Below are 230,686 nucleotides of genomic sequence, written 5' to 3' on the forward strand. Positions count from 1 at the left end.
CATACAACAAGCTTCAGGTCGGTGATACCGCCGAGTTGGTCCGCACGTGCTCGGTCGATGATTTCTATGTGTTCGCCAACAACTCGGGCAATCACAATCCTCTCCATCTGGCCAGCGAAGACGGCGACGGCGACCACATCAACGAAGCGGTTGCCCCTGCCATGTTCGTGGGGGCCCTGATCTCAGCCGTTTTGGGGAACGTTCTGCCGGGGGCAGGGACGCTTTACAAATCGCAATGCTTTGACTTTGTGGAAAGGGCGCATGCCGGTGATGAACTGGTCTCCAAAGTCACCGTTCTGGAAAAGCGACCAAATCGGGAGGTTGTCTTTGACACGGTCGTTACGCGCCCATCGGACGGTGCCGTGATCGTCAGCGGGAAGGCCGTCGTGATCGCGCCGGAGAAAGAGATGGTGTTTGCCGAGTTGGATTTGCCTGGTTTGGTGGTGAAACGTCATCGTCACTTTGATGCCATGCTGGAAAAGGTACGCCCGCTGCCGCCTATGCCGACTGCTGTTGTGGCTCCGGAAGAGCCCAATGCCCTGGGTGGGGCGCTGTTGGCCGCGCATGAGACGATCATCACACCCATTCTGATCGGTGACCCGGACAAGATCGCGAACGCTGCCGCCGAAATCGGAGCATCGTTGGATGGGATCGAAATCATACCGCAGAGCGATCATTTCAGCGCGGCCAACACGGCGGTCGATCTTGTTGCGGAAGGTCGAGCAAAGGCGCTGATGAAAGGGCATCTGCATACCGACGAACTGTTAAAAGCCGCGCTCAGGCGCGAGAAAGGCCTGCGCACCGGTCGCCGCTTTACCCATGTCTTTGTCATGGACGTGCCCGGACAACCCAGACCACTCTTGGTGACGGATGCTGCGATCAATATCGAACCCGATCTGGAAACCAAGATTGATATTGTCCAGAACGCAATCGACCTGGCCCTGTCGCTGGGGATCGAAAACCCCAGGGCGGGTATTCTTTCTGCAATCGAAACCGTCAATCCGGCGATCCGATCCTCGGTTGATGCGGCTTTGCTGTCGAAAATGGCTGAGCGCGGTCAGATCACGGGCGGGCTTGTTGACGGCCCTCTGGCCATGGACAATGCCGTCAGCCTTGCGGCTGCACGTTCCAAAGGGATTGTGTCGGATGTCGCGGGCAAAACCGATATTCTGGTGGTGCCCAATCTGGATGCCGGGAACATGATGGCCAAGCAACTGACCTACATCGCCAATGCAGAAGGGGCCGGTGTGGTCATGGGGGCCAAAGCGCCCATCATTTTGACCAGCCGTGCCGATGACGACAAAGCCCGGCTGGCTTCCTGCGCCGTGGCAGCCCTGCACGACGCCTTCTCACTTTCACGCACCGGAGCACCCGCATGACACATGTCGTGACACTGAACGCTGGATCGTCTTCGATGAAATTTGGCCTGTTTGAACTAACCGATGACGATCCGATCATGGTGTGCACCGGGGCGGTCGAGCGGATTGGAGAACAGGAACCGCTTGTCAAAGCAAAGTCTTCCGACGGAAGTGTCCTTGCCAGCGGCACTGCCGGAGAAATCAGTGATCACGCCGCAGCCCTGGACTGGGTATTGAACCTGCTTGCGCGCTCATTTCCTAACAGCGACGTGACTGCGGTCGGGCATCGTGTTGTCCATGGTGGACCTGACATTGACGCTCCTGTGCCATTGACCAAGGCTTCCATTCAAGAACTGGACAAGCTGTCCCCGTTCGCGCCTTTGCATCAGCCGCACAATCTGGCCGGGGCCAGGGCGGCGATGGAACGTTTTCCGAACGCGGTTCAGATTGCCTGTTTCGATACGGCCTTTCACCGCAACCACCCCTGGGAGAACGACGTTTTCGCCTTGCCGCGCGAGTATTACGACAAAGGTGTTCGGCGTTATGGCTTTCACGGGCTCAGCTATGAATACATATCGGATCACATGGCAAAAACAGCGCCGCTTCTGCACGAAGGGCGCGTGGTCGTGGCCCATCTGGGCAATGGTGCATCGATGTGTGCGATGATCGGAGGGCGATCAGTGGGCTCGACCATGGGGTTTTCGGCCCTGGACGGGCTGCCGATGGGTTCGCGCTGTGGTCAACTGGATCCCGGCGTGGTCCTGTATCTGATGGACCAGGAAGGGCTGAGCGCTGACGAAATCTCAGACCTGTTGTTCCGGAAGTCAGGGTTGTTGGGCCTGTCCGGGCTGTCCAACGACATGCGTACCCTGGAAAAGGCGGACACACGCGAAAGCCGTCAGGCGATCAGCTATTTCACTTTCCGTATTCGGCGCGAGCTTGGCGCGATGGCGGCCATTCTCGGGGGAATCGATGCCTTGGTGTTCACCGGTGGGATCGGGGAAAACTCGCGTCTGGTGCGTGACCGGGTTTGCTCCGGGATGGGATGGCTGGGCATCGAGCTGAATCCCGACGCAAATGCGGACAATGACCGGATCATTTCAACCGATCTGTCCCGCGTCGTGGTCATGGCAATCCCGACCAATGAAGAACTGGTCATTGCCCGTGCAGCGGCTGACCTGTTGGCCAAACGCCCACGGCTCAGAACTGCCTAGCGACCTACGTCTCGACATAGGTCCAGCGGTAGGCCGGCGGAGTCGGTCCCTTGTTCCGGCCGCCTTGCTGCATCTGTTCCCACGCATGGGCCAGAATGCCAACAGATCTGGATAGGCAGAAGAGACCGCGTGCCAATGGGGGCGCAAAGCCCAACTCGGCATAGATCACCGCCGTGGCACCATCAATGTTCATAGGAACGGGCTTCCCCTTGCGCCGGGCCAGTTCTGCCTCGATCGCCTGCCCGATCCGCATAAACTGACCATCACAAGCCCCGTCCTTCACAGCATCACGGACCAACGCCATCAGACGTGGTGCGCGCGGATCCGTTGGCGTGTGGAAACGATGGCCAAAACCCGGCAAGATCTTTCCTTCGCTCTTGATCCACTCGTCCAGCGTTTGATCCAACCGGCCAGGATGTTGCGTCACGAAATGGTACAGCGTAACTGCTTGCTCACCAGCCCCGCCGTGAATATCCCCCAACATGTTCACGGCACTCGCCATCGCATTGTTCAGCGGCAGCCCACAAGTCACGGCCATGCGCGCCGTTGCGATGGAGGGCGCCTGAGGTCCATGGTCCACGGCGGCGACCAACGCGGCCTCGAACAACCGGGCCTGCGCGCCAGATGGTCGGTCGCCACGAACCATGAACCAGATCATTTCGCTGAAACTGAGATGTCCGATCAGATTCTGGATCGGCTCTCCGCGCAGGTCGATCCGTCCAGGTTCCATATCGATGATGGAAGTCGTCCACCAATCGGATACATCGCTCATATGATGCCTTCCTTGCTCAAGGCGTCAATTTCCGCGCCGGATAGACCAATTTCAGACCAGATCGCACTGTTGTCCGCCCCGAGCTGTGGTGGAGCGGTGCGCGGCATGTGCCGTTCGCCGTCCATGACAATGGGGCTGCCTGCAAGTTTCATGTCTTCGCCCTGCACCTTCAAAGACCCGATCAGGCCGCGACCAGCTAGCTGTTCGTCATCAAGCGCCTCGGGCACGGTCAATACCTGCCCGGTTGGCACTCCGATTGCGTTGAGTTCGCGTACCCAGTCTGAGGCCGCTCTGGTCCGCAGACTTTCCTCCAGCGCCTCACGCAGGGCGTGGCGATTGCGCTTGCGGTCTTCGCGTGTTTCGTAGTCCGAGTGGGCCAGCAGGTCTTGTCGTCCCAGATGCCGGGCCAGTGCCTGCCATTGTTCGTCGCGGTTTGCGGCAATGTTGATGGGCGCGTCAGCAGTTGCAAATGTTCCTGACGGCGCTGACGTCGTGTTTTCGTTGCCATGGGCCCCGGGAATGGCGCCGGCGATCAGATAGTTCGACACGACCCAACCCATTGTCGAGATCACGGCTTCGGACATTGCCACATCCAGATAGGCCCCGCGAGGATCCGCGTTCAGGGCGGCGGACACTGCAAAAGCAGCTGTCATTCCACCGATCGTGTCCGCCAAAGGATAGCCAACGCGATAGGGTGCGGTGTCTGGACCGCCGGTGACAGACATCACGCCACTGATACCCTGCACGATCTGGTCATAGGCCGGATCGCCCTGGCGGGGGCCGTTCTGACCGAACCCGCTTATGGCACAGTAAATCAGGCTGGGGTTCACATCGCGCAAGACGCCATACCCAAGTCCAAGCCGATCCATCACACCGGGGCGAAAGTTCTCTACCAGTACGTCGGCCGTCTGTACAAGGCGTTTCAGAAGCGCCTTGCCCCGTTCTGATTTCATGTTGAGCGTGATGGACTTTTTTTCAGCATTCTGCGCCAGAAAGCTGACGCCCATACCGGCCTTGTTTCTGGCAGGATCAGCACCCAGAACGCGGGCAAGGTCGCCACCGTCAGGGCGTTCGACCTTGATCACTTCGGCACCCATGAGCGCCAGTTGATAGCAGCAATACGGACCCGCGAGGACATTCGTCAGATCGAGAACCCGTATTCCTGCCAGTGGCTCAGTCACCGTCGGCAACCCCTGCAGCCCGGGCACGCGCGCGGCGTGCGCGATAGCTGGGCAACAGCACCAGCAGCACCGCGACAACAAGCAGACCCAGCGTCATCGGACGTTCCCAGATGAAAGCAATACCGTCATAGAGCTGCATCGAGCGGGCAAAGTTGTCCTCCATCATCCCCCCGAGGATGAAACCGATCAGCAGCGGCGCAAGCGGGTAGTCGGCAAATTTCAACGCGGTGGCGCAAACACCGAAGCCAACAAGAATCAAAAGCTCGGTCGCATTGTTCTGCCCGATATAGGCCCCCATCAGGGTGAAGAACAAAATGAAGGGGATCAGGTAATTGCGCGGAACCGAGAGAACCTTGGCGATATATGGGATCAGCGGCAGGTTCAGGATCAGCAGGACAAGGTTGCCAATGAACATTGACATGATCACGGCCCAGAAAATCTGTGGCTCGTCCAGCATCAGGCGTGGGCCAGGTGTCACGTTCAGGGCGATCAAAGCGCCAAGCAGGATCGCGGTGGTGCCGGACCCGGGAATGCCCAGTGTCAGCAGCGGCACGAAAGAACCGGTACATGCCGCATTGTTCGCCGTTTCGGGCGCAGCCAGACCTTTTATTGATCCTTTGCCGAATTCTTCCTGTTCCTCTTTCGGGGCAATGTTGCGCTCGACCGCGTAGCCGAGGAAGCTGGCAATCGTTGCCCCCGCACCGGGAAGAACCCCGATGAAGAAGCCCTGTACAGATTGGCGGCCGATCACCGGCGCGATGGCCTTGGCTTCACGGCCTGTGATGCGCAGGTCCTTGATCTCACCGTCATCCCCCTGAAGGTTCTTTGGTTTGAGCACCAGAAACAGCGCTTCGGGCAAGGCGAACATGGCCATGGCAAGCGTGATGAAGCCAAAGCCCGATTGCAGATCCATGATACCCATGGTGAAACGCGGCAGGTTGAACAATGCACCTTCACCGACCGTTGCCATGATCAATCCAAGAAGCGTCATGATGACGGCTTTGGCCACTTGGCCGGTGCCTGCGAAGGCTGCGATTGCGGACAGGCCCACGACCATAAGCGCGAAATACTCGGCCGAGTGGAACAGCAGTGCCACCGAAGACAGAGCAGGGGCAAATACCATCAACAAAATGGCCCCGATCGTACCGCCGGCAAAACTTGCAATAGCTGCAACAGTCAATGCTTTACCTGCTTTGCCCTGGCGAGCCATCGGATAGCCGTCGAAACTGGACGCAACAGTGCCCGCGACCCCCGGCGCATTAAGAAGGATCGAAGAGGTCGAACCGCCAAAGATGGCGCCGTAATACACACCGGCCAGCAGGATCAGCGCTGCGGACGGGTCGCCCATGGAAATCGCGACCGGGATCATGATGGCAATGATCGACATCGGCCCAAGACCCGGAAGCATGCCGATGAACGTGCCGATCAGGCACCCTGCGATTACCATCAGCAGGTTTTGAATTGAGAAGGCCGTTTGCAGGCCGATCAGAAGTCCTTCGAGCATGTCAGCCTCCGAAAAAGCCCGGCAATGGGCGCATGTAGATGCCAAGAACTTCCTGAACCAGATACCAGACCGCGCCGGTGGCGATCAGCGCGACGAGCAGCATGACGTGCCATTTGCGCTCACCCAGAATGAAAGACCCGAGGATCAGAAAGGCCGAGGTCGAGATCAGAAACCCGACGGGGCGCAGGCAAAGCGCGTAGACGACCATCAAGGCCAGTAGCATAAGCGCCTGATCAAGATGGTATTCTCCCAACCGCCGATAATCGATATCGGATTCCTTTGGTTCCGTCTTTTCAAAGCCCAGCAAAATGATCGTGGTGGTGATGATACCCAGAACCGACAGCACTTTGGGGAAGGTACTGGGCCAAATTGGGTTTCTCTGCATGAAAGGGGGCAGGCTGCCGTCCATCGTGAACCAAGCCGCATAGCCATATGTCAAACACACACCCAGAAGAATGAGTGCGATCCAGCGATCCAGCGCCATGAGACCCCCTCCTTGTTCTTGTTCGTGGGAAGGCAGAGCGGCGGACCCGCTCTGCCGAAAACGGACTTAGAGGAAGCCCAGCTTTTTCATCAGGTCGCCGATCTGCTGTTCCTGCTGCTCCAGGAACGTCTGGAAGTCAGCGCCCGAGTTGTGGATGTTGACCCAACCATTGCGTGCCCGAACCTCTTCCCATTCCGGGGTGTCATACATCTTGGCAATCGCTTCCTGGTAGGCGGCCAGCTTGTCTTCGGGCAGACCGGGAGCCGCGAAAAAGCCGCGCCAGTTCACGAAGGTGGTATCAATACCCTGTTCCTTCATCGTCATCGCGTCAGGAGCCGCGTCAACGCGCTCTTCGGATGTCACGCCGATAATCTTGACTTCACCCGCGTTTGCCAGATCGACCGCTTCCGAGAAACCGGTGGATAGGGCGGCGATCTCACCCGACAGCAGGGCCGCCATGGCTTTACCGCCAGCATCATAGGGGATGTACTTCACGCCAAGCGCATCCTTGCCCGCTGCTTCCATCACCATCGCGGCGACCAGATGGTCCATGCCGCCGGGAACCGAGCCGCCACCGATCGCAGTACCGCTTGGGTCGGCATCAAAAGCGGCAAGCAGATCCGCCATCGAGTTGATCGGGCTGTCTTTGCCCACAACGATCGCGGCATAGTCGCCGATAGTGCCCGAAACCAGCGTCAGATCGCGGAAGTTGTGAGGGAATACACCGGTCAAAGAGCGGATCACGATCGGCGTCGAATTCACCATCAGCGTACCATGGTTACTGTCGGCATTTTCGATCAGATATCCAATGGCTTTGCCGCCACCGCCGCCCGACATGTTCTCGTATGACGCCGTGCCGACCAGACCAGCTTTTGTCAGCGCTTCGCCCGTGCCGCGCGCGGTTCCGTCCCAACCGCCACCGGCACCACCGGGGATCAGAAAGTGAATGCTGTCCACGACCTGATGGCCATCAGCCAAGGCCGGCCCTGTCAGGCCAATTGCGGCCACAGCTGCGATCAGGGCGCGACGGCCCAGTGTGAATGTCGTCATGATGTCCTCCCATTTGACAACCAGCCGCATGGCGGCTCAGATTGGGTGGAACAAAAACACATCAACCTGACATCAACCTGTCACGCACGAAAAACAGCAAAAATCCCATGAAATTCCTTCTTGTGGAAGACAATCTTGATCTGGCGAACGCCATCTGCTCGCGCATGAGGTTAGACGGCCATGTGGTTGATCATGCGTCTAAATTGGATGATGCAACGGCCTTTGCCGAAACTCAGGAATACGACCTTATTCTGTTGGATATCATGTTGCCGGATGGGGACGGGCGCGACTTTCTCAAACGGCATCGCGCTGGTCATCTGGACACCCCCGTGATCGTTTTGACAGCACGCAGCCAGGTCTCGGATCGAATCGGCTCGTTGGATCTGGGGGCCGATGATTACGTCACCAAGCCTTTCGATCATGCTGAACTTGAGGCCCGCTGCCGTGCCGTTCTGCGCCGCAAATCCGGGAATGCAAGGACAACGATCGAAGTGGGCGGAATAATCTTTGACCCTTTGGCAGGTCATCTGACCGTTGGGGATGAGACTGTTTCCTTGCGCAACCGGGAACTGCGCCTTCTGGAACTGTTCATCAGTGCGCCGGGACAGGTGTTTTCGAAACAAAAGCTCACGGACCGGCTTTTTTCTTATGATGACGATGTCTCGGACAATGCCATCGAGGTTTACGTTGGTCGCCTTCGTAAACATCTTGAACCGTCGGACCTGAAGATCACCACGCTTCGCGGTCTTGGATACAGGCTGGATCATGCCTCCTGACCCCTATGTTTCAGGGTCTCTTCGGAACAGGCTGGTCCTGACTTTGATCGGTGGTGCCGCGATATTGGCGTTTCTTCTGTTTATCGCGGTTCGCAACTATGCCGCACAGGTCGCGCAACAAGGGCAGGACAACATCCTGGGGGCGGCAGCCACCTCGATTCTGGACGCGGCCGCCTTGCGCGACGGGCAGTTGGAGGTTGATATTCCCTATGCAGCCTTCGCCATGCTCAGCACACCGTCCGACGACCGGGTTTTTTACGCGATTTTTCAGGATGGCGCGTTTCTGTCAGGATATGAAGATCTGCCGCCGGCCAAAGGGCAATTCGACGGCAAGTGGAGCTTTCAAACCCGTCGGATACGGGGTGAAACCATACGTCAGGTCAGTGCGCGGCGAACCCTGGTGGGCCTGAACAAACAAACCGTCATCGAGGTCGCGTTGGGCCAAACGCAGGACGCCCTTGCGGAAACTCTGGACCAGATTTCACGCAACGCGGCGATCTTGGGCATCGGGTTCTTTGCTCTTGCCGCTGCGCTGTCGTTCTGGGCCACCTCGTCGACGATTGGCCAATTGAACAGGCTTACCACCTCTGTCACCCGGCGCGGCCCGCAGGACCTGAGCCCGTTCAAAAAGCCCGTACCCCGCGAAATGGCTCCTTTGGTGGCCTCGTTGAACTCTTTGATGGGGCGGCTGGATCAATCACTGAGCCAATCGGAAGATTTCATCGCCGAGGCGGCCCACCGGGTGCGCACCCCTTTGGCAACCGTTCGATCTTATGCCGATGCCACATTGCAGAGGGTCGAAAAGGAAGAAAACCGTGAAGCGTTACGCTCAATGGTGCGGGCCATTGATGAAAGCTCGCGCGCGGCGGGGCAATTGCTGGATCATGCGATGATCACGTTCCGCGCCGATCATCTGGAGCGCGAAGACATTGATCTCAATGCTTTGGTCCGTGATCTGGTGCAGCGTTTGACACCAATCGCCGAAATGAAGGACTTGTCGCTTTCCCTGAGCGGCGATCCAAAGGTTTCCTACTCGGGTGACCCCATTCTTATTCAGAACGCTGTGCGCAACATGATCGACAACGCACTGAAATATGCGCCTGCCGACAGTTTCGTACGCATCGAGGTTGTTTCGGAACCACGCATTCAGATAATTGTCAAAGACCGTGGGCCGGGGTTTCCTCCAAACGAGATCGACACTTTGACGCGCCGTTTCGAGCGCGGGAAGAATGCAAGCGGAACCATCGGATCCGGACTGGGCCTTACAATCGTTCAGGACGTTGCTTCTGCGCATGGTGGCACACTGGAATTGACCAACCGGCAGGGGGGCGGCGCGTGCGTTATCTTATCGCTTTGATTTTCTTCAGCCTTCCTGTCGTTGCTGCCACCCAAACCTGGGAGGACAGGCAGGTTTTCAACGCCTCGGCGGATGAGGCGCATCTACGCGTGATCTCAAGCACGGACACCTTTCTGTTCGAACCCTTGATTGCGGGTTTCATCGAAGAAAACCCCGGTATCTCTGTCGAATACCTGGTGACAGGCACCGCAGATATTGACCGAATAGTCCGTGCCGCGCCGGACGATTTTGATGTCGTCATATCCAGCGCGATGGACCTGCAACTGAAGCTGGCAAACGACGGTTTCGGGCGCATCATCGACGACATACCGCTGCCATCCTGGGCGCAATGGCATCAAAGCCTTTTTGCTTTCACCTCGGAACCGGCGACAATCGTGATTAACCGCGCGGCCTTTGCCGGTGGCCCCATCCCCGAGACCCGGCAACAACTGATCGAAATCCTTCGTTTGCGTCCCGATGATTTCAGGGGCCGTGTGGGCACCTATGACATCCGTCAATCCGGTCTGGGGTATCTGTTCGCAACGCAGGATGCCCGCGCGTCCGAGACGTATTGGCGGCTCATGGAGGTGATGGGTGGATTGGACGTACGCCTGTACTGTTGTTCGGCGGATATGATCGATGACCTCGTCAAAGGTGAGATTGCTGTGGCTTACAACGTTCTGGGCAGCTATGCCGAAGCCCGCGCCGGAAGCAAGGACACTGTGGAAATCATTCTGCCGTCGGATTTTCAGACGACCATGATGCGCACGGCCATGGTGCTGAACGGCACCTCGCAACCGGACGCGGCCACGTCTTTTCTAAAACATCTGATTTCCAACCAAACCAAGCGGGTAGGCGACCCCGTTACCTTGCCGCCCTTGGCAACACACGAAACCGGCACCGATCGCGAAACGATTGGGCTGGACCCGGCCCTCATGACATTTCTGGACAGGCTGAAACGCCGCCGTTTTCTGGCTGAATGGGAAAACGCGGTCATCCAGCGATAACCGCGCCCGCATCATTCGCGAAACGCGCGGTTGAAGTAGTCCGCCATTGGTTTCACGAGATAGGACAACGGCGTGCGTTCATCGGTCTTGATCAGTGTTTCAACCGGCATACCCGGCAAAAGTTCCTGGCCGTTGAGCCGGTCGATCTCGCCGTCATTCAGCACCACTTCGGCACGGTAAAAGGTGAAACCGGACTGTTCATCCGTGAACGTGTCCGCCGAGACGTTGTTGACCTGTCCTTCGAGTTCGGGCGTTTCGCGTTGATTGAACGCCGGGAACCGCAGGGCAACGGGTTGCCCGACATGCAACTGATCCACATGGATCGCATCCACCCGAGTTGCCACCAACAGCGGCGTGTCCTGCGGAACCACGTACATCATGGGTTCGCCCGGCTGAATGACCGATTGCAGGGCAAAGACCTGACTGCCGTAAACCGTTCCGCTGACAGGTGCGCGAATTTCAAGCCTGGCGAGTCGTTCCGCCAGGGACAGGCGCCGTTCCCACAGTTCTGCCACCTGCGCCTGAACGTCCCGCAAAGTGGTGATCGCTTCTTCCCGCCGGGTCGCGGTCAGTTCGACAATCTTGATCTCGGTTGATGCAATCTGTCCCTTCAGGCGCGCGACGGCCGCTTCCAACTTGCCGATTTCACCTGTCAGGCTGGCTTCTTCGCGTTGCAGCGCCAGCACGCGGCTGTTTTGTGTCAGACCCCTGCTCAACAGGCTTTGCTGATCCTTCAACTCCGCCTCGATCAACTCGGTCTGGCGGCGCAACGAGACCAACTGAGCCTGCGTGCCTGCGATCTCGCTTTCTATCTGAACCAACTGTTTGCGCAGTTGTTCGTCCTGCTTGGACAGCGTTTCCAGCCGGGCATCAAACAGATTCTGCTGTCCCTCAATCAGGTCGGGATCAATATTGTACTCTTTTTGAACCTCGGCCAGGCGTTCCGCCAAGTCTTCGGATGTCAAACCATCCCGTTCGGCCTCAAGCCGGGCACGGCGGGCCAGCAGATCAAAGAGTTGAGATTCTACAATCGTCTGTTCCGACGACAGAAACGTGTCATCCAACCGCAAAAGCAAATCGCCCGAGGCAACCGTATCACCGTCGCGCACGAAAATCTCGCCAACTACGCCGCCGTCAGGATGTTCAACGACCTGACGGTTGCTTTGAACTTCGATAACACCCGAAGATACAATCGCCCCGGCCAGCCGCGTTTTCACGGCCCAAAGACCCAATCCGCCGACCAGAATGCCAAGGGCAAGAAATCCCACCAGCGCAGGTATTTTGATGCCCCAGACGGGCACGGGTTTCTTGGTTGATTTTTTCGCCATTATTCACCTACGGGGCTAAGCTTGCGCTTAATCGCGCCCGCATTCTGGACCATTGCGTTCAGAACCTCGTCGCGGCTGCCGAACCTTACGACCTGGCCTTTTTCCACAACAGCAAGATCGTCACATTCCGAAATGGCCTGCGGGCGGTGCGTCATGATGATGGCGGCCTTTCCCGCTTCCTTGAGGCCGCGCACGGCTGCGTTCAAAGCTTCGGTGCCATCTGCGTCGAGGGCCGAGTTCGGCTCGTCCAAAATGAGAAGGACCGGGTCGCCATACAGCGCACGGGCCAACGCAATGCGCTGTTTCTGACCGCCCGACAACTGACTGTCATTGCCTTCCAGGAACGTGCCATAACCTTTTTCCAATGACAGGATCAGTTCATGTGCCTTGGCCTTCTTGGCCGCCGCAACCACCGCTTCTGAATCCGGGTTTTCCGACATCCGTGCAATATTCTCAGCAACGGTTCCGTTGAACAGAGTGACCTGCTGTGGCAAGTACCCGATATGGCTGCCCAAGTCGTTTGGATTGTATTGGTCCAACGTGGCGCCGCCCAACCGGATCTCGCCCGCCGCCGGTCTCCAAAGCCCAAGCAGAGCCTTGGCCAGGGTCGTCTTGCCCGACCCACTTTTCCCGATCACACCAAGCGCCTTTCCCGGTTCCAGTTTCAGGTTAACGTTCCGCAACGTTGGCGCAGTGGCACCCGGAGGGATTACCGTCAGGGATTTGGCTTCCAATTGGGACTTGGGGATCGGCAAACGAATCCGCTGTTCCTCTGGCGGTGTCTGGTCCAGAAACCGGTTCAGCGAATTCCAGGCCGTGCGTGCCCGTTCGACCAAACTCCATTGGCCGACAGCCTGTTCCACCGGGGCCAAAGCCCGCCCCAAGAGAATCGAGCCCGCAATCATCGCCCCTGGCGTCATTTCGTTTTGCAGTACCAGCCACGCGCCCAAAGCCAGCATGGCCGATTGCAGAAAAAGCCGAAGCGATTTCGTCAGCGACGTGAAGCTACCAGTCCAGTCACTGGCGGAAATGCTTTGACGCAAAGCTTCCGTACGCTGGTTCAACCACCGCTTGGTCACGTCCGCCTGCATTCCCTGAGACCGTACAACCTCTGCTGCCTGCCTCGCGTGTTCGGAAAAGGCATTCGCCCGCGCCGCCGCGGATTGTGCTTCGGCCACCTTACGGCTGGTCAGGGCCTGGTTGAGCAAAGCAATCACCACAAGCAGTACGCCACTTGCAACGGCCAACCAGCCAAGCAGAGGATGAAAAATGAAAATTGCCCCCAGGAAGACGGGCGTCCACGGAATATCCATTACTGCAAGCAACACGGGCGAAGAGCACAAGGTGCGAATGGCCTCGAGATCCCGCAGTGCAGTTGCCGGAGCCGATCGCACCTGGGGCACCAGAGACCGACGCATTGTCGCTTCGAAAACGCGTTCATCCAGCTGTGACTGGAACCGTGCACCAAAGCGGGCAACGATGCGACCGCGTGCATAGTCCAGCATGGCCATCAGCGCATAAAGCAACGCAACAAGCAAAAACAGTGCTGTCAGAGTTTCAACTGCCCGTGAACCAAGAACCCGATCATATACTTGCAGCATGAACAGCGGACCTGTCAGCATGAGCAGGTTGACGAAGATGCTGAACAAAAACGCCAAGGCCAGAAAGGCAATGCCCTGATTACGCACGTTGCGCAATTCATGGCGAGGGGCCGCTGATAGGCGGTGTTGAGGTTTCACAGTTTACAATCCACATCATTCGGACAGGCATCGCCGCATTTAGAAAGTTAGTTCAGCATTGCCAAGTTTGCACATGTTTTTTTGAGCAAGAAACCGCAGACAGCGGGCTGGAAGAAGCACTTTTCGGCCAACGCCACAAAGAATGTCTTAACCTTTGAACTCGGTGGTTCCGGCGCATGGAAACTATGCGGCCGCGGCCAGAAGCATTTGGCTAACTCCGAGGTCCGGACCAACGCAAGATCAGGTTGGCTGCGACGGGTGCACCGATGATGACAAGCACGATCCGCGTCAGGTGATGACTGATTACAAAGCCCAGATCAGCGCCCGAGACGATGGCCAGAACCGTCATCTCGGCCTGCCCTCCGGGTGCGAAAGCCAGAAAGGCTTCGACGGGCCGCCCCAAACCAACAGAGGTGACAAGGGCAGTGAAACCCGCCGCCAGAACTGCAAGTACGACAACATATGCAACGCCCGCAGCTACAACCCGGCGCAGCTCCCCCCAGGTTACGCCAACAAATTTTTCTCCAATCGCGCAACCGATGAAAAACTGCGCGACCAGCACGGCTTCGCGCGGCGGGCGAGAATGGATGAAATCCCCCAGCGACAAGGCGGCTGTTAGAATCATCGGACCAAGGATGGATGCGCCGAAAAGCCCTATTCTCTCTCCTCCCTTCCAGCCGATGAAAGCCGCCAGAACCATCAGCAGCAGTTCATGAACAGGTAGCTCACGCGCCGGCTGTCCTATGGGATTGGTGAGTTCCGCATCGTAGAAAAGCGTCAGAAACAATGGCGCCAAAGTGACGATGATCAACACGCGCGTACCGTGGATCAGGGAAAGGGTTCTTGGGTCGGCTCCGGCCTCGGTGCCGAAAATGATCATGTCCTGCAAACCGCCCGGCATCGCTGCGTAAAAGGCAGTTTTTTCGTCAAACCCCCAGATTTTTCGAAAAAACGGCACACCAACAAAAGCAATCAGGATTATGAAGACGGGAACCAGCAGGATCGATGCGGCCATCTTGGGCAGTTCGACGAAAAGTGCCGGCGTGATCGAGGCACCAACTGCTACGCCCAGAATCGTTCTGGCGGCGACGGAAACTTGCCCAAACCCTTGCATTGGCGCCTGAGCAAGCGCAGCGATCAGGCAAGCTGCCATGGGGCCGAACAAGAACGGCAACGGCAGGTCCAATACCCCGAAGACCGCTGTGCCAAGCGCTGCAATCCCAAACGTCACCGACCTTTTCACAAGGGGGGAAGGGTGGTCCTTCAAGATGGGCAAAACCTGCATTCCATTGCCATTGACCCGCAATGTGTTCAATTGTATTCACTTGGATACAAAGTGCAAGCAAGAACATGATGACCTTTCAGGACGACCCAATTCAGCCAGGCCCCCAAGGCAATTCCGTGTATCAACGGTTGCTGGACGAGATTCGCGAAGGGGCGCTTTTGCCCGGCGATCGCTTGAGAGAGATTGACCTGTCCAATCGGTTGGGCGTCAGCCGGACTCCTGTGCGCGAAGCGATCCGGCAGCTTGAGGCGGATGGGCTTGTCACGCATGTGCCAAGGCAGGGCGCAACGGTCCGAAGCCTGAGTTATGCCGAGGTGATGGAGCTTTATGAGATGCGTGCCGTGCTTGAAGGCACTGCGGCCCGCCTGGCGGCCCGAGCCGCGTCAGATATCGAATTGGACGAACTGGAGGTGCTGAACGACCAACTTGCCCAGGCAGGTACGGGGCCGGAGGCCGCCCGGATCAACAGGGTGTTTCACGCCACCCTGCTGGATGTAGCCAAGAACCGGTTTCTGGCGAAATCCATGCTTTCATTGCAAAAGGCGCTGCTGATACTCGGGCCGTCGCAACTGTTGGACAATGAACGGGCGGATGCCGCAGTCGCGGAACACAGGCGCATTATGGCAGCCCTCAAATCGCGAGACAGCGCTGCGGCCGAGATGGAAATGCGAACACATATTCAAGCCGGCCAGAGGATGCGCATTCGCGCACTTCAGGAGCGCGACCGCACAACCGATCAGGGCCAATAGGACAAACAGATTGTTTCTCCTCGTAACGTTGCTTGGAAAAACACCGTGATCGATGGCGGCAATTCGCGCAGCACCCTATGGGTTTTGGACGTTGCCGGACTTGCCCGGAAACTCCGGTGGTGCTTTGACGGTGGCAGCTTGTGTTGCCGCGGCTCCGCTCTGGCAAAAGCCCAACCCAAATCCTGGCGAACCGCCTGCTTGGGGTGGCGTTTTTGCTTTCACCCTGCTGTTTCGTTTCCAGGGCTGGCAACGCGGCCCCGGAAGGCCGGGGGGCTGATCGAAATCGCAAGCCTATTCAGCGCACTGAGCCAGAAACGGCACCGTCAGTTTGACAGAACGGGCCGCCGCCAGCGCCAAAGCACATCTATATCCAAAAGCTGTCTTCGTCCAAAAGGGGCATATGCGTCAGACTTTGCTCGTCGCCCTCGATGTCCGTGTTTCCACTCAACAAGGCGGCCAATGGGTCTTCGGAAACAGAGAGCACCGCGTCCTGAGCCTGATGCAAGCTTACCAGCGTGTAGTCGTCTTCTGCGTCTTCGTGACCGTCAAGATCAGGGGCGAACTTCAGATAATCGACCGTTTCATCCCAATCAGACATTCCCAGGTTTTCTGCGCCTGTCGGTGTGTTCTGATCATCTGTCGCAACTCGAGCGAGTTTGGGCAGTCCGTTTCCTACTGTCCCACTGCCGTCGATATCAAAGCCATAGAAGGTTTCGACTGCCGCAACGTCAGGGATGGTGTTGGAACCGACATATACACCATTGGAATCCGTGACCCATTCCCCGTAGGACCCATCCGTATTCTTCCACAGCACCCGGTAGCCGCCGCCCGAAGCCTCGGCCTGGATGGCCTGCCAGCCGGGGAAACTGTTCGGGCCGACAGTGGCGTTGTTGAATGTCAAAGTCGTGGTGCCGTCAATCAGATACTCACCCCGGGTTGACGCCCCCAGCATTGTCCCGCCGTTGGATTCAACGTTGATCGTTCCATGACCCGTCAACCCGTCATTGTTCAGATCAACGCCATAGAAGACCTCTACATCCGCAACATTGTCGATCGTTGCACTGCTCTGGAATTCACCAGCCGCATTCGTGGTCCATTCACCATAGGACCCATCCGAATTCTTCCACAACACCCGATAACCGCCGCCCGAAGCCTCGGCCTGAATGGCCTGCCAGCCGGGGAAACTGTTCGGGCCGGCAATAACCTGGTTGAGCTTCAAGTCGATGCTGCCGCCGATTACATATGCGCCATTGGTTGACCATCCCAGCGCCGTGGAACCGTTGGACTCGATGCTTGTCGTGATATGACCGATTTGTGCATCATTGTTCAGGTTGGCGCCATAGAAGACCTCGACATCCCGAACGTCGTCTATGGTGCTGCTGCTGACAAAACGACCACTGGCATCGGTCACCCATTCCCCAAACGTGCCGTCCGTATTCTTCCACAGCACCCTGTAACCGCCGCCCGAAGCCTCGGCCTGAATGGCCTGCCAGCCGGGAAAACTGCCCGGGCCGGCTTTGGCACCGTTGAGGGTCAGTTCAATGGTGCCATTGATCAAATACGAACCCAGACTTGACGAAACGAGCGTCGTGGAGCCATTGGTTTCAACCGTGACCGTACCATGCCCCGTCAGCCCGTCATTGTTCAAATCAACGCCATAGAAGGCCTCAACATCAGCCACGTTGCCGATGCTGCTGCTGCTGAGGAACTGACCATTGGCATTGACGGTCCATTCCCCATATGTCCCATCCACGTTTTTCCACAGCACTTTGTAACCGCCGCCCGAAGCCTCGGCCTGAATGGCCTGCCAGCCGGCGATCGTGTTTTGACCAACAGCCTGACCATTAAATACCAGCGTCACGTTCGAGCTGCCTGCATCCAGAACGTAAATGCCCTGACTTGCATGTTTCAGCGTGGTGCCGGTCGTCTCGATATCCGAAAGCTGCATGGCCGCTTCGATATTCGAACGAGTATATGTCTGTGACCCATTCAGGAACTGAATGGCCTCGACATCATCTTCCACCGTGAAGGTGATGCGCGACACGGCATCGATAAATTCGTATTTCGTGCCGTTTTTGATGAACAGATAGCTGCTGATGGCGCTGACAAATCGGACTGTGTCAGCACCGCTTCCTCCGGAAAACGAGCCGGCATTGTTGGTCACAATGGCCCAATCGTCGCCCCGGCCGCCGAATACCTGGTCGGCGCCGGAACCGTTCGCCAGATAAATGGTGTCGTTCCCCCGGCCGCCATAAATGGTGTTGTTGTTGGTTCCGTCGGACACCGAGTATATTCGGTCGTTCCCATACTCTCCCTTTAATACATTCTGGGCTGTGTTCCCCACCAGTACGTCGTCGAACACTCCGCCAATTGCGTTTTCAATTACAACGCCATGCGCGATTGTGAAGCCACCCTTAATAAGCGAGGAAGCATGTGATACTACACCGCCGCCAGTCTCACTGTAGTCTAGTGTCGCTGGCCTCAGGTCGATCCAGGCATCGCGCCCGCTATTATTCCAAATGGTGTCATTTCCGCCGGCGTCCCATATAGCCTGATAGCCTGTGCCTGGAGCATTTGACGGAGGTAGAATGTATGTAGTGTCGCCCGTGTTGTAAGTGGTATTCGCGCCATACATTGCCTGCAACGCGGCAATGTCCAAAGCGCCAAGCCCAGTTGAACCTCCATAAATCGCGGTGGATGAGAGAAGTCCGTTCTGTTCGGTCCAGCCATCATTATACGACATCACCGTGTAGACACCCTGATTCAGGTCGCCGGCCCCGAATGAATTAAATGGCGATGTGACACCATCCATAACGGTTGTTCCCAGGAAGGTATCGTGCGGGTGAGCAAGCCCCAGAGCGTGCCCCAGTTCGTGAACCAACGTAGTAAAGAAGTACCCGCCCGGATCGCCGTTGCCATTAAGACCAGAATTAGCGGTCCAGTAATCGGTGTTGTAAGCGCCATAAAAAGGACCAGTATAACTGGTGTTTATCGGCGCATAGTGGTAGCCGAGCGTATAGGGGTCGTCAAAAAACGAGCTGGGCGCGATGACTTCAATAAGGTCAGCATTGGCAACACTGGTTTCGACAAAACTTATGTTGGCCACCGCTTCTATTGCTGCTAGCGCCGCGCGGAACTCGTTTTTGTACTCATTTGTCCATGCTTGCCCCAGTTGGCCTCCGAATTGTGTGCCAAACGCGTAGTTTATAACAGTGGGAGTAGACGGATCCCCATCACCGAAAGCAATATTGCCTTGTATCGAGTTGAGCGGCGAAGAAGCGGAAGGTCTTGGAATTATAGTCGTAGTAGCCATTGCTCAGCCCTGTACCTCGGAAGATTAGATTGCACTCGGATGCACGCTCAAATTGTTCTTTTTATGACAAACTACGATGCACCGATCCTTTTGAAACAGTAGGTGACACCATGTTTCAAATGACACTTTCTTTCAACGGCAGAACCGTCTCATAAGTGCAACAGAAGCCCCCGATCCTTGGCTGAACCGGGCATCTGCGACCGAATATGGTTTGGGCGTTCTGCCCAGTTTTGTTCCACTTTTTTAGACCCGTTTTCGAAGCTTTTCATCCCGCCGCAAGCTTTTGCTAATTCCTGCCCGGGCTTGTTCGATGGGCTCTGCTGTGTGGATATGCCCAAAGTGATGAACCGGTCAGCGTCGCCGAGGATGACATCCACGCCACTTTCGCCAGATTGCAGGCCCCGATTTGCGCCAATGTCAGACAAAGTTCCAAAAGCCCAATAACCGCGCCGCATGGACACCGATCGAACGGAGCGCCGAGAGCGATTTGCTACGTTGAACCGTTGGCGGCATACTCAGCGATGGCCGCCCGGCTGCCACGTTGCCATATCAGCGTCAGCCAGCGGGCAAAGGCGTTGGAAAACTGTGTACTGATTCCAAAGTCACCGCTGTAGAAACCCTGCTCCAGCCAAAGCTCAGGTTCGGTTTTGGACGCCCGCGCAGTGCTGTTCAGGCTTTCCCACTGGGGGTCATTAGGAGCGATCTCGGAGCCATCTTCACGAACACCCGCACACATCCGGCACCAGAACGCTTCGGCAAGCGCGAGCCCACTTACAGAAGAACCTGATGCAAGTGCATCGCGCAGCGACGGCAGCAAAAATCCCGGATGTCGTGCCGATCCGTCGAACGCGACCCTGCGTGTGGTATCGTGAATCGCAGTGTTTGAAAATCGCCTCTCAACCAACTCAAGGTATTCTTGCGCTGTTGCTTCGGGAACGGCTTCGACATGAGGCAGGATTTCTTCAGCTTGCACTTTGCCAAGGAATGCCACGATGTCCGGGTCCTTCATGCAGTCGGCAATCGTCGGAACATTCAGTATTTCTCCGACATTTGCCAGCAGTTGATGACCTCCGTTCAAAATGCGCAACTTCATTTTCTCGTAACCATGAACGTTGTGGGTCAGTGTTACGCCGACCTTTTCGAGAGCCGGGCGCCCGGCACAGAAGGCATCCTCGATGACCCATTGGCGAAAGTTTTCATGCGAGACGGGCGCTCTGTCATCGACGCCAAGGGCGTGGCATTGCGATACCAGTTGGTCGGTCGTCGCAGGCACGATGCAATCCACCATCGAGTTCGGAAACGCGCCATGCCTGTCGATCCAGCTGGCCAGTTCCGGGTCGGACATGCGCGCCAATCCCACAACACAGTTCCGCAAAATCGTTCCGTTGCCTTGAAGATTGTCGCAGCTGAGCGCCGTAAACGGCTTCGAACCCTCGGCTCGCCGCCGTCTGAGCGCCGCAACCATCGCGCCGAAGGCCGTACGTGGCTGATTGGGATTTTCTGCATCATGACGGATATCTGCGTGATCGGAATCGAATGCACCGCTGTTGGCATCCAGAAAATACCCACCTTCGGTAACGGTCAGCGAAACGATCCGGGTGGCCGGGTCGGCCATCGCCTGGATGAGGGCGGTGTTGTTTTCCTCGATCGGCAGGTAATCGATCATTGGACCAATCACCTCGGCAGACATTCCGTTTGGTCCCAGCTCGATCAGGGTTGTAAGGCAGTCCTGTGCAAGCAGTCGCTCTCGCATAGCAGCGTCATAGCTTCGCACACCCGCCCCGACGATTGCCCAGTCATGGGCCAGCCCCTGCTGCATGAGCTGGTGAACATACCAGGCCTGATGCGCGCGATGGAAATTACCCAATCCAATATGAACGATGCCCGGAGTCAGATCCGAACGTTTGTACAACGGGGTCTTCACGGTGGATGGCAGCTCAGAGAGGCTCTCTTGCCGCAGCTGTGTCGGGGATTTTGCGTTCGCCACAGGGTCCATCAGCTCATCCAGTTTCCACCGTCGACGTTGTAAGTCTGCGCGACGATATACCTGGCCTCTTCAGAGGCCAGAAAAACCGCCATGCCTGTCAGGTCTTCCGCGCGTCCCATGCGGCCATATGGAACAGCTGCCGCCACTTCACGCTTTTTCTGGCCAAGGAGTTTGCCTTCATGCTTTGCAAAAAAGGCGTCCACGCCATCCCAATGTTCGCCATCGACGACACCGGGGGCAATCGCGTTTACATTGATCCCATGAGAAATCAGGTTCAGCCCCGCCGATTGGGTCAGGGATATGATCGCCGCCTTGCTGGCGCAGTAGACAGCGACCAAAGGTTCACCCCTTCGCCCGGCCTGCGAGGCCATATTGATTATTCGGCCTTTGGTTCCGTGCTCGATCATATGTTTGGCAACGGCCTGCATCGTAAACAGCGCACCCGCGACGTTGATGTCAAAAACGCGATTGTAGTCGGCGCGTTCAATCTCGACGATTGGTGCGGCGGTGAAGATGGCTGCGTTGTTGATCAGAATATCGATCGGGCCGAAATGGGTCGCGGTTATTGCTATGGCCTGATCGATGCTCTGCTGGTCGGTCACGTCCATCTCGACAGCGAAAGCCGTCGCGCCGATCCCGGCGACCGCGTCCTGCGCGCGCTGGAAGTCGATGTCGGCGACGGCGACTCGCGCGCCCTCTGCCACATAGGCCTTGGCAAATGCCAATCCAATGCCCCGCGCAGCCCCGGTAATCAGGGCGGTTTTGCCCGTCAGACGTTTCATTCGATCCGCAGACCGTCTGCGTCAAATCTGTGGATCACATCGGCGCGTGGGGTCAGATGAATGCGATCCCCATGGCGGAAACCAACCTCGCCGTCTGCACGTACGGTAATCGTTTCAGCCAATCCGGTTTCGTGGATATGGAAAAATGTGTCCGAACCAAGGTGTTCCGAGACGCTGACGACCCCGGACCATTCTCCTTCGGTTTCCGAAACTGCAATGTGTTCCGGTCGAATGCCGATCGTTTGGGCGCCGCGCTTTGCTGCTTCTGGCCCTTCGATGAAGTTCATCTTGGGCGAACCAATGAAACCTGCAACAAACAGGTTGCGTGGCGTTCGGTACAGTTCCAGCGGGCTGCCAACCTGTTCGATCACGCCCGCCTGAAGCACAACGATCTTGTCCGCCATCGTCATGGCTTCGACCTGATCGTGGGTGACGTAGATCATCGTTGTCGCGAGGCGTTCGTGCAGCTCGCTGATCTCCAACCGCATGCCGACCCGCAACGCTGCGTCGAGGTTTGAAAGCGGCTCATCGAACAGGAACGCGGCCGGTTCACGAACGATGGCCCGACCAATGGCGACGCGCTGACGCTGACCGCCGGACAACTGGCCCGGGCGGCGATCCAGGTAGTCGGTCAGGTTCAAAACGCTTGCCGCGCCCTCAACACGCTTGTCGATTTCAGCCTGATCCAGTTTCGCCATGCGCAGCGGAAATGCGATGTTCTTGCGCACGGTCATATGCGGGTAAAGCGCGTAAGACTGGAACACCATTGCCAGCCCTCGTTTGGCGGGCGGCACATCTGTTGCATCTGCGCCATCGATTTCTATGTGGCCGCTGGTGATATCCTCCAGCCCCGCGATCAGGCGCAGCAGCGTGGATTTACCGCAGCCCGAAGGGCCGACGAAAACGGTGAACTCGCCATCTTCAATGGTCAGGTCCAAGGGTGGAATAACCTCAACATCGCCAAATTTCTTGGTCACAGACTTGAGTTGTATACGTCCCATGAGTCGTGTTCCTTATTTCACAGCGCCGAAGGTCAGGCCGCGGACAAGTTGTTTCTGGCTGAACCAGCCAAGGATCAGGATGGGTGCAATCGCCATGGTCGAGGCCGCGCTGAGCTTGGCAAAGAACAAACCTTCCGGGCTGGAATAACTGGCGATGAAGGCCGTGAGCGGTGCAGCATCAACGGCAGTCAGATTGAGCGTCCAGAAAGCCTCGTTCCAGGCCAGAATGAAGTTCAACAGCACGGTCGAAGCGATGCCGGGAATGGCCATTGGGGTCAGGACATAGAGGATTTCCTCTTTCAAAGTCGCGCCGTCCATGCGCGCCGCTTCCAAGATCTCTCCGGGAATTTCGCGGAAATACGTGTAGAGCATCCAGACAATGATCGGCAGGTTGATCAGCATCAGAACCACGACCAGCCCGCCCCGGCTGTCCAACAGGCCGAGTTGAATGAACAGCAGATAAATCGGATACAGGACACCAACCGCGGGCAGCATCTTTGTGGACAGCATCCAGAGCAGAATATCCTTTGTGCGTTTGGAAGGGACAAAGGCCATCGCCCATGCGGCCGGTACGGCGATGATGACGCCCAGAAGAGTCGAGCCTCCGGCAAGAATGACCGAGTTCCACAGGAACCGCATGTAATCCGAGCGCTCTTGCACGATGGCGTAATTCTCAAGCGTCCAGTCGAAGTTCAGAAACAGCGGAGGGCTGGCAATGGCCTGCGCCTCGGTTTTGAAGCTGGTCAGGATCGTCCAGAGGATCGGGAAAAAGATCAGCAGACCAACGGCCCATGCAAGGACAGTGTTCAGCGATTTACGGCGGGATGTGACGGAGCGGGCCATGAACTTATCTCCTCACGCGTCCAGGTTCTTGCCGACGATGCGCATCAGGAAGATCGCAACGATATTGGCAAGGATGATGGCGTAGACACCTCCGGCTGATCCAAGGCCGACATTCTGGCTTTCCAGCACGCGCTGGAAGATCAGGTAGGTGAGTGTACGGGTGCCGAAGGCGCCGCCGGTGGTCACGAAGATCTCGGCGAAGATCGACAAAAGAAAGATAGTCTGGATCAGGATCACAATGGTGATCGCACGGCCCAGATGCGGCAGGATGATGTGGTAAAAGCGCTTCAACGGCGGCGCGCCATCCATCTCGGCGGCTTCCAGTTGTTCACTGTCCAGCGACTGAATCGCGGTCAGCAGGATCAGCGTCGCAAAGGGCAGCCATTGCCACGAAACGATCATGATGATCGAAGTCATCGACGCCTCGGACAACCACGAGATCGGCTCGGCGCCGAAAAAGCGCCACAGATGCGCGAGCAACCCGTTCACGGGATCCATGAACATGTTCTTCCAGACCAGCGCAGATACGGTCGGCATGACAAAGAAAGGTGCGATGACAAGGATACGAACAACGCCTTGCCCCCACATCGGCTGATCCAGCAGCATCGCAAGCAGAATGCCAAGAACGACTGTGATGATCAGAACACCGCCAACAATGACCAGCGTTGCCTGCACCGCGGGCCAGAACGTGCTGGACGAGACAAAGCGGACATAGTTGTCGAACCCGACCCAGCCCAGATCACCCCCCCGCAGAGGCAGATATTTTTTGAAAGAAAAGTACAGCGTCATCGTCAGCGGCACGAGCATCCAGCCAAGCAGCAGGACCACCGCGGGTGCCATCATCAGGCGAGCAACGGATCGGGAATGTTGAGTAGCCATAACGCAAACCCTCTCTGTTCAGGCGCAACTCAGCCTGCGGGAAAAACGCGAATTGTGGAAGTGGTGAGCGGGGGACAGATCACCTGTCCCCCACCGGGAGGGAAGCCTCAGTATCCTGCGGCTTCCATTTCTTCAGCCGTAAAGGCCTGCGCCTTTTCAAGCGCTTCTTCTACGGTCTGCTGTCCGGCATAAACCGCCGAGAATTCCTGGCTGACCTGCGTGGCAATACCAGCGAACTCGGGGATCGCAACAAACTGGATGCCGGTATAGGGCGTCGGTTTGACACAACAGTTCTGCGGGTCGGCCGCAAGGATCGACTTCAGCGTCATTTGCGCGAAAGGAATGTCCTTGTAGTTGGCGTTCTCATAGAGCGAGCTGCGCGCACCCGGAGGGACATTGGCCCAACCTTCGTTTTCCGCCACCAGTTCGATGTAGTCCTTCGAGGTTGCCCATTCGATGAACTGCTTGGCCGCATCCTCTTTTTGGGTGCCCGCCGGAATGGCCAGTGCCCAGGCCCACAACCAGTTGGCGCGTTTGTCGATACCTTCCGAATTTGGCGCCAGTGCAAACCCGACCTTGTCTGCGACGGTTGAATCATCCGGGTTTGTCACGAAGGACGCCGCAACGGTGGCGTCGATCCACATACCGCACTTGCCTTGCTGGAACAGAGACAGGTTTTCGTTGAAACCGTTGGTCGCGTAGCCGGCAGGGCCTGATTCATTCATCATGTCGACAAAGAAGGTCAGCGCCTCTTTCCACTCAGGCTGGTCGAACTGAGGCTTCCAGTCCTCATCAAACCATCGTGCGCCGAAGGAATTCGCGGTCACGGTGATAAAGGCACCGCCTTCACCCCAACCCGCCTTGCCACGCAGGCAGATGCCGTTGATATCGTTGTCACGGTCCGTCATCGCAGCCGCCGCCTCGCGGATGAACTGCCATGTTGGCGCCTCAGGCATCTCCATCCCGGCCTTTTCCATCAGGTCGGTGCGATACATGATCATCGAGCTTTCGCCATAGAACGGTGCCGCATACAGCGTACCCTCATGGCTCAGGCCACCCGCCATCGCAGGAAGCAGATCGCCGACATCATATTCCTCTGACAGTCCATCCAAAGGAACCAACCAGCCATTCGCGCCCCAAATCGGCGTTTCGTACATGCCGATGGTCATGATATCGAACTGACCACCCTTGGTGGTGATGTCGGTAGTAACACGCTGACGCAGGACGTTTTCCTCCAGCGTCACCCATTCCACGTCAATACCGGTCGCCTCGGTGAAGTTGTCGGTATAGCCCTGCATCCGGATCATGTCGCCATTATTGACGGTTGCGATCGTGATCGTTTCTGCATGGGCCGCGGCCGTTGCGACTAAGGTCAGTGCCGTCGCCGCACGAAGTGCGTTCTTCAAATACATCCTTGTCCTCCCTGAGCTTGGATGCCGTACTCGGAAAGTAGTGCGTAATTTGTCGCGGCGTCAATAAAAACTTTACGCGCGTTAAAAAATGAAGCTACGCAGAATCCCTCAAAACCAGTCGTGCGGGGAATAACGTTTCCGATCGCGCCTGAAGTTTCCCGCCACTTTCAATGAGTTGGAACAGGGTTTCAACACTGCGCGCCGCTACATTATCATAGTCATGCGCTGCCGTTGTCAGGGATGGACATGTAAATTTTGCGAACGGGTGCCCATCATTCGAAGCTACACGCAACGTGCAATCCTCTTTCCGACCGACCCGAATCCCCTGTTCGTAGCAAGCGGCAAGAAAGCCGATGGCGAGCCGGTCATTGCTACACAGAACCGAGTTCGTCCTCAATTGACCTTCCTCCAAGATCTTCATCGTGCCTCTGTGTCCAATTTCTTCAAACGCCCAACCTTTGCCATCAACCTTGAGAATATGCGGCTCATGTCCGAGGCGCTCCATGATTTCGACATACGCCTTGCGCCGTTTGTTGGCATTGGGGTTTGCGGGTGTTCGCATTTCGAAGAAGGACGGGGGTTCACCAGTGCGGGTCATGTATTCGACGGTTTGCGACACAAAGCTAAAGTTATCCGATCCGACAAAGGCTGCTCCCAGACCATCAAGATTGCTGTCGAACAGAACGGTCGGCACATTGGCACAGAATTTCTCGATCGCAGATCTGTCCGAAATTCGGCCCAAAGGGGCCAAAAGAACACCGGCGGGTTTCATCGATTGCAAGCCGTCCAGAATTTCGTTCTCCAGCTTCTGCTCGCCATGAGAGCTGAACAGGGACGGCCGATAACCTGCCGCAATGCAACTTTGTTCCAGATAGCGTGCAATCTCGACAAAGAACGGGTCCGCCAGATAGGGCACGACGATTCCGATATTCTTGGTAAGCTTCCGGTTCTGGTTCACCGCGTAAATGTTGGGGCGATAGTCGAACCGTTCCAGCGCCTCTTCAATTCGGGCCCGCGTCGTGGGGCGAACGCTGTCGGGATCGTGAAAGTATTTGGAAACCGTAGGGCGCGAGATGCCGCTGAGCGCTGCAAACTCTTCCATGTTCTTTATCTTGGTCATGCCAGTCTGCCTGCTGGTATTGTTCGTCGTGAACTTATCATAGATTTACATATTCTTTGCGCGCGCTAATAAATCAATAGCCAGAGCGGCCTCGTGCTACCAGCGTGCGACAAGGCGTTCAAAGGGTTTCGAGAGCGACGCCAGTCTTTTGGCAAGATTCATTCAAATTGATGACAAGGCTGGCGAAACGTACCCAGGAAGGTCTGTGTGTAGCTTGGCCGGCGCTTACGGCCGAGAACTGTGGACTGAACAGCAGGCTTGGACGGGGTAAGAAAAAGGCTAGAATATTATGATCGAACACTAAACCCAAATTCTTGACGATCTTATCTAAGCGATTGGTTTTAAACTATGGATGCTATTGCCCAACTGACCAATTGGATGATTGCCGAGGGGCGTCGTTCGGATGACCCGGAAAAAGTTGTGTCATATTTCTGTTCGTCTCTGATCGAGGCGGGTGTGCCGCTCTGGCGGGTCAATATCGGTCAGCGTTTCGCCAATCCGCTGCTCATCGCATGGGGGATCGTCTGGACACCGGATGGCACCGAAAGCTATGACGTGACACATGAGACCATGCTGACGGATGGGTATGTCGGCAGCTCATTCGAGTACATTCTTGAACATCGGAAGCCACTTCACAAAAGTCTGCGGCAATTGAACCCCAGGACTGAGCACTCATCATATCTTGATTTCGCTGAGCTGGGTGGCACCGATTACTATGCTACGTTGCTTTATTACGGAGACGGATCGCTGCACGGCTGTACTTTTGTCACCCGGTCGCCAGACGGGTTCTCGCCCCAGAATCTGAAAATGATAGAGGATGCACTGCCCGCTCTGTCCTCTGCTCTTGAACCTGTCACGATGCGCAAGTCGTCCAAAGGCCTTCTGAGAACCTATCTTGGCGATGGGCCTTCTGATGCTGTGTGGAACGGGCGGATCAAGCGAGGGGAACGCACGACCCTTGATGCAGTTGTCATGTTTTCTGACCTTCGTGGTTTCACCGCTCTTTCGGACAGGACATCCGAAGAAGACGTTTTCGACATGTTGAGTGGATACTTCGATCTGGTTGTACAGTCTGTCGAAGAGAATGGCGGCGACATTCTCAAGTTCATGGGAGACGGCATTCTGTCGATATTCACTGTCGCGACACAGGAAGATTTGAACGACCAATGCAAAAGGGCAGCACGGGCTGCTCAAAGCGTATTGACCGGTTTGGCCGCACTGAACCATCGCCGCGATGAGGCTCAGAAGCCGCCGTTGGACATAGGCATCGGGATCAATGTCGGGCAGGTCAGCTATGGCAATATCGGCAGTCCCGGCAGGCTGGATTTCACTGTTCTGGGTAGAGCGGTCAACCTTGCAAGCCGTATCGAGGGGTTGACGAAATCCCTGGGTCACAGAGTTCTGGCGACGTCAGCGGTTGCCGCTGCTTCGCCCGACCTGTTCACGGCTTGTGGGTTTCACGAAGTGCGAGGGCTTGCCGGATCCATCGAGTTGTATTCGCTCGTCGACAAGGAGCATCAAGGCAGCCCCATGCCAGATCGCCGCATTGACCCGGACAACACGGATTGAGAGCGGTAAGCTTCTACCTTGTCCGCAAAGGCCGGCTTCGATTTGGGCTGAGGGCGGCCAGGCATGCGCACTGCAAAGATCGGCAGCGCGCAGTCCGGTCCATGGAATCGGGCCTCGCCCTGCGCTGAGTATGGTGCCGTCGCTGGACCCTTGGACGAGACGTATTCGAGTTCAAGGATCTGGGTGCAACCGAGACCGGTGCTGCGGACACACCTGGCATTTTCGCGTCACAAGGCAATCCGGGCCGAGGTCATGGCTTTTCCGTAACCACCGGCCATGAGGCCCGTGATTGCACCGTTCTCGATGTCCAGATCGACCTTTATCAGGCTCGGGCTCGCCGGCTTCATAAACACCCCTTGTTCAATTTCAAATGATCGCTGAGACGTGCCGCCAAAATCATGCAACACGCATGCAAGTGGCCCGGCCGCCATCCCCGTGGCGGCTTCTTCATCTATCGCGTATCTGGGTGCGAACATACGGGTTGTGGCGTCTCGGCTTGTTGCTGAGGGGTCCTTTGTGAACACATAGTAACCAATCAGATCCAGTTGCTCGCTGATTTGCTTGATTTTGGCGAAATCCGGTCTGACCTTGGCAAGGCCTGCCGCATCAGAAAGACCGACAACGATGAAGCTGTTGCCGGTGTTGACTAAAACCGGCGCAAACCTCTGATCCAGATCAGCATTGTCGATCCCGAGAGAGCACAGTACATCGTCGAGTTTCACGCCCTTTTCGATCCATTCCTGAGCCCCCCAATAGCGTGGGGCCAATTGTTCCATATAGGCGGCGCCGTCTTTCACGAGTATGCGCCTGGGGCCATCAACAGTTTCCTTGGACGTATCGGGTTTGGGAATCCGGCCTAGCGCATCGAGGTGAGAGAAGGCGGCGATTGTTGCATGACCGCAATGAGCGATGCGCCGGTTCGGTGTGAAGAAATCCAGCTTGAAGCCTTCCGTTTCGGAGCGAGAGACAAACGCCGTCTCGGACAATCCAACCCTTGCCGCCACGGTTTGCATATCTCGTTCGCTCAGATCATCAGCGTCCAGGACGACACCTGCGGGATTTCCTCCGGTGCCACCGTCGACAAACCCGTGCACGATTTCAACCGTGACTTCCTTGGCAGTGTTTGCTTGCGTGTTCATTGATCGTCTCCAAACATGAGGCCGCGCCCTTGATCGAGGCGCGGCCAGTTGCGCATCAGTTGCCGGCGGCGGTTATACGGTTCAGGAATGCAGTCATCTGTTCCGCAATCTCGGGCCCGTATTCTTCCAGCGCGAAGTGTCCGGTATCAAGCAGATGAAACTCAAGGTCTTTCAGGTCGCGCTGATAGGGCAGGGCGCCTTCGGCCGGAAAGATGTGATCGTTCTTACCCCACATCAGCAGCGCCGGGGGTTGATGCTCGCGAAACAACGCCTGCCATTTCGGGTACTCGGCAACGTTGGTGCCGTAATCCAGGAAAAGTTCAAGCTGAACCTCCTGATTGCCATCGCGATCAAGCAGGTATTGGACGTGCCAATAGTTGTCCGGGCTGATCCGTTCCGGCCTTTGTACACCGTGGGTGAACTGCCACTTGGTCGCATCCAGAGTAAGAAATCCACGAAGCTGGTCGCCATTCTCTTTCGAGGGGTCGGCCCAATAGGCTTTGATCGGGTCCCAGAATTCTCGCAGCCCTTCCTCATACGCATTGCCGTTCTGAATGACGAAGCCGGTAACCCGTTCGGGCTGTTCCGCAAACATCCGGAATCCAACCGGGGCACCATAGTCCATCAGATAGACCGCGTATTGATCGACACCCTTTCGATCCAGCAGGGACGTCATGATTTCGGCGATATTCGCAAAGGAATACTCGAAGTCTTCGGCTTGCGGCATGTCCGACGCCCCAAATCCGGGAAAGTCGGGCGCGATCACGTGATAATGCCTGGCCAGCTCGGGGATAAGGTTGCGGAACATATGTGACGAGGTCGGAAAACCATGAAGCAACAGGACGGTTGGCCTGTTCGGGTCTCCGGCCTCACGATAGGCGATATTGACCTCGCCGATTTTTTCTGCGCGGAAATTGACCGCTTGGGTGGCTTCAATGCCGATCTCATTGGCGATTGCAGGGGCCGGAGCGAATGGCACCGCGATGGTAAGCGCGAGCAGACTGGCGCTCAGGGTGGATTTCAGATTGCGCGACATGGGTGTTTCCTTTCTTGGGGTTCTTGGGGTTCTTGGGGCGCGTCTGAACGCGCGGGGTTCAGCATCGATCAGCGTTGCTGGCCGGGCTTTTCTTTTTGATCTGCGTTTCGAGCTTTCAGTTCCGCCAATTCATCGCGAAGCGGTGCCAGATACTCTTCAAACTCTTCTAGGGTCAGGCGTTGGGGGATGTGCTGCGGGCAGTTCCAGTCCATCGCTTCAAGCTTGATCACAATGGCCCGCTCTGGGTGGCCCCTGTAATTCGGGTCATGCAAACGTTGCATCAGGGCCGGATCATCTGCGCCATCAACAAGTTTCGCCCGGCCCCAGATCTTGAGGCGTCTCCGGTTGGGATAGTCCATCAGGATCAGAGAAACGCGGTCGTTGTTCAGCAGGTTACCTGCGCTCAGATATTGCCGGTTGCCGCGAAAATCCGCGTAGGCCAGCGTCCGTTCATCCAGCACTTTCAGAAAGCCTGCCGGTCCGCCGCGAAATTGAACATAAGGCCAGCCGGTTTCAGAGACGGTCGCCTGATAGAAGCCGTCCCTTTGTGCGATGAAGCTGGCCTCGACCGGGCTGATGAGGTCTTCCTGTTCGGCGCCGGCCAGAAACTTTGCATAGCCTTCAGCCGATCCGTTCCTGGCCTGTGTTGCACGTACGGAAGGCGTAAAACTGATTTCTGCAAAAGGACGTGACATTGAATTCTCCATCTCAGCCGGGCAGAGCCCTGGGGTTGAGGTGAAGCTAGTCAAAGCTTTGGTGTTGCAGAATATCCCTATTTGGCAATATATTATTCCGAAATATGGAATAGTCGTTTGGATAGATTTCACGCTCTGAGCGTTTTTGTGAAGGTGGCCGAGTTGAAAGGCTTCGCTGCCGCAGCGCGCCACCTCAATATGTCGCCACCAACGGTAACCCGACTGGTCTCCATGCTGGAGGACAGCCTGGGGCTTCGCCTTTTTGTGCGCACCACGCGATCAGTCATGCTGACAGACAGCGGGCGAAGATTCCTTGAAGATGCCAGACGCATTCTGATGGATCTCGAGGAGGCAGAGCGTGCCGCCATCGGATCCTATGCCGAACCGACCGGGGAACTCAGTGTGACCGCATCGGTGTTGTTCGGCCGAATGTTCGTCAATCCGATTCTGGGAGAATTTCTGGAACTGCATCCAAAGCTCTCCGCGCGCACTCTTTATGTGGACCGTGTGGTCAATCTGATTGATGAGGGCCTCGACGTCGGCATCAGGATTGGAAACCTTGCAGATTCAAGCCTGATGGCCGTGAGATGCGGTGCGGTGAGGCAGGTCGTGTTTGCCGCTCCGGCATATCTCGATACGCGCGGCGAACCTGACACACCCGACGACCTGGCCAATCACGCCATCATTAATTCAACTGCCCTGCACCCCTCGGCCCAATGGCATTTTCAAAAGAGTGAGACGGTCGTGACAAAACGTGTAAGTCCGCGCATCAGCATGAACACCAATGATGCGGTGATCGAGCTGGCCCTGCAAGGGCATGGCATCGGGCGGCTCTTGTCCTATCAGGTGGCACCCTACCTTGGGGACGGGCGGCTCAGGACCGTTCTGAATTCGTATGAACCACCCGAGATCCCCATCCATCTTGTGCATCAAGAGGGCCGTACCGTGTCTGCAAAAGTGCGTGCATTTGTCGATTTTGCGGCCAAGCGTCTCAAATCAGATCCCTATTTGGACGGATTCCAACACAGGCCTGAGAGCTAGGCATTAGATCCGCCGAACCCCGCCAGCCGGTCGCTGCCAGAGCCGGATCACGGCCTGACCGGCAGATCACTCTGGGCATGCCCTGTGAGGTGAGTCCGCGCGAAACCTGCGAACATGCGCAACACAGCTTGCCACCGGACGGATTTGCGAGCACGAAACTGAAATTTCAGGTCCCGGGTACACACGCCTTTCGAAGCGATGGAGCCAGCATTGAGCATGCCATCACGTTTGACTGACGGCTTAGTCCGTCTTGCCCCAAGCATCGTGCGCGATCAGAGCGGCCTCGACCCGGTTTCGGGCGTGGAGCTTGGACAGGATTGCCGTCATGTAGTGTTTCACGGTTTTTTCCTGAAGATCCAGTTGATCTGCGATCTCCCGATTGCTCATCCCCTTCGCCACACGTCGAAGTATTTCTTCCTCGCGATGCGTAAGATCATCCAGGACATCACTATCCTTGGAATTCTCCGCCTCTCTGTTGATCTGAAGCAGCACGCGCGAGGCCAGCCCGGGCGACACGAATCCTTCGCCCGCGGCGATGCTGCGCAGTGAGGCGGTCAATTCGCTGGCTGTCACACCTTTGACGATGTAGCCGATTGCCCCGGCTTCCAAAGCATCCGCAACGTCACTGTTGTTTTCCGAGACCGTCAATATCGCGATGAATGGCGGGTTTGCCATAGCCGCGATTTTTCGCGTCGCATTTATGCCGCCCCCGGGCATCGAAAGATCGAGGATGGCGATGTCAGGTTGATGAATGCCGACAAGTGAAACTGCCTCATCCGCGCTCGAGCCGGCAGCGAGAACTTCGAAACCATCGGCTTCGTCCAATGTCCGGTGCAAACCGTCCCTGAAAATCGGGTGATCATCCGCTATTACGACAGATGTTGTCATGACGTACTCATCTTTCTGGGAAATAATGTCATTGTGACAGAGGTGCCTTTGCCAGGGCTTGACCAGACTTCGAACCTGCCACCGATACTCTCAACCCGATCTCGCAAACCCAGAAGCCCCTGGCCTCCATCGTCGCGCAGTACTTTTCCGTCCGAGGGGTCAAATCCGGGCCCGTCATCGTCGACATGAATGACGACCCGATCGTCATGCGCCTTGCAAATGACGGTGCATCGAGAATTCGGAGCATACCTGGCGGCATTGGAAAGCGTTTCCTGAAGGAACCGAAAAACACACAACTTGTCGGAGACGGACAACTCGATCGTCTGGCTTCCCTGAAGTGAAACTTCTGGCCGCAGCGGGCTGTGTTCCGAGTGATCTTCTATGGCTCTTTTCACCACATCAATCAGCGCCAGATTGTCGATGTCCGGAGCGGACAAGCCCCGCGACAACGCACGAATTTCGGCCAGGGACTTCTGCAAAGACTGTTGTATTTCCTCAGCTTCCGCAGGCTTTTCTGGCCTGTCCGAGAACGCCGCCTCCAACCTGAGGGCCGCAAGGGACAGGTATTGAGCTGGGCCGTCGTGAAGTTCTGAACCAAGTTTCTTCAGAAAGCGATCCGTTTGCGTGGCATATCGTTCCGACGCTTCGACCACGCGCGACCGCAGCCTGACGTTCTGCTCTGCCATCTGCTCGCTCTCTTTCAGGCGCCGCTCCAACAGGCGCCCCTGGCGTCGAATGGTGTTGTCACCGATTGCCACGATGGAAAACAGAACGATTGTACTTGCCGTAAACGCTGATCCGACGACCAGCCAGCTTGTCCGCCGGGCTCTGGCCATATCAACTTCCAGCTGTTCCGCTTTTTCATAAAACTCTGCAACTGCAATGATATCGCCCGACCAGAGTTCTCGGATCGGGCTGTACACTTCAAGCAGCGGGATCCCAAGTGCTGCTTCTGCGGCGCTTTCGGCATGGTCGAGATCTTCGAACGAACCCGAAATCTCTCCACTCCAGGCTCGGCTCAGATCGTCAGTCGGATCGAAACGGCTTCCAATGATGGTCGGATCCGACGCGTGCGCGATCACGCCGCCTTGCTTCCAAAACTTGAAGGACACAATGCGGTCACGCAGTGGCTGGGTCATGAATATTTCGTCCAGTGCCCGCCTTGCTTGATCGGAAAGACGATCCCCGTATGCAAGTTCCTGGCTGAGAGGGGATACGATGCTCTCCATATATAGCGCCGCGGAGTTGGCGGAGTTTTGGACAACTGCATTCTCGATCCGATTTGACACCCACACGCCAACTATCGCGGTGGCCGTTCCCATCACGACAATGCAGGCCGCAAGAAAAACTCGCGACAATGACCAATTGCGAACTGACAGATCGGAAATCTCGGGTCTCATTTCACGTCCAACTATGAACGACAATCCCTGTCCGCGCCACCGACCTTGGTCTGAACTCATAAGCGTTCGGTTTCAGAACTTGGCCCCTGTCATAACCCTTGTTCGCGCAATCGCGCAGACGGCGGACGGAAGGCACGCGTGGCCTTGCAGGAGCTAAACGGAGTTCGCCCGAACTCCGTCCAGACGATCAGCGCCTCGGCCCCGGAGCGTTTCTCGGAGGGGCCAAGCCTACTGGCGTAGTTTTTTGATATGTCACCCGGGCAGAGCAATGGACAGGCGTTCGACCAAAGCTCTTTGTACGATGGCAAATCTCGGAGTGCGCGCTATCTCGTCCAGTGTCGCCACCCACAGCGGAACGTCTATTCCGGGATCAATTTCTGACGACCGATGAAGCCGAGGATCCGCATTCCCAATAAACGAGGGCAGAAACGCTTTGCCCACCCCGGATGCCGCCATCTGCTGAAGCACCAAAAAGCTGTCTGCCCCGTTGGTCATCTCATCGGCGCTGACATGTTCGGCCAACCATTTGGCGGGAAGCGAGCGGCTCAACGCCCCATCAAGCCTCATCCATTTTCGGTTTGGGGAACCATCGTCAAAAACGCCGAATGACAATGTTCCCGCTCGTTCGCTGACAAGCCCTTCTTCAAGTTTGATCGAGGGTCGCACGGCGATGTCCGCAGTCAACCTCGACAGATCATGATGGCTGTTGCCACTTAACAAAGTCAGTTCCAAGCCGGGGTAAAGCCGCGATATCTCAGTCAATATTTGGGGCAGTACAAGCTGACAAAGGCTGTCCGTGGACGCAATGCGGACCTGACCCGCAGGGGACCGGTTTGCACCCACAATTGCCCGCTCTACGGAAAGTACCGCCTCTTCAACGCTTTCCATCGCCGAAAGAATTGCACTGGCCTCGGGCAGGGCGGTGTACCCTGACGGGTGTTTTTGAAAGATCACGCATCCAAAACGGTCTTCAAGCGCGGCGACTCTGCGCAGCACCGTTGCATGAGTAACACCCAGCGCCCCGGCAGCCGCATTCAGCGATCCGTGTTTCCTTACGGCCAGCGCGTACCGAAAATCATCCCAGTTTTGGTTGTGCATAAATTAACAAGTAACGATGAATAACAAACAATTACAAGAAAAAATGTTCAGGCTAGTATTCGACGCATTGAACAGGGAGACGCACAATGATGAAGAAAATCTCGGCCATTGCGGCAGGTTTGGTGTCGGTAGCCATCATTGGATCAGCCATCGCCCATGAAAGCGAAAATCCTGCGGTGAAGGCTCGGACCTCAATCATGCAGCTCTATGCCTTCAATCTTGGCACATTGGGCGGCATGGCCAAGGGAGAGGTTGAATATGATGCCGAGGCAGCAACCCGGGCCGCAAATAACCTGGTTGTTCTGACGCAGATCGATCAATCTGCGATGTGGCCTGCCGGATCCGACAATGCGTCCGACCCGTCCACCCGAGCCTTGCCAGCCATCTGGGAGAACTTCCCGGATGTAAGCGCAAAAGGTCAGGCCATGGCTGAAGCAGCCGTTGCGATGCAGGCGGCGGCAGGCCAGGATGTCGATGCCCTGAAGGCGGCGATGGGTGATCTGGGCGGATCGTGCTCGGCCTGTCACAAAGCTTACAGGGCGCCGAAAGACTAATGGAGCGCGGGCCATGCGGCGTTTGTTCATTTTCGCCGCAGGTATCGCTGTACTGGTCGGGCTGGTCGGTTTGGTGCTGACCCGTCCGAAAACAGTTGACCAGACACAACTGAACGGAATTGTCCCTGATCTCAGTCGAGGTGAGGCCGTGTTTTATGCGGCTGGATGCGCGTCCTGCCATTCTGCACCGAACTCAACGGGTGAGGAAAAGCTGGTGCTCGCTGGCGGCCGTCGGTTTGCGTCGGATTTCGGCACGTTCATAGCCCCGAACATATCCAGTGATCCGGTTACCGGCATCGGATCGTGGTCCGCATCGGATCTGGCCAATGCTCTGCTTCACGGGACCGGGCCCGAAGGACAGCACTATTTCCCCGCATTTCCCTATACGTCCTACGCCAACATGTCAGCCGAGGACGTTGTTTCACTGCATGCCTTCCTCGGCACTCTGCCGGCGGTTCCAACCCAAAGCGCAGCGCACGAGGTTGGCTTTCCCTTCAATTTTCGACGCGGGCTGGGCGGGTGGAAGCTGTTGTATCTGAAACCGGGCTGGGTTGTGCAAGGCGATCTGACTGACCAGCAAATTCAAGGCCGATACTTGGTAGAGGCGTTGGGACATTGCGCAGAATGTCACACGCCGCGCAACGCGCTAGGGGGCCTGAAACGCGATCTCTGGCTGACAGGTACACCAAACCCCAGCGGAAAGGGACGCATCCCCGGGCTGACTTCTGCCCAACTGGATTGGTCCGAGGCTGATATTGCCGAATATCTGAAATCCGGCTTCACGCCGGACTATGACAGCGCGGGTGGTGAGATGGTGGAAGTCATTGAAAACACATCCCGCCTTACGGATGACGACCGTCTGGCGATTGCGGCCTATCTCAAGGCCGTGCCCGCGTCACCGACAGGCTCGCCGTCAGAGTAACCCTCTTTGGCGCCATGCGGCCGATGCCAGATGTCCTTGCCAGCAGTCAGCACGAAGCCGCAAGGCCTATTCCCTTTTCGCCAAACTCCTGTTTTACGTTCTGGTCAACGGAGCGCAGCACACGCCCGCGTTTCTGTTCAGTATTGATTGAGAGTCGTGGCCAAATGACACAAAAAATCGCTCTTTGGTCCATTCCGATATCCCTGGCGGTACTGGCCCTGAAGCTGCTGGCCTGGTGGCTGACAGGTTCGGTGGCTTTGTTGTCGGACGCGATGGAATCCACCGTCAATGTCTTGGCGGCCCTGCTGGCTTATTTTGCGGTTCGGGTCGCAAACAAGCCCCCTGATGAAAACCACCCCTTTGGTCACAAGAAAGCCGAGTATCTTTCCGCCGTCGTCGAGGGCGTATTGATTGTGTTGGCGGCGTTCTTGATCATCAGAGAGGCCGTGCTGGCACTTCCCAATCCGCATCTTGAGGATGCGCCTTTTCTTGGAATCGCCGTCAATGTCATTGCAACGGGCGTGAATGGCGCATGGGCCTACTTGTTACTCAAAATCGGCAGGCGCGAGGGTTCGCCTGCATTGGAGGCAAGCTCGCGGCACATTCTTACTGATGTCATGACGTCAGCGGGTGTCATCGCGGGGCTCATACTTGCACTTGTCACCGGCTGGCTGATCCTTGACCCGATCCTAGCGATACTGGTCGCGCTGAACATCCTGTGGGAAGGTTGGAAAGTCATTCGTGCGTCCGTTGACGGGCTGATGGATGTAAGCCTTTCTGACCATGACTTGCAGGTTGTTTCCAGCACCATTGAAAGCAATCTGGGTGAAGCGCTGGAATATCACGACCTCAAGGGGCGTAGATCCGCGAATGTCATCTTCGTCGAGTTTCACCTCGTTGTGGACGGCGCAATGTCGGTCAGCGCGGCCCATGACATCTGCAATGAAATCGAACACGCATTGGAACGTCTTTATCCGGGCTCTGTCTTTTTCATTCATCTCGAACCCGATGACGAGTTGAAGGGCAACGGAGCAAAACCCAGCCAGGTTCCTTAAACCACTCGGTGCAATCGAATACGACGCAAGTCGTGGTCATGGATGGGACGTTCGGCCTGCAATTCATCAGACCTGAGCCCGATGTCGGGACGCAAAGCCCCGGATAATCTGTCACCGACACCATGAGATGGGTCGAACAGAACTGGAGGCGAAAGAATGAAACTTCAAGGAAAACTGGGCCAGCTTCTCAGCACCGCAGCACTGGCTTCGTTGATTGCCGCAACGCCTTACGCGCCGAAGTTTGACGCGGAAGGGCGCTTGCACCTTGAACCAGCCTATGCCTTTGCCAAAAGCGGCAGCGGAAAAGATGGGGATGGCGGCGATGACGATCGGGGGGATGATCGTGGCGGCGAACGGGACGACAACTCGGGGTCGGGCAACAGTGGTCGCGGGGGTGATCGCGACGACGACAGGGACGATGACCGCGACGACGACAGGGACGATGATCGCGACGACAATTCCGGATCCGGCAAAGGTGGTCGCGACGATGATGACGATGATGACGACGACGATGATGATGACTCGAAGCGGTCGAACCGAGGCAGCGGCAAAAAGGATCAATCCCGGTCAGGAGGCGGGTCATCGCGCACTGCCGGCGTAACCAAGGTTGAGACGAACGCCAACGGCATCGAAGTGCGTTATGCCGATGGAACCAAAGAAGAAATCGAAAACGGTCGGTATGAGAGAAAGAATGCTCAGAACCGCACTGTGGAAGAACGGCTGGCGACAGGCGCCGATGTCTCAAGGCTCCGGTCATTGGCAGATGGTATCTCCATCGACAACGTGCGCGCGTCCGGCCAAGGAGGTTCTGCGGGAAGCCGCCCGACGAAGGTTGAACGTCAGGGCAACAATATCGAAGTAAACTATGCCAATGGCTGGAAAGAAGAGATCGAGTTTGGCCGTTACGAATTGAAGGACCCGTTCAACCGAACCGTTGTCGAGAGAAATGCAACCGCCGCTGACCGCCGGAGATTGCAGGCGGCAGCCAACTAGGCAACAATAACAGGTCGAAAGACAAAAGGCGGCTTCTCATCGTCAGAGGCCGCCTTTTCCTATCGTCATTGCCGCCGGTTATTGGCGTACTGCATTGCGATCAAGGGCTTCTTGCCCAAAGTGCTGACGCAAGATCCCGCCTAATACGACAGGCACGGGTTTAAATGTCGCAACCCGCCATGACCCGAAGTTTCATGTATGTCCTGCCCCTTTCGCGCTTGCAACAACAACCCATCCACTGGTTGTAAACCCTGATCTTAGCGTTCACCGCGCCGATAGGGTGCCATCAGCGCAGCAGGCACCTCGGCCCTGCGGGCGACGAGAACGAGCGCGACGATGGAAAGCACATAGGGCGCCATCAGGAAGAGTTGATATGGCACGCCTTCAATCGCCGTTTGCAGCCGCAATTGGTATGCATCGAAAAAGGCAAACAACACGGCGCCAATCAACGCCTTACCGGGCCGCCAGCTTGCGAACACAACCAGCGCGATGCAGATCCAGCCGCGTCCTTGAACCATGCCCGGAAAAAAACTGTTGAACGCCGTTGTCGTCAGGAACGCGCCACCCACTGCCATCAACGCTGATCCGACAACCACTGCACCAATGCGAATGCGAATGGGGTTCAGCCCCTGCGCCTCGACCGCGTGCGGGTTTTCGCCGGTCATGCGAATGGCCAGCCCCAACGGTGTCCGGGCAAGGACGTAAGCCATCACAGCCACCGCAAACAGCGCCAGATAGGTCGGCAGGGCCTGGGAAAACAGGATCGGACCCAGAATGGGGATGTCGGAAACACCCGGAACATCGAGTGGCTGGAAAGGTTCTATCGTCGGAGGCAGATCGCCCACTTCAACAAGCAACCGGTAAAGGTAGTAGGCCAGCGCGGACGCAAACAGCGTAATGCCAAGCCCCGATACATGTTGCGACAAACCAAGCGGGACCGTCAGCATGGCGTGCAGCAATCCCATCACCGCGCCGCAAAGCGCGGCAATCATCAGGCCCACCAGCAAAGGTGCGCCCAAGTAGACGGCAAGCCAACCGCTCATCGCGCCCATGGTCATGATCCCCTCGATCCCCAGATTGAGAACACCCGAACGTTCACAGAGCAACGCGCCGAGGACTCCGAAAATAAGCGGCGTTGCAATGCGCAGCACGGACGCCCAGAGGCTGGTATTCAGCAGCAGATCAATTGCATCACTCATCGGCGCACCCGGTAAGTTGTGAAAAGAAGGGCCACGATCATGGTGAGCAGGCAGAGCGCCACGATCACATCGGCAATGAAGCTGGGAACGCCGGTTGCGCGGCTCATGGCGTCGGCCCCGACAAAAACTGTGGCAACGAATACGGCGGCGGCAACCACACCGGCCGGATGCAATGCGGCAAGCATTGCGACGACGATGCCGGCATAGCCGAATCCGGGGCTCATGGTCGTGGTGACCCCGGCTGTAACACCCATGACTTCGACGGAACCTGCCAGACCCGCCAAAGCACCGGAAAGCAGAGCCACACCCATGATCGTTCGGGGCAGAGAAACTCCGGCAAAGGCAGCGGCACTGGCGTTCAAGCCTGCGGCGCGTGTTTCAGCGCCAAAAACCGTGCGGGCCAGGATCAGCCAAACAACACCTGCTGCCGCGATGGCAAAAAGCAGCCCGATATGAAGGCGCGTGCGGGGGATAAGATCCGGCAGGCGGTACTCTCCGCTCACTGGCACGGAGGAAGGCCAGCCAAAGGCCATCGGATCGCGCATCGGGCCTTCGATCATGAGGCCGACGAAAAGGATCACAATGAAGTTGAGCAGCAGGGTCGTCACCACCTCATCCACCCCGAAACGCAGGCGCAAAAATGCGGGGCCTGCTAACAGGGCCGCGCCCGCCGCCATGCCCGCCAGCATCAAAATCGGAATACCGATCCACCCGGGAACCCCGAGTGAATGCCCGATCCACGCGGTGATCAACGCGCCAACGAAAAACTGCCCCTCGCCGCCGATGTTCCAAAGCCGCGCACGAAAAGCGACGGCCGCGGCAAGCCCGGTGAGTATCAGTGGCGTGGCGCGGGTCAGCATCTCGGTGATCGAAAGGCGCGAACCAAGGGCGCCGGTCAGCATTTCACCATAAGCAGTCAGCGGGTTCACACCCGCCGCTGCGATTAGTCCCGCAGCCAATAACAAGGCGGTAATGATCGCGGCCAGCGGCGCAATGACCACAAGGTACAGCGGTACATATGTGCGTCGTTCAAGCCGCATCATCATCTTCCTTCCAGACTCCTGCCATCATCAGGCCAAGGCGTTGCGGATCAGCCTCATCAGCGGATATCGGTTTCGACAATCGACCCTTTACGATGGCCTGTATCCGATCGGACAGGGCCACGGCTTCTTCCAGTTCCTCTGAAATAAGCAGAATCGCGGCACCCTCGGCCCGCGCGGCCAAAAGCTCGGCATGAACAGCGGCAATTGCCCCTTCATCAAGGCCCCGCGTCGGCTGGTTGGCGAGTACAAAACGCGGTCCGTTGGTCAGGACTCGCCCCAGGATCAGCTTTTGCATGTTGCCGCCAGACAGCAGCCGTGTTCGCGTGTCGGGACTGGCCCCTCGGATGTCAAATCGTTCGATAAGACCTGCGGTGTATTCTCGGGCGGCGCGTTGTCGGACAAAGCCTCGGCGCGAAAACTCCGGTGTGCGCAGACGTTCAAGAACTGCGTTTTCCCACAGGCTCAATTCACCCACGACACCTTCTGCATGGCGGTCTTCCGGTACCCTGCCGGCGCCAGCCCGGATCATGCCACGCGGGCCCAGATGGCCGATATCCTGATTCAGCAGCGTCAACTGCCCGGCGCTTGGGTGGATCAATCCGGACAACAGCCCGCCAAGCGAGGCCTGACCGTTGCCTGATACGCCAACGATACCAAGGATCTCGCCAGCGTGGACGGTGAATGACACGTCGTCCAGCCGCAATTCACCGTCTTCTTCCACGCGCACATCGTTTGCGACCAGAACCGGCGCGCCAATCTCGTGGTCTTGACGAATAGGCCGTTCCACTTTGCGGCCAACCATCAGTTCCGCCAACTCTCCGGGGGTTGTTTCAGAGGTCCTGCGTTCCGCAACCAACCTGCCACCACGAAGAACGGCCACACGGTCAGAGGCCGCCATGACCTCATGCAGCTTGTGACTTATGAAGATAAGCGACAGACCCTCTTTCGTCATGTCGCGCAGCGTCTCGAACAGGCGCATTGCCTCGGGCCGGGCCAGAACGGCCGTGGGTTCATCCAGGATCAGTATGCGCGCGTCTCGATACAGCGCTTTCAGAATTTCGACGCGTTGACGCTCACCCACGGATAGGGACTTGATCCTGTCGTCGGGGTTCACGGGCAGACCAAACCGATCTGCGATCTGCAACAACTTTGCGCGCGCCTCGCCACGTGCGGACCGTGCGCGTGTCAGGGGTTCTGAACCAAGCATGACGTTTTCAAGAACCGTGAGGTTGCCCGCAAGCGTAAAGTGCTGGTGTACCATGCCCACACCCACCTCGATCGCTGCGCGGGGCAGGCCAGGTGGCAGCTCTTCGCCGAACACCCTGACAGTGCCTTCATCGGCTGCGTAATGACCGAACAGGATGTTCATCAGCGTCGTTTTTCCCGCGCCATTTTCACCCAACAATGCAAGGATTTCACCCTCGGCCAGTGTCAGGGTCACATCATCATTGGCGGTAAGCGTTCCAAAACGCTTTGTAATGCTGTGAAGTTCCAGAACCTTGTTCATGTAGGCAGGCCTGCGATTGGAGACGGAAAGGTTAGTTCGGGCGCACGCGCCTCGATCAGAGCGCCAAGTTTCAGCAGCGCAACATCCGAACCGGGTGGTCCCATCAGTTGCACACCGATTGGCAGGCCATTTGCCATGCCAAACGGCAATGCCAAAGCCGGCAAGCCTGCGACATTGGCAAGTGCCGCGTTCGGGGCAAAGGCCTCCAGCCGCGCCATGTGTTCATCTGCGGAGGCACCAGACAGATCCAAAGTGCCAATAACGGGCGGCGCAGACGATAGGACCGGCATCAGCACGGCATCGGCAGAACTTAAAGTCTTGCGAGCACGATATGTCAGACGCGCAAGCTGCCGTGAGGCCGCAAAAAGCGCGGTGGCAGATGTGGCACGGCCTTCGGCGGCCAAGGCGGCGGCAAGCGGTGGAACCTGGTCATCGCGGATCCCGAGTGCAATGAGCCACTCGGCCAGCGAAACAGCCAGTATCGTGCGGGCAATTGCATGAGCCTCGGCCCCCATCTCGTCCGGGGCGCAAATGTCATGCACTTCGCAACCTGCATCGCGCAGAGCGTCAGCCGCATCTTTGGCGGCTTCGCACTGGTCAGATCCGCAACGCTCGGGCAATGCCAATGCGATGCGGGGGAGGTCCGCCGGATATACCGGGGCCATGGGCTGGGCTACGGCTTGAAAGGCGGTTTCCACATCGCGAACGGACCGTGCCAGAACCAGTTCTGACGCTATCCCCATCAGGTGATTGGTAAAATCAGGGCCTCCGGGCACCGCACCACGTGACGGCTTGAGCCCGGTCAAGCCGCAGCACGCGGCAGGTACTCTTATAGATCCGGCCGCGTCCGTGGCATGAGCAATGGCGACGATGCCGCCTGCAACCGCAGCCGCAGCGCCGCCAGATGAGCCACCGGGCGTCAACGCGGGATTCCACGGATTGCGGGCCGCAACCATGCCATCTGGTTCACATGTCAGGGAAAGGCCGAATGGCGGTGTTGCCGACACGCCAAAAGGGATCAGGCCGGTCTGTCGCCATTCATGCAGCAGGCAGCTGTCAGTTTCGGATTTTCGCCCTTGCGCGCGGATTGCCGCAGACCCGGCAGCAGCGAGCAGCCCTTTAGCGGAACCGCCGAGGTCTTTGACCAGGAACGGAACCCCGTGAAAGGGCCCGCGCTGGTCCGATGGCGCTGCATCTGCTGCCCTCGCGCCGGCGCGGGCCATGTCTTCGTCCAGAAACACCACGGCGCCCAGATCCGCCTGCGCGTGGCAGGCGGAAAGGCTTGCTTCCATCGCGTCGGCGGCAGTGATCTGCCCTGCCGAAACGGCAGCTGCAAGAGCCGTGGCATCGGTCACGTCAAAACCCCCGGGATCAGGAGGGCTCGCTTTCGTCGATCGGAACGTCCCATTCGCCGGATTGGATCGCGGCCTGTTTGGCCTCCATCGCAGGGATGGCGTCGGCAGGCACTTCGTCAGCGACATAGATCAGCTCATTGCCGCCATGGGCCATGAAGGAATATTCAGTATAGTTGCGCCCGGTGGGTTTGCCGGCCTGAACATCCGCCACGATGGCTTCGATGGTTGGCCCATAGTTCCATATCGCGTTTGCAAAGACCGTACCGGGATAGCGCGGTGTATAATCGATAAGTGAACCGATGGCTTTCACACCACGCGCCTGAGCCGCATCCGCCGTACCGATCCGTTCACCAAACAGGATGTCCGCGCCCGCATCGATCTGGGCAATCGCGGCTTCCTGCGCGCGGGCGGGATCGAACCATGCTCCGATGAAACCGTTGAGGAAGGTAGCGTCAGGGTTCACTTCACTGACGCCCATCCGGAAAGCGTTGATCAGCAGGTTCACCTCGGGGATCGGATAACCGCCGACCGAACCATAGACATTGCTTTCCGACATTCGGCCGGCAAGCATTCCGGCCAAATAGGCCGCCTCGTGGTTGCGGGTGCCGAAAACACCGAAATTGTCGCCCTCCGGTCCGCCGGAAGACCCCATCAGAAACGCGGTATCGGGGTAGTCACCCGCCACTTCGCGTGCTTCGCGTTCCACCGCGTAGGACTCGCCCCAAATGATTTGCGCACCGCCTTCGGCATATTCGCGCATCGCACGGGGATAGTCGGTCGGAGCTACACCCTCGGAAAACTCATATTCGATCAGACCAGCCTCGGCGGCTTCCTGCATCGCCACATGGATCCGGCTGTTCCATGCGTTTTCGACCGGAGACATATGCACGCCAGCGACGCGGATCGCAGATTGTGCATTGGCGCGGCGGACATAAGCCGGCAGGGCCAGCGTGGCCGCAGCACCGACCATCAGTTGACGACGTGTTGTGGTGAGTTTCATCGGAGTATCCTCTTCTGTTGGTGGCAACTATTCTTGTTTTTGAGCTTCCTGAGTATTGGGCCTGGGCGCGTAATCCGCTGGATCCAGGGTCGAGGGGCGGCCGGGCAAAGAAAGCGCGGCCAGTCTTGGTTCGGTACGCGCCAGCACCTTGCCGTTTTTGATGACGGCAAGACGTGTGGCCTTCATGCGAACAGCTTCAATCGGGTCACGCGCTTGCAGCACAACCATGTTGGCCGGGCCACCTTTGCGAATTGTCGGGTCAGGCAGACCCATGGTCCTGGCACCGTTCTGGGTAACGGATGTGAAAGCCCATTCCATCGCTTCGCGGGATGTCATCGGCACCGCATGCACGCCCATATGGGCCACTTCCAGCATGTCGGCGGACCCAAGAGAATACCATGGGTCCATGGTGCAATCCTGCCCGAAGGAAACGTTCACACCTGCTGCACGCAATTCTGGTACACGGGTCAGGCCACGGCGGCGCGGATAAGTGTCCGAGCGGCCTTGCAGCGTGATATTGATAAGCGGGTTCGGTACGACGTTCATGCCGCTTTCCGCGATCAGCGGAACAAGCTTCGAGGCATAGTAGTTGTCGTATGAATGCATCGCGGTGACATGGCTTGCAGTCACACGACCCCCGAGCCCAAGGCGCGTGGTTTCATAGGCGAGGGTTTCCACATGGCGCGACATCGGATCGTCGCTTTCATCACAGTGCAGGTCCAGCATCAGCCCACGATCTGCGGCAATCTCGGCCAGCCTCGTGACCGATCGGGCGCCTTCCGACATCGTGCGTTCAAAATGCGGGATACCGCCCACCACGTCGACCCCCATATCGAGCGCCCGGATCAGGTTTTTCTCTGCATTTTCTGCGCGATACAGTCCATCTTGCGGGAATGCCACCAATTGCAAATCAATATACGGGGCAACCAGCTTGCGCACTTCCAGCAAAGCTTCGACACCCACCAACGGAGTTGACGAAACATCCACATGCGAACGGATGGCCAGCAACCCCTGCGACACGGCCAGATCGCAATATCGCATGGCCCGCTCAATCACCGCTTCGGGCGTCAGCAGGGGCTTCAGTTCTCCCCAAAGCGCGATGCCCTCCAAAAGCGTGCCCGAGACATTCATACGTGGTGTCCCCAGGCTCAGGGTGGCGTCCATATGGAAGTGCGGGTCGACGAACGGAGGTGAAACCAGGCGGCCCTTTGCATCGATTTCTTCGCGCGCCTCACCCAAGATGTCAGCGGCAATTTCCGCAACACTGTCGCCCTTGATCGCAATATCCACCGGTTCGCGGCCATCCGGCAAGCTGGCCTTTCTGATGATGATGTCAAACATTCATCTGCCCCCTAATTTGACCACATGGTAAAAGTATTCAAAAAAATTGCCATTTATTTTTGCGATGTTTTGGAATCGGCGCCTTTGACAGCCTCTCAGCTGCTCATTATCAAAGCGCGACTGATTAAATTTTGGCCATCTATAGCCCGGGATTTGGGGCAATGGCGGCCCGAGCCAAAGAGCGCCCGGTTCATCCGCGAGATTGTTTGCCGATGCAAACAAAAGCTCCGCCCGCCACCGCACAGCGATATTCGATGACCGGTGCGGCGAACAGGGGCGCTAGCCCTCTGAATTGAGTTCAAGCAGAGCGTTGTTTGATGAAGACATCGACAATCCACCATCTGCACGCGCCGTGTTTCATCTCGACCGGAATTGGTGATACCTCCTTGCACGTCATGACCAATGTCGCACCAACGATCCTTTCCACGGTTTCCAGCCAGTTTATCGATGACTGGCTGACGGCATTGCGTACGCTATGCCCCGAGGCTCAGATGGCATCGCTTCTCGGCCGGTCGGGTTTGGTCGCGGATACGCGTCACCCTCATGGTCGCGTCACGCTGGATCAGATCGTATGTCTCTATCAACTTGCCGCAGTTGAGACCGGTGATGAGATGATGGGGCTTTGGAGCCGCCCAATCCGGCCGAGGGCCCTGCAACATCTTTTGACGACAGTCCGGGAAGCCACGTCACTTTCATCAGCACTTTATCGCTTTTCGACCTTCTGGAACTTGTTGCTGGATGACTACCAGTTTGATCTGGATGACGCCGATAACATGTTGGTGCTTACCCTGAAGCCACGGGGCGCGGCTCAAGTTCAGCGGTTCGGGCATATGCTGATACTCAAACTTGCCCACGGGCTCATGTCTTGGCTGGCGGGGCATGAAGTTCCGGTCAGGGGCGTCGATTTCGTGTTTGACCGCCCCGACTTTGATCAGGATTACGCGGTCATCTTTCCGGCGCCGCTACGGTTTGGCCAAGGCGCCACCGCGATTTCGTTCGATCCGAATGCACTGGGTCCAGTGCAGGCGCGCAGCACATCTGATCTTGACCGGTTTTTGCAAAACGCGCCCCGAGACTGGATCTTCACCAGTTCGCGAGAGCACACCCAATCGCTGCGGGTGCGCACATATCTGGGTCAAACGGGCTGGGGCGCAGCAACCCTGACCCAGACAGCGTCCGCGATGCACATGACCCCGCGCACCCTGATCCGCAGGCTGCATGCGGATGGAACATCGTTTCAGGCCATCAAGGATGCCCTGCGGCGTGACATCGCAATCCGTGATCTTCAGGCGGGGCGCAAAAGCGTTGAGGCCATCGCCCATGATGTCGGATTCTCCTCGGCTGCAAACTTTCACCGGGCCTTTCAACGCTGGACCGGCAGCACCCCCAGCTCGTATCGCAGGACGAATATCTGAGACGCGCTTTTTGTCACTTTTGGACAATACCCTGTCACCACGCGAGATAGAGCAAAGAAGTTTCTCCTGCTAAATATTGCGCAATACATGGCGTTCTCACCTGGCTCTCCTCTAGAAGCTTGACCCGCTGCCTGCTCAGCAGGTGCTGAAGTGTGGCGTCATGTGAAAAGAGCCGCTCACAAAAGGACCGACCAATGTCAGACAAACTCGCCACCATACTCCAAGCCGCACGCGACCACGCCGAGCAAGTCATCCTGCCCAATGTGGACGCCTGGAACGCCGCAAAGACATGGCCCCGTGATGCGTCTGACAAGGCCGGGGCCGCTGGCCTGACGGGGCTCTACGCCCCCGAAGAGTTTGGCGGCCAGGCCTTGCCGCTGTCCGAGGGCATTCAGGTCTACGAACAGCTGGGGCTCGGAGATGGCGCTTATGCCTTTGCCCTGTCGATGCACAACATCTGTACCTTCGCGGGCTGCGGCTATGGCACGGATGCCTTCAAGGAAAAATGGGCGCGAGATCTGACCTCGGGCCGCAAACTGGCGAACTTTGCCCTGACCGAACCGCAATCGGGGTCGGACGCAACAAACATGTATTCGCGCGCCGTGATCAATGGTGACGGCACATGGACGATCAGCGGCGCGAAAGCATGGGTCAGCCTGGCGACCGAAGCTGATATCTATTTCACCGTGGTTAAGACCAGTGACGCACCCGGCCACAAGGATATGGCGATGATCGCCATTCCCGCCGACGCACCGGGCCTCAGCTTTGGGCCGCTTTATGATACCCCGTCCTACAACTTCCTGCCCTTGGCCGAGATGTACATGGACAAAGTGGTGGTGAGCGAAGACAACATCATCCTGCCCATTGGCCAGGGCCTGCAAGGCTCGCTCATGGCGATCGATATTGCCCGCGTTTCGATTGCGTCAGGATGCTGTGGATTGATGCAAGCTGCGCTGGATACGGCGTTGTCCTATTCCAAGAACCGCAAGATGTTTGGTGGCAAGAACCTCGATCTGGACGGGATCCAGTGGATGCTGGGCGAGGTTGCAACAGACCTTGAAGCCTCAAAGCTTCTCTACCGAAAGGCGGCAGAATCCCTTGGCACGCCCGAAGGTCCATTGATGGCTGCCCATGCGAAAAGGTTCGTGCCCGATGCCGCCGTGAAGGCTGCGAACACCTGTACGCAAGTGTTGGGTGGTGCGGGGCTGTTGCAGCCCTACGGTCTGGATCGTTTGTCCCGCCTTGCGCAAATGCTGCGGATCGTGGACGGGACGACGGAAATCAGCCGCGTGGTTATCGGGCGGGCCTTGCAAAAACGTGCGGCAACTCTGCCTGATCTGCCGGTGCCGAAAGGCTTTGGCGAGACCGACTGAATGTCCCACATCTGGCAGAACGGCGCCAATCGGAGATTCTGCGCAGACTTCAGCAAGATCGAACGGCCAGCCGCATAAGTGCGGCCGGTTGCCTGAATGGTTGACCGTGGTGCTAGCTCGCCCTGAGCAATGTCGCACAAAGCGTAAGAGGATTTGCTTTCTGACGACACTGACATCAAGGCCGGTTCAAGACAAAGTTCGGCGCTATCCCTGCCTTCATGATCGCTGCTTCAACATCATGCCCTGCGAAGAAACCGTATCCCGAGATGAGAGCGGAAGCTATGCCGGCTTCTCGTGCGCCCAGTATGTCGGTGTGAAGGCTGTCGCCAACCATCAGAACCCGGGGCTTGTCGATGTGCCCGAGACGTTGGAAAGCAATATCATAGATATTGGCAAAAGGCTTTCCAAAAAACTGAGGGGCGACGCCTGTCCGGTCTGCCAGCCGATGCGCGTAAAGACCGGGTTCCTTGGAAAAACCATACTCGCGCGGAGCGACAATGTCAGGGTTGCCGACCAATACCGGGCGGGGGCGCTCCAGCAAAGCGGCCTCCAACATGGCTTGCCGCGATTCAGTCCAAACCGCCGACCCGATCATCAAAAAACCGTCGACGGTTTCGTAGGGCTTCGGATCGTCCTCCAGATAGGATAGTTTCAGCCCCTCCAGATCGCGAAGGCCGGCACTGGGGGTCGCCATCAATCCCCAATGCAACTCACTTTGGCCGTTCAGTTCAGACAACAATGTGACCCGGCTGGTGATCACGTCTTGTGGGGCGAAATCGTAACCAAGCCTCGTGTACTTCTCCAGTAGAGTTGCGTGGGGAAACCCAGCGGCATTCGACACAACCAGAACACGTTTGCCGGCGCCTTTCAGCGACCTGACCCGATCCGGCGTGCCCGGGATTGCCGTATCACCAATATTGAGAACCCCGAAAGCATCGAGGAGGAACACGTCAAACTCATGAGCTATGTCCTCCAGCGTGTCCGCCTGGCGATAGCTCAATTCAGTAGATCTGGTTTGCGGCAGGCGATGTCGTACAGCCTCGTAGGCGTCAAAAGCATCTTGCACAGAGAAACCGGTCAAATGATGGCCCCTCGTACTTTCGCCGAAACCCATTCGCTGATCATAACGGCGACCAGAATTACAATCAGGATCAGGCTGACTTGCGGCCATGCCAGAACGTTGAGAGAAGCTGAAAGTTGCAACCCGATGCCTCCAGCTCCAACCAGCCCAAGCACCGTGGATTCGCGGATGTTGATATCCCAACGGAAAACGGCAATGCCTGCAAACGCAGGCAGGATTTGCGGTACGATCCCATAGGCCATGACCTGCCAGCGTGAAGCACCGGTCGCCGCGATTGCTTCGACCTGCGTGTGATCAATTTCCTCAATCGCTTCGTAAAGAAGCTTTGCGCAAAACCCGATTGAACGAATGGCGATTGCTATGACACCGGCGAACACTCCGGGACCAATAATCGCGATCAGAAGAAGCGCCCAGATCAACGAGTTGATGGAGCGGGTCGAGACAATGACCAATAGCGCAATCGGCCGGATGAACAGAGCGGACGGCGTGGTGTTGCGGGCCGCCAAAAAGGCGACGGGGACTGCCATGCACAGGGCGATGATTGTACCCAGGGTGGCGATATTTAGCGTGTCCCAAATCGGGCGACCCAGCTGGGTGATGTACTCCCATTTAGGAGGCGTTGCCCGGGTCCATATATCATTGGCGATACGGGGCGCGTCCCAGACGAAAAACCAAGTGGTCGATTCCGAAATCAGCTGCCAGCAGTAAACAAAGATCGCCACGCCCAACAGCCAGCCGAACCAACGAACCAAGCTCTGACCTGTTGTCCGGCGACGCCAGATTTGCGCATCGTCGCGTTCAAGTATCGGCATTACTGAACCCTCGCTCGAATAATCCCCGAAAGGTATTCCAGAGCCATCACGATGCCGATGATAAGAATGAGAATGGCCGCCGCGGTGTCGTATTCATAGCGGTCGAATGCGGTGTTCAAAGTCGCACCAATTCCGCCAGCCCCCACGAGCCCGAGGATCGCGCTTTCCCGGAAGTTGATGTCGATCCGATACATGGAAAGGCCCACAAGTCGCGGCATCACTTGCGGCTGAACTCCATAGTTGATCCATTGTGGCCAACGCGCTCCAGAGGCCTTGATCGCCTCGGCCTGAACCTTGTCCATGGCTTCGATATCTTCGGCCAGAAGTTTCGAAAGAAACCCTATGGTGGCGAAGGAAAGCGTCAGAAATCCGGCCAACGGGCCAAAGCCGAAGATCGCCACAAGCAATATGGCAACGATAATCTCTTGCAATGCCCGGCTTATCGCAACAATGCCTCGGCAAATCATGTAGATTGGCAATGGCGCGATATTGCGTGCAGCCCCCAGCCCAATCGGGATCGATATCAGGATACCCACGACCGACGCGGCCACGGTCATGACGATACTTTCCAGAAGGCCGCTCCAAATATCTGACCACCGTGAAATGAAGTCCGGGCTGGTGAATGCAAGCACAAACGCCCAACCCCGATCCAGCCCTTCATAGACACGGCCCCAATCGACTTCGATGGTCATAAAGGCTGCGATCAGGTAGGCGAAAAAACCAAGAAGCAATGCCCAGCGGAGCACTGGGTTCTTGACAAAGGCAGGCTTACGCCAGCCTTTTCCCAGCATGTCGTCCAGTTCTCGATGGCTCATTCTGCGGCCTCGATATCTTCATCTTCGTCCACTTTTTCGATGGTTGCTTCCCAGTCCTCTTCCCCATAGATCTCGGTCAGCTTCTCAGGGGTAAGGCCGGTGGGAAGTCCATCATACACAATTTCGCCAAAGCGGAGTCCCACGACGCGGGGAACAAACATCTGAGCGAGCGCCACATCATGGATATTGATGATGGCCGCCAATCCGCGTTCCTGACATAACTCGGTGATCAGCCGCATGATTTGACGGCTGGTCTTTGGGTCCAGCGACGCAGTTGGCTCATCGACCAGCAACAGTTTCGGGTTCTGTATCAAGGCGCGGCAGATGCCCACCCTCTGGCGTTGACCACCCGACAGTTCATCCGCCCGTTTATCCGCCATGTGCAACAGCCCCACCCGATCGAGCAAGCGGAAGGCTTCGTCCACATCCGACTGCGGATACCGCCGCAGAAAACTGCGCCAGAACCCTACATAACCCAGCCTGCCGGACAATACGTTTTCCATCACTGTAAGGCGTTCGACCAAAGCATATTCCTGAAAGATCATGCCCATTTGGCGGCGCACTTTCCGCAGCGCACCCGAGCCGAGTTTGGTCACGTCTACGTCATCCAGAAGGACACCGCCGCTGGTCGGTTCAACCAACCGGTTGACACAGCGGATCATGGTCGATTTGCCCGCGCCCGAGGGCCCGATCAACGCAAGAACCTGACCTTTTGGAACCTCAAGATCAATCGCCTTCAGCGCCTGATCTCCGGTCTTGTATGTTTTCGTCAGCTTTTGAAGACGCAGCATGAAATGCCCCAGATTAGGGTGAAGAGCGGGCCCTTTCAGGCCCGCCGGATGAGCCGGAAGTTACTGGCAGGCGTAAGAGACGCCATTTGCTGCGTCAATTTTACGAATGACGTCCCAGAATTCCTGATAGGTCATCTCGAGGAATTGGCCTTCGTTCGACTTCGAGAACTCCGCCTCCAGAGTCGTGCCTTCCCAGTCGAAACTGAAAAACGCATTGCGGATCTTTTCCTGCAACTCGGGCGTCAGGTTGTAGACGGTGCCAAACCCTGTGGTCGGGAAGGTCTGCGACTTGTAGATCGTAATGACATCATCTTCCTTGATCACATCGCGCGAGATCATCCGGGACTTGACGGAATTCGCAATTGAGGCCGCCAGGTAATCCTTGTTGGCGACACCCAGAATCGAGTTGTCGTGCTTGCCCGAGTAGACAGGTTCGAAATCGCGTTCGGGCAGAAGATCAAAATCGCTTTTCAGGATCGCCGAGGGCGCTTTGAATCCCGAGTTGGATGTAGGCGATGTGAAAGCCAGTTGCTTTCCCTTGATGTCTTCGACCTTTTCGATGCCCGAACCCGGATAGGTGATGATCTCCATCTCGTAACCAAAATTTCCGTCCTTCGAAGCCATGATCGTGAACGGACGGAACCCGGCGCAGTTTACCGCAAGTGGGTTGGAACCGGTGTTGAAGCCTGCAATATGCAAACGGCCCGAACGCATCGCCTCGATCTGGGCCGCGTTGTTCTGGACTGGAAAAAAGACGACATCCTTGCCAGTTTCCGCTTTCAAATGGTCAAGAAAGTCTGACCAAGCAGTTTTGTATACGGCGGGGTCTTCAACCGGCGTATAGGCAAAAATCAAAGTGTCCGGATCTATCTGCTCGGAAGGGTCCGTGGGGATATCCGCGATCAAATCACCGTCGGCATCACAAAAACGCTCGTCCAAGTCACCGCGTGGACAATCCTGCGCCGACGCCGTTCCACTTATCGACATGAGCGCGATTGCAGATGCCCCAAGCAATAGTTTGATATCAATCTTCATGTTTTCCTCCCAGTCATGTGCGGTGCTTTTTGTCCGCCGTTAATCAGTCATTTCACATCTACCCGGCAACGAGAACGTCGACCCCGGCGCCCTCAATAGCGTTACGCAATTCTCCTGTTGGTTTTTTGTCGGTGATTATCGAATCCAGGTCACTAAGGTCTCCTACCTGAGACAGGCCTTTCCGGCCAAATTTCCCGGAATCAACAAGAAGGTGCCGTTTCTCGGCTCGCGTCAGCATCACCCTCTTTACTGCCGCAAAGCCCCGCACTGTTTCTGAAGGGCCATCCGTCGAAAACCCCGAGGAACCGATCATGCACCTGTCGACGTTGAAACGGGACAGAAACTCCAGCGTCTCGGTTCCGATCGTTGCGGACTCGGTAGCCAAAAATTCCCCTGGGCATAACAGCACTTGTGCAGCCCCATGGCCAAGGGTCATAGCTACGGGAATGGAATTGGTGATTACCGTGCAAGGGGTATCAATATAAGCCAGTTCACGTGCCATTTCGATTGTGGTCGAGCCGGAATCGATCATGACCGTTTCACCGCTCTGGATCAGTTCCGCCGCTGTGGCGCCTATCCGTTCGCGTTCCTCAACCTGAGCGTTTGTTCGTTCATCCAGACCCGGATAGTGCCCTTGCGCGGCGGCCGACGCCCCCCCGTGTGCCCGCGCTATCAAACCGTCATTCGACAGCGCATCGAAATCTCTGCGTACCGTCTCGGTGGAGACGTTGAACCGCTGTGCAAGTTCATTGATGCGAACGTGCGGGCGCAGCTTCAGTTCCAGCAATATCTGTTGGCGCCGGTCGGACTTCTTTACCCGGCTTTGGTTCTTTTCAGACATTCTGCCGCGCGTTTTAGTTTTGGACATCCGACGACCCGACTTGGCTTCGAAGCCTACTTTTGTGGGCTTTCGGTCATAATGCAATATTTTTTGTTGCATAACCCACGGAAGGTTGTGAGAATTCGAGCGAACACAAGTATTTCCAAGCGCAAAGCAAAGGTGCACAGACTGACCAAATTCAGAATACGAGCCAAGGCAAAGCGTTAACCGGCCAATTTGCCAATAAGGCAGCTTTCTTTTGGTTTCTGGTCGTGTGGCATTGAGGAGCAGCATGGGCGACAGCGAAACGGCAGACCAGATTGCGGCGCTTCCGATGCGCTGGGACAAGACTGGCAAGTTGCGCGTTCTTATGGTCACTTCGCGGGATACCGGCCGGTGGGTTATCCCGAAAGGATGGCTAATGGACGGCAAAGAACCATGGCATGCCGCCGAAATCGAAGCGCAAGAAGAAGCAGGCGCTGTCGGCACCATTTCGAAACAGCCCATCGGTCATTTTTACTATGATAAACGATACGAGGGGCGAAGCAGCGTTCGCTGCCGCGTTACTCTTTATCCCCTGGTCGTCGAAAAGCTGAAGCGACACTGGAAGGAAGAAAGTGAACGCACACGTCACTGGTTTTCGCCGGCAAAGGCCGCAAGGTTGGTTCAAGAAAGAGACCTGTCAGATTTGCTGAACAATCTGACAGACGATCCAGAAGTCAAAATTGTCATAAAGAAACTTCGAAAGGCTGCATGAGGAAGGGCATGAAAGAACCGGGAAACCCGGACGCATCAAGCTCAAAGGGAGGAAAAAATGAGGAAATTGATATCCACCACGGTTGGATCGGTGATCGCCCTGGCTGCGTCACTGTCGGCGGCACAGGCCGATAAACTGACACTTTACTGTTCGGCGCAAGAAGATTGGTGCCAACTGATGGCGCGCAGCTTTGAAGATGCCACGGGCATCGACGTCAACATGACGCGGAAGTCGTCAGGTGAAACTTTTGCACAAATACGCGCCGAAAGCTCGAACCCGAAAGGGGACGTTTGGTGGGGCGGTACGGGTGATCCGCATTTGCAGGCCGCCGAAGAGGGCCTGACGATGGAATACATTTCGCCGATGCGCGACCAGCTTCATGATTGGGCGATATCCCAGGCAGAAAGCGCGGGCAACAGAACGATCGGCATCTATTCGGGCGCACTCGGCTACGGCTACAATTCCGATCTTATCGCTGCCAACAACCTGCCCGAACCGGCCTGCTGGAAAGACCTGCTGAAGCCCGAATACAAGGGCCACGTTCAGATGGCGAACCCGAACTCATCGGGTACGGCCTATACCACGCTGGCGTCGATGGTGCAGATCTTCGGCGAGGATGAAGGTTTTGAGTTCATGAAAGGTCTGCATTCGAACATCAACCAATATACCAAGTCCGGGTCCGCGCCGATCAAGGCCGCCGGTCGGGGTGAGAACACCATTGGTATCGTCTTCATGCATGACGCCGTGAAGCAGGCCGTTTCAGGATTCCCGATTAAGGTCGTCGCGCCATGCGAGGGCACGGGATACGAAATCGGCTCGATGTCGATTATCAAAGGGGCGCGCAACGAAGAAGAGGCGAAAAAGTTCTATGACTGGGCGCTGTCTCCAGAAGCTCAGAACCTTGCTCTTCAGGTCAACGCGTTTCAGGTACCGTCGAACAAGAACGCAAAAACTTCGGAGAGCGCGCCAGACATGAGCCAGATCAAGCTGATTGATTATGACTTCAAAAAGTATGGTTCCTCAGACGAACGGAAGCGCCTGTTGCAGAAATGGGACGAAGAGGTTTCGACTCTGCCGCAGTAAATGACTGACCGGGCTTCAAAAACGACCCATCCGGTCCTGATCTTCTGGATCACGGCCGGGTGGGTCGGATTCTGCCTGTTGCCTTGGTATATGGTCGACGGCGGCCTTTGGTCGTTCGAGTGGCTTTTGGACGGCTACCCATTCGATGAGGATTACGCGCCCGCTGCATTTTTGATCGGGCAGGGCGAAAAACTTTGGCTCGCGCCGCTCCTGATCGCACTGGCCCTGCCGCTTCTGGTGTTGAAGCGCACCAAATCTGATCCAGTTTACGCCCGCATACTGATCCTGTCAGGGGCGCTTGGCTTTGGCTGGCTGATCGCTCAGGGGTTCAGCATTGGCATCAGAGGTTTCAACTTCAATTGGTTGGAGGCGATGTTTGGCGAACTGGGCGACCGTCAGTTCGGCATGGGCTATGGCGCGATGATATGCGCCTCAAGCTTTCTGTTCCTGCTGACTCAGGGGATCGCGGCAAGGGGTGCCATTAACGGTGACGTCTTTGCCGTAAGCGCCATCGGCGGCGTGATTACAATCGTTACCGCGTTTGTCTTTTTCCCCATCGCCAAGATGCTTTTCGCTGCCTTCATCACCGAAGACGGCGCGTATTCCATCGCGGTTTTCTTCTCGAAGTTTTTCGATGATCGACTGTGGGGCCTGGGGTGTTTTCATGGTGCCCGATGCGGTGCGGCCTGGAACTCACTTTTCCTTGCCATCCTCGTTGGCTTCATCACAACGATCCTCGGCCTATGTTTCGCGTTGGTCGTGACGCGTTCGGGTTTCCGCTACAAGCGCGCGTTGCGCGCTCTGACCGTTCTGCCAATAATCACCCCGCCATTCGTGATCGGCCTGGCGCTGATCCTGCTTTTTGGCCTGTCCGGGTCCGTCACCCGGTTCTTTGCCGAACTGTTCGGCACGCAGCCGACACGCTGGCTGTATGGAATGCCGGGCATCCTGATCGCGCAGACACTCGCGTTTACGCCAATTGCCTTTCTTGTTCTGATCGGTGTGGTTGAAGGTGTCTCTCCGTCGATGGAAGAAGCGGCGCAAACGCTCCGCGCCAACAGATGGCAGACATTCAAAACGGTTTCCTTGCCCCTGATGCGGCCTGGTCTTGCGAACGCATTTCTTCTGGGTTTCATCGAAAGTATGGCCGATTTCGGAAATCCGCTTGTATTGGGCGGGAATTTCGACGTGCTTTCGACCGAGATATTCTTTGCCATCGTCGGCGCTCAGTACGATCAGGGCAGGGCCGCGGTTCTGGCCATGGTGCTGCTGTTCTTTACTCTTTCCGCCTTTTACGCGCAGCGTGTCTGGCTGGGGAAGAAAAGCTATACAACCGTCACCGGCAAAGGGGATGCCGGCGTTCATCCACTGATGCCCACTGGCCTTTCTGTTCCGGTACTGCTCATCGCTCTGGGCTGGGCGCTGTTCACGATTGTTGTCTACGCGATGATCATTTACGGCAGTGTTGTCGAGCTGTGGGGCGTCGATAACTCGCTGACGATCAAACACTACATCACTGCATTCTCGGTCCGCTTCGAAGACGAGGGAATTCGCTGGACCGGAGCCGCTTGGGACAGTTTCTGGACCACCATAACCATCGCGGCCATTGCTGCCCCATTGACTGCCGCCGTTGGTCTGGTGACCGCTTACCTGCTGACAAGACAAAGTTTTGCAGGCAAGAACGCTTTCGAATTTGGAACAATGCTGTCCTTCGCCATCCCCGGGACAGTGATCGGCGTCAGCTACATCCTGGCCTTCAACGTTCCGCCAATTGAAATCACGGGTACGGGTGTCATTCTCGTTGTCAGCTTCATCTTCCGCAACATGCCGGTTGGCGTTCGTGCGGGGATCGCGAGCATGTCGCAGCTTGACCACAGCCTGGATGAATCCTCGCTGACCCTTGGTGCAAACTCGTGGCAGACGTTCCGAAACATCATTCTGCCGCTGTTGCGCCCTGCGATACTTGCTGCGCTTGTTTACAGCTTTGTGCGCGCCATGACGGCGATCTCGGCCGTCATCTTTCTGGTCAGTGCAGAATATGACATGGCGACCAGCTACATCATCGGTCGGGTCGAGAACAACGACTATGGCCTTGCGATCGCCTATTCGACGACGCTGATCTTCGTGATGCTCGCGGCGGTCGGCTTTTTGCAACTTCTCGTCGGTCGGGTCCAGATTGGTCGGCGCACGCAGCACGGAACGGAGACATCGCCATGACCGACACCAAAATCGGTTCCAAGGCTGCCCCAGTACGCTTTGAGAACGTGTCGAAAGTGTTCGGCAAGGATGTCGTCGCCGTCGACAACATCGACCTGCACGTCGAGGCAGGAAAACTCGTCACACTGCTTGGCCCGTCAGGCTGTGGGAAAACAACGACTCTGCGCATGATTGCCGGGTTGGAAATGGCGAGCTCGGGCAAGATCCTGATCGGTGATCGGGACGTGACCAAATTGCCTGCCACCGACCGTGACGTATCCATGGTGTTCCAGTCATACGCGCTTTTCCCTCACATGAGCGTGCTGGAAAACGTGATGTACGGCCTCACTTTCTCGGGCTTTGCAAAGGATGAAGCCCGCAGCCGCGCTCTGAACGGGCTGGAACTGGTTGGTCTTCAGGGGTTCGACAACCGTCTTCCCTCTGAACTGTCAGGGGGTCAACAACAGCGTGTTGCAGTCGCCCGCGCGCTGGTTCTTGAGCCGCAGGTTCTGCTGTTCGACGAGCCGCTGTCCAATCTTGATGCCAAGCTTCGCCGTCAGGTGCGAGAGGATATTCGGGCTATCCAGCAAGATCTTGGTTTGACCGTTGTCTACGTGACCCACGATCAGGAGGAGGCACTGGCGGTCTCGGATGAGATTGTTGTCATGCGCAACGCAGCAATCGCCCAAATGGGCACACCACGCCAGCTTTATGATGCCCCAAACGACCGATTTGTTGCGGATTTCATAGGCGAGGCAAACCTTTTGGAATGCCAAATCGTCGATATCAATGGCGACGCGGCAACGATAGAAATAGAAGGCTATCGTCACACGCTACCACGTCGCGGATTGTCCGAAGGACCCGCGACCATTGCCGTGCGACCCTCTCGTCTGGTCATCGGCTCAGACCAAGGCATCCCAGCCACGGTGGCCAAGGCGACCTATGTTGGCGTTCGGATGGAATACACGCTGACCGGTGAATTCGGTCAGGTTTTTGCCGTTCACGATGACGTCGATGCGCCGCTTGATCCCGGCACCGAGATCAAAATGGGCTTTGCTGACAAAGGCCCCGTTCTTTTGCCGGATTAAATGCCGAAACTCATTATCATCTCGCACCCCGAGGTCGCAATCGATCCGGCCGTCCCGATAACCGAATGGGGCTTGAACGCTGTGGGCCACAAACGCGCTACTGAATTTGCATCCGGTGAAGTCTTGTCCAACGTGACGCAGATATGGACCAGTGGCGAGCGGAAGGCCCGCGAAACAGCTGAGATTCTTGCTGCACCACGAGCGCTACCCGTGAATTGCAACTTGAGTCTTGGTGAGAACGACCGCAGCGCAACCGGTTACTTGCCTCGGGACGATTTCGAGGCCGCGGCCGATGCTTTCTTTGCTCAGCCGGATAGGAGCTATCGTGGTTGGGAAACAGCTGTCGAGGCGCAGAGACGCATTCATCGAACAGTATCAGAGATAATCCAGTCGCATGATGCCGGGGATCTTGCAATCGTGACCCATGGGGCAGTGGGCACATTGCTTTGGTGCGCACTCTCGGATTGTTCGATAGACCGCACGTACGACCAACCCTCACAAGGCCATTTCTGGCAGGCTGATCTGGCGACTCTCAAACCTGATTCATGTTGGGTCGCCTGGCATAGGCGCTAAGCGTTCCAAGCGTTCTCTGCGATCTCACGCAACGTCTCGAATACATCTGGCGTGCCTGCGATCACGCGCCCGCCGTCTCGGATCATCGCATCCGCGTTCTGATCCTCGACAACGCCACCCGCTTCTGAGACCAGCAATTGCCCAGCCAGGCAATCCCAAGCATTCATGTGCTCCTCGACGTAACCCAGAAGGCGCCCGGCCGCGACGTAAGCCAACGAAAGCGCTCCGCTGGCGTTTCTGTGAAACATCGCCCCGTGTTCGATCAGATCCTCGATCACAGGTAAAACATGACGGCTTTCAATCCGGTTCGAATACCCTACGGCTACAGTTCCGTCGCGCAACGCCACTCCTGATGCGACGCGTATCGGTGATCCGTTGAGTGTCGCTGTTTCCCCGCGCGTTGCGACAAATGTTTCATCCATGTTCGGATCATGGATCACACCAATCTCCGTTTGGCCGTTGGTGACACCAGCCAGAACAATGGTCCATGCTGGAATACCGTTCACGAAATTCGTGGTTCCATCGATTGGATCAATAACCCAGTCAAAGCCACTCTCTCCCGTTGCCGCGCCATGTTCTTCACCGTAAACGCCATCTTTGGGCCAAGCCTCCGCGATCCTTTGACGAATGAAAGTCTCGACGTTCCTGTCTGCCTCGCTAACCCAGTCCTGAGCGCCTTTTTGATCAACGACAAGATTGACCCGATCTGCAAAGAGCTTTTTGGCCATTACCCCGGCCTGCCGGCAGACTTCGGTGGCAAAATCTCTGCGTTCTGAAAGTCGAGACATAAGTGCTCCTTTTTCGGTTGGAGAGTTGCCAGCAACATTTTCTGGCGTATCCGATCTCTTCCGCGCCCAGAGTGCTGGGGCAGGGCATTCTGCTGATCAACTATGCTCCAGTAAGATACACTACGCCGGTTTCCAGGTTGCGAAAAGGCTCACTGGTATTCCGTTTGACGTAGACTTGAAGCGCTTGAACCGTCGAAGCATTCAAAAAGCGAAAAAATCTCAAGGTGTTGAATTCAACGGGGGACGAGTCTCAATAATTCGATCCCGCTATTTTTTGCATCTAAAATACGCATAATGATGATTATGGTAATTTTATTTGGTGCGGGTGGAGGGACTTGAACCCCCACGCCTTGCGGCGCCAGAACCTAAATCTGGTGCGTCTACCAATTTCGCCACACCCGCATCCAAGCGCATTAGCGCTGAATTGAAGCGGTCAATAACAAAGCTTGCATCGGAGTGCGAGAGGGAAAATTCGAGGAGTTTAAAGTTTGTGACTTGCCAAGCTGTCTGGTCGAAAACTGCAACCTGTTTTCGACCTTATTGATACCGCAAGCAACAAAACGGCCGCGAAACCAGAGGCGTCTGACCCCCCCTGCAACTGGATTGCAAGCAGTTGTATGACGTTGCTTTTCCGCTTTTGAGTCACAGGTTGACGCTCGGCACAGTTAAGCCGGTCAAAAACGCGCTAACGTTGAATAAACGCCAGAACTACAGGTCGAAACTTGTGCCGCCAAAAATGGTGGAGAATCAGAGTTCAACGGACCAGAGTTGGTGCAGTCTGATCCGGAAAACCGTCGCAGACTGTGATGCTGGATCTGCCCGGGCACATGGCTCCATCCGCCAGATTCGGTGCTTTCAGAAAAGCCGCACAACGTAAATATCTGTTTTTATTTGAAAGTATGAAGCCAACAGGCTTTCAACCCTCAATTCATTCGAGTGGACCTGAAAAGACATCAGCTTTGCCCATTTGCCTGTGCCGATTATGCCTGCATACAAGCTTGCCAGACGTTTCACTGTCTGTTCTGCCGCTTTGAAATACTCGCGTCGGTTGAGGCATTCTTATGCGAGGTCGACCACATTGCCGCCATAATTCAACCGCTAAAAAATCTTATTCGCGCCAAAATAACACCGCCTTGAAGGTACTTGTTGTTTATCAGGAGTTAATGAGTCTTTTTGCCACTTTGGCGCCGGTACGAGTATTTTTGCTCAACTCCAATACAAGGCTTTCTGCTGTGACCGATTTGAATCCCTCCGCTGCCGCCGAGCAAGAAGCCGTCTTCTTCGCTCGTGAGAGTTTCCTTGGTGAGCTCAAGACTCTGAATCGCGACCATCCGACCACAGGCTTTGGCATTTCCCTTCGAACGCATTCGGGTGAACATTATCTGCTTGCGAACGCCCGCATGCCGTTACCCGCCGCAAAATCCGAAGGTTTCCCGACCGGGCGCCGCGTTGCATGCCTCGAGAACGGCGACCGCTTCAGCTCGATCGAAGTACTGGCCGATTCCAAATCGTACGAGACCATTTCACCCCGGGCCGAAGCCGAAATACTGGGCAATGCATTGGACCTGATCGCGCGAATCGACACTCTGACAAGCGTTCCGGCGGGGCGTGTTGCACACGAACCCCAAATTGCTGCAACGGGAACCGGAGGTTAAGTATGGCGCGCAACGATCACCTTTTGTCTGTAGGCAACGAAGCACTGGCACCGATGACGGCGACCATGGCTTCACTGACGGCTCAGATTGATCAACTGACTGAGGTGGCTGATGCGCGCTCCTCGGCACGGCTGGCGACCCTCAAGACCCGGATGGAAAATTTTACCGCCAGCGTCACGATGGTGGGCCAGGTCAAGGCCGGAAAATCCTCGATCGTCAATATTCTTGCCGGGCGCCCTGGCCTGCTTCCGTCAGACGTCAACCCGTGGACGTCGGTGGTTACGACCCTGAACATCAACACGCGCCCGCCCGGTGATACAAGGGCCAAGTTCACGTTTTTCGAGCAGGAAGAATGGGACAACCTGATGGTCGGCGGCGGTCGTCTTGGTGAATTGGCCAATCGCGCCGGCGCAGATGACGAGATGGAAGACATCCGCCGTCAGATCGGTGAAATGAAGGCCAAGTCAGAGGAACGTCTTGGCAAGCATTTCGACCTGATCCTGGGCCAAAGTCATCAGTATGATCATTTCGATGAGGAACTGATTCAGCGCTATGTCTGCCTGGGCGATGAAGATGATCCCGATATTGATCCAAAAACGGGCCGGTTTGCCGATGTTACCAAATCAGCCGAACTGTATATGGACATTCCGCAATACCCCATCGCGCTAAAACTGTGCGACACACCCGGTGTGAACGATACGTTCATGGTGCGCGAACAAATCACGCTGCGCAGCCTGCGCGGATCTGAAGTCTGCGTTGTGGTGTTGGCGGCAAGTCAGGCCCTGACGACGATGGACATGGCCCTGATGCGCATTATCGCGCAGTTCGAGAACCGGCAGATCATCCTGTTCGTCAACCGGATCGACGAACTTTCCGATCCTGTGAACCAGGTGCCAGAGATCCGTGACCGCATTCAGGACACGCTGAAACAGAACAATATCGACACCAATACCAGCGTCGTTTTTGGCAGCGCGTTGTGGGCCGAAGCGGCGTTGACCGGGAACCCGGATATTCTGACAGAAGAGTCGCGCCAGGCTTTGAATACGTTCTACCTGGCGGCCGGTTTCGGTGATCAGGCGGCCTCGCTCGACAAAATCTGGGCGCTTTCCGGTCTGCCCGATCTGCTGCTGGCCATGAATGAGCGCATTGCGGAAGGTGCCGGAGCGCGCCTGATGGACCGCGTCCGCCATCGGGCCCGTAACATTGCCAGTCAGATCCGCGCGACTGCGGTTGCCAAGAATCTGTCGGAAGGCGAAGGCCTTGCACGGGATCTTGACGGTGTGTCGCCCGAAGAAGCGATAAACACGGTGTCAGCTGAATACGAAAAGAAAGCAGCCGAGTTGACAAATGCGTTGCGCGGCAAAGTGTTGGAGCGTCTGAAGTCAGCCGAGGACAATTTCGTCAAACGCGCGACGGACTCTCTGATCGCGCATCTTGAAAAAAATGGCGAACAAGGCACGTGGCAATACGATCCCGCAGGTTTGCGGACGTTGCAAAAGGCTGCCTATTTCAGTTTTGCCCGCGCCATGCGAAAAGACGCCGGGGCGTTGTATGCAACCGCCGCTGCGGATGTTGAGGCGCTTTATCACAAAATACTTGGCAACCATCTGGGCGAATTCAGCATCGAAGCACCCATTGTTCCCCGTGTTCCGCCACCTCTGGGTATCGGCCGGACGATTGCACTGGACTTGCAAAGCACTTGGTGGCGACGTTGGTGGCAACGCCGAAAGGGGTTTGAGGCATACGCGGCGGATTACACGCGGCTGATCGCGTCCGAGGCAAATTCGATCACCAAGGATATCGAGGAAAACCAGATTGCAGCGGTGCTGGAAAACGTCCGTGCGATTCTTACGGATTTCCTGCGTGAGCAGAAGGAAACCCTGCTGAGCATCTCGTCTGCTGCCGACAAGAATCCGGGTCAGACTGCGGCAGCGATGGCGGGTTTGCAGCCTCAGAAATCCAAGGACGAGATTCTGGGCGACATACTGAAAGATCTAAGCAACGAAGCGGCATAAGTAGAAAAATGGCAAAAGATACACAAACACGCTTTGTTTCACCGAAGGCATGGGAACGCATCGAGCAGTGGTCCCGCCGCAAGCCGGTTTTCGCCCTGATGGGCGAATTCAGCGCCGGGAAGTCCACGTTGATGAACTTTTTGCTGCGGACGCAGACCTTGCCGACGCAGGTGACGGCAACCCAGTTGCCACCGGTTTGGTTTAGCTGGGGCAATCAGGCGCCCTATATCAAACGTCATGATGGAAGTATCGAACTGATCGAGCTGGATCAGCTTGAAACCGTTGGTGTCAATGACGCACAGTTCATCCGTATCTATCTTGAGGCCGATATTCTGGAAGCAGTGGACCTGATCGACACGCCCGGCATTTCGGATCCCAAGATCTCGACGGATGTATGGCAACGTGCGGTGGGTCAGGCAAACGGCGTCTTGTGGTGTACCCACGCGACGCAAGCCTGGCGCGAAACCGAACGCGCGACATGGGTTTCCCTGCCCGAACGGTTGCAGCACAATTCTTTGCTTCTGGTGACGCGGGCAGATGCCCTGAGCCTCAAAGACCGCCAAAAAGTACTGCGCCGCGTTAACCGCGAGGCGGGTCACCTGTTCAATCGGTCCATTCTGTTCTCGGCTCGCGACGCGATCACTGCCCGGGACAAGACAGGCGATGCCGAGATGTGGTCACGCAGCGGCGGAGGCAAGATGATCGACAGCTTCCTGGAGATCACGGAACAGATTATGGACAACCGCGCCGACCAGCTGGCTCGGTACCAGATCGACAAGAGCCAGGCCGACGCACCCAAAGTCAAACCTTTGCGCCCTGCCCGTTCATCAAACGAGCCGACAGCCAAAGACGAAGCCACACCCTTGAGGTTGGTAAACCCGCTTGAGGCCGCCGGGCAGTCGAACGCTGAAGGCGAAACAGTTGTTACCAGCTTCCCGGTACGGCCTGCCCGGGTCGAGCGGCGCTCGGATGAGGCCGAGCGGGTTCGGATCGATGCGGAAGAGGCTGAACGGCTGCGCGCAGAGATGACGTCAGAGCCGGTACCGTTGCCCGTTGAACCCGACACAAGCGATGATCTGCGTTCCTTGTTCAAGGACACGTCGAACGATCCGCTGGAATTGACGAATGTCGCGGGCCTTGAGGATGACGAAGACGAATTCGAGCTGTCCGTTGACGCCGATCTGGAAGACTCATTGGATGATGCCCCGAGCGCCCTGGAGGATGCTGAAATCAGCCCCGCGCCTCTTGCGGCTGTTGACGAGTCCGATGATGTGCTCGCCTCGCTGAACACTTCGATGCAAGAGACCTCGATCGTGCCGGATGGGGAAGACGAGGAATCCAAGCAGGCCGATTTGGCGGAAGATCGCGGCATAGAGGTTTCCGTATCCTCGATTACGGCATTGATGGCCGCGCAAACCGGCAACAATGCGGATGACTATGAGCCGGAACCCGAAACCAGCGGTTTGATTGAAGCTGCCACTACCGAACAGGTTGATGCAGTTGAAAGAAGCGTTGCCTCGCTGGGTGGCTTACCCGAAGTTGCGGTTGGATCGCCCCTCAGCGCGTCGGATATGTGGCAGGAGGTTTCGAGAAATGAAGACCTGCCGCAGGATGCAGAAGGGCTGAAGAACGTATTCAAGGCTTTTCTGGCCGAGTTCGATCAGATCGCCATAGAACACAACGAAAAGCAGACCAAAGAGGCACTTCGAGCCATTCCGAAAGCCAAAGAAAACAGCGGCGCTGAATGGCATGTATTGTAAGGGCGCCCGAATCGAAGTAGCGAGAAACTAATAAATGAAAACAATGGCTTAGATGTCTATTCAAACCGCACTGAACTCCGCCATGGAAACGATACCCGACTGTATTGCAGCCGGGTATATCGACATGGAGACAGGGATGCTTTTGGGCAGTTCTGTTTCTGATCCTGACTGCGCGGATTCGTTGGATGTTTTGGCGGTGGCTGTGGCGAATCTGTTTCAGGGGCAAGGGGTTGCAGCCTTTGAAGCGCTCTTGCGTCAGGCTGGCAGTGCGGACGAAGAAAACGCTGGTTTCGGGGAAGTCGCCGTTTTTTCCAAGGATAGGCTGAACATCTTTTTGCGGACCAAGGAATATCCTGATCATGTGGTCTGCTACATCTGTCGCAACAGTGCGAATGTCGGACTGGCGCTTACCAAATCACATCTCAGTCTGGGGCCGGTCGCGGCTGCGGTTTGAACGGGACCAGAGGGGGTCACGGCATGATGGACACGGACATTCTCGACCTGCTTGAAGACATCAGGCGGACCTCGGTCGCACGGCTGTCTCCGACCGTAAGGATCGCAGGGGAAACCGCGGCCGCGCGCCGGTCTGCGGTATTGCGGGCAATCCGCGGCACAGTATTGCCACGCCGGTTGGAATTCACCGCCGCAAACGGGGATTGTCTGGCAATCGAGGTGAACAGCTCTCGGATCACGGATGTCTTCAAGGTACCGGCAGGTGAGGTTCCGGACTTTGAAACGGAACCACGCGCCGAACTGATCGAGAAGCTGGCTGGATTGGTGTCGGAGATCTCGGCCTCGCCTGCCCCGCTTGAGTTGACGTCGGGCAGGCCGGACACAGCGCTTGAAGTGGATGAGGTAGGTATCACCTTCAGCGAAATCGAGAACGCCTGCGCCGCCATCGAGCTTCCGTCCGAACCGATTGTATCCGTCGTCCCGAGCGCTGAGAAACCTGTTGATGACTTTCCGCCCGCCGAGGCAACTCCTGATGCAGCGGAAACACTTCCACAACGTTTTTTTGAAGCGTCGAGCCGCTTCGCCTCGGGGCGTGTGTTCGTGGACAGGTCGGACGAAGCCGCACCGCTTTTGGAAGGCGTATGCAAGCCATCTGAGCCGATGTATCCCGACCAGGAAACGCTGGCCCGTTTTGTGGCTGATCTTGCCGGCTGGGATGGTGATTCTCAGCATGAGAGTGAAGACCCGCAACTGATTGTCATGCGGCCATCGGGCGGGAAAGGGGCCGGTCTGGCCGTTTTGAGTGACGGTGGTCAGATCGCGGTCGCCATCCACGAAGCCCGCAAACTGGGGGCGGTCGTCAATCTGTGGACCTCTTTGCAGGAGGCAGAGAAATGATTGCCTCCGTTGAATTCAAATTTTCGACTACTTCAATCTGTTTTTTATTGTAGCCAGGGTAATGAGTAATGAGTGAAACACATCGCCGCGAACTTATTCGCATAGCAGAAGAAATGAACGGGATCAGCAACGATGAAACGCGCCAGTTCATTTCCCGCATCATTGGTGATCTTAGCAATCTGAAACCGTCAATTGCGTTTGTCGGGCAAATCAAGGCTGGCAAGTCGCGTCTGATCAACGGCTTCACCGGTCAGGCAGAGTATTTGCCTTCGGATGTCAACCCGTGGACAACTGTTATCACCGATATGCATTTCGGGCACCCGTCCGGCAGGACGCAAGGTGCCGAATTCCATTTCTTCGACAATTACCAATGGCAATCGCTGATCGCCGAAGGTGAAGAACTGCGCAACATGTTTCCCGATGACGAGGACAGTTACAAGCGCGAGATGATCGAGGAACAGGTCGAGGCCATGAAGGTCCGGGCGCGTCGGCGTCTGGGTGACAGCTATGAGCAGCTGCTGGGCCAACAGCACGATCTGGACGAACTGACGTCAGATGACCTGGCCAGATATGTCTGTGCCGGGGATGATCCGTCCGAGGACGGGGCTTTGGATCCGGGCAGTGATCGCGGGCTTTACAGCGACATCACCCGCAAGGCCGAGGTCTATTTTGAATTGGGCCATTTTCCGTTTCCACTGACGGTTACTGACACGCCCGGCGTGAATGACCCTCTGCTGATCCGCGAAGAAATTTCACGACAGTATCTGAAGGAATCCGATTTCTTTGTGGTGGTTCTGTCCGCGCATCAGGCATTGTCGCGCGCGGATCTGAAACTGTTCCGGTTGATGCAAGCGCTGGAACTTGGGCAGATCGTCGTGTTTATCAACCGAGTGGATGAACTGGGCGGCGGCGCCGAAGACGCTGCCAAGGTTCGTCTGGACGTATTGGACGGGTTGGAAAAGGCGCTCGGCAACTCGAACATCGATGTCCTGATGGGCAGCGCGCAATGGGCGCACTATGCTTTGACCGGTGATGAAACAGGGGTGAACCACGACCACGTTCTGGCATGGCTGCGCGCCCACCCGGAACAGATGCAGCAATACCTCAAGGGTGTGGCCGAGATCAAACAAGGCCCCGGACCGATCAGCCGCGAAGCGGTTCTGCGCTTTGCCGCAATGATCGCGTCCGGCCTGCCCGATCTGCGCCGTCATGTCACCCAGGCTTTGACGGACGGACCGATCAACGAACAGTTGCGAATGGCCTGGCAACATCTCGACAGCTTCGCGCGCGGAGAGCTTGAGCGCTCTCAGGTTCGTTTGCGGGCGCTTCAAGATGAAGACGGCTTGGATGTTCGAAATGCCGATGAAAGCGACAAGACACTTGGCGACCTGCGCAAGCTGATTGCTGAAAAAACGCAGGAGATCACGCGTGACATGGATGATGTCCTGTCGAATCTGCGCGGGGTCATGGATGACACTGTCTCGGAATCGGTGGCTATCGTTGTGCGCGGGCCGGACGGCCAGTCGCCTCTGCTGGCAAAAGGTGGAGAGACCGAGCTCAATTTTACACCATTGCGCGAACGTATGCGTGAACTGGTACAGGGGGCATCGCAAGTTGTTCGGCAGCGCATGCTCAGCGAGCTTTACGCGATCGACATGCATTGCAATGCCGCCTTGCGGGCATTGCCGGGATGGCAAGAGCCGGTCGACAATCGCATGAACACCAGTGCTGTACGTTGGTTCCGGCCGGACACCACCGCCCTGACCCGTGGCATTACCGTTGAATTGCGTGTAAACTGGTTGTCGCGTCTGATCTCGCGCAATAGCGTTGTGGCGCGCGCCGAACGAATGATCGTGCAGGAGTTCGAGCTGATCGGGGATGACCTGATCGACACGACTCGCGACGATCTGTTGGAACGGCTGAACACGGTTCTGGACCACTATATGGCCCTTCTGGCCGGTCATCTTGAACACCGTTCCAACTCAGGAGAACTGAACGCCCAGGCGGAGGCGCAAGGTGCATTCGACAGGGCGCGTCGCATTGCAGCCGAGCTGGAGACGGTTTTTGGAACACCCGATGCGGATGAAAGACAAGCAAAGGCTGCGGAATGATTGAGTTTCCCGGAACTGAAAAGGAAGTACGCCAACTGGAGCGCTTCCTGACTGCAACTGAAAACCTGACGCCGGACGCGGCGTTGGAGGATATGCGCGCGCGGGCTCTGTCCCACGCCGAACGTCTGTCAAATGCGGTCAATATCGGTTTCGCCGGGGAATTCGGCGCAGGCAAGTCAAGTCTGGCGAACATGCTGGCTGGCGCGGACATTCTGCCAACCGGCCCGCAGCATCTGAAATTGCCTCTGGTGATCGTCGCCTACGCGGAAGCGCCTGAAACGACTGTCGGTTGGTGGAACAGGGAGCCAAAGACCTATTCAGGCATAGTGCTGGAAAAAGCCGCCCAGGAAGAGCCAGATTTCATATCGGTCGGTATCAATACACCGGCTCTCAAGGAAATATCGCTGTTTGATCTTCCGGGCTCGGGTGCTCTCGATGATACCTACAAGCCGACTTTGGATCTGCTGAAATTCGTCGATTGTGCCATCTGGTGCACAAATGGAACCAATGCCTGGCGCGAGACCGAGCGCCACTTGTGGTCTCAGGTACCCCCCGAACTGAGGGCCAACAGCCTGCTGGCCGTTACACATGCCGATCTGCCACCGGTTCAGGGTGCCCTGGACCGCGTCCTTGCGCGCCTGAACAAGGAAAAGGAAGGAATGTTCCGCGCTGTTGTCCCAATTGGTACGCCGGTTGCGGTGCGTGCCATGGCGCAGGAGCCCGAGCCCGACTTTGCGCTTTGGGAAACCTGCGGCGGACAGAACCTTGCGGAACACGTGCTGGAAGCGGCCTCTGACCGGCGTCGCGGCGATCTCGAGGCTGCGCGGAAAGATTTGCAGCAGGACTTCCTGCCTTATCTTGAGGCGCTGAAGGGCGCAGAGCCAGAGCCTGTTTCGAATGATACCGCATCGATGCAGTCAACGCTGGAGACTGCCCTGCCCCCGTTGAACAATCCCATTCTCGAGGACTGGCTGGCCGCAATAGCAAGCATCTATGAAGATTTACGCGAAACATCCGACATTGAACCGGCAACGTTTCTGAACAGCTGTCAAGAGATCGTCGAAGATTTTGCGGAACGGCTGGAACAAGGTGGCGAAATCGACCCCGAAGCTGATTGGATTCCCGCAGAATTTGAAAAGGCGACAGATTTGCTTTTGTTGCTGCAATTCGAAAGCGGAGACGCGCCGTTGAAGGACGCAATCAGCATTTTGGCGCAGCTGGGCGACAACCTTGCCTGGGCTGGTAGCACGGTTGCGGTGGCACAGCCGAAGACCGGCACCTGACGTCTTCCCGTCAAGATTGAGCTGCATTGCAGCGATTCGAAGGGCCGAGGAATCGGCCCTTTATTGTTTCGAATTCGTGGACCAACACGCTTGATTTGGGGTTTCAGTTTTCAATTAATCCATATCGCAGATCTATATGTAGTGGCCGCAACCCATCTGTGAACAATATCTGCCATCTCACGGAAAACGATCCATAGTGAAGCCATCAGGCGGCCCCAATAAAGTCAAATTTGAAACGTCTAACCGTTCTCAAGTGTCCTGCGGTTGTTTTTGGTTGTGAGTTCGTGGGCTGTCGGCCCGGTTTTTCTAAGCCGCAAAATGAATAGAACGGGCGGATTGAAATGAGCCACAACCAGGCTGTCGGTGCGACGCACGACGAACCAAAAATTGAGGGATTGCAGCCAGGCGCAAAGCTGTTGCGCGGGCAGTATGAAATTCTCCGCTATCTCAGCAACGGTGGATTTGGGATCACTTACCTGGCGCGCGACAGCCTGGAGCGCGACGTCGTGATCAAAGAGTGCTTCCCCGGAGCGCTGTGCCGACGCAACGGTGATCTGGTTGAGCCCAATGATCCATCCTACAAGGACGACCTGCGCTCGATCATTGACCTCTTTATTCAGGAGGCGCGCAATCATGCGCGCCTGGTACATCCCAATATCGTGGACGTACACCAGGTGTTCGAAGACAACGACACCGCCTATATCGCAATGGACCTGATCCGTGGGTGCGACCTGCTGGATTACGTGGAAAACCCGGAAAATGACGGCGGCCCGGATTTCATCGTTCAGGTCACCGAAAAAATGCTGTCCGCGGTATCTTTCATTCACCAGAGCGGCATGTTGCATCGGGACATTTCGCCGGACAACATTCTGATTGATGAAAACGGAGACCCCGTCCTGATTGATTTTGGCGCCGCACGTGAGCAAGCGGCGAACAAGTCGGCAGCATTGTTGACCCTGCGCGTCATCAAGGATGGATATTCTCCGCACGAATTCTATGTCCGGGGCGCGGATCAAGGGCCCAGCAGCGATCTCTATGTTCTGGCCGCCACGCTTTATCACGCGATCAGCGGTGAACGCCCCATCGACGGCCAGAGCCGCCTGAACGCTTTCAACAACGGGCAGGATGACCCCTACACGCCACTGACCGGTCGGTTCGAAGGATACCCAGACGGGTTCCTTGAGGCGATTGACAAGGCGATGGAAGTTCACGCCACGGATCGTCTTCAATCCGCATTGGATTGGTTGCGCATGTTCCGCGGCCCCGGTGTCATGTTTGACACTTTCGCTTATCGTCCCGTGTCCGTGATTGTCGGCATGGATCGCAAAGACAAAGAGGCAGAAAAGGCTCGGATCAAGGCCGAAAGCGAAAACGCCGAAGCCGTAGTTACGGCCCTGCTGGCCGGAAACTCGGACATCGTTCTTGGCAACGAAGACAAAAAAGATGGCGATCTGTCCAAGATTTCAAAGAAAGAGGAAACCCCGGTCGCTGTCGATACAGTGGTTCAGAGCGGGTCCGGCGGCAGCGGCAAGTTGATTGCAGGCGCGGCTGTTGTTGCAGTTGCTTTGGCCGCGGGCGGTTTCTTTGTGATGTCCGGCGACAAGACAGAAGACCAGGCAGAATCACCGGTCACGCAGCCCACGGCAGACGTACAATCCGCTGAGGCAGAGTCACCCGCTACCGATCCTTCTGTCACGGAGGCCACCGAACCCGAAGTGGCCGTCGCCCCCGAACCCAAACCGGAAGAGCCTGTCGAGCAGGCACAACCAGTACCTGCGGAGCTAGCTGCCACAGAAACAGCCTCCGCAGACACTGAACGTTCCGAGGTTCCGTCACAGTCGGAAGAAGCGACTGAAATTGCAGCAGTGTCTGAGATTGAGACACCTGCGACTGATGCAATTGCCAACGCCGGTGTTCCGGCGGAACAGCAGGTGGCGTTTGCGCATTGGGATGTCGATATCCCCTTCCAGACATCCCGCCGCCGCGGCTCGACCGGAGCCACGATTGCAGTTACGGGGGTGGACGCCGATCAGGACATGAGCGTGATCGGCGATTGGGTGCAGCGTGGCGCTGTCATCTATACCCTGAATGGCCGCCCGGTCCGTCAGGATGTTTCTTTTGCGGCGCAGGTTCTGGATAACCTGAAAGTCGACACCGATGGGTACACAAGGGTTGCAGCCCGCTATCGCCCGCTGGGTCAGACCCGGGCGCAAAACGGCTTGTTGGCCCTTCCCGCCATACGATCCGTTGGCTTGGAAAATGGTTACACCTTTACCGTCAGCGCCGATGGCGACGCCGGATGGCAAACAAGGGTGAACGCAGTTCCGGCTGAAGCGGCAGGAAACCTACAAAAAGGCGATGTCCTGCTGAATGAAAGCCTTTCCGGCATTACATTTGACGGCTCGGAAAGCCTTGATGAGATGCTGGCCGCACTCGTTTCAAGCGAGCAGTCTGAGGCAAAACTGACAGTGTTGCGCAATGGGGCCGAGACGGCCGCCACCATGCAGCTTGCACAGGAGTAATCTGACCGGTTCGAAAGTGATCTGCCAGTGTGTGTTTGCTGAGGGTGGCATCCAGCTTTGCCACCCTGGCGGGAACCGGCCCGCCGCAGAATGTACCAGTTCCCATGGGTATCCATTGAGTGGCTCTGCGCTGACGTGCAGGGAACAGTAGCAGCTTACGACGCGGATTGTCTGCGTCACCAACTTGAAGGTGTCGACACCATGTTCAAATACAAAAGCCCTCTGAGCCGGCTTCTCGAAGGTGCCGGCAAATCCAAAGAAGAAGGCGTTGCCGAGAACACGGCTGCGGTAGATGCCGCAGAAAGCGAAGAAGTAAAGCAGGAACCCATTGCGGATTTCAACGCCCTGCGCGCCGCATTGGCCGGTGGAAACATGACATCCGAATCCTATGAGGAAACGGATGAGCTGATCCCCGAAGAAAAGATGCCCGAGTTCGACGAGGCCGAGCCGGAGGCAGTGACCGAACCCGAGGAGTCGATCTTTGCCGAGGACAGTTCGGAGGAGGAAGACACGCCGGAAGAAGAAGACGCTCTGAAAAACGTTCTGGCGGAAGAGCCTGTCGAAGAACCGGTTGAGGTCGAGCAGGTTGTCACCCTGCATGTGACGGAAACACCCGCTGAAACACCGCCAGAGGAAACAACGGCCGAGGTCGTGTCCGAACCTGCCGAACCGGAAGTCGTCGAGGTTGAAGTCGCGGAAGCTGCGGTTGCGGAAGCGAAGCAGGTCGAAGACACGGCTGAACCTGTGATTGAACAGGTTGCACCAGCCCCAGCCCCGGTCGAGGATCGCCGCTCACGGGTCAAGACGACATTTCTTGGATTTGAGCGCGCCGATACGCATGTTCAGGACCTGATCGAATCCTCCGAACCCCTGGCAAAAGCAGAAGCGACACAAGCGACGTTCCCGGTGGGTTGGCTGGTGGTAACAGCAGGTCCGGGACGGGGTTCAAGCATTACGCTGACCGAAGGCCTGATGCAAATCGGGCGCAACGATGACCAGGCCATTCAGTTGGATTTCGGCGATACCGGCATTTCGCGCTCGAACCATGCCGTGATCGCCTACGACCCCGAGGACCGGAAGTGCTATCTGGGCCATGGCGGCAAGGCCAATCTCGTTCGTCTGAACGGCAAACCCGTTCTCAGCACCGTGGCCCTGTCCAGCGGAGACCTGATCCGCATCAGCGAAACCTCGATCCGGTTCATGGCCTTCTGTGATGACGGTTTTGATTGGCGGGATTCCTGATTGATGCTGGCAACTCCGGCATATGATGTTGCGCTGATCCTGAACCAGGGTCAGCGGGAAACGCAGGAAGACGCGATTGCGGCCCGCATGTTTGATGCGTCGGACGCGGGTTATGTTGTGATTGCAGACGGCATGGGTGGCCATGAAGCGGGCGAAATAGCGTCGGAAATGGTAGTGGCCGCATGGCGCGACGCGCTGGACGCAGAACTTGAGGCAGAAACCCTCAACGAAGGATCCGCGATGGATGCGCTTCCTTTGGCCGCCATGCAAGCCAATGCCGCGATCGCCAACTACACCGAGGCCCGGGGCCAGGGGTTCAACATGGGATCAACCATGCTGGGCGTCCTTCTTCTGGGGCGGCGTGTGTTCTGGATTTCAATCGGCGACAGCCCTCTTTACCTGTTCCGAGATGGAACGTTGACGCAGGTCAACGAAGACCACTCGATGGCACCCGTGATTGCTTCGAAATTGGCTTCGGGCAAGATTACTGAAGCGGAAGCCCGGGAAATGGACCGCAATCAATTGACGTCCGTGGTCATGGGCGGGGCCATTCCCAAAGTGGATTGCCCGGAAGATCCTTTGATCGTGTCGCCTGCCGATGTCCTGATCCTTGGAAGTGATGGGTTGCAGTACATCAGCGACGCCGAAATTCAGGACATTCTGCGGGATCACCAACAGGGGCTGGCACAAGACATTGCCGAAGCATTGCTGAGGGCCGTGCAGGCCAAGGGTGACCCTGATCAGGACAATCTTTCTATCGCAGTGGCGAAACTTACAAGAACCTAAACAGGCAAAGCAACAGGACCCATGAAAAAGCACTTACTCATATCAAGCCTTGCCCTTGCTGCCGCCACGGGCGCGGCATCTGCGCAAGAAGCATGTTCAAGTTATGAAATTCAACGCGGCGATAGCTTACGGGAATTGGCAATCGAAGTGTATGCGACCGAAGACTTTCGCATCATTTTCGACGCGAACCGGGATGTTATCGGTGCCAACCCCAATATCATCCGCGTCGGCGACGTTCTGGAACTGCCATGTCTGGAAGATGTCGGGCGGGCTCCGGCGCTGGCTGACACCGAGGCAGAGCGGCTGGCTGCCGAAATGGCGGCAGAGCTGGTAAAAGCCGCAGAAGAGCGCGCCAAGAAAGCCGTGGCCGAAGCGGAAGCCCGCGTTGCCGCAGCGGAAGCCGAGGCAAAGAAGGCGAGTGAAGAGGCCGTCGTTGCAGCGCGGGCTGCTGCCAAGGAAGAGATCGAAGCCGCCCGTGCGGAAGCTGCCGCTTTGATCCGGAATGCCGGAACGGGTGAACGGCCCGAAATCCGGGACCGGCAATTGCTGTTGATCACTGGCGGGAACTACGCTCCGTTCACCGATGAATCTCTGCCCAACAGGGGGCTCTATACCCATCTGGTTGAGACAGCGATGTTTCGTGCCGCTCCCGAACAGGCCTACAAGATTCAGTTCGTGAATGACTGGTCATCCCATCTGGACCTGTTGATGCCGACACTTGCATTTGACGCCACCTTCCCCTGGTCGCGCCCCAATTGCGAAGAGGCCGTTGCACTGTCGGAAGATGATCGCAACCGGTGCGAGACCTACAATTTCTCAAACCCGTTCTACGAGGTTGTGGATACGTTCTTCGCCCGGGAAGGTTCCGGCTATGAACAGACGCTGACCTATGCCGATTTTGCCGGTGCAACGATCTGCCGGCCGGAGGGTTGGTCCTTGTCACACATGGACGCGGTCAGCCTGTACGAACCGGTCATCAAACTTCTGCGTCCGACGTCTCCGGATGATTGCTTTCACGCTCTGATGGATGGCACCGCAGATATCGTCGCCATCGAGGCACATCTGGCAGCCGAGGCAATAGATCGGCTTGGGTACAAGCACCGGATTATCGAAAACCCCAACCTAGCGGCCATCAAGTCGCTTAACGTCATGACCCACAAAGATAATCCTGATGGGGAAGCGATCCTCGAGACGCTGAATCAGGGTCTGGCAATCATGCAGCAATCGGGCGAATGGCGCGACATCGTGTCAACCGCCCTGCGTCATCAAATGGAAAATGGATAAGGCCCCTATCTGGCCTCACAAACTATAGTCTGGAGGAAGTGGACATGTTTAACGAGAAGATAAAGAAGGTAGCGCTTTCAGCAACCGCGATCACCGCTCTGAGTGCGGGCGCCGTTGCGGCGCAGGAAGCTTGTACCAACTACACCGTCCAGGACGGTGACACCATGGCGACCATTGCAATCGCAGCGTACGGCACGTCGAACTATCAGCCGATCTTCAACGCGAACCGGAACGAAATCACCAACCCCAACGCTCTGGAGCCAGGTCTTGTTCTGGCCCTTCCCTGTGAGGACGGTAGCCTGCCCAATGGTCAGAGCGCGCAGGAAATCATCGCAGCTGAAGAACAACGTGCGGCCAGTGTCAAACGATCGAGCGTCTACCAGCCACCGATCAAGCTGGTAACCGGCAATGGCTGGGCACCTTTCGCCGATGAATCGTTGAACGGTGGCGGAGCAATCACGCGTCTGGGCACCACGGCTTTGCAGCGCGGCGGCAACGCGCGGGACTATTCCGTAAGCTTCGTGGATGATTGGAACTCGCACCTGGAAACTCTTCTGCCTCTTGGCGCCTTTGACGTGTCCATGGCGTGGAACATGCCGGATTGCACCAACCGCACTTACGAATGGTCCTGGGAAACCGAAGTGCGCTGTACCCAATTCGATTCATCTGTTCCGGTCTACGACATTGTCGTCGGTTTCTACACCATTCCGGAAAGCCCGTATGCGAGCGCGACAACCTTTGAAGAACTGAAGGGCGCCACCATCTGCCGTATGGATGGCTGGTTCATCCACGATCTGGAACAGGAAGGTCTGCACAACGGTGAAACCATGACGCTAATGCAGCCGATCACCGCACGCGAATGCCTTGACGCGGTTCTGACCGGCACCGCAGATGTTGCAACCTTTGAAGTTCAGTTGTTCTCGGACACAATGGTTGAAATGGGCCTGAACCAGAACGACCTGGTTGAGAACCCATACGTGACCTCGCTGTCTTCGCTGCGCTTTATCAGCCACCGCAGCAATCCGTTCGGGAAGCAATACCTGGCGATGCTGAACAAAGGCCTGAACGAGATGCGTGAAACCGGGGAATGGTATGCGATCGTCTCTGACACGCTGCGCGAGCACAACGAAAAACTGATGGCAGCTTCGAACTGATCCCTCGGTTCAGCTGAAACTTTGGGGCCGGTTCTTCAATCGGCCCCTTTTTTGTCAGCGTCAAACACGAGGTTTTTCAGAATGACAAATTTTGGCCTCTTATCTGCTTCATAACAGCCTCAAATGCGCAGCACCTTCTAACCCCAAGCACGATCATCATTCAATTGATGCCAATGAAAGAGCGTGATTTGCATATGATACAGGGCGCCTTCGATATTCAGAAAAACTCTCCGTCGTCCGCGACAAGATCGGATTTGGACGTTGCAGTGATCTTGCCCTGCTACAACGAGGCCGTTGCCATAGGGGAAACCGTTCGGCAATTCCGCGCGGCCCTGCCCGACGCGACGATTTACGTTTATGACAACAATTCTACCGACGACTCCGTCAAGGTCGCGCTTGAGGCAGGCGCCCTGGTCTATTCCGAAACATACCAGGGCAAAGGCAACGTGGTCCGTCGAATGTTTGCCGACGTTGATGCGGATGTATACGTTATGGCTGACGGGGATGCGACCTATGACAGCGCGGCGGCACCGGAATTGATCGACCTGCTCGTTTCGCAGAATCTGGATATGGTCAACGGCGCTCGGGTGAATGAAGAAACCGAAGCCTATCGGCGCGGCCACAAATTTGGCAACGCGTTGTTCAGTTGGCTTGTGAAATTTTTCTTCAACAGCAAAATCAACGATTTGCTTTCGGGTTACCGCGTTTTCAGCAGGCGCTTTGTCAAAAGCTTCCCCGCAGTATCAAACGGGTTCGAGATTGAAACAGAGCTGACAGTTCATGCGATGCAGATGCGCATGCCGATCGGTGAGGTTCAAACAAGATATTCGTCACGCCTGCCCGATTCGAACTCCAAGCTGGCAACGTTCTCTGACGGGTGGCGGATCCTCAAAATGATCGGTTTGTTGATCAAGGATGAAAAGCCCGTTGCGTTTTTCCTGTCTTTGGCCGTGATGATGTTTTTGCCTTCGCTCTTTGTGTTTGTGTCCGTATTCCGGGAATTCTTGGAAACGGGGCTTGTTGATAGAATTCCGTCTGTTGTCGTTGCAGTATCCGGTTTTGTTGCAACAATGCTGTCCATCGTCTGTGCTTTGATTCTGGAATCTCTGGCTCTTGCCCGGAGGGAAGCACGTCGTCTTTCCTATTTGCAGCACAAAGGTGTAGCTGCGTCAGGCGATGATCAATTCAAGCCAACACTTGTCGAGGCTGAGACCCGTCGATTTGGCTGATTAAAACCATCCCCCGGTTCCCAGTCAGGCGAATGGTCAGCCTGTTCCCGCGTAAGCGCCTGAATACGCTGACGTGTTCAAGAATTTACTTAATCCAATAAGCAAATGGCCAGCACCCCAAATGCTGGCCATTTTTCTGAGTGAGTGATATAGCCCTAAGGCCTCACCAGTGAAATTCTTTGTCCCCACCAAACTAACGCGGACAGAAAACCGGCGCTATTGGGGGAATCCCGTAAATCCTGAGTTTTTCCGAGGATCCGGATGTTTCGATCCGCGCCAACCGCGCTGTTTGCAGTTTCAGGACAGCGATCGAAATTTGTGCCCGACGAGCGGACGGACAAGTGTTGAATACCAACGTGACGCGCAGCTGTCTTCCCGGCACACACTGCGCAAGTCGTTCATGGAACCTGACAAGGTTGGTTTTAACGGCGCAGCCACGGCATGCTAAAGATCGTCAGGCACAGGGTTCGGGGCGGGTCTTTTGGCAATCCCGCGGTCCATGAAAAGGACCGCGCAAAGGCGGTCCCTTCGTGTTTTGATGTCGGACGAAACTCGCCCGCATGTTCGACGGCGATCAGCCGATGATTGCGTTCAGCGTAGCGCTGGGGCGCATCACAGCGGCGGTTTTGACCGGGTCAGTGTGATAGTATCCGCCCAAATCCACCGCCGGTCCTTGGACTGCGGCCAATTCCGACAAGATCTGCTCTTCTTTGTCTGCCAGCTCTTTTGCAAGGGGTGCCATTTCAGCTGCCAGATCGGCATCGTCAGATTGGGCAGCCAAGGCTTCGGCCCAATAGCGCGCGAACCAGTAGTGGCTGTCGCGGTTGTCCGGTTCGCCAACTTTTCGACTTGGCGACCGGTTGTTGTCCAGAATGCCCTGAGTTGCCGCCTCTGCCGCAGCGCCAAGAACACCTGCCTTCGCGTTTCCTTTGGCGTCAGCCAGGAAGTTCAGGGATTCCCCAAGCGCGCAGAATTCACCCATCGAATCCCAGCGCAGATGGTTTTCCTCGACCAGTTGCTGCACGTGTTTCGGCGCCGAGCCCCCTGCCCCGGTTTCGAACAGGCCACCACCATTCATCAGCTTGACGATCGACAGCATCTTGGCCGAGGTGCCCAGTTCGAGGATCGGGAACAGGTCGGTCAGATAGTCACGCAGCACGTTGCCGGTGATGGCGATGCTGTCCTTTCCGGCGGTGATGGTTTCCAGCGTCTGACGAGTTGCCTCGCGCGGGGCCATGATCTGGAACTTGTCGGCCACGCCCGCAGCCTCGAGCGCCGGTTGAACGTATTTGATCAGCTCGGCGTCATGGGCGCGGTTCGCGTCCAGCCAAAAGATCGCCTCGGATCCGGTCAGGCGCTGACGGTCCATCGCCAACTGGATCCAGTTCTCGATCGGCGCCTTCTTGACGGTGCAAGCCCGCCAGATGTCGCCCTTTTCGACCTCGTGCGAGTGCAGGGTCTCGCCATTGGCCAGAACGATGCGGATCGTGCCGTCGGCGGGTGCCTCGAAGGTGGTCGGGTGGCTGCCGTACTCCTCGGCCTTCTGCGCCATAAGGCCAACGTTTGCGACCGCACCGGCAGTGGCCGGATTCAATGCACCATTGGCTTTGAAGAACTTGATGCTTTCATCATAAACAGTTGCATAGCACCGGTCGGGGATGACGCAATTGGTATCGCCCTTGGCACCGGTTTCATCCCAACCCTTGCCGCCCGCGCGGATCACCGCTGGCATCGAAGCATCAATGATCACGTCGGAAGGCACGTGCAGGTTGGTGATGCCCTTGTCGCTATCCACCATGTACATGGATGGACGATCAGCCTTGATCGCATTTATTGCGGCGACGATCTCGGCATTGTCTTGAACCCGCTCAAGCAAGTCGCCAAGACCCGAGTTCGGATTCACACCCAGCGCATCCAGTTCCGCACCGAATTTTTCAAAAACCGGCGCCAGCCAGGCCTTGACCGCATAGCCAAAAATGATCGGGTCCGAGACCTTCATCATCGTGGCTTTCAGGTGCAGCGAGAACATTGTGCCGTCTTTCTTGGTGTCCTCGATGGCCTCTGCCAGGAAGGATGACAGCGCTTTGACCGACATGAACGTCGCATCAGTCACCGTGCCCTCCTCCAACGGCCACGCGTCCTTCAGAACAGTCACACTGCCGTCTTTACCGACAAACTCGATCCTTGCATCACCCGCCTGGGCAGCGGTGATGGTAGCCGATTTCTCGTTGGCGTAAAAATCGTTGCCCGACATGGACGACACTTTGGTTTTGCTGTCCGAGGCCCATTCACCCATGGAATGCGGGTTCTTCCGAGCATAGTTTTTGACTGCCCGCGCTGCGCGGCGGTCACTGTTACCTTCTCGCAGAACCGGGTTCACGGCCGAACCCTTGATGGCATCATAACGCGCGCGGATGGCCTTTTCCTCGTCGGTCGAAGGTTCTTCCGGATAGGCCGGGATATCATAGCCTTGCGATTGCAACTCTTCTATGGCGGCCACCAGTTGCGGAACCGATGCCGAGATGTTCGGCAGCTTGATCACATTTGCATCCGGGGTCTTTACCAGTTCACCCAACGCCGCCAGATCGTCCGAGACACGCTGCTCATCCGTCAGGTTCTCGGGGAAGGCTGCCAGAATGCGCCCGGCCAGTGAAATGTCCTTTGTACCAACGCTGACGCCAGCTGCCGAAGCGAACTTGCGAATGATGGGCAGGAACGATGCGCTGGCCAGTTCGGGCGCTTCGTCTACAATGGTATACAATATGTCGAAGTTCGATTTATCTGCCATATTCTTTTACCTTTTTAAGCCTTTCGGGGCGTGCGATCCAAGAGTTGAAGCCACATATGCGTGGCGCGGGAGGGGCGCGATCATGATACCGCCCCTGGGTGACTCTGTTTTGACAGGGCCTCCCTTAAATCACGTTGGGCTGGGAATCAATCATCTGTGCCCGCGCGTTTTGCCACGGGCTGGGCGTGGATGGCCTTTGATGTCATCAGCTCAACGGTTCGCCCGCCTGTCTTGGGCGTTTCCCTTCAGGTCACGCTACATGTTTTCCATGATGCTGCACGGCTGGTCCCGCGAAGTTCTTCGGGTTGCGGCCAAGGATTACCGAAATCTCTGCCCTGTCTCGGGATCAAATACCATGGCACGGTCGGGTTGAATTGATATGCCAATCCGGTCGCCGGTTTTGCTGCGCTGGTCATCCCGCTCTTCCACAATTAGTTTGTCACCATTTGGCGTCAGCAGATAGGAGTAGGAAACACCCCCAAGCGCTTCGGTCAGATCCACTGTGCAGGTGTCCGCAGACCGGTCGATGTGGATATGTTCGGGGCGCATCCCCAACGTCACCTTGTCCGTTCCGGCAGGAACAGTTGCCGAGATCGGCAATGGCTGGCCCAAAGCGGGATGGGTGACATGGCCGTCGGCATAATCGCAATCGAGAAAGTTCATCGCAGGCGAACCGATGAAACCTGCAACAAACCGGTTGTCGGGGTCACGGTACAGATCCATCGGGGCGCCGACCTGTTCAATCCGGCCATCGCGCAGTACGACAATCTTGTCGGCCATCGTCATGGCTTCGACCTGATCATGGGTCACATAGATCATGGTTGCGCCGATTTCCTGATGCAGACGCGCGATTTCGACGCGCATCTCGACACGCAATTCGGCGTCCAGGTTGGACAGGGGTTCGTCGAACAGAAAAACCTCGGGCCCGCGTACAATCGCCCGCCCGATTGCAACCCTTTGCCGTTGCCCCCCGGACAGGGCCTTGGGCTTGCGCTTGAGATAGGGATCAAGCTTCAGAATGCTCGAAGCCTCCTGCACCTTCTGGTCGATCTCGGCTTTTGGGACACCATTCATGCGCAGGCCAAATCCCATATTTTCGGCCACTGACATATGCGGGTAGAGCGCATAGGTCTGGAACACCATGGCCACGCCGCGCTTGGCCGGGTCCATATGTGTCACCTCGCGCGATCCGATGTGAATCTCACCTTCCGAGGTTTCTTCCAACCCGGCAATCATCCGCAACAACGTGGATTTTCCGCACCCCGAAGGCCCTACGAAAACGCAGAACTCGCCATCTTCGATTTGCAGGTCGATCCCATGAATGACCTGTGTCTGACCGTACCGTTTGATTGCCCGATTCAGAGTTACACCTGTCATGTCATTAGCATCCTGTCGTTTTTCGAACCTGGGCCTGTTTCGGGAAACCGCCAGGCTTGTGCCTCGGTTCCGATTTGTTCAGCCACACGCCGCAGGCGCGGCACCCAGGCTTCGAGTTGATCGAAATCCATTCGTTCGGTGGACCCGGTTATCGAAATCGCCCCAAGCATCCGCCCGTTCGACGTCAGAACTGGGCAGGCGATGCAAATGATGCCAGGCTCGTGCTCTTCATCATCGACGGCAAATCCCCGGCTGCGAATTCTGTCAAGATCAGCCCGCAACATCTTTTCGGATGTCAGAGTTTTGTCGGTGAAGCGGTGATAGCTTTGCTGCGACACCGCCCTGTTCAGCGCATCTTCGTCCAAGAAGGCCAGCATCGCCTTGCCGACCCCCGTGCAGTAGGCCGGGCCAACTTTTCCAGCCTGAGAGTACATCTCGATCGGTTGTGCGGCGTTGCGTTTGTCGACGTAAAGAACCTGACTGGAATCAAGTTGCGCCAGGTGCACGGTTTCACCGGTTTCTTGGCTGAGGGCATCCAGAAAAGGCCGCGCTATCGGGGCCAATGAGCTTTGCGTCCATGCCGCATGGGCCAACCGAACCAACCGCATCCCGGGCGCATAGGTCTGCCTGTCGCGGTCATAAGACAGCATTCCCTGGTTGGTCAGGGATTGCAGAAATCGGTACAGGGTCGCCTTTGGAAAATCGCTGTTTTCCAAAAGTTCAGCGAATCGAACTGGGCGCTCGAACGACGCTACATGATCCAGTACATCACATGCTTTGCCTATAGTTCCGTCACCTGACACGGGCCATCGTTCTCCTCCGATTGTCCCCCGCCATCCTCACGAGGGTCTTGACAACAGTAACCGAGTCGATGTGTAGTTTTCAATATATAAAACAAGGTTTCACTATATGGAACCTTTCATGGGAACAACAGGGAGGAGACCATGTATTCAACTTTCAAGCGCACGACGGCTGCGCTGGCGATCGGTGTCGCGATGGCGGCACCGGCAGCTGCGGAACTCACCGGAGAGCTGCGGATCTTTCTCGACACATCAAACCCGGCGCCCCGCGCGACGATGGAAGCGATGATCGAGCGGTTCGGAGCACAGCATCCGGGGTTGGAGATCGAAACAACGGTCATCGACCGCGAAGCATACAAGACGCAGATCCGGAATTTCCTGACGGCCGACACCCCGGACGTGGCCACATGGTACGCGGCCAACCGCATGAAACCATATGTCGAGGCGGGTCTGTTCGAGGATGTGTCGGACTTGTGGGCAGAGCCTGAGATCGCCGAAAACCTCGCTTCGACCAAGGGCGCGTTGACAATAGACGGCAAGCAATGGGGCGTACCCTATACCTACTATCAGTGGGGTGTTTACTACCGCAAAGATATCTTTGATGAACTGGGTTTGAGCGAGCCGACAACCTGGGAAGAAGAACTGTCCAACTGCCAGAAAATCGTCGATTCGGGACGCGCCTGCTATACCATTGGCACCAAGTTCCTTTGGACCGCCGGTGGCTGGTTTGACTATCTGAACATGCGAACGAATGGTTTCGACTTCCACCAGCAGCTCGCCAACGGCGAAGTCAGCTGGGAAGATGACCGGGTAAAACAGACTTTCGCCAACTGGAAACAGTTGATCGACATGGGCGCCTTCATCGACAATCACCAGACATATAGCTGGCAGGAAGCCCTGCCCTTCATGGTCAATGGTGAGGCAGCGGCCTATCTGATGGGCAACTTCGCAGTGGCACCGCTTCGCGATGCGGGCCTGACAGATGACCAGCTGGATTTCTACCAGTTCGTCGCGATCAATCCCGATGTTGAGCTGGCCGAAGACGCCCCGACCGACACGTTCCACATCCCGGCCAATGCTTCGAACAAGGAAGCTGCGCGCGAATTCCTGCGTTTTGTGGTCTCTGCTGACGAACAGACCGAAATCAACAACGGCGCGAATCTCGGCCAATTGCCGGTCAACGCGCAATCTACTGTGGATGACGACAAGTTCCTGCAACAGGGCTTTGAAATGCTTTCGTCCAACAGCCCCGGTGGGGTAGCCCAGTTCTGGGACCGCGACGCGCCTGCGGAAATGGCCAAAGTGTCCATGGAAGGTTTCCAGGAATTCATGGTCAAACCCGACAACTTGGACCGGATACTGGCCAAGCTCGAACGCGCGCGCGCGCGTATTTACGATAACTGACCAAGCAAGGGTCGGGCCAAAGCCCGGCCCACGCTCCCTTGAATCGTAGGGCGGGTTCCGACCCGCCTTGCTCCAACAGATCCGAGTTTCCCATGACAGTTGCAGCCGACGCCTCGGAACAGGAAAGCTGGTTCCATCGCAACCAACAACGTATCGCACCCTGGCTGTTTCTAGCCCCCGGGATGCTGTTCTTTTTGGTCTATGTGATTATCCCGGTATTCCAGTCCTTCAACCTGTCACTTTACGAGTGGGACGGCCTGGGCGCTGCGGAATATGTCGGCTTTCGCAATTACGAGGACCTCTATTGGGAATGGGTAGACCGAGATGCGTTCTACATCTCGATGAAGAACAATCTGATCTGGCTGATCCTGTACCTGGCAGCGATTCCGGCAGGTTTGTTCATCGCCCTGTTCCTGAATCAGACAGTTTGGGGCATCCGCCTGTATAAGTCCCTGTTTTTCTTTCCTTTCGTGATTTCTCAGGTCGTGGTGGGGCTCGTGTTCACCTGGTTCTACGATCCGACGTTCGGGTTGCTGAACGAATTCCTCGGCTTCTTCGGCCTCGGCCCGGTAAACGTGTTGGGCGATGAGCGTTTCGTGACCTATGGCATCATCTTCGCCGGCCTCTGGCCACAAACCGCCTATTGCATGATCCTGTACCTGACCGGTCTGAACGCTGTGGACCCGGAGCAGATCGAAGCAGGACGCCTGGACGGGGCCAAGGGTTGGAAGATGCTCTGGCACATCATTATCCCGCAACTGCGGCCTGCAACCTTCATCGCGTTCGTCGTGACCATCATCGGCGCATTGCGATCTTTCGACCTGATCTCGATCATGACACAAGGCGGCCCCTTCGGATCCTCCCGAGTGCTGGCCTATTACATGTTCGAGGTCGCCCTGTCCGAATACGGCTTCCGCATGGGTTATGGCGCGGCCATCGCCGTGATCCTTTTCCTGATCATGCTGTGCTTCATCGCCTATTTCCTGTGGTCGATGTACCGTGAAGAGAAGGGGCGCTGAGATGTTTCCCAAACCCATCGAAAAACAACCCCGCGCGGCGCAGATCACATATCAAGCCATGCTTCCATTGGCCCTTCTGTTGTGGCTGGGCCCCCTGCTGGCAGTTGCTCTTTTCTCGGTGAAACCCGCTGCTGACTTCACCAACGCGAATTACTGGGGGATGCCGTCCAGCTTTGAGGGCGCCTTCAACTATGGGCAGGTGTTCTTCAATTCGGACATGCCGCGATACCTGCTGAATTCATTCATGATCACCGTCCCTACCGTGATCGGTGCGGTGGCCCTCAGCTGCATGACCGGCTTCGCGCTTGGCATCTACAAGTTCAAGTCGAACCTCTGGATCTTTTTCATGTTCGTGGCCGGGAATTTCGTGCCCTTCCAGATCCTGATGGTGCCGGTTCGGGATCTGACCCTGCAACTTGGGCTTTATAACACAAAAACCGGGCTGGTCCTGTTCCACATCGCCTTCCAGACCGGGTTCTGCACCCTGTTCATGCGCAACTTCATCCGCGCCCTGCCCTTCGAGTTGATCGAGGCAGCACGGGTCGAAGGCATCAGCGAATGGCGCATCTTCTGGTATGTGGTCCTACCCCTGATGAAGCCCGCGATCGCCGCGCTCAGCGTGCTGATATTCACCTTCATCTGGAACGATTATTTCTGGGCCGTCGTCCTGACGCAAGGCGCAGAAAGCCAGCCTGTCACTGCCGGCATCACCAGTTTCAACGCCCAATTCCGCGCCGCTTATCAATTGATGAGCGCAGGCTCCATCGTGGCGGCTCTGCCACCGGTGGCCATGTTCTTCCTGATGCAGAAACACTTCATTGCAGGTTTGACTCTCGGAGCTGTGAAATGACCAAAATTACCTTTATCGGTGCCGGGTCCACAATATTCATGCAGAACATCGTTGGGGATGCTCTGTTGACCCCTGCGCTGGCCGACAGTCACTTTGCGCTTATGGATATCGATCCCGAGCGCCTGGCGGAAAGCGAAACCGTTGCGCGCTCCATGATCCGTTCGGTCGGGGCCGGGGCGACCGTCTCGACCCATACCGACCGCCGCGCGGCGCTGGACGGGGCCGATTTCGTCATCACCGCGTTTCAGGTCGGGGGGTACAAGCCTTGCACAATCACCGATTTTGAGATCCCCAAACAGTATGGCTTGCGTCAAACCATCGCTGATACGCTGGGTGTCGGAGGGATCATGCGAGGTCTGCGCACGGTTCCGGTGCTTTGGGATGTCGCAGGGGACATGATGCAACTCTGCCCCAACGCGACGTTGCTGCAATACGTAAATCCGATGGCCATCAACACCTGGGCACTGGCCGAACGCTTCCCGACCCTGAAGCATGTGGGCCTTTGCCACTCGGTTCAAAACACGGTCGAGGAACTGGCCCACGATCTGGATCTGCCAAAGGATGAATTCCGCTACAAAGTCGCGGGCGTCAATCACGTCGCATTCTTTCTGAAACTGGAACATCAGGGCCGCAACCTGTATCCCGCACTGCGGCAGGGCTATCACGCGGGGAAATTCCCCAAGGCGCCGCTGCTGATGCCGCGCTGCCCCAACAAGGTGCGCTACGAGGTGATGGATCACCTGGGCTATTTCTGCACAGAAAGCTCGGAACACCTTGCCGAATACGTACCGTGGTTCATCAAGGACGGGCGGCAGGACCTGATCGAGGAATTCTCCATCCCGTTGGACGAATACCCCACCCGCTGCGTGGAACAGGTCGCGAACTGGAAGGAACAGGCCAAGACCCTGACCGACGGGCGCGACATCGAGGTGACCCGCAGCCACGAATTCGCCGCCGACCTGATGAACGCGATCGCTACGAACACGCCTTACATGGCCTATGGCAACCTGCCCAACACCGGCCAGATCCCGCAACTGCCCTTGGGTGCAGCGGTCGAAACCCCCTGCCTGGTCGACAGCAACGGCGTGCAGCCTTCTGTCGTGTCCGACATCCCGCCGCAGTTGATTGCCCTGATGCGCACGCAGATCAATGTACAGGAACTGACTGTTCGGGCCCTGACAGAACAGAACCCCGAATATATTTACCACGCCGCGATGATGGATCCGCACACCGCCGCCGAACTGGACCTGCGCCAGATCCGCAACCTTGTCACGGATCTGCTGACGGCCCATAACGATTGGCTGCCCGACTGGTGCCGCCCGGCCCGTGCCGCCTGATCTTCATCTTTTCACAAATACTCAGATCCAACTTCAGCCAAGAAAAACAAAGCCAGACATGACAAAACGCCGCTCACAGCATTGGTATGGAAAACTCGACAAGGATGGCTTCATCCACCGGTCGTGGATGAAAAACCAGGGCTTTCCCGACCACGCTTTTGACGGACGACCCATAATTGGCATCTGCAACACCTGGTCAGAACTGACCCCCTGCAACTCGGGCCTGCGCGACCTGGCCGAGGGCGTAAAACGCGGCGTATGGGAGGCGGGCGGCTTTCCGGTAGAGTTCCCTGTCATGTCTCTGGGCGAAACCCAGATGAAACCCACCGCGATGCTGTTCCGCAACCTGCTGGCCATGGATGTCGAAGAATCGATCCGCGCCTATGGAATCGATGGCGTGGTACTTCTGGGTGGCTGCGACAAGACCACACCGGGTCAGCTGATGGGGGCCGCTTCAGTCGATCTGCCTTCGATCGTCGTCAGTTCAGGCCCGATGCTGAACGGTAAATACCGCGGACAGGATATCGGGTCCGGCACCGATGTCTGGAAGTTTTCCGAAGCGGTGCGGGCTGGCGAAATGACCTTGCAGGACTTCATGAACGCCGAATCCGGCATGTCGCGCAGCGCGGGCGTATGCATGACCATGGGCACCGCGTCCACCATGGCGTCGCTGGTCGAAGCGATGGGGATGAGCCTGCCCACCAACGCCGCGCTTCCGGCGGTCGACGCCCGCCGCATGGCGCTGGCGCACATGACCGGCCGGCGCATCGTCGAGATGGTGGATGAAGACCTCAAACCATCGGACATCCTGACCAAAGAGGCGTTTGAAAACGCCATCCTCGCCAATGCCGCCGTTGGCGGATCGACCAATGCGGTGGTTCACCTGCTGGCGCTGGCGGGACGTGTCGGGGTTGACCTGACCCTGAAAGACTTTGAAATCGGGTCCGAAATTCCACTTCTGGTCAACTGCATGCCTTCCGGCAAGTACCTGATGGAAGACTTCTGCTATGCAGGCGGCGTGCCGGTCGTGCTGAACGAACTCAAACCCTTTCTGCGCCCGGCAAAAACGGTGCTGAACAAGGACATCTCGGCCCATTTCGAAGGGGCCGAGTGTTTCAATACGGATGTGATCCGCCCCTTCAACGACCCTGTGAAACCCGCCGCAGGTTTGCGCGTTCTGCGCGGCAACCTTGCGCCGAATGGGGCAATCGTCAAGCCTTCGGCGGCCACTGACGCGCTTCTTGAAACCGAGGGCGAGGCTTTCGTGTTCGACAACATCGAAGACCTGAAGGCCAATATCGACCGTGAAGACCTGCCAGTCACGGCCAAGAGCATTCTGGTGCTCAAGGGGTGTGGCCCCAAGGGGTATCCGGGTATGCCCGAGGTCGGCAACATGCCAATTCCGGCGAAACTGGTGAAAGAGGGTGTACGAGACATGATCCGGATCTCGGACGCCCGCATGTCGGGAACAGCATATGGCACCGTCATTTTGCATGTCAGCCCCGAAGCGCAAGCGGGTGGCACGCTGGCGCTGGTCAAAACCGGAGACCGCATCCGTGTTTCAGCCAGAAGCGGCGAACTGGAACTGCTTGTGAACGAAAACGAACTAGACGCCCGTCGCGCCGCGTGGCAACCGGATGATCCGCACTATACCCGCGGCTATGCGAAGCTTTACATCGACCACGTGCTGCAAGCGGATCAGGGGGCGGATCTGGATTTCCTTGTGGGCAAAGACACCCGCCTCGTGACCAGAGAGAGCCACTGATGACCCAACCAGCTACATTCCACGATCTGAACGGGGCCTCGGTCTATATCACCGGCGGAGGCTCGGGCGTTGGTGCGGCGCTGACAGATGGATTCATGGCACAGGGGGCCAATGTGGCCTTCATTGGTCGGTCGGATGCCAGCGGGTTTGTTGAAGAGATGCGTGACAAGCACGGCCGCGCGCCGCTGTTCCTGCAAGGCGACATGACGGATACCGAACTACTGCACGCGACGATGGCCAAAGCTGCCGAAGCTCATGGCCCTTTGAACGTCTTGGTAAACAACGCAGCCAACGACCAACGTCATACGCTTGAGGAAACCACGACGGAGTTCTGGGACTGGATGATCGAGGTGAACCTGAAAGCCTATTATTTCGCGTGTCAGGAAGCCGCCCGGCAAATGAAAGATGGCGGGGCAATCATCAATTTCAGCTCGATCAGTTACATGATGGGCAATGCTGGCTATCCGATCTATACGACCTCGAATGCCGGGATTACGGGGATGACGCGGTCATTGGCACGTGAACTGGGGCCGAGAAAAATCCGGGTAAACGCACTGGCCCCCGGCTGGGTTCTGACGCAAAAACAGTTGGATAAATGGGCCACACCCGAGGATCTGGCGGCCCATTTGGACCGGCAATGTCTGAAAGAGCACCTGAAGCCCGAGGATATGATAGCACCAACACTTTTTCTGGCGTCCAGGGCCAGCCATGCGATGACCGGGCAATGTATGGCTGTTGATGGCGGCGTCGTGGTTTCGGGGTGATGTTATGAATACTGAATGGATCGCCGTCGACTGGGGAACATCTCATTTACGGGCCTGGGCCATGCAGGGTGCGACTGCGCTGGACCATGCGCAATCCGACAAGGGCATGGCGCATGTCGGACCTGACGGGTTTCAAGCCGCCCTGCTGGATCTGATAGAAAACTGGTTGCCCGGCGCGCCGGTGGATGTGGTCGCCTGCGGAATGGTCGGCGCACGACAGGGCTGGGTGGAAGCCCCATATTCGACGGTGCCGTCGGACCCCTTGCCGGATGTCCCGATCCGCGTTCCCGGATCAGACCCGCGTATCCGGGCCTTTGTCATACCCGGTCTGAAACAGACAACCCCGCCGGATGTGATGAGGGGTGAGGAAACCCAGATTGCCGGATTTCTGGGCGCGCGTCAGAATTGGGACGGCGTCATCTGCCTGCCCGGAACCCATACGAAATGGGTTCAGGTAAGCGCTGGCGAGGTTGTAAGCTTTCGTACCTTCATGACGGGTGAGTTGTTCGACCTGCTGTGTGGTCAGTCCGTGCTGCGACACTCTGTAGGTCCGGGCTGGGACGAAATCGCCTTCGCCGAGGCGGTTGCGGATACGTTGTCAAAACCCGAACAATTGGCTGCCCGTCTTTTCAACCTCCGAGCGGCGGACTTGCTGCAAGGCCAGGCCAAAGCCACCGCACGCGCGCGCCTTTCCGGAATGTTGATCGGAGCCGAACTGGCCGCGACACGGCCCTATTGGCTGGGGCAGCAACTGGCCATTATCGGAGCGGAAGGCGTGTCGCAGACATATGCAACAGCCCTGCAACGGCAAGGTGCATTCGTAGAAACCGCGAACGCCACCGAGGCAACTCTGGCCGGGCTTGCGCTGGCCCGAAACATGACAAGGCAAACCGCATGAGCCGTCCCATCATCGCCATATTGCGGGGCTTGCAACCGCACGAAGCCAAAGCCGTTGGCCGCGCCATTATCGATGCCGGCATCGACCGGATCGAAGTACCGCTCAATTCTCCGGACCCGCTCGACAGTATCGGGATTTTGGTTGATGCGTTTGGAAACCAGGCCCTGATCGGCGCGGGTACTGTTTTGACAGTCGATCAGGTGGACGCTGTGTCGGCTGCCGGAGGCAAGTTGATCGTATCACCCAACTATGACGCCGAGGTCATCAAGCGTTCAGTCGCGTTGGGCTTGCAAAGCTGGCCGGGGGTTTACACCCCGACCGAAGCTTTTGCGGCCCTCAAGGCCGGGGCCACCGGGTTGAAGCTGTTCCCGGGGGTGATGGCTGGTCCGGCGGGTTTGGCCGCGTTGCGCCCGGTTTTGCCCATAGGCTCGCTTGTTTTTGCCGTTGGAGGTGCCGGGCCCGAGAATTTCGGGCAATGGATCAAAGCGGGCGCAGATGGCTTTGGGATAGGCTCTGCACTTTACAAACCCGGGATGGATGTCGCCGAAATCGCCGAGCGCGCCCGACACATCGTAACGGCCTATGACGAGGTCGCCGGATGAGCACCCTCTTTGACGACCGCCCCTGCGAGTTGGGCGAAGGCCCGTTGTGGCATCCTGAAAGACGTCAGCTTTTCTGGTTCGATATCATCGGCAAACGTCTGATGACCCGCGAGCGGGGCACGCCAAAAAGCTGGAGCTTCGATGAACATGTCTCGGCCGCGGGCTGGGTAGACCGCGATACGCTTCTGATGGCTTCTGAAACCGGTCTTTGGCGTTTTGATTTGCAATCCGGAAAGCGGAACTTGATCACGCCTCTGGAAGCCGACAACCCCATCACCCGTTCAAACGATGGCCGCGCTGATCCTTGGGGTGGGTTTTGGATCGGAACAATGGGCAAGCAAGCGGAACCCGGGGCCGGATCAATCTATCGCTTCTGGAAAGGTGAGTTGAGACGGTTGGTTCCGGATGTAACAATCTCCAACGCGATCTGTTTTGCCCCCGATCGTTCGGTGGCCTATTTCTGCGACACCGCAACGAAACAGGTCAGACGCTGGCGTCTGAACGCCGAAACCGGTTGGCCGGAAGGCGACAGCGCAGTTTTTCTGGACTTGCGCAAAGAAGGTCTGAACCCGGATGGTGCGGTCATTGATGCCCAGGGGAATATCTGGATCGCACAATGGGGCGCCAGCCGGATCGCGGCGTACACGGCCGACGGCACATTTCTGCAGGCCGTTGCATTTGACGCATCCCATACGTCCTGCCCCGCTTTCGGGGGCGATGAACTGAATACGCTTTTTTGCACAACGGCCCGTCAGGGATTGAGCGCAGAAGCAATAGACAGCCAACCGACCAACGGCATGACCTTTGCAGCACGAAATGCAGGTCAGGGTCAGGCAGAACACAAGGTCATCTTATGAAGCCGGAACTGGGCGTTTGTTATTATCCTGAACATTGGCCAGAGGCGATGTGGGCCGACGATGCCGCGCAAATGGTCGAAACAGGCCTGACATGGGTGCGCATTGGCGAGTTCGCGTGGAGCCGCATCGAGCCGCAATCCGGCGTTTTACAATTCGAATGGCTCGATCGCGCGATCGAGACACTCGGTGCAGCCGGATTGAAGGTCGTGCTGGGCACGCCAACCGCAACGCCGCCGCGCTGGATGCTGGACAAACACCCGGACATGCTGGCCACCGATGAAAATGGCAACCCGCGCAAGTTCGGATCCCGGCGGCATTACTGCTTTAGCCATCAAGGCTATATCGACGAATGTACCCGCCTCGCCCGGATATTGGGTGAACGGTACGGTAAGAACCCGCATGTGGTCGCGTGGCAGATTGACAATGAATACGGGTGTCATGACACCACTCTCAGTTACAGCGCAGCTGCCCAACAGGCGTTTCGCGATTGGTTGGCCGAACGGTATGGAACGATTGAAACGCTGAACCAGGCGTGGGGCAACGTGTTCTGGTCGATGGAATATCGCGACTTCAACGAAATCGAGCTGCCCAATCAAACCGTGACCGAGCCGAACCCGGCTCATGTGCTGGCATTCCGGCGCTTCAGTTCGGATCAGGTCGCGGCATTCAACAAATCACAGGTGGATGTGCTGCGGCCGCTGACCGATGCGCCGCTTTTGCACAATTACATGGGCCGTATTCTGGACTTCGACCATTTCAAGGTTGGCGCGGACCTGGATATCGCCACCTGGGACAGTTATCCGATCGGTTTTCTGTCGGACCGGCTGGAAGGCGGCGACGCGCACAAGACCGCCTATCTGCAACAGGGCGACCCGGACATGCAGGCGTTTCATCATGATCTCTACCGGGCGGTCGGACGCGGCCGTTGGTGGGTGATGGAACAACAACCCGGCCCGGTGAATTGGGCACCGTATAATCCGGCGCCCCTGCCCGGAATGGTGCGGCTTTGGTCTGTGGAAGCCGTGGCTCATGGTGCCGAGGTGGTGAGTTATTTCCGATGGCGGCAAGCCCCGTTTGCGCAAGAGCAAATGCATGCCGGCTTGCTGACGTCGAACAATCACCCTGCTGCTGCACTGGCAGAGGCCCGCCAGACCGCAGATGATCTGAACAATTTGGGTGCGGTACAACAGATACAGGCCAAAGTGGCCATTTTGTTCGATTATGCCTCGGACTGGGCGTGGGCAACACAACCACAAGGCGCGGGATTTGACTATTTTCGATTGGTTTTTTCGGCTTATCGCGCACTGCGACGGGCCGGTCTGTCGGTAGACTTTGTTTCGGCGAAGGACATTCCCGCCGATTACTCGGTGATCCTTGCGCCCGGTTTGGCCACAATGGATCCTGAATTGGAACACCGCCTGGCAAAGAGATGCGATCTTGCCATTCTGGGGCCACGCAGTGGTGCGATCACCCGTGATTTTCAAATTCCTGAAAAGGGCAGACCCGGTCTGAGCAGGATCGATTGCGATGTTGATCTGGTCGAAACTCTGCCGCCCACGGTTGAACGCGCGGTCAAGGGTGGTGGCGCGGCGCGGCATTGGATCGACCGATTGTCAGGAACGGCCAAAGACCTGCTGAGTTTTGAAGACGGAACATCTGCCCTAAAGGCAGGGGACGGTATTTGGTACTTGGCAGGTTTCCCGGATGAGGACCTTTGGGACCGTGTGATAGCCATGGCCGCGGAAGAAGCAGATTTGACATTGCGCACGATGCCGCAAGGCCTGCGACTGCGCGAGACGGCCAATCATGACTTCCTGATCAACTACAACGCAGGACCGGTGGAATGGAACGGGCTCACCGTCGAAGGCTGTGATGTCAAAATCCTGAAACGCAAACCGCCCGAACAGACCTGAGGTCAGTCCGGGCGGGTGCCGAGTTTGCGAACCTGCGCCGCTATTCGTCGCTTTGCAGGCTGTTGGGGTCAAACACCCCGCCGAAACCACTGTTGTTGGACGGAGCGCTTTCAGATTCAGACCCTCCATCTGCGCCTTCGCTTTCCTCGCCCCCTAAAGAGTTCGGCGCGAATACATTGCCAAAGCCGCTGTTGTTCGTCGGTTTTGGAGTGGATTGCGCACCGCCCTGTTCCGCTTCTTCAGCTTCGCGTTGCTTGCGGCGTTCCTCACGCTGTTTGCGCAACTCCTGAATACGCTGTTCCGCTTCCAACTTCTTCTGCTCGCGGATATCGGCAATACACTGCGCCGGATTGTAGGTGGCCGCAGTGCCGACAACCGTGATCGTCGCGACGGCAAATACAACCAACAGAACCGCTGCCATGTTGCCGGAAAAGAAGCTGGGCAATTTGATCTTGCCGGCCAGTTCCTCAACCGTCGCGTTCTTGCGCGCCGCTGCCACCAGTTCCTGACGCTTCAGCTTGGCTTCGTTCAGCAGAGCGAAGAACACCGTCAGCGCCACGATGATGAAGGCCAGTGCCGAGATCGCGGGTGTGATGCCATAACGGACCTTTTGGGCCAGCTCGATCGTCAACGTCGGGTATTCACCGAAGGTAAAGGTTGTGGTGTTGTAATTCTCGAACGATGCGAGGAACGCCAAAACCGCTGCCGATGCAATCGCCGGGCGCATGAACGGCAACAGGATCTTGCGGAAGGCCTGTGCGTGGCTGGCCCCAAGATCCAGCGCAGCCTCGGTCAGCGCCATGTCGTAGCGCTGCAAGCGTGCCACCAACACCAGCATGCAGTAGCTGGCGATAAAGGTGGATTGGCCGATCACCGTCAGGAAGATGCCATTCGACAGGAAGCTGTCCGCCCCCAGTCCCAACATCCGGTTGATCCGGTCCCAGAACACCAGCGTCGAGATACCCAGAACCACGCCGGGGATCAGGATCGGAGCGATGATGATCGTATAGTAAGTCGCCCGCAGCTTTGGCCAGATCTGGGTCAGCATCAGTGCACCCGCCAGACCCATGGCGACTGACAGGATGACCGTGCCGATCCCGATGATCAGTGAGTTCTTGATACCGTTCAGGATTCGCTGATCCTGAAACAACTCCCCAAACCACTGGAAGGTCAGGCATTCCCACGGGCTCATCCGTGGGAAGCCGGACGAGTTGAACGCGGTGATCGACATGATCACAAGCGGACCCAGCAGATACAGGAAGAAGAGCGCCAGATAGACCCAGATGCTTATACGGAGGAAGGAATTGTTCATTTCCCGATATCCCCCATGTTCACTTTGAACAGGCGCATCATGGCCAGCACGAACAGGATACAGGTCACCAGCAGGACAATCGCGTACGCAGCCCCTTGCGGCCAGTCGTTGTTATCGTTGAACTGCTGATAGATCAGCTGCGTGAACCACAGCGACGACGGCCCGCCCAGAATTTGCGGTGCAGCCAACGCACCGGCAGACAGCATGAACACCATGGTACAGCCCGAACTGATTCCCGGCTTGGCATAGGGAATGACCACACGCCAATGTATCCGCCACCACGGCGCACCAAGGTCGCGCGCTGCTTCGATCTGATTTTTGTCCAAGCTTTCTATGACGTTGTACATCGGGAAGATCATCAGCAGGATATAGGCATAGCCCAAACCGGCATAGAGCGCGATATCGTTCCGGATGAAGTCAAACGGCACATCCCAGATCCCCAGTCCCACGAACAGCGTGTTCAAAACGCCGGTTTCACCAAAGATAATGCGCAACGCAAAGGCGCGCAGAATCTCGTTGATCCAGTAAGGGATGATCAGCATGATCGCGAAGATGCGGATATGGCTGCCTTCGGATTGCCCCAGATAGTAGGCGATCGGATAGCAGATGATCAGGTTGAAAATCGTGACGCAAACCGCCGCCACGAGGGTGCGGAAGAACACCCGCAGGTCAACCGTGTTGTAATCCTGGCTGCCACCTTCGGGGCCGTATATCAGATACTTGTAGTTCTCCAGCGTATAGACGTCCTTCGGCCCACCAATCTCTGGCGGCGGAAGGTTCGGACGGAACGAGAAATCCAGCATCGACAGCTGCGGCAGGATGATCAGGCCGATGGTCCAGAACAGAACCAGGCCCAGGATCGCCAAACCCATACCGGTTCCGTTGCGGTTGAAGAATTCCTTCAGAAAATGGGGCATGAGTTCATCCCCTTATTCTGCGGCCAGTTCACCGGCAGGAACAACGACGGCATTGTGCGTTTCGTATTCCAGCGTGATGTTCTGCCCGGTGTGATCGTCGAAAGACTGCCCGTGGTTGGGGATCGAGACCTTGATTTCCTTGCCGCCTTCACCCTCGGTAAAGATATTGAATGCGTTTCCTTCGAACTCTTCATGATTGACCCGGGCAGTGACGAAGTGATCACCCGTTGCGCCATCGGGGGCAATTGCAAAGGCCTCGGGACGGATGAACATCATCGCGTCATCACCTTCTTTCATCTTGCCCTGATTGGCCGTCGAAATCCGTGCCACCAGATCACCCGAGCGGTTGGTCGAGATCAAAGCTTCGGTGCCCATCACCTGTTTGACTTTTCCTCGGAACACATTGTTTTCGCCGACAAAAGAGGCAGCAAAAGCCGTGTTGGGATCGTTGTAAATCGTTTTCCCGTCGGCAATCTGGTCAATCACACCGGCACGCATGACGGCGATATTGTCCGACATGGTCAGCGCTTCGCCCTGATCGTGCGTGATGTAGATAAAGGTAATACCGACCCGTTGCTGAATCTCACGGAGTTCGGTCCGCATGTGCTGGCGCAGCTTCAGGTCAAGCGCTGACAGAGGTTCATCCAGCAACAGCACGTCCGGTTCCGCGCAGAGTGCCCGGGCAATAGCAACACGCTGACGCTGACCGCCCGACAATTCGCTTGGCAGTTTGTCCCCCTGCCCCGGCAACGCAATCATGTCCAGAAGCTCATCGGCACGCCTGCGGCGCTCGGCAGCACTGGCCCCTTTGATTTCCATGGAAAACGTAATGTTTTCCCAGACTTTCATCAGCGGGAACAAAGCGAGATTCTGAAAGATCAGCGCTGTCGGACGCTTGTTGGGCCCGATACCGCGCATATTGTTGCCACCAATCAGAACATTGCCTTCGCTTGGTTCAAGAAAGCCCGAAACAGCCCTTAGAATGGTTGTTTTACCGCAGCCGGAAGGCCCGAGGAACGAAAAGAAATCGCCCCCGTTGATGCTGACGTTTGCATCGCGCACGGCGACGAAGTCACCGAAACGGATCCACAGGTTTTCCAGATCGACTCCGACCCCTGCACTCATTTTTGGTTTCTCCCTGAAGTGCGTGTTTTCACCACACTGTATTTGTGTCCGTCACGCCGGGACGGCGCGCAGATGGGTGCCCCCCGCAAAAAGCAGGGGGCGAAGGTTCGGAACGCTTAAGCGCTCTTGAACTTGTTGACGAACTCGGTCCGGGTTTCGGCATACCAAGGTGCTTCGGCCGGCCACGGATTGAGGTTGGCCAGCGAGTCGCCCGGATAGGCCTCGGCAAAGTTCTTCTTGTAGGTGTCGCCGGAATACTGGTCGGCTCCCAGAACCGGCGAGTTGTAGCCGTGACTGTCAATGGCAACACCGGCCGGCTTGGCCTGATAGGCAAAGTCGATGAAAGCGTAAACCTGGTCGATATTCGCGGCACCAGTCGGCATGGACATACCGTCCACCCAAGCCATCGCACCTTCGACGGGCGCCTGATAGTGCACCGGCTCGCCTGCGGATTTCAGTGCAAGGGGTGGGCCGTCCCAGGTTTGGCCAACGACAACGCCTTCGTTCAGAAGACCGTTCTTCTGCGTATCGGCGTCGTTCCAGATCAGTTTGATGCGGTCCTTGCGTGCAATGCACCAGTCGGTGATCTGGCCCCAAACCTTGCGCATGGTGTCTTCATCACCGTACGCGGCCCAAACCGAACCCGGCTCCATCTCGCCAGCGCGCTCCATGTACAGACCCGCGCCCAGCATCATCGAATGCGCGCGACCCATGGTCTTGCCGGCGTTTTCTTCCGACCAGACGTCGCCATAGGATGGTGCGTCGCCTTCGGGCAGCCACAGGTCGGTGCGATAGGCAATGCCTTCGGTACCCCAGATATGCGGCAGCCAATGCGCACCGCTGTCACCAAAGTTCCAGGCATCGGTACCGATCTTGGCCATCGCCGGGTTGACCTTGTCGATCGGAACCTTGTTCATGTCGAAGGGCTGCAACAATTCCAGCGGTTCCCACTGCAACGAACGGTTGTTGGTCGGTGAAACGATATCAAAGCCCTGGCCCTTGGTGGCCTTCATCTTGTTGATGATTTCTTCGTTCGAGCCGATGCCGGTGTAATTCACCTTGATTCCCGTAAGGGTCTCAAACTCTTCAATGAAGCTGGGCGGCAGGTAGTCCGACCACATCAGAATGTTGATTTCGCCCGACGAAGCCAGAGCGCTCTTGCTGTACAGGGGTGCCGCAAGTGCAGCGGCGCCCGCGCTTTTCAGCACAGAGCGTCTCGAAAGAGTCGAATGTTTAGTCATAAGTGTTCTCCCGTTGTTGGATTAGTTTGTTATTGTTTTTTATTCATAGGACTTTCTGTGCCCGTACGTCAGTCCAAAAGTGACAGTTTGCGGAATTCTTATGTCCAGTTTTGAGTCTTGACACGTTTTGGTTGAATTTCAAGGCGTTAGTTTTCCTCCCAGACAGTGAAATCGTATGCACAGACCGGATCGGAGCCAAGCAGCATGCGTCGTGATCCACCACCAGGCAGGGGTTTGGACATGTCACCAAAATTGAAGGCAAAATGCAACGTACCGCGCCGGGTTACGCGTAAGTCTGGATCGCAGTCCAGAGGTTTCAGCCCTGCCCATTCCAGGACATCGCGCATAATCTCGTGCAAGAGCGCACCGCTGGGGACCATGGCCAGATATGTTGCACGATCCGACCGGATGACCGCGGGGCTGCCGTCGCAATAGGCACTTTTGAAGCGCGCCAGGACATTTGCCTCGGTCTCGACGATTTCGCGCCACCCACCAAAGCCAAAAATCTGACCGTTCTGCAACTGCACAGAATCTCTCGCAATATCCGGGAGCGATTCGACACGGGCAACTCGGACGCCGGTCAGATCCGCCAACACACCCGGCGCCAGATTTGAAGGGGTGTGCATTTGAGCTGTCTTGCTGCCGGACCGGGCACCAATCAATAGCTTTGCCCCCGAAGCATCAAGTCTTGCGGCCAGATCCGGGGTCACGATCATGCTTTGCGGCAGCACGATCAGGGCGTAACCTTCCAAACCATCCTTGGGACCAACAAAATCAATGTCCACCCCCAGACTGCGCAAGGCGGTGTACCATTCGCGGAAGATTTGGGAATTGGGGAAGTCATCATCATGCGGCAGGATATCGGCCGCCCAGATCGAAGCGTAATCCAGCATCATCGCCACCGAGGCTTTTCCGCGCGTCGTCGGCGGGAGGTTTTCGCGTTCCTTCACGACCTGAACCAGCTCAAGCGCGGCTTGATCCACACTGTCATCCGAGCGCAGCAAAGCCGTATGGTATTGTTCCTGCGCGAACTTTGCCTGTCGCCATCGAAAGAACAACACAGCTTGTGCGCCGTGGGCATAAGCGGCCCAGGTCCAAAGCCGAACCATCCCTTCGGCCGGAGAAGGATTCTGAGCCGCCCAGTCCACCGGCCCCGGTTGCTGTTCCAACACCCATACCCGCCCCCGCCCCTGACTGCGATACAGGTCGCAATGAAACCCCTGATAGTCAGGCGCGCCGGTTCGCAGATAGCGGCGCTTTTCTGTCTCTGACAGGGTTGATCCCATCAGATTGCCCAGCGGGTAGCTGTCAAAGCCGACGATATCCAGATCGGCGGCCACTGCGTGGTGATCGAATTCGAAACTGCCGGCCATGAAGTTGTGCGTGATATCTCGACCCGGCGCATGTTCGCGCAGCACGTCCACCTGAGCCTTGTTGAACAACCGCACCCGATCCGAGGAATAGCGTCTGAAATCAAGGGCATGAGTGGGGTTGGGTGTGGCGACCAAACCGTTGGGCAGTTCAATCTGGTCAAAGCCGGAATAGCCGGTCCCCCAAAACACGGTCCCCCAGACCTCGTTCAGTGCGTCGATTGTGCCGTATCGTTGTGCCAGCCAGCGCCGAAAGCCAGACCGCGCGGCATCGGAATAGCTGAGAACGGTGTCGTGGTCGTTGTACTCATTGTCGATTTGCCAGGCATGGACATGCGGGTTCTGGCCATATCGGCTGGCATATTCCGTCGCGATCCTTTGCGCCTCGGCCAGGTATACGTCACTGGAAAAACAATAATGTCTGCGCGACCCATACCCCCGGACCCGGCCGTCCGGGCCAACCGGCAGAATTTCGGGGTGCTCATCAATCAGCCATTTGGGTGGCGCAGCCGTTGGAGTCGACATCATGACCCGCAGGCCGGCCTGCCCCAGAATCTCGATGACGTCATCCAGCCAGTCCCAGCGAAACCGACCGCGGGCCGGTTCAATCAGACCCCAGGTGAACTCGGCGATCCGAACCCAATCCAAACCCATCTCGGCCATCCGCGCGGCGTCACTGCGCCACTGGGACGGGTCCCATTGTTCGGGGTAGTAACAAACCCCAAGCTCCAGCTTGCTCATCGGTTGTCCTTTGCCGTGCGCCGTTCGATCCACTTCAGGAAGCTTGCGCAACCGAGGGTGAGCACCACGTACAAAACTGCCGCCGTGTTGAACGGCGCAAAGGGCAGAAAGCTTGCTGCCTGGAACTCTCGCATCCTTTGGGTCATGTCGCGAACGGACAGGATGGACAGCAACGAGGTATCCTTGATCATCGCGATAAACTCATTTCCCAGAGGTGGAGTTACGATCCGCAAGGCCTGAGGCAGAACGATCAACCGCGCTGTCTGCCAGCGGGACAAACCCAGGGAACTGCCCGCTTCCAATTGCCCTTTGGGAATAGCCTCAATCCCCGATCGGAATATTTCGGCCATATAGGCCGAGTACCCGACGGAAATCGCGATGATCCCGCGTGTCATGTTGGTCATATCAATGCCGCCCCCAGTGGCATCCTTGACCGCGCCCGCCAAAGGCAGACCGATATAAAGGATGATCACCAGCATCGGAATGCCGCGTATCGTGTCCACAAAGAATTCAGCCCCGACCGCCAAGGGATGCAGCTTGTGCTGTGCGCCGCCGATGGTCAGCGTGAGTAGCAAAAAGCCAAAAACGGCGAAGGCCAGCGCGGGATTCCGGTATTTGTCAGGCAAGAAAACTGTCTGCCATAGAACCGGATAGCCTTGTGTGTGAGCGTCTACTGGCACAAAGGCTCCGGACACGCTGTCGACGGTTTCTATCTGCTCCAAAGCCGCGACAGGATCAGTGGCACTGCGTATGCGGTATTGCTGGTCGCCGGCACCTTCGAACTCGCCGAACCGGATGATGTCAGCCTGCGCCTGTGGCGTGCCGCGCACAATGGCGATGCGCCCTTCGGTGCTTCCGACCAGAACGTAACTGACCTGTGGCTGCATGAAGAAAAAGGCGGATATTGCAAGCAATGTCAGGCTGATGGAACCATACAGTATCGTGGTACGCGCTCGTGGTTTGAACGATTGCAGCCCCACCCAGATCAGACCCAGAATGGCCGAGAAGATATAAGCGAAGATGGCTGCGCGGAACGTAATGGCAACGCCGGTCGCGAACTGCCAGTGGGCCATGAACATCAGATAAAACAAAACCGCACCTGTAAGGCATTCCAGCCCCAGTAGAACGTGCCCGCGCCAAGGGGGTTGCAAACCCGCTGACATCAGGCTCAAGGCGACAACGGCTGTGTATGCGGCCAGAAGAACTTGCAGACCTGTTTGAACCTGGGTCACGACTTCGGGATACAACACCCAGGTCTGACTGGACCGGTCGATCAGGGTTGATGTGTTCTCGCTGAGTGCATGAAAGAAAACGGATTCCGCGAAGGGCATCAAAAGCTGTGGAGATACGAAGCTTGAGACCAAAAGCGCAATTGATGCAGGCAGCGCCGCAAGGGCCGAAACCCGCAACCAGCCGGGGGCATGATTGGTAAAACGTGCGTGCCGGGCGCAGAGATATCCAAGGATTGCAACCGAGACGATCAGCAGAAAACCGACGAAAACAGGCCCTGCATTGTTGCCGATCCCCAGAATTGCAATCAGAGATCGCAGGTATTTCGAGGACGTGGCGAACAGATAGATGATGAAAGGGGCGGCTGCGAGCAACACAAGATTGCTCGGGCGGATCGTGCTGAGACGCGACATGGAACTTCTCCGCTGAAACATGGCCCGGCAACGTCAGCCGCCGGGCCCAGAAGGGCTTGAAGGATCAGTTTGTGCCCCAGTATTTGGCTTTCAGCGTGTCCAGCGTGCCGTCTTCCTGAATGGCGGCGAGACCGGCATTGATTGCATCCACCGTCGGGTCACCTTCCTGAAACACGATACCCAATGGATCCGATTGCAGGCCTGTGATGCCCACGGTCAGTTCTCCGGCAAACTCCTGCTCGTAGGCCGCGGCAGAGGTGCCATCGATGATCACCCCTTGCACGTCTGCGTTCTGAAGCGCCAGAATAGCCGCCGAGAAGTTGTCGTAGAGGCTGACATTCTCGCGCCCCACAAGCTCTTCCGCCAGTTGGGCGTTGGTCGTCGCGGTTTGTGCCGCCAGTTTCTGGCCACCAGCTTTGAAATCCTCAAGCGTCATATCCGCGTTGTCGACTTGCAGCAAAATGGCCTGACTGACAACGATGTAAGGTTCGGAGAAGTCCATAGTCTGTTCACGCTCGGGCGTGATCGATACGCCCGAGATGACCAGATCGAATTCACCCTGCTGAAGCGCCGCAAAGATGCCGTCCCAGGCGGTATTTACGAAATTCGGAACGCAATTGATCTTTTCACAGATTGCGTTCATCACGTCGACATCAAAGCCTACGATTTCACCGGTTGCTTCGTCGACGGTTTCCATCGGGGGATAGGTTGCATCCGTTCCGATCTTGAGCACGCGACCTTCCAGATCGGCGGCAAAAGCCGCAGGCGCTGTCAGCATTGCAAGCGTTGCAGCGGCAAATAGGTTTTTGAACATGTTCGGTTTCTCCTCTGTTGGCTCAGTTGGTCTGCGCCATACCCGGCGCCGGGGTGTCAGGTTGCCGCTCGATCAATCTGGCCCTGATCTTTTTTTGCGTTTCGGACGGATCAACGCCGTTCAATGCTTTTAGCATGAATTCCCCCAGCAGGCGGCTGGTCTCGCCTATCGGCAAGTAATAGGTGCTGGGCGGGGGGACGAAATACTGGCTGAGTTTCAGATCGTCATTGGAAATGACGACGACATCCCTGCCGATTTGAACGCCCATGTCGGCGGCGGCGGACAAGGCGCCAAGGGTCATCGCCTCGTTCGCGCAAATAATGGCGCTTGGCCGGTTGTGCATTCGCATCAGCGCCGCAAACGCCCTTTGCCCGGTCTTCGCCGTGGTCGGGCCGGGAAAAACAAGGGCCGGATCAAACTCCATGCCACCTGCCGACAGAGCGTCTGAGTATCCCTGGAGACGTTGACGGGCGTAGATCAGGCCATCCGGCGGATTGATAAGCGCGATCCGCCTGTGCCCCAATGCCAGCAGTCGAGCGGTTGCATCAAAAGCAGCGGCCTGACTGTCGAGATCCACGTAAGGATGTGGTTGGGCACTGTCACTCATCCCGTACGTGACAAACGGAAAACCCTCATCTTGCAGATAGGCGATACGCGGGTCATTCACCCGTGTACCGGAAAAGACCACACCGTCTGCCAACCCTTCCTGCACAATGGAATGTAGGGTCTGCAATGCGGCTTCAACATCTCGTACGCTGAAGACACTCAACTCATAACGTGACCCTTGAACCGCGTCGGATATTCCGGCCAGAATCCGCGTAAACTCCACACCTTCCCACTCTTCAGCGGCACTGCCCGAAACACTGACCAATACAGCAATCCTGTAGGATTTATTGGTGCGCAGTTTCAGGCCGTCCAGATTGACCCGATACCCAAGCTCGGACGCCGCCTTTTGGATCTCTTCCCGCGTTTCGCGCTTTACCGAAGAGGCTCCGCGCAGGGCGTTTGAAACTGTACCAACTGAATAGCCGGTCATACGGGCAATCGATTTGATCGTTGCCCGCGCCATCAGCCGATACCCCCAAGCCGTTCAGTCAAAAACGACCGCCCCGTTTGCAAGGTGCGCCTGTGATCGGCGGTTTCATCATGCTCGAAGAAAAGGTCTGTGCACCTGGTGCTTGAAAGGGCTCGTATCGTGGCGTCCCAATCGACAACACCCTCACCCAGATTGCGCCAGCGCCTGTCGTCTGATCCGCCCTGCGGATCCACGTCCTTTGCATGGACAGACAGGATTCGATCCGCATGGCGCGCCAGCAGGTCAGCCACGTCCTGACCGGCCGCGACGATCCAACCGATATCAGGCTGCCAATAGATGTTTTCTTGCGCCAGAATCTGTTCAAGAGGCGTATTTCCCGGCGCGCCGAACAGATCAAAGTCGTGGTTGTGATAGGCCAGACAGACGCCGTGATCCCTCAGTCGATCTGCCCAATCGGACAACTGGCCCGACACTGCCTTCCATCCCCGGGCAGTGCCGGGCCGCGCCTGTGGCGCCAGCCAAGGCATGACCGCCACCTGGCATTCCAAAAGGTGCAGTACTTCAACGATGTCGTCGAAACGCTCGTGGAACTCCTCCCAATCGAAATGTGCAGAACGAAGGTTAAGACCTGATTGATGGACGATGCGCGCCATCTCTTGCGGTGTCATGCCATGCAGCCCGGTGGTTTCGATATCCGAAAACCCGCATGCGGAAACCAACGTCAGTTGATCCGCCAGATCACCGCATTGCCGAACCGTGTAAAGCTGCGCCGATACCCGCATTTTTCACCATTGAAACGTTTCAATTATGGTGAAACACGAAACGCAATTCTGTCAAGAACTGCGTTTCGCTGCTATTTGCGCATGGACAATCCATTGTGGAACAGGTGCACCTTGTCCGGTGCGGCGGTGACCGAGACTGTCTGGCCACGCAGGTTTCGCTGAATCCCCGGCAGTTTCGCAATCACCGCATCCGCACCATCGGCTTTCTCAAAATACAGCAACGTGACTTCGCCCAGGGCTTCGGTAAAATCCACTTTGCCGGACAGAATCGCGGTTTCATTTGTCGTGGTCAGGTCTTCAGGGCGCACCCCGATATTGACCTTTTTTCCCAGGTCACTGTCTTCGGTTGGAACCGCAGATTTTGCAATCCCGCCTGATGACAGTTCAACGGTTGTCGTTTCGCCGGTTCCAGTGATTGTGCCGGACAGCAGGTTCATGGAAGGCGAACCGATGAACTGCGCAACAAACTCGTTGTCAGGCGTCTCATACAGTTCAAGCGGTGTCCCGACCTGCGCGATGCCCTTGTTGGCCAACACCACGATCCGACTGGCCAGGGTCATGGCCTCGACCTGATCGTGGGTCACGTAGATCATGGTGCTGTCAGGCATGGCCTCTTTCAGGCGCGCGATCTCAATCCGCGTGGCCACCCGAAGTGCCGCGTCGAGGTTCGAGAGCGGTTCGTCGAACAGATACACCTTTGGGTCACGAACAATCGCGCGCCCGATGGCAACCCGTTGACGTTGCCCCCCGGAAAGAGCTTTTGGCAGGCGGTCCAGGAATGGTTCCAGCTGAAGGATCTGAGCGGCACGATCTACGGCAGCATCAATCTCGGCCGCGGGCATTTGTGCAATTTTGAGGGCAAAGGCCATGTTCTCGCGTACGGTCATGTGGGGATACAAGGCATAGCTTTGAAACACCATCGCGATGCCCCGCTGTGCAGGCGGAACATCGTTCATGACCTGCCCTTCGATTTCCAGCGTGCCGCCTGTAATCTTCTCCAACCCGGCGATCATCCGCAACAGGGTGGACTTGCCGCATCCGGAAGGACCAACAAAAACGATCAGTTCGCCTTGTTCGATGTCGAGGTTGATGTTCTTCAAAACATCGACAGGGCCATAGGATTTGGCGACATCCGTTAGGTTGAGTTCAGACATGCGTTATCCCTTTTTCCTATACATCAGGATGAACTGCGCCGCGTTCAGGACAACGTTGCCGCTTCCCTCAATGCCGCCCAGGTCCTGACCCATGACCTGCCAACTGCCTTCGGGCAGTTTGAGCTCGGCAGTATCCGCACCCAGATTGAACGCGCAGAAAACCTGCTCGTGCGAATCCTCACGTACAAAAGACAGAACCGAGCCCGTTTCTGCCATGCCGGTCTGCGCCCCCAATGCCAAAGCAGGATGCGCATGCCGCAAGGCAATGGCGCGACGGTAGTGGTTCAACACCGAGTTTGGATCCACCTCCAATCGGTCTACCGCCTGCCCGGCCTGCTGTGCGCTTACCGGCAGCCAGGGTTCTGCGGTGCTGAAACCCGATTGTTCATCTTGTGCCGCCCAAACCATCGGTGTGCGGCAGCCGTCGCGGCCCTTGTACTCGGGCCAGAACTCGATGCCATAGGGGTCTTGCAGTTTCTCGAACGGCACATCCGCTTCGTGCAGGCCCAGCTCTTCGCCCTGATAGAGGCAGGCAGAGCCGCGCAGGCACATCATCAGAACCGCGAGCTGTCGGGCTGCCGCGTCATCCAGATTCCAGCGCGAGACGTGTCGCTGCACGTCGTGGTTGGAAAATGCCCAACATGGCCACGCGTCCCCTGCCTTCGCTTCCAGTTGGTCGAAAACGTGCTTGGTGTAAGTGGCTGTCAATGCACGTTTTTCCAGGAACTCGAAGGCATAGCACATGTGCATCCGTTTATCCCCGGATGTGTATTCGCCCATAATCTCGAGCCCACGCTGCGCATCTCCGACCTCTCCCAGGCAAGCCCGGTCTTCATATTCATCCGTCAAAGCCCGCAATCTTTCGAGGAAGGCGATGTTCTCGGGCTGGCTTTTCGAAAACAGGTGGTCCTGATGGTTGTAGGGGTTCACGGCCGGCGCGATCGTGGCGTTGCGTTGATCCATCGGCAGCGCGGGATTGTCGCGCAGCGCCTTGTCGTGGAAATAGAAATTGATGGTATCCAGCCGAAAGCCATCCACCCCCAGATCAAGCCAGAACCGCGCCACGTCCAGCAACGCATCCTGAACAGCCGGACAGTGGAAATTCAGATCCGGCTGCGATGTCAGGAAATTGTGCAGATAATATTGCAGGCGTCGTGCATCCCATTGCCAGGCCGAGCCGCCGAAGATCGAAAGCCAGTTGTTCGGAGGCGTGCCATCCGGTTTGGGGTCCGCCCAAACATACCAGTCGGATTTCGGGTTCTCCCGACTGCTGCGGCTTTCGCTGAACCAAGGGTGCTGATCGGATGTATGCGACAGAACCAGATCAATCATGATCCTCAGACCCTTCGCATGGGCCTGATCCAGAAGCGCTTTGAAATCCGCCAACGACCCGAACATGGGATCGACATCGCGGTAATCACTGACATCGTAGCCAAAATCCTTCATCGGCGATTTGAAAAACGGCGAGATCCAGATCGCATCAACGCCCAGCGAGGCGATGTAATCCAGTCGCGCAGTGATGCCCCTCAGATCGCCGATCCCATCCCCGTTGCTGTCCTGAAAACTGCGTGGGTAGATCTGATAGATCACCCCCCCGCGCCACCAGTCCGAAGACAGTTTCGTTGCTTTGTATTGTTCAAGGTTGTTCTGCACGTTCATCAGACGCCTCTATTTGACAGATCCGGCCAACAGGCCGCGGACCAGGTATTTTTGCATTGCGAAGAAGACGACCAGCGGCACGAAGATCGAGACAAAGGCAGCGGTCGCAAGGATTTCCCAGTTGCCGCCACGCGTACCCAGCAGCTCGACGATGCGGTTCGTCATCACGGTTGTCTGGCCGGTCGCGTCGATCAGGAAAACCTTGGCGACAAGCAGGTCATTCCATGTCCACAGGAACTGGAAGATCGCGAAAGACGCCAGCGCCGGGAAGCTGAGTGGCAGGATCAGTTTGGTGAAGATCTGAAACTCGGTGGCACCGTCGACGCGGGCGTTTTCGATCAGATCTCGTGGCAATCCGGCCATGTAGTTGCGCAGCAGGTAAATCGCCAGGGGCATCCCAAACCCTGTATGCGCAAGCCAGACACCCAGATAGCCCTTGCCGATCCCGATATTGAGGTGAAATTTCAGCAACGGGATCAAGGCCAATTGAAGCGGCACGACCAAAAGGCCAACAACAGCCGCGATCAGCAAGGCGCGTCCGGGGAAATCCATCCAAGCAAGTGCATAAGCTGCAAATGCGGCAACCAAAATCGGAATTATGGTCGCCGGGATGGTTACGGTCAGCGTGTTGAAGAACGCCTTGGCCATGCTGTCCGTACTGCTTTGATCCAGAAGAACCTTTTGGTAGTTTTCCAAGGTGAACTCGGGCGGCAATTCGGCCGTAACAAAGATGCGCACGCCACGTTTTCCGGTGAACTCCTCGGTGTTTTCCATCCGGTAGTTGCCGGCCGCATCCACCGTGATCGTACCACCTCGGCGCAGTTCTGCTGTTTGGCCCGGTTCAAATGCATCTACCTCGCGCGAACTGATGCCCCATCTGGAAATCGTTGCTTGCTCATCTTCGCCGAACAACGCCCCCTGAATGACATACACTCCGTTTTCCAGCACCTGCGTATCGGGCGCGGCACTGCGAAGGGTCAGATTTTGTTCAGAGGGAAACAGCGACCGCCACCAGCCGCTGGACGATATCTGATCTGCCGTCCGAAAAGACGAAATCAGCAAGCCAAGCGTGGGGATGACCCAAAGGGTCACAAGAAAGACGACTGACAGATGCACCACCCATCTGAGCGCGGGTTTGGTTCCGGCGATATCGCTCATGGCTTACTCCATCTCTTTGCGCGCGTTGCGCACGTTCCAGACGAGGATCGGTGCAACAAGCAACATGATCACCATGGCCGAGGCCGACCCGACGCCCCAGTCATTGGCGCGGAAAAGCTTGTCATACATGTAGTTTGCCAGCACCTGCGTCTCCCACTGGCCATTGGTCATTGCAAAGACGATGTCGAACACTTTGAGAACGGTGATCGTGATCGTCGTCCAAACAACAAGGATTGTGGTTTTGACCTGCGGCACCTTGATCTTGAAGAAGATCTGAAAGGGATTGGCCCCGTCCAAGATGGCCGCCTCGATGGTTTCTTCGGGAATACCGCGCAAGGCCGCCGACAGGATCACCATGGCGAAACCCGTCTGAATCCAGATCAGGACAACCATCAGAAAGAAACTGTTCCAGAATGGAATTGTTAACCACGTGTTGGGTTCACTGCCGCCGAAGAAGATGTACAGCGCGTTCAGGATTCCTATCTGGTCTTGTTCAGCTGGTCGCGCGTCATAAACCAGTTTCCAGATCACCGATGCACCAACAAACGAAATGGCCATCGGCATGAAAATCAGGGACTTGGCAAAGTTCCCCCAACGGATTCGGTCGGTCAGTTGCGCCACGAGAAGACCAAAAGCCGTTGACATGGCTGGCACGACGATCAGCCAGAACATGTTGTTGCGCATGGCTTCCCAAAACTTCGGCTCCGCCGCCATTTGGGTATAATTGTCCAGGCCAACCCATCGGTATCCGCCACCGGGCACGCGCTCTGTCAGTGAAAGGCGCAAGGTTTCGACCACCGGATACGCCAGATAAAGCCCCAGCGCGGCAAGCGCCGGGAACAGGAACAACCATGGACGGATCAAGTTCGCGCGGTTGATGTTTCGGCCCGCATTCGGACCGCGCGGCGGAAACAGGATTTTGTCCAGAAACTGGTTGGAAAGATAGAAGTAGCCCACGCAACCCGACACGCCGATGGCGATCGTCAGCAGGCCTTGAAGTGCGGGTGTCATGGTGCGCCCATCCGTTTGGCAAGTGGGGCGGCCCCGGGACCGCCCCATAAGTTGGTCACTTGGCTGCGTCCCAGGATGCCTGGATTTCACTGGCCACGGTGGCTGCATCTTTTGCACCCGAAGAGTAGTCGACCATCCCGGTCCAGAAAGTACCTGCCCCAACCGCACCGGGCATCAGGTCGGACCCGTCAAAGCGGAAGGTCGTGGCGTTGGTCAGAATTTCGCCCTGTCCGCGCTGTGAATCATTCGAGTAGTTATCCGGGTTTGCACCAAGGTGGGGCGTCAGGAAACCATCCTGCGACATCATGATCTCATGAGCGAAAGGTGTCTTGAGGAACTCAAGAAAGGCTTCGGCCGCGGGATTTGGGTTGGTGATCGTGAACAATGTCCCGGCCCCAAGCACCGGTGTACCCAGGTCTTTTTCGGCGTAAGCCGGGAAATAGAAGAAGTCAGCATCCACCCCCAATTCCGTGCCCTCCGGAAAATAGGCGGGAATAAACGAAGCCTGACGATGCATCATGCAGGCCGGCGGGCTATCGAAAAGACCTTTGGGGCTGTCACGGAAATCAATTGCCGCCGTGTCGTCTGCATCACCCACCACATAGTCGTCATTGCGGGTAAAGCTGCCATATTCCTCAATCGCGGCTATGACGCGGGGATCATCGAACTTGATCTCGTTGGAAACCCATTGGTCATAGACTTCTGGCGGTTGCGTGCGCAGCATAAGATCCTCGACCCAATCCGTTGCGGGCCAACCCGTTGCGCCACCCGAGGCCAGACCAACGCACAAGGGCGTCTCACCGTCTTCGACCATCTGATCCATCAGAGCTTTGAACTCTTCCATGGTTTCGGGCACTTCATACCCAAAGTCTTCGAAGTTTTCGGGCACGTACCAAACCAGAGATTTGACGTTCACATTGAAGAAGAACCCGTAAAAATCGTCAGCCCCTTCCGCGTTCTCAAACGTTCCCAGATCCACCCAGGACTGACCGGCAGCGAAGTTCTCCCTGATCCAGTCCGCAGTACCTTCGGCCAAAGGTGTCAGATACCCCTGCTTGGCGAGGTTTGCCGCCAGACCGGGCTGCGGGAAAACAGTCAGGTTCGGAGCGGAACCTGCGGCTGCATCAATAAGGATTTGCTGCTCCAGAGAGTCCGAGCCCACATAGCTGGAATTCGCACCTGTTGCTTCGTCGAAATAGGCCACGAGGTTCTCGAAAGACTTGCCCTCGCCGGCCAGCCAGGGGCCGAAAATGGTCAGGCTTTCGCCGGACAGATCATTTGCTTCGGCAAAGGCCTGAAACCCATCCCAGTCAAAACTGCCCTCGCCGACGGCGTGGATCATCTCACCCTCTGCCTGAACTGATCCGGCCATCAGGGCGAGTGCCGCCGCACCTGCGTAAAGCCCGTGTTTCATCAAATCCTCCTCCCAAGCTTTCATGTATTCAAAGACTCGCTTTCAAAGCGCTTTGGATAGCCCGTGTTATCCGCTAACATTGGCACCCTGTCAATGTTTTGCTTTCCAGAGCCAGAATTATTTATATTTTCTGCTTTCCACGCAAAACAAGTTGACGGATGCTGCATTTGCTCACAAAACAAGAAAGAGCCACTCAATTGAAGGCGCTTTGAATCGTAAAATGAACCTGAAGCAGCTCTCGGAAGTTCTGGGCCTTTCGCAAACTACGGTCAGCCGGGCGCTGAACGGGTACCCCGAAGTGAGCGAGGACACACGTGCGCGCGTTCAAGCCGCGGCGCACAAACACGGGTACCGGCCGAACAGTCGCGCCAAAGGGCTTGCGACCGGACGATCGATGGTGATCGGCCACGTCATTCCCAGCTCGTCCCAACATGAAATGGTCAACCCGATCTTCGGGGATTTCGTCGCCGGTGCCGCAAAAAAATATGCCGAACATGGCTATGATATGATGTTCACCAACGCCGACGACACCTCGATTGAGGAAGCGTATCGGAGTCTCTTTCAGCGCGGCGCGGTGGACGGGGTTGTGCTGCAAGGCCCCAAAGTGAACGAACCACGTATCGAAGTCCTGACCCGTATGGGCGTCCCATTCATCGTGCACGGACGCTCGACCGGCGTCGACGCTCAATATGACTGGATCGACGTAAACAACAAAAGTTCGTTCCTGCGCGCCACCCGCTTTCTGATTGACCTTGGCCATCGCCGTATCGCTCTGATCAACGGCCTGGAAGATATGGACTTCGCCCAACGTCGCCGCGACGGATATCTTGAGGCGCTTGGGCAGGCCGGGCTGGCGCCCGATGCAAATCTGATGCGCAGCGCTGAAATGACAGAGGTTTACGGCCATCACGAAACGCAGAACATGTTGCGCCTGGACACCCCTCCGACTGCGATTCTGTGTTCGTCGATGATATCCGCCATCGGTGTGCGGCGCGCTCTGTCCGAAAACGGGCTTGAGATGGGTGCGGATGTGTCAGTGATCGCCCATGACGACGACCTGTCCTATTTGAAGAACGGACAGGATGTTCCGATTTTCACCGCAACGCGCTCGTCCGTCCGGCAGGCGGGTGAAATGGCGGCTGACATGTTGATCCAGCGCATCAAATCTCCGAATGATCCCGTCAAAACGAGGCTGCTGGAGGCCGAGCTGGTCGTTGGCAGGTCAACCGGCCCTGCGCCCAACAGGTTGTAACCATGAAACACGCACGCGCTGATTTCCCCAAAGATTTCCTCTTTGGTGTCGCCACCTCTGCGTACCAGATTGAAGGCCACGCACAGGGCGGTGCGGGGCAGACACACTGGGATACCTTTGCGGCGTCACCGGGCAACGTGGTGCGCGGGGAAAACGGAGACGTGGCCTGTGATCACCTGAACCGGTTCGAGCAGGATTTCGATCTGGTGCGCGAAGCCGGGTTCGACTGTTATCGCTTTTCGACCAGTTGGGCACGTGTATTGCCGGACGGGCGTGGTCAGGTCAATCAGGCAGGGCTGGATTATTATGATCGGCTGGCTGACGCCCTGCTGGAACGCGGTATCCGCCCCTGTGTGACGCTTTATCATTGGGAATTGCCGTCAGCGCTTGCGGATCAGGGGGGATGGTGCAATCGCGATATCGCGGATTGGTTCGCGGATTATACCCAGGTCATTATGGGTCGGATCGGCGACCGGATGTTCAGTGCGGCACCGATCAACGAACCCTGGTGTGTCAGCTGGCTGAGCCATTTTGAAGGCCACCATGCGCCCGGTCTGCGCGACATCCGCGCCGCGGCCCGGGCGATGCATCACGTTTTGTTGGCCCACGGGCGGGCCATTCAGGCCATGCGCGGTCTTGGCATGAGCAACCTAGGTGCCGTGTTCAACCTCGAATGGTCCGAGCCAGCAGATGGCAGCGCGGAAGCGCGGCTTGCGGCAGATCGCTACGATGCAATCTACAACCGGTTTTTCCTGGGCGGGGTTTTCAACAAAGAATATCCCCAAACCGCCTTGGAGGGGTTGGAGCCGCACCTGCCCAAAGGCTGGCAGAACGACTTTGAAACCATCGGTACACAGGTCGATTGGTGCGGGTTGAACTATTATACCCGAAAACTGATTGCCCCGGCGGACACCGCCTGGCCCAGCCTGCAAGAGGTTCCCGGACCGTTGCCCAAAACGCAGATGGGATGGGAAATCGAGCCCTCTGCCCTCACCCGCTTTCTTGTCCGAACAAGGAAAGACTATACGGGCGCGCTGCCAATCTATATCACCGAAAACGGAATGGCGAGTGAGGCGCGCGTGCAGGACGATGATCGCATCGATTATCTCGACAGGCACCTTGCGGCCGTGCTGGACGCTTTGGCACAAGGTGTTCCGGTGAATGGCTATTTTGTCTGGTCGCTGCTGGACAATTACGAATGGGCCTTCGGGTACGAGAAGAGGTTTGGACTGGTGGACGTGGATTTCGAAACACTTGCGAGAACGCCCAAAGCGTCTTTCATGGCGCTGAAATCCGCCCTGTCCGAGGGTCAGAGCGTCTCTCAGCCGTTAGCGCAACCATTCGGTGCCGTGCATGAGCATTGGAATCTGGTCGCGGATATCGGGGGCACGAACACACGTCTGGGCGTCGTCACGAATGGCGAATTGGCAGATCTTCGGAAACACCCGACAGGAACATTGGAAAACCTGCTGGAGGCGCTCCATGATCTCAGGGACGAGATCGGAACCAACCCACAGGCCGTCGTCGCAGCCGGAGCCGGGCCTGTCAGGGACGGAACGATTCAGCTGACCAACGCGAACCTGGATCTCTCGGAGACAGAGTTGGCAAATGCAACAGGAGCGCAGCGCACCTTTGTGATAAATGATTTTACCGCCGCGGCATGGTCTGTGGCCGAGGTGACCCGGTCGGATGTTGCCGTCTTGCAGGGTCAGGTAACGCCGCCCGCAGGCACACGATTGGTTGTTGGCCCTGGAACCGGACTCGGCGTTGGCGCCTTGCTTTATTCCGAAGGCAGGTATCACACGGTTTCCGGCGAAGGCGGGCATGTGGGTCTGTACCCGCGCCATCGCGACGAAGTTGATATTTTTGAAGCGGCGCGTCGTATCGCACCGGGCTGTTTCTTTGGGGACAGCCTGGCACTGGAAGCAGAAATGTTCCTGAGCGGAACCGGCCTGCCGGTCCTGTATCAGGCGGTTGAATTGGCAGCCGGTCATGCGCGGACACAGGCGCGCTCTGCGAAAGAAATTCTGAACGATGCCCGCAGCGGCACCGATCTCATCGCCGAAAAAACGGCGCAGATTTTTACCACTCATCTGGGTGCTTTGATGGGTGATCTGGCAGTCACCTTGATGCCGGAGGGAGGCGTTTTCCTTGTGGGCGGCGTTGCCGAGAAAAACCGCTGGCTTTTCGGTGACACCTTCAAGGATGCGTTCAACGGCGGCGGTCGCTTCAGCGATTTGCGCCGTTCCCTGAACCTTTACGTGTCTGAACAGGCAGAGTTCGGGATCATCGGCGCAAACAACTTCTGCAAGAACGCGCTGCGACAGTAACCAGCCAAACCGAAATTTCTATTCCGAGAAGGACCAAGACATGATCCTGTGCTGTGGTGAAGCGCTGATAGATATGATCTCAGAACCGACCGTGTCGGGTGCACTGGGCTTTGTGCCACATACCGGTGGTGCAGTTCTGAACACAGCCGTCGCGATGGGACGTCTGGGTGTTCCGGTTGGGATGCTGACAGGTTTGTCATCGGACATGTTCGGCCAGCAATTGATCGATGCGCTGAAAGCCAGTCATGTGGACACGACACATGTGATCATCTCGGACCGTCCTACCACGCTTGCCTTTGTGCAGCTCTCGGAAGGGCACGCGACTTACAGCTTTGTTGATGAAAACACCGCGGGCCGGATGTTGCTGCCAGAAGACATGCCCGATCAGCTTCCTGCTGTCTCAGCCCTGTATCTCGGCGGAATCAGCCTTGCCTGTGAACCTTGCGCAGATGCCTATGCCGCCCTTCTGGACCGCCACGGTTCCGACCGGGCGGTGATGCTGGATCCGAATATCCGCCCGGGTTTCATCAAGGATCAAACCCGGTTCAGAGCGCGTTTGAACCGCATGATCTCACAAGCGGATATCGTCAAGGTTTCAGACGAGGACCTGGACTGGATCATTCCGGGCGCTGAATCCGAAGACGCGAAGGCGTCTGTGCTGTTGCAGGCGGGTCCTTCCGTTGTCATCGTCACGCGTGGCAGCGACGGGGCGCACGGCTATCTGGCGGATGGTTCCGAAGTCTCGGTTCCTGTGAAGCCCGTTGAAGTGGTCGACACGATCGGCGCAGGTGACACGTTCAACGCCGGCGTCCTGACCGGTCTCAGCCGTGCAGGGCATCTGACCAAATCAGGTCTGCGCGGATTGACGGCTGAAAGCCTGCAAGCAGCCATGGAGCTGGGCGCTGACGTGGCGGCCGTGACCGTTTCCCGAGCCGGGGCGGAACCCCCCTGGGCGCACGAGCTTTGACCTGCGGGATGGCATGATGAAACGATCCGAAATCAACCGTATCAAGACCCAGGCACAAGCATTCATTCAGTCCTTCGGTGCCGTGTTGCCACCCTTTGCGGATTGGTCGCCCGAGAAAATGCGCAGCCCTCTGGCGGAAACGATCCGCGGCCGCGGGCTGGGATGGGACATAACCGATTACGCACAAGGCCGTTTCGACGAACTTGGACTGTTTCTGTTCACTCTGCGCAATGGCGAGGCGAAGGATCTGAAATCCGGGCGCGGGATGCTCTATGCGGAGAAACTACTGATCTCGAAAGACAATCAGCTTTCTCCGATGCACCGGCATATCGTCAAGGCAGAAGACATCATAAACCGGGGCGGCGGCGACCTCGTTCTGGAAATCCATGCCTCGGATCCAAACGGTGGCGTCGACCGCGACAACCCGGTGACGGTCCCAAGCGATGCCTGCCCTGTAACCTTGCAACCCGGAGAACACTTGCGGCTGAAGCCGGGGCAAAGCGTAACTTTGATGCCCGGCATCTGGCACGCTTTCTGGGCCGAGCGCGGCGATTGCCTTATTGGCGAGGTATCGACCGTGAATGACGACCGTACGGACAATGTGTTCGAAGAGCCGATCCCACGGTTTTCGAAGGTCGAGGAAGATACCGATCCGGATTTTCTTCTTGTATCAGACTATTGACACCGTTCGGTCCGGGCTGGCGCAGCAGGATCGCTGGCTCAACTGTTGCAATTCCATCCACCACCCTTTCGCCTGCCGCTTGACAAGTCTGGCATAGCCGGACTAGCTGAGCGGGATGGTTCCGTAAGGGATGAAAATGGGAACACGGTGCGGCGCTGGAATGTGCCAAGTCCGTGACTGCCCCCGCAACTGTAAGCGGAGAGCGACGCCACTTCACCACTGACCCGTATGGGTTGGGAAGGTGGGCCGAGCCTTGACCCGCAAGTCAGGAGACCTGCCATCGCATGGTAACCAACCCGGGGCGGGGCGTCCCCGAAGGAGGCTTGATGGCGCGTTTGCGTAATATCTGGGTATGTGCCCTCTGTCTGCATCTGGCAAACGACGGAGACGGCAATGACCTGCTATTCTGATCACTACGTTCTGATCTGTTCAACATGTCAGGGGACGATGCCTGCCGAGGCTGCGCAAGACGCGCTGGATGCTCAGCTGCCTGACGGTTTTGAAACCCGAATGGTGGCCTGTATGGCAGGTTGTGAACGGGCCATGACCGTCGGATTTCAGGCCGCAGGCAAAGCGCAGTACCTGTTCGGCGACATTAAGACATCACACGACCTGGATGCCCTGGTCGAATTCGCGACCCAGTTCGGCGACAGCGACGATGGCTGGACCAGCGCTTCGGACCGCCCTCCTGCCCTTTTCGCAAAGACCCTGTCGCGAATACCCGCTTTGCCATCCCGAGGGACATCATGAGCTTTCTGGTTGCCGAGGATCTGGAGTACTACGCGCTCAATGGTGATATCCTGTTGCAGGATGTATCCTTTCGTCTGGAAGAAGGATCAATTCTGGCAATCGCCGGGCCGAACGGCGCCGGTAAGACCACTCTATTGAAACTGCTGTGCGGGATTGAACGGATTGCCTTGGGTGATGTTTGGATAGAAGGCCAAAGCCTTCGTACCCTGTCCGCCCGCCAACGCGCCCGCTCCATTGCTGTGGTCGGACAGCAGGAAATGCCCGACGGACGGATGCGCCTGCAAGACTACGTTGCGCTGGGACAAATCCCGATTCAGGGCGAACGTTCGGTGGCTCAGCACAAGGCTGATCTTGAACGGGTGCTGACGACGACCGAGCTGTCGCATTTTGCCAACAAGACGATGGGTCAACTGTCGGGCGGAGAACGTCAGCGCGCACATATCGCGCGCGCGCTGGCCCAGAATCCGTCGTTGCTGTTTCTGGACGAGCCAACCAACCATCTGGACCCCGATGCCAAGGGGCACATGCTGTCTCTGGTCGCTGATCTGGGGGTAACGGTCGTCATGATCGTCCATGATCTGGTCATGATCCCGGAATTCGCCAGCCATGTGGCGTTGATGAAAGCCACGCGTCTGACAGGGTTCGGGCCTGTTGGCGAAGTTCTGACCCCAGACCGGGTGCGTGAGACATTCGGCGTGGATTATCTGTGCTTTCAGCACGAAGGCCGCATGATCCCCGCACTGGATATCCGAAAACGGAAACTGTCATAATAACAGGAGCTTACATATGATGCAGAAACTCTGGCCAGTGGTCGTCTTCGCTGGCTTGGCAAGTGGGGTGGCAGCAGAGGGCGTCACCGTGGACAATTGCGGCGAACCGCTGGCTTTTGACTCGGCGCCGGAACGTCTGGTCGTGCATGACATGAACATGACGGATATGGCCTTTGCGCTCGGCCTTCAGGACAAGATCGTGGGGCTTACCGGAATTACCGGCTGGTACAAAACAAGCCCTGATTTTGATGCTCAGCGTGGCGATATCCCAGAGCTTGCCCCCAAATACCCGACCATTGAAAACCTTGTGGCCGTCGAACCCGATCTGTTTTTTGCCGGTTGGTACTATGGCATGAAACCCGGCGGTGACGTCACGCCCGACACGCTGGAACCCTTTGGTATCAAGACCATGATCCTGTCCGAAAGCTGCGTGCATCTGGACAAGGATCGCCCCGAGGCCAGCATGAACCTGTTGTTTGATGACGTTCTGCGTCTGGGCACGGTCATGCAGGTCGAGGACAAGGCCGAGGCGCTGGTTGCCCGCTGGAAGGACCAACTGTCCGCCATCGAAGCAAAAACAGCCGATCTGGCAAAGCCCCGCGTGTTCCTGCTGGACGGGCCGGCCGATGCTCCGTTTACCGCCGGCAAGTTCGCCATTCCCGATGCAATGATCGCAGCCGCGGGTGGCGAGAGCGTGACGCATGATCTGGATACCAGCTGGGGCCGCACGTCGTGGGAGGCCGTCGCCGCGGCCAACCCGGAATTTCTGGTGCTGCTCGACTATCAGTCCGGCAACGGCGCAGAGGACACTTTCCAGTTCCTCAAGGATCACCCGGTGATGTCACAAACGGACGCGGTAAAGAACGAGCGCTGGATTGGCCTGCGTTACGAGGAACTGACGCCCGGTCCGGCAAATATCGAGGCGATCGAGAAGATGGCGAAGGCGATGCACCCGGAGATCAACTGATATGGTCCAATTGGGCCGTTTGATTTTGCTGGGGGCGGTTGTTCTGACCGCCCTTTTGCTGTTGTCCATCGTCTACGGGACCACCCCAATCCCCGTGCGCGAAGTTTTTTCAGCCATCGGCCTTGGAACCGGTCTGGTGGACGGAGACATGTCGCCTTTGCACCGGATCGTCTTCGACCTTCGCCTGCCCCGCGCCCTGTTTGCCGCCGTGATTGGTGCGGGACTGGGCGTCGTAGGTGTTGTTTTGCAAACAACGACGCGAAACGATCTGGCAGATCCGTTTCTGTTCGGTCTGTCCTCTGGTGCAGCTGCCGGCGCCGTTCTGGTGATCACCGTCACGGGGGATGTCCTGGGAATCTGGACGTTGCCGTTGGCGGCGTTTTGCGGCGGTCTGATCGCATCCGGCATTGTTCTGGCGCTGGTTCAGGGCTTGCGTACGAGCGCACCCGAAAAACTGATCCTTGCTGGCCTGGCGGTGTCTTTTCTGTTTTCCGCGATCACCAATTACCTGATTTTCTCTGGCGACAATCGCGCTGCGCATTCGGTGGTATTCTGGATGCTTGGCGGTCTGGGACTGGCAAGATGGGAAACCTTCCCGCTTGTCCTGATCGGATTGGGCCTGATCCTGAGCTATTCGCTTTACCGCAGCCGGTGGCTTGACGCGCTGCTGACCGGGGATTTCACAGCCTCGTCACTGGGAATTCCCGTTCAGGGCCTGCGGTTCAGCATGTTCTTCGTGGCCGCGTTGGCGACGGCCAGTTTCGTTTCCGTTGCCGGTGTCATCGGCTTCGTCGGGTTGATGGTGCCTCATATTGCACGCGGCATCGCCGGAACTCTGCATCGAAACCTGCTGATCGTCTCGGCCATCGTGGGCGCCATTCTGCTGACACTCTCTGATATCTTGTCACGCCTTCTTCTGGCTCCGCAGGAGTTGCCCGTCGGAATCGTCACAACGTCAATAGGATCACTTTTTGTCTTTTTGTATTTATTCAAATCTGATCGCGGGAACTAGTTTCCAAAGGTCGCGCAACACCGTCATTTCTCGACATTGATGAGGTCAAGCAGTTCTGCGTGCAGTTCAGGGGTTGCGGCGGAAACGACCGCGCCATCTGAATCGAGGGTCAAAGCGCGCCCCTGCCAATCGGTCATCACGCCGCCAGCAGCCGTGATCAGAGGTGAGAGCGCCAGATAGTCATAAGGTTGCAGATCGTAATCCACCACAGCATCGACATGGCCCGAAGCAAGCAAGGCATGGGGGTAACAATCATAGGCAAATCGGCGCGTCTGCCCTGCATTTATCAGCCGGCTGAACAGGTCAGGATGATCGCGATAAATCTTGTCCCCTTCGTTCACATACAAAACCGATTGATCCAGACGCGTGGTGTGCGACACCTTTATCGGTCGCCCGTTCAGGCTGGCGCCGTCACCAACCACACCCAAATAGGTCTCATGCAAGGCCGGCATTCCGACCAGCCCCAACCGAGGGCGCCCATCCACAAGGTGCGCCAAAAGAAACCCGAACAAAGGATGACCGGACAGAAACGAACGGGTTCCGTCAATCGGGTCAATCACCCACATATGACGCCCGTCGCCTGCTTCTTGCCCGTGCTCTTCGCCAAAGATGCCGTGCTCGGGAAAATGCTGTTTCAAGTAGGTGCGTACTTCTGCCTCCACTGTCTTGTCGGCCTGCGTCACCGGGCTTTCATCCTGCTTGAATTCAATGCCCAAAGATCCCCGGAAAAACCGCATCGCGGACTCCGAGGCAATACCGGCAATCTTTATCGCGTGCTCAGTCAACGCATCTGGGGTTACCATTTCCGGTCCTTTCGGCTGAAGTCATCCAATTTCCGGCGGATGAAGGGTTGCATGCCCTGAAGGCTGAATGAGGCGTCATGAGGTTCAGTCTTCAGATTGGCGTGAGGTGTGACAATACTGGAACTTTATCAAAGGCTTATAGGTCGCAAACAGCCAGATTCGACGAACTTCCGAACATTCGGGGCGGATTTGCCGTGTTTGTATGCTTTCCCCATGTGTTCCGATCGCTGTGCGTGTGTCGGTTGATCATCTCTTGCTCGCTCGCGTCAGATCTTCACCCGGCTCATCTGCGGGTCGTACAGTGGTTGCAGTGTTACTTCGCAAGGTACCCTCTGAGTGGCGACATCCAATTCATATGTCCCTGACGTGACGTATTCCGCGTCGACGCCCTTGGCGTTTCGGATGTAACCGTAGCCGATCGACTTTCCGACGGTGTAGCCATAGCCGCCCGAGGTCAGCCATCCGACCCTTTCGCCATTCCGATAGATCGTTTCACGCCCCAGAAGAACAACGTCGGGTTCAACCGTGAAACATGCCAGCATCTTCTTTACGCCGCCGGTTTTTTGCGCCTCAGCGGCGGCACGCCCTTTGAAATCAATATTCTTCCGAAGTTTCACGGCCCAGCCCAAGCCGCTTTCGAACGGGGTATGATCCGGCCCGATATCCGAGCCCCAGGCGCGATACCCTTTTTCAAGGCGCAGCGATTCAATCGCCCTGTATCCCGCATTTATCAAGCCATGCGGGCGCCCTGCCTCCATCAAGGCGTCATACACCGTTTGGGCATATTCCACCGGCAGGTGCAGTTCCCACCCCAATTCACCAACATAGGTCACACGCAGCGCCTTGACCGGGCACCCCGCAATGCCGATGGTACGGATCGTGCCAAACTTGAACCCGCTGTTCGAGACGTCATCGCGCGTCACCGCCGCAAGAACATCGCGCGCTTTTGGTCCCATCAATGACAGGACTGCATTCGATGAAGTGATATCGAAAAGCTGGCAATTCATACCCTCGGGAATGCTGCGGTTGATCCAGTCGAAGTCATGGGTGGCATAGCCGGTGCCGGTGACGATGTAGAACTCGTCATGAGCCACACGCCCAACGGTCAGGTCACACTCGATCCCGCCCTTGTCGCTCAACATTTGGGTATAGACCAGCGCGCCAACCGGCTTGTCCACATCATTGGCGCAGATCCAGTTCATCGCTGCCAAAGCATCGGGACCCTTGAGGGCGAATTTGGCGAAGGATGTCTGATCGAACAACACCGCCGCTTCGCGTGCTGCTTTGTGTTCGCGCCCTACGGCATCGAACCAGTTCTGGCGGCCAAAGCTGTATTCATCTTTGGCCACCTCGCCCTTTGACACGTCCGCGTACCAGTTGGGACGTTCCCAGCCCAGTTTCTCTCCAAAGCACGCGCCCTGCTTTTTCAGCGTGTCATAAAGCGGCGACTTGCGACAGGGGCGGCCCGAGTCATGTTCCTCATGCGGCCAAGCCATCGTGTAGTGTTTACCGTATGCTTCAACGGTACGGGTGCGAACCCAGTCGGTGTCGAAATGCGGGCGGCCAAAGCGGCGGATATCGGCAGACCACAAATCGAAGGGCGGCTCACCCTTGTGCACCCATTCCGCCAGCGCCATGCCCGCACCACCGCCAGCCGCGATGCCAAAGGCGTTAAAGCCTGCACCGACGAAGAAGTTTCTCAACTCGGGCGCTTCGCCGATGATGAAATTGCCGTCGGGCGTGAAGCTTTCCGGCCCGTTGGTCAACGTCTTGACGCCAGCGTTCTCCAGCGCGGGCACACGACCCAACGCAAGCTCCATAAGCTGTTCGAAATGATCGAAGTTGCTGTCGAGAAGGGTATAGTGGAGACCTTGCGGAATACCCTTGGTGGCCCAGGGGATCGGGTTCGGCTCATAGCCGCCCATAACCAGACCACCGACTTCTTCCTTGTAGTAGGTCAGCCGGTCGGGATCGCGCAGAGTGGGCAGATTGCCGGGCACGTCGAAAGGTTCTGTCACCATGTACTGGTGCTCCATCGGAACCAGAGGAACGTTGACGCCAAAGCGGCTGGCAAAGGTGCGGGACCATTGCCCGGCGCAGCAGATCACTTTTTCACACTCGATCCGACCATGTTCGGTGATTACCGCGCGAATTTTGCCATCTTCAATCTCGATATCGATGACTTTGGTATCTTCGAATATCTTCGCCCCGGCCATGCGGGCGCCCTTGGCCAATGCCTGCGTGATATCTGACGGGTTGGCCTGACCGTCTGTCGGCAGGTAGGCCGCGCCGATCACGTCAGAGACATCCATCAAGGGCCACAGCTCCTGCGCCTCGGATGGGGTCAGAAGTTGCATGTCCAGACCAAAGGAATGCGCTGTCGTGGCCTGCCGTTTGACTTCGGTCCAACGCTCTTCGTTGCAGGCAAGGCGCAAGCCGCCGTTCATCTTCCAGCCAGTACCAAGCCCTGTTTCCTCTTCGATCTTGTTGTACAGATCGACGGAATAACCCAGCAATTGCGTGATATTGGCGTTCGAACGCAACTGTCCCACCAACCCTGCGGCGTGGAAGGTGGTGCCCGAGGTCAGTTTCTTGCGCTCCAGCAGCACCGTGTCGGTCCAGCCCAGCTTGGCCAAGTGATAGGCGGTCGAGCAGCCGATGATCCCGCCGCCGACAATGACGGCTTTGGCTGTTGTAGGAAGGTCGGTCATGTCTGTCCTCAGGTATTTTTGAAATCGGTAAGGGCTGCGCGGAACCGCGCCAGGTTTTCAGCTGTGTAGGCTGCGTAATCAAAGTCGATATCCGAGGTGATCTCGGACACCATGCTCCACATGGTTTCCCGCAGCAGCGAAGCGCATTTCATCGCCGTATAGCGGTGGCGCAGGTTGTCGTTGACCGGGGCTTCGAAATAGGTCTCAAGCACCCAGTCTTCCTGTTCAGGCGACAGGCCATTGTTCGACGCCAGCCCGCCCAGATCAAAAAGCGGCGAGTTGAATCCGGCATAGTCGAAATCGATCAGCCAAAGGCGGTTGCCGTCGTCCAGAAAATTGCCGCAGAGCAGGTCGTTATGGCCGAATACGATGTCATACGGCCCAGCCTCACGTTCCAGCAGCGAGCCTGCGTCGATCAGATCGGGGATCAGCTTTGCATGGGCGCTGTCATTCTCGGTCAGCGTTGCGGCATAGTCCCGGATGACATGGAACACCCAGAATACCAGCGACGGCCCGCGCAGGTGTTTCGGCACTTCGACATGACAGGCTTCCACCAATTCCAGAACACGGGGCAGCATGTTCGGATGCCGGACGTCTTCTTCCGTCAAGGTGCGGCTTTCGATGAACTCCAGCACCGTCAGATCGCCCGAGGAATGCAGCACGGCAGGCGACAGACCCGCTGCATTGGCTGCCTTGCTGGCGGCCAGCTCATTGAACCGCATCACCTGATGCAAGGGGATGTCGTCGCCCACACGCACCACATAAGACCCGCTGCTATCCGTAACCTTGTAGTTCACATTGGTGATGCCACCGGTCAGCGGAGTGGCCTCGATCTCTCCCTGCCAGATCGGCAGAGCGCGGATGCGGGTCATCAGGTCGGGATGGCTCATATCAACTCTCCAGTCCAAAGCGGATGCGGGCCTGACGGGCACTGGCATTGATCAACCGATCGGCGATGATGGCGATGAAGGCAATCGACAGACCGGCCACCAGACCGCGGCCGGTATCGGCCTTGGTCAGGGCGATATAGACCTCCTGCCCCAGATCGCGGGTGCCGACGAGGGCGGTGATGACCAGCATGGACAGCGCCAGCATGATGGTCTGGTTGATCCCCAGCAGGATCTCAGGCAACGCCATCGGCAGACGGATATGGCGCAGCAATTGCCTGCGGGTGCAGCCCGAAACCAGACCGGCCTCGATCAGCTCTTCGCTAACCGACCGTATGCCATGGGCAGCATAGCGGACCGCCGGGGCCAGCGCATAAAGAACGATGGCGATCAGCGCGGTGAAATCGCCGACCCTGAATAGCATGACGACAGGGATCAGATAAACAAAGCTGGGAAGGGTTTGCAGCGTGTCGATCAGCAGGTTGATGGCCGTTCCAGCGCGTTTGTTCAGCGCCGCCAGAACACCCAGAGGCACCCCGATCAGCGTTGCCAGAATGACCGATGCACCGCACAGATACACTGTCACCATCGCCTTTGACCACAGGCCCGACACAAGTACCAGCGAGGCCATCCCACCACACAGCAACGCCAGCCGCCAACCGCCAGCGTGCCAGCCCAGCAGGGCCAGCATCGCGATGGCCCACGGCCACGGGATGCCCAGCAGAACCGTTTTGATCGGGATCATGAACCAGGTCAGGAAGAAAACCTTGATCGCCTCGAACGTGTCGAAATAGTTGACGTTCAGGTATTCGACCGTGTTGTCCCAGAACGCGCCAGTGGTGATGGTCTGGCTTTCAGGATATTCCAACAACAGAGGCGAGAACTGTCCCAGTACCCATGTCAGCACCAGTAAAACCAGAACCAGAACCGTCCGGCGATGACGCGCGACCCACGAGCCGGCGACCTCATGATGCACCTGGCCCATCCGTTCGGCAAAGGCCTGGCTCAGACGGTCGACGGCGATGGCCAGTACCACGATGGCGATGCCGGCTTCGAACCCTGCTCCAATGTCCAGACGGCGTAGTGCGGCGAGAACGTCAAAGCCCAGCCCCCCAGCCCCGATCATCGAGGCGATGATGACCATGTTCAGGGTCAGCATGATCACCTGATTGACACCCACCATCAGGCTGTGGCTGGCCGAGGGCACAAGCACGCGCCACATCAACTGCCGCCGGGTCGTGCCCGCCATGCGTCCGAAATCCAGGATTTCGGGATCCACACCTTTCAGTGCCAACGTGGTGATCCGCACCATCGGTGGCGTCGCATAGATGATCGTCGCGACCAAGGCAGAGATCGGACCAAAGCCAAACATGAACAGGATCGGCACCAGATAGGCAAAGATCGGGATCGTCTGCATCAAGTCCAGTATTGGTGAGATGATCTTTTCAAAAAGCGGATGGCGATAGGCGAGAATGCCCAACAGCAACCCTCCGCCCGCGCCAATCGGCACCGCGATCAGGACCGAGGCCAGCGTTACCATGGCGCTGTCCCATTGTCCGAAAACTGCAAGATAGACGAAGCAGGCCCCGACCAGAGCGGCCAATCCCCAGTCGCGGCAGTATTGACCCAAGGCGACAACGGCGGTGATGACCACGATCCAGCTGATCGCAGGCAGGATGACCTGCGCGTCATTTCCCTGACCGCTGACAAAGCCGTCGGCCAGCAGGGCCAATACCAGATTGTAGGGCTGCTCGATCAACCACGCGATGGCGCGGGTGACATCGGTGAAGGACACCGGCCCGATGGCGGCATCCTCGATCAGCCATGTCATCGCCAAGGAAATGTAGGTTTTGAACGGGATCACCCAGGCCGAGGGGAACTTGGTCAACCAGCGCGCATCCAGCGCCTTGCTCAAATCACGCCCGAAATAGCCAAGTGCGATGGTGATCAGAACAAGCACCAAAATGGCAATCTGGCTGCGGGTCAGGCGGATCATGCCGTGTCTCCGCCGCCGAACAGCACATGCGCAACGGCCTTGCGGTCAATCGCTCCGACGGGCTGGCCATCAGCATCCACCACGGGGATCGGCGCATCTGCCGCGATAATCCGTTCCGCCACGTCCGAGATGCGCGTGGATTGAAAGATCGGATTGCCCTCGCCCACAGCGCCGGGGGTCATGACACCGCCGACGGTCAGGACCTTTGAGCGGGGGATATGTTTCGTGAATTCAGCCACATAACCGGTGGCCGGGTGCATCACCAGCTGTTCCGGCGTGGCGATCTGGATCACCTCTCCGTCCTTCATGATGGCGATGCGGTCGGCCAGGCGAACGGCCTCTTCGAAGTCATGGGTGATGAAAACGATGGTCTTGTGCAACCGCTCCTGCAACCGCAGGAATTCATCCTGCATCTCGCGCCGGATCAGCGGATCGAGGGCCGAGAACGGCTCGTCCAAGAACCAAAGGTCCGGCTCGGTCACCAAGGAACGGGCAATGCCGACGCGCTGCTGCTGGCCGCCGGACAGCTCACGCGGGTAATAATCCTCGCGCCCCTTCAAACCGACCAGTTCCACGACCTCGCGGGCCTTGGCGTCAGCTTCGGGTTTGGGTGTGGCCTGAATCGTCAGCGGAAACATCACATTCTGCAAAACGGTCAGATGCGGCAGCAACGCGAAATGCTGGAACACCATGCCCATCTTGTGACGCCTGATTTCGATCAGCTCATTCTCGCTGGCGCGCAAGAGGTCAGCATCGTCGAACAGAACTTCACCGGCGGTTGGTTCGATCAACCTGGACAAGCATCGAACCAGAGTGGATTTGCCGGACCCCGACAGGCCCATGATGACGAAAATCTCACCTTCCGAGATCTCGATATTGGCGTTGCGGACTGCGCCGATCACACCTGCCTTGCGAATATCTTCTGCCGTAGGTTCGGGGGTTGTCCGCAGCAACCGATCTGCGTTGGGGCCGTAGAGTTTCCAGATATTTCGGCACGACAGTTTGGTCTTGGGGGGCATCAGGGTGGTCCGGTTCATTCGCGAAAAAGGCCAGAGCGGTCCGAGAGAGCGACAGGCCCGCTCTGGCCAGTGGATTACTTCGAGATCCAGCCAGACCAGCGGTCTTTGTTGGTCTCCATCCACTCTGCAACAACGCTGTCGATTTCCACGCCATCCAGATCGGCCTTGCCGACCATGGCGCTCATTTCATCATTGTTGATATTGTAGGCTTCGATGATGTCATAAGCGCCTGGCCATTTCTCTTGCAGGCCAGACCACGCGGCTTTCCAGATCGGGCCACGCGGCTTGCCGCAATCATAGGCCATGTGCGGGTTCACACCAACCGATGGGTCACTGTAGCATTCCGGCGTAAATGGCGGGAATTCTACGAACTCACCTTCATATTTCGCCGGCGCCCAATGTGGAACGTAGACCCACAAGACAATCGGATCCTGTCTTTGATACGCGGATTCCAACTCGGCAAACAGGGCCGCGTCGGTACCCGCATGGACGACTTCGAAATCCAGTTCAAGAGCTTCGACACGCTCGTCATCGAAGCCGCCCCAGGTCACCGGGCCGCCGACATAACGCCCGTTCGGAGCAGTTTCCGCCGTTGCGAATTCCTCGGCGCAGTCTTTCAACGCTTCCCAGTTCGGCAATCCCGGGCACCGTTCCTTCATGTAACTGGGGTACCACCATTCTTCGATCGCCATCAGGCCGGTTTCGCCGACATTGACGACCTTGCCGGTTCCGGTTGCTTCGTCCAGCGCCTCGCGCCCGGTGGTTTCCCAGATTTCCATCGCCAGATGCAGGTCACCCGTTTTCAGACCGGCGAACTGAGCAATGTAATCCGCCTGAACATATTCAACGTTGTATCCGGCCTCTTCCAGGATCGAACCCATGATCTTGGTATTGATCAACTGCCCCGACCAGTCATGCAGCGTCAGTTTGATCGGGTCCGAGGACTCAACGGCCCAGGCAGTTGTTGCGGCTCCGGCGGCCATGAGGGCCAGCGCGGAAATTCCCATTTTACAATTCATAACACCTTCTCCCTGTCGTGATTTTTTTCGATGAATCGGTGGTATTGAGTACAGACGACCACATCGTGGGGTTTTGTGTCAATAAAAACCACGTAAAGCCACATTTTTTCCTGATCTAAGCAGGTTTCCACGGCCAACCTTTTGTATTACGTTGCTTTATGTGGGTATTGTGGTATGGCTTAACGTCCCTTATGACGATGCCATCAGAGCGCGAAACATGAACCTGCCGACCACAAACCAACGAGAAGAAGAAATCCTGCGCGCCCTTTTTCGCGCGGGCGGGTCGTGCCGGGTAAGCGTTCTGGCGAATGAACTTGGGGTCAGCCTTGAAACCATTCGGCGAAACGTCCGCAATCTGGAAGAACGCGGCATCGTGCGCAAAGTCCATGGCGGGGTTCATCTTCTCGAAGACATTCTGGAACCGTCGCTGCAAAGCCGTCTGGACAAGAAGGTTGACGCGAAAGAGAAGCTGGCGAAGGCGGTTGCGGAGGTCATCAGTGACGGGGACTCCGTTTTCCTCGATATCGGTTCAACTACCGCTTATGTGGCGCAGGCGCTTGGCAACCACAGGGATCTCTTTGTGGTGACGAACTCGGTTTTTGTGGCGCAGGCATTGGCTTCAAGAAACAACAACCGGGTCTTTATGGCAGGTGGCGAGCTGCGGTCGCACGATGGGGGCGCATTTGGCGTCGAAGCTCAGGACCTGATCAAACGTTTGAACGTCCGTTTCGCCGTACTTTCGGTCGGGGCGGTCAATGCGGACCCGGGCTTTATGCTGCACGACTTGCAAGAAGCAAACCTGGCCCGCGTCGCCATTCAAAACGCACAGGTTCGCATTGTCGTGGCCGATGGCGAAAAACTGGGAAAACGCGCGCCGGTCACATTGGAACCTGCCGACAAGATCAATCTGTTCTTTACCGATGTGAACCCGCCCGAGGACATCTGCCAGATGCTGTCGGCGAATGAAATCGACCTTGTCGTCGCCGAATAAGCGCCTAACGCTTTTCGGCAATGACCCACACCGGGTGGTAAGTCAGAGGAACCCTGCCGTCAGTTCCGAACTTCTGCACGTAGTCAGCTTCGAACCGGGCCAAGGTGGACCGGGTCCATGCACCCCGAGCCCGGCCATTTACCCCTGTACTGCGCAAATGTTTCAGCACTTCTCTGGGCGTGTCAAAATAGGATGGCCGAACGCTTTGGCCAACCGTCAGAATCTTGAACGGCCCGTCTATGGCGGCTGCAAGGGTGTCAGGCAGGCATAGGCCCGGTGCACGGGCTGTCGATCCGATTTGCGCAAGCTCTTGATATTGCAATGGGCCAAACCCGGAAATGGCCAGCCACCCTCCGGGCTCAAGCGCTTCGGCAACCTGTTGCAGCAAACCGGCCGGATTCTCCATCCACTGGATCATCGAGGCCGACGCGACCAAATCCAGCTTTGCGGGCCATTCGACCAGGCGGACGTCTCCGGCAATGAAAGCCGCGTTTTCCGCATCTGCCGTCGCCCGAGCCTGCGGCGCGATATCGTTCAGGTAAAGATCGGGAAGGTCAAAGTTCTGCCGCAGCAACCGGGTCAGATGGCCAGTGCCGCATCCCAGCTCGAACGCCACATCAAACCGGTTCGGCGCGCCAACCCGGCGCATCTCGGAAACCAGCTTGCGGGCAACCCAGGCCTGCTGGCTGGCTGTATCGTTGTAAGTCTGGAAGCTTCGGCTGAAGCTTCGCTGCACCTTGTCCGCCAATTGCGCCGTCATGACAGCCACTCCGCCCAGCTTTGGCCCGGTTGGAAAGGTACATGCGGAGCGGCGACGCCCTTGACCACATCCGGGGTTGCAGCCCAGGCCGTCTTTTGAGCATTGGTCGGAATGATCCGGTCCCGGTCTGATATCCAAACCCGATCAAAACCGGGATCAGGGGCCGATCCGCGTTCGATGACCGCGTGAAGTTCCTTCCGTGCCCGCTCGATGTCCAGTTCAGGTATGTCAGCAGACAGTCCGGCGCGCCGGCAAAACTTGATGAAACTTGCCGATGACAGCTGATCCGCCGTGGCCCGGACAATATCAGGCGCGATGCCCCGGTCCGCGCAGGCAGGATGCAACGTACCGCTGACGGCAACCAGCCGGTCAGGGCGAAAATGAGTGCTGGCCAGCCAATGGGCCGCGGACGCGACACCGAAGGAAAACGCAAGCATGTCGACGTGGTCAAACCCGGCCAGATCGGGCAAGGGATCATCGAGCCCGGTATAGTCATCCACCAGCAGAACAGATCCGCCTCCGGTCAGCCCGCGGAACGGGGCAGCACCCAGCGCCCAACCCCCGAAGACGAGAGTCAGCCTGCTGTCATCCGATTGCGCCAGCCACCGGTGTTTCATTGCTGCCCCCCGGCCAAAGCGACCATCGCGCTGGTGATCCGGCTGAGTTCATCAGGCGAAACAATGTAAGGCGGCATACAATAGATGTTGCGCGCAAAGGGGCGCAGCCACACTCCGGTTTCAGGGGCCAGCCGGTGAGCGACAGAAGGATCAACCGTTTCCTTCATCTCGATAACGCCAATGGCGCCGAGAACCCTGACGTCTGCTACGCCCGGCAAACCGCGTGCTGGTTCCAGCTCGGTCCGCATCTGGTCTTCGATATCTGCGACCTGGCGTTGCCAGCTCCCCCCGGCAAGAAGACCAAGGCTGGCCGATCCTGCGGCACAGGCCAGAGGGTTGGCCATATAGGTCGGGCCGTGCATGAACACTCCGGCCTCACTGTTGCCAATGCCATACGCCACCTGCTTGCTGGTTACGGTAGTAGCAAACGAGATATGCCCCCCGGTCAATGCCTTGCCCAGACACATTATATCCGGGGTGATGCCCGCATGATCGGTGGCAAACAGCTTGCCGGTTCGGCCAAACCCGGTTGCGATCTCATCGAAAATGATCAGCACGTCATGGGCATCGCACATGGCGCGCGCCGCGCGCAGCCATTGGGGATGATAGAAATACATGCCGCCGGCGCCTTGAACCACGGGTTCAAGGATCAGGGCTGCGAGGTGATCACCCTTGTCGGCCAACAGTCGTTCCAGCGCCCCCAACCCGTTCAGCGCCGGGTCTTCCGGCCAGTCATCCCCCAACCGAACCTGGGGACGCGGCAGGAAGTGCTGGATCGACAAAGCGCCTCGGAACAGCCCGTGCATACCCGTGACCGGGTCACAGACGCTCATCGCTTTCCACGTGTCACCGTGATAGCCGCCCCGAATTGTGGCAAACTCGAATTTGCGGGTGCGGCCATGGGCCATTTGGTACTGCACCGCCATCTTCATCGACACTTCGACCGAGACAGACCCACTGTCGCAATAGAAAATGCGATCCAGCCCCTCGGGCAACATGTCGACCATCCTGCGCCCCAGGTCTATGGCCGGACGGTGTGTCAGCCCCCCGAACATCACATGAGGCATCTTTTCCAGCTGGGACTTCATGGCGGATGTGATTTCGGGATGCTTGTGGCCGTGGATGGCGCACCACCATGACGACATGGCGTCTATCATCTTTGCGCCGTCCTCCCGATAGAGATACACCCCCTCGGCCCGGTCAATCAGGTGCATCGCACCGGGATCGGCCACGTTGGTATAGGGATGCCAAAGGTGGTGGGCGTCAAACTCCAGCGGGGTCACAGAAACCTCCGTATGGTCGCCACGTCTATGGCCGAAAACGCATCTGACAAGCTTTGCTGAGTCAGGTCTCCAAGATATGGCAAGCGTCCGAGATGTCGAACCTTGCTCATTTCGACGATGGTTTGCTCCACGTCAGGCTCCGGATTTCCGACAAAGGCAACGCCGACCACCTCGCACCCAGCGCTTCGAAGCGCCATAAGGGACAACGTGGTGTGGTTGATCGTTCCCAGCGCCGTTCGTGCGACCAGAACGACCGGGGCCTGCCATTGGGCGATCAGATCCAGATAGTAGGATTTGCGGTTCAGAGGCACCATCAGCCCCCCTGCCCCTTCAACAACCAGCGGCCCGTCCACGTGCGGCAGCGCAAGCCGGGACAGATCGATCTCAATGCCCATATCTTCCGCAGAAAGATGGGGTGAGGCAGGCATGTTCAGGCGATACGCTTCGGGCAACACGTCCACGCCGGACAAGGTGCAGACGGTTTCCGTGTCCGTTGCATCCTCGAGGCCCGATTGAACCGGCTTCCAGTAACTGGCGTTCAGGGCCGCCGTCAGGCCAGCCGAAAAAACTGTTTTTCCGACGCCGGTGTCGGTTCCGACAATGACCAGAGCGCTCATGCGGCCTCCGACTGATGGCTGGAGATGGTTGCGAACAGGGCCGAAATGTCCTTTGGACTGACATTCCCGGTGATCGAGACACGCAGACGGGATGTGCCTTTTGGAACGGTAGGCGGGCGAATGCCGCGAATGTCGAACCCCTGATGTTGCAAAGCCTGTGCCATCGCCATCGTGCGGGCCTCATCCCCAAGAACGACGGGAATGATCTGGCTGTTCAAGGCCGTGCCAGGCAACCCTGTTTCACGGGCCGCATCATGTGCATGACGCAGACGTTTGCGTGCAGCAGTGACCAAATCGTCAGTCCCGGCCAGTTCACGCAGGACAGCCCGTACCAGCGCAGCATTCAGAGGGGACGGCGCCGTTGCAAAGATAAAGGGTCGTGCGCGGTTGATCAGGGTATCGATCATCGCACGCGGGCCACAGATCAGCCCGCCGGAAACTCCAAGCCCCTTGCCGCAGGTATGCAGGGTCAAAAGGTCAACGTTCAGATCATGCGCCAGACCTTTGCCATTTGCCCCGAAAACGCCAGTGGCGTGCGCCTCATCCACGATCAGAACGGCTTCGGCTTCACGCGCCAGACATGACAGGTCCTTTAGCGGGGCCAGATCGCCTTCCATGGAATAGACGCTTTCAACAGCAATCCATACCTGACCCGGTCCACCAGCGGATCGCCACTCGGTCAAAACGTTGCGCGCATCCGCGGCGTCGTTGTGACGAAAGGCGCGCAGATCCGCTCGGCTGGTACGCATCCCCTCGTGGGCGCTGGCGTGAACCAGTTCGTCATACAAAACCAGATCCCCGGCCGCTGGCAGCGTGGAAAAGATTGCCTGATTTGCCTGAAACCCTCCACCCATAAACAATGCGGCCTCGGCCCCAAAGAACGCAGCTGCTTCATGTTCCAGCGCCTCATGCTCCGGGTGATTTCCCCGCAGCAGACGCGAGCCGCCCGAGCCTACGGGCACGCCGCGCGCCAGCGCTGCCTGTGCCGCCTCTTGCAACAGGCTTGACCCGGCCAACCCCAAATAGTCGTTGGACGCAAAATCCAGCCCCCGCGCCGGGATCAGAGCCCGACGGCGGTGCCGGGCTTCCAGTGCATCGAGCATGGATTCCAGTCGTTCGACTGCTTTCATTCGGCGGCTTCCGTGCGGTTGTGTTCTTCAGCCGTTTCGGCCTGAAGGCCAAGTTTCGCAAACAGGATCGAGTCGGTGTCTACTTCGGGGTTTTCCGCCGTCAAAAGAGTTTCACCGACAAAGATGGAATTTGCCCCGGCGAAGAAGCACATCGCCTGCATCTCGTCGCTCATGTCACTGCGACCGGCGGACAACCGAACATAGGCTTTGGGCATCAGAATGCGAGCGGTCGCGATGATCCGCACAAAGTCGATCGGATCAACCGGTTCGGCATCAGCCAGCGGGGTATCCGCTTGTGGCATCAACATGTTGATCGGCACCGAATCCGGCGGCGGGGTCATGTTGGCCAAAGTCAGCAACATGTCGATACGGTCACCGGTATGTTCACCCATCCCCAGAATACCACCCGAGCAGACCTTGATTCCGGCTTCCTGCACCCGGTTCATCGTGTCGATCCGGTCCGAGAAAGTACGGGTGGTGATCACTTCGGAATAGTAGCGTTCGGACGTGTCGATATTGTGGTTGTAATAATCCAACCCGGCATCGCGCAGCTGAACCACCTGGGTGTCATCCAGCATTCCCAGCGTCATGCAGGTTTCCATGCCCATCGCCTTGACGCCTTCCACCATGGCGACCAGCGCAGGCATATCGCGCGGCTTTGGCTCGCGCCAGGCGGCCCCCATGCAGAACCGGGTCGCGCCACCGTCACGGGCCTTTTTGGCCTCTGCCAGGACACGCTGAACCTCGATCAGTTTCGATGCAGGCAGGGTGGATCCGTTGCGGGCCGATTGCGAGCAATAGGCGCAATCCTCGGCGCACCCGCCGGTTTTGATCGACAGCAGTTTAGAGGTCTGGATCTTGTTCGGATCAAAGTTCTCGCGGTGCACAGTCTGTGCCCGGAACAGAAGGTCCATCAACGGGAGGTCATGAACAGCTTGCGCAGACTTTCGGGTCCAGCCGGAATGAGGGATGATCATTTTATCTATAAAACTTCCTGCAGCTTGCGTTGCCGTGGATTTATTATCGATAAAACCTGAAGGCGCAACCGTGTTGGCGCAAACGATCCCAAATCAAGCGGAAATGCCGCGCTTTTCAGAAATCAAGGCCCAGATCAACGGTTCGGGCGGAATGCGTCAGCGCCCCGGACGAGATGTAATCGACCCCGGTCGCCGCAATCGATGCGACGCGGTCCAACGTCACATTACCGCTGGCTTCGGTCTTCATCCGCCCGTCCACCATGGCAACCGCTTCGCGCAGCATCTCGTTGTCCATATTATCCAGCAATACGACGGACGCGCCGCCAATCCTGAGGACTTCGGCCAACTGGTCCAGTCGATCGACTTCGATCTCGACGGCCATCATGTGGCTGGCTTGCGCTTTGGCGGCCTCAAGAACCTGACGCACACCCCCGGCGGCGGCAATGTGGTTGTCCTTGATCAGGATCGCGTCGGACAACGAATAGCGATGATTGAAACCGCCACCATGCAGCACGGCCTGTTTTTCCACGATGCGTAGTCCGGGCGTGGTTTTGCGGGTACAGGTCATGCGGGCATTCGTGCCCTTTGTCTGCTGGACAAAGGTGGCAGTTTTTGTGGCAATGCCGGTCAGGCGACCGGCAAAATTCAGTGCGACCCGCTCACCCGACAGGATCGAGGCCGCAGACCCTTTGATGGTCATCAGCGTGTCGCCGCGCCGACAGGACTGGCCATCCTTGACAAGCACCTCAACTTCAAGCGTCGGGTCGACCAGCCGGAACGCTATCGTCGCCACCTGCATGCCCGAAACAACGGCGTCCTCGCGCGCATTCAGCCGGGCTGTATAGGTCGTGCTGGGCGGGATCACGGCGCGGGTGGTCACATCACCGTAAGCTCCCAGATCCTCCATCAGCGCCGCGCGGATGGCGGGTTCGAGGATCAGATCGGGCAGGGTCGCAAAACTCATGGTATTTCCTTGCAGGCTTCGGCGCGAATGTGCAGCGCGTCGCTAAGATACATCCGGGATCGCTTGCCGGGGCCGTCGGCAGTTTCCGGAAAGTCGGATCGCTCATGCGCGCCGCGGCTTTCTTCGCGCTGCAATGCCGCCGCGGCGATCAGCGTTGCTGTGGCACACATGTTTCTGAAGGACGGGCATGTGCCATGCTGCTCTTCGAGCGTGGCAATCCTGTGCAATGCCCGGCATAACCCGGCGCGGTCCCGGACCACGCCAACATCGCGCGACATGGTCATGCGCAATACACTGACTGCATCGGACGTATCAGAGATGTCAGCTTGATCAAATCGAAGGGCCACAGGTTCCGACCCGGATATGTCCGGCATCGAACGCGCAATGTCCTCGGCACAGATGCGTGCAAACACCAACGCTTCGAGCAAACCGTTCGAGGCCAGCCGGTTGGCGCCGTGAAGGCCGGTCGAGGACGCCTCGCCGCACACCCACAACCGATCCAGCGTCGCGCGGCCATCAGTGCCTGTGGCAATCCCGCCCATGTGGTAATGCGCTGCCGGAGCGACCGGGATCGCATCCCGGACCGGATCGATTCCGTTGCGCGCGCAATATGCGGCAACCGCCGGGAAAAGCGCGTTGATTTGCGCGCCCAAAGCCTTGCGGGTATCCAGCATCGGGCGGTTGCCGGCCTGCACCTCGGCAAATATCGCGCGGGCCACAACGTCGCGCGGGGCAAGCTCGGCATCAGGATGAACGGCCTGCATGAACCGCTCGCCACGCTTGTTTATCAGAATTGCCCCTTCTCCGCGCAGGGCCTCGGTCGCCAGCGGGGCCGGGTCTTCACCTACGTCCATGGCGGTGGGGTGGAACTGCACGAATTCGGCGTCGGCGATCAGTGCCCCCGCCCGTGCGGCCATTCCGATGACCTGCCCGCGGATGCGGGCCGGATTGGTCGTCAGGGCATAAAGCCCGCCAGAACCGCCACCCGCCAACAATACGGCAGGTGCACGAAGCGTCACAGGCGCGGATCCGCTTTCCGAGGCGTCCTGCAAAACAACGCCCACCACGCGCCCTTCCGTCACTTCCAACGCAATGGCAAGAACCCCTTCCAACACCTGCACCGAAGGGGTTTCGCGCACTCGTTCGATCAGGGCGGCCATGATTTCACTGCCGGCCTGATCGCCCTTTACCCGCACGACACGAGCAAAACTGTGCGCGGCTTCTCGGGACAGGACATATCCGCCACCCTCGGTGCGATCAAACGGTGTGCCTAAAGTGGTCAGGTCCAGAATATAGTCCCGTGCCTCTCGCGTCACCAAATCCGCAACGTCAGGCTCGACGGTTCCAGCCCCGGCATTGACGGTGTCAACGGCGTGGCTTTCCGGGCTGTCGGCCAGGTCCATCGCCGCCGCCACGCCCCCCTGCGCCCATGCCGAACTTGCGCCTTCGCCCAGCGGGTCAGGCGAGATGATCACCACCGGTCGCGGCGCCAGTTTCAGCGCAGCATAAAGCGCGCCAATCCCGGCCCCGACAATAATGACGCGATCCGTGGTGATGTCGGTCATTGCCGATCAGATGCCGAGCTTACGAGACAGATCAATCATCGCCTGAACGGATTTGCGAGCCTTCTCTGCCACGTCTTCGGCGACCTCGACCTGGCCTTCCATCGTGTGCAGGGCATAGAGGATCTTCTCAAGCGTGATCTTTTTCATGTACGGGCACATGTTGCACGGCCCTACGAAATCGACCTCGGGCAGTTCATCGGCGATGTTCGACGCCATGGAACATTCGGTGATCAGCATCGCCTTTTCAGGTTTCTCATCATGCACATATTTGATGATACCGCTGGTTGAACCAGAATAATCCGCCTCGGCCACCACATCCGGCGGGCATTCCGGGTGCGCAATCAGGCGTGTTCCGGGGTTCCATTCGCGGAAGTCGCGCAGGTCCTGTGCGGTGTATTGTTCATGCACGATGCAGGAACCGGGCCAGAACACCACGTTCTTGTGGCTTTCATTGGCCACGTTTTGAGCCAGATACTGATCCGGCGTCATGATGACCGTGTCGCTCTCCATCGCATTCACGATCTGCAAGGCGTTCGACGAGGTGCAGCAGATGTCCGAGGCCGCTTTGACCTCGGCTGTGGTGTTCACGTAAGACACAACCGGCGCGCCGGGGTATTTGGCCCGCATTTCGTCGATTCCTTCAGCAGTAATCGATTCTGCCAAAGAACAACCTGCATCCATGTCGGGCATCAGAACAGTTTTCCCGGGGCTCAGAATTTTCGATGTCTCGGCCATGAAATGAACCCCGGCCTGAACGATCACATCCTCTTCCACCTCGCTGGCCTTGATCGCCAGTTGCAGGCTGTCACCCACGAAATCGGACACACCATGATAGATTTCCGGTGTCATGTAATTGTGCCCAAGGATCACGGCGTTACGCTCTTTCTTGAGCGCGTTGATCGCTCGCACATAAGGCGCATAGATCGCCCAATCCGGCGGGCTGATCACACGATCCATACGGGCAAACGTGTCTTTCATCTCATTGGCCAATGTGGCCGATGGGGCAAGGTCATAGACGTCCGAAAGAACAGTGCGGACTTGTGCAATATCGAGCAACGGGCGAGCCACCTTTGTCAGTTGTCGTTAGCCTGGCGGGCTGCTTAACGGCTTAGCCCTAGCGGAAACATCCCCGGTTCGAAACCGGAAAATGAGACGTTAGCGCTAAGCCATGCAGACAAATTCAAAGATGAATGGCAAATCAGCCCAAAATCCCCGGCAGACGCAGCCCGTGTTCACGTGCGCAGGCCTTGGCATCCTCGTAACCCGCATCTGCGTGGCGCCAGACGCCCGAAGCCGGATCATTCCACAGAACCCGTTCGAGACGTCTGGCCGCTGCATCTGTTCCGTCGGCACAAATCACGACACCCGCATGTTGGCTGAAACCCATGCCAACGCCGCCTCCGTGGTGCAGCGAGACCCATGTCGCGCCCGAGGCGGTATTGACCAGCGCGTTCAGCAGCGGCCAATCCGACACGGCATCCGAGCCGTCCTTCATGGCTTCGGTTTCGCGGTTCGGCGACGCGACCGAACCGCTGTCGAGGTGGTCACGACCGATGACGACCGGTGCCTTCAATTCTCCATTCCTAACCATCTCGTTGAATGCCAGCCCGGCCTTGTGGCGGTCGCCCAGTCCGATCCAGCAGATCCGCGCGGGAAGGCCCTGAAACGCGATACGTTCCTGTGCCATGTCGAGCCAGTTGTGCAGATGCGTGTTGTCGGGGAAAAGTTCCTTCATCTTGGCGTCGGTTTTGTAGATATCCTCGGGATCACCCGACAGCGCGCACCAGCGGAACGGGCCGATGCCACGGCAGAACAACGGGCGGATATAGGCGGGCACGAAACCGGGGAAGGCAAAGGCGTTTTCCAAGCCTTCGTCCTGCGCCACCTGCCGGATGTTGTTGCCATAGTCTAAGGTCGGCACACCCGCGTTCCAGAAATCGACCATGGCGGCCACGTGTTGTTTCATCGACGCTCGGGCTGCCTTATCCACGGCCTTGGGGTCGCTTTCCCTCTTGTCTTTCCACTGCGCCATGCTCCAGCCCAGCGGCAGGTAGCCGTTGACCGGATCATGGGCGCTGGTCTGATCGGTCACGATATCGGGGCGCATGCCGCCCGCCTGCATGCGGCGGTAGATCTCGGGGAAAATCTCGGCCGCATTGCCCAGCAAACCGACCGATTTCGCCTCGCCCGCCCGGGTCCAGCGGTCGATCATTTCGAGCGCTTCGTCCAGCGTCTCGGCTTTTTCGTCGAGGTACTTGGTGCGCAGGCGGAAATCGATGCTGTCAGGATTGCACTCGACAGCCAGGCAACACGCCCCTGCAAAGACCGCCGCCAGAGGTTGCGCGCCACCCATGCCGCCCAGACCGCCAGTCAGAATCCACTTGCCGGTCAGGTTCCCGTCATAGTGTTGACGTCCCGCCTCGGCAAAGGTTTCGTAAGTGCCCTGAACGATGCCTTGCGTCCCGATATAGATCCACGAACCGGCCGTCATCTGGCCGTACATCATCAGGCCCTTCTTATCGAGCTCGTTGAAGTGATCCCAGTTGGCCCAATGCGGCACGAGGTTCGAGTTCGCGATCAGCACCCGAGGTGCATCGGCATGCGTCCGCACGATGGCGACCGGCTTGCCGGATTGCACCACAAGCGTTTCATCTTCCTCCAGGTCCTTGAGGCTGGCAACGATGGTATCAAAATCTTTCCACGTCCGTGCGGCACGGCCGATGCCACCGTAGACAACCAGCTCATGCGGGTTCTCGGCCACATCCGGGTGCAGATTGTTCATCAGCATCCGCATCGGGGCTTCGGTCATCCAGCTTTTGGCGTTCAGTTCGGGCCCTGTCGGGGGATAGATGTCACGGGTGTTTTTACGAGGGTCGGTCATCGGGCAAGCTCCAATGCAGTGTCGTGGATGGCGTCAAGGATATCTTTGAGCCAACGGCGCAGGCGGTCGGCTTTGTCGGTATCAAAAGTCCAGGGCGGCGCTTCGGCGCTCAGGTAAGCCGACTGAGCCAGCTCCATCTGGATCGCGTGCACCCCTTCCGAGGGGCGCCCATAGTGGCGCGTTGTCCATCCGCCCTTGAACCGCCCATTCAGAACAGCCGTATAGGGCGAGGACGCCGCGAACTCATGCGTTATGGCTTCGATTTCCGGTGCACAGGTCGCCCCATTGTTCGTGCCGATGTTCAAATCGGGCAAAGTACCTTCGAACAGAAAAGGAATATGGCTGCGGATCGAGTGGCAATCATACAGCACCGCAAACCCATGGGCCGCCTTCACGCGTTCCAGCTCGGCCTTCAGGGCGGCATGATACGGCGCATGGAAAGCTTCCCGTCGTTCGAGGATATCCTTTCCGGAAGGCGGGATGTCCCAGATGCCCTGGCCGTCGAAATCCGTCAGCGGCACAAGGGTTGTCGTGTTCTGACCGGGATAAAGCGACACGCCCGACGGGTCCCGGTTGGCGTCAATCACATATCGGTGGAAGGTCGCCCGAACCGTGGTCGCACCGGGCAGAAGTCCTTCATACAAGGTGTGAATATTCCAATCCGTATCCGTCAATGCCCTGCCCCGCGCATTCAACTTGGCCTCGATCGTGGCGGGCACATAAGTGCCGGTATGCGGCAGACCCAGCACAATGGGGCTTTCACCACGTGTGATTTCGACCGGGCCGCTCATGCGCCAAGTTCCGGCATGGCGATGCCCGTGCCTTGGGCAATCTCGCCACTGGCAATCAGGGCCGAGGCTGCTTCGATCTCGGTCGCCATATAGCGATCATCTCCCAAGGCTGGCACCTCGGCACGCAGCCGTGCCATCACGGCCTGCAACGTTTCGCTCGTGTGTAGCGGCGCACGGAATTCGACACCTTGTGTGGCACAGAGCAGTTCGACCCCCAGAATACGTTCCAGATTGGCAACCATCTGCCCCAACCGCCGCGCGCCATGAGCCGCCATCGAAACGTGATCTTCCTGATTGGCCGATGTGGGCGTCGAGTCCGTCACGCACGGATTGGCCAGATGCTTGTTTTCGCTCATCAGTGCGGCGGTCGTCACCTCGGCGATCATGTAGCCCGAATTCAGGCCCGGATTGGGCGTCAGAAACGGCGGCAGATCAAAGCTGAGCGCAGGGTCGACGATCAACGCAATGCGGCGTTGCGCAATTGCCCCGATCTCGGCCACGGCAAGCGCAATCATGTCTGCAGCAAACCCAACCGGTTCGGCATGAAAATTCCCGCCCGAAACGATCAGGCCGGTTTCCGATAGAACCAGAGGATTATCCGTCGCCGCGTTGGCCTCGATTTCCAGCGTTGTCGCGGCCTGCCTCAGCACATCCATCGCGGCGCCCACCACCTGAGGCTGACAGCGGATGCAATAAGGATCCTGAACGCGGGTATCGCCATCCCGATGGCTTTCACGAATGACCGACCCGGCCAGTAGCGCTCGCATGGTCACGCCGGCCTCGATCTGCCCGCGATGCCCGCGCAGCGTGTGGATTTCCGGTTGCAACGGGGCGGTCGATCCCATGATCGCATCCGTCGTCAGCGCCGAGGTAACCAGCGCGCTTTGCGCCGCCTGCCATGCGCCAAACAGGCCGGCCAGTGCAAAGGCCGTCGAAAACTGGGTGCCATTGATCAACGCTAGCCCTTCTTTGGGGCCCAATTCGATGGGTTGCAGACCCGCTTTGGACAGCGCAACGGCACCGGGCATCACATCGCCACCGAATTCGGCCTCACCAGCGCCCATCATGACGGCAGCCATGTGGGACAAGGGCGCAAGATCGCCCGAAGCCCCGACCGAACCCTGCGCCGGGATCACCGGGGTCACACCCTTGGACAACATCCCTTCCAGCAGGGTGATCACCTCTGGCCGAACCCCCGAGGCCCCGCGACCAAGGCTCAGCAACTTCAGAACCATCATCAACCTTGCGTGGTTGCGCGGGATCGCAGGGCCCACACCGCAGCAATGGCTGAGGATCAGGTTGCGCTGCAAGGTTGCTGTGTCCTCGGCCGCGATTTTGACGCTGGCCAGTTTCCCGAACCCTGTGTTCACGCCATATACGGCGGCCTCTCCCGCCGCCGCATCGGCGATGCGCTTGTGCGCTTCTTCGACGGCCGGGCGGCAGGCGGGGTCCAGTTGAACAGCGCGCTCTTCGCGAAAGACCTGTTCCAGCTGCGACAGGGTAACGGTGCCCGGGGTAAGGGTGAGCGTCGTCAAAATACACCTCCGAATATGCGAGTATGAAGAGGGTTGAAGCCGATGCGATAGGCCAGTTCCGCAGGGTGTTCGACATTCCAAACCGCCAGATCGGCGCGATGCCCGACTGAGATCTGACCGCAGTCAGCCAACCCGAGAGCGCGGGCTGCGTGGGTCGTTACGCCCTTAAGGGCCTCCTCTGGCGTCATGCGAAACAGGGTGCAGCCCATGTTCATCGCAAGCAGCAACGAGGTCATCGGCGCCGAACCGGGGTTGCAATCCGTAGCAAGCGCCATGGGCACACCGTGCTGGCGCAACAGGTCAATCGGTGGCGCCTGTGTTTCGCGCAGCGTGTAGAACGCACCCGGCAAAATGACGCCTACGGTTCCGGCCCGCGCCATGGCCTGAACACCTGCTTCGTCAAGGTATTCTATATGATCTGCCGAAAGCGCGCCGTATCCGGCAGCCAGTTTTGCGCCGCCCAAATTCGACAATTGCTCGGCGTGGATCTTGATCGGCAGGCCAAGATCTGTCGCGACTTCAAACAGTGGGATCAACTCTTCGGGTTGAAAGGCGATGCCTTCGCAGAAGGCATCGACCGCATCGACCAATCCCTCGGCATGAGCGGCGCGAAGCGTGGGAATGCAGACCTGATGAATATAGTCCGACGCCCTGCCCTTATAGTCCTGAGGCACCGCATGCGCCCCCAAAAAGCTGGTCAGAACGCGGACGGGACGATGATCCGGCAACGCCCGAGCCGCGCGCAACATGTTCAATTCGGTATCGTCATCCAACCCGTAACCGGACTTCACTTCGATGACCGATACTCCTTGGGCCAGCATCGCATCAACTCGCGGCAATGCTTGCGCGACCAGTTCCTCTACGCCGGCCGCGCGCGTGGCCTTTACGGTCGAGATGATTCCACCCCCGGCGCGGGCAACCTCTTCATAGCTCGCGCCGTTCAGGCGCATTTCGAATTCTGCGGCGCGATGGCCACCGTGAACCACATGAGTGTGGCAATCGATCAACGCAGGCGTAACCAGGCGTCCACCGAGTCGAGTCCTCGGCTGATCGGCGAATCTTGAAGGAAGGTCAGCGACAGCTCCGATCCATGCGATTTGCCCGTCCTGCAACGCGATCGCGGCATTCGGAACCAAACCGTATGGCGCGCCGCCTTCGGTCATCGTTGCAGCGTCAAGATCCGTCAAAACCCGCGTTTGCGTCTGCATGTGACTCGCAACCTCCGTGCATTTCCTTCTTTTCTAGTACATTTCTATCATTTATATGTCTATGCATAAAATGAGGTGAAAAATGGCTGTCTTCGCTAATCGCGCATTGTTGAGCACCGGTTGGACTTCGAACCTGCGGGTAGAAGTCAAGGAAGGTCTGATAGCGTCGCTGCAACAGGGCGCGACGGCGCAAGATGGCGATACATGCGTCGACACTTTGCTGCCTGCGCTGGCCAATCTGCACAGCCACGCGTTCCAGCGCGCGATGGCTGGGATGACCGAATACCGCATGGCAGGACGCGACAGTTTCTGGACATGGCGGGAACTGATGTATCGTTTCACCGCGCACCTGACGCCCGATCAGGTGCAGGCGATCGCCGCACGGGTCTATATGGAGATGCAGGAAGCAGGTTACGCCTCGGTTGGTGAATTCCATTATCTGCATCACCAGCCAGACGGCACACCCTATGCCAATCTTGCAGAGCTGTCTCAGCGGATCATGGCTGCTGCGGCCGAGACGGGAATAGGGCTGACGCATCTGCCCGTACTTTATTCCTATGCGGGGGTCGGCGAGCAGCCGTTGGAAGCGGGTCAACAACGATTTGGCAATGACGTGGACCGCTATCTGGCGTTGGTCGAGCAAGCACAAGCGGCACTGGGCGATCTGCCGGATGACTGTCAGATAGGCATTGCCCCGCATTCCTTGCGCGCGACGTCACCGCAAGATCTTGCCGGGGTTCTGGACGCAAAAAAGACGGGACCTGTCCACATTCACATAGCGGAACAACCGATGGAGGTTGCGCAGGTTCACGAGGGTCTGGGCGCCCGCCCGGTGGAATGGCTGCTGAACAATGCGCCGGTAAACCAACGCTGGTGCCTCATCCACGCCACACATATGACGGAAAAGGAAACCCGCGATATGGCGGCAACCGGCGCGGTCGCGGGGCTTTGCCCGATCACCGAGGCCAATTTGGGGGATGGCCCCTTCAATGGCGCCGTCTTTCTTGAAGCCGGTGGTCGTTTCGGAGTTGGGTCGGATTCAAACATTTTGATTTCGACGACAGAGGAACTGCGTACGCTGGAGTATTCCCAACGCCTGCGAGACCTGTCGCGGAATGTTCTGGTCGAAGGGGACGGTTCGGTTGGACAGACACTGTATTGCAATGCGGCTTTGGGTGGCGCGCAAGCCCTGGGGCGCGCGGCGGGTCAGATCGCAGAAGGGATGCTGGCGGATCTTGTTGCCATTGACAGTCAGGACCCTGCGCTTTGCGCCCTGCGTCCTGAACAGTTGCTCGACGGGTTGGTCTTTGCCGCGAAGGATCACGTAGTGACAGATCTGTGGTCGGCTGGCCGCCATCAGGTACGCCGGGGCCGTCATATTGCACGGGATCGGATCGTATCTGACTATCGGCGGGCCATGGCTGATCTCATGCCGAGGCTTTGAGCTTGCTGCCGCCTTTACGGGCTGACAAAAATGGCCTCATAATACCAATATGTTTGTACGTAATTGGATGAACACCACGTGACCGATCAAAAACATCTAGGTTTCCAGGACATTCGGGACGAAGTCGTGAACCGCATTCAAACCCGTGTCTGGCCGCAGGGCAGTCTGTTGCCCACCGAGATGGAATTGGCAGCCGAATTCGGCGTTGCACGGGCGACGGTCAATCGGGCGCTGCGGGAACTTGCCGAACAAGGCATTGTCACCCGCAAACGCAAAGGTGGCACGCGTGTTGTGACCACGCCGGTAAAGCAGGCGAAGCTGCCAATCACTGTCGTTCGGCAGACCATCGAAGAAATGAATGCCGAATACCGCTATGCTTTGGTCAGCCGAACACTGATCGACTGCCCCGCGTGGTTGCAGGCAAAGCTGAGCATTCCCGAAGGCGCGCAGGTCGTCCATCTGCAATGCATGCACCACGCCGACAACCGTCCGTTCCAGTTCGAGGAACGCTGGATCAACGTCAGCACCGTGCCTCAGGTTCTCGACGAAGATTTCCTGACCACCGGGCCGAATGAATGGCTGCTGTCCGAGGTGCCGTTTTCAAACGCTGAAATTGCCTTCTCGGCGGTCCCGGCAACAGGGCATTTGCAGGAGTTCCTAGCCGTACCGCCCGGCACTCCGTTGTTTCAGCTGGAACGCACGACCTGGTTTCGCAGCGATCCCGTTACATTCGTGCGCATGACTTTCCATCAGGGATACCAGATGCGCACCACGTATTGAGGCCAACGCGCTGAACAGGTTTTTATGGTGGTGAAAACCTTACTGTTTCGAACATAGCTTCCTTACTGCAGTCATAGCCCCTTTGACCCTTCCGAAAGATGATATTTCGATCCTAAAGCCAGTCTATCCGGTCCTGTCCCGGGGTTTTGCGCGGAGGCAGTGCGGGTAAGGTTAACCAGCGGCCTGCCGCGAAAGCAGGTTGCAACGGATTTTGGATTTGGCTTCTCGACGCTGAGCCGTTTGATCCAGCAGGATCGGCGCAATCCTGAGAAGCCGTCCGCCCAGTCTGATCTCGAGCGCGAGGTCGCGGAACTGCGGAAAAAGAACCGCATGCTTAAGATGGAGAGGAGCTAAAAATTGCCACCAAGTTCTTTGCGGAGTAAAGCAAAAGAGGTTTGCTTTCATCGCCAAGACCTCCGACATCCTCCCTGTCGAGCGGCTGTGCCAGATCATGGATGTCAGTCCAAGAGGGTATCGCGCTTACCGCGATCGTCCGCTCAGCCAGAACCAGCAACTGCTATGATAACGCCGCCCGCCTCTGGAAAGAATGCTATACATGAGCCTGCCGGGCAATGGTCGAAACCTTCTTCAAGGCGATCAAAGCTGAGCTGTTGTGGCAGCAATCCTGAAAAACGTGTCGAGACACCGAGATCGCAATCTTCGAATGTTTCAACGGCTTCTACAATCGACGATGCAGGCACTCGGCCCTCGGCTGGAAAAGCCCTTTGGCCTTCAATGCAAAGGCTGCAATAGCAAGCAATCGGAGCGGCACGAAAGCGTGACGGGTCCATCCCGATGATCCGGGCTTTCGTGAAACAGCTTTTTCGCATTCATTTGCGCCTTCCAAAGCCAAACAAGCTCTACATCAGAACGAGGGACGTTTCCGGGGCAGGTCAGTTTGCCCCCTTTCGCGCAGGCCGATGTGCCCGAGGCCCGAGGTGTTATCTTTGATATCTCGGCTAACGCATTGGAAAGTGAACATACTTGCGGGATCTTTCAAAAGCCCGGGTCAAACTGAACGATCAGCAATCCGGCGAAGCGGCGGATTTGAAGTTGGACCCCGGCCAGCCCGCAGACCTGTTCGTCAACACAGGCGAACGCGCGGTGATTGCTTATCCGGCACAGCCTGTCAGCGACAGTCTGACCGGAACTTTCATCGAGTAAACGGTTTTACAAGACTTACAGCTTTAAACTGTTGTGTATCGAGTGTTTTGGTGAGTGAGCGGTGGTCTGCGCCCCTGTTCCGGGCGCGGGCCATCACTTTTGTGGGTCAGACCCCGTAACGGGCAAGAAACATGTCGACAGCCTGAGCAGCAACCTGATCTATTTCTTCCTGGGTGAAGGTGTTCTGAATGCCAAAAGCCGCCCGGGTCCAGATCCGCACTTTGCACAGTTCGGAAAACTGCTCGGCAGCGATATGTACATCATCAATGGCCAATTCGCCCTTGGCCACGGCTTTTTCCAGATACTCGGCCATCTGTCGCTGGCCATTTTGTGGCCCCGCCTCATAGAACGCGCGACCCAGTTCGGGGAACCTGTCGCGTTCGGCAACGCAGATCCTGAAAACCTGTTGCGCGAAATCTGACACAAGAAATCTGGTCAGCTGTGTCGCCGTGATCTGAAGCACTTCGCGGGCCGGCTTGGTTTCGTCGATCATCGAGATGACCCGCTCGGCCATCAGGCAGCATTCTGTTTGGGCGACTTCCATGAACAAAAGGCGCTTATCAGGGAAGTAACTGTAGAGCGTTGCTTTTGACACACCGGCTGCGCGAGCGATGTCATCCACACTTGCCCCTTCAAACCCATCCGCCATGAAAACCTCTCGAGCCCCGCGCAGAACCTGATCGAATTTCCGGCCGGTGCGCAGGATGGTGGCAGTCTGGGTCATGTCGTCTCCTCGATCGATAACTGCGCCAGTTTATAAACCGTTCGGTTTAGATACAACGATTCTCGAATATTTCAGCGAAGCTGACGATGCATTTGCTTTGATGTCGGGTACTTGCAGCGCGTTCAAACCGTGCTAGGACTTGGCCCATGGTCGAAATCTTTCTGCGCACCCTTCCGTTTTTCGCGATCATCGGCCTGGGCTTTTGGGCGGGGCGCACGCGGTTCTTCACGGCTGAAGCCACGGCCTATCTGACCAAGTTCGTCTTTTACTTTGCGCTTTCAGCGATGCTGTTTCGCTTTGCAGCCACCCTTCCCTTTGCCGAGATTTTCAATGCCCGGCTCATCCTTGGATATCTGCTGGGAACCGTGACCGTATACGTTCTGGCATCGGCCATCGCCTGGCTGCGCGGGCTCGACATCCCGACCGCCGCGGTCGAAGCTCAGTGCGCGGCCATCGGCAATGTCGGGTTCCTGGGGCTGCCCATGCTTGCTCTTTTGTTCTCCGAGGCTGCGATTGGACCCGTGATGCTGGTCCTGACCGTCGATCTGGTGGTGTTTTCATCCCTGATCGTGATCCTGATCAATGGCGGCCGTGACGGTAAATTGACCCCGACCACCTTCAAGCTGATCGGAATGGGTTTGGTCCGGAATCCCATGATCGTATCCATCTCGGCCGGTCTCATCTGGTCCTCGCTGAAAATACCTGTTCCTGAACCTCTTGGCGATTTTCTGACCATTCTCGGCGGTGCCGCAACTCCCGGAGCATTGTTCGCCATTGGCGCATCATTGGCAGGCAAGTCGGCTGAACGTGTCCAGATCGCGGCTTGGTTGAGTTTCTGCAAATTGGTGATCCATCCGGCCTGCGTCGCGGTCGCACTGCTATGGCTGATACCGATTGAAACTTTTCCGGCAACTGTAGCCATCTCTGCCGCGGCTTTACCTGTTGCGGGCAATGTTTACATGCTGGCTGCGCATTACGGCATTGCCCCGCATCGCGCGTCGGCGGCAATCCTTCTATCCACGATCGTCAGTATTCTCACCGTGCCGATGGTGATCGCCTGGGCGGGCACTTTCTGACCTTCACCTTTTCGAAAAATACTCTCACCGAAGGCGCACGGACTTTACGCCGGGTCCGCGGATCGTTAGCCATGTTGCGACTCGAAAATAAGGACGGTGCCTGATGGAAACCCTTTCGGAAAATGCCTGTTTCGGCGGTGTGCAGGGCGTGTACCGCCACGCCTCCTCGTCGTGCAAGTGTGACATGACTTTTGGCCTGTTTCTTCCAGCCGAGGCCAAAGACGGCCCGGTCCCGGTTCTTTGGTATTTGTCGGGATTGACCTGCACCCATGAAAACGCAATGACCAAAGCCGGGGCTCAGGCGTGGGCCGCGGAACAGGGAATTGCCGTGGTGTTTCCGGATACGTCACCGCGTGGCGAAGGTGTCGCGGATCATGAGGATTACGATCTGGGTCAGGGCGCGGGATTCTATGTGAACGCGACACAGAAACCATGGGCGCCTCATTTCCGGATGTGGGACTATGTTGCCGAAGAGCTGCCCGCCCTGCTGTTCGAAAACTTCGCCATCGACAGCGAACGCCAGGCCATTACGGGCCATTCCATGGGGGGTCACGGCGCCCTGACACTTGCCATGAACCTGCCGGGACGCTTCCGTTCGGTGTCAGCCTTTGCGCCGATCTCGAACCCGACCGGAGCGGATTGGGGCCGCAAACAGCTGAGCGCCTATCTCGGTGACGACGAAGCGCTTTGGGCAAAACACGATGCATCTTTGTTGATGAAGAAAACCGGTTTCGACGGTCCGATCCTGATCGACACCGGTGCAAACGATCAGTTCATGGATCTTCTGCGCCCCGAAGCATTGGCGCAAGCCATCGCCGAACGCCGCCAGCAAGCGACGTATCGCTTCCAGCCGGGTTACGATCATTCGTACTTCTTTGTGTCCACGTTTATGGAAGATCACGTCATCTTCCATGCCGAGGCCCTGTACGGAGACTGAGGAATGAGCAATTACGATTATGACCTGATCATCATAGGCTCAGGGCCTTCTGGGCGTTCTGCGGCAATTCAGGCGGGCAAACTGAAACGGCGCGTGCTGGTCATCGACCGCAAAGACCGTTTTGGTGGCGTCTCTGTCCATACCGGTACAATTCCGTCCAAGACCCTGCGCGAAACGGTGCTGAACCTGTCGGGCTGGCGCGAACGCAGCTTTTACGGGCGTTCCTACCGGGTAAAGGATCAGATCCGGGCAGAGGATCTGAAAGCCCGACTGCATATGACCCTCGACCACGAGGTCGACGTGTTGGAGCATCAGTTCAACCGGAACCACGTCGAAACTCTGGACGGTCTGGCCAGGTTTGTCGGACCGCACGAAGTAGAAGTCGCAACCGATGCCGGAGAAACAACGCGCGTGACGGCCGCGAAGTTCCTGATTGCGACAGGCACGAAAACCTATCGCCCGGATTATGTTCCGTTCAACGGCAAGACGGTGGTGGATGGTGACGAATTTCTGGAAATGGCAGAGATTCCGCGCTCGCTGGTTGTCATCGGTGCCGGGGTCATTGGTGTGGAATATGCCACGATGTTTTCAGCCCTGGACGTGCGCGTCACGCTGATTGAACCCCGCGACACGTTTCTGGATTTCATCGACAGCCGGTTGATCCACGACTTTACGCATCAGATCCGGGAAAACGGTGTCGACCTGCGTTTGGGCTCGGCTGTCGAGAAGATTGAAGACGCCGGCGAGCATGTGGAAGTGACACTCGACAACGGTCGCCACGTTCGTGCTGAAATGCTTCTGTTTGCGGCCGGACGCATGGGAGCGACGTCCAAACTCAATCTGGATGCCGTCGGGCTGGAGACGGACCATCGCAACCGGATCAAGGTCGACCGCAAGACCTATCAAACGGCTGTGCCACATATCTATGCCACGGGCGATGTGATCGGACATCCGTCGCTGGCATCGACCTCTTTGCAACAGGGGCGCGTGGCTGCCTGTCACGCGCTTGAAACGCCCACGCTGCCGGAAAGCCCGTGGTATCCGTACGGCATCTATTCAGTGCCCGAAATATCAACCTGCGGAATGTCGGAAGAAGAATTGCAGGAGCGCAACATCCCCTACGAGGTAGGTGTCGCGCGATTCCGCGAGACGTCACGCGGGCATATCATGGGGCTGGAACACGGCATGTTGAAAATGCTGTTCTCGCTCAAGACCCGCAGGGTGCTGGGTGTCCAGATCGTCGGTGAAGGCGCGACTGAACTGATTCACATCGCGCAGGCCGTGCTAAACCTGAAAGGTACGGTGGACTACTTCGTTCAGAACACGTTCAACTACCCGACACTTGCCGAAGCATATAAAATCGCGGGCCTGGATGCGTTCAACCGTATGCCCATACCCGAGGAATTCAAGGTCAAAAAGAAACCAGCGGAACCGGCAAAGAAAGAGGCGAAGAAGGCGTGACGACGCTTTATGTCGATGGCGATGCCTGCCCTGTAAAAGCCGAGGCCGAACGGGTCGCGACCCGGCACAAAGTGCCGATGGCGCTGGTGTCCAATGGCGGGCTTCGACCATCGGCCAACCCGCTGGTGCAGGTCATTGTCGTTTCCGAAGGCGCCGATGAGGCCGACAAATGGATTGCCGAACGTTGTGGAGCGGGGGATGTCGTTATTACGTCCGATATCCCTTTGGCTGCAAAATGCGTCGAAACCGGTGCGCGCGTGCTGCGCCCGAACGGTGAAACCTTCACGGCGGCGAATATTGGTCAGCAACTGGCCATGCGTGATTTGATGGCTGATCTGCGCGCGGCCAATCCGTTGGGAACCGGCGGCGGCGGGCGGCCCTTCGGCAAGGCCGACCGCTCGCGGTTTCTGGACGCCCTGGAACGGGAAATACGTGCTGCCAGAAAGGGATGATCTTTCCTTTTGCCCGATCAAATACTGACCCGAATTCCGAAACGCCCGTTTACAAGTACCTCATTAGAACGCACCCTGTGCTTGAATTCCGATCAGGCTTTTCGAATACGGAGACTGCGTTATGAAAGTAAAAGGCACCCATTATCGGTCTATTTGGTGGGACAAACCGGAAGCCGTGGTTCGGATCATCGACCAAAGGTGGTTGCCGCATGATTTTCGGGTCGTAACCCTGAAAACGCTTGATGAATTTGCAGCTGCGATACGGGATATGTGGGTCAGGGGCGCACCTTTGATTGGCGCGACCGCTGCGTTTGGAATTGCCGAGCAGATGTCTCGGGACAGCTCCGAAGCCTCCTTTGACGCCGCGTTTGACGTTTTGCATGCAACCCGACCCACGGCCATCAACCTGCGCTGGGCATTGGACAGATGCCGAGAAGCGCTGATGCCGCTTGCTCCGGGTGATCGTGCCGAGCGCGCCTGGTCGCTGGCACAGGAGATTGCAGACGAAGATGTCGAGATCAACGCCGCAATCGGCCGCCACGGGTTGGAACTGATCAAGGATATCGCCGCCCGAAAACCCGCCGGTGAGCCGGTACGGTTGTTGACTCATTGCAACGCGGGATGGCTGGCGACTGTGGATTGGGGCACGGCCACAAGCCCGATGTATCACGCGCATGACGCGGGCATCCCCCTGCACGTCTGGGTGGATGAAACCAGACCGCGCAACCAGGGCGCGCTGACATCCTGGGAATTGGGCGAACATGGCATTCCCCATCGTTACATCGTGGACAATGCCGGCGGTCATTTGATGCAGCACGGCCTGGTTGATTTGGTGATTACGGGCACGGACCGAACCACGGCCCAAGGTGATGTTTGCAACAAGATCGGGACTTATCTGAAAGCTTTGGCTGCGCGGGACAACGGTGTGCCATTTTATGTCGCCCTGCCCTCACCCACGATTGACTGGACCGTTCGCGACGGTGTGGCTGAAATCCCGATCGAGGAACGTGATGCCAGGGAAGTCACCCATGTCATGGGGGTTGATGGGCAGGGGAGTATCTCGGATGTACGCGTGACGCCGGATGGCACGGAAGGTGGCAATCCTGCCTTTGATGTCACCCCAAACCGGCTGGTGACGGGGCTTATCACCGAGCGCGGAGTCAGCGAGGCTTCTGCCGACGGGCTTGCCCGGTTGTTTCCCGAACGGGCTGGTTAACACTTTGTTTAGCACAGTCCTGAATTGTGCAATCGCCCATGCGGATCATGCACCCGCTTAACTTGCTGAGAATGAATGATGATTGAAAACTGGTACAGGGCCGACGAGGCACGGAAATGGCGGGATCGGGCCGGAACAGATCCCGCAGATCAGGAGCTGGGCGAACGTGTCTATACCTCGCGGCTGATCGGTCAGAACCCGGACCTCCTGATGCACGGTGGAGGCAACACGTCGGTCAAGCTGGAACGCCCTGATCTGTTCGGCGATCCGCAGCGCGTTCTGCATGTCAAGGGATCTGGGTGGGATCTGGACAGCATCGAGGCGCCGGGCCTGCCAGGTGTGTGGCTTGATCCTTTGATGAAACTGCGCGCATTGGACCATCTGTCAGACGCGCAGATGGTCAATGTTCAGCGCGCCAATCTGTTGGAATCGGGTTCACCGAACCCCTCTGTGGAAACACTGTTGCATGCATTTCTGCCGCATAAATATGTGGATCACACGCACGCGACACCCTTTCTGGTGCTCGCCAATCTGCCAAATGCCAAGGATGTCTGCCGCGAGATTTTTGGCGACCGATTGGGCATTGTGCCCTATATCATGCCTGGCTTCGGGCTGGCCAAAAAGGCGGCCGAGGTGTTTGACGAAAACCCGAATGTCGAAGGGCTTCTGCTGCTTCAGCACGGGCATTTTACGTTCGGCGCGACGGCGCAGGAAAGCTATGACCGGATCGTGGCGCATACCAACGAGGTTGCTGCCTATTTCGGAATGAAGGACCTGACGACAATTGGCCGTCGCGATCCGGCTGAGAATCTTGAGGTATTGCCGATCCTGCGCGGGGTCATCGCCGAAGTGGCGGCTCAACGGGATGACCCGATGCCGGTTTTTGACCTTCGCAACGGGCCGGAAGTGATGCGGTTTTTTGATCGTCCGGACATTGATACACTGGCCCAGCGGGGCATGGCGTCGCCGGATCACGTGTTGCGGACAAAAGGCTGCCCGCTTGTTTTGCGGGCGCCGGACCTATCCGGGGGACGGTCACGGATCAAGGCAAAGGTCGAAGAGTTTGCCAAAGACTATCGGGAATACTTTGAACGGCAGGCGCCGCAGGCCGACGAACCCAAGAAACTGTTGCCCCAAGACCCCAAGCATGCCTGGATCGAGGGTGTGGGGATCCTGGGAATGGGCCCGAACGCGAAGGCTGCCTCGGCAGCGGCGGATCTTGCGGAACAAAACCTGCGGGTGCGAACGGTGGGCGAAGACGCGGGCGGTTTTTTCCCCATCAATGAAAAAGATCGCTTTGATTGTGAATACTGGTCCTTGGAACAGGCGAAGCTGGGCAAAAGCTCAGCGCCTCCGCTTCAGGGTAAGATCGTGATGGTGACCGGCGGTGCTGGGGCGATAGGTCTGGCGACCGCCAAGGCCTTTGCTGATGCCGGTGCAAATGTCGTTCTGGTGGATCGGGATGAACGGGCGTTGGCAGATGCCAAATCGACCCTTGGCACGTGGCATTCGTCATATGCCTGCGACGTCACCGAGAAAGGCGCCGCAGATGCCGCGATTGCGGCGGCGATACACCGGTTTGGTGGGCTCGATGTAATGGTATCGAATGCCGGGGCCGCGACTTCGGGCGCGTTGCTGGATCTTGACGACGAGGAATTCCGAGCGGCTTTCGAGCTGAATTTCTTCGCGCACAAGGCGTTTGCGACACAGGCTGCCCGAGTGATGCAAGCTCAGGGCCGCGGCGGTCAGATCCTGTTCAATATCTCGAAACAGGCGATCAACCCGGGCCGGAACATGGGGGCCTATGGCACGCCAAAAGCCGCCACCCTGTTCCTGTTGCGCCAGTTGACACTTGAATTGGCCGAATACGGAATCCGTGTGAACGGGGTGAATGCAGATCGAATTCGGTCTGGCCTGCTGACGGATGGGTTCATTCAGGAACGCGCTGCCGCACGTGGCGTTTCCGAGGAGACCTATATGTCAGGCAACCTGCTGGGCCGCGAAGTCGAGGCAAAGCATGTCGCGCATGCCTTTGTTGCGCTGGCGCTGATGGAACGCACCACCGGTCATGTCGTGACGGTGGATGGCGGCAACACCGAAGCCGAACTTCGGTAACGCCTTTACCCGATTGGTTCCCGGCCTGTGGCGTATCGTTGTGCCTCAGGCAGGAACCGCTGTTCGGTTCTCGCGGATCGGCAGGTGTACTATCGCGCTGAAGGCACCGATCGCGACCCCGATCCACCAAACCATGTTGTAGTCGCCATACTGGTCATACATGCGCCCGCCAAGCCAGACACCCAGAAAGCTGCCGATCTGGTGGCTCAGGAAGATAAAACCATAGAGCGTTCCCATATAGCGCAAACCGTAAAGATGCGCGACGAGACCCGAAGTCAGCGGCACGGTGGCCAGCCAAAGCGATCCCATCACCAGCGAGAACACGATGACCGTAAGCGGTGTGATCGGAAACACGTTGAACAAAGCCGCGGCAATCGTCCGGCCCGTATAGACTGCGGCCAGAAGATATTTTTTCGGAAAGTGGTTGCCGGCCCAGCCCGCCAGTAGCGTACCGCCGATATTGGCCAGACCGATCAATGAAATCGACACGGCACCCAGGGCCGATGTGGAGGTGATCCCGATGGCGTGCAGTACGCCTCCGGGCTGGATTGGCCCGCACATCTCGGTCACGAATGCCGGGAAATGCGCGGTGATGAAGCCCAGTTGATATCCGCAACTGAAAAACCCCAGAAAAATGAGAGCGTAGGAAGGATCGCGGAACGCCTTGCCCAGTATCTCGCTCATGCTTTCTTCCAGTTCAGCCTTCGAGATCGTCTGTGGTGCGCGCATAAAGGGCAAGGTCAACACAAGCGCAAGAATCGCCACGGCGAACACGACAAAGACGTGCTGCCATGGCAGGAATGACAGCAGCCATTCCGCGGTTGGCGCCCCCAGAACCTGCCCAAAGCTGCCCGCGGCGGTAACGATGGCCAGCGACATGGACCGGTTTTCGTCGGTAGACGCGCGACCGACAACCGCCAGAACCACACCAAACCCGGTTCCGGCGATGCCGAAACCCACCAGCCAAGCGTATATCTGATGCTCGAACGGCGTAACGGACCACGCCGTCAGCACCATGCCAGCCGCGTAGGTGAGAGCGCCAAGAATGATGGCTCGGCGATCGCCCACCTTTTCGGCAATCGCAGCAAAGATCGGCTGCCCGATGCCCCAGGCCAGGTTCTGAACTGCAATCGCCATTGAAAAATCGGTCCGCAGCCAGCCGAACTCATCCGCTATCGGAATCTGGAATACGCCGAACGAAGCGCGCACGGCGAAGCTGACCGTGATGATGATACATCCGACAATCAGAATCGGATTCAACAAGCGGACGGATTGGGACATGGGACCTCAGGCGTTACGTCCGGAGGACCGTATTACTTTTGGTGTCACCGTCAATTCAGCAGATTTGCGGACACGGATAAACAAAATTGATGTGTCGCCAAAAATGGCTTCTTTTCAACGGGCGAGGTGACGGGTAAGGCTCGGATTCATGACGGATCTTATTTCGCTTTACGAGGCCCGCATCGCGGACGGAACCCTGACACGCGACGACGCGCAAGAGGCCGTTCTGCCCCAATTCGAACGTATCCGGGCGGCACTGTCCAAGCCGGTCAAACGCGGGCTTTTCCGCAAGGCGCCTCCGCCCCCCAAAGGATTGTACCTATGGGGCGGTGTCGGGCGTGGAAAATCGATGCTGATGGACATGTTCGTCGATACGCTGGGCAATATCCCGGCACGGCGTGTGCATTTTCATGCCTTTATGCAGGAAATCCATGCTGGAATGCACAAGGCCCGGCAACAGAATGTCGAGGATGCCTTGGTACCGGTGGCGAAGGAGGTGGTCAACTCAGTTCGCTTGCTCGCATTTGACGAAATGCAGATCACCGACATTACGGACGCGATGATCGTCGGGCGGCTGTTTGACTTGTTGCACGAGGGCGGCGTGGTCGTGGTTACCACGTCGAACAGGCATCCCGACGATCTGTACAAGGATGGGCTGAACCGGCAGCTGTTTCTGCCGTTCATCGCGCATATCAAAGAGCAGTTGCAGGTGTGGGAGTTGGTGTCGCCTACGGACTATCGGCAGAACCGGTTGGAGGGTGCCCCGGTCTATTTCACTCCGATTGGCCCAGAAGCCCGGCAAAAAATCCGGCAGGTCTGGACAGATCTTGCCGGTGGGCCCGCTGATCCGCTTGTGTTGCACGTCAAAGGTCGGGCCGTTGAATTGCCCGCCTTTCGCAACGGGGTGGCGCGGGCTTCCTTCTATGATCTGTGTGGCCGCATGTTGGGACCGGGCGATTATCTGGCGATTGCGGAAGAAGTGAAGGTGCTGGTGCTTGAGGACATCCCGCGCCTGTCTCGGAACAATTTCAACGAAGCCAAGCGTTTTGTCACCCTGATCGATGCACTTTACGAAGCCAGGGTGCGTTTGATCTGTTCGGCTGCGGCCGAACCAGAGATGCTGTATGTCGAAGGTGAAGGAACCTTCGAATTTGAACGCACGGCATCGCGCCTGCGGGAAATGCAGGATCAGGATTGGGGGCGACAGGGGCGCTGATCCGCCCGTATCGCCCGCCCCATCCAAGACCGTGTCAGCCAGATCATGAGGCTGGAACGGGCCTACGCGTTTTCTTGCAGAATTTTTCCGGCCAGATAGAGCGAGCCGCAGATCAGAACACGCGCCTGCGGGTCATTGTCCGTGATCACTTTCAATGCGTCCGCTACGCTGTCAGCGGTGGATGCGGGCAGGTTGACCCTAGCCGCAGCCGCAGCGGTTTCTTCCGCGCTGAGCGTTGCGGTCTCGCCCGGAATGGACACGGCTGTCAGACTTGTCGCCTTCTCTGCCAGAGGTGCGAGATACCCGGTCACATCCTTGGTGTTGAGCATGCCGCAGATCATGTGCGTCGGTTTTGGCGGCAGATTCGCCAACACATCCGCCAACGCGACACCTGCGGCGGCGTTATGACCACCGTCCAGCCAAATCTCGGCCTGCGGGGCCTGATCTACGAGCGGGCCGGATTTCAGACGCTGCATGCGCGCCGGCCATTCGGCCTTGGTCACGGCAGCTTCGTACGCGTCGTCGCCCATGTTCAGATGGCGCAGAACCGCCAACGCTGCGCCCGCATTCTGAATCTGATGCGCGCCCAGAAGGTTGGGCAGAGGCACATCCCGCAAACCGGTTTCGTCCTGATAGATCAGACGTCCGTTTTCTTCCTGCACGTGCCAGTGCTGACCATGAACCAACAAAGGCGCACCCAATCGGGCGGCTGTGTATTCGATGACCTCAAGCGCTTCGTCCTGTTGCGGGCCGACAATGCACGGAACGCCGGGCTTGATGATGCCCGCTTTTTCCGCCGCGATCTTGCCCAAAGTACCACCCAGGAACTGTTCATGATCGATGGATACGGGGGTAATAACCGTGACGGCCGGGTTTTCGATCACATTTGTGGCGTCCAGACGCCCGCCCAGCCCGACCTCGAGCAGAGTGTAATCTGCCTTGGCACGGGCAAAGGCCAACAGGGCGGCGCATGTGGTGATCTCGAAATAGGTGATGTTTTCGCCGCCATTGGCAGCGTAGCATTCATCCAGAACCGCCGTCAGTTCTGGCTCCGAGATCAGCTCTCCGGCCAATCGAATACGTTCATGAAAACGGGCCAGATGCGGCGAGGTATAGGCGTGTACCGAGCGCCCTGCCCCCTCAAGCCCCGCTCTGATCATCGCCTGGGTCGAGCCCTTGCCGTTGGTCCCGGCAATATGGATGACCGGCGGCAGTTTCAGATGAGGATTGTCCAGTGCAGCCAGCAAACGCCAGACACGGTCCAAGGTCAGATCAATGATCTTGGGGTGCAGCGCCATCATCCGGTCGAGGATGGCGTCGGACGTCTTGGCCGTCATTTCTGATCTGTCTCTTCGGCGGGGGGGTCTGTTGCGTCGGTTGGTTCCGGTGCAGGCAGATCGCCCATGATCGCCGGCGGCAGATTCATCAGCATCCGCGTGATGGTGATCAACTCGTCGCGCATTTCGGTACGTTTGGTGACACGGTCCAGCATACCGTGATCCAGCAGGTATTCGGCACGCTGAAAGCCTTCGGGCAGTTTTTCGCGAATCGTCTGCTCGATCACGCGAGGTCCGGCAAAGCAGATCAGCGCATTGGGTTCCGAGATATGGACATCGCCCAGCATCGCATAAGATGCAGTGACCCCGCCAGTCGTCGGATGAGTCAGAACAACGATATATGGCAGGTTGGCTTCCTTCAGCATCTCGACTGCCACAGTGGTGCGCGGCATCTGCATCAGGCTGAGGATACCTTCCTGCATACGGGCGCCACCGGCTGCCGAGAAAAGGATCAGCGGCCGTTTGAGTTTCACCGCTTCCTGCGCGGCAGCGATGATCGCGTTGCCGACATACATCCCCATTGATCCGCCCATGAACGAAAAGTCCTGCGCGGCGGCCACGATTGGGGTGCGGCCGATTTCACCCAAGGCGACCAGCATGGCTTCCTTTTCGCCGGTCTTCTTCTGCGCTGCCTTCATGCGGTCGGGGTATTTCTTCTGATCGCGGAATTGCAACGGGTCGTCTTTTGGCGCAGGCACCTCGAGTTCCGTAAAGATCCCGCCGTCAAACAAGTGCTTGAACCGCTCACGCGGCGTGATCGCCATGTGGTGGTCGCACTGTGTGCAGACATTCTGGTTTTCCGCCAGCTCGCGATGGAACAGCATCGTTCCGCATTCGTCGCATTTGTGCCAGAGGTTTTCAGGCACTTCGCGGCGTGAGAAGATCGAGTTTATCCGGGGGCGGACGTAGTTTGTGATCCAGTTCATGTCGGAACCTTGGCTTGTGCGGTGTTGACGTCAAATAGGACGCCACGGAAGGAATTGCAATCAACGCCTGAGCGCAAGTCGCGCGGCCAGCCAGCAAACGAACATCACGGCAAGGTCCACCAGAAGCCAGGGACGAAGCTGTTCGGCGTCGGATGCATCGAACGGAAGGGTGAACAGGGCCAGCCCGTTCAGGTTGTCAGGCAACGAGATGAACAGCAACGCAATGATGTTGTTGAAAAAATGCAAGGCGATAGCTGGCCCCAATGTTCCGGCCCGTGCCGTCAGGTCCGACGTCAGCAAACCGAAAACGCAAGCCCATAGCGCAATCAGCAGCGCGTTGTCGCCAGCCATGTCGGGCGTGTAATGTCCGATTGCAAACAGGATGGAGGGCACCCCCATCCAGATCACAGGCGATTGGAATCTGGCTGCCAGGGTTTGCTGAATATATCCTCGGAACAACAGTTCTTCGGCGCTGGTCTGCACCAGAACAACCAAGGCCGAGACCGGCAACAGAAGAAGCCAGGTCGACAATGGCAGGTTCTGCGACAGAGATCCGCCAAAGCCGTAAGGCGGCAGCAGGAACCCGACAACGCCCAAAATAAGCAATGCTTTCAACACTTTCAGGAATTGACCCGCGGCCAATCGGTACCCGCCCACGATGGACACCAATGACCTGTGCTGAACCTGCCGCGCGGCGACGGCCACGCCCAGAATGATGAAACCGAAGCTGGCCAACAGCAACAGCAGCGCGAGGGGTGAACCGCCCATCAGAAGCGTCTGCGCCCAGCTTTCCGGGCCCATCCCGGCAACCACGGTAAAAAACACCATGTTCAGAACGCTGACCAGCACGGCAACCAGCAAGAGCCCCAGCAACAGGCGCCAGATTTCCGGTTTGCCGCGTGCGGTTTCGACCAGATGGTCATGAGCGGAATATGCTTTAGGCATTTTCACCCGTGCTTTCCTGAATCGCCTGATCCGTAATGGTCGGGAGCAGTTCCTCGGGGTTCTGCGCCGCATTGATTCTTGTGGACAACGTAGTCAGATACCCCGCAACAGTCTGTAGCAATTGCGTCGCAACCGAAGCGTCGCTTTCGACCACCGCACGCAGTTCCTCGGCACCGATACGCAGGAAACTGCTATCTTCGGTGGCGACCAGATCCAGTTGTCTGGGCTCTCCCGTGATGATCGAGAGATCACCGATCAGTCGCCCGGGCTCGATGATCGAGATCGGGCGTTTTTGTCCATCATCCGTGGGCCAGTCCAGCCTGGCCTGCCCCGAGACGCACAGATACGCCGCGTCGGGCGCCTGACCACGCGAGAAGATGACTTGCCCCGCTGCTGCTTCGTACCATTGCGCTGAGAAAGCAAGCAGCCGCTGGTTGCGGCCATCCACACCGGAAAACAACTCGGTCGCGGAAATGATCTCGAGCTTGCGGCTCAGATCGTCAGACGTGCTGTCTTCTGGCGTGGATTTGGATCGAGACACACCGTCGATACGACCATCCTTGATTTCCACAAACAGATCATACGCTTCGGGATGTGCAAAGTGATCTTCCATAAAGATCATGATGGAATCCGGCAACAATTCCCGCAGTTTCAGGCGGGTGCGCAACCGGCTTTCGGAATCATGACTTGCCAGGGCCCTGTCCAGAATCAGGACGTCAGGCCGTTTGATCCCCGCGCGTGAGAACGCGGCACGCTCCTGAAAGACGGTCGGCAGATTGTTCCCGCCCAGGCCTGTTGGCAGATCGTAGATGATGGCAGCTGCACGGCGTCGCAGGCCGGCTTCGTTCATGGCTTCGGCCACAACGTCTTCTATTTCGTCCGCGTGTGCACCGGCCATCAACGACACCCGGCCGTAGATCGCGTTTTCCATCACGGTCAGGCGCGGCACATAAATGTCCGGCGCAACTGACATGAACATGCCGCCCATCGCATCCCGCAACCGCTTGGCCTGGCTTTTGCGGATGGCAAGAATCTTTTCCTTGTATTCTTCCGGGAAGTTTGGGCCGATCTGCTCGGCCGTCAACAGGAACGGTACCGTCAATAGCAAGGCACGCTCCTGGTCGCTCACTGCCGTATCGCCTTTGGATTTGCGCCGTTCTTCGATATCCAGCAATTTGTGATACATGTCTTTGGACATGCCAAGCTTCAGGAAAAGCGGGTGATCCGCCCCGTCCCGCCCGAAGGTCTTGCTGAGCGTATCCATGACAGCCTGAGAGATGCTGATCACGTCGTCCGCCAGATCATGGGCGCTGAGCATCTGAACGAACCGTTCGTCACCCGCCAGTATATCCGGAGAAATGTCCCTGGATGGTGCGGCGAACAACAGGTTGCCACCCAGCGGAACTGCCGGGTTGAACCGATCAGGGTCAAACCGGTACACATAGCGATCAAGCCCCTTTTCAGCCAGGCGATTGGCGATGGTCCCTCGTAGATTGACAACTTCCTGTGCCAGAACCGGGTGAATCTCCGGGTCGAACTGCGTACGCAATGTGCGGCGGAACATGAACTCGTCGATGCCCATCGCTTCCACCAGCTGGAACCACCAGTCACGTATGTCGTCGATATCGTCAAGACCGGCGAGACCCGGATCAATCCATTCATCGTCCAGAGAATCCGGTGAATTGCCTGCGCGAACAGCTTCGATCTGCCACCGCGTCGGGGCCCTGAGCGTATCTGCTTGATGTCGCGGATGCGTGCGCAAAGGCATCAAGAGGTTGTCGCCCAACGTCCCGTCGAACAGGTAGGGGCGCGAATAGGCATAGCCGATCCGGGCCGCGATGACGGCCTGATGCAGACCCCGCAGATCATGCCCGGCTATGATCACCTCACCCTGAGCCGGCAACACCTCACGTGTCAGAAGCTGTCCCAACGCACTGCGTTCCGACGCCTGTCCAGACTGAATTGCGACGCGCGCGCCACGCGGAATGGTCAGATCAAGATCTTCGAGAACGGTTTTACCATCGCTGTCGCGAACCGTCACGTTTCGCAGCTCGATGTCGCCAGTCAGTCGCGGGATGGTTTCAGGTTCACCCTCGAACAGTTCTTCCGGTATCATGTTGTCCGGCGCAAACTTCTCGGTGACGATTTCCCACCGCAAAGACATGTCCTGGACCTGGTTGTAATAGGTCAGCAATTCCTTCCACGGGCCGCTCAGATCCTTGTAGGCGCCCAACGCGGCAACCAGCGCACCGACGGTCACTTCACCGGTAATCGCCAGATATCCACCCACTGAATAAAACAGGAAAGGTGTCATCTGAGTTATCAGGTTGTTGAGGAACTTCATGAAGAATTTTTTGTTGTAGATCTTGAAACGGATCTCGAACAGTTTCCCCAGCCGATGGCTGAATTGCGCAAGGCGATAGCGCCATCCTCCGTTGGTACGCAGATCGCTGATACCCGCCGCAGTTTCGCCGATCTCCGAGCTCAGACGTCGAACTTCCTGAATGCGGTCCTTGTTCAGAAGGTTGATTTGCCGCTGAAGCTTGGGGATCAGCCAGGCCTGAAGCGGGATCAGCGCGATACTGGCAAGTCCGAACCAAACGCTTTGCATGAACAGGAAGGTGACGATCGTCATCATCTGGCCGAACTGGAAAACCGGCTGCGCGATGGCATCCCCCATCAGGCCACCCATCGGTTCGGCCTCGGACGTGATCATCGATACCAGCTCACCCTGGCTAGTTGTCGCAAAATAGGATTTCGGAAACCGCATCGACCGTTGGATCAACGTATAGCGCAGGCGCCGCAGCATGCGCTCTGCAAGGACACCCTTCATCGTGTTGATGCGCATCTTCATGACACCGCTCACGATCACCGTCGCCAGGAATGCAACGCACAGTATCATCAGATACTGAACCTGCGTCACGGTGAAGTTCCAGATGGTTACCGTGTCACCCGGCGCGCCGATTGCGTCGTTGATGATTTGTTTGGGAAGTTCCAGCGAGGCGTAAAGAAACGGGAACGACAGGACCGTGAGCAGTAGAAGAACAAGTTGCTGTTTCTTCGAATATTTCCAAATGAAGGCAAATAAAGTGGACTCCATAACCTGGCCTTGTCATGCGCTAAACTGTTGTGTGGCTGTTGTTGGGGTGACCCACTTTGCAGGAGCCAAACGGTAAGCACTGACCCGGTACATTGCAAGAATAGACCGGGTCAGTTTCAGCATGTTGCACCTAACCAGATTGCGGGCAGACCCCAACAGGAAAACACAAAGCTTCGACAGCAATTCAGTTATTGCGGTTTTGTTCATGCCGTTGTTCTTGACTAAGGCCGAACATTATCGGACGACGTGGCCATGGGCAGGATTCTGGATCGCTATTTTCATCGCAAGATTCTGAGGCGCTGGCGCCGGGCCGCGCATCAGGCGCCGTATGCCAGCCAGGCGGATTTGCGTTTGCAACGGGATCAGGCCCGCGGTTTGCGCAGGCATCTTGATCATTTGATTCAGCAGGCAGACAGCCGCCTGATCCGGCCAACGATTGGGTCCACGCAGTTTCCCAAACCCGTCGGAACAGACTGGAGCTGCCGACCCGACCTATGGCGCGGACCTCTGACGCAACCGGGTGTGGCTTCGGCGCCGCGAAAGACCGTTCTGGACCGTCAGGTCAGCCTGTTCCACGATTGCCCGCTTTCCGAAATTGCCGTGCGGCAAATCCGAAACAGAGGGGACAGAGATCTGGCTCCGTTCAGTCTCGTGGTCGAGGTTTTCAGCTTTGGGGGATCCTTTCTGTCCGTTTCGGTCGAATTGCCTGAGGACGCTGCAATTCACCTAACGCGCGAGCACCTTGTGAGGGTTGAAACCCTGATCGAGTGTGAAAAGCCATTGGGCGTGTTCGCGCGCCTCAACATTCAGCACGGGCCCAATATGGAACAGGTGTTGCGAAGCCTTGATCCCGGCGAGGTGTCAAAAGCCGTGGATTTTGATCTTGCGCACCTTCCCCTGAATGAGCGCAGGGTCGAAAAAATCTGGCTGGATCTGATTTTTGAGGCGCCCGAAATGAATCGCATGGTGGTCCGGGATCTTACGTTTTGCCGTTTTCATCGCGCCGATTTGTGAGAAGATCAGTCATGACGCAGACCAAGCTAACCTTCATCCGTTTCGAAAACGGAATCTGGCAAGGCCACATTCAAGCCAGCAATACGCCAAACCCCGAGGTAAGCTATCAGGGCGAATCCCTGAGCGATGTTGACCTGTCGCCCGCAGAAGACGGATGGGACTTGCGCATACAGGTGCCTGTTGCCGCCCTGTCTGAAGGCGTCCACACGTTCGTCGTTGCAGATGCAACCACGACCGAGAAACTGGGAAGCTTCACCGTGATTTCGGGTGAACCCGCCGCAGATGATCTCAGGGCCGAAATTGATTTGCTGCGGGCTGAGCTGGATATGCTGAAACGCGCTTTCCGCCGGATCTGCCGAGACGACCCCTGATCCGTTCCGGCCGGTTTTCCTGTCAATCTTGCCAGATTCGTGCATCATCGGCGTTTTCAGAGCGGATCGCGCCTTGTCATGGATCGCAGCAGCATAGTCAAAGTCATCGCGTTGATGGTGACAGGGTTTGGCATCGGCATCGATTTTACCGGCGCCCTGATGCTGGTGCCTGCGATCGAAAACAGCTTTGACGCCGATATCACCAGCACCCAATGGGTTCTGAACATCTATGCCTTGTTTTTCGCCATGACCATGGTCGCAGGCGGGCGGCTTGGCGACATGTACGGCCACCGCAGGATGATGCTTTTTGGCCTGTCGATCTTTCTGTTTTCCTCGGTCATGTGCTTTGTTTCGCCCAGTCTTGATTTTCTTGTCATTGCGCGTGCGCTGCAAGGCATCGGCGCGGGTTGTGTGTGGCCCTGCACGCTGGCCTTCGGGGCAACCAAAGTATCAAAACCAGAACATCGGGCCCTGGTGATGGGGCTTATTCTGGCGGGTGTGACGACCGGCAACGTGTTTGGCCCGATGATCAGCGGCTTGGCTGTGAACCTGGGGGAGTGGCGGTATTTCTTCCTCGCCAATGTGGTCTTTTCCTGCATTTCGATGGCCACCGCGCTGGTCCTGATGGAACGGGAAACCCACCACAAAAAGGGTGAGCATCTCGACCTCGCCGGAATGGGTGTTTTGTCCTTTGCCGTATTAGCTCTGCTTTACGGTCTGGATGTGGGCGCGGATTGGGGATGGACGTCCGTTCCGTTGGTGATGCTGTTTTTCATCAGCGCTGCGCTTTTCATTCTGTTCCCCAAAGTCGAAAAACGCGTGACAGAGCCGCTGCTTTTGCCGCAGATGATGCAAAACCGCGAGTTTCGCATCACCCTTGGCCTGAACATGTTCAACGTGTCTGCGGCTTTTGTGGGGCTGCTGTATTTCCCGCAATACATGCAAAAGGTGCTGGGCTGGTCGACGTTTGAATCTGCACTGGGTTTGGCGCCGCTAACCGTGTTGCTTGCCGTGGGATCAATTGTTTCAGGCACGCTTTACAATGATTTCGGCCCCAAGCGGTTGCTGTTCTGGGGGTATCTGATTGCCACGATTGGGGCCGCGACGATTGTGGTGATGCCCAGCGATCTGGGGTACTTTCGTATCCTGCCCGGCATGGCGATGATCGGACTGGGCGCAACTTTGACGGTTGGGCCGTCCGGCACTGCTGCAATGTGTGCCGTGAAGCCGGAACGAGCTGGGCTGGTTGGCGGCCTGAGCTTCATGACCCACCTGGTTTATAGCGCAATCTCTGTCGCCTGCGCCACGGCCATCATGTACGTCGTCAGCCTGTCTGAGCTTCGCCAGTATGTGGCCGCTTCCGGTATCAAGCTGACGGAAGCAGAGCTTCGCGCGATCAACGGCGGAACACTGGATACGCCATCCGCCCACGCGGTTATCAGCAGGTTGTCACCCGGCGAGGCAGAGACGGTTCATCGGGCATTGTCGGCAGCGTTTGACGGCGGGATGAGTATGGCTTTCGTCTTTTCGGCCTTGTCCGTTTCGGTCGGTCTCGTTCTGGCGCTGCTTCTCGACGAAAAGAAACTGCACCGGATCGAAAGCTGAAACCGGTCCGAAAGGGCTGCGGCATGCGCAGCCCTTTGCGTTTTACTGTGACGGCCCGTTGGGGTTGAAGGCCGACAACCCCTTCAGGATATCAATGGCATAGGCCAGCTGGTAATCCTCTTCCCTCAGCTCTGCCGTTGCCTGGGCCTTGGCGCGATCTTCTTCGATCTGGCGAATCTCGTCTTCGCTCAGGCTGTCATTGTTGAGGCTGCCGCGCAGGTCGGCCTCGGACCGTGAACGGGCATTGGTTTCTTCCTCTTCCGGTTCAGGCGCCGGGCGGGGTTGTTCCACGATGATATCAGGGCTGACGCCCAGAGCCTGAATCGACCGCCCTGACGGGGTGTAATACCGGGACGTGGTCAGGCGCATCGCACCATCGCCCCGCAGCGGCATCACCGTCTGAACCGACCCCTTGCCGAAGCTTTTGGTGCCGACGACGATAGCGCGGCGATGATCCTGCAAGGCACCGGCAACGATTTCGGACGCAGAAGCCGAACCGCCATTGATCAGCACGACAATGGGTTTGCCTTCCGCCAGATCGCCGGGGGTGGCATTGAACCGCTCACCCTCTTCCGGGTCCCGTCCACGGGTCGAGACGATTTCACCTTCGTTCAGGAACGCATCCGAAACTTTGATGGCCTGTGTCAACAGACCGCCCGGGTTGTTGCGCAGGTCCAGTACGACACCATTGACCTTGTCGATGCCACCGGCTTCTTCGATCTTTTCCCGTAACCCTTCCTGCAAGTTGGGGAAGGTCTGATCATTGAAGGTCGTTACGCGCAGGACGACGCTCGTGCCTTCGGTGCGCGCACGAACGGCGGTCAGCTTGATCGTGTCACGGATAATGGTGACGTCGAAGGGATCAGGCTCGCCTTCGCGCACGACGGTAATGACGATCTCGGAGCCGACCGGACCCCGCATCAGATCCACCGCCTTGTCCAGCGTCAGGCCCAGAATGCTTTCGCCATCCACATGTGTGATGAAATCGCCGGCTTCGATCCCGGCCTCGTCAGCGGGTGTGTCGTCGATGGGTGACACGACTTTGACAAAACCGTCTTCCTGCGTGACCTCAATGCCCAGCCCACCGAACTCGCCCCGGGTCTGCACGCGCATCTGTTCGGCATCATCGGGCGAGAGATAACTGGAATGCGGATCAAGAGAGGTCAGCATGCCATCGATTGCAGCCTCGATCAGTTCTTCGGGCTCGACCTCTTCGACATATTGTGCGCGGATGCGCTCGAAAATGTCACCGAACAGGTCAAGCTGTTCATAGACGCTGGCCTTGTTCACGGCCTCTTGCGCCAACAGGGGGCCTGCGATCTGCGTTGTTGCAAGAATGCCTGCCAACGTTCCGGCCAAACCGGCCATCACAAATTTCTTCATACTCGTTTATCCATCCTTGTCGGTCCGAAACCACGTTTCCGGGTCCACCGGGCTGTTATCTTCTCTTACCTCTATATAGAGCGTTTCTGGGCGATCAGTTCCAGTGCCATCACCGCTTGTTGACAATATTGCGCCGATTTCCGGCGTTTCACCCGGCATCAGGCCAACCGGAGTGCCTTTGGGGATCACCTGCCCGGGTTGACCATAGACCTCTTGCAAGCCCGAAAACACGAACAACAGGCCCGGTTGCGGCTCCAGAATGACCAGGTTTCCCAAATCCAGCAATGGCCCGCGATAGCGGATCGTGGCCGCGGTCGGGGATGTTACAAGCGCACGGGAACGGGTGCCGATGACCAGACCTGCGCGGGCGACGCCTGCGGCGTCCGGTTCACCGGCCTTGTGCAGCATGACGCCCTGCACCGGCAAGGGAATCTGTCCTTTCTGATCCAGGATGCTTGCGTCGGTTTCAATGATCTCACCTTCCGAGATTTCTGACAGACCGCTTGCAAAGCCATCCAGAGTCTCGGTCGAAGATATCAGAATGGCCGTGCGCACCGGGTCTTCGACAAACCGACGCGGCAAATCGGTGCGGTCGGCAATCGCTTCGCTCAACTTTGTGCGGGCATCCTGCACACCGCGCAGCCCTTCGGTCAAAGTTTCCGAGGCGCTTTGTTGCAGCAGACGCAAGGTCTGAACCTCTTGCAGGTCCTGCGCCAGCGCTTGCGCTTTTGCATTGAGCCCAGGCGTGACCTCAGACAGCATCATTCCGGCCCGCGCCGCGCCCAATGGGCCTGAAGGGTGCAGCATCAGCACTGGCGGTGCGGTCGTTTCGATGGTCTGCAATACGCCAAGCAACTGCCTGACGTCCTTCTCACGCGCGCTCAGTTGCGCGCTCAGTTGCGCTTCGCGTGTTGCAGCCTTGCGCAGACCGGTCCGCATCGCGCTCAGCCCGGCCTCATAGGCTTGTATCGTTTTGGTCAGCGCCCGCACCCGATCCCTTGCGCCTTCTGCTTCGCTCAGAGAGATCGACGCCTGTTCCAGCATCCTTGCCGCATCCAGTGCTGCCCGAGAAGAGTCGGTCTGGGCAAAGGCCTGACAAGCTGAAAGCAGCACAATCGCTAGGGCGGTCAGCCTCATGACAGCAGGCTTTCTCCGGTCATTTCCGCCGGTTTGGGCAGGTTCATCAAGTCAAGCAGCGTCGGCGCCAAATCAGATAACCGCCCCTGACGCACCTGCGCGCCCTCTGGCCCTCCGACCAAAGCTATGGGCACCGGGTTCAGCGTGTGCGCCGTATGCGGGCCGCCGGTCTCCGGATCAACCATCACTTCGCAGTTACCGTGATCGGCGGTGAGGATCATTGCACCACCTGCTTTTTCCAAGGCGGCAACGACCTGAGCCAACCCTGCATCAACGGCCTCGCATGCCTTGATCGCAGCTTGAAGATCGCCGGTATGCCCGACCATATCAGGGTTGGCGTAATTGGTTACGATCAGGTCGTAGCCTTGTTCGATCGCCTCGACAAATTTGGCTGTGACCTCGGCCGAGGACATCTCGGGTTGCAAGTCATAGGTCGCAACCTTGGGTGACTTGGGCATAAAGCGATCTTCACCCTGTTCAGGGGTTTCCTTGCCCCCATTCAGGAAAAAAGTGACATGGGGGTATTTTTCGGTTTCAGCCAGCCGGAACTGACGCAACCCCTGCTTGGCGACCCATTCCCCGAGCGTGTTCACAATCGCCCGTTTCGGAAAAACCGTGGTCATATATGCGTTGTGACCGTCCGAATACTCTACCATACCCAGCAGCGCCGACAGTTTCGGCCGCGGCCCGGTTTCGAACTCGGCAAAGCCCGGTTCACCAATCGCGCGCAGGATTTCGCGAGCACGATCTGCACGGAAGTTAAGGCAGAAAAAGCCATCTCCGTCAGTGACGCCCTTGTAACCTTGCAACACGGTTGGCGTGATGAATTCGTCAGACTCAGATTGCTTGTAGGCATGGTCCACGGCGCCATGTGCGGTGCTGGCGACCCTGCCCTTGCCGTTGATCATCGCGTCATAGGCTTCTGCGATCCGTTCCCAGCGATTGTCGCGATCCATGGCGAAATAGCGACCGCTTACCGTGACGACACGAGCCCCCTCGGGCAGCCGCTCTTCCAACTGGGAAAGATAGGTCAGCGCAGATTTGGGGGCCACGTCGCGCCCGTCCGTGACGGCATGAAGGGCGACCGGAACACCGGCATCCGTAATGGCCTTGGTTGCCGCGATGATGTGGTTCAGGTGCCCGTGGACACCACCGTCCGAGACCAACCCCATGAGGTGAGCCGTCCCCCCTGAGGATTTGACCTTGGAAATGAAAGCCTGCAACGCCTCATTGCCAAAGAATGAACCGTTTTCGATAGCCAGGTCGATCTGACCCAGATCCATGGCCACAACACGGCCCGCGCCTATGTTTGTGTGACCGACTTCGGAGTTACCCATCTGCCCGCTGGGCAGACCTACGTCCGGGCCATGCGTTGTCAGTGTGGCATGCGGGCATTTGGCCATGATCGCGTCAAAGGTCGGCGTATTCGCCAGATGGGGCGCATTCGCCTGTGTGTCGTCTGACACGCCCCACCCATCAAGAATGCACAGAACAACGGGTTTGGGGGTTGGCATTGAAATTCTCCGATTACTGCTCTTGGGTCTTCTTCTAGCGTCTGGCCGGCAAGGGGTGAACCATCTTTGCGGCAAATTACGCAGAATTAATCAAACGGCCTGCCAGCTTCGGGCCATCGCTGGAAGACAACGGTCCCCTGCATTTTTCGCCGCAGAGCCATCACGGTATGATCGGTGGAAACCCGGACGAGACTAGCCTTTGAGGTAACGCGTGTATGGCTTTGCCTTGCGGTTGCGATACTTGACCGTCAGTTCCAGCGGCGTGTCGTTTTCATCATAGATACCGATCATGATGCCCGTACCCCCGCTTCGGGTCCGCATATCGATCAATTGCTGTTCGGACCGGGTGGTGCGCTGTGACGGGCGCCGCGCCCAGGCAAACAGGTGGTCGTACATTTGCGCGATGACATCCGAATGATCCGCGCTGTCACCCAGATCCACCAGTTCGTCGGGGTCGTTTTCCAGATCGAACAGGATCGGCCTGTACCCGCCCTCGCAATGGATGAGCTTCCACTTTTCATTCGCGACCATGAACATCACCGCGTCGCGAACGGATACGTTCAACCGCTGCGCAATGGGTGAGGCGGAATAGTCATACTCGCAGATCGCGACCTGTCGGGGCGTTTTGTCGGACTGACCATGCAGGATCGGCAGCAGGGAATGCCCCTCGAGAATATGTCCGGCATTTTCGCCACCTGCCAGTTCCAGAAACGTCGGCGCAAGATCGATCGACTCGACCAGCGCGCCGCAGGTGGTGCCGCGCGTGAGGTCCGCTTCGGGTGACGGGTCATAAATGATCAGCGGCACTTTGGTAGAGGCATCGTGGAAGAAAGTCTTCTCACCCATCCAGTGGTCGCCCAGAAAATCACCGTGATCCGAGGTCAGCACGATCATCGTGTCGTCCATCCTCCCGGTTTTCTCCATCCAGTCGAACAGGCGGCCCATCTGGTCATCAGCTTGCTTGATCAGCCCCATGTAAGCCGGGATCACCGCCTCGCGGACATCCTTTCGTGAAAATGCCTGCCCGACCTTGGTATCCATGAAGGCCTTCAGGACGGGGTGGGCATTCTTTCGCTCAGCCTCCGAGCGGACCACGGGCACGACATGTTCGGGCCCGTACATCGAAGCGTAAGGTTCCGGCACGATGTAAGGCCAGTGAGGCTTGATGTAGCTGAGGTGACAGCACCAAGGTCCGTCATGGCTGTCCATGAACTCGATTCCACGGGTGGTCAGATATGGTGTTTCACTGTCCTCTTCCGCAATGTTTGCAGGCTCGGATGAATTCTTCAGGAACCAGCCTGACAGCACATTGCCATCGGCATCCAGACCGGAATTGGCAAAGTCATGCCACGGATTGTCGCTCTCGTATCCCTTGTCTGCAAGGTAATGGTTGTATTTCTTTGCCCCCTCCGGGTCATAGAACCCGTCCGGACCCTCGGCACGCAACCCGTCATCGCGTTCGAACACGTCAAACCCGCATTCCGCGACGCGGGCGCCGATGACGCTGTCGGGCTCCAGCCCAAGACGGGCCATCCCCTCGGCATCCGCGGCCATATGGGTCTTGCCGACCAGCCAGCAATCCATTCCCGCCTTGCGCAGGTGGTCGCCCAACGTGATCTCACCCACTTTCAGAGGGATATTGTTCCATGAGGCCCCATGGGAATGCACATATCGTCCGGTATAGGTCGACATGCGGGAACTGCCGCAAATCGGCGACTGGATGTAGGCGCGGTCAAAGCGGACACCGCGCGCGGCCAGACGATCGATATTCGGAGTATGCAGATGTGGGTGCCCGTAACAGCTCAGATAATCCCAGCGCAGCTGGTCGAACATGATGAACAGGATATTCTTTGCCTTGGCCAACGCGGTGCCTCCCCGAAAGTCATGGGGACCTAGTTAGCCACTTCCATCCGCAGAGCGAAGCAAAACTTGCTTCAGGTCTGCTGTTCCATCTGTTCCAGCATCTTCCTGGCACGTTTGCATTGCAATTGGTCGCGCAGCGGGCTGTCCGGATCGACATCCTTTTGACACACAACGCATTTATCGGCGCCCGAGATCGCATTCAGGCCACCGCAGCTGCCTTTGATGGTCTTGCCCATCAGCATGACACCCAATGACATACCGACCATGACAAGCGCCAAAAGAATAAAGGCCAGAATAAAAGTGCTCATCTCGGTTCCTGCCTGTCAGTTGGTTCCCAAAGCGTCTTTGAACGCGGTGCTGTGCGAGGTAATATAGGCATCTTCGCCGCCTGTCACATCCCGCGATATGAAGTACACGGCAAGTTTGTGCTTTTCCGCGATGTCCATTCCCTTCTCGTGACCCAACGCCAGCATGGCCGTTGCCCAGGCATCCGCCAACATTGCGTTTTCCGCCAGAACCGTGACAGAGGTCGTGCGATGAGTGATCGGGCGTCCCGTTGTCGGATCGATGATATGCGAATAGCGCACGCCATCCTGTTCGAAGAAATTCTTGTAGTCACCCGAACTGGCCATGCCGCGATCATCCAGGGAAACGATCAATTGAATGCTCTGAGCGCCCGTTTCAGGCTTTTCGATGCCAATGCGCCAGGCTTCGCCCTGCTCATTCTTGCCTTTGGCAACAAGATCACCACCGATCTCGACAAGGTAATCGTCGATACCGGCATCCTGCAAAGCGCCGGCAACCGCATCGATGCCATAGCCCTTCGCAATCGCCGACAGGTTGATGCCCACCTGCGGATCAGCCTTCGACAGCGTGCCGGCTTCGGTGTCGAGCGTCAGCAGACGGGCTTGCCCGACGCCGCTTAACGCCGCCTCGATTTCGGCATCCGATGGCACGGGATCCTCGGGCTTGCGCGGGCCAAAGCCCCAAAGTTCGATCAGCGGGCCCAGAGTTACGTCGAAGGTCCCGCCGGTTTTTTCGTGCACGTCATTGGCGGCCGAAAGGACCAGCGCGAGTTCGTCCGAGACCGGAACGGGGGCTGTGCTGGTTGAAGCGGAAAAGACGGAAACCTCGGATTTTGGATCCCAGTTGGACATCTTGGCGTTCACCTCGGCCAGCGTCTCTTCGACAGCCGCGGCCAATCCGGCCTCATCAAGATCTTCGCCGATCGCGGTTATGTTGAAGGTCGTGCCCATCGTTTCGCCCGACAGACGAACCACCTCGGGTTCTTTGTCGAACAAACAGCCGGAAAGAAGGGTGGCAACGGCCAGTAAAGGCATAAGACGCATCGGGCGATCTCCGGGAAATTCTGTGCCCGGCATATGCCAGTGGCCCCTGCCAGAGTCAAACTGCGATCACATCTTCAGCGGCAGGAATCCCAGCACCAACAGGCCGACCCCCGCCGGCACGCCGAACAACCACGCACGCTTTTGCCAACCCGGCGGCTGTTGCTTCCACGCCATGCGAAAATTATGACCGCATACAACAACGGCAAAGAAGATCAATGCCGCTATGGGTGGCGTAAGATAGAGTTCACTCAATGGCTTGAACGTCCTTTCCGGGCCCGCGTTTTTGCCGATCGGCGCAATTGCACCCTATACAGGTCGTTTAGCTGCGCTAAGGTGAAAGGGAAAGACTTTGCAAGAACCACAAGGAGATTGCCCATGGCTCCAACCTCTTACCAGTCGCCCTCGCGTGGCGACAAGGCTGACAAGACGACGTACAGCCAGTCAGCGGAATCGAACCTGTCGCATTCGCAGACAACCGTGGCCAAGCTGCTTGAAGGTAAAGGGGACGCGGTTTTTTCGGTGCGACCAAATGACACCATCCATTCTGTGGTCAACACGCTGAAGGAAAAGCGGATCGGTGCTGTTCTCGTGACGGATCAGAACGGGGCATTGCAGGGGATTTTGTCAGAGCGCGACATCGTTCGGCGCATGGCAGACACACCCGGCCAGACCCTTCCGCAATCTGTCGAAAATCTCATGACCAGGGATGTTAAGACCTGCACACCGGACGATCTGCTGAATGAAGTTCTGAAAACGATGACCGAGGGCCGTTTTCGCCATATGCCGGTGCTGCGCGACGGTCACTTGTGCGGCGTCATCACGATCGGAGACGTTGTCCACTTCCGCCTTAAAGAGCTGGAATATGAAGCGCTTCGCATGAAGCAAATGATCGTCGGTTAACGGCCCACTGTTCACACGGTCGAGGTGAACCGAACACTTCCGGCGTTGATCTCGGCGGCTGTCAACCGACCCGAAGCGAAAGCGCCCGTGTCAAGCGACACCACCCGGTTCCTGACCCGGGGGAGGTCCACGATGGTGTGGCCATGCACCACCCATTGACCATCGCTGCGGGCCAGCCTGGGAAACATGGGATGTCCCCAGAGGCAAATCTGGCGATCTTGGGCCTCAGTCGGAAGTCGGGGGTCCAGGGCCGCATGAACGAAAGTGACGTTGCCAGTGGTCCAGGTCAAAGGCCGGCCGGCTAGCCAGTTGATCAGGCTTTCCCCCATCTTCAGGCGTAGATCATCCGCCAGTTTTCGAATCTGCTGACTATTGTCGATTTCCCCGGGCGGTTTCAGCCCGAAAGACGCCAGCGTATGCACACCCCCATTTTGAAACCAGAGCCGGGCATTGCGTTCCGGCGCATCCAGGAATTGCAACAGAAACTCTTCGTGGTTTCCAAGAAGACATTGGACGCGTCCTCCTGACGTCTCGCACAGGTGAAACAGGTGGCGCAGCACCTGCGCGCTGTATGGCCCCCGATCAATGTAATCTCCGACAAAGACCAGCAAGCTCTGATCGTCCAGTCTGGGCAACAACGCCTGCAACAAGTCCAGACGACCGTGAATATCGCCCACGGCCGTCACTTTCTCGGCCGGAGCGATGTCGCAAGACACTGCATTCATTGTCCGCCCCGCCCTGCGGTCGAACCACCGTCTGATCCAGTTCGTAATCATACATGTTGATCCCTATCCTTCTCGCCCATTGGCGGCAATGAGCATCTGATTGATTCAGCAAAGAGTTGACCAATGACGTCTGGATGTTCGATATGACCTTCGGCGCAGTTCAAAATGTTTGACCCGGCATCAGGGGCAGTACCTTTTGTTCGGCGATGATCGTGCAGGGCGTTTTGAGGGTTCTATGAAACGGGTTTTGATTACGGGCTCTGCGGGGTTCATCGGGTTCCATTTGGCGAAGCTGCTGTTAGAGGAAGGGTTCCGCGTGCATGGATACGACGGGATGACGGATTACTATGATGTGGTCCTGAAACAGCGTCGCCATCAAATTCTGCTTCAGACACCCGGATTCACGGCAACCGAGGATCGGTTGGAAAACTATGATCGGCTGTTGCAGGTCGCCGAAGAATTTCAGCCGGAAGTCATCGTTCATCTGGCGGCTCAGGCCGGTGTGAGACACAGTTTGGAACACCCTCGCAGCTATGTTGAATCGAATGTCGTCGGAACATTCAACGTGATGGAAATTGCACGGCAACATAAGGTGGATCACCTTTTGATGGCATCGACCTCTTCGATTTACGGTGCCAACGAAGACATGCCGTTCACCGAGACGGAAAAAGCCGACACCCAACTGACCATCTATTCCGCGACAAAGAAGGCGAATGAGGCGATGGGGCATTCCTATGCGCATCTGTGGGATTTGCCTACGACCATGTTCCGCTTCTTTACCGTCTACGGCACCTGGGGACGGCCGGACCTGGCGTATTTCAAATTTGTCGCTGCCATCCTGGATGGCCGCCCGATCGACATTTACAATCACGGCGACATGTACCGGGATTTCACCCATGTCCAAGACCTTGTACGCGGCATCAGATTGTTGATCGACGTGCCTCCGGTGCGGCCAGCCCGTCGTGAGGATATCGAGGACGGAGACAGCCTGTCGCCCGTCGCGCCCTACCGCATCGTGAATATCGGCAACGGAGAAAAAGTGCGCTTGATGGATTTCATTGAAGCCATCGAACAGGCCGTGGGGCAGAAGGCGATCAAGAACTTCATGCCGATGCAGTTGGGTGATGTTCATGCCACCTGGGCGGACAATCGGCTGCTGCAAAAACTGACGAATTATCGTCCTCAGACAGACCTGAAAGACGGCATCACCCAATTCGTCGCGTGGTATCGGGACTATTACGGAAAATAACGCGGGCCGACCGCCAAATGAAAGAACCGGCGCCTTCCACGCCGGTTCTTTTTGTTACCTACCCGCCGAAATCGTCGAGCATGATGTCTTCGCGGTCCACGCCCAGATCCAGCAGCATGTTGATGACCGACTGGTTCATGATTGGCGGACCACACATGTAGTATTCGCAATCCTCAGGCGCGGGAAGGTTCTTGAGGTACTCTTCGTACAGAACGTTGTGGATGAAGCCGGTATAGCCTTTCCAATTGTCCTCGGGTTGCGCGTCCGACAAGGCCACGTGCCATTCGAAATTGTCGAATTCTTCAGCCAGACTGTCGAAGTCTTCGACAAAGAACATCTCTTTCTTCGACCGCGCACCGTACCAGAAGCTGATCTTGCGGTTGCGGTTCTGAAGACGCTTGAGCTGATCGAAGATATGGCTGCGCATTGGTGCCATACCGGCGCCGCCGCCAATGAAGACCATCTCTTTGTCCGTATCACGGGCAAAGAATTCGCCGAATGGGCCTGAAATGGTGACCTTGTCACCCGGCTTCAGGTTGAAGATGTACGACGACATCTGGCCCGGCGGAATGCCTTCGGACCCCGGCGGCGGCGAGGCCACGCGGACGTTCAGCATGATCATGCCCTTTTCGTCCGGGTAGTTGGCCATCGAATAGGCGCGTTCGATGGGTTCGGTCACGACCGATTCATATTGCCACAGATTGAAGCGATCCCAATCCTCGCGATATTCCTCTTCAATGTCGAAATCCGTGTATTTCAACTTGTGTGCAGGGGCTTCGATCTGGATGTAGCCACCGGCGCGGAAGTTCACGTCCTCGCCCTCGGGCAGGTCCAGAATCAACGCCTTGATGAAGGTCGCTACGTTCTCGTTCGACCGAACGGTACATTCCCATTTCTTGACGCCGAAGACTTCTTCCGGAACTTCAATTTCCATGTCCTGCTTGACGGCCACCTGGCAAGACAGGCGATCACCACACGACGCTTCGCGTTTCGTGATATGGCTTTCTTCGGTTGGCAGGATCGACCCGCCCCCCGAATGCACCCGCACCCGACATTGCGCACAGGTGCCGCCGCCACCGCAGGCCGAAGGAACAAACAGCTTCTCGGCAGCCAGTGTCTGAAGCAGCTTGCCACCTGCCGGAACGGAAATGGTCTTTTCGCCGTTGATCGTGATGTTGACGTTGCCAGTCGATACCAGCTTGGATCGGGCGGCCATGATAATGGCCACCAATGCCAGAACGATTAAGGTGAAAAGAGCTACGCCTAAGGTAAAGGTTTCCATCAACGCCCCCTTACAGTTTCACGCCCGAGAAGGACATGAAGGCCATAGCCATCAGACCTGCGGTAATGAAAGTAATGCCCAGACCTTGCAGACCATCGGGGATGTCCGAATATTTCAGCTTTTCCCGCACTCCGGCCATTGCCGTGATTGCCAGCGCCCAGCCAAAACCGGAAGACAAGCCATAAGTCGCCGCCTCGGCAAAGTTATAGTCGCGCTCCACCATGAACAGCGACCCGCCAAGGATGGCGCAGTTCACCGTGATCAGTGGCAGAAAGATCCCCAGCGCGTTGTAAAGCGGTGGGAAATACTTGTCCAAAACCATCTCGAGGATCTGCACCATTGCCGCGATCACGCCGATATAGGAGATCAGGCCAAGGAAGGTCAGGTCAACATCCGGGAACCCGGCCCAGGCCAGCGCACCCGGTTTCAGCAGATAGTTCAGCAGCAGGTTGTTGGCAGGTACGGTGATGGCCTGCACGACCATGACCGAAATCCCCAGACCCAGCGCGGTTGAAATCTTCTTGGATACGGCGATGAAAGTGCACATGCCAAGAAAAAAGCTGAGCGCAAGGTTTTCGACAAAGATGGCCTTTACGGCCAGTGAGATCAGACCTTCCATCAGTGGGCCTCTACCTGCTGAATTTTGTATTCACGCTCTTCCACCTGGTTCGGCTTCCAGGTGCGGAAGGCCCAGATGATCAGACCGATGATGAAGAACGCCGAAGGCGGCAACAGCAGCATGCCGTTGGGCACGTACCAGCCGCCGTTGTTGACGGTTTCCAGAATCGTGATGCCGAACAGCGACCCTGCCCCGAACAGCTCGCGAATGAAGCCGACCAGCAGCAGGATCAGGCCATAGCCCATGCCGTTGCCCATGCCGTCAATGAAGGACGCAACCGGAGGGTTCTTCATCGCAAATGCCTCGGCGCGACCCATCACGATACAATTGGTGATGATCAGGCCGACGAAAACCGACAGGGTTTTCGATATCTCAAAGGCATAGGCTTTCAGGATCTGATCCACCAGGATCACCAGCGACGCGATGATCACCATCTGCACGATGATCCGGATCGAGCCCGGGATCTGGTTGCGCAGGCACGAAATGAAGAAGGACGAAAACGAGGTCACGAAGATCACCGCCAGCGCCATCACCATCGACACTTGCAACGATGATGTCACCGCAAGTGCTGAACAGATGCCCAGCACCTGCAATGTGATCGGATTGTTGTCGACAAGCGGGTCGACCAGCATCTCTTTTTTGGTCTGCGACATCAAATCTCTCCTGCTTGCAGTTTGGCCAGGAAGGGACCATAGCCCGCATCGCCCATCCAGAATTTCACAAGGTTATCGACGCCGACCGACGTCAGCGTGGCCCCAGCCAGCGCATCGACATAGAAATCTGGCCCGGCTGCGGGCTGCGATTTGGCAACGGTGATTTGCAGTTCACCTGCTTCGTCGCGCAGCTTTTTCCCGTTCCACAAGGCTTTCCAACGTGGGTTGTCCACTTCGGCCCCAAGACCCGGAGTTTCACCATGCTGATAGAATTGCAGGCCGTAGATATCGTTGCCGTTGTTCTCAAGCGCGATAAAGCCATAGAGCGTCGACCACAGACCGTATCCGTGCAGAGGCAGGATCACCTTGTCCAGATCACCCGCATCATCGCGCAGCAGATAGATAACGCGGTACTTGGATTTGCGTCCGATACCGGCGGGGTCGTTGTCCAGCGCGACGCTCAGCTCGGGATCGCTGGCGGCGGCGATGTCGTCAAACGTGGTCGGATCAAACTGATCATCGACGAAGGTGCCTGTGGACAGCTCCAGCACATGTGGTTCGAAGGCGGCAAAAGCCTCTGTTACGTCGATGCCCGGCTCGAACACGCCCGCAACTTGCAGAACGTTTACCTGTTTGTCCTTCAGGCGGTTGGCCTCTTGCACCGGGCGCAGGCTGACTGCGGCCGCGGACACAACCATCGAGGCGACCAGACAGACGGCAACGGCGATGAAGATCGTCTTGCCAACAGAATCCGGCGAGGCCGCCAGGAATTTGGCCAGTACGCCCTTGGGTGCCTCGTTTTGATCTGGGGATTGCGTATCAGACATGGCGACGCGCCCTCCGTTTGATGTTGGCTTGCACGACGAAATAGTCGATCAGCGGTGCAAAGACGTTGCCGAACAGGATTGCCAGCATCATGCCTTCGGGGAAAGCCGGGTTGATCACGCGGATCATCACGACCATGACACCGATCAGCGCGCCGTAGATATAGCGACCCACATTGGTGTGGCTGGCCGAAACCGGTTCAGTCACCATAAAGGCCAGGCCGAAAGCATAGCCACCCAACACGATATGCCAGTACCATGGCATCGCGAACATCGGATTGGTGTCCGATCCGATCAGGTTCAGCAACAAAGTAAAGCCGATGGTACCGGCCAGACAGCCCACAATCAGGCGGTAGTTGGCGATCTTGGTCATCAGAAGGAAGGCCAGACCGATCATGCAGGCCAGTGTCGATGTCTCGCCAAAGCTGCCTTGAATGGTGCCGAAAAACGCGCTCGACCAGGTTATGCCTTCGGCGGCCAGCGCCTGCACGCCTTCGGCCGCAGACACGCCCAATGCAGTCGCGCCCGAGAACCCGTCAACGGGTGTCCAGACTGCATCACCCGACATCTGCGCCGGATAGGCGAAATACAAAAACGCCCGCCCCACAAGCGCGGGGTTGAGAAAGTTCTTGCCGGTGCCCCCGAACACTTCCTTACCGATCACAACACCGAAGATGATGCCCAAAGCCACCTGCCACAGGGGAGTGGTTGCAGGCATGATCAGCGTGTACAGCATTGATGTCACAAGGAAGCCTTCGTTCACCTCGTGGCCGCGCACGGTGGCAAAGATGACCTCGAAGATACCGCCCGCGACCAGCGTGACGATGTAGATCGGAAGGAAATACATCAGACCATGCATGACGTTGGCAAAGATGCTGGACGGGTCCAGCGAAATTCCGAACATCTGCAACAAGGCAATCCGCCAGCCGGTGGCCGATTCCGGACCCAGCAAAGCAATCGCCGAGTTTGCCTGATAACCAGTGTTCCACATCCCCCATAAGATACAGGGGATCGTCGCGATCACGACATAGGTCATGATCCGTTTCATATCCACGTAAGACCGCGCGTGCGGCGCCACCGTGGTCACGGTTTTCGGAGTGTAGATAAAGCTTTCCACCATCTCGTAGATGGGAAAGAACTTCTCGTACTTGCCGCCCTTGGTAAAGTTCGGCTCGATCCTGTCAAAGAAGCTGCGCAAACCCATTCGGCTCAGCCCTCCTTTTCAATTTTGGTCAGGCAGTCGCGCAGCGCCAGCCCGTATTCATATTTCGCCGGACAGGCAAAGCCCACAAGGCCCAGATCCTCTTCGTCCAGCTCCAGCGCACCCAGGGCCTGGGCAGTGTCCGTATCCATTACCAGCAGCGCCCGCAGCAACTGAGTGGGCAGATAGTCCTGCGGCATCAGGTCTTCGAAAACACCTGTGGGCACCATGGCACGACGACCGCCGTTCAGGTTGGATGTGAACGCATACAGCTTCTTGGCGAATGCCGAACCCAATACAGGCTGCACCGCATATTTCGACGGCATCGGACGAATCCAGCCCAACGGGATTTGATCGGGATCTTCACGGATGATGCTGATCTGGCGCGCGAACCGGCCCAGATAGGCGGTCGGGCCCTCAGCGTGCCGGCCCGACAGGATCGAACCCGAAATGATGCGGGGCGTGCCGTCTACATTGACTTCGTCGCGGGTCAGATCGTCAGTTGATGCGCCCATCACGGTACGGATCAAACGCGGTTGACGCGCACACGGCCCCGTCAGGGCAATCACGACATTCGGATCCAGATGACCGGTCTGCATCAGGCGGCCAATGGCGATGACATCCTGATACCCGATGGTCCAGACCTGCTTGTCGCCTGCAAGGGGTTCGAGAAAGTGAATATGCGTTCCGGCCAGGCCCGATGGGTGTGGACCTGCGAAAGATGCGGTTTCGACACCGGCGACATCTGCGCCGGGTATCGTGTCACCCTCTTTTTGGCAAAGATAGGTTTTGCCCTCGGTCAGTGTGCTGACTGCCGCCAAACCGGCGTTAAATTCTTCGGGCGCCTCGGCAATGATCGTGGCAGCGTCAGGGGCCAGCGGGTCACTGTCCATGGCGGTGACAAAGATCGCATCCGGTTTGATGCCGGGCTCCGGCATTTTCGAATAGGGACGCGTGCGGAACGACGTCCACAGGCCGGCGGCGCACAGCTTGGCTGTCACGCCTTCAGCGCTGTCAGCATCCCCTATGCCCGAGAAATCCAGCCCGGCGTCATTGGCGTCGGTCACTTCGATCACGACGCTTTGCAGCACCCGACGGGCACCACGGTTGATCGCGACGACTCTGCCACTGACCGGGGCGACCATCATCGCGTCAGGCGCGTCCTTGTGGCAGAACAGCGGCGTGCCACGCACAACACTGTCGCCTTCCTGCACCAGCATCTTGGGTTTCAGGCCGATGTAGTCACCGCCCAGGACGCCTACGGTCGAGTATTCCGGGCCCGGGTGAATGGTCTGGTCAGGAGCGCCTTCCACCGGCAGATCCAGGCCTTTTTTCAGTTTGAAAGTTTGCATGTTGCTACGTTCTTCCAAGCCTCTTTTCTGCGCCAGCTCTGCCAACGCCCTTTCGGGGTCATGCAATAGCGCGGTTTTTTCGAACCTCCGTCGCAAAAGCGTCGAAAACGGTCCAAATTCCGCAGGCGTATTTCCGATCAAGGACCCTTTACTCGGGGAAGGTCACAAACGCAAACCTGTTACCGCCAAAACTTGAGGGCGAACCACACAATCCTGCGATTGATCGGTCATTTCTTCTGAATCCATGGCGCATAATTGCATATCGCGCCCACCAAGGTTCCAGTGTAAGCAACCGGAATGGAAAAAGACACAGATTTGGAAATCTTTCTGGTTGCCACGCCGGGCCTCGAAGCGCCTCTCGGTGACGAGGCGGAACTCAACGGATTCGCGCAGGTCAGAACTGTACCGGGCGGCGTGACATGCTGGGGTTCATGGCCCGAGGTCTGGCGCGCCAATCTGACACTGCGCGGCGCCAACAAGGTTCTGGTGCGACTGGGCAGTTTCCCCGCCGTGCACCTTGCCCAATTGGACAAACGTGCTCGGAAATTCCCTTGGGGCACCGTTTTGCGTCCTGACGTGCCGGTCAAGGTGGAAGCCATCAGCCGCAAATCCAGAATTTATCACGCCGGGGCAGCGCGTCAGAGGATCGAGCGGGCAATATCCGAGACATTGGGCGCCTCGATTTCATCCGACGCGAACCTTCGGGTCTTGCTTCGAATCGAGAAAGACATCTGCACGATCTCGGTCGACAGTTCTGGCGAGTTGTTGCACAAGCGCGGCCACAAGGAAGCCATTGCCAAGGCTCCAATGCGCGAAACAATGGCCGCCATGTTTCTGAGAGAGTGTGGCTACTCGGGCGACGAACCCGTACTGGACCCGATGTGCGGATCGGGTACCTTCGTGATCGAGGCCGCCGAGATCGCTCTGGGCCTGCGCCCTGGCCGCTCCCGCAGTTTTGCATTCGAAGACCTGGTGGGCTTTGACCCTGATCAGTGGCAGGAAATGCGACGGGAATCGAAGACGGCGGAATGCGCGCTTACCTTCTACGGCTCGGATCGCAACTCCGGCGCGGTTGACGCGGCGACTGCCAATACCGAAAGGGCCCAGGTCAGTGATGTGACACGGTTTCAACAGCGTTCCGTTAGTGACATAAGACCCCCCGAAGGTCCTGCGGGGCTGGTCATTGTGAACCCGCCCTACGGGGCGCGAATTGGTGACGAAAGACGCTTGCGGTCGGTCTATGGTGCCATGGGCAAAACCCTGATGAACCGGTTCAGGGGATGGCGGGTCGGCGTGATCACCAGCGCTCCGGGGCTTGCCCGGGCCACACGTCTGCCTTTGCTGGCGCCGGGGCCGGTCGTCGACCATGGTGGAACCAAAATTCGTCTGTACAAAACGGATCCCTTGCCGTGATTGCCTGGGAGGCTTCGCAGCCAATTCATGACGATGGCTGCGCGGGCGAGAGCGGACAAGACAACCACTGGGTTTCCGCCGCAAAGGCTTGCGATTCCCTTGTCTTTCAAAGTGCCTGCGAACCAGTCGACGTCTTGGACCGGTGCAATCACGACCTGCCCGGCAGGGGCAAACAGGTTGGCGGAACACTTGCGCGCCGGTCAACCAGAAGAACGCAATCTTGAAAACGTGCGTTTTTCGAACCGTGAACCCGGCGACCCGCTCAGATCACCGGGTTCCGAGCCCATTGCTCCGCTGCCATGTTTTTTCGGTTGTTGAGATCGAAAGATTCGGGTGATCGCAATACAGAATCCTCTTGCGCATCAGACGCACCGCGTATAGATCACCCGCCACGGTCGGAGTGTAGCTCAGCCTGGTAGAGCACTGTCTTCGGGAGGCAGGGGTCGGAGGTTCGAATCCTCTCACTCCGACCAATAAATCAAGGCGCCCATGGGCGCCTTTGTTGTTTTCAAGACAGTGATCCGAGGTTCGTTGAACCTGAGCATTAGGCTCTAGACTCATTGATTTACAACCAGAACAAGACGGTAGCTGCGAGTGCGATGGCCGAGAGGAAGACCTTGGGGCATCTATCATAGCGAGTGGCGACACGGCGCCAGTCCTTCAGGTGTCCGAATATGATCTCTATCCTGTTGCCGCGTTTGTAGCAGCGCTTGTCGTAGCGGACAGGTTTGTCGCGCGATTTTCGACCTGAAATGCAGGGCTTTATTCCCTTGTCTGTCAGGGCTTCGCGGAACCAATCCGCGTCGTAGCCGCGATCACCCAGTAACCACTCAGCTGATGGAAGGCTGTTCACCAGGGCCCTGGCACCCGTGTAATCGCTAACCTGCCCAGCGGATAGGAAGAAGCGTATCGGGCGTCCGAGACTATCGGTAACGGCATGCAACTTCGTGTTCATGCCGCCCTTGGTTCGCCCGATCAGCCTGCCGCGCCCCCCTTTTCAACCGCAGGCTGGAGGCCGTGCGGTGCGCTTTGAGATAGGTTGCGTCAATCATGATGGTTTGTGATCGGTCCCCCCCGCAGCCAGCCCGGCCATAATCCGAGCGAACACACCCATTTCGCTCCACCGCTTCCACCGGTTGTAGAGTGTCTTCGGCGGCCCATACTCTCGAGGTGCATCAGACCACCGCAACCCATTACGGTTAATGAAAATAATGCCGCTCAACACACGCCGCTCATCAACCTGCGGCTTGCCATGGCTCTTCGTAAAGCAAGGCCGAAGACGCTCCATCTGTTCGTCCGTCAGCCAGAATAGACTGCTCATCATCGCCCCCTGAAACTCAGGGGTTTGAGTCACGCAGCCGGGATGGTGGCAATCAAGTTAATGGGTCCAGAGCCTAAGGGGTAAACCCTTTCGGCACACCGAATATCGGAGAGTCTACGCTGCGACCTGTCAACGAATGCAGAAACGCAATCAGATTTTGTATTTCCAGTTCCGCAAGCTGGATCGGATCAATATCGATTTTCTTGCGTTGACGTTCCATTTCATAGTGGTCCTGCCAAACCAGGAAATCCGTTTCTTGCAACCACGGCACCTGGGGTAAGGCAGCCATTTGTGGGGTCCATTTGTCCAGGCTTGCCTGCGGGTCCAAATGATGGCGAATGACGCTTTCAAGATCGGGGAACGCGCCATTGTGCCCGTAAGGCGCGGTCAGGGCAACGTTGCGCAGCATCGGGGTACGGAACCTGTAAGCATCCTCAAGGCGGTTGCTTTCACCCATGCGGCCCACATCCCGGACGAAGGGGTCCCATTGTCGTGTGCGACCCGGCCCAAAGGGCGGCAAACCCAACGCATGGAACTTCTGATCTGACATGAGCGGCCCAGTGTGGCAGGTCGAGCAGCGGGCTTTGCCGTAGAAAAGCTTCATCCCCTCGATTTGTACTGTTGAAAGGGCATTCGAGTCGCCCGCAAGATAGTGGTCAAACGGGCTGTCGGTGCTGCGCCACTCGATCGCCATGAAAGCGGCCAGAGCGTTGGCGACTTGCGTGATCGTGATGTCCTCGGTCGTCTCGACCTCATCAAAGGCGGCGACGATGGCCGGACCATAGCGCGGATCGGTGCGGACGCGTTTCGCCAGAATGGGCCAGCCCTTGTCGATACGATCATGCACCGCGCCCGTGACCTCATTTTCGGCCACATTGCCCGCCATCTCGAATTGGGAGGTCAGGGGAAAAAGAGCCTGTGCCGCAAGCAGAGAATTCAGGCCCTCGGGCAGCCACTCCTGCGCAGGGGAATTGAAGCCGTTTCCGTAGACGTCGGAAATGCTCAGCCTGCCGTCATGAAAGACGGTATGTATGTCCTTGGCCCCAAGGTTCCATAGGCCCGGTGAGTTGCGGGGGATGCGTTTGCGTATTCTGTCGGCCCCGGTGCCGGGTGTGCGGTCCGGTCCCAACCCCTGCCCGCCTTCTCCTATGCCAAGTGACAACCCGTCCGAGGTGCCGAAATCCGGGTGGTGACAATGGGCGCAGGCGATGTTGCGGTTGCCTGAAAGGATCGGGTCGTAAAACAGTTGATGACCGATGGCGGCCTGTTCCATATCAAAGGGGATAAAGTCATCATCGGTCAGCGGGCGCGGCAAATCCTGTGCCGCAGCGGCCCCGACCCAGAAGAAAGCAACGATCCCATGCGCCAGCTTGTTTTTGCCCTTTGCGTATTTGCTTCTCCGGCTCTGGCTGAACTGGAGCAAGCGCGCGATATGATGGAAGCCGGACAGTTTGCAGCCGCACGCAAGGAACTTCTTCCAGCCGCGCGCTCGGGCAACGCCGAGGCCGAGGAGTTGATCGGCGTGATGTACGGGCTGGGTCTCGGGGTCGAGCAGGATTACGAACGGGCCTTTGAATGGTATCTGCGCGCCTCGATGAAGGGGCATCCGGGGGCGCAGTCGGGCGTTGGCTGGTATTATGAATTGGGTCTGGGCATGCCCGCGCCCGATCTGGTGCGAGCCTATATGTGGTACACGCTCAGCGCCATTGGCGGCGACCCCGACGCGGCGATCAGCCTTGAGGAAGTGGTCAAGAAAATGTCGCCGGAGCAGATCGAAAAGGCGCATGTTCTGGTCAACGACTACAAAGGGTGGATGTACCCGTTTCGGTGAGGGCCAGGCCGCAAAGCCCGGCCCAACCGTTCACTTCAGATCTGCATCGCGAGCGGCGTTGACGTCCGCTTCAGCCGCCGCGACCGCTTCGGTCAGTGCAGCAAAGATTTCATCGCCACGCGCAACGTTGGACTGGAACCAATCATACACTGGCGTTGCGGCCTCTTTGAACGCAGCCTTCTGGTCGGGTGTCAGCACATAGAGGTCTCCGCCGCCGGCGACGAAATCCTCATAGGCTTGGATCGACTTGCGCTTGGGGGATGCAAAAGTGGCCTGTTGCAACGCATAGAACCCGTCGACCACGACGCGGCGCATATCCTCGGGCATCTCTTGGAACTTGGCGTTGTTCATCCACCACAGTGCGCCCATATAGGCATGGCCGTCCAGCGTTACATATTGCAAGCCCGCATCCGGGAATTTCATGCCCATGATGTCGGTGATGCCGTTCTTGGATCCTTCAACGACACCGGTCTGGAAGCTGGTGAACAGTTCCGGCCACGGGATCGGGGTAGGCGAAGCGCCCAACGCCTTGACCAGTTCCTGCGGCAGATCGGCGACCACGGTACGGATTTTCAAACCTTCCATATCCGCAGGCTCGGCAATGCGGCGCTGGGTGTTGGCAAAGTTGCGCCAGCCGCCGGTGTTGCCGATGGTCATCAGACGGATCGCGCCGCCCGAGTCCTCAAGCGCCATGTCACGCATGGTACGGGTGAAGTCGCCCGACAGGACATGCTCGGCAATGCGGTCATCGGCCATCAGATAGGGCAGGTCCAGAACCTGCACGTAGGGAAAGATGCCTGAGGCACCGCCCGAGGTCGAGATGTAGATGTCGATGGTGCCGTCTGCCACGCCCTGCAAACATTCGGCCCCGTTCGAGCAGAGCTGTGTGCCGATGAAAAGCTCGACCTCGATCGCGCCGTTCGAGGCAGATTCGACATAGTTCTTGAAGACGATCAGCCCATCATAATCCTCATCGTTTTCGTTCGAATTTGCGGTTGCGCGCAGCGTATAATCGGCGGCTGTCGCAGCCATGGCGGACGCCGCCACCAGCGATGTGGCCACCGCTGCGGTTTTGATGAATTCTCTGAGCATGCGTTTCCTCCCTGTGAAACTCAGTTAGTTGGCAAATCCCGTTATCCTCGGGATCGTCATGGATAGTGCGGGTATGTAGGTGATCAGGAAAATCACGATGATTTCGACCGCCAGGAACGGCAGGATTGCCTTGGCGATGGTTTCAACCCGTTCGCGCGATACGGCGGCAGCCACGAATAGCACCAAGCCCATTGGCGGGGTGGCGAGGCCGACGGTCAGGTTGACGCTCATGATGATGGCGAAATGGATCGGGTCGACACCGAGGCTGGTAAAGATCGGGCCAAGGATTGGTCCAAGGATGATGATCGCGGGGCCTGCGTCCAGGAACATGCCGACGATGAACAGTAGCAGGTTGATCAGGAACAGAAGGATCAGCGGGTTTTCCGACAGGCTGAGGATCAGCGAGGCCAGTTGTTCCGGCGCATGGCTGAGGCTGACAACCGTTTTGAACGCCATTGCCGCGCCGACCAGCAGAAGAACAACGGCCGAGGTCATGCCTGCGTTGCTGAGCACCTCGGGAACTTCTTTCCATGTCAGTGTGCGCAGGACGAAGAAACCGATGATGAAGGCATAGCCCACAGCGACTGCCGCAGCCTCGGTCGGTGTAAAGATACCACCCAGAATACCGCCCAGAATGATGACCGGTGTCAAAAGTGGGAAGAAGGCCTTCAAACTGGCCTGACGCCTCTCGGACCATGTGTATTTGCGGCTGGCGACGGGGAAGTCGTAGCGGTCGGCCATCAGTTTGATCATCAGCATCAGACCGACACCGACCATCACGCCCGGAACGATACCCGCAAGGAACAATGCGGCCACGCTTTCGCCCATCACATAGGCATAGATGATCATGATGCCCGAGGGCGGAATGATCGGCCCGATCACGGAGCTTGCCGCCGTGATCGCGGCGGCGAATTTGCGGGTATAGCCCTGTTTCTCCATCGCCGGGATCAGCATCGACCCTAGCGCCGAGGTGTCCGCCACGGCGGACCCGGACAGGCCTGCGAACAGAATCGAACTGAGGACGTTCACATGCGCCAGACCACCGCGCAGATGGCCCATCAGAGCTTGGGAAAACTCGACAAGGCGGATGGTGATGCCGCCTCGGTTCATGAGCTCTCCGGCCAGCATGAAGAAGGGGATCGCCATCAGAGGGAAGCTGTCCATGCCGTTATAGACATTGCGATAGAGCAGCGTGATGTCGTTTGTCTGGCCGTTCAGCCACAGCAGGATTCCGGGCGCCGCGAGCAAAGCGAAAAAGACCGGCAGGCCGATCAGCAGGAAAATCAGGAAGGTGGGCAGGAACCAGATCAGCATTTATTCGGCCCCCACTGCCGCATCGGGAATTTCGGGCAACAGGTGGCCGCCGCCCAGCAGAATAATGAAGGATCTCAGGATCAGCTCGATATTCACCGAGATCAGCAGGATGATCCCCACCAGCAGCGATGCCATCATCCAACTGCGCGGAATGCGATACCATTCGTCGAACCCGAAAGTGGTGGGCAGATACAGCGCGGCGGTGGCGAATCTGCCGCCAAAGCCGGTAACCTCGGACCAGCCGATGTTGACGGCGACCAGCAGGACGGCGAGCGCGATCAAAAGCAGGAACAGATTCAGCGTTTGACCGATGATACGGGGAAGGAAGCGTTCCAGCATGTCTATGGCCACAAAGCCGCCGCGCCGAAAGGCGGTGGGCGCCATAAGACCGGTCATCCACAACATGCAGAACCGCGCGGCCTCATCCGGCCACGGCAGCGCATTGCCCAGAACGTATCGGAAAAACACCTGGATCAGGATTGCGATCACCATGAGCGCAATCGCAACAACACCAACCGCGCGGCCCAGACGCAGCACGGTTTCGTTCACGAATGCAATCGGCGCAAGCACCGATGCCAGTCCGCCCATGCGGATCCTCCCTTGTTCAGCCGCGGGTGTCCCCCACGGTCATCAAATCGCGCTTAGGTTTTCGCGAATTGGCCGAGTTTCCCGGCATAAAAGGTCAGCGCGTCTCCATCCGACATGCTGGCCCTGAGAACCTTTCCAACTACAATAACGTGATCGCCTGCATCGTGATACGCGTGCTGTTCGCATTCGAATCGCGCCAGGCAGTCCGCCAACACCGGTGTCCCGTTCTCACAGCGCTCGTGGCGGATGTCCCGCAGTGCAAAGGCGTCTTTCGAGCAGCCGAAACACAGCTCGGCCTGTTCCGCGGACAGCACGTGGACGCTGAAATGGCGCGCCTTGTGGAAATAGGGGAAGCGGCGCGAGTTGCGGTCTCCGGCCCACATGATCAGCGGTGGGTCGAGCGATAGGGACGAAAAGCTATTGGCGGTGATGCAGACCGGCCCGTCCGCGCTGTCGCAAGTCACGATCGTGACGCCGGTTGCAAAGCGGCCGAAGGCGTCGCGCAGGGTGCGTGTGTCGTCCTTATGCGGAATGAAGGTGCGGGTCATGTCCTTTGAGATTGCGTTCATCATGGTACCTCATGCCCCAGTGCCGCCTCGTACAGGCGGAACCAGCTTTCGCGATCCAGTTTGACTTTCAATGCGTCCGAGGCGCGTTTGATCCGGTCCAGATTGTTGGTGCCCAGAACCGGCAGGATGTTGGCCGGATGGGCCAGCAGAAACGCCACTGCGACGGCGGCGCGATCCACGCCGAACCCGGCTGCGATTTCGTCGGCGACGACCCCAACCGGTGGGTTTCCGGCCATCAACAGGCCTCCACCCAGCGGCGACCATGCCATCACCGGATGGCCATGCAGTTGGTGAAACGCCAGGTCCCCGTTGGTGAAGGGGCTGATCTCACCCAGAGAAATTTCGATCTGGTTGGTGACCAACTGCGCTTTCATCGCCGATTGCAGCAACGACCAATCCCACGGGCGGAAGTTGGACACGCCCACCGCGCCAATCTTGCCGCTGGCGACAACCTCATCCAGGGCGGCTCCGGTTTCATGGTGGTCCATCATCGGATCTGGACGGTGGATCAACAGCAGATCGATGTGGTCAATCGCCATTTCCGACAGCGACGTTTCGACCGATTTCAGTATGTGGGCGCGCGAGGTGTCGTAGTATTTTACCTTCGCATCCGCGTAACGGCCAACCGGCGCGACGATGTCGCACTTGGTGACGATCTCCATCTTCTGACGCAGGCTTGGATTGGCGCGCAGGGCCGCGCCCAGCACGGCCTCGGCCTGATAGCCGCCATAGATGTCGGCCTGATCGAAGGTGGTGATACCCTGATCCAGACAGGCCTGAATCTTGGCCTCGACATGGCCCGCGGACGTGTCACTGTCATCGCCCAACCGCCACATGCCATAGACAAGGCGGCTCATTTCCAGCGAGTCAGATAGTTTCACACGTTGCATCAGCGGCGTTCTCCTTTGCCCAGCGGTGTGGCCGGGGTCGTATCTGGAACCCTTCCGTAAGCTTCGGGAAGGGAGCAGGTTTTCAGGTTTGGCAACACGCGGGCACCGAAATGGCGGGCTTCGTCCAGATGCGGGTAGCCCGAGAAGATGAAAGCGCGGATGCCCATCTTCTGGTATTCCTCGATCTTCGACATAACCTGATCGGTTGATCCGACCAGAGCGGCACCGCAGCCAGACCGCGCCCGGCCAACACCGGTCCAGAGACCGGGTTCGACATAGCCGTACTCATCCGCCAGATCGCGGTTCCTGGCCTGGTGCGCCACGCCCAGCGAGGTCGAATCCAGCGCCCGTTCGCGGATGGCACGACCGTATTCGTCGTCCAGCTTCGAGACGATGTAATCCGCGTATTCCTGTGCCTCAGCCTCGGTATCGCGAACGATCATATGGACACGCAACCCGTAATCCAGCGTGCGGTCGTAGTTTTCAGCGACGGCGTGAACAGCCTTCATCCGCTCGGCCAGTTGGTCCTTGGTTTCAGGCCACATCAGGTAGACGTCACAATGCTCGCCACACAGGTTCAAAGCGGAAGGAGAATAGCCGCCGAAATAAAGCAGCGGGCCGCCGGTCTGGTATGGCTTGGCCGGGTCAGTAGTCAGGCCCGAGAAGTTATAGACCTCGCCTGCATGATTGATCTCATCCTGCGTCCAGGCCTGTTTCAGAATCTCCACCACTTCGCGAGAGCGCTGATAACGGAACGCGCTGTCGGCCTTCTCACCGGGAAAGTCGGATGAGATGATGTTGACCGTCAACCGCCCCTTCAGCATGTGATCTAGCGTTGCGATGGTGCGGGCCAGCATGATCGGTTGCATCTCACCACAGCGCACGGCGGCCAGCAGGTTGATCCGGTCGGTGATCGGGGCGCAGCCGGCGACAAAGCTCAACGTGTCTTGACCGACCTGATAGGAGGACGGGCAGAGGATGTTGCGGAATCCCTGCGCTTCGGCCTCTTTCACAATGCTCGAGCAATGCTCCCAACTCGACCGCAGGTCGCCATCAGGGACGCCAAGGAACTGGTAATCATCTGAACACAGCGCGGCAAACCACGAAACTTCGGCCGCATCCAGATCGGGGGATGTGATGGGGACGATGCTCATTTGATTCACGCTCCGTACATCTTTGACTTTCCTCTTGCGTAGCAATCGCTTTGATGTAGATCAATAGTGTATCAATTTTTCCTGCGACCGAGTGAAGCGTCTGCCGTGCCTGCATCCAACCGAAACCCTAATGCCCTGCCGGTATTTATTCAGATCGCGGAACTTCTGATCCGTGACATCGCGGCTGGTCGCCTTATTGAAGGTGAGCGCTTGCCACCCGAGCGCGAAATGGCCGCAGAGCTGAATGTCTCGGTTGGAACTCTGCGAAAATCGCTCTCTGAGCTAGAAAAAAAGGGAATGTTGGAGCGTATCCAAGGCTCGGGCAACTACATCCGCGAGACCGGCACACAAAACAGCGTCTATGCAATGTTCAGGCTGGAACTGCCTGAAGGGGGTGGCCTGCCACGTGCTGATATCCTGTCGGTTGACCATCTGAATAAGCCGGCCGACCTGCCCAAATTTGGTGCTTCTGATGCTGGTTCGCGCGTCCGGCGGATGCGCTACCTGAATGATACAATCATCGCCGTCGAAGAAATCTGGCTGGACGAATCAGCGGGCCTGATCGACCAGAGCCTGCTGTCCGACTCGCTCTATCGCTATTATCAGCGCCAGTTGGGCTTTTGGATCGCAAGAGCCGAAGACAGGGTTTCGGTCCGGCCCCTACCGGACTGGACGCCTTCTGACTTCACCAAGCCAGCAGGCCAAGCAGTCGGTTATATCGAGCGGTTCAGCTGGTCGGAAAACGCCGAACCCGTTGAATTCTCAAAAACATGGTTCGACCCGGATCGGGCCAACTACGTCCAACGTCTGAAGTAAAAGGAATCGCACATGACCCGGACCATCAATTACGGGCTGATTGGATGCGGAATGATGGGGCAAGAGCACCTGCACAACATCGGGTTGCTGGAAGGTACCAGTGTGGCTGCGATCTATGAACCCGATCAGGAGATGGCAAAAGCCGCCAAGGCAATTGCGCCAGCTGCAACCATGGTAGGTTCCGTCCAAGATCTTCTGGCGGTAGAGGAACTGGACTGCGTCGTCATTGTCAGCCCGAACCATCTTCATGTGGACCAGATCTGCGAGATCGCTGAAACGCGTCCTCTGCCGCTTCTGGTAGAAAAACCATTGTTCACCGACCCGCAAGACGCGCCCCGACTCGAGCAGTTGCAGCGCGACTACCCCTGCCCGATTTGGGTTGCGATGGAATACCGGTACATGCCCCCTATTGCTGCTTTGATCGAGAAAGCCGAGGCGACGGGTGGGGTGAAAATGCTGTCGATCCGCGAGCATCGTTTTCCATTCCTGGACAAGGTCGGCAACTGGAACCGGTTCAACCGAAATACTGGTGGCACTTTTGTCGAGAAATGCTGCCACTTCTTCGACCTGATGCGTCTGATATTGCAATCCGATCCGGTGCGTATCACGGCAAGCGGTGGGCAGGCGGTGAACCATCTAGACGAGCGTTACGACGGTCAAACCCCGGATATTCTGGATCACGGCTATGTTCTGGTCGACTTTGCTTCGGGAGCGCGCGCGATGTTGGAGCTTTGCATGTTTGCCGAAGGCTCACGCTATCAGGAAGAAATATCGGCCGTCGGACCGGACGCCAAGATCGAGGCGTTTGTTCCCGGGCCCGGACGATTCTGGCCCGATCATTTGGGAACTCCGCCACTGCCGCAGGTGATCCTGAGCCCGCGCAGTCCCAAAGGTCCGGTATCAATGGACGTTCCGGTGGACCCCACCCTTTTGGCGGCAGGGGATCACAATGGGTCGACCTACTATCAGCACAAAGGATTCCTGGCCGTTCTTCGTGGCGAAAAGACAAAACCGGATGTGAGTTTGAAGGACGGCCTCTGGGCTGTCAGGATGGGGCAAGCGGCGCAACAGGCAATTGAAACCGGTGAAACGGTTTACTTGGTCTGACATACACCCGCGGGTTCCTGGTCGGCTGGCCGGTCTGCCTTTCCCCTGCGCTCATGAACGAGTGCTCGTAACCGACCGTGAACGCAGCCCGCCGGAAATTGGCTGATTGTGCCTCGTGACCCAGCGCAACGGCAAAGTCTTCCATCGATAACTGCGATTTGCCCGGTTCATCGTCCAGCAGGGTGTTGGTACCGGTTCTGTACGTGCCCAGGCGTGGACCGGGCTGCAAGAGGGCTGGCGGGTTGGCGTAAGTCCAGTTTGCCGATGTTTCAGAGGCGCAGAGTCCCCATTGCGCCATCGATGCGCGGGCTGTTGGAACGATGTTGTCAGGCAAGAAGTCCGGATCTGACATAACCGTATGTGGACCGCCGTTTGGCAGATGCAGACGCGCGGCGCCGCCAACGACGATCAGAGCCGTACCCACGCCATTTGTCGTGGAAGCGGTTGATCGAAAACACTTCGGACGCTGTGTCTTACCTTGGCACGCGTCCGTTCGTAGATGAAATCTACGGTCTGGGCGTTTGTCAGGGCGGTTCGATCATCGCGTCGGCTTCCGTGACCGATCACCGGATCAAGAAGATTGCCATGGTGTCCGGCATGATGGCAGCGGACGTGACCTACCCCCGAAACTTCCCTCGATCTGATGTAGAGTTTGCTCAACCTCTTAAAGGAGCAAACGAACTCTTGAAGAAGCAAACGAATGCGAAAGAGCCGTTTCGCGGAAGCCCAGATTTTTGGGATGACCAAAGAACAGAAAGCCGGGATGCCGTCACCCCAATATGCGTGTTGAAGAACTCGACCATCGTTTCGGGGTGCTCGCCAAGAGAGTTAAAGCCGATGAAGCGACGCGTATCGCCGTCCTTGATCCAGTGTAGTTTCTTGTCATCACCCGGGTTCAGATCGTAGGTTGTCTGAACGTCTTTCCCAACGTTTTTGGCGTGGAACGCGACAAGAAACGAAGGCGGCAAGGTTGCGCCTTGCAGGGTCTTCGCAACAGCCAGGCCGATATTGTCACCTCCAGTGTTTGAAGCCCATCCCACAATGCAAAAAGTTGTCTTGTGCTCATGCGCGGCTGGCGAAATCACGCTTTGGGGCGGCTTGGCCTCGCGCAACACAGCCGCTGGACCAAACAACAAGCTTCCAAGTGCGTTTCACAAAGTGTCTGACGTCCTTATCTGTAAAACACACGACTTGATCTGACATTTCTGCTCTTTTGGAGCGCAAGTAAGGAGTGTCGATCAATGACAAGCATTCAGGAAAACATCATCAAACCGAAGCTGGGGCTGCTGGAACTGGCCAAACAGCTCGGCAGCGTTTCGCAAGCCTGCAAGGTAATGGGATACAGCCGGGACAGCTTCTACCGGTTCAAGGAATTGTATGAGCAGGGAGGCGAGCAGGCGCTGGTGGGGACTGCGCTGGAAATCACTGACTGCATCGAGCACTTGTTGAGCCTTCGCCAAAACCGCAGTGTCGTCATGAGTGATCTGCAACCCGGTTGCTGTTTCGGTTGAACAAGGTAAGCCCCTTTTCTTCGGCAAGACCCTTGAATTGATGGCTGATGGCCGGCTGTGTCAGGTTCAACACCTCGGCTGCGCGTGAAACACTGCCTTCACGGGCCACCGTCACGAAGATCAGGATGGTGATAAGGCTCGAAAACCGGTCTATGTAGAACTTACTCATATGGCATTATGCAAATTGTCATTAGCTTTTTGCCTGCCGCTCCCGCAGAGATCGGTAGAACCAGCGTTGTGTGGTGGTGGGTGAACCGCCCCACCCTCGGAGGTGAATCAAAAGGGCCTCGTACCAGTAAACAGGAATCCGTTTCCTTTCCGGTGCGCAAATGGCGAAGCAACGACAGAACAGGTGGAAGACAAGGATGTCTGACGGCGCAAACAGGTTCGACTATATCGTGATTGGCGGCGGCTCGGCCGGGTGCCTGCTGGCCAACAGGCTGAGCGCCGATCCCGGGAACCGGGTTTTGCTGCTTGAGGCGGGCAAGCCCGACACCTATCCTTGGATACACATTCCGGTTGGCTATCTCTATTGCATCGGCAACCCGCGCGCAGACTGGATGTACACAACCGAACCCGCCAAGGGGCTGAACGGGCGAAGCCTGCTTTACCCGCGCGGGAAGGCGCTCGGCGGGTGCTCCTCGATCAACGGGATGATCTATATGCGGGGCCAAGCCCGCGACTATGACAACTGGGCCAAGCTCACCGGTGAAGAGGCATGGAACTGGGAAAACGCGCTGGCCGACTTCAAGGCTCATGAGAACCACTACCGGTTGGATGACGGTGCCGACCCACGCACCGGCGACAACAGCCGGTTTTCCGATCTGCACGGGCATGGCGGCGAATGGCGGGTGGAAAAACAGCGACTGCGCTGGGATGTTCTGGACAGTTTTGCCGAAGCCGCTGTCGAAAACGGCATCCCCAAGACCGATGATTTCAACACCGGCGACAATGCCGGGGTTGGCTACTTCGACGTCAACCAGCGATCTGGCTGGCGTTGGAATACCTCCAAGGCGTTTCTGCGCCCCGCCAAGTCGCGCCCGAACCTGTCGATCTGGACACAGGCGCAGGTCGAGAAGTTGACCTTCGAAACAGGCGAGACTGGTCGGTTGCATTGTACCGGCGCAGTTGTCCATCACAAAGGACAGCCCATTGCGGTCGAGGCCACAAAGGAGGTGGTTTTGTCTGCTGGCGCCGTGAACTCGCCGCAAATCCTGCAACTGTCGGGGATCGGCCCGGCGGCGCTTCTGAAAAAGCACGGAATTGATGTCGTCATGGATGCGCCCTATGTGGGTGAAAACCTACAGGATCACCTGCAAATTCGTGCGGTCTACAAGGTCAAGGGCACCAAGACGCTGAACACCTTGGCCAATTCGTTGATAGGCAAGGCCAAGATCGGACTGGAATATGTGCTGAAGCGCTCTGGCCCGATGAGCATGTCGCCCAGCCAATTGGGGGCTTTCACCCGGTCTGATCCGGCAAGACCGCACGCCAACCTCGAATACCACGTTCAGCCGTTGAGCCTTGAGGCGTTTGGCGAAGACCTGCATGATTTCCCCGCCATCACCGTCAGTGTTTGCAACCTGAATCCGACCAGCCGCGGGCATGTCCGCATCGCGTCTTCGGATTTCCGTCACCCGCCTCGGATTAAGCCCAATTATCTCGATACAGACGAAGATCGCAGGGTTGCCGCTCTAAGCTTGCGGCAGGTGCGCGAAATCATGGCTCAGCCGGCGATGGAAGCCTATGAGCCGGAAGAATTCAAGCCGGGCATTCAGTATCAATCCGACGAGGAACTGGCCCGTTTGGCAGGCGATATCGCCAGCACGATCTTTCACCCAGTTGGTACGATCAAAATGGGCCGAGAGGATGATGAAACCGCCGTTCTCGATCCGCATTTGCGCATGAAGGGAGTGATTGGGCTGCGCGTGGTCGATGCTTCGATCATGCCAGAGATCACCAGTGGCAACACCAATTCACCCACGATCATGATCGCGGAAAAGGCCGCGGGCTGGATGCTGGCGGGTCAATAAGTCCCGTAGGCATCCGGGTGAAAGAACTTCCCGGAGGATCCATGCGCAAGCCATTCTCCGATCTTCCGGTGACCGGCGTGAAAGTCGCCGGCCTTGGCAGGTGTATCGCCGGTCCTGCTGTCGCAATGTTGCTTGGCGATCCGGGCGCGGCATCAACGGCGTTCCAATCGCGTCGCAGACCTTCTCTCCGGCGCCCGGGCAGCGGGCGATCTCCGTTGCCGAGTTTACATACGTTGCCCGCAAGGTCGCGGTTCAGCTGCCCCGGACCGAGGGCGTCAGCCTGACCCACCTGGTGGGCGCCGCGGACGAGGCCCTGCGCGATACGCCCGTCTCGGAACATCCGACGCCGTACGGCATCAGGCATCAGCAGCTCGCGGCCAGGGCAGCGCGCCTATTCGACCGCACCAGCCGGTCTTCTGTGCCACGGCGGTGCGCAGATCCCACTGACGAAGGGTGACTCCTTGTCGACTCCCGCCGAAATCGCCAATCTCAAGCTGACCGCGCGCGACGGTCGCGCGATCTACGCGATCTATATGCGCGATGTGACCTTTGTATCGGATCTGGACAAACGGCATGTCGCCACGCTGCGGCGCGACATCCACATCCCGCTGTCTTTGTCCGATCAACCGGCATTTGGTGCGGCACGCATGACCTTGCTGTGCTCAAAAAAATTCAGGCCCGGGGGAATAAACCCGATCGCCTGCGTGTAAGTGTCATGTCTGCGATGGTGCAGACGCCCGACACGGAGGAACACCCGAATGACCCGCACTTCTTTTGCGCTGACCACATCCACCCTGATGGCATGCGCCCTTGCAACCGTCGCCGCCGCTGGCAATGCCCCGGTCCTGACCGGGAAACTGGGTGATCAGACCATTTTGATGGATGCCAACAAGATGACCCTTTATACGTTCGACAAGGACGAAACGGGCAAATCCAACTGCTATGATCAATGCGCAGTGAACTGGCCGCCCCTGACCGCAGCCGCGGGAACCGACCTGCCCAAGAACTATTCGTTGATCCAGCGCGACGATGGCACGATGCAGGTCGCCTACAAGGGACAACCGCTGTACCTGTGGATCAAGGACAAACAACCCGGAGACATGACCGGCGACGGCGTCAAGGGCGTGTGGCATACCGCGCGGCCCTGATTGCGGCGCAAGGGGGCGGTCCGACCGGGCCGCCTTTGACTTAGACGATGACACGGACATTCGACCAGCAACTCGAAGACGCCCTGCCCGATCTGTGGCGATTTGCGTTTTCACTGACCCGGAATCGCGACCAGGCCGACGATCTGGTGCAGGATGCGGTTTTGCGCGCGATCCGGAAAAAGGGGCTCAGATGGCCGGGCCACCCGGTCAAGCCCTGGGCGATGAAAATCCTGCTCAATTGCCATCGCAATGACCGGAGGCGCGCCGCGACCCGTCCCGAAACCGATCCTCGGGCGTTGGATCAACTGGTCTCGCCCGAGGCCACCTCCGAAGAGCGGTTGGAACTGCGCTGGCTTTGGCGCCGGATCGACGCCTTGCCGGAGGATCAGAAACTTGTTCTGCTGGCTGTCACCATCGCGGGGCTGACCTATGCCGAGACCGCCCGATTTCTGGGTGTCCCGCAGGGCACCGTCATGTCTCGGTTGTCCCGGGCCAGGACAAGGCTGCAAGCCCCGGAAGAACAGGCGGGCAAATCACGATTGCGGAGCGTGAAATGACGACCGAACCGACCATTGAAACCCTGATGCAGGCCGCTGTCGACGGCCAGTTGACGCCATCTCAGAAGGACCGCCTGAACCGCCATCTGGTCGCGCATCCCACCGACCGCGCGCGGCTGGCGGAGATGATCCGGCAGGCGGAGATGGTGCGCGCCTCGGTGCCGCAGCCCGATCCCGCGCAACTGGGCCGGCTGATGCGCGGGGCGCGCGGGGGCACCAGTCACGCGGGGTTCGGACGGCTGGCCGCAGCGGTGGCGATCTTTGCCTTGGGTCTGGGCAGTGGCCTGTTCCTGTCGCGGGATTCTGCCACGCCCGTGACATTGATGGCGCAAGCACCGGTTCAGGCGGCGGCGGCACACGCCCTGTATTCACCCGAGGTTCTGCACCCGGTCGAGGTGTTCGCCGATCAGCGCGATCATCTGCAAACCTGGCTCAGCAACCGGCTGGGCGCGTCGGTGATCGCACCGGAGTTGGGGGACACCGGTTACCGGCTGATCGGCGGGCGGCTGCTGCCGCTGGGCCACGGCCCGGCGGCGTTCTTCCTGTATGAAAACGAATCCGGCGACCGCCTCAGCCTGTTTGCCAATTTGACCACGGACCCGGCTCAAACCTCGTTTCAATACCGGCGCGACGGCGACTTGGGCATCGTGTTCTGGCAGGACGGGCGATGGGAATACTCCATGGTGGGCCGCTCCGGTCGCCAGGTCATCGAAACCATCGCACGGAAGGCCCATGAAGAACTGATCTGACAGGACTATTCCGCCACGCACACCCGTTCGTGTTCGGTCAGTGTTTTCCACGCGTCATATTGTGACAGGAAGACCTGTCCGTTCAGGTCATCGAGGAAATGGGACTGTTTCAGCCGGTCCATGACCGGGCCTTTGACCTCGCTCAGATGCAGGCCGACGCCCATGTCGCGCAGGCGATGATTGATCGCCTCGAGGCTTTCGAGCGCCGAGAAGTCGACCTCGTTCACCGCCGAGAACATCAGCACCACGTTGCGGATCTCGCAGCCCTCGGTCACGCGCGACTGGATCAGGTCTTCGAGGAAGCGGGCGTTCACGAAGTACAGGCTTTCATCCACCCGCAGCGTCACCAGCGTGGGGTCGGTCTCGACCTTGTGGCGCTTGATGTTGCGGAAATGCTGGGTGCCCGGCACCAGCCCCACCTCGGCCACATGCGGGCGCGAGGTCTTGTACAGGTGCAGCAGGATCGAGATCGCCACGCCGCTGGCCACGCCGGTCTCGACCCCGGCCAGCAGGGTCAGGGCGATGGTGGCGGCGACGGCGGTGAAATCCGCGCGCGAATAGCCCCAGGTCTTTTTCAGGATCGACAGGTCCACCAGGCTGAGCACCGCCACGATGATCGTCGCGGCCAGCGTCGCCTTGGGCAGGAAATAGACCAGAGGGGTCAGGAACAGCGCCGCAATCGCCAACCCGATGGCAGTGAAGGCACCGGCCGCGGGCGTTTCGGCGCCTGCATCGAAATTGACTACCGATCGTGCGAACCCCCCCGTGACGGGGTATCCCCCGGTGAATGCGGCGCCCAGATTGGCCGCGCCCAGGCCGATCAATTCCTGATCGGGGTCGATACGCTGGCGTTTCTTGGCGGCCAGCGTCTGCGCCACCGAGATGCTTTCGACGAAGCCGATGATCGAGATCAGTATGGCGGGAACCAACAGCGCGCCGATCAGGTCCGAGGACAGCCCCGGCAGGGTCAGCGGCGGCAGGCTCTGGGGCACCTCGCCCACGATCTTGACGCCGCGCGCGTCCAGCCCGAAGGCCCAGACGGACAAGGTGGTCGCCACCACCGCCGCCACCGGCCCGGCCTTCGTCAGCACATCCGCCAGCAGCGGCGGAACCCCCATGCGCCGCAGCGCCGGCTTGAGGTTCTTGCGCACCCAGAACAGGAACGCCGTGGCCAGCACGCCGATCACCACCGTGATCGGGTTGGTCTGATCCAGATGCGCCAGGATCGAACCCAGCATTTCCGGCAGGGTATGCCCATGCGCGCTGACCCCCAGAATGTGTTTCAGCTGGCTGGTTGCGATCAGGATGCCCGAGGCGGTGATGAAGCCCGCGATCACCGGATGGCTGAGAAAGTTGGCCAGAAAACCCAGCCGGAACACGCCCAGCAGAACAAGAAAGCCGCCCGACAGGAAGGCCAGCGTCAGCGCCGCAACCGCATAGCCGGCTGTGCCCTGCTCGGCCACCTGCCCCACGGCCGATGCGGTCAGCAGCGACACCACCGCCACCGGACCCACCGCCAGCGCCCGGCTGGTGCCGAAGATCGCATAGAGGATGATCGGCACGATCGAGGCATAGATCCCCGCCTCGGGCGGCAGCCCCGCCAGCAGCGCATAGGCCAGCGATTGCGGGATCAGCATGATCGTCACGATCACCGCCGCGACCAGGTCATTCGACAGCGCATTGCGGTCGTATCGGCGACCCCAATCAAGAATCGGGAAGTAATTCAGTAGGCTCTGCATGGGTCCATGTCCTGAAAAGGCGGCGGTCAGAGCGAGGAGGCTCTGACCGCCAGATCATGGCCTGACATCCGGGAGAGACAGGCCAGAACTTGCGCCGGTGTCACCGGCGTCGGTTTCGAGGAGGTCAGGTTTCTTATTCGGCTGCCACCTTCAGTGCCTCGGGCTTGGCCATCCATTCCTTGCCCTTCAGCATCGCCGACCAATAGACCGGCGGCAGCAGCTTTTCTTTCAGGAACCAGGCCGCGCGGCTGGGTCTGGTGCCGTCGATCAGGAATTTCGGAAAACTGGGCTTCAGGACACCGCCATACCCGAATTCGGCCAGCACGATCTTGCCGCGTTCCACCGTCAAAGGGCACGAGCCATAGCCGTCATAAGCAGCGACCGGCGAGCGCCCTTCGATATCCGCCACGATGTTGTCGGCCACGGTCGGCGCCTGCTTGCGCGCGGCGGCCGCGGTTTTCGCGTTCGGGGCGTTCATCACATCGCCCAGCGACCAGATGTTGTCATAGCTCTTGTGCCGCAGCGTCGTCTGATCGACATCGACCCACCCCGCCGTATCCGCCAGCGGCGAGACCCGGACGAAGTCCGGCGCCACCTGCGGCGGGCAGACATGCATCATGTCGAACTCGACCGTCACCTGCTCGGGCTCGGCGTCGGGCTTGGTCACCCGGAGCGTGGCAGTTTTCGCGGGCCCGTCCACCGAAACCAGATTGTGGAAGAAGTTCAGCGTGGCGTCGTACTTCTTGACGTAGTCCATCAGCGCCGGGACATAGTCCTTGACCCCGAACAGCACGCCACCCGCGTTCATGAACTGGATGTCGACATCCTTCAGAACGCCCCGCCGAACCCACGCATCGCCCGACAGATACATCGCCTTCTGCGGCGCGCCGGCGCATTTGATCGGCATCGGCGGCTGGGTGAACAGCGCCCGGCCTTCCTTCAGGTCCTGGACAAGCTGCCAGGTATAAGGTGCCAGGTCATAGCGATAATTCGAGGTCACGCCGTTGCGGCCCAGCGTTTCCTCCAGCCCCTCGACCGCGCCCCAGTCCAGCTTGAGCCCCGGAGACACCACCAGACGGTCGTATTTGACCACCCGGCAGCCATCCAGGATCACCGCGTTGTTCTGCGGCTCGAACGCGGCCACGGCGGCCTTGATCCACTTTACCCCGCGCGGGATCAGCGAGCCCATCGTCTTGGCCGTCTGCTCGGGCGTGAACACGCCGCCGCCCACAAGGGTCCAGCCGGGCTGATAATAATGCACGTCGGACGGGTCGATAATGGCGATCGACAAGTCGGATTTGCGCGCATGGAGGCTGGCCGCAGTGGCGATGCCGCCGGCCCCGCCGCCCACGATCACCACGTCAAAGGACGCATCCCCCGTGTCGGTCGGGGTCTTGCCGCCATTGGCAATACGGCGGGCCACGCCGCTCATGTCATATCCGGCGGACTTGGTCGCCGCCAGGATCTCGGGCAGAGGGCGGCCCTGCGCCGCCTCGTGCAGCGACCACAACGTGGCCGACCGCGTCCCCGTACGGCAATAGGCCAAAACCGGGCCCGGCAACTCGGTCAGGGCACCGCCAAAGGCCTGCGCGTCATCATCCTTGACCATCCCGCTCTGCACCGGGACATAGCGTGCCTCAAGGCCATGTTTTCGGGCCGCCGCCTCAATCTCGTCAAAGCTGGGCTGGTCGGCCCCTTCGCCATCGGGCCGGTTGCAGATGATGGCCCGGAACCCCGCCGCCTTGATGGCGGCAAGGTCGTCCGGCGTGATCTGCGGCGAGACCGACAGTGCGTCTGATATTTTCCTGATTTCCATTGTCGCCTCCCGCGATCAAAGCTTGTTGACCGGAACCTTCAGCATCTGGTTGCCGTCCTGATCCGTCGGGATGTCTCCGGCGCGGATGTTGACCTGGATCGACGGGATGATCAGCGTCGGCATCGCCAGCGTCGCATCACGCTCCGTGCGCATCTTGATGAACTCTTCTCGCGACTTGCCGCCGCCCACGTGGATGTTGTGTGCCTTCTCCTCGGCCACGGTGGTTTCCCAGCGGATGTCGCGACCGTTGGGGCCATAGTCATGGCACATGAACAGGCGGGTTTCGTCCGGCAGGCTCAGCACCTTCTGGATCGAGTCATAAAGTGTCCCCGCATCCCCGCCCGGAAAGTCGGCCCGGGCCGAACCGCCATCGGGCATGAACAGCGTGTCACCCACGAAAGCCGCATCGCCCATCACATGCACCATGCAGGCCGGCGTATGGCCCGGCGTGTGCATGGCAAAGGCGGTCATGTTGCCGATCTTGTAGGTCATGCCGTCGGTGAACAGCGCATCGAACTGGCTGCCGTCGCGCTGGAACTCGGTGCCTTCGTTGAAGATCTTGCCGAACACCTCCTGCACGATCTTGATGTTCTCGCCGATGCCGATCTTGCCGCCCAGCTTTTGCTGGATGTAGGGCGCCGCCGACAAATGATCCGCATGCGCATGGGTTTCGATGATCCATTCCAGCTTCAGACCCTGCTTTTCGATCTCGGCGATCAGCAGGTCGGCATGGTCGAACGTGATCCGGCCGGCCGCATAGTCGATGTCCATCACGCTGTCGATGATCGCGCAGGCGTTCGACGTCGGGTCCTTGACGATATAGCTGATCGTCGCCGTCGCCTCGTCATAGAACCCCTGAACCTCGGGCTTGACGCTCTGGTCAACAGGATAGTTCGCTATCGGCGTCGCAATCGCGTCCGCCATCTTCTGGTTGTGCGTGTCAATGGTCTTCTGATCGTTCATATTCGTGCCTCCTCTTGGGCGCGGGTCCAGCCTCTGTTAACCGCGCGTCATCATCATTTCGTGAACGGCCTCCATGACCCGGGGATCCGATGACCGGGTGACGGTACGGATGCCGTCCGGCAGGTTTTCGACATTTCGCGTGATGGTATCGAAGTTGCGGACCCTCGCCGCCGGTTCGGCGCTTTCCTCGGGCGTCGCATACCGGCCGCGCAATCCCGGCTTGTTCACGTCGTCATGGCCTTTCTCATCCGCTCCGTGGCGACGCCGCGTCGACGCGCCGGCCTTTCCAAGCTTGTGGCCGTATGCATGGGGCCACAGGAAACAGGCGCCGAGCGTACCGACCGCCGCAACGGCAACACCGCCGAGCTTCGGGACGTTTTTGCGGTCATCCATTTCACTCTCCTGGGTTTTGGTCCGTCCGCAACCGGGCTTCTGTTCAGGGCTTCGGCGCCTCGGGCGCGAATCTAAAGTTGAAGAGCAGATATAACTTTCATGACAACAGTTCAGTGACAAAGTCACGAAACCCGCAACCCTTTGGAAATTTTCAGGCGCTCTGCGCCTGTTTTTCCAATGCAGACTTGTCGGTCAAAGTGATCCGTCCGCGCGATTGGGTGATCATCTCGCGCTTCTGGAAATCCTGCAAAACCCGCGTGATGACTTCGCGCGCGGTACCCAGTTCGCTGGCAAGCTGTTGGTGGGTGGCCTGGATTTCATCGCCCCCCTCGGCCAAATCAAGAAGACGCTCGGCCAGGCGCACGTCCAGATGCCCGAAGGCCACATCATCCACCACCCGCAACAGATCGATCAATCGGCGCGAATAGGCCTCGAAGACAAACTGGCGAAAGGCATCCTCTTCCGAGGCCAGACGATCAAACGAGAGCTTCGGCAGAACCACGGCAACGACATCGGTCTCGGCGATACCTTCGGCATTATAAGCCTCTTCGGCCAACATGCAGGCCGTGGTCAGCACACAGCTTTCACCGGCCTCGACCCGATACAGCACAATCTCGCGCCCGGAATCTGACCTTTGAGAGACCCGAACCCGGCCGTCATACAGAAAAAGCAGGCTGTCGGGCACATGGTCGGGCCCGAATACCTGGGTGCCCTTGGGGAAACGCAGGATTCGGGCGGCTGCCCGCAACCTTTCCCGTACCGGTTTGGGAAGACGGCTGGTGCCGTGGAAACGCTCGGTCCAGTCGGTGATCGTCATCTTGCCTTGCGCATGGGTGCCACGATGCCCTCCTCGATCGGCGCGATGCGGTTCAGCAACTCAGCCCGGTTTGCGGCGATGTCAGCCAACGTCAGATCATCGAGCACCACCATGAACGCCCGGGTCGCTTTTTGAATCGCCTGGGACAGCTTGCATATTCCGATCAGCGGGCACGTGTTTTTTTCTGGATTGAAACACTCGACCACGTCCAGTGGCCCTTCGGTCAGGCGAATGACATCGCCGATGACGATGTCCTCGGCCGGTTTGGCCAGCCGGAACCCACCACCCCGACCCCGCGTGGTTTCCAGATAACCGGCACGGCCCAGTTCGTGCACGATCTTCACGATATGTGGTCGGGCCAGCCCGTGCACGCGCACGACATCGTCTACGCGGATGCGATTCGGCGCCTTGAGCGCCGCCAACTGCAACGAACGCAGGGCAAAATTGGAATAGGATGTGAGTTTCATGCACGTCTCTTTCAAAAAACTCTATTCAAGATGTAAGTTTTTTGCAAGTTCGGTGGTTTTATCACTGACCGGGATGCGGCGCGGAACGACCTGAGCCGATGAAACAGAACCCGAAAGACCGAAAGGAAGACCAATGACCCTGCTTCTTGGAGACGTTGTTCCCGATTTCCAAGCCGACACCACGACCGGTCCAATTTCCTTCCATCACTGGATCGGCGAGGACTGGGCGTTCTTTTTCAGCCTTCCTGCCGACTTTACCCCGGTCTGCACCACCGAAATGGGCCGCACTGCGCAGCTGGCCGACGAGTTTGCCGAACGTGGCGTGAAACCCATCGGTCTGAGCACCGACACCGTCACCGAACACCCGCGCTGGATCGAAGACGTCAACGACACGCAGCACACGACCCTGACCTTTCCCATCGTGGCCGACCCTGATCTGAAGATCGCCAAACTGTCCGAGATGATCCACCCAGCGGAATCCGAAACCGCCGCGGTACGGTCGGCGTTCATCATCGACCCCGACAAGAAGCTGCGCCTGACCAAGACCTATCCCATGAGCGTTGGCCGCAGCCCAGCCTGCACGGTGATGTATTGGCCCGGCTCGGTGATATCTTCCATGAACCCGGCATGGCGCCATGTATTGGAAAAGATGTCCCGCTGATCACGATCAAACCAGTCCTGACGGGTGTAAGCTTCGGCCGGCAACAGATGGAGCATGTTTGCCATTGGGTGCATTCCTCCTCAGGGAAGTTAGGCCAACGATGGAAAGAAGTCGCCCAGCAGCAGGAAAAAACCCAACACAATCCAGGTGACCTGGATACACCAGAACAGGACCGGCTCAGTCGCCCGGTAGACATCTGTCAACAAGAAAGCTTGTCCAGACGAAATGCCAATGACGGTCCAGTACAGAAACAACAGACCCCAGAGAAATTGATAGCCCAGCAGAATTGAAATCATCAGCAAGGCGAACATGGTGTAGTTTGCGATTTGGATGCGTTTCATGCTGGGTCTGCCAGATTTTCACATAGTGAAACTGCCATCGCCTTCGACCGGTTCACCCACTCTGTCGGCATTTCCAAAGCAGCAAGCGATGCCGTGTTGAAGTAAAGCGCCACTATGCCATGCGCTGCCTGTTGGGTGTCCATCTGTGGGGCCTTGGGATAGTTCCGCTGCAAAACCTCAGCAACCTGCGCTTCAAATCCAAGGATCGAAGCCCGGCAGTTTGCCCTGAGCTCGCCATCCTCACTGGCTCGAGCCGTGAGGGCCGCAAATGCCAGGACCAGATCGGGTGACGAGTCTGACTGATCGGAGAATAGGTGGTTCACCAAGACATGCGCGGAATCTGAGTCCGGCAAGGCGGCAACCAATTCGTTCGCGGCACTGTTGAACTGGTCCAACACGTAATCCTGCAAGGCCACGATCATCTCATCCCGGTTGCCAAGATGGTGACGGATCAGTGGGCGGGTCAGCCCCGCCTCTTTTGCAATCGCACTCAAGGTGGCACCATCCAGGCCCATCCGTGCGACACAGCGCACAAACGCCTCCATGACCTGACCATAGCGCTCATCGCGGTTTGAAGGGCGTCCCATTGTCCTAGTCCCAATACTTCAGCCGCAATGACGACTGAGCGGTGCCACCGGCTGAGACAGCAGCATCCTTGAATTCCGGAGGTCGGCCGTCGCGGCCCATGGCCGCAAAGGCATAGCCCTCGGTCGGGACCTGGCTTTTCATGTTCAGGTCACCATCCATGTCCTCATCGTAAACAGCGGCAAAAGCGTCGTCTCCCGGTGGCAAATCATGAAACGTGACGGCGGCCTGTGAGCTGAATGCCGGTATCTGAGCCGTCGTTGCCGCATTGGTTGCGCCCATTGCCTCAAATGCGTCAGCTTTACTGAAGCCGGCCACAATGACCGCTCCGTTTTGGTTTCCCAGGCCTTCAACGGCAACCTGAAATGGAGCGTTATCCGAGGATTGGGCAAAAGAGCTGTTTGCAATATCAAAACAAGCTGTCATCGACGTGTACTTCAACAACCGCATCCGATCACCATGAGCTGTGATGTTTATGGAGATGTAAGCGGACGGAGTTTTATTGTCAATAATGACAATAATAAGTTGATCTCTGCCAAAACAAATGCGAAACCCGCGGAATGACACTTTGAGCGCTTCTCGCCTGTGCCGCCATACAAAGAGCGTCATCCAGTGTTCAACTTGCGTTTTCAGCTACCTCATTGAAGTTTCTGTTCCATCCGGTCTTCGTTGACGCTCAATTCAGACAACATCCGCTTTGCCCATGACAAAGCGCCGGACGACAACAAAAACACCTCCGGAACGACAAGCCATTCGCCAACCCAGACACCGCCAGAGCGCTCATGTTGATGCAAGGTCAGTTCTCCGATCTGCTCCGATCTTTGGCGCCCAGGCCTTGCGACGGCTTCGGCAAATTCACTGGCCCGCTGGTTACGCTTGTGATGCATTGAAGATGACGCACCCTTGCAGTTTTCATGGCATTCGCACACCTCACCGATGTCGCTGGACGAAAGCAGATTGATGTTGTGGGCTATTTTGCAGATCGTCGCACACAGCGCGCCAAGTGCGGCAACGATATCGGCCACGCCGTCACGCGCGTTTTGCCAATGTGGTTCTGCAATACCCAGATCAAGCGCCTCTGCCATACGCATCTTGACCTCTGCTTCCGTTCCAACATCGTAGTTGGACAGATCGCCCAGAGGTCCTCCTACCTGTACCAAAAGTCCACGCTGTCCTGCTTCGCTTATCAGATCGTGGCTCTGCTTGGTTCCGGTCATGCGCCGCGTTTGATCCTCTGGATCAAACGCTTAACGCTTTGACCTATCTCATCTTATGGAATGGACGCCCCTTGCACCCAAGCCGATGGTCTTCGGCGGATGTAGCAAGCAGAAGGAGTTCACAGATTGCAGTTACTTGCGATTGATTTAGGCAAACGTCTGATCTTTTTTGGTTAAGTGACGCCCAGATGCCGCGTCATCTGCGCATCGGTCAGCCAAAACAAATCACTCATGTCACCGCTCCCTTTTGGGCGGCAGTGATTCAGAACTTCAATCCTAAATCAATGGGTCCTGACCCTAGAGCTTATCTTTTGGCCAATGATCTTGCAGCAGTTTTATAGCAGTGCGTCCTGCCTCCAGCGTTCGGTCCGCCTCCTTTTCGTTTTCCGTCAAACGGGCCAGGATAATCGTACCCATCAAGAGCGCCATTGCGGCTATGCCTTGATCCGAGCCGGTTTCCGGCGTGTCCTGCAAAAGGGCTGCCATGCGATCAGACGCCTGCGCACCCGCGTGCCGGGCAGCGCCCCTGGTACGGGCAAGCTCGGCTCCCATTGCCGCAAGCGGGCATCCATGTCGACTGTCCTGCACATGAGATTGGGATAGGTACTTGGCTATGTAGTCCTGACGTTCCTTCCCTCGCCCTTCGCTGGATTCCTCGCGTTCCATTCCTGAAACGACATCATCGACTGCGTGCCGGAAGGATGCCGCGATCAAATCCTCTTTCGACTCGAAGTGCCGGTAGAAACCGCCATGTGTCATTCCGGCTGCCTTCATGACGTCAGCGACGCTTGTCGCTTCGACCCCGCGTTCGCGGAACAACTGTGCAGCAGCATCCAGTATCCTGTTGTGACTGCGCCTTTTTTCCGCTTCCGACATTCTCGGCATTTTCGCGCTCCCAGACAGGGTTGACAGTTAAGATTATATGTATCATCTAAATTATAGATTGCAAGCATCATCTAAAGGAGTATGCCCGTGCCTGCCAAGCCCAAGATCCTCGTCACCAGCGCAAGCGGCAAGACCGGGCTGCAAGTCGCGCTTCAGCTCAGAGCCAAAGCCTATCCTGTCCGTGCGTTCATACGGCAGAGGGATCATCGCTCTGAGATTCTCGAACGCGCGGGCGCTGAACTATTCGTGGGCGACCAGTATTCCCTGAGCGACATGCGCTCGGCGATGAAAGGCGTGCAGCGGGCCTATCAATGCGCTCCGACGGCACCCAATGGGCTCCACTTCAACGCGGTCTTCACAGCTGCAGCTTACGAAGCAAAGGTCGAGCACGTCGTTACACTAAGCCAATGGCTTTCGAGTGCAGATCACCCATCACTGTTTACACGCGAAATCTACCTGGGCAACATCCTGATCGGCATGCGCCCGGAGATGTCGGTGACAACGGTCAATGTCGGCTGGTTTGCTGAAAACTACCTGATGATGCTGGGCATGGCGGCCCATCTTGGGCAGTTCTCAATGCCGCTTGGCGACGGCGGCCTGAAGAAGAATGCTGCCCCCTCGAACGAAGACATTGCCCGTGTGACGGTCGGTGCCTTGACGGACCCGGCACACCATGCAGGCAAAACCTACCGCCCCACGGGTCCAACGCTGCTGTCGCCCAACGAAATCGCCGAAGCAATGGGCCGCGCGCTGGGGCGGCGGGTACGCTATGTCGATATTTCCGAACGAATGATGGTCAAAGCCCTGAAGGCCCTGCGCCCAGCAAACTATTCGGAAGCGGCAGTCACCCAACTTGCAATCTATTCAGAGGAGTACAGGCGAGGCGCCTTCGCGGTAAACGCCCCGACCGAGGACGTGTTTCAAGTCTGCGGGCACGAGCCTGAAGCTTTTGAAAGCATCGTACGGCGCAAGATAGCAGATCAACCGGGCCTGGCACGCAGCCTGTCCGGCAGCATTGGTGCGATCGGCAGCTTTCTGAAGATCCTCACGACACGCGCCTTCGATCTTGATCACGCTCAGAAGCAGCGAGACTACGTGCAGCTCTCATCCGCTTCTTACTGCCAGGACGATGCGGCCTGGACGGAAAAACACCAACCCAAGGACGTACAAGCCGCACCGATGCGCGTTGCCTAACGCAGCATACGACGAAGGTTTACCCTCCAAGACGAAAGGACCTTTTTATGAACGTTCAAGACGAACTCATCACTCGAAACAAAGAATTCTCTGCGGGCTTTGACAGTGCCGGCCTGCCGATCCTGCCAAAACTGCGAACAGTTGTTCTAACCTGCGGCGATGCCCGGGTCGATCCCGCGCACATCCTCGGACTGGAGCTTGGCGACGCGGTTGTGATCCGAAACAATGGCGGACGGGTTACACGCGCCGCAATCGAAGAAATCGCCACCCTCGCCTTTCTGGTGAGCGCTATGACGGAGGGCCGCGAACAGGGGTTCAACGTCATCCTGATGCAGCACACACAATGTGGAGCCGAGCGGCTGTCCAATCCGGACCTTCAGGACGCGCTGCAAAAAAAGCTTGGGATCGACGTATCCGAAAACGCAATCACGAACCACGAAAGCGACCTTTCGGCAGACATCAAGCGCCTGGCGGCAGCACCGGAGGTGCCTGACGCAATCACAGTCTCGGCCTTGCTTTATGATGTCGCCACTGGAACAGCCCACGAGATTGCTCCGGCCGTTTCGCTAGGGGCAATGCGGGCTGAGGCGAGCGTAAAACGAATTGCTGGTCGAGGGTGAACGTCTGCCCCCGAATTCACGTCAACAGACACATGTCGAAAGGACCGATCAGATGACCCCCACAGTGATATTCCTTCTTCAGTTCGCGATGAGTCTCTTTGTCGTTGCCCTCATTGCGGCGTGGTACGTTGCACCCTGGCTTGCACGGCTGTCGGCGGCGGCGGCGCTCTCAATCCTGCTGCTGCCGCATGCTTTCCGACACATCGGAATGAGCTTCATGGTACCAAATCTCAACAACGGAGGGTTGCCCGAGGCGTTTGCAACCAGCGCCAGCTACGGCGATTTGCTCTCGGCGTTTCTGGCAATCGCGGCGCTTATCGCTTTGCGATGGAGATCAATGGCCACCCTTCCGTTGGTGTGGGGTTTCAACATCCTTGGAACTGTCGATCTGGTGAACGCCTTGCGCCAAGCCGAGGCAATTGACCACTTTGGCCCCACTTGGTTCATTCCCACATTCTTTGTGCCCGTACTTTTGGTCACGCATGTGATGATCTTTGCACGGCTGTTGAAGGCCGAATGGCCCAATACGGCGTCGGCATGACAGAACAAATGTGCTTCTCACAAACGGCCCAAAGGCTTATTACACAAGGCTCCGCCTTAACAGGGTTCGCAGCCTGCTTGCAGAGCAAGGTAATGAAATGTCAATTTCTGACGCTGAAAACCGATATGGCTTTTGGCGTATCGGGCAGTTCTCACAAGATTACAGAAAGTGTTTCGGCGAATTGCCATCGGCCACTGTCGATTGAAAACCATAGGCTTTGTGCTGTTTGTAACCTTGGTCTTTCATGGAAGAAAATCCGAAACGGCGCAAAAGCTCAGCTGGCCAGGTTCGGGCCGCATGCCTTTTCAGGCACATGCGCCGTCATGATCCACAATGTCTTGCTCAACTCTCGCGACTTTGCCGCGCTTCAAAACCCGCTGACGCGTTCAATCAGCCAGTACATTGACACTGACCCGATCCCATACGCGGTCAAGACCGTGGCATTTCTACCAGCTGGAAGTGCAACCAGCCGCCAGGTCGCCAGAAGCAAAGTCAAAGCAGCAATAAAGCTCAACTGCCCGGCTTCAACACCGAGGTTGAAGGCCAGCAATGCCGCGGGAATGTCGTCAGATGGCAATCCAATGTCAGCCAAAGCCCCAGCAAATCCAAGGCCATGCAAAAGCCCGAACCCGAAACAGACGATCCAGGGTTTCTGCCTTGAAAGCCGGAACCGTCCTTCACCGCCTTTGACAATCTCCATCGCCAGAAACACGATGGACAGTGCGATAACGGCCTCGACCGGTGGTCCGGGAACATTCAAAACGCCAATCGTTGCCAGCGCCAGTGTTATTGAATGCGCAAGTGTAAACGCTGTTACGGCTCCGACAAGTTTCCACGGATCACGGACCAGAACAAACAGCGCAAAGACAAACAGAAGGTGATCCCAGCCTTCCAGTATGTGCTCGAAACCCAACTGGGAATACGCGGCAAACACTGACCATGTCGACTGTTCAGAAGGTAAGATTTGGACATTGGCGTCCGGGGTAAAACGAAGCGTTGCAGGTTGGGCATCGAGGGGATGCACACGCGCCAGCACGTCATTTCTCTGAGTCTCAAGGCCTTCAATGGCAATGGGTTGACCCGTGATATCCGCGTCGCACTCGACGATCCAAGACGAAACCCACCCTCGACCGTCGGAAACGGCATCAGGGCCACGCGCAGGTGTGCAGCCATCTGGCAATATGGCGTCAATCGCCATCGGTTGGCCATTCACATCCGGCTTTCGCCAATGAACGCTCCAGGTGTCAGAGGCGATTTGACGAATTTCCAGATATCCCGGATCAAGCGCGTGCGCAGCGGCGAAATTTGCAGGCCACACGAACAGCAGCGCAAACAGGAAGCAGACCAAAACTCTCATTTGGCAGGGCCTGAAAGATCGGGGGCCACAATCTCGTAGTTTTCGGCAAGCGTGTCGTATTGCGCTTGCGCCAGAGCTTCACTCATTTCCCGACGCCAATCCCGCAGCACCGCGTCGTGGATTTCAGCCAAAGGAGGTGTTTGACTGGGCTCGATAGCGACGACCTGAACAAGGTGGATACCGTAACCCGACTGGATCGGCCCCGTCCACCGACCTGTTTCGACCTCTGTGATGCCTTTCGAAAACCCTCCTCCGAAGACCGACTCGATAACCCGCGTCGCGGACAAGGGCATTGACGCCGGCAGCAAGGTTGAACCGCCCAGATCGGAAACGTCTTGCTTGGCGCGCAGGGTGGCCAGCGCATTCTCGATTTCGGCCTCTCCGGGCTTTTCTCCAAGAAAGACCTGATGGAAGGCCACCATGACAGGCGTTGCATAGCGTTCCGCGTTTTCCTGAAGAAAAACCTCCAGATCTTCATCATTCGGAACGATGGAAGTGGCAATGGCTTCGGTCAGATAATCCATTTTTTGGCTCAGCCGGGTCCTTATCAAGGGATCTCCGCGATCCAGACCAAGCTTTCTTGCCTCCCTGACCAGAACCTCTTCACGAATGGATGCATCGACCAACGCCTTCAGTTCTGCGTCGCTTGGCGGGCGTTTCCACTGCGCTTCGAAACGAGCGGACAAAAGCGCAACGTCATCCTCGTCGAGTGTTATTTTCTCAATATCTTCAACGTTCTCGCTTTCCGGCGCTATAATATGGAACCAAACAAAAATTGCCGCCCCAATCAAAAAAAAATGGAGCAGAGGTTCTTTCAGTACTCGCATCAAGCCTCCTGCGTGAAACGTGGCCAGATTGTTTGTTCAAATGTTGGCGTCATCGGGTCGGGTTTTGCATGATGATGCCCTCCGCGTGTTACAGTAACGCGGAGGACGCACCGAGGTAAGGTCATTGACTCGGCTTGTGTTCCAATCGCAGAACGGATCACTCTGCCGGGGTGTACCAGATCGGGGACGAATAGGCGCGTTCCTGATGCGTAAGCACTGCATCTTCGGGCAATTCGATACCGTATCTCAACTTGTCGTACAGGATCCAACGCGGCGTTGGAATTTCGATGGCGCGGACGTAGTAAAACGCACGCGCATTCGGATCGAAATCCGGGTCTGACCATACGGTGACAAGTTCGGCCGTTCCGATTGTGTTGGTCCAGCTGGCAGTCTCCACGTCCACCGTGTTTCCAACCGCAGGGACTTTGCCGTTTTGATCGACCTCGCGGTTATCCGACCATGCCACGTCGTAGACCTTTTCCTGCAAGGCACCTTCAGAATCGAGCCATCCCTTTATCACTTGAACACGGTCCAGATTGGCACCAACCGGGTCGCGCAGAGCGGCGATCAGGAAGCTTGGCGCAGCCTCACCCTCGCGCGGGCGCAGGTCCGAACCCATTGGCACGCCTTTGGTATAGCCAACATTGGCCAGAAAACGGGTTTCAACATCTGCTTCACTGAAATCCCATCCGCCAAAGAACCGCAGACCAATCCTTGGCCCCGTCGTTGCATAGGTTTCGCGGCGCTTGAACGCGTCAAAGATCGCCGCGCGTGTATTCTCGGTAGCCCAGACGGCCGTGTATCCGGAGGCGACAAGCAAATCGCCGGGAATTTCACCAAGGTCATTGGCTATGAACGGATGTTTGATACGCGAAGCTGAGGGCTCGACGCTGACGGATTTTCCAAAGAAATTGTCTTCTTCGGCCGTGGCCAGAGAGGTATGGCTGTCCGTCGCACCCCCCATGCCGAATTTATAGGGGTTCACACCAAACTTTTCTTCCAGCATCAAGCCGCGTTTCAATGCCTCTCGGGCGTATTCTCCGGCCAGCATGTCATCGGTTTTCAACTCGGTTATGTCCAGATTGCCGACGTCCCAGTTCTCGTAATCGGCAAATTCGTCATCCGGGCTCAGGAAAGGATGCGCTTCACCGTCGCCCTTTATCTGGGTGACTTCGTAATGGGGCTCCCATTTTGCGCGGTCCGCGACATAATCCTCGTCAACCTTGCCGCCGTGATACGTGTCTTCGGTCGGGAACATCCACCCATTCGACAGGTTCCCGTTATGGGCAAAGGCAACTGCACGCCCCCCCGTTTTTTCCTGATACTCTTCAAGCCAGGCATAAAGCGCCTTTGGATCCGTATCACCGTAGGGCGGTTGCGTGACCGGCGGCACCATTTGAAGCGCCCTGATTGGCCCATCGCGCAGCATGACATTGCGGTGCAAGTTGAACCCTTTCGGTACCGAGGTCCATTCAAAACCGATGAAAGCGGTAAAGGTGCCGGGGTCATTGTGCCGCTCTGCCGCCAGAACGATGCTTTCCCAGGTAAAGGCAAACGCATCGGCACCGGGGCTGTAGGATTCCAGCAGGATTTCCGGCAGTGTCATTTGCGAAAAATTGGTGATGATGTCGAAAGCCGCTTTACCGGCTTCTTCCCCGCCGGCCTTGTACCCCTCGTACCACTCCAGTCCTTTGGGATCAGAAAGAACGCCCGGTTTGCCAGCCTGCAAATCCGGCGCGAACCCCATCAGGTCCGTGTGATCCGTAAGAACCATCCAATCCAATGGTCGTGACAGTCTCACAGGCTGACCTGTCGAAGAAATGACCTGTTCCCCCTTGGCGAAACGCCACGCCTCATCCGGCAGCAAGGTGTTCCCGAAAGCACCCGCATCCAGCGAAAGCCCGGTGTGAAGGTGAGTGTCCCCCCATAATGGGCGTTCAGGAAATGTGCGTTGGGCGTAAGGGGAATAGGGCTGATCAGAAAACAATCCCTCGGCAGCATCTTCGCTGGGTACGGCGTCGGCACCAACAACAGCAGGGACCAATACGAGTGAGATTATGCAAGCAGATTTCCGAAACAAAGTGACCTCCCAGTTCAGGAATACTCAGTTGTGAGGGCGAATTTCATCGCGCCATTATTATATTCCCATTTTCTTATATCACATTCTATTGGCCAAAGGGTTTTTTTAATCTGAGAGCTGCAAACCCGCGCAATCAGGGAATTCGGCGAAAGCCCTTAGGGAGATCGCTAATCGTGTTCACCTGACAAGACTCGTCGGATCATCTTATCTGATAGTAAAATGAAAGCTTCCGGCTGACGCCCCCAGGCGGGCGCGGGAAAGGTGCGGCGGTTCGAACCTGTTCTTTGGCTGCGCGCTCTATTTCCGGCGAGCCAGAGCTTTCGACGACATCAACCCAAGCCAATGAACCATCCGGGTCAATCTGGAAAAACACCCGCGCATAGCCACGACCGGCAACGTAAACGATTGGCGCCCTGTTCAGATGAACAAGAACCTGACCCGCATAGTTCGTGGTGTCCGAATTTCCCGGCCCCCGCCCGCCTGAACGGGTGCCGCCCCGGTTTTGTCGGAAGGCGTCGACACCCTCTCTTTGATACGTCGCCAGCGGTGATTCAATCGTCTGCTCCGGAAATCTCAAAGCGTCAAAGTTGCTTGACGGATCCAACGCACCCCGCAGGGTGGGTTGCGGGCGTCGGTCTGGAAGGCGAGGCCGCAATGACGTGGCTACGGCCTGTTCGGATCCGTCCACGCTTGCATCGGGTACGGTCAGTTCGGCGTCGTCATCCAGAGGTTCCGACGCTTCTTCTGGTATTACAGGTTCAAGTGGGGACGTGTTTTCCGGAACAATAGGAGCCACCTCGACCGGTAACGCGGCAATCTGTTGCTGTTCCTCGGACACCGGTTCTTCGGCAGAAGAAGGCTCAACCGGAGCAACCGCCTCTTCCTTCGGCACCTCGGGTGTTTCGGCCAACGCTTCGGGCCTTGCCGACACAGCGCCTTCAGCTTCGGCGGCTTCGCCTTCGTCCTCCAGGTTCTGGTCTACAGGGTCCACGACAACCTCATCCGGCGCCCTCGGCTGGATAATCGTTGAATCCCCGGTATCGGGCGTGAAAGTCTCTTGCGGATTCGGCGAGGCCACGCGGGCATCACTTGTCGGAACTTCTGCCTCCTGCGGCTGGGTTGGCGGTTCCACCGGAGGGGTTGGCGGTTCATCCGGCGCAGGCGGTACGGGTTCAATCCTGGTATCGGCCAACTCTTCAAACGCGTTGCTGAGTTCGATTGTGTCGGTACCGGTTTCCCCGGAAGCCGGATCCGACAACTCTGGCACCGTGACAATCAGGCCGATCAAATGCACCAGTACGGAAATCGAAATTGCAATGATTGCAACAAAAACGGACCGCCTGATCATTCGAGGGCCTGTTCGGTCACCAGAAAAACGGTTGGCGCACCCAACCGGCGCAGACTGCTGGTGACTTCCATCAATCGAGAGGCCGACGCATCCCTGTCAGGTACGATCCGCACGGGTCCCGATTCATGCGCGGCCATGAAAGCTTCGGCCTCGATCGGATTGCCCCGAAAACTCAGCGTTCCGTCCCGATGAAGAACAAGCGCATCCGGCGGCTCGCGGCCTTCAAGATCCGCAGTATTCACCAAATCCAGATCGGGATCCAACCGCGGTGCAATCGTACCCGCAATCAGAAAAAAGATCAGGATCAGAAAGACGACGTTGATCAGCGGAATGGTGGAATCACGATTTCGACCGGGCCGGATATAGCGGATCATTGCCTCACTCCAACACCCTGACCGTCAAACCTTCGCGCCCGCGCAACGGGACAAGCAGGTCCACAAGACGTTGCGCAGTTGTCCCGGGATCAAGGCTTACCAGCACCTGACCGGCTTTGACCTGGTTGAACAATTCCTCAAGCGACAGGGGTTGGCCATTCAGGGCAACACGTGAGGGGCCAAGTTGCACGAAAAGGCGCTCGGGCGGCGTAGCATCAGCATTCCCGCCTGTGGCGGCGCTGCTCAACTCGATCTCGCTGAATCGAGAAAACGTTGAGGACAGCATGAAAAACAGTAAAAGCAGAAAGATCACGTCGATTAGGGGCGTCATCGACATGCGCCGCCGCACAAAAGGCGCAGTGTTACGCATGTTCTGGGGCGACCGGGACCTGTGCGGCCGCCTCTGTGCTTTGGATGGAATGACCGGGAACCAGAACCGTACGCAAAGCCTTGTCTGCAAAAACACGCTCGCGCGCGGTTCGACTTTCAAGCCAGGACAAAACCATCGATGTTGGCATTGCAACAGCCAGACCCACAGCGGTGGTGATCAGGGCCACCCAGATACCGCCGGCCAAAAGTGACGGATCAACCGATGATCCAGCGGTTTGCAAGCTTTGGAAAGCGCTGATCATTCCCAGAACCGTACCGAAAAGACCCAGCAACGGCGCCAGCTGCGCCACGGTGTCCAGCAAGCGAAAACCGCGTTCCAGCCCGGCGAGCGCCAGACCCGCTTCGGCATCCAGCCGGTCATCGGCCCCGTGAACACCAGATGCGTTCATCGCCGCGCCCACAATAGGGGCAAGATAGCTGCTGCTGTCCGCCAGCCTGGCGCGTGCCGTACTGTGATCTCCTGCGTCCCACGCTGCCAAAGCTTCAGACAGCACCCTGTGCCGCCCGACGCCGCAGGCGGCAAATTGCCAGAGCTTGTAGAGAGTGACAGCCAGCGTCAAAACCGACATGGCGATCAATATCGCCACCACCGGCCCGCCGAGTTCAAATATCTCACGAAGTGCGGCTAGAGGATTCATCCCAACAACCCCATTTCCACCCTGCTGCTCAGCGTCAGGGTGCTGTCGCATATGTCACTTTCGGAACCATCCACGACGCAGGAGTTAGCGCCGTTGATCAAGGCTTGCCCAACTGTGTCACATGTTCTGTTGGGAAGATCGAACTGGCGCACCCGGGGCCGGTCGGCGGGCAAATCGCGAAAATCAAACAGAGAAAGGTTCAACACACTACCTTCGGTGTCGAAAATGACGGTTTCGAACACGGCGCCGTCGATCGGCTGCCCGGTTTCATTCTTGACCAGAAACGTCAACCTGCACGCGCTGGCAACATCCTCGGCCGAGTTCAGTTCCACGAAGAGCCGGGCAGAGGATTCGGCCTGGGATTGTGCAGACGCTGTGGACAGCAAACAGCCAGAAAACATGGCCGCGACCATAATGCGACGAAACAGCATGAACAGACTCCGTGTTGCAGCGCTGGAACAATCGGGCAGCGACCGTCAGCTTGCCCAACTGCGTTTCTACCCGAGGGACATGTCACATTAAAGAGCCGCGTAGGGTGGCAAAGCAAAACGGCCTTCAGCGCGGATTGATATACGTACGTTCATGGCAAGACATACGTTGCGCAATTGGAATTTCAACTGCGCCCAAGGTTGCACTGCGCATCAGGACAACCAGCAAGTTGATGTCGGTTCAGTTTTGAAAAGTCGCTCTTTTTCCAAACAGATGCTTAACCCGCAGTAAACGTGCGAAACTGCGCCCGATCAAGCCTTCACAGAAGCGCGCCCAAAGCGACTTTTGAACGTCGTTTTCACATAATTCTTGCTAAGAGCGCGAAAAATAAGCATATTTGTCTACGTTTTTAATGCATATAAAAGATAATAATACGTTTTTTGAGAGGCAAGCGTCGAGCACAGCGCGGTTTCCGTGCGTCAAAACCCATTGGGGGAAGGGGTTCGAGTTTGTCGTTGTTAAAGATTGTAATGGTTCTTTGCGTTGCCGTGGCCATACCGTCGCAGACCATCGCCGACATTGGAAAAATCATCAGCGTCCAACAAGGCGCCCAAGTCGTTCGCGCGGGAAAAGCACAACCTGTTTACTCAGGAATGGAGGTTGCGTCCGGCGACGCGCTCAGCACGGATCGGACCGGCGTGATTCAAATTGTTTTTGTGGATGACACCAAGATTGCCATCGGCCCCAACGCACGCATGGTGCTGGATGTGTCCATGCTGCGAAATAACCGCAAAGCCAAGAGCTTTGCCGTTCAGGCCTTGGGTGGCAGTTTTCGGTTTATTTCCGGGAAAAGCCGAAAGAGAGCCTACTCGATCAGGACTCCGTCGGCGACAATGGCCGTGCGCGGTACCACCTTCGATATGTGGATCGTGTCGGAGAAACAAAGCGCGATGCTTGTCCTGCAAGGTACGGTCCGCATGTGTGGCAGTCAGGGCGCGTGCAGATCCTCGGGACGTCAATGCAGCATGTTCGCAACAAGCGGAGACGGAGGTGTCGGACGGCCTGCCGATCAGGCCCAATACGATCAAGCGCTGAAAAGCGGGTTTCCATTCGTTCAGTCCCAGGACGGGCTGCTGCCCCCTTTGCAGGTACGGGTTGAAGGGTGTTCAGGTGATGGAGCGCCCATACGGCGTGTCGAGGTGGACCGGTCGGAAGCCGGTAGAGCGCCTCCTCAGCAACGCGAAGCGCAGAATACGGTCACTGAACCTTCGCCTTCCGCGAACAATGACCCGGAAAGAGAAGAGCCGGACCATGCAGAACCCGAACGGGAAGAACCAGAGCAGGAGGAGCCCGACAGAGAAGAACCAGAGCAGGAAGAACCTGAACGGGAAGAACCCGAACAAGAGGAACCCGAACGGGAAGAACCGGAACCTGAGGAACCCGAACGGGACGAACCAGAGCGGGAAGAAACTGATCCGTAATTGCTCGGGAATTGCTGCTGAACACGCAGTTCCAGTTCCATTTGTCTGGAGGATGGTGTGAGCGACAAGCTGCGGAAATCCAGGAACGGGCGATGGGCCTTCCGCCTCGTGGGGCTGGGTCTGATCCTTTTGGGTTGCTTCATTCGGGCATGGGATCCGTACCCTGTTCGAATGACGCGTCTGATCTATTTCGACGTTTTGCAAAGACTGTCTCCGCGGGAGTTCAATCCCGAACTCCCCGTGCGCGTCGTGGATATCGATGAGGCTTCGCTTGCCAGCTTTGGACAATGGCCATGGCCACGCACTTTGGTTGCGCAGTTGGTGCAAAATCTGGGTGGCCATGGCGCCGCGACGATTGCGTTCGACATGCTGTTTGCCGAACCCGACCGGTATTCGCCATCTCGCCTTCTGAACGATCCATCGCTGGCGGGCGTACTGACTGTGGAACGCCACGCCGAAAAGCTGGACAACGATGTCGTGCTGGGGATGGAAATGGCCAACTGGCCCGTGGTTCTGGGCGTGGCCGCGCGATTGTCAGCTGAAGGGGAACCCGTTACGGCCAAGGCCGGGCTCATTGAATTCGGGGAAAGCCCCGCCGAGGGGCTGATCTCGGTCCCGCATTGGACGCCAATCGCGCCACCGTTGGATCTGGTGGCGGCAGGTGTCGGCGGGGTCAATGTCTCGCCCATCGGTGGAACCGGCATCGTAAGACGTGCGCCGGTTCTATGGAACGGTCCGGACGGTCCGCTGCCAAGCCTTGCAGTTGAAGCCCTCAGAGTCGCCCTGGGTGAGACCAGCATTTTCGTGGAAGGCGCGCCTGACGAGGCTGGCATCATGCTGGCGGTCGAAATCGCCGGATACCGTTTGCCGACAACCGAGAATGGCGAACTTTGGCTGAAATACCGGCAGGACACCCCCGACCTTTACATTTCAGCCAGGGATGTTCTGGAAGATTCCGAAAACCCCGGGCTGCGATCCGAAATCGAAGGCAGAATAATCCTGATCGGAACCTCCGCTGCCGGTTTGTTCGATATTCATCAGACGGCACTGGGCGAAAGCGTCCCCGGTGTTTCAATTCATGCCCAGATGATCGAACAGGTTCTGACCGGTGATATGCTCAGCCGGTCTGACGTGACCGCGGCGCAGGAACTGCTTGCCTTTGCGTTTCTGGGGCTTGTGGTGATTGCCGTCATGTCCAGCTTTGGTGCCATCGCATCCTTCATCGCCGGTGGCATTGCCGCCGCAGCCGTTCTGGCCATCAGCTGGCTGGTATTTCAGAACCAATCCATCCTGTTCGACGCCACCTTTCCCCTGATTGGAGGCATCGCAAATTTCGGTCTGCTGGCGGGGTATCTTTTCGTATCGACCGAGCGCGAAAAGCGCCAAATTCGAAAAGTCTTTTCGCATTACGTGGCCCCGGAAATCCTTGATGAAATGGAGAATTCGGGCCACCAGCTGCAATTGGGCGGTGAAAGCCAGGAAATCACCGTGATGTTTTCGGATATCCGGGGATTTACCGCTCTGTCCGAGTCCGCGTCGGCAACGGAACTTGTATCCTTGCTGAATGCGCTGTTTTCCAAGCTTGGGGATCAGATCCTGCATGAGCGTGGTACGATCGACAAGTTCATAGGTGACGCCATCATGGCCTTCTGGAACGCACCTTTGCCCGTTGCCGACCATCCATGCCGCGCAGCGCTTGCCGCGCTCAGGATGCGAGGTGCTTTGGCACAATTCAACGCATCCGACATCATGCGGAACCGAAAGCCGATAGCGCTGGCAACCGGAATCGCCACGGGGCAGGCCTGCGTCGGCAACATAGGATCGCAAAAACGGTTCAACTATACGGTTATCGGAGATGTCGTGAATGTTTCGGCACGGATCGAACAATGCTGTCGAACGGTCGAGTATGACATTGTCGTCTCAGACGGGGTGTATCAAGCCGGTCGAGATGACCTGGCATTTTTGCAGGCCGGCCATGTTGACCTAAAAGGCAAAACCAACCCAGAGCCCGTTTTTGTTCTGGTGGGAGATTCCACTTTGCGGAAGACCGACGCGTTCCAGGAGCTCGTTGCACGGCATGGTGAGTTGATCGCAGCGTTGAGAACCCGAAAACCTCAGGGCGACATCGTGCGCATGTGTCAGCATTGCGAAAAACTTGCCGCAGATATCGAACCGGGATTGCGCCAGTTCTATCGCGCTTTGGCGGGTCGCGCGGCCGATTTCCGCGCGGTCTCGTCATCCGGGCCGGTCATGTTCACCCGAAATACCAGAATAGCCGGTGGTGTTTAGGCGGCACTGCATGGAAAAGTCGGCTGACTTAGGCCCCCAAAGCCCTGCGTCAGTGAGTGTCACGCGAGACGCGCACCCTGGGCGTCGAAGCGATAGACCCTGCCTGGAGAATATCCAAATCGGATGCTCTGACCGGCTTCAACCTGATGCTGCCCGAACAGGCGCGCGGTGATCTGGTGATCCTGCATCATGGCAATTACGTTGGTGTCACCGCCCAAATGTTCGACATGGGTGACGTTTGCGACAACCGGACCGTCGTCAGACAAAAACAGGTCTTCCGGCCGGATTCCCGTTGTAATGTCTGCGCTTTCGCCGATCATGCTGGCGGGAAAGAAATTCATCGACGGCGCCCCAAGGAAACCGGCCACGAACTGGTTGGCGGGGTTGTTGTAAAGCTCCATCGGGCTGCCGACCTGTTCCACACGCCCGTCGCGCAGGACGACGATCTTGTCGGCAAGAGTCATTGCCTCGGTCTGGTCGTGGGTCACGTAGATCATCGAAGCGTCAAGCTGCCGGTGCAGGTTCGCGATTTCCAACCGTGTATTCATACGCAGGGCCGCATCGAGATTGGACAGAGGCTCGTCGAACAGGAACAGCTTCGGTTCCCGGACGATGGCGCGACCGATGGCGACGCGCTGGCGCTGACCACCGGACAGTTCGGAAGGATACCGGTCAAGGTAAGGTTCGAGGTTCAGCATCTTGCTGGCCCTGGCAACACGCTCTTCGATGACCTGCCTGCTCTGGCCTTCCTGTTTCAGCGCCAATGACATGTTCTTGCGCACGTTCAGGTGGGGGTAGAGAGCATAGCTCTGGAACACCATTGCGATACCGCGTTTTGAGGGCGGTGTGAGGTTCATGAGCTCACCGCCGATGCGTACCTCGCCTGACGTCACATCCTCGAGCCCCGCGATGACACGCAGAAGGGTGGATTTACCGCACCCCGAAGGGCCGACGAAGACGACGAATTCGCCCTCGTCAACGTCGATGTTGATATCCCTGAGGACCTCGACGGTGCCGAAGGACTTGTTCACGTTTTGCAGCGTCAGGGCGGTCATGTGCGTGCCTCTTTCAGCGAAATGGGTTGGCCGGTACGGATGCTTTCATCAGCGGCCAGGCAGATGGCCAGCGATTGCACCGCGTCGTTCATGTGGCGGGACAGATCGATATCTTCGGCGATGGCGCGCAGCATATAGGCTTGCTCGGCGTCACAGAGTTGCTGATGGCCGGGTTCATCGGGCAGGTCGATCGTCTGATCACCTTCGGGGCGGTGAACTAGAAGACCGCCGACCTTAGTGTGACCGTCGATATCGGCCGATGCGCCCTTGTTCCCATCAGTGATCGAGACCGAGCCGTTGGGTGAGATGATATCTTTCACGAAGAACGCGGTTTCGGACATCATCGGGCCCCAGCCGGCCTCGTACCAGCCGATTGAGCCGTCTTCGAAGATCACCTGGAACTGGCCGTAGTTATACATGTCTTCGGCAATCTCATCACTCAGGCGCAGGCCCATACCATGCACGCGGACGGGATCGGAATCGGTGATCTGGCACATCACATCGACGTAATGCACGCCGCAATCGACGATAGGGGACGTCGTCTGCATCAAGGCCTTGTGCGTTTCCCATTCGGCCCCGCTGCTTTGCTGGTTCAGGTTCAGACGGAAGACATACGGCCCGCCGAGTTCGCGCGCCTCCGCGATCAGGCGCATCCATGACGGGTGGTGCCGCAGAATATATCCGATCACCAGTTTCCGGCCGGTTTCCACTGCTTTTGCGACCACGCGTCTGGCGTCCGCAACCGTCGTGGCCAGTGGCTTTTCAACAAAGACATGCGCTCTTGCTTCCATTGCGGCGCAGGCGAAGTCTGCGTGGCTGTCGGAATAGGTTGCGACGACGACCAGATCGGGGTTTGTCTCGGCCAGTGCCGCCTGAAAATCCGTATAGGCCGGATAGCCTGACAGGTCGGGATGGTCCACTCGACCAGATCGGTTGACCAGTCCCACGATCCGTGCGTCGGGGTGACGATGATGGGCCAAGGCATGGCTCAGACCCATGTTGCCAAGACCAGCGATCAGAACCCGGGTCATTTGACAGCTCCTGAGGTGATACCGCGGATCAGCTGGCGCGAGAAGATCACGTAGAGCACCAGAACCGGCAGGATCGCCATGCTGAGTGCGGACAGAACCGCGTTCCAGTCGGTGACAAACTGGCCGATGAAGACCTGACTGCCCAGCGTCAGGGTTTTGGTCTCTTCCGCGGGCGCCAAGATCAGCGGGAACCAGAGATCGTTCCAGATCGGGATCATGTTGAACACGGCGACGGTCGCCATGGCGGGCCGGACCAGAGGCAGCACCAACCGAAAAAAGATCGTGTATTCCGAAAGCCCATCGATGCGCCCCGCATTCTTCAGGTCATCACTGACCTGGCGCATGAACTCGGACAGGATGAACACGGCCAACGGCAAGCCCTGAGCCGTGTAGACGAAGATCAGGGCCCAAAGCGTGTTCACAAGCCCCGTGGCGACCATCATCTCCAGGATCGCCACTGTGCCGATGCGGATCGGGATCATGATCCCAAGTGCCAGATAGAGCCCCATCAACATGTTGCCCTTGAACCGGTATTCGCTGAGGGCAAAGGCCGCCATGGCACCGAACAGCAGGATAAAGGTCAGTGAAACCACGGTGACGATCAGCGAGTTCTGAAAGTAGAGAAAGAAATCCCCCTGCTTCATCACCGTCTGGTAGCCGATCAGGGAAAAGCTTTCGGCATCAGGCAAGGCAAGCGGTTCGCGAAAGATGGCACGGCGCGTTTTGAAGCTGTTGATGATGATCACGAAAACCGGGAACAGGGCGATCAGAGTGTAAAGGATCAACGCTCCATGCATTGCGGCGGTATTCAGCGGATTCGTGCGCGCTTTGTTCATTGTAGAGCCCTCACAGCTGATACCGGCGCATCCGGGTCTGGATGCCGAAAAGGTAAATGCAAACACCTACAAGGATGATGGCGAACATCGCACCGGCAATGGCGGACCCCATGTACGGATCACCCAATTGCAGTTGGAAGCCGAAGAATGTGCGGTACATGAAAGTGCCCAGGATGTCGGTCGAAAAATCCGGTCCCGCCAGCGCGCCCTGAGAGACATAGATCAGATCGAATGCGTTGAAATTGCCCACGAATGTGAGGATCGAGATGATCCCGATCGAGGGCAGGATCAGCGGCAGTTTTATTTTCCAGAAAGCCGAAGCTCCTGTGATCCCGTCAATCTCGCCGGCTTCAAGAATTTCTTCAGGGATCGACAGCAGGGCCGCATAGATCAGCATCATCGGGATGCCGACGAATTGCCAGACCGAGACAAGCGCCAGAGTCGTCAGCGCGTATTCTTCCTTGCCCAGCCACGGAGCAAACAGGGATTTCAGGCCAACAGCGTCCAGCATCGAGGGCGCAATCCCCCAAAGCGGAGACAGGATCAGTTTCCAGGCAAAACCCACAATCACGAAGCTCAGGATCGTCGGAATGAAAATGGCCGACCGGTACAGTGCGGCAAAGCGCAGCCTCGGGTGTGACAGGATCGCGGCCAGGGCGATTCCGATGGGATTCTGCACCAGCATGTGGATCAGGAAGAACCAGAAGTTGTTGCCCAGCGCATTCCAGAATTGCTCGGACCACAGCGGATCAAAGAACAAGGTTCGGAAATTCTCCAACCCCACATACACACGCGC

At 57.6% G+C, this 230,686-nt stretch carries 206 protein-coding genes, 2 tRNA genes, 4 pseudogenes and 1 riboswitch (2 of these 213 cut by a window edge); of the genes and pseudogenes, 86 read left to right on the plus strand and 126 right to left on the minus strand.

All coding sequences use genetic code 11. The annotated features are described in order from the left end of the window. Nucleotides 1–1,379: the 3' portion of a bifunctional enoyl-CoA hydratase/phosphate acetyltransferase gene (locus NOR97_RS18165; protein ID WP_257600927.1), read on the plus strand. Its footprint begins 19 nt before the window's first position; the window shows 1,379 of its 1,398 coding nt (coding positions 20–1,398); the start codon falls outside the window, past its left edge; the stop codon is at nt 1,377–1,379. After that, the gene (locus NOR97_RS18170) at nt 1,376–2,572 is read left to right on the plus strand and encodes an acetate/propionate family kinase (protein WP_257600928.1); all 1,197 of its coding nucleotides are present in this window, start codon (nt 1,376–1,378) and stop codon (nt 2,570–2,572) included. The genes NOR97_RS18165 and NOR97_RS18170 overlap by 4 nt, the downstream gene beginning before the upstream one ends. A gap of 4 nt (nt 2,573–2,576) precedes the next feature. Here the strand turns inward: NOR97_RS18170 and NOR97_RS18175 are convergent, their stop codons facing one another. The 5 genes from NOR97_RS18175 to NOR97_RS18195 form a co-directional block, all read right to left on the minus strand. Next, nucleotides 2,577–3,344 carry a citryl-CoA lyase gene (locus NOR97_RS18175; protein ID WP_257600929.1) on the minus strand — a complete coding sequence of 256 codons (768 nt, stop codon included), beginning with the start codon at nt 3,342–3,344 and terminating at the stop codon, nt 2,577–2,579. Then, nucleotides 3,341–4,525 (minus strand): CaiB/BaiF CoA-transferase family protein, encoded by a 1,185-nt coding sequence (locus NOR97_RS18180; protein ID WP_257600930.1) that lies wholly within the window; start codon nt 4,523–4,525, stop codon nt 3,341–3,343. Before NOR97_RS18180 ends, NOR97_RS18175 begins: the two co-directional genes overlap by 4 nt. After that, a complete protein-coding gene (locus NOR97_RS18185; RefSeq protein ID WP_257600931.1) occupies nt 4,518–6,029 on the minus strand; it encodes a tripartite tricarboxylate transporter permease in 1,512 nt (503 codons plus the stop codon). The genes NOR97_RS18180 and NOR97_RS18185 overlap by 8 nt, the downstream gene beginning before the upstream one ends. 1 nt (nt 6,030) lies before the next feature. After that, nucleotides 6,031–6,513 (minus strand): tripartite tricarboxylate transporter TctB family protein, encoded by a 483-nt coding sequence (locus NOR97_RS18190; protein ID WP_257600932.1) that lies wholly within the window; start codon nt 6,511–6,513, stop codon nt 6,031–6,033. A gap of 66 nt (nt 6,514–6,579) precedes the next feature. Further along, entirely contained in the window at nt 6,580–7,563 is a 984-nt protein-coding gene (locus NOR97_RS18195) for a tripartite tricarboxylate transporter substrate binding protein (protein WP_257600933.1), read from the minus strand. Between the two features lie 107 nt (nt 7,564–7,670). On the opposite strand from NOR97_RS18195, the gene NOR97_RS18200 reads away from it, so the two are divergent. From NOR97_RS18200 to NOR97_RS18210, 3 genes are read left to right on the plus strand one after another with little or no spacing between them, the layout of a single operon-like run. Next, entirely contained in the window at nt 7,671–8,339 is a 669-nt protein-coding gene (locus tag NOR97_RS18200; protein ID WP_257600934.1) for a response regulator transcription factor, read from the plus strand. Continuing rightward, nucleotides 8,329–9,696, plus strand: coding sequence for a sensor histidine kinase (locus NOR97_RS18205; RefSeq protein ID WP_170345421.1), 1,368 nt, complete (start codon nt 8,329–8,331; stop codon nt 9,694–9,696). The genes NOR97_RS18200 and NOR97_RS18205 overlap by 11 nt, the downstream gene beginning before the upstream one ends. Next, complete coding sequence (locus NOR97_RS18210; protein ID WP_257600935.1) at nt 9,675–10,682, plus strand: ABC transporter substrate-binding protein; 1,008 nt, start codon at nt 9,675–9,677, stop codon at nt 10,680–10,682. Before NOR97_RS18205 ends, NOR97_RS18210 begins: the two co-directional genes overlap by 22 nt. 11 nt (nt 10,683–10,693) lie before the next feature. Here the strand turns inward: NOR97_RS18210 and NOR97_RS18215 are convergent, their stop codons facing one another. The 3 genes from NOR97_RS18215 to NOR97_RS18225 form a co-directional block, all read right to left on the minus strand. Further along, nucleotides 10,694–12,010 (minus strand): HlyD family type I secretion periplasmic adaptor subunit, encoded by a 1,317-nt coding sequence (locus NOR97_RS18215; RefSeq protein ID WP_170345419.1) that lies wholly within the window; start codon nt 12,008–12,010, stop codon nt 10,694–10,696. After that, on the minus strand, nt 12,010–13,707 hold the full coding sequence (locus NOR97_RS18220) for a type I secretion system permease/ATPase (protein WP_170345641.1): 1,698 nt from the start codon (nt 13,705–13,707) through the stop codon (nt 12,010–12,012). The genes NOR97_RS18215 and NOR97_RS18220 overlap by 1 nt, the downstream gene beginning before the upstream one ends. Nucleotides 13,708–13,960: 253 nt before the next feature. Continuing rightward, nucleotides 13,961–15,034 (minus strand): AbrB family transcriptional regulator, encoded by a 1,074-nt coding sequence (locus tag NOR97_RS18225; protein WP_257601392.1) that lies wholly within the window; start codon nt 15,032–15,034, stop codon nt 13,961–13,963. A gap of 65 nt (nt 15,035–15,099) precedes the next feature. On the opposite strand from NOR97_RS18225, the gene NOR97_RS18230 reads away from it, so the two are divergent. Further along, nucleotides 15,100–15,783 carry a GntR family transcriptional regulator gene (locus tag NOR97_RS18230; RefSeq protein ID WP_257600936.1) on the plus strand — a complete coding sequence of 228 codons (684 nt, stop codon included), beginning with the start codon at nt 15,100–15,102 and terminating at the stop codon, nt 15,781–15,783. 364 nt (nt 15,784–16,147) lie between these two features. Here NOR97_RS18230 and NOR97_RS18235 read toward each other — a convergent pair whose 3' ends face one another. From NOR97_RS18235 to NOR97_RS18270, 8 genes are all read right to left on the minus strand, one after another. Continuing rightward, on the minus strand, nt 16,148–19,096 hold the full coding sequence (locus tag NOR97_RS18235) for a M10 family metallopeptidase C-terminal domain-containing protein (protein WP_257600937.1): 2,949 nt from the start codon (nt 19,094–19,096) through the stop codon (nt 16,148–16,150). Between the two features lie 490 nt (nt 19,097–19,586). Beyond that, nucleotides 19,587–21,092 carry a mannitol dehydrogenase family protein gene (locus tag NOR97_RS18240; protein WP_257600938.1) on the minus strand — a complete coding sequence of 502 codons (1,506 nt, stop codon included), beginning with the start codon at nt 21,090–21,092 and terminating at the stop codon, nt 19,587–19,589. Continuing rightward, a complete protein-coding gene (locus NOR97_RS18245) occupies nt 21,092–21,865 on the minus strand; it encodes an L-iditol 2-dehydrogenase (RefSeq protein WP_257600939.1) in 774 nt (257 codons plus the stop codon). The genes NOR97_RS18240 and NOR97_RS18245 overlap by 1 nt, the downstream gene beginning before the upstream one ends. Beyond that, a complete protein-coding gene (locus NOR97_RS18250; protein WP_170345414.1) occupies nt 21,862–22,866 on the minus strand; it encodes an ABC transporter ATP-binding protein in 1,005 nt (334 codons plus the stop codon). Before NOR97_RS18250 ends, NOR97_RS18245 begins: the two co-directional genes overlap by 4 nt. Nucleotides 22,867–22,878: 12 nt before the next feature. Further along, nucleotides 22,879–23,709, minus strand: coding sequence for a carbohydrate ABC transporter permease (locus tag NOR97_RS18255; RefSeq protein ID WP_170345413.1), 831 nt, complete (start codon nt 23,707–23,709; stop codon nt 22,879–22,881). 12 nt (nt 23,710–23,721) lie between these two features. Continuing rightward, on the minus strand, nt 23,722–24,588 hold the full coding sequence (locus NOR97_RS18260) for a carbohydrate ABC transporter permease (protein ID WP_170345412.1): 867 nt from the start codon (nt 24,586–24,588) through the stop codon (nt 23,722–23,724). A gap of 107 nt (nt 24,589–24,695) precedes the next feature. Beyond that, nucleotides 24,696–26,000, minus strand: coding sequence for a sugar ABC transporter substrate-binding protein (locus NOR97_RS18265; protein WP_257600941.1), 1,305 nt, complete (start codon nt 25,998–26,000; stop codon nt 24,696–24,698). A 94-nt stretch (nt 26,001–26,094) separates the two neighbouring features. Further along, nucleotides 26,095–27,120: a LacI family DNA-binding transcriptional regulator gene (locus tag NOR97_RS18270; protein ID WP_170345410.1), complete on the minus strand. Its 1,026-nt coding sequence runs from the start codon at nt 27,118–27,120 to the stop codon at nt 26,095–26,097. A 348-nt stretch (nt 27,121–27,468) separates the two neighbouring features. Here NOR97_RS18270 and NOR97_RS18275 point away from each other — a divergent pair, with 348 nt between their 5' ends. Then, nucleotides 27,469–28,689: an adenylate/guanylate cyclase domain-containing protein gene (locus tag NOR97_RS18275; RefSeq protein ID WP_257600942.1), complete on the plus strand. Its 1,221-nt coding sequence runs from the start codon at nt 27,469–27,471 to the stop codon at nt 28,687–28,689. Nucleotides 28,690–28,916: 227 nt separating this feature from the next. Here the strand turns inward: NOR97_RS18275 and NOR97_RS18280 are convergent, their stop codons facing one another. The 3 genes from NOR97_RS18280 to NOR97_RS18290 form a co-directional block, all read right to left on the minus strand. Continuing rightward, complete coding sequence (locus NOR97_RS18280; protein ID WP_171364353.1) at nt 28,917–29,828, minus strand: PhzF family phenazine biosynthesis protein; 912 nt, start codon at nt 29,826–29,828, stop codon at nt 28,917–28,919. Nucleotides 29,829–29,883: 55 nt separating this feature from the next. Beyond that, a complete protein-coding gene (locus tag NOR97_RS18285; protein ID WP_257600943.1) occupies nt 29,884–30,864 on the minus strand; it encodes an alpha/beta fold hydrolase in 981 nt (326 codons plus the stop codon). A gap of 68 nt (nt 30,865–30,932) precedes the next feature. Beyond that, complete coding sequence (locus NOR97_RS18290) at nt 30,933–31,559, minus strand: pyridoxamine 5'-phosphate oxidase family protein (protein WP_257600945.1); 627 nt, start codon at nt 31,557–31,559, stop codon at nt 30,933–30,935. Between the two features lie 117 nt (nt 31,560–31,676). On the opposite strand from NOR97_RS18290, the gene NOR97_RS18295 reads away from it, so the two are divergent. Continuing rightward, the gene (locus NOR97_RS18295; protein ID WP_257600946.1) at nt 31,677–32,600 is read left to right on the plus strand and encodes a LysR family transcriptional regulator; all 924 of its coding nucleotides are present in this window, start codon (nt 31,677–31,679) and stop codon (nt 32,598–32,600) included. Nucleotides 32,601–32,840: 240 nt separating this feature from the next. Here NOR97_RS18295 and NOR97_RS18300 read toward each other — a convergent pair whose 3' ends face one another. The 3 genes from NOR97_RS18300 to NOR97_RS18310 form a co-directional block, all read right to left on the minus strand. Further along, complete coding sequence (locus NOR97_RS18300) at nt 32,841–33,488, minus strand: response regulator transcription factor (RefSeq protein ID WP_170345405.1); 648 nt, start codon at nt 33,486–33,488, stop codon at nt 32,841–32,843. After that, nucleotides 33,485–34,627 (minus strand): sensor histidine kinase, encoded by a 1,143-nt coding sequence (locus tag NOR97_RS18305; protein WP_257600947.1) that lies wholly within the window; start codon nt 34,625–34,627, stop codon nt 33,485–33,487. The genes NOR97_RS18300 and NOR97_RS18305 overlap by 4 nt, the downstream gene beginning before the upstream one ends. A 513-nt stretch (nt 34,628–35,140) precedes the next feature. Next, on the minus strand, nt 35,141–35,986 hold the full coding sequence (locus NOR97_RS18310) for a LysR family transcriptional regulator (RefSeq protein WP_257600949.1): 846 nt from the start codon (nt 35,984–35,986) through the stop codon (nt 35,141–35,143). 86 nt (nt 35,987–36,072) lie between these two features. Here NOR97_RS18310 and NOR97_RS18315 point away from each other — a divergent pair, with 86 nt between their 5' ends. The 4 genes from NOR97_RS18315 to NOR97_RS18330 all read left to right on the plus strand — a co-directional run bounded on the left by NOR97_RS18315 (nt 36,073) and on the right by NOR97_RS18330 (nt 39,510). Then, complete coding sequence (locus tag NOR97_RS18315) at nt 36,073–36,540, plus strand: cytochrome c (protein ID WP_257600950.1); 468 nt, start codon at nt 36,073–36,075, stop codon at nt 36,538–36,540. A gap of 13 nt (nt 36,541–36,553) precedes the next feature. Further along, nucleotides 36,554–37,462 (plus strand): cytochrome c, encoded by a 909-nt coding sequence (locus NOR97_RS18320; protein ID WP_257600951.1) that lies wholly within the window; start codon nt 36,554–36,556, stop codon nt 37,460–37,462. 164 nt (nt 37,463–37,626) lie between these two features. After that, on the plus strand, nt 37,627–38,517 hold the full coding sequence (locus NOR97_RS18325; RefSeq protein WP_306980197.1) for a cation diffusion facilitator family transporter: 891 nt from the start codon (nt 37,627–37,629) through the stop codon (nt 38,515–38,517). Between the two features lie 156 nt (nt 38,518–38,673). Next, a complete protein-coding gene (locus NOR97_RS18330) occupies nt 38,674–39,510 on the plus strand; it encodes a hypothetical protein (RefSeq protein ID WP_216597847.1) in 837 nt (278 codons plus the stop codon). Nucleotides 39,511–39,767: 257 nt separating this feature from the next. Here the strand turns inward: NOR97_RS18330 and NOR97_RS18335 are convergent, their stop codons facing one another. From NOR97_RS18335 to NOR97_RS18360, 6 genes are read right to left on the minus strand one after another with little or no spacing between them, the layout of a single operon-like run. Beyond that, a complete protein-coding gene (locus NOR97_RS18335; protein ID WP_170345400.1) occupies nt 39,768–40,709 on the minus strand; it encodes an ABC transporter permease in 942 nt (313 codons plus the stop codon). Next, nucleotides 40,706–41,749 carry an ABC transporter permease gene (locus NOR97_RS18340; RefSeq protein ID WP_257600952.1) on the minus strand — a complete coding sequence of 348 codons (1,044 nt, stop codon included), beginning with the start codon at nt 41,747–41,749 and terminating at the stop codon, nt 40,706–40,708. The genes NOR97_RS18335 and NOR97_RS18340 overlap by 4 nt, the downstream gene beginning before the upstream one ends. Next, the gene (locus NOR97_RS18345) at nt 41,739–43,259 is read right to left on the minus strand and encodes an ABC transporter ATP-binding protein (protein ID WP_257600953.1); all 1,521 of its coding nucleotides are present in this window, start codon (nt 43,257–43,259) and stop codon (nt 41,739–41,741) included. The genes NOR97_RS18340 and NOR97_RS18345 overlap by 11 nt, the downstream gene beginning before the upstream one ends. After that, nucleotides 43,256–44,614 (minus strand): amidase, encoded by a 1,359-nt coding sequence (locus NOR97_RS18350; protein ID WP_257600954.1) that lies wholly within the window; start codon nt 44,612–44,614, stop codon nt 43,256–43,258. The genes NOR97_RS18345 and NOR97_RS18350 overlap by 4 nt, the downstream gene beginning before the upstream one ends. A gap of 16 nt (nt 44,615–44,630) precedes the next feature. After that, nucleotides 44,631–45,614 (minus strand): BMP family protein, encoded by a 984-nt coding sequence (locus NOR97_RS18355; protein WP_257600955.1) that lies wholly within the window; start codon nt 45,612–45,614, stop codon nt 44,631–44,633. 27 nt (nt 45,615–45,641) lie between these two features. Then, nucleotides 45,642–46,955, minus strand: a complete 1,314-nt coding sequence (locus NOR97_RS18360; protein WP_257600956.1) for an amidohydrolase family protein — start codon at nt 46,953–46,955, stop codon at nt 45,642–45,644. A gap of 395 nt (nt 46,956–47,350) precedes the next feature. Here NOR97_RS18360 and NOR97_RS18365 point away from each other — a divergent pair, with 395 nt between their 5' ends. Then, on the plus strand, nt 47,351–48,370 hold the full coding sequence (locus NOR97_RS18365) for an AraC family transcriptional regulator (protein WP_257601394.1): 1,020 nt from the start codon (nt 47,351–47,353) through the stop codon (nt 48,368–48,370). A 194-nt stretch (nt 48,371–48,564) separates the two neighbouring features. After that, the gene (locus NOR97_RS18370; RefSeq protein ID WP_257600957.1) at nt 48,565–49,743 is read left to right on the plus strand and encodes an acyl-CoA dehydrogenase family protein; all 1,179 of its coding nucleotides are present in this window, start codon (nt 48,565–48,567) and stop codon (nt 49,741–49,743) included. A 175-nt stretch (nt 49,744–49,918) separates the two neighbouring features. Here the strand turns inward: NOR97_RS18370 and NOR97_RS18375 are convergent, their stop codons facing one another. The 6 genes from NOR97_RS18375 to NOR97_RS18400 are packed head-to-tail and all read right to left on the minus strand — an operon-like array spanning nt 49,919 to nt 55,391. Further along, on the minus strand, nt 49,919–50,857 hold the full coding sequence (locus tag NOR97_RS18375) for an HAD-IIA family hydrolase (protein WP_374041628.1): 939 nt from the start codon (nt 50,855–50,857) through the stop codon (nt 49,919–49,921). Then, a complete protein-coding gene (gene phnE / locus NOR97_RS18380) occupies nt 50,821–51,636 on the minus strand; it encodes a phosphonate ABC transporter, permease protein PhnE (protein ID WP_257600960.1) in 816 nt (271 codons plus the stop codon). Before phnE (NOR97_RS18380) ends, NOR97_RS18375 begins: the two co-directional genes overlap by 37 nt. Next, on the minus strand, nt 51,636–52,451 hold the full coding sequence (phnE, locus tag NOR97_RS18385) for a phosphonate ABC transporter, permease protein PhnE (protein ID WP_152457392.1): 816 nt from the start codon (nt 52,449–52,451) through the stop codon (nt 51,636–51,638). Before phnE (NOR97_RS18385) ends, phnE (NOR97_RS18380) begins: the two co-directional genes overlap by 1 nt. Beyond that, entirely contained in the window at nt 52,448–53,242 is a 795-nt protein-coding gene (phnC, locus tag NOR97_RS18390; protein ID WP_257600961.1) for a phosphonate ABC transporter ATP-binding protein, read from the minus strand. The genes phnE (NOR97_RS18385) and phnC overlap by 4 nt, the downstream gene beginning before the upstream one ends. A 60-nt stretch (nt 53,243–53,302) precedes the next feature. After that, nucleotides 53,303–54,277: a phosphate/phosphite/phosphonate ABC transporter substrate-binding protein gene (gene phnD / locus NOR97_RS18395; protein WP_170345390.1), complete on the minus strand. Its 975-nt coding sequence runs from the start codon at nt 54,275–54,277 to the stop codon at nt 53,303–53,305. Nucleotides 54,278–54,335: 58 nt separating this feature from the next. Continuing rightward, on the minus strand, nt 54,336–55,391 hold the full coding sequence (locus NOR97_RS18400; protein ID WP_257600962.1) for a DeoR/GlpR family DNA-binding transcription regulator: 1,056 nt from the start codon (nt 55,389–55,391) through the stop codon (nt 54,336–54,338). Between NOR97_RS18400 and NOR97_RS18405 the strand changes: the two genes are divergently transcribed. The 5 genes from NOR97_RS18405 to NOR97_RS18425 are packed head-to-tail and all read left to right on the plus strand — an operon-like array spanning nt 55,390 to nt 60,794. Further along, nucleotides 55,390–55,854, plus strand: a complete 465-nt coding sequence (locus NOR97_RS18405; protein ID WP_257600963.1) for an NUDIX hydrolase — start codon at nt 55,390–55,392, stop codon at nt 55,852–55,854. The two genes, NOR97_RS18400 and NOR97_RS18405, sit on opposite strands and share 2 nt — an antisense overlap. A 57-nt stretch (nt 55,855–55,911) precedes the next feature. Next, nucleotides 55,912–56,937: an ABC transporter substrate-binding protein gene (locus NOR97_RS18410; protein ID WP_257600964.1), complete on the plus strand. Its 1,026-nt coding sequence runs from the start codon at nt 55,912–55,914 to the stop codon at nt 56,935–56,937. Next, entirely contained in the window at nt 56,938–59,154 is a 2,217-nt protein-coding gene (locus NOR97_RS18415) for an iron ABC transporter permease (protein WP_257600965.1), read from the plus strand. Continuing rightward, nucleotides 59,151–60,221, plus strand: a complete 1,071-nt coding sequence (locus tag NOR97_RS18420; protein ID WP_257600966.1) for an ABC transporter ATP-binding protein — start codon at nt 59,151–59,153, stop codon at nt 60,219–60,221. Before NOR97_RS18415 ends, NOR97_RS18420 begins: the two co-directional genes overlap by 4 nt. Beyond that, nucleotides 60,222–60,794 carry a histidine phosphatase family protein gene (locus NOR97_RS18425; RefSeq protein WP_257600967.1) on the plus strand — a complete coding sequence of 191 codons (573 nt, stop codon included), beginning with the start codon at nt 60,222–60,224 and terminating at the stop codon, nt 60,792–60,794. Here the strand turns inward: NOR97_RS18425 and NOR97_RS18430 are convergent. Together NOR97_RS18430 and NOR97_RS18435 are read right to left on the minus strand one after the other, a co-directional pair. Then, complete coding sequence (locus tag NOR97_RS18430; RefSeq protein WP_257600968.1) at nt 60,791–61,582, minus strand: inositol monophosphatase family protein; 792 nt, start codon at nt 61,580–61,582, stop codon at nt 60,791–60,793. The genes NOR97_RS18425 and NOR97_RS18430 overlap by 4 nt on opposite strands. A gap of 317 nt (nt 61,583–61,899) precedes the next feature. After that, a tRNA-Leu gene (locus tag NOR97_RS18435) sits at nt 61,900–61,984 on the minus strand. Between the two features lie 731 nt (nt 61,985–62,715). Between NOR97_RS18435 and NOR97_RS18440 the strand changes: the two genes are divergently transcribed. From NOR97_RS18440 to NOR97_RS18500, 13 genes are all read left to right on the plus strand, one after another. After that, nucleotides 62,716–63,237: a hypothetical protein gene (locus tag NOR97_RS18440; protein ID WP_254439997.1), complete on the plus strand. Its 522-nt coding sequence runs from the start codon at nt 62,716–62,718 to the stop codon at nt 63,235–63,237. A gap of 2 nt (nt 63,238–63,239) precedes the next feature. After that, nucleotides 63,240–65,252 (plus strand): dynamin family protein, encoded by a 2,013-nt coding sequence (locus NOR97_RS18445; protein ID WP_257600969.1) that lies wholly within the window; start codon nt 63,240–63,242, stop codon nt 65,250–65,252. Nucleotides 65,253–65,260: 8 nt separating this feature from the next. Next, nucleotides 65,261–67,012 (plus strand): dynamin family protein, encoded by a 1,752-nt coding sequence (locus tag NOR97_RS18450; RefSeq protein WP_257600971.1) that lies wholly within the window; start codon nt 65,261–65,263, stop codon nt 67,010–67,012. Between the two features lie 82 nt (nt 67,013–67,094). Beyond that, the gene (locus tag NOR97_RS18455) at nt 67,095–67,466 is read left to right on the plus strand and encodes a hypothetical protein (protein ID WP_257600972.1); all 372 of its coding nucleotides are present in this window, start codon (nt 67,095–67,097) and stop codon (nt 67,464–67,466) included. Between the two features lie 23 nt (nt 67,467–67,489). Beyond that, complete coding sequence (locus tag NOR97_RS18460; protein WP_257600973.1) at nt 67,490–68,362, plus strand: hypothetical protein; 873 nt, start codon at nt 67,490–67,492, stop codon at nt 68,360–68,362. Nucleotides 68,363–68,430: 68 nt separating this feature from the next. Further along, nucleotides 68,431–70,473 (plus strand): dynamin family protein, encoded by a 2,043-nt coding sequence (locus tag NOR97_RS18465; RefSeq protein ID WP_257600974.1) that lies wholly within the window; start codon nt 68,431–68,433, stop codon nt 70,471–70,473. Beyond that, on the plus strand, nt 70,470–71,756 hold the full coding sequence (locus NOR97_RS18470) for a dynamin family protein (protein WP_257600975.1): 1,287 nt from the start codon (nt 70,470–70,472) through the stop codon (nt 71,754–71,756). Before NOR97_RS18465 ends, NOR97_RS18470 begins: the two co-directional genes overlap by 4 nt. Before the next feature lie 341 nt (nt 71,757–72,097). Further along, nucleotides 72,098–74,278 (plus strand): serine/threonine-protein kinase, encoded by a 2,181-nt coding sequence (locus NOR97_RS18475; protein WP_257600976.1) that lies wholly within the window; start codon nt 72,098–72,100, stop codon nt 74,276–74,278. A 201-nt stretch (nt 74,279–74,479) separates the two neighbouring features. Then, nucleotides 74,480–75,520 carry an FHA domain-containing protein gene (locus NOR97_RS18480; protein WP_257600977.1) on the plus strand — a complete coding sequence of 347 codons (1,041 nt, stop codon included), beginning with the start codon at nt 74,480–74,482 and terminating at the stop codon, nt 75,518–75,520. A 3-nt stretch (nt 75,521–75,523) separates the two neighbouring features. Then, entirely contained in the window at nt 75,524–76,306 is a 783-nt protein-coding gene (locus tag NOR97_RS18485) for a PP2C family serine/threonine-protein phosphatase (RefSeq protein WP_257600978.1), read from the plus strand. Nucleotides 76,307–76,441: 135 nt separating this feature from the next. Then, on the plus strand, nt 76,442–77,590 hold the full coding sequence (locus NOR97_RS18490; RefSeq protein ID WP_257600979.1) for an ABC transporter substrate-binding protein: 1,149 nt from the start codon (nt 76,442–76,444) through the stop codon (nt 77,588–77,590). A gap of 44 nt (nt 77,591–77,634) precedes the next feature. Next, nucleotides 77,635–78,744, plus strand: a complete 1,110-nt coding sequence (locus tag NOR97_RS18495; RefSeq protein WP_170345356.1) for a LysM peptidoglycan-binding domain-containing protein — start codon at nt 77,635–77,637, stop codon at nt 78,742–78,744. Between the two features lie 266 nt (nt 78,745–79,010). Further along, the gene (locus tag NOR97_RS18500; RefSeq protein WP_257600980.1) at nt 79,011–79,973 is read left to right on the plus strand and encodes a glycosyltransferase family 2 protein; all 963 of its coding nucleotides are present in this window, start codon (nt 79,011–79,013) and stop codon (nt 79,971–79,973) included. Between the two features lie 574 nt (nt 79,974–80,547). On the opposite strand, the gene NOR97_RS18505 is transcribed toward NOR97_RS18500, so the two are convergent. The 3 genes from NOR97_RS18505 to NOR97_RS18515 all read right to left on the minus strand — a co-directional run bounded on the left by NOR97_RS18505 (nt 80,548) and on the right by NOR97_RS18515 (nt 84,941). Continuing rightward, nucleotides 80,548–82,761 (minus strand): NADP-dependent isocitrate dehydrogenase, encoded by a 2,214-nt coding sequence (locus NOR97_RS18505; RefSeq protein ID WP_170345355.1) that lies wholly within the window; start codon nt 82,759–82,761, stop codon nt 80,548–80,550. Between the two features lie 318 nt (nt 82,762–83,079). Next, nucleotides 83,080–84,138, minus strand: a complete 1,059-nt coding sequence (locus tag NOR97_RS18510) for an ABC transporter ATP-binding protein (protein WP_170345354.1) — start codon at nt 84,136–84,138, stop codon at nt 83,080–83,082. Next, nucleotides 84,135–84,941 (minus strand): IclR family transcriptional regulator, encoded by an 807-nt coding sequence (locus NOR97_RS18515; RefSeq protein ID WP_257600981.1) that lies wholly within the window; start codon nt 84,939–84,941, stop codon nt 84,135–84,137. The genes NOR97_RS18510 and NOR97_RS18515 overlap by 4 nt, the downstream gene beginning before the upstream one ends. Before the next feature lie 141 nt (nt 84,942–85,082). On the opposite strand from NOR97_RS18515, the gene NOR97_RS18520 reads away from it, so the two are divergent. The 10 genes from NOR97_RS18520 to NOR97_RS18565 all read left to right on the plus strand — a co-directional run bounded on the left by NOR97_RS18520 (nt 85,083) and on the right by NOR97_RS18565 (nt 96,347). Further along, nucleotides 85,083–86,342 carry an ABC transporter substrate-binding protein gene (locus NOR97_RS18520; protein ID WP_257600982.1) on the plus strand — a complete coding sequence of 420 codons (1,260 nt, stop codon included), beginning with the start codon at nt 85,083–85,085 and terminating at the stop codon, nt 86,340–86,342. 92 nt (nt 86,343–86,434) lie between these two features. After that, on the plus strand, nt 86,435–87,361 hold the full coding sequence (locus tag NOR97_RS18525; RefSeq protein WP_171119269.1) for a carbohydrate ABC transporter permease: 927 nt from the start codon (nt 86,435–86,437) through the stop codon (nt 87,359–87,361). 1 nt (nt 87,362) lies between these two features. After that, nucleotides 87,363–88,211, plus strand: coding sequence for a carbohydrate ABC transporter permease (locus NOR97_RS18530; RefSeq protein WP_170345350.1), 849 nt, complete (start codon nt 87,363–87,365; stop codon nt 88,209–88,211). Beyond that, entirely contained in the window at nt 88,208–89,548 is a 1,341-nt protein-coding gene (locus NOR97_RS18535) for an alpha-glucosidase/alpha-galactosidase (RefSeq protein WP_257600984.1), read from the plus strand. The genes NOR97_RS18530 and NOR97_RS18535 overlap by 4 nt, the downstream gene beginning before the upstream one ends. A 58-nt stretch (nt 89,549–89,606) precedes the next feature. Beyond that, a complete protein-coding gene (locus NOR97_RS18540) occupies nt 89,607–91,313 on the plus strand; it encodes an IlvD/Edd family dehydratase (RefSeq protein ID WP_257600985.1) in 1,707 nt (568 codons plus the stop codon). After that, the gene (locus NOR97_RS18545) at nt 91,313–92,077 is read left to right on the plus strand and encodes an SDR family NAD(P)-dependent oxidoreductase (protein ID WP_170345347.1); all 765 of its coding nucleotides are present in this window, start codon (nt 91,313–91,315) and stop codon (nt 92,075–92,077) included. The genes NOR97_RS18540 and NOR97_RS18545 overlap by 1 nt, the downstream gene beginning before the upstream one ends. Nucleotides 92,078–92,081: 4 nt before the next feature. Continuing rightward, nucleotides 92,082–92,975, plus strand: coding sequence for a 2-dehydro-3-deoxygalactonokinase (locus NOR97_RS18550; protein WP_257600986.1), 894 nt, complete (start codon nt 92,082–92,084; stop codon nt 92,973–92,975). Continuing rightward, nucleotides 92,972–93,577 carry a 2-dehydro-3-deoxy-6-phosphogalactonate aldolase gene (locus tag NOR97_RS18555; RefSeq protein ID WP_257600987.1) on the plus strand — a complete coding sequence of 202 codons (606 nt, stop codon included), beginning with the start codon at nt 92,972–92,974 and terminating at the stop codon, nt 93,575–93,577. The genes NOR97_RS18550 and NOR97_RS18555 overlap by 4 nt, the downstream gene beginning before the upstream one ends. Then, entirely contained in the window at nt 93,574–94,434 is an 861-nt protein-coding gene (locus NOR97_RS18560) for an SMP-30/gluconolactonase/LRE family protein (protein WP_257600988.1), read from the plus strand. The genes NOR97_RS18555 and NOR97_RS18560 overlap by 4 nt, the downstream gene beginning before the upstream one ends. Continuing rightward, complete coding sequence (locus tag NOR97_RS18565; RefSeq protein ID WP_257600989.1) at nt 94,431–96,347, plus strand: beta-galactosidase; 1,917 nt, start codon at nt 94,431–94,433, stop codon at nt 96,345–96,347. The genes NOR97_RS18560 and NOR97_RS18565 overlap by 4 nt, the downstream gene beginning before the upstream one ends. A gap of 40 nt (nt 96,348–96,387) precedes the next feature. On the opposite strand, the gene NOR97_RS18570 is transcribed toward NOR97_RS18565, so the two are convergent. The 14 genes from NOR97_RS18570 to NOR97_RS18635 all read right to left on the minus strand — a co-directional run bounded on the left by NOR97_RS18570 (nt 96,388) and on the right by NOR97_RS18635 (nt 113,724). Then, on the minus strand, nt 96,388–97,659 hold the full coding sequence (locus tag NOR97_RS18570) for an ABC transporter permease (RefSeq protein ID WP_170345342.1): 1,272 nt from the start codon (nt 97,657–97,659) through the stop codon (nt 96,388–96,390). Continuing rightward, complete coding sequence (locus NOR97_RS18575) at nt 97,656–98,576, minus strand: ABC transporter permease (protein WP_171615186.1); 921 nt, start codon at nt 98,574–98,576, stop codon at nt 97,656–97,658. The genes NOR97_RS18570 and NOR97_RS18575 overlap by 4 nt, the downstream gene beginning before the upstream one ends. Before the next feature lie 12 nt (nt 98,577–98,588). Beyond that, nucleotides 98,589–99,701: an ABC transporter ATP-binding protein gene (locus tag NOR97_RS18580; protein ID WP_170345340.1), complete on the minus strand. Its 1,113-nt coding sequence runs from the start codon at nt 99,699–99,701 to the stop codon at nt 98,589–98,591. 116 nt (nt 99,702–99,817) lie between these two features. Beyond that, on the minus strand, nt 99,818–100,942 hold the full coding sequence (locus tag NOR97_RS18585) for an extracellular solute-binding protein (RefSeq protein ID WP_170345339.1): 1,125 nt from the start codon (nt 100,940–100,942) through the stop codon (nt 99,818–99,820). Between the two features lie 146 nt (nt 100,943–101,088). After that, nucleotides 101,089–103,053, minus strand: coding sequence for a beta-galactosidase (locus NOR97_RS18590; RefSeq protein WP_257600991.1), 1,965 nt, complete (start codon nt 103,051–103,053; stop codon nt 101,089–101,091). Beyond that, a complete protein-coding gene (locus NOR97_RS18595) occupies nt 103,050–104,696 on the minus strand; it encodes an amino acid ABC transporter permease (protein WP_257600992.1) in 1,647 nt (548 codons plus the stop codon). Before NOR97_RS18595 ends, NOR97_RS18590 begins: the two co-directional genes overlap by 4 nt. 64 nt (nt 104,697–104,760) lie before the next feature. Then, nucleotides 104,761–105,510: a basic amino acid ABC transporter substrate-binding protein gene (locus NOR97_RS18600; protein ID WP_257600993.1), complete on the minus strand. Its 750-nt coding sequence runs from the start codon at nt 105,508–105,510 to the stop codon at nt 104,761–104,763. A gap of 22 nt (nt 105,511–105,532) precedes the next feature. After that, on the minus strand, nt 105,533–106,579 hold the full coding sequence (locus tag NOR97_RS18605; protein ID WP_170345335.1) for a LacI family DNA-binding transcriptional regulator: 1,047 nt from the start codon (nt 106,577–106,579) through the stop codon (nt 105,533–105,535). Beyond that, on the minus strand, nt 106,579–107,328 hold the full coding sequence (locus NOR97_RS18610; protein ID WP_257600994.1) for a sugar phosphate isomerase/epimerase: 750 nt from the start codon (nt 107,326–107,328) through the stop codon (nt 106,579–106,581). Before NOR97_RS18610 ends, NOR97_RS18605 begins: the two co-directional genes overlap by 1 nt. 71 nt (nt 107,329–107,399) lie before the next feature. Then, the gene (locus tag NOR97_RS18615) at nt 107,400–108,482 is read right to left on the minus strand and encodes an ABC transporter ATP-binding protein (protein ID WP_257600995.1); all 1,083 of its coding nucleotides are present in this window, start codon (nt 108,480–108,482) and stop codon (nt 107,400–107,402) included. A gap of 3 nt (nt 108,483–108,485) precedes the next feature. Then, nucleotides 108,486–110,141, minus strand: coding sequence for an alpha-glucosidase (locus tag NOR97_RS18620; RefSeq protein WP_257600996.1), 1,656 nt, complete (start codon nt 110,139–110,141; stop codon nt 108,486–108,488). A 9-nt stretch (nt 110,142–110,150) separates the two neighbouring features. Further along, nucleotides 110,151–111,299 (minus strand): carbohydrate ABC transporter permease, encoded by a 1,149-nt coding sequence (locus NOR97_RS18625; RefSeq protein WP_152460245.1) that lies wholly within the window; start codon nt 111,297–111,299, stop codon nt 110,151–110,153. A gap of 3 nt (nt 111,300–111,302) precedes the next feature. Beyond that, a complete protein-coding gene (locus NOR97_RS18630; RefSeq protein ID WP_257600997.1) occupies nt 111,303–112,310 on the minus strand; it encodes a carbohydrate ABC transporter permease in 1,008 nt (335 codons plus the stop codon). A 55-nt stretch (nt 112,311–112,365) separates the two neighbouring features. Continuing rightward, nucleotides 112,366–113,724, minus strand: coding sequence for an ABC transporter substrate-binding protein (locus NOR97_RS18635; RefSeq protein ID WP_257600998.1), 1,359 nt, complete (start codon nt 113,722–113,724; stop codon nt 112,366–112,368). Between the two features lie 220 nt (nt 113,725–113,944). On the opposite strand from NOR97_RS18635, the gene NOR97_RS18640 reads away from it, so the two are divergent. The 9 genes and pseudogenes from NOR97_RS18640 (at nt 113,945) to NOR97_RS18680 (ending at nt 122,454) form a co-directional block, all read left to right on the plus strand. Further along, nucleotides 113,945–114,976 carry a LacI family DNA-binding transcriptional regulator gene (locus NOR97_RS18640; RefSeq protein WP_257600999.1) on the plus strand — a complete coding sequence of 344 codons (1,032 nt, stop codon included), beginning with the start codon at nt 113,945–113,947 and terminating at the stop codon, nt 114,974–114,976. A gap of 2 nt (nt 114,977–114,978) precedes the next feature. Further along, nucleotides 114,979–116,280: pseudogene (locus tag NOR97_RS18645) on the plus strand (GH1 family beta-glucosidase); the annotation flags it as partial. After that, a complete protein-coding gene (locus NOR97_RS18650) occupies nt 116,257–117,306 on the plus strand; it encodes a glucokinase (RefSeq protein WP_257601395.1) in 1,050 nt (349 codons plus the stop codon). The pseudogene NOR97_RS18645 and the gene NOR97_RS18650, both read left to right, overlap by 24 nt. 40 nt (nt 117,307–117,346) lie before the next feature. Continuing rightward, a complete protein-coding gene (locus tag NOR97_RS18655) occupies nt 117,347–118,273 on the plus strand; it encodes a carbohydrate kinase (protein ID WP_257601000.1) in 927 nt (308 codons plus the stop codon). 16 nt (nt 118,274–118,289) lie between these two features. After that, the gene (locus tag NOR97_RS18660) at nt 118,290–118,955 is read left to right on the plus strand and encodes a D-lyxose/D-mannose family sugar isomerase (RefSeq protein ID WP_170345326.1); all 666 of its coding nucleotides are present in this window, start codon (nt 118,290–118,292) and stop codon (nt 118,953–118,955) included. 99 nt (nt 118,956–119,054) lie between these two features. Continuing rightward, nucleotides 119,055–119,252, plus strand: a riboswitch (cobalamin riboswitch). 96 nt (nt 119,253–119,348) lie between these two features. Beyond that, the gene (locus NOR97_RS18665) at nt 119,349–119,705 is read left to right on the plus strand and encodes a DUF1636 domain-containing protein (RefSeq protein WP_170345325.1); all 357 of its coding nucleotides are present in this window, start codon (nt 119,349–119,351) and stop codon (nt 119,703–119,705) included. Continuing rightward, complete coding sequence (locus tag NOR97_RS18670; protein ID WP_170345324.1) at nt 119,702–120,475, plus strand: ABC transporter ATP-binding protein; 774 nt, start codon at nt 119,702–119,704, stop codon at nt 120,473–120,475. Before NOR97_RS18665 ends, NOR97_RS18670 begins: the two co-directional genes overlap by 4 nt. Before the next feature lie 16 nt (nt 120,476–120,491). Beyond that, a complete protein-coding gene (locus NOR97_RS18675) occupies nt 120,492–121,442 on the plus strand; it encodes an ABC transporter substrate-binding protein (protein WP_257601001.1) in 951 nt (316 codons plus the stop codon). Nucleotide 121,443: 1 nt separating this feature from the next. Continuing rightward, nucleotides 121,444–122,454 carry an iron ABC transporter permease gene (locus NOR97_RS18680; RefSeq protein WP_257601002.1) on the plus strand — a complete coding sequence of 337 codons (1,011 nt, stop codon included), beginning with the start codon at nt 121,444–121,446 and terminating at the stop codon, nt 122,452–122,454. Between the two features lie 23 nt (nt 122,455–122,477). On the opposite strand, the gene NOR97_RS18685 is transcribed toward NOR97_RS18680, so the two are convergent. The 6 genes from NOR97_RS18685 to NOR97_RS18710 all read right to left on the minus strand — a co-directional run bounded on the left by NOR97_RS18685 (nt 122,478) and on the right by NOR97_RS18710 (nt 130,877). Next, a complete protein-coding gene (locus NOR97_RS18685) occupies nt 122,478–123,257 on the minus strand; it encodes an inositol monophosphatase family protein (protein WP_257601003.1) in 780 nt (259 codons plus the stop codon). A gap of 266 nt (nt 123,258–123,523) precedes the next feature. Then, nucleotides 123,524–125,968, minus strand: a complete 2,445-nt coding sequence (locus tag NOR97_RS18690; RefSeq protein ID WP_257601004.1) for an FAD-dependent oxidoreductase — start codon at nt 125,966–125,968, stop codon at nt 123,524–123,526. An 8-nt stretch (nt 125,969–125,976) separates the two neighbouring features. Then, a complete protein-coding gene (locus NOR97_RS18695; protein WP_257601005.1) occupies nt 125,977–126,858 on the minus strand; it encodes a choline/ethanolamine kinase family protein in 882 nt (293 codons plus the stop codon). 1 nt (nt 126,859) lies between these two features. Next, nucleotides 126,860–128,851, minus strand: coding sequence for a proline/glycine betaine ABC transporter permease (locus tag NOR97_RS18700; RefSeq protein WP_170345320.1), 1,992 nt, complete (start codon nt 128,849–128,851; stop codon nt 126,860–126,862). After that, nucleotides 128,848–129,870, minus strand: coding sequence for a glycine betaine/L-proline ABC transporter ATP-binding protein (locus NOR97_RS18705; protein ID WP_257601006.1), 1,023 nt, complete (start codon nt 129,868–129,870; stop codon nt 128,848–128,850). The genes NOR97_RS18700 and NOR97_RS18705 overlap by 4 nt, the downstream gene beginning before the upstream one ends. Before the next feature lie 74 nt (nt 129,871–129,944). Continuing rightward, nucleotides 129,945–130,877 (minus strand): ABC transporter substrate-binding protein, encoded by a 933-nt coding sequence (locus tag NOR97_RS18710; protein ID WP_257601007.1) that lies wholly within the window; start codon nt 130,875–130,877, stop codon nt 129,945–129,947. Nucleotides 130,878–131,106: 229 nt separating this feature from the next. On the opposite strand from NOR97_RS18710, the gene NOR97_RS18715 reads away from it, so the two are divergent. After that, nucleotides 131,107–131,880: a DeoR/GlpR family DNA-binding transcription regulator gene (locus NOR97_RS18715; protein WP_257601008.1), complete on the plus strand. Its 774-nt coding sequence runs from the start codon at nt 131,107–131,109 to the stop codon at nt 131,878–131,880. A gap of 4 nt (nt 131,881–131,884) precedes the next feature. On the opposite strand, the gene NOR97_RS18720 is transcribed toward NOR97_RS18715, so the two are convergent. From NOR97_RS18720 to hutI, 13 genes are all read right to left on the minus strand, one after another. Further along, nucleotides 131,885–132,640 carry a methyltransferase domain-containing protein gene (locus tag NOR97_RS18720; RefSeq protein WP_257601009.1) on the minus strand — a complete coding sequence of 252 codons (756 nt, stop codon included), beginning with the start codon at nt 132,638–132,640 and terminating at the stop codon, nt 131,885–131,887. Continuing rightward, nucleotides 132,637–133,257, minus strand: a complete 621-nt coding sequence (locus NOR97_RS18725; RefSeq protein ID WP_257601011.1) for a DUF452 family protein — start codon at nt 133,255–133,257, stop codon at nt 132,637–132,639. Before NOR97_RS18725 ends, NOR97_RS18720 begins: the two co-directional genes overlap by 4 nt. Then, nucleotides 133,254–134,540 (minus strand): adenosylmethionine--8-amino-7-oxononanoate transaminase, encoded by a 1,287-nt coding sequence (bioA, locus tag NOR97_RS18730; RefSeq protein ID WP_257601012.1) that lies wholly within the window; start codon nt 134,538–134,540, stop codon nt 133,254–133,256. The genes NOR97_RS18725 and bioA overlap by 4 nt, the downstream gene beginning before the upstream one ends. Beyond that, nucleotides 134,537–135,157 (minus strand): dethiobiotin synthase, encoded by a 621-nt coding sequence (bioD, locus tag NOR97_RS18735; RefSeq protein ID WP_257601013.1) that lies wholly within the window; start codon nt 135,155–135,157, stop codon nt 134,537–134,539. The genes bioA and bioD overlap by 4 nt, the downstream gene beginning before the upstream one ends. Continuing rightward, entirely contained in the window at nt 135,154–136,287 is a 1,134-nt protein-coding gene (locus tag NOR97_RS18740) for an 8-amino-7-oxononanoate synthase (RefSeq protein WP_257601014.1), read from the minus strand. Before NOR97_RS18740 ends, bioD begins: the two co-directional genes overlap by 4 nt. Further along, nucleotides 136,284–137,201 carry a biotin synthase BioB gene (bioB, locus tag NOR97_RS18745; protein ID WP_374041629.1) on the minus strand — a complete coding sequence of 306 codons (918 nt, stop codon included), beginning with the start codon at nt 137,199–137,201 and terminating at the stop codon, nt 136,284–136,286. Before bioB ends, NOR97_RS18740 begins: the two co-directional genes overlap by 4 nt. A 178-nt stretch (nt 137,202–137,379) precedes the next feature. Next, nucleotides 137,380–138,228, minus strand: a complete 849-nt coding sequence (gene nadC, locus NOR97_RS18750) for a carboxylating nicotinate-nucleotide diphosphorylase (protein ID WP_257601016.1) — start codon at nt 138,226–138,228, stop codon at nt 137,380–137,382. Beyond that, nucleotides 138,225–139,793, minus strand: coding sequence for an L-aspartate oxidase (locus NOR97_RS18755; RefSeq protein WP_257601017.1), 1,569 nt, complete (start codon nt 139,791–139,793; stop codon nt 138,225–138,227). Before NOR97_RS18755 ends, nadC begins: the two co-directional genes overlap by 4 nt. A gap of 6 nt (nt 139,794–139,799) precedes the next feature. After that, a complete protein-coding gene (gene nadA, locus NOR97_RS18760; RefSeq protein WP_224857128.1) occupies nt 139,800–140,849 on the minus strand; it encodes a quinolinate synthase NadA in 1,050 nt (349 codons plus the stop codon). A gap of 142 nt (nt 140,850–140,991) precedes the next feature. Then, nucleotides 140,992–142,674 carry a urocanate hydratase gene (hutU, locus tag NOR97_RS18765; RefSeq protein ID WP_257601018.1) on the minus strand — a complete coding sequence of 561 codons (1,683 nt, stop codon included), beginning with the start codon at nt 142,672–142,674 and terminating at the stop codon, nt 140,992–140,994. Then, nucleotides 142,671–143,465 (minus strand): N-formylglutamate deformylase, encoded by a 795-nt coding sequence (gene hutG / locus NOR97_RS18770; protein ID WP_257601019.1) that lies wholly within the window; start codon nt 143,463–143,465, stop codon nt 142,671–142,673. The genes hutU and hutG overlap by 4 nt, the downstream gene beginning before the upstream one ends. Beyond that, the gene (gene hutH / locus NOR97_RS18775; RefSeq protein WP_257601020.1) at nt 143,462–145,000 is read right to left on the minus strand and encodes a histidine ammonia-lyase; all 1,539 of its coding nucleotides are present in this window, start codon (nt 144,998–145,000) and stop codon (nt 143,462–143,464) included. The genes hutG and hutH overlap by 4 nt, the downstream gene beginning before the upstream one ends. Further along, nucleotides 144,997–146,208 carry an imidazolonepropionase gene (hutI, locus tag NOR97_RS18780; RefSeq protein WP_257601021.1) on the minus strand — a complete coding sequence of 404 codons (1,212 nt, stop codon included), beginning with the start codon at nt 146,206–146,208 and terminating at the stop codon, nt 144,997–144,999. Before hutI ends, hutH begins: the two co-directional genes overlap by 4 nt. An 82-nt stretch (nt 146,209–146,290) precedes the next feature. Between hutI and NOR97_RS18785 the strand changes: the two genes are divergently transcribed. From NOR97_RS18785 to NOR97_RS18800, 4 genes and pseudogenes are all read left to right on the plus strand, one after another. Further along, on the plus strand, nt 146,291–147,652 hold the full coding sequence (locus tag NOR97_RS18785; RefSeq protein ID WP_257601022.1) for a formimidoylglutamate deiminase: 1,362 nt from the start codon (nt 146,291–146,293) through the stop codon (nt 147,650–147,652). Nucleotides 147,653–147,730: 78 nt separating this feature from the next. Then, nucleotides 147,731–148,432, plus strand: coding sequence for a GntR family transcriptional regulator (locus NOR97_RS18790; protein WP_257601024.1), 702 nt, complete (start codon nt 147,731–147,733; stop codon nt 148,430–148,432). A 159-nt stretch (nt 148,433–148,591) separates the two neighbouring features. Then, nucleotides 148,592–149,214, plus strand: a pseudogene (locus NOR97_RS18795) (hypothetical protein). A 202-nt stretch (nt 149,215–149,416) separates the two neighbouring features. Further along, on the plus strand, nt 149,417–149,596 hold the full coding sequence (locus NOR97_RS18800; protein ID WP_257601025.1) for a hypothetical protein: 180 nt from the start codon (nt 149,417–149,419) through the stop codon (nt 149,594–149,596). 106 nt (nt 149,597–149,702) lie between these two features. On the opposite strand, the gene NOR97_RS18805 is transcribed toward NOR97_RS18800, so the two are convergent. Beyond that, nucleotides 149,703–150,320: a TetR/AcrR family transcriptional regulator gene (locus NOR97_RS18805; protein ID WP_170345300.1), complete on the minus strand. Its 618-nt coding sequence runs from the start codon at nt 150,318–150,320 to the stop codon at nt 149,703–149,705. Nucleotides 150,321–150,466: 146 nt separating this feature from the next. On the opposite strand from NOR97_RS18805, the gene NOR97_RS18810 reads away from it, so the two are divergent. From NOR97_RS18810 to NOR97_RS18835, 6 genes are all read left to right on the plus strand, one after another. Further along, nucleotides 150,467–151,396, plus strand: a complete 930-nt coding sequence (locus tag NOR97_RS18810) for an AEC family transporter (RefSeq protein WP_170345299.1) — start codon at nt 150,467–150,469, stop codon at nt 151,394–151,396. 103 nt (nt 151,397–151,499) lie between these two features. Further along, nucleotides 151,500–152,333 (plus strand): S-formylglutathione hydrolase, encoded by an 834-nt coding sequence (fghA, locus tag NOR97_RS18815; protein ID WP_257601026.1) that lies wholly within the window; start codon nt 151,500–151,502, stop codon nt 152,331–152,333. A 3-nt stretch (nt 152,334–152,336) separates the two neighbouring features. Next, nucleotides 152,337–153,794 (plus strand): Si-specific NAD(P)(+) transhydrogenase, encoded by a 1,458-nt coding sequence (gene sthA / locus NOR97_RS18820; RefSeq protein ID WP_170345297.1) that lies wholly within the window; start codon nt 152,337–152,339, stop codon nt 153,792–153,794. Further along, a complete protein-coding gene (locus NOR97_RS18825; RefSeq protein WP_170345296.1) occupies nt 153,791–154,246 on the plus strand; it encodes a YaiI/YqxD family protein in 456 nt (151 codons plus the stop codon). Before sthA ends, NOR97_RS18825 begins: the two co-directional genes overlap by 4 nt. A gap of 121 nt (nt 154,247–154,367) precedes the next feature. Continuing rightward, nucleotides 154,368–155,462 (plus strand): S-methyl-5-thioribose-1-phosphate isomerase, encoded by a 1,095-nt coding sequence (gene mtnA, locus NOR97_RS18830; RefSeq protein ID WP_257601027.1) that lies wholly within the window; start codon nt 154,368–154,370, stop codon nt 155,460–155,462. A gap of 75 nt (nt 155,463–155,537) precedes the next feature. Further along, nucleotides 155,538–157,577 carry a bifunctional aldolase/short-chain dehydrogenase gene (locus NOR97_RS18835; protein ID WP_257601028.1) on the plus strand — a complete coding sequence of 680 codons (2,040 nt, stop codon included), beginning with the start codon at nt 155,538–155,540 and terminating at the stop codon, nt 157,575–157,577. Between the two features lie 45 nt (nt 157,578–157,622). On the opposite strand, the gene NOR97_RS18840 is transcribed toward NOR97_RS18835, so the two are convergent. Then, nucleotides 157,623–158,858: an MFS transporter gene (locus tag NOR97_RS18840; protein ID WP_257601029.1), complete on the minus strand. Its 1,236-nt coding sequence runs from the start codon at nt 158,856–158,858 to the stop codon at nt 157,623–157,625. 148 nt (nt 158,859–159,006) lie between these two features. On the opposite strand from NOR97_RS18840, the gene zapE reads away from it, so the two are divergent. Beyond that, a complete protein-coding gene (gene zapE / locus NOR97_RS18845) occupies nt 159,007–160,074 on the plus strand; it encodes a cell division protein ZapE (RefSeq protein WP_257601030.1) in 1,068 nt (355 codons plus the stop codon). A gap of 62 nt (nt 160,075–160,136) precedes the next feature. Here zapE and NOR97_RS18850 read toward each other — a convergent pair whose 3' ends face one another. Genes NOR97_RS18850 through NOR97_RS18865 form a run of 4 tightly spaced genes read right to left on the minus strand, consistent with a single transcriptional unit; the run spans nt 160,137 to nt 166,382 of the window. After that, the gene (locus tag NOR97_RS18850) at nt 160,137–161,411 is read right to left on the minus strand and encodes a folylpolyglutamate synthase/dihydrofolate synthase family protein (protein ID WP_257601031.1); all 1,275 of its coding nucleotides are present in this window, start codon (nt 161,409–161,411) and stop codon (nt 160,137–160,139) included. Beyond that, on the minus strand, nt 161,408–162,337 hold the full coding sequence (gene accD / locus NOR97_RS18855; RefSeq protein ID WP_170345291.1) for an acetyl-CoA carboxylase, carboxyltransferase subunit beta: 930 nt from the start codon (nt 162,335–162,337) through the stop codon (nt 161,408–161,410). The genes NOR97_RS18850 and accD overlap by 4 nt, the downstream gene beginning before the upstream one ends. A gap of 60 nt (nt 162,338–162,397) precedes the next feature. Further along, nucleotides 162,398–163,282: a CPBP family intramembrane glutamic endopeptidase gene (locus NOR97_RS18860; protein WP_257601396.1), complete on the minus strand. Its 885-nt coding sequence runs from the start codon at nt 163,280–163,282 to the stop codon at nt 162,398–162,400. Beyond that, a complete protein-coding gene (locus tag NOR97_RS18865; RefSeq protein WP_257601032.1) occupies nt 163,275–166,382 on the minus strand; it encodes an ABC transporter transmembrane domain-containing protein in 3,108 nt (1,035 codons plus the stop codon). Before NOR97_RS18865 ends, NOR97_RS18860 begins: the two co-directional genes overlap by 8 nt. A 252-nt stretch (nt 166,383–166,634) precedes the next feature. On the opposite strand from NOR97_RS18865, the gene NOR97_RS18870 reads away from it, so the two are divergent. The 3 genes from NOR97_RS18870 to NOR97_RS18880 all read left to right on the plus strand — a co-directional run bounded on the left by NOR97_RS18870 (nt 166,635) and on the right by NOR97_RS18880 (nt 169,372). Beyond that, on the plus strand, nt 166,635–167,396 hold the full coding sequence (locus NOR97_RS18870) for a DUF6478 family protein (RefSeq protein WP_257601033.1): 762 nt from the start codon (nt 166,635–166,637) through the stop codon (nt 167,394–167,396). An 11-nt stretch (nt 167,397–167,407) separates the two neighbouring features. Then, nucleotides 167,408–167,767, plus strand: a complete 360-nt coding sequence (locus NOR97_RS18875; RefSeq protein WP_257601034.1) for a hypothetical protein — start codon at nt 167,408–167,410, stop codon at nt 167,765–167,767. A gap of 78 nt (nt 167,768–167,845) precedes the next feature. Then, on the plus strand, nt 167,846–169,372 hold the full coding sequence (locus NOR97_RS18880; protein ID WP_257601035.1) for an MFS transporter: 1,527 nt from the start codon (nt 167,846–167,848) through the stop codon (nt 169,370–169,372). A gap of 42 nt (nt 169,373–169,414) precedes the next feature. Here the strand turns inward: NOR97_RS18880 and NOR97_RS18885 are convergent, their stop codons facing one another. The 7 genes from NOR97_RS18885 to NOR97_RS18915 form a co-directional block, all read right to left on the minus strand. Further along, on the minus strand, nt 169,415–170,755 hold the full coding sequence (locus NOR97_RS18885) for a S41 family peptidase (RefSeq protein WP_257601037.1): 1,341 nt from the start codon (nt 170,753–170,755) through the stop codon (nt 169,415–169,417). A gap of 6 nt (nt 170,756–170,761) precedes the next feature. Continuing rightward, nucleotides 170,762–171,892: a murein hydrolase activator EnvC gene (locus NOR97_RS18890; protein ID WP_257601038.1), complete on the minus strand. Its 1,131-nt coding sequence runs from the start codon at nt 171,890–171,892 to the stop codon at nt 170,762–170,764. Continuing rightward, the gene (gpmI, locus tag NOR97_RS18895; RefSeq protein ID WP_257601039.1) at nt 171,889–173,406 is read right to left on the minus strand and encodes a 2,3-bisphosphoglycerate-independent phosphoglycerate mutase; all 1,518 of its coding nucleotides are present in this window, start codon (nt 173,404–173,406) and stop codon (nt 171,889–171,891) included. Before gpmI ends, NOR97_RS18890 begins: the two co-directional genes overlap by 4 nt. A 192-nt stretch (nt 173,407–173,598) precedes the next feature. Beyond that, on the minus strand, nt 173,599–175,269 hold the full coding sequence (locus tag NOR97_RS18900) for a sulfatase-like hydrolase/transferase (protein WP_257601041.1): 1,671 nt from the start codon (nt 175,267–175,269) through the stop codon (nt 173,599–173,601). A gap of 71 nt (nt 175,270–175,340) precedes the next feature. Continuing rightward, nucleotides 175,341–175,577 carry a (Na+)-NQR maturation NqrM gene (gene nqrM / locus NOR97_RS18905; RefSeq protein WP_170345281.1) on the minus strand — a complete coding sequence of 79 codons (237 nt, stop codon included), beginning with the start codon at nt 175,575–175,577 and terminating at the stop codon, nt 175,341–175,343. A gap of 15 nt (nt 175,578–175,592) precedes the next feature. Further along, nucleotides 175,593–176,618, minus strand: coding sequence for an FAD:protein FMN transferase (locus NOR97_RS18910; protein ID WP_254440001.1), 1,026 nt, complete (start codon nt 176,616–176,618; stop codon nt 175,593–175,595). Nucleotides 176,619–176,684: 66 nt separating this feature from the next. Further along, entirely contained in the window at nt 176,685–176,870 is a 186-nt protein-coding gene (locus NOR97_RS18915) for a hypothetical protein (RefSeq protein ID WP_170345279.1), read from the minus strand. A 123-nt stretch (nt 176,871–176,993) separates the two neighbouring features. Between NOR97_RS18915 and NOR97_RS18920 the strand changes: the two genes are divergently transcribed. Further along, nucleotides 176,994–177,518 (plus strand): CBS domain-containing protein, encoded by a 525-nt coding sequence (locus NOR97_RS18920; protein ID WP_257601043.1) that lies wholly within the window; start codon nt 176,994–176,996, stop codon nt 177,516–177,518. A gap of 11 nt (nt 177,519–177,529) precedes the next feature. On the opposite strand, the gene NOR97_RS18925 is transcribed toward NOR97_RS18920, so the two are convergent. Further along, nucleotides 177,530–178,243, minus strand: a complete 714-nt coding sequence (locus tag NOR97_RS18925) for a metallophosphoesterase family protein (RefSeq protein ID WP_254440002.1) — start codon at nt 178,241–178,243, stop codon at nt 177,530–177,532. 235 nt (nt 178,244–178,478) lie between these two features. Between NOR97_RS18925 and NOR97_RS18930 the strand changes: the two genes are divergently transcribed. Beyond that, a complete protein-coding gene (locus tag NOR97_RS18930) occupies nt 178,479–179,492 on the plus strand; it encodes an NAD-dependent epimerase/dehydratase family protein (protein WP_257601045.1) in 1,014 nt (337 codons plus the stop codon). A gap of 58 nt (nt 179,493–179,550) precedes the next feature. Here NOR97_RS18930 and nqrF read toward each other — a convergent pair whose 3' ends face one another. Genes nqrF through NOR97_RS18960 form a run of 6 tightly spaced genes read right to left on the minus strand, consistent with a single transcriptional unit; the run spans nt 179,551 to nt 185,423 of the window. Then, nucleotides 179,551–180,774, minus strand: coding sequence for an NADH:ubiquinone reductase (Na(+)-transporting) subunit F (nqrF, locus tag NOR97_RS18935; protein WP_257601046.1), 1,224 nt, complete (start codon nt 180,772–180,774; stop codon nt 179,551–179,553). A 10-nt stretch (nt 180,775–180,784) separates the two neighbouring features. After that, nucleotides 180,785–181,393 (minus strand): NADH:ubiquinone reductase (Na(+)-transporting) subunit E, encoded by a 609-nt coding sequence (nqrE, locus tag NOR97_RS18940; RefSeq protein WP_050603817.1) that lies wholly within the window; start codon nt 181,391–181,393, stop codon nt 180,785–180,787. Beyond that, on the minus strand, nt 181,393–182,046 hold the full coding sequence (locus tag NOR97_RS18945) for an NADH:ubiquinone reductase (Na(+)-transporting) subunit D (RefSeq protein ID WP_117873115.1): 654 nt from the start codon (nt 182,044–182,046) through the stop codon (nt 181,393–181,395). The genes nqrE and NOR97_RS18945 overlap by 1 nt, the downstream gene beginning before the upstream one ends. Continuing rightward, the gene (locus tag NOR97_RS18950; RefSeq protein ID WP_170345274.1) at nt 182,046–182,873 is read right to left on the minus strand and encodes a Na(+)-translocating NADH-quinone reductase subunit C; all 828 of its coding nucleotides are present in this window, start codon (nt 182,871–182,873) and stop codon (nt 182,046–182,048) included. Before NOR97_RS18950 ends, NOR97_RS18945 begins: the two co-directional genes overlap by 1 nt. Then, the gene (locus tag NOR97_RS18955; RefSeq protein WP_257601047.1) at nt 182,866–184,074 is read right to left on the minus strand and encodes an NADH:ubiquinone reductase (Na(+)-transporting) subunit B; all 1,209 of its coding nucleotides are present in this window, start codon (nt 184,072–184,074) and stop codon (nt 182,866–182,868) included. Before NOR97_RS18955 ends, NOR97_RS18950 begins: the two co-directional genes overlap by 8 nt. Nucleotides 184,075–184,079: 5 nt before the next feature. Further along, nucleotides 184,080–185,423, minus strand: coding sequence for a Na(+)-translocating NADH-quinone reductase subunit A (locus NOR97_RS18960; protein ID WP_257601048.1), 1,344 nt, complete (start codon nt 185,421–185,423; stop codon nt 184,080–184,082). Nucleotides 185,424–185,720: 297 nt separating this feature from the next. Here NOR97_RS18960 and NOR97_RS18965 point away from each other — a divergent pair, with 297 nt between their 5' ends. Both NOR97_RS18965 and NOR97_RS18970 read left to right on the plus strand, forming a co-directional pair. Beyond that, on the plus strand, nt 185,721–186,836 hold the full coding sequence (locus NOR97_RS18965; protein ID WP_257601050.1) for a class I SAM-dependent RNA methyltransferase: 1,116 nt from the start codon (nt 185,721–185,723) through the stop codon (nt 186,834–186,836). Nucleotides 186,837–187,232: 396 nt separating this feature from the next. After that, nucleotides 187,233–187,309: transfer RNA gene (locus tag NOR97_RS18970), tRNA-Pro, on the plus strand. A 92-nt stretch (nt 187,310–187,401) separates the two neighbouring features. On the opposite strand, the pseudogene NOR97_RS18975 reads toward NOR97_RS18970, so the two are convergent. Next, a pseudogene (locus NOR97_RS18975) lies at nt 187,402–188,157 on the minus strand (IS5 family transposase). A gap of 73 nt (nt 188,158–188,230) precedes the next feature. Beyond that, nucleotides 188,231–189,472, minus strand: coding sequence for a cytochrome-c peroxidase (locus tag NOR97_RS18980; protein WP_257601051.1), 1,242 nt, complete (start codon nt 189,470–189,472; stop codon nt 188,231–188,233). Between the two features lie 45 nt (nt 189,473–189,517). On the opposite strand from NOR97_RS18980, the gene NOR97_RS18985 reads away from it, so the two are divergent. Then, nucleotides 189,518–189,988 (plus strand): tetratricopeptide repeat protein, encoded by a 471-nt coding sequence (locus NOR97_RS18985; RefSeq protein ID WP_170345269.1) that lies wholly within the window; start codon nt 189,518–189,520, stop codon nt 189,986–189,988. Between the two features lie 30 nt (nt 189,989–190,018). On the opposite strand, the gene dctP is transcribed toward NOR97_RS18985, so the two are convergent. From dctP to NOR97_RS19015, 6 genes are read right to left on the minus strand one after another with little or no spacing between them, the layout of a single operon-like run. Then, the gene (gene dctP / locus NOR97_RS18990) at nt 190,019–191,080 is read right to left on the minus strand and encodes a TRAP transporter substrate-binding protein DctP (RefSeq protein WP_257601053.1); all 1,062 of its coding nucleotides are present in this window, start codon (nt 191,078–191,080) and stop codon (nt 190,019–190,021) included. A gap of 24 nt (nt 191,081–191,104) precedes the next feature. Continuing rightward, entirely contained in the window at nt 191,105–192,394 is a 1,290-nt protein-coding gene (locus tag NOR97_RS18995; protein ID WP_170345268.1) for a TRAP transporter large permease, read from the minus strand. Then, nucleotides 192,395–192,982, minus strand: coding sequence for a TRAP transporter small permease (locus NOR97_RS19000; RefSeq protein ID WP_257601054.1), 588 nt, complete (start codon nt 192,980–192,982; stop codon nt 192,395–192,397). Between the two features lie 53 nt (nt 192,983–193,035). Then, nucleotides 193,036–193,554, minus strand: a complete 519-nt coding sequence (locus tag NOR97_RS19005; protein WP_170345266.1) for a flavin reductase family protein — start codon at nt 193,552–193,554, stop codon at nt 193,036–193,038. Further along, the gene (locus NOR97_RS19010; protein ID WP_257601055.1) at nt 193,551–194,441 is read right to left on the minus strand and encodes an aldo/keto reductase family oxidoreductase; all 891 of its coding nucleotides are present in this window, start codon (nt 194,439–194,441) and stop codon (nt 193,551–193,553) included. The genes NOR97_RS19005 and NOR97_RS19010 overlap by 4 nt, the downstream gene beginning before the upstream one ends. Then, nucleotides 194,441–195,595 carry an LLM class flavin-dependent oxidoreductase gene (locus NOR97_RS19015; RefSeq protein ID WP_170345264.1) on the minus strand — a complete coding sequence of 385 codons (1,155 nt, stop codon included), beginning with the start codon at nt 195,593–195,595 and terminating at the stop codon, nt 194,441–194,443. Before NOR97_RS19015 ends, NOR97_RS19010 begins: the two co-directional genes overlap by 1 nt. Before the next feature lie 105 nt (nt 195,596–195,700). On the opposite strand from NOR97_RS19015, the gene NOR97_RS19020 reads away from it, so the two are divergent. After that, nucleotides 195,701–196,411, plus strand: a complete 711-nt coding sequence (locus tag NOR97_RS19020; protein ID WP_170345263.1) for a GntR family transcriptional regulator — start codon at nt 195,701–195,703, stop codon at nt 196,409–196,411. Between the two features lie 12 nt (nt 196,412–196,423). Further along, the gene (locus NOR97_RS19025) at nt 196,424–197,518 is read left to right on the plus strand and encodes a Gfo/Idh/MocA family protein (RefSeq protein ID WP_257601056.1); all 1,095 of its coding nucleotides are present in this window, start codon (nt 196,424–196,426) and stop codon (nt 197,516–197,518) included. On the opposite strand, the gene NOR97_RS19030 is transcribed toward NOR97_RS19025, so the two are convergent. Together NOR97_RS19030 and NOR97_RS19035 are read right to left on the minus strand one after the other, a co-directional pair. Beyond that, the gene (locus NOR97_RS19030; RefSeq protein ID WP_257601057.1) at nt 197,457–197,942 is read right to left on the minus strand and encodes a hypothetical protein; all 486 of its coding nucleotides are present in this window, start codon (nt 197,940–197,942) and stop codon (nt 197,457–197,459) included. The two genes, NOR97_RS19025 and NOR97_RS19030, sit on opposite strands and share 62 nt — an antisense overlap. A 232-nt stretch (nt 197,943–198,174) precedes the next feature. Beyond that, a complete protein-coding gene (locus NOR97_RS19035; RefSeq protein ID WP_257601058.1) occupies nt 198,175–198,651 on the minus strand; it encodes a hypothetical protein in 477 nt (158 codons plus the stop codon). A gap of 108 nt (nt 198,652–198,759) precedes the next feature. Between NOR97_RS19035 and NOR97_RS19040 the strand changes: the two are divergent. Beyond that, nucleotides 198,760–198,921 (plus strand): annotated as a pseudogene (locus NOR97_RS19040) (helix-turn-helix domain-containing protein); the annotation flags it as partial. Nucleotides 198,922–198,991: 70 nt separating this feature from the next. On the opposite strand, the gene NOR97_RS19045 reads toward NOR97_RS19040, so the two are convergent. Next, nucleotides 198,992–199,198 carry a LysR family transcriptional regulator gene (locus tag NOR97_RS19045; protein ID WP_257601059.1) on the minus strand — a complete coding sequence of 69 codons (207 nt, stop codon included), beginning with the start codon at nt 199,196–199,198 and terminating at the stop codon, nt 198,992–198,994. 196 nt (nt 199,199–199,394) lie between these two features. On the opposite strand from NOR97_RS19045, the gene NOR97_RS19050 reads away from it, so the two are divergent. The 5 genes from NOR97_RS19050 to NOR97_RS19070 all read left to right on the plus strand — a co-directional run bounded on the left by NOR97_RS19050 (nt 199,395) and on the right by NOR97_RS19070 (nt 203,516). Next, nucleotides 199,395–201,062, plus strand: a complete 1,668-nt coding sequence (locus NOR97_RS19050) for a GMC family oxidoreductase (protein WP_170345260.1) — start codon at nt 199,395–199,397, stop codon at nt 201,060–201,062. A 461-nt stretch (nt 201,063–201,523) separates the two neighbouring features. After that, complete coding sequence (locus NOR97_RS19055; protein WP_257601060.1) at nt 201,524–201,772, plus strand: hypothetical protein; 249 nt, start codon at nt 201,524–201,526, stop codon at nt 201,770–201,772. 48 nt (nt 201,773–201,820) lie between these two features. Then, nucleotides 201,821–202,210, plus strand: coding sequence for a hypothetical protein (locus NOR97_RS19060; RefSeq protein WP_170345258.1), 390 nt, complete (start codon nt 201,821–201,823; stop codon nt 202,208–202,210). 47 nt (nt 202,211–202,257) lie between these two features. Next, on the plus strand, nt 202,258–202,767 hold the full coding sequence (locus NOR97_RS19065) for an RNA polymerase sigma factor (RefSeq protein WP_170345257.1): 510 nt from the start codon (nt 202,258–202,260) through the stop codon (nt 202,765–202,767). Further along, nucleotides 202,764–203,516: an anti-sigma factor gene (locus NOR97_RS19070; RefSeq protein WP_257601061.1), complete on the plus strand. Its 753-nt coding sequence runs from the start codon at nt 202,764–202,766 to the stop codon at nt 203,514–203,516. Before NOR97_RS19065 ends, NOR97_RS19070 begins: the two co-directional genes overlap by 4 nt. 5 nt (nt 203,517–203,521) lie before the next feature. Here NOR97_RS19070 and NOR97_RS19075 read toward each other — a convergent pair whose 3' ends face one another. The 6 genes from NOR97_RS19075 to NOR97_RS19100 form a co-directional block, all read right to left on the minus strand. Then, nucleotides 203,522–205,255, minus strand: a complete 1,734-nt coding sequence (locus tag NOR97_RS19075; RefSeq protein WP_257601062.1) for a SulP family inorganic anion transporter — start codon at nt 205,253–205,255, stop codon at nt 203,522–203,524. Between the two features lie 133 nt (nt 205,256–205,388). After that, entirely contained in the window at nt 205,389–207,071 is a 1,683-nt protein-coding gene (locus NOR97_RS19080) for a TIGR01244 family sulfur transferase (protein ID WP_257601063.1), read from the minus strand. A gap of 15 nt (nt 207,072–207,086) precedes the next feature. Further along, nucleotides 207,087–207,971: an MBL fold metallo-hydrolase gene (locus NOR97_RS19085; RefSeq protein ID WP_257601397.1), complete on the minus strand. Its 885-nt coding sequence runs from the start codon at nt 207,969–207,971 to the stop codon at nt 207,087–207,089. Between the two features lie 99 nt (nt 207,972–208,070). Continuing rightward, the gene (locus NOR97_RS19090) at nt 208,071–208,427 is read right to left on the minus strand and encodes a hypothetical protein (RefSeq protein WP_257601064.1); all 357 of its coding nucleotides are present in this window, start codon (nt 208,425–208,427) and stop codon (nt 208,071–208,073) included. A gap of 151 nt (nt 208,428–208,578) precedes the next feature. Then, nucleotides 208,579–209,244 carry a Crp/Fnr family transcriptional regulator gene (locus NOR97_RS19095; RefSeq protein WP_257601066.1) on the minus strand — a complete coding sequence of 222 codons (666 nt, stop codon included), beginning with the start codon at nt 209,242–209,244 and terminating at the stop codon, nt 208,579–208,581. Then, nucleotides 209,241–209,711 carry an Rrf2 family transcriptional regulator gene (locus NOR97_RS19100; protein WP_257601067.1) on the minus strand — a complete coding sequence of 157 codons (471 nt, stop codon included), beginning with the start codon at nt 209,709–209,711 and terminating at the stop codon, nt 209,241–209,243. The genes NOR97_RS19095 and NOR97_RS19100 overlap by 4 nt, the downstream gene beginning before the upstream one ends. Before the next feature lie 133 nt (nt 209,712–209,844). Between NOR97_RS19100 and NOR97_RS19105 the strand changes: the two genes are divergently transcribed. After that, a complete protein-coding gene (locus NOR97_RS19105; protein WP_257601068.1) occupies nt 209,845–210,372 on the plus strand; it encodes a redoxin domain-containing protein in 528 nt (175 codons plus the stop codon). A gap of 89 nt (nt 210,373–210,461) precedes the next feature. Here NOR97_RS19105 and NOR97_RS19110 read toward each other — a convergent pair whose 3' ends face one another. The 5 genes from NOR97_RS19110 to NOR97_RS19130 all read right to left on the minus strand — a co-directional run bounded on the left by NOR97_RS19110 (nt 210,462) and on the right by NOR97_RS19130 (nt 213,400). Further along, nucleotides 210,462–210,713: a hypothetical protein gene (locus NOR97_RS19110; RefSeq protein WP_170345250.1), complete on the minus strand. Its 252-nt coding sequence runs from the start codon at nt 210,711–210,713 to the stop codon at nt 210,462–210,464. Beyond that, nucleotides 210,710–211,300, minus strand: a complete 591-nt coding sequence (locus NOR97_RS19115; RefSeq protein ID WP_257601069.1) for a TetR/AcrR family transcriptional regulator — start codon at nt 211,298–211,300, stop codon at nt 210,710–210,712. The genes NOR97_RS19110 and NOR97_RS19115 overlap by 4 nt, the downstream gene beginning before the upstream one ends. Before the next feature lie 4 nt (nt 211,301–211,304). After that, nucleotides 211,305–211,907, minus strand: coding sequence for a DUF2141 domain-containing protein (locus tag NOR97_RS19120; RefSeq protein ID WP_257601070.1), 603 nt, complete (start codon nt 211,905–211,907; stop codon nt 211,305–211,307). A 29-nt stretch (nt 211,908–211,936) separates the two neighbouring features. Continuing rightward, complete coding sequence (locus NOR97_RS19125) at nt 211,937–212,515, minus strand: lyase family protein (protein ID WP_257601071.1); 579 nt, start codon at nt 212,513–212,515, stop codon at nt 211,937–211,939. A gap of 297 nt (nt 212,516–212,812) precedes the next feature. Next, nucleotides 212,813–213,400: a TetR/AcrR family transcriptional regulator gene (locus NOR97_RS19130; RefSeq protein ID WP_257601072.1), complete on the minus strand. Its 588-nt coding sequence runs from the start codon at nt 213,398–213,400 to the stop codon at nt 212,813–212,815. An 87-nt stretch (nt 213,401–213,487) separates the two neighbouring features. Here NOR97_RS19130 and NOR97_RS19135 point away from each other — a divergent pair, with 87 nt between their 5' ends. The 4 genes from NOR97_RS19135 to NOR97_RS21245 are packed head-to-tail and all read left to right on the plus strand — an operon-like array spanning nt 213,488 to nt 215,960. Further along, nucleotides 213,488–214,594 carry an NmrA family NAD(P)-binding protein gene (locus NOR97_RS19135; RefSeq protein ID WP_257601073.1) on the plus strand — a complete coding sequence of 369 codons (1,107 nt, stop codon included), beginning with the start codon at nt 213,488–213,490 and terminating at the stop codon, nt 214,592–214,594. A 47-nt stretch (nt 214,595–214,641) separates the two neighbouring features. Continuing rightward, nucleotides 214,642–215,214: a carbonic anhydrase gene (locus tag NOR97_RS19140; protein WP_170345244.1), complete on the plus strand. Its 573-nt coding sequence runs from the start codon at nt 214,642–214,644 to the stop codon at nt 215,212–215,214. Nucleotides 215,215–215,266: 52 nt separating this feature from the next. Then, nucleotides 215,267–215,755, plus strand: coding sequence for a hypothetical protein (locus NOR97_RS19145; protein ID WP_170345243.1), 489 nt, complete (start codon nt 215,267–215,269; stop codon nt 215,753–215,755). Nucleotides 215,756–215,765: 10 nt separating this feature from the next. After that, nucleotides 215,766–215,960: a helix-turn-helix domain-containing protein gene (locus NOR97_RS21245; RefSeq protein WP_374041630.1), complete on the plus strand. Its 195-nt coding sequence runs from the start codon at nt 215,766–215,768 to the stop codon at nt 215,958–215,960. Nucleotides 215,961–216,122: 162 nt separating this feature from the next. On the opposite strand, the gene NOR97_RS19150 is transcribed toward NOR97_RS21245, so the two are convergent. From NOR97_RS19150 to NOR97_RS19185, 8 genes are all read right to left on the minus strand, one after another. Continuing rightward, complete coding sequence (locus NOR97_RS19150; RefSeq protein WP_257601074.1) at nt 216,123–217,112, minus strand: HupE/UreJ family protein; 990 nt, start codon at nt 217,110–217,112, stop codon at nt 216,123–216,125. Then, entirely contained in the window at nt 217,109–217,939 is an 831-nt protein-coding gene (locus tag NOR97_RS19155) for a peptidylprolyl isomerase (RefSeq protein WP_257601075.1), read from the minus strand. Before NOR97_RS19155 ends, NOR97_RS19150 begins: the two co-directional genes overlap by 4 nt. Before the next feature lie 157 nt (nt 217,940–218,096). After that, complete coding sequence (locus tag NOR97_RS19160; RefSeq protein ID WP_257601076.1) at nt 218,097–220,019, minus strand: DUF3604 domain-containing protein; 1,923 nt, start codon at nt 220,017–220,019, stop codon at nt 218,097–218,099. A gap of 199 nt (nt 220,020–220,218) precedes the next feature. Then, nucleotides 220,219–221,367, minus strand: a complete 1,149-nt coding sequence (locus tag NOR97_RS19165) for an energy transducer TonB (RefSeq protein ID WP_257601077.1) — start codon at nt 221,365–221,367, stop codon at nt 220,219–220,221. Next, nucleotides 221,364–221,741, minus strand: coding sequence for a biopolymer transporter ExbD (locus NOR97_RS19170; RefSeq protein WP_257601078.1), 378 nt, complete (start codon nt 221,739–221,741; stop codon nt 221,364–221,366). The genes NOR97_RS19165 and NOR97_RS19170 overlap by 4 nt, the downstream gene beginning before the upstream one ends. A gap of 4 nt (nt 221,742–221,745) precedes the next feature. After that, nucleotides 221,746–222,072 (minus strand): biopolymer transporter ExbD, encoded by a 327-nt coding sequence (locus tag NOR97_RS19175; RefSeq protein ID WP_170345236.1) that lies wholly within the window; start codon nt 222,070–222,072, stop codon nt 221,746–221,748. 31 nt (nt 222,073–222,103) lie between these two features. Then, nucleotides 222,104–222,769, minus strand: coding sequence for a MotA/TolQ/ExbB proton channel family protein (locus tag NOR97_RS19180; protein ID WP_257601079.1), 666 nt, complete (start codon nt 222,767–222,769; stop codon nt 222,104–222,106). Continuing rightward, complete coding sequence (locus NOR97_RS19185; RefSeq protein WP_257601080.1) at nt 222,766–223,200, minus strand: hypothetical protein; 435 nt, start codon at nt 223,198–223,200, stop codon at nt 222,766–222,768. The genes NOR97_RS19180 and NOR97_RS19185 overlap by 4 nt, the downstream gene beginning before the upstream one ends. 528 nt (nt 223,201–223,728) lie before the next feature. Here NOR97_RS19185 and NOR97_RS19190 point away from each other — a divergent pair. Then, nucleotides 223,729–224,679 carry a FecR domain-containing protein gene (locus tag NOR97_RS19190; RefSeq protein ID WP_257601081.1) on the plus strand — a complete coding sequence of 317 codons (951 nt, stop codon included), beginning with the start codon at nt 223,729–223,731 and terminating at the stop codon, nt 224,677–224,679. A gap of 57 nt (nt 224,680–224,736) precedes the next feature. After that, nucleotides 224,737–226,968: a CHASE2 domain-containing protein gene (locus NOR97_RS19195; protein ID WP_257601082.1), complete on the plus strand. Its 2,232-nt coding sequence runs from the start codon at nt 224,737–224,739 to the stop codon at nt 226,966–226,968. Between the two features lie 59 nt (nt 226,969–227,027). Here NOR97_RS19195 and NOR97_RS19200 read toward each other — a convergent pair whose 3' ends face one another. The 4 genes in view from NOR97_RS19200 to NOR97_RS19215 are tightly spaced (at most 10 nt apart) and all read right to left on the minus strand, a layout consistent with a single transcriptional unit that may run on beyond the window. Then, nucleotides 227,028–228,023, minus strand: coding sequence for an ABC transporter ATP-binding protein (locus NOR97_RS19200; protein ID WP_257601083.1), 996 nt, complete (start codon nt 228,021–228,023; stop codon nt 227,028–227,030). After that, a complete protein-coding gene (locus NOR97_RS19205) occupies nt 228,020–229,054 on the minus strand; it encodes a Gfo/Idh/MocA family protein (RefSeq protein ID WP_257601084.1) in 1,035 nt (344 codons plus the stop codon). Before NOR97_RS19205 ends, NOR97_RS19200 begins: the two co-directional genes overlap by 4 nt. Further along, on the minus strand, nt 229,051–229,890 hold the full coding sequence (locus NOR97_RS19210; protein WP_170345231.1) for a carbohydrate ABC transporter permease: 840 nt from the start codon (nt 229,888–229,890) through the stop codon (nt 229,051–229,053). The genes NOR97_RS19205 and NOR97_RS19210 overlap by 4 nt, the downstream gene beginning before the upstream one ends. A gap of 10 nt (nt 229,891–229,900) precedes the next feature. Continuing rightward, nucleotides 229,901–230,686, minus strand: partial view of a carbohydrate ABC transporter permease gene (locus tag NOR97_RS19215; protein WP_171640900.1) — the 3' portion only. Its footprint extends 129 nt past the window's final position; the window shows 786 of its 915 coding nt (coding positions 130–915); its start codon lies off the right edge, out of view; the stop codon is at nt 229,901–229,903.

It is taken from the genome of Ruegeria sp. YS9 (genome assembly GCF_024628725.1).
In the GTDB taxonomy this organism is placed as follows: domain Bacteria; phylum Pseudomonadota; class Alphaproteobacteria; order Rhodobacterales; family Rhodobacteraceae; genus Ruegeria; species Ruegeria atlantica_C.

What these genes read in the sequence shown, in the direction of transcription:
- NOR97_RS19210 (WP_170345231.1), bottom strand. Translation starts at nt 229,890, where the DNA reads ATGAACAAAGCGCGCACGAATCCGCTGAATACCGCCGCAATGCATGGA.
- NOR97_RS18920 (WP_257601043.1), top strand. Translation starts at nt 176,994, where the DNA reads ATGGCTCCAACCTCTTACCAGTCGCCCTCGCGTGGCGACAAGGCTGAC.
- phnE (WP_152457392.1), bottom strand. Translation starts at nt 52,451, where the DNA reads ATGAGCCATCGAGAACTGGACGACATGCTGGGAAAAGGCTGGCGTAAG.
- NOR97_RS18280 (WP_171364353.1), bottom strand. Translation starts at nt 29,828, where the DNA reads ATGAACACGCAAGCAAACACTGCCAAGGAAGTCACGGTTGAAATCGTG.
- NOR97_RS18740 (WP_257601014.1), bottom strand. Translation starts at nt 136,287, where the DNA reads ATGAAAGCAGTCGAACGACTGGAATCCATGCTCGATGCACTGGAAGCC.
- phnD (WP_170345390.1), bottom strand. Translation starts at nt 54,277, where the DNA reads ATGAAGATTGATATCAAACTATTGCTTGGGGCATCTGCAATCGCGCTC.
- NOR97_RS18225 (WP_257601392.1), bottom strand. Translation starts at nt 15,034, where the DNA reads ATGCAGGTTTTGCCCATCTTGAAGGACCACCCTTCCCCCCTTGTGAAA.
- NOR97_RS18890 (WP_257601038.1), bottom strand. Translation starts at nt 171,892, where the DNA reads ATGAGGCTGACCGCCCTAGCGATTGTGCTGCTTTCAGCTTGTCAGGCC.
- bioB (WP_374041629.1), bottom strand. Translation starts at nt 137,201, where the DNA reads ATGGACCTTCTGTTCCGGGCACAGACTGTGCACCGCGAGAACTTTGAT.
- phnC (WP_257600961.1), bottom strand. Translation starts at nt 53,242, where the DNA reads ATGCTGCGTCTTCAAAAGCTGACGAAAACATACAAGACCGGAGATCAG.
- NOR97_RS19150 (WP_257601074.1), bottom strand. Translation starts at nt 217,112, where the DNA reads ATGAGAGTTTTGGTCTGCTTCCTGTTTGCGCTGCTGTTCGTGTGGCCT.
- NOR97_RS19115 (WP_257601069.1), bottom strand. Translation starts at nt 211,300, where the DNA reads ATGGGACGCCCTTCAAACCGCGATGAGCGCTATGGTCAGGTCATGGAG.
- NOR97_RS18600 (WP_257600993.1), bottom strand. Translation starts at nt 105,510, where the DNA reads ATGTTCAAAAACCTATTTGCCGCTGCAACGCTTGCAATGCTGACAGCG.
- NOR97_RS18315 (WP_257600950.1), top strand. Translation starts at nt 36,073, where the DNA reads ATGATGAAGAAAATCTCGGCCATTGCGGCAGGTTTGGTGTCGGTAGCC.
- NOR97_RS18175 (WP_257600929.1), bottom strand. Translation starts at nt 3,344, where the DNA reads ATGAGCGATGTATCCGATTGGTGGACGACTTCCATCATCGATATGGAA.
- NOR97_RS18665 (WP_170345325.1), top strand. Translation starts at nt 119,349, where the DNA reads ATGACCTGCTATTCTGATCACTACGTTCTGATCTGTTCAACATGTCAG.
- NOR97_RS19175 (WP_170345236.1), bottom strand. Translation starts at nt 222,072, where the DNA reads ATGACGCCCCTAATCGACGTGATCTTTCTGCTTTTACTGTTTTTCATG.
- hutG (WP_257601019.1), bottom strand. Translation starts at nt 143,465, where the DNA reads ATGAGCGGCCCGGTCGAAATCACACGTGGTGAAAGCCCCATTGTGCTG.
- NOR97_RS18535 (WP_257600984.1), top strand. Translation starts at nt 88,208, where the DNA reads ATGACCAAAATTACCTTTATCGGTGCCGGGTCCACAATATTCATGCAG.
- dctP (WP_257601053.1), bottom strand. Translation starts at nt 191,080, where the DNA reads ATGCTCAGAGAATTCATCAAAACCGCAGCGGTGGCCACATCGCTGGTG.
- nadC (WP_257601016.1), bottom strand. Translation starts at nt 138,228, where the DNA reads ATGAGTTTTGCGACCCTGCCCGATCTGATCCTCGAACCCGCCATCCGC.
- NOR97_RS19165 (WP_257601077.1), bottom strand. Translation starts at nt 221,367, where the DNA reads ATGATCAGGCGGTCCGTTTTTGTTGCAATCATTGCAATTTCGATTTCC.
- NOR97_RS18450 (WP_257600971.1), top strand. Translation starts at nt 65,261, where the DNA reads ATGGCAAAAGATACACAAACACGCTTTGTTTCACCGAAGGCATGGGAA.
- NOR97_RS18805 (WP_170345300.1), bottom strand. Translation starts at nt 150,320, where the DNA reads ATGACCCAGACTGCCACCATCCTGCGCACCGGCCGGAAATTCGATCAG.
- NOR97_RS18605 (WP_170345335.1), bottom strand. Translation starts at nt 106,579, where the DNA reads ATGGCGCGGGCAACGATCAAATCGATTGCCCGTATGACCGGCTATTCA.
- NOR97_RS18620 (WP_257600996.1), bottom strand. Translation starts at nt 110,141, where the DNA reads ATGAACGTGCAGAACAACCTTGAACAATACAAAGCAACGAAACTGTCT.
- NOR97_RS18835 (WP_257601028.1), top strand. Translation starts at nt 155,538, where the DNA reads ATGATGATTGAAAACTGGTACAGGGCCGACGAGGCACGGAAATGGCGG.
- NOR97_RS18610 (WP_257600994.1), bottom strand. Translation starts at nt 107,328, where the DNA reads ATGCGGGTATCGGCGCAGCTTTACACGGTTCGGCAATGCGGTGATCTG.
- NOR97_RS19025 (WP_257601056.1), top strand. Translation starts at nt 196,424, where the DNA reads ATGACCCGGACCATCAATTACGGGCTGATTGGATGCGGAATGATGGGG.
- NOR97_RS18360 (WP_257600956.1), bottom strand. Translation starts at nt 46,955, where the DNA reads ATGTTTGACATCATCATCAGAAAGGCCAGCTTGCCGGATGGCCGCGAA.
- NOR97_RS18335 (WP_170345400.1), bottom strand. Translation starts at nt 40,709, where the DNA reads ATGAGTGATGCAATTGATCTGCTGCTGAATACCAGCCTCTGGGCGTCC.
- NOR97_RS18725 (WP_257601011.1), bottom strand. Translation starts at nt 133,257, where the DNA reads ATGAAACACCGGTGGCTGGCGCAATCGGATGACAGCAGGCTGACTCTC.
- NOR97_RS18910 (WP_254440001.1), bottom strand. Translation starts at nt 176,618, where the DNA reads ATGCGTCTTATGCCTTTACTGGCCGTTGCCACCCTTCTTTCCGGCTGT.
- NOR97_RS19170 (WP_257601078.1), bottom strand. Translation starts at nt 221,741, where the DNA reads ATGATCCGCTATATCCGGCCCGGTCGAAATCGTGATTCCACCATTCCG.
- NOR97_RS18555 (WP_257600987.1), top strand. Translation starts at nt 92,972, where the DNA reads ATGAGCCGTCCCATCATCGCCATATTGCGGGGCTTGCAACCGCACGAA.
- NOR97_RS18230 (WP_257600936.1), top strand. Translation starts at nt 15,100, where the DNA reads ATGATGACCTTTCAGGACGACCCAATTCAGCCAGGCCCCCAAGGCAAT.
- NOR97_RS18420 (WP_257600966.1), top strand. Translation starts at nt 59,151, where the DNA reads ATGACCGACACCAAAATCGGTTCCAAGGCTGCCCCAGTACGCTTTGAG.
- NOR97_RS19100 (WP_257601067.1), bottom strand. Translation starts at nt 209,711, where the DNA reads ATGAAACTCACATCCTATTCCAATTTTGCCCTGCGTTCGTTGCAGTTG.
- NOR97_RS18865 (WP_257601032.1), bottom strand. Translation starts at nt 166,382, where the DNA reads ATGGAGTCCACTTTATTTGCCTTCATTTGGAAATATTCGAAGAAACAG.
- NOR97_RS19200 (WP_257601083.1), bottom strand. Translation starts at nt 228,023, where the DNA reads ATGACCGCCCTGACGCTGCAAAACGTGAACAAGTCCTTCGGCACCGTC.
- NOR97_RS19045 (WP_257601059.1), bottom strand. Translation starts at nt 199,198, where the DNA reads ATGAGTAAGTTCTACATAGACCGGTTTTCGAGCCTTATCACCATCCTG.
- NOR97_RS18460 (WP_257600973.1), top strand. Translation starts at nt 67,490, where the DNA reads ATGATGGACACGGACATTCTCGACCTGCTTGAAGACATCAGGCGGACC.
- NOR97_RS18410 (WP_257600964.1), top strand. Translation starts at nt 55,912, where the DNA reads ATGAGGAAATTGATATCCACCACGGTTGGATCGGTGATCGCCCTGGCT.
- NOR97_RS19120 (WP_257601070.1), bottom strand. Translation starts at nt 211,907, where the DNA reads ATGACGCTCTTTGTATGGCGGCACAGGCGAGAAGCGCTCAAAGTGTCA.
- NOR97_RS19190 (WP_257601081.1), top strand. Translation starts at nt 223,729, where the DNA reads ATGGTTCTTTGCGTTGCCGTGGCCATACCGTCGCAGACCATCGCCGAC.
- NOR97_RS19140 (WP_170345244.1), top strand. Translation starts at nt 214,642, where the DNA reads ATGAACGTTCAAGACGAACTCATCACTCGAAACAAAGAATTCTCTGCG.
- gpmI (WP_257601039.1), bottom strand. Translation starts at nt 173,406, where the DNA reads ATGCCAACCCCCAAACCCGTTGTTCTGTGCATTCTTGATGGGTGGGGC.
- NOR97_RS18235 (WP_257600937.1), bottom strand. Translation starts at nt 19,096, where the DNA reads ATGGCTACTACGACTATAATTCCAAGACCTTCCGCTTCTTCGCCGCTC.
- NOR97_RS18355 (WP_257600955.1), bottom strand. Translation starts at nt 45,614, where the DNA reads ATGAAACTCACCACAACACGTCGTCAACTGATGGTCGGTGCTGCGGCC.
- NOR97_RS19155 (WP_257601075.1), bottom strand. Translation starts at nt 217,939, where the DNA reads ATGCGAGTACTGAAAGAACCTCTGCTCCATTTTTTTTTGATTGGGGCG.
- NOR97_RS19130 (WP_257601072.1), bottom strand. Translation starts at nt 213,400, where the DNA reads ATGCCGAGAATGTCGGAAGCGGAAAAAAGGCGCAGTCACAACAGGATA.
- nqrM (WP_170345281.1), bottom strand. Translation starts at nt 175,577, where the DNA reads ATGAGCACTTTTATTCTGGCCTTTATTCTTTTGGCGCTTGTCATGGTC.
- NOR97_RS18700 (WP_170345320.1), bottom strand. Translation starts at nt 128,851, where the DNA reads ATGATCCGCCTGACCCGCAGCCAGATTGCCATTTTGGTGCTTGTTCTG.
- NOR97_RS18320 (WP_257600951.1), top strand. Translation starts at nt 36,554, where the DNA reads ATGCGGCGTTTGTTCATTTTCGCCGCAGGTATCGCTGTACTGGTCGGG.
- NOR97_RS18190 (WP_257600932.1), bottom strand. Translation starts at nt 6,513, where the DNA reads ATGGCGCTGGATCGCTGGATCGCACTCATTCTTCTGGGTGTGTGTTTG.
- NOR97_RS18755 (WP_257601017.1), bottom strand. Translation starts at nt 139,793, where the DNA reads ATGACCGACATCACCACGGATCGCGTCATTATTGTCGGGGCCGGGATT.
- NOR97_RS18205 (WP_170345421.1), top strand. Translation starts at nt 8,329, where the DNA reads ATGCCTCCTGACCCCTATGTTTCAGGGTCTCTTCGGAACAGGCTGGTC.
- NOR97_RS19110 (WP_170345250.1), bottom strand. Translation starts at nt 210,713, where the DNA reads ATGAAACGCATCCAAATCGCAAACTACACCATGTTCGCCTTGCTGATG.
- NOR97_RS19145 (WP_170345243.1), top strand. Translation starts at nt 215,267, where the DNA reads ATGACCCCCACAGTGATATTCCTTCTTCAGTTCGCGATGAGTCTCTTT.
- NOR97_RS18565 (WP_257600989.1), top strand. Translation starts at nt 94,431, where the DNA reads ATGAAGCCGGAACTGGGCGTTTGTTATTATCCTGAACATTGGCCAGAG.
- NOR97_RS18510 (WP_170345354.1), bottom strand. Translation starts at nt 84,138, where the DNA reads ATGACAGGTGTAACTCTGAATCGGGCAATCAAACGGTACGGTCAGACA.
- NOR97_RS18965 (WP_257601050.1), top strand. Translation starts at nt 185,721, where the DNA reads ATGGAAAAAGACACAGATTTGGAAATCTTTCTGGTTGCCACGCCGGGC.
- NOR97_RS18305 (WP_257600947.1), bottom strand. Translation starts at nt 34,627, where the DNA reads ATGACCCAGCCACTGCGTGACCGCATTGTGTCCTTCAAGTTTTGGAAG.
- NOR97_RS18400 (WP_257600962.1), bottom strand. Translation starts at nt 55,391, where the DNA reads ATGCTGCTCCTCAATGCCACACGACCAGAAACCAAAAGAAAGCTGCCT.
- nqrE (WP_050603817.1), bottom strand. Translation starts at nt 181,393, where the DNA reads ATGGAAGGTCTGATCTCACTGGCCGTAAAGGCCATCTTTGTCGAAAAC.
- NOR97_RS18875 (WP_257601034.1), top strand. Translation starts at nt 167,408, where the DNA reads ATGACGCAGACCAAGCTAACCTTCATCCGTTTCGAAAACGGAATCTGG.
- NOR97_RS19010 (WP_257601055.1), bottom strand. Translation starts at nt 194,441, where the DNA reads ATGCAACGTGTGAAACTATCTGACTCGCTGGAAATGAGCCGCCTTGTC.
- NOR97_RS18690 (WP_257601004.1), bottom strand. Translation starts at nt 125,968, where the DNA reads ATGACCGACCTTCCTACAACAGCCAAAGCCGTCATTGTCGGCGGCGGG.
- NOR97_RS18520 (WP_257600982.1), top strand. Translation starts at nt 85,083, where the DNA reads ATGTATTCAACTTTCAAGCGCACGACGGCTGCGCTGGCGATCGGTGTC.
- NOR97_RS18425 (WP_257600967.1), top strand. Translation starts at nt 60,222, where the DNA reads ATGCCGAAACTCATTATCATCTCGCACCCCGAGGTCGCAATCGATCCG.
- nqrF (WP_257601046.1), bottom strand. Translation starts at nt 180,774, where the DNA reads ATGGAAACCTTTACCTTAGGCGTAGCTCTTTTCACCTTAATCGTTCTG.
- NOR97_RS18860 (WP_257601396.1), bottom strand. Translation starts at nt 163,282, where the DNA reads ATGCCTAAAGCATATTCCGCTCATGACCATCTGGTCGAAACCGCACGC.
- NOR97_RS18405 (WP_257600963.1), top strand. Translation starts at nt 55,390, where the DNA reads ATGGGCGACAGCGAAACGGCAGACCAGATTGCGGCGCTTCCGATGCGC.
- NOR97_RS18585 (WP_170345339.1), bottom strand. Translation starts at nt 100,942, where the DNA reads ATGACTAAACATTCGACTCTTTCGAGACGCTCTGTGCTGAAAAGCGCG.
- NOR97_RS18310 (WP_257600949.1), bottom strand. Translation starts at nt 35,986, where the DNA reads ATGCACAACCAAAACTGGGATGATTTTCGGTACGCGCTGGCCGTAAGG.
- NOR97_RS18545 (WP_170345347.1), top strand. Translation starts at nt 91,313, where the DNA reads ATGACCCAACCAGCTACATTCCACGATCTGAACGGGGCCTCGGTCTAT.
- NOR97_RS18255 (WP_170345413.1), bottom strand. Translation starts at nt 23,709, where the DNA reads ATGGCCCGCTCCGTCACATCCCGCCGTAAATCGCTGAACACTGTCCTT.
- NOR97_RS18560 (WP_257600988.1), top strand. Translation starts at nt 93,574, where the DNA reads ATGAGCACCCTCTTTGACGACCGCCCCTGCGAGTTGGGCGAAGGCCCG.
- NOR97_RS18650 (WP_257601395.1), top strand. Translation starts at nt 116,257, where the DNA reads ATGGCGCTGAAATCCGCCCTGTCCGAGGGTCAGAGCGTCTCTCAGCCG.
- NOR97_RS18955 (WP_257601047.1), bottom strand. Translation starts at nt 184,074, where the DNA reads ATGGGTTTGCGCAGCTTCTTTGACAGGATCGAGCCGAACTTTACCAAG.
- NOR97_RS18785 (WP_257601022.1), top strand. Translation starts at nt 146,291, where the DNA reads ATGGCTGTCTTCGCTAATCGCGCATTGTTGAGCACCGGTTGGACTTCG.
- NOR97_RS18215 (WP_170345419.1), bottom strand. Translation starts at nt 12,010, where the DNA reads ATGGCGAAAAAATCAACCAAGAAACCCGTGCCCGTCTGGGGCATCAAA.
- accD (WP_170345291.1), bottom strand. Translation starts at nt 162,337, where the DNA reads ATGAACTGGATCACAAACTACGTCCGCCCCCGGATAAACTCGATCTTC.
- NOR97_RS19060 (WP_170345258.1), top strand. Translation starts at nt 201,821, where the DNA reads ATGACCCGCACTTCTTTTGCGCTGACCACATCCACCCTGATGGCATGC.
- NOR97_RS18485 (WP_257600978.1), top strand. Translation starts at nt 75,524, where the DNA reads ATGCTGGCAACTCCGGCATATGATGTTGCGCTGATCCTGAACCAGGGT.
- NOR97_RS18705 (WP_257601006.1), bottom strand. Translation starts at nt 129,870, where the DNA reads ATGCCCCCCAAGACCAAACTGTCGTGCCGAAATATCTGGAAACTCTAC.
- NOR97_RS19185 (WP_257601080.1), bottom strand. Translation starts at nt 223,200, where the DNA reads ATGCTGTTTCGTCGCATTATGGTCGCGGCCATGTTTTCTGGCTGTTTG.
- NOR97_RS18275 (WP_257600942.1), top strand. Translation starts at nt 27,469, where the DNA reads ATGGATGCTATTGCCCAACTGACCAATTGGATGATTGCCGAGGGGCGT.
- NOR97_RS18330 (WP_216597847.1), top strand. Translation starts at nt 38,674, where the DNA reads ATGAAACTTCAAGGAAAACTGGGCCAGCTTCTCAGCACCGCAGCACTG.
- NOR97_RS18615 (WP_257600995.1), bottom strand. Translation starts at nt 108,482, where the DNA reads ATGTCTGAACTCAACCTAACGGATGTCGCCAAATCCTATGGCCCTGTC.
- NOR97_RS18715 (WP_257601008.1), top strand. Translation starts at nt 131,107, where the DNA reads ATGAACCTGCCGACCACAAACCAACGAGAAGAAGAAATCCTGCGCGCC.
- NOR97_RS19075 (WP_257601062.1), bottom strand. Translation starts at nt 205,255, where the DNA reads ATGCAGAGCCTACTGAATTACTTCCCGATTCTTGATTGGGGTCGCCGA.
- NOR97_RS18930 (WP_257601045.1), top strand. Translation starts at nt 178,479, where the DNA reads ATGAAACGGGTTTTGATTACGGGCTCTGCGGGGTTCATCGGGTTCCAT.
- NOR97_RS19080 (WP_257601063.1), bottom strand. Translation starts at nt 207,071, where the DNA reads ATGGAAATCAGGAAAATATCAGACGCACTGTCGGTCTCGCCGCAGATC.
- NOR97_RS18660 (WP_170345326.1), top strand. Translation starts at nt 118,290, where the DNA reads ATGAAACGATCCGAAATCAACCGTATCAAGACCCAGGCACAAGCATTC.
- NOR97_RS18540 (WP_257600985.1), top strand. Translation starts at nt 89,607, where the DNA reads ATGACAAAACGCCGCTCACAGCATTGGTATGGAAAACTCGACAAGGAT.
- NOR97_RS19015 (WP_170345264.1), bottom strand. Translation starts at nt 195,595, where the DNA reads ATGAGCATCGTCCCCATCACATCCCCCGATCTGGATGCGGCCGAAGTT.
- NOR97_RS18345 (WP_257600953.1), bottom strand. Translation starts at nt 43,259, where the DNA reads ATGAACAAGGTTCTGGAACTTCACAGCATTACAAAGCGTTTTGGAACG.
- NOR97_RS18530 (WP_170345350.1), top strand. Translation starts at nt 87,363, where the DNA reads ATGTTTCCCAAACCCATCGAAAAACAACCCCGCGCGGCGCAGATCACA.
- NOR97_RS19205 (WP_257601084.1), bottom strand. Translation starts at nt 229,054, where the DNA reads ATGACCCGGGTTCTGATCGCTGGTCTTGGCAACATGGGTCTGAGCCAT.
- NOR97_RS18340 (WP_257600952.1), bottom strand. Translation starts at nt 41,749, where the DNA reads ATGCGGCTTGAACGACGCACATATGTACCGCTGTACCTTGTGGTCATT.
- NOR97_RS18550 (WP_257600986.1), top strand. Translation starts at nt 92,082, where the DNA reads ATGAATACTGAATGGATCGCCGTCGACTGGGGAACATCTCATTTACGG.
- NOR97_RS18245 (WP_257600939.1), bottom strand. Translation starts at nt 21,865, where the DNA reads ATGAAACGTCTGACGGGCAAAACCGCCCTGATTACCGGGGCTGCGCGG.
- NOR97_RS18695 (WP_257601005.1), bottom strand. Translation starts at nt 126,858, where the DNA reads ATGAGCCATCCCGACCTGATGACCCGCATCCGCGCTCTGCCGATCTGG.
- NOR97_RS18710 (WP_257601007.1), bottom strand. Translation starts at nt 130,877, where the DNA reads ATGGGAATTTCCGCGCTGGCCCTCATGGCCGCCGGAGCCGCAACAACT.
- NOR97_RS18995 (WP_170345268.1), bottom strand. Translation starts at nt 192,394, where the DNA reads ATGCTGATCTGGTTCCTGCCCACCTTCCTGATTTTCCTGCTGATCGGC.
- NOR97_RS18370 (WP_257600957.1), top strand. Translation starts at nt 48,565, where the DNA reads ATGTCAGACAAACTCGCCACCATACTCCAAGCCGCACGCGACCACGCC.
- NOR97_RS18670 (WP_170345324.1), top strand. Translation starts at nt 119,702, where the DNA reads ATGAGCTTTCTGGTTGCCGAGGATCTGGAGTACTACGCGCTCAATGGT.
- NOR97_RS18265 (WP_257600941.1), bottom strand. Translation starts at nt 26,000, where the DNA reads ATGTATTTGAAGAACGCACTTCGTGCGGCGACGGCACTGACCTTAGTC.
- NOR97_RS18675 (WP_257601001.1), top strand. Translation starts at nt 120,492, where the DNA reads ATGATGCAGAAACTCTGGCCAGTGGTCGTCTTCGCTGGCTTGGCAAGT.
- NOR97_RS18415 (WP_257600965.1), top strand. Translation starts at nt 56,938, where the DNA reads ATGACTGACCGGGCTTCAAAAACGACCCATCCGGTCCTGATCTTCTGG.
- NOR97_RS18635 (WP_257600998.1), bottom strand. Translation starts at nt 113,724, where the DNA reads ATGAAACACGGGCTTTACGCAGGTGCGGCGGCACTCGCCCTGATGGCC.
- NOR97_RS18720 (WP_257601009.1), bottom strand. Translation starts at nt 132,640, where the DNA reads ATGACGGCGCAATTGGCGGACAAGGTGCAGCGAAGCTTCAGCCGAAGC.
- NOR97_RS18200 (WP_257600934.1), top strand. Translation starts at nt 7,671, where the DNA reads ATGAAATTCCTTCTTGTGGAAGACAATCTTGATCTGGCGAACGCCATC.
- NOR97_RS18960 (WP_257601048.1), bottom strand. Translation starts at nt 185,423, where the DNA reads ATGCAAACTTTCAAACTGAAAAAAGGCCTGGATCTGCCGGTGGAAGGC.
- NOR97_RS18290 (WP_257600945.1), bottom strand. Translation starts at nt 31,559, where the DNA reads ATGTCACGTCCTTTTGCAGAAATCAGTTTTACGCCTTCCGTACGTGCA.
- NOR97_RS18170 (WP_257600928.1), top strand. Translation starts at nt 1,376, where the DNA reads ATGACACATGTCGTGACACTGAACGCTGGATCGTCTTCGATGAAATTT.
- NOR97_RS18185 (WP_257600931.1), bottom strand. Translation starts at nt 6,029, where the DNA reads ATGCTCGAAGGACTTCTGATCGGCCTGCAAACGGCCTTCTCAATTCAA.
- NOR97_RS18430 (WP_257600968.1), bottom strand. Translation starts at nt 61,582, where the DNA reads ATGTCTCGACTTTCAGAACGCAGAGATTTTGCCACCGAAGTCTGCCGG.
- NOR97_RS18595 (WP_257600992.1), bottom strand. Translation starts at nt 104,696, where the DNA reads ATGTCGCGTCTCAGCACGATCCGCCCGAGCAATCTTGTGTTGCTCGCA.
- NOR97_RS19000 (WP_257601054.1), bottom strand. Translation starts at nt 192,982, where the DNA reads ATGGGCGGACTGGCATCGGTGCTTGCGCCGATTGCATTCGTGAACGAA.
- NOR97_RS19070 (WP_257601061.1), top strand. Translation starts at nt 202,764, where the DNA reads ATGACGACCGAACCGACCATTGAAACCCTGATGCAGGCCGCTGTCGAC.
- NOR97_RS18195 (WP_257600933.1), bottom strand. Translation starts at nt 7,563, where the DNA reads ATGACGACATTCACACTGGGCCGTCGCGCCCTGATCGCAGCTGTGGCC.
- NOR97_RS18870 (WP_257601033.1), top strand. Translation starts at nt 166,635, where the DNA reads ATGGGCAGGATTCTGGATCGCTATTTTCATCGCAAGATTCTGAGGCGC.
- sthA (WP_170345297.1), top strand. Translation starts at nt 152,337, where the DNA reads ATGAGCAATTACGATTATGACCTGATCATCATAGGCTCAGGGCCTTCT.
- NOR97_RS18495 (WP_170345356.1), top strand. Translation starts at nt 77,635, where the DNA reads ATGTTTAACGAGAAGATAAAGAAGGTAGCGCTTTCAGCAACCGCGATC.
- NOR97_RS18925 (WP_254440002.1), bottom strand. Translation starts at nt 178,243, where the DNA reads ATGAATGCAGTGTCTTGCGACATCGCTCCGGCCGAGAAAGTGACGGCC.
- NOR97_RS18300 (WP_170345405.1), bottom strand. Translation starts at nt 33,488, where the DNA reads ATGACAACATCTGTCGTAATAGCGGATGATCACCCGATTTTCAGGGAC.
- NOR97_RS18590 (WP_257600991.1), bottom strand. Translation starts at nt 103,053, where the DNA reads ATGAGCAAGCTGGAGCTTGGGGTTTGTTACTACCCCGAACAATGGGAC.
- NOR97_RS19090 (WP_257601064.1), bottom strand. Translation starts at nt 208,427, where the DNA reads ATGGATGACCGCAAAAACGTCCCGAAGCTCGGCGGTGTTGCCGTTGCG.
- NOR97_RS18445 (WP_257600969.1), top strand. Translation starts at nt 63,240, where the DNA reads ATGGCGCGCAACGATCACCTTTTGTCTGTAGGCAACGAAGCACTGGCA.
- NOR97_RS19095 (WP_257601066.1), bottom strand. Translation starts at nt 209,244, where the DNA reads ATGACGATCACCGACTGGACCGAGCGTTTCCACGGCACCAGCCGTCTT.
- NOR97_RS18655 (WP_257601000.1), top strand. Translation starts at nt 117,347, where the DNA reads ATGATCCTGTGCTGTGGTGAAGCGCTGATAGATATGATCTCAGAACCG.
- NOR97_RS18685 (WP_257601003.1), bottom strand. Translation starts at nt 123,257, where the DNA reads ATGGTAACCCCAGATGCGTTGACTGAGCACGCGATAAAGATTGCCGGT.
- NOR97_RS18270 (WP_170345410.1), bottom strand. Translation starts at nt 27,120, where the DNA reads ATGACCAAGATAAAGAACATGGAAGAGTTTGCAGCGCTCAGCGGCATC.
- NOR97_RS18365 (WP_257601394.1), top strand. Translation starts at nt 47,351, where the DNA reads ATGACCAATGTCGCACCAACGATCCTTTCCACGGTTTCCAGCCAGTTT.
- NOR97_RS18260 (WP_170345412.1), bottom strand. Translation starts at nt 24,588, where the DNA reads ATGGCTACTCAACATTCCCGATCCGTTGCTCGCCTGATGATGGCACCC.
- NOR97_RS19005 (WP_170345266.1), bottom strand. Translation starts at nt 193,554, where the DNA reads ATGATGAACGCAATCTCAAAGGACATGACCCGCACCTTCATTCCGCAT.
- NOR97_RS18465 (WP_257600974.1), top strand. Translation starts at nt 68,431, where the DNA reads ATGAGTGAAACACATCGCCGCGAACTTATTCGCATAGCAGAAGAAATG.
- NOR97_RS18480 (WP_257600977.1), top strand. Translation starts at nt 74,480, where the DNA reads ATGTTCAAATACAAAAGCCCTCTGAGCCGGCTTCTCGAAGGTGCCGGC.
- NOR97_RS18580 (WP_170345340.1), bottom strand. Translation starts at nt 99,701, where the DNA reads ATGAGTGCAGGGGTCGGAGTCGATCTGGAAAACCTGTGGATCCGTTTC.
- NOR97_RS18375 (WP_374041628.1), bottom strand. Translation starts at nt 50,857, where the DNA reads ATGGGTTTCGGCGAAAGTACGAGGGGCCATCATTTGACCGGTTTCTCT.
- NOR97_RS18625 (WP_152460245.1), bottom strand. Translation starts at nt 111,299, where the DNA reads ATGAGCGATATCGCCGGAACCAAACCCGCGCTCAGATGGGTGGTGCAT.
- NOR97_RS18325 (WP_306980197.1), top strand. Translation starts at nt 37,627, where the DNA reads ATGACACAAAAAATCGCTCTTTGGTCCATTCCGATATCCCTGGCGGTA.
- NOR97_RS19180 (WP_257601079.1), bottom strand. Translation starts at nt 222,769, where the DNA reads ATGAATCCTCTAGCCGCACTTCGTGAGATATTTGAACTCGGCGGGCCG.
- zapE (WP_257601030.1), top strand. Translation starts at nt 159,007, where the DNA reads ATGACGGATCTTATTTCGCTTTACGAGGCCCGCATCGCGGACGGAACC.
- NOR97_RS18640 (WP_257600999.1), top strand. Translation starts at nt 113,945, where the DNA reads ATGAACCTGAAGCAGCTCTCGGAAGTTCTGGGCCTTTCGCAAACTACG.
- NOR97_RS18950 (WP_170345274.1), bottom strand. Translation starts at nt 182,873, where the DNA reads ATGTCTGATACGCAATCCCCAGATCAAAACGAGGCACCCAAGGGCGTA.
- NOR97_RS18680 (WP_257601002.1), top strand. Translation starts at nt 121,444, where the DNA reads ATGGTCCAATTGGGCCGTTTGATTTTGCTGGGGGCGGTTGTTCTGACC.
- NOR97_RS19105 (WP_257601068.1), top strand. Translation starts at nt 209,845, where the DNA reads ATGACCCTGCTTCTTGGAGACGTTGTTCCCGATTTCCAAGCCGACACC.
- mtnA (WP_257601027.1), top strand. Translation starts at nt 154,368, where the DNA reads ATGAAAGTAAAAGGCACCCATTATCGGTCTATTTGGTGGGACAAACCG.
- NOR97_RS18240 (WP_257600938.1), bottom strand. Translation starts at nt 21,092, where the DNA reads ATGGACCCTGTGGCGAACGCAAAATCCCCGACACAGCTGCGGCAAGAG.
- hutU (WP_257601018.1), bottom strand. Translation starts at nt 142,674, where the DNA reads ATGACCGACCCTCGTAAAAACACCCGTGACATCTATCCCCCGACAGGG.
- NOR97_RS19065 (WP_170345257.1), top strand. Translation starts at nt 202,258, where the DNA reads ATGACACGGACATTCGACCAGCAACTCGAAGACGCCCTGCCCGATCTG.
- NOR97_RS18850 (WP_257601031.1), bottom strand. Translation starts at nt 161,411, where the DNA reads ATGACGGCCAAGACGTCCGACGCCATCCTCGACCGGATGATGGCGCTG.
- NOR97_RS18840 (WP_257601029.1), bottom strand. Translation starts at nt 158,858, where the DNA reads ATGTCCCAATCCGTCCGCTTGTTGAATCCGATTCTGATTGTCGGATGT.
- NOR97_RS18570 (WP_170345342.1), bottom strand. Translation starts at nt 97,659, where the DNA reads ATGAACAATTCCTTCCTCCGTATAAGCATCTGGGTCTATCTGGCGCTC.
- NOR97_RS19125 (WP_257601071.1), bottom strand. Translation starts at nt 212,515, where the DNA reads ATGACCGGAACCAAGCAGAGCCACGATCTGATAAGCGAAGCAGGACAG.
- phnE (WP_257600960.1), bottom strand. Translation starts at nt 51,636, where the DNA reads ATGCCGATACTTGAACGCGACGATGCGCAAATCTGGCGTCGCCGGACA.
- NOR97_RS18885 (WP_257601037.1), bottom strand. Translation starts at nt 170,755, where the DNA reads ATGAAGAAATTTGTGATGGCCGGTTTGGCCGGAACGTTGGCAGGCATT.
- NOR97_RS18575 (WP_171615186.1), bottom strand. Translation starts at nt 98,576, where the DNA reads ATGCCCCATTTTCTGAAGGAATTCTTCAACCGCAACGGAACCGGTATG.
- NOR97_RS19050 (WP_170345260.1), top strand. Translation starts at nt 199,395, where the DNA reads ATGTCTGACGGCGCAAACAGGTTCGACTATATCGTGATTGGCGGCGGC.
- NOR97_RS18505 (WP_170345355.1), bottom strand. Translation starts at nt 82,761, where the DNA reads ATGGCAGATAAATCGAACTTCGACATATTGTATACCATTGTAGACGAA.
- NOR97_RS18525 (WP_171119269.1), top strand. Translation starts at nt 86,435, where the DNA reads ATGACAGTTGCAGCCGACGCCTCGGAACAGGAAAGCTGGTTCCATCGC.
- NOR97_RS18470 (WP_257600975.1), top strand. Translation starts at nt 70,470, where the DNA reads ATGATTGAGTTTCCCGGAACTGAAAAGGAAGTACGCCAACTGGAGCGC.
- NOR97_RS18810 (WP_170345299.1), top strand. Translation starts at nt 150,467, where the DNA reads ATGGTCGAAATCTTTCTGCGCACCCTTCCGTTTTTCGCGATCATCGGC.
- bioD (WP_257601013.1), bottom strand. Translation starts at nt 135,157, where the DNA reads ATGAGCGCTCTGGTCATTGTCGGAACCGACACCGGCGTCGGAAAAACA.
- hutI (WP_257601021.1), bottom strand. Translation starts at nt 146,208, where the DNA reads ATGCAGACGCAAACGCGGGTTTTGACGGATCTTGACGCTGCAACGATG.
- NOR97_RS18475 (WP_257600976.1), top strand. Translation starts at nt 72,098, where the DNA reads ATGAGCCACAACCAGGCTGTCGGTGCGACGCACGACGAACCAAAAATT.
- fghA (WP_257601026.1), top strand. Translation starts at nt 151,500, where the DNA reads ATGGAAACCCTTTCGGAAAATGCCTGTTTCGGCGGTGTGCAGGGCGTG.
- NOR97_RS18945 (WP_117873115.1), bottom strand. Translation starts at nt 182,046, where the DNA reads ATGTCGCAGACCAAAAAAGAGATGCTGGTCGACCCGCTTGTCGACAAC.
- NOR97_RS18985 (WP_170345269.1), top strand. Translation starts at nt 189,518, where the DNA reads ATGCGCCAGCTTGTTTTTGCCCTTTGCGTATTTGCTTCTCCGGCTCTG.
- NOR97_RS18455 (WP_257600972.1), top strand. Translation starts at nt 67,095, where the DNA reads ATGGAAACGATACCCGACTGTATTGCAGCCGGGTATATCGACATGGAG.
- NOR97_RS18880 (WP_257601035.1), top strand. Translation starts at nt 167,846, where the DNA reads ATGGATCGCAGCAGCATAGTCAAAGTCATCGCGTTGATGGTGACAGGG.
- NOR97_RS18285 (WP_257600943.1), bottom strand. Translation starts at nt 30,864, where the DNA reads ATGTCGCGCAATCTGAAATCCACCCTGAGCGCCAGTCTGCTCGCGCTT.
- NOR97_RS18250 (WP_170345414.1), bottom strand. Translation starts at nt 22,866, where the DNA reads ATGGGACGTATACAACTCAAGTCTGTGACCAAGAAATTTGGCGATGTT.
- NOR97_RS18630 (WP_257600997.1), bottom strand. Translation starts at nt 112,310, where the DNA reads ATGACACCCGCACTTCAAGGCCTGCTGACGATCGCCATCGGCGTGTCG.